The organism is Streptomyces sp. NPDC028991, assembly GCF_055564775.1.
Map to the genome: position 1 here is coordinate 60,465 of NZ_JBVHVP010000009.1, position 199,138 is coordinate 259,602.

At 71.9% G+C, this 199,138-nt stretch carries 163 protein-coding genes, 2 tRNA genes, 2 pseudogenes and 1 riboswitch; of the genes and pseudogenes, 105 read left to right on the top strand and 62 right to left on the bottom strand.

Annotated features, from left to right (window positions below):
* Window positions 1–279 precede the first annotated feature (279 nt).
* The 4 genes from ACZ4V1_RS19705 to ACZ4V1_RS19720 all read right to left on the bottom strand — a co-directional run bounded on the left by ACZ4V1_RS19705 (window position 280) and on the right by ACZ4V1_RS19720 (window position 4,698).
* Window positions 280–1,122 carry an S-methyl-5'-thioadenosine phosphorylase gene (locus ACZ4V1_RS19705; protein ID WP_468337464.1) on the bottom strand — a complete coding sequence of 281 codons (843 nt, stop codon included), beginning with the start codon at window positions 1,120–1,122 and terminating at the stop codon, window positions 280–282.
* Between the two features lie 91 nt (window positions 1,123–1,213).
* A complete protein-coding gene (locus tag ACZ4V1_RS19710; protein WP_468337467.1) occupies window positions 1,214–1,534 on the bottom strand; it encodes an FmdB family zinc ribbon protein in 321 nt (106 codons plus the stop codon).
* Window positions 1,535–1,602: 68 nt separating this feature from the next.
* A complete protein-coding gene (locus tag ACZ4V1_RS19715) occupies window positions 1,603–2,919 on the bottom strand; it encodes an MFS transporter (RefSeq protein WP_468337470.1) in 1,317 nt (438 codons plus the stop codon).
* A gap of 246 nt (window positions 2,920–3,165) precedes the next feature.
* Window positions 3,166–4,698 carry a potassium/proton antiporter gene (locus tag ACZ4V1_RS19720; protein WP_468337473.1) on the bottom strand — a complete coding sequence of 511 codons (1,533 nt, stop codon included), beginning with the start codon at window positions 4,696–4,698 and terminating at the stop codon, window positions 3,166–3,168.
* A 300-nt stretch (window positions 4,699–4,998) separates the two neighbouring features.
* Between ACZ4V1_RS19720 and ACZ4V1_RS19725 the strand changes: the two are divergent.
* A pseudogene (locus ACZ4V1_RS19725) lies at window positions 4,999–7,836 on the top strand (penicillin acylase family protein); the annotation flags it as partial.
* Between the two features lie 54 nt (window positions 7,837–7,890).
* Here the strand turns inward: ACZ4V1_RS19725 and ACZ4V1_RS19730 are convergent.
* Window positions 7,891–8,505 (bottom strand): 5-formyltetrahydrofolate cyclo-ligase, encoded by a 615-nt coding sequence (locus ACZ4V1_RS19730; RefSeq protein WP_468337921.1) that lies wholly within the window; start codon window positions 8,503–8,505, stop codon window positions 7,891–7,893.
* 93 nt (window positions 8,506–8,598) lie between these two features.
* Between ACZ4V1_RS19730 and galU the strand changes: the two genes are divergently transcribed.
* The 8 genes from galU (at window position 8,599) to ACZ4V1_RS19770 (ending at window position 14,959) form a co-directional block, all read left to right on the top strand.
* Window positions 8,599–9,525, top strand: a complete 927-nt coding sequence (galU, locus tag ACZ4V1_RS19735) for a UTP--glucose-1-phosphate uridylyltransferase GalU (protein WP_468337476.1) — start codon at window positions 8,599–8,601, stop codon at window positions 9,523–9,525.
* Window positions 9,526–9,530: 5 nt separating this feature from the next.
* The gene (glp, locus tag ACZ4V1_RS19740) at window positions 9,531–10,880 is read left to right on the top strand and encodes a molybdotransferase-like divisome protein Glp (RefSeq protein ID WP_468337479.1); all 1,350 of its coding nucleotides are present in this window, start codon (window positions 9,531–9,533) and stop codon (window positions 10,878–10,880) included.
* A gap of 87 nt (window positions 10,881–10,967) precedes the next feature.
* Window positions 10,968–11,489 (top strand): cyclic pyranopterin monophosphate synthase MoaC, encoded by a 522-nt coding sequence (gene moaC / locus ACZ4V1_RS19745; RefSeq protein ID WP_468337482.1) that lies wholly within the window; start codon window positions 10,968–10,970, stop codon window positions 11,487–11,489.
* Window positions 11,486–12,025, top strand: coding sequence for a MogA/MoaB family molybdenum cofactor biosynthesis protein (locus tag ACZ4V1_RS19750; protein ID WP_468337485.1), 540 nt, complete (start codon window positions 11,486–11,488; stop codon window positions 12,023–12,025). The genes moaC and ACZ4V1_RS19750 overlap by 4 nt, the downstream gene beginning before the upstream one ends.
* 17 nt (window positions 12,026–12,042) lie before the next feature.
* Complete coding sequence (locus ACZ4V1_RS19755; protein ID WP_468337489.1) at window positions 12,043–12,657, top strand: GNAT family N-acetyltransferase; 615 nt, start codon at window positions 12,043–12,045, stop codon at window positions 12,655–12,657.
* Between the two features lie 171 nt (window positions 12,658–12,828).
* Window positions 12,829–14,094, top strand: coding sequence for a divisome protein SepX/GlpR (sepX, locus tag ACZ4V1_RS19760; RefSeq protein WP_468337491.1), 1,266 nt, complete (start codon window positions 12,829–12,831; stop codon window positions 14,092–14,094).
* Between the two features lie 95 nt (window positions 14,095–14,189).
* Window positions 14,190–14,263 (top strand) — tRNA-Ala (locus ACZ4V1_RS19765).
* Between the two features lie 120 nt (window positions 14,264–14,383).
* On the top strand, window positions 14,384–14,959 hold the full coding sequence (locus ACZ4V1_RS19770; RefSeq protein WP_468337494.1) for a hypothetical protein: 576 nt from the start codon (window positions 14,384–14,386) through the stop codon (window positions 14,957–14,959).
* A 7-nt stretch (window positions 14,960–14,966) separates the two neighbouring features.
* Here ACZ4V1_RS19770 and ACZ4V1_RS19775 read toward each other — a convergent pair whose 3' ends face one another.
* Window positions 14,967–15,452, bottom strand: coding sequence for a GNAT family N-acetyltransferase (locus tag ACZ4V1_RS19775; RefSeq protein WP_468337497.1), 486 nt, complete (start codon window positions 15,450–15,452; stop codon window positions 14,967–14,969).
* 68 nt (window positions 15,453–15,520) lie between these two features.
* Between ACZ4V1_RS19775 and ACZ4V1_RS19780 the strand changes: the two genes are divergently transcribed.
* On the top strand, window positions 15,521–16,324 hold the full coding sequence (locus ACZ4V1_RS19780) for an exodeoxyribonuclease III (protein ID WP_468337500.1): 804 nt from the start codon (window positions 15,521–15,523) through the stop codon (window positions 16,322–16,324).
* 72 nt (window positions 16,325–16,396) lie between these two features.
* On the opposite strand, the gene ACZ4V1_RS19785 is transcribed toward ACZ4V1_RS19780, so the two are convergent.
* A complete protein-coding gene (locus ACZ4V1_RS19785) occupies window positions 16,397–17,044 on the bottom strand; it encodes a MerR family transcriptional regulator (protein WP_468337503.1) in 648 nt (215 codons plus the stop codon).
* A 133-nt stretch (window positions 17,045–17,177) separates the two neighbouring features.
* On the opposite strand from ACZ4V1_RS19785, the gene ACZ4V1_RS19790 reads away from it, so the two are divergent.
* The 4 genes from ACZ4V1_RS19790 to ACZ4V1_RS19805 all read left to right on the top strand — a co-directional run bounded on the left by ACZ4V1_RS19790 (window position 17,178) and on the right by ACZ4V1_RS19805 (window position 20,900).
* The gene (locus ACZ4V1_RS19790) at window positions 17,178–18,758 is read left to right on the top strand and encodes a flavin-containing monooxygenase (protein ID WP_468337506.1); all 1,581 of its coding nucleotides are present in this window, start codon (window positions 17,178–17,180) and stop codon (window positions 18,756–18,758) included.
* Entirely contained in the window at window positions 18,755–19,708 is a 954-nt protein-coding gene (locus tag ACZ4V1_RS19795; protein ID WP_468337509.1) for an alpha/beta fold hydrolase, read from the top strand. The genes ACZ4V1_RS19790 and ACZ4V1_RS19795 overlap by 4 nt, the downstream gene beginning before the upstream one ends.
* Complete coding sequence (locus ACZ4V1_RS19800) at window positions 19,705–20,598, top strand: SDR family oxidoreductase (protein WP_468337512.1); 894 nt, start codon at window positions 19,705–19,707, stop codon at window positions 20,596–20,598. Before ACZ4V1_RS19795 ends, ACZ4V1_RS19800 begins: the two co-directional genes overlap by 4 nt.
* A gap of 86 nt (window positions 20,599–20,684) precedes the next feature.
* Window positions 20,685–20,900: a hypothetical protein gene (locus tag ACZ4V1_RS19805; protein WP_121747520.1), complete on the top strand. Its 216-nt coding sequence runs from the start codon at window positions 20,685–20,687 to the stop codon at window positions 20,898–20,900.
* A gap of 56 nt (window positions 20,901–20,956) precedes the next feature.
* Here ACZ4V1_RS19805 and ACZ4V1_RS19810 read toward each other — a convergent pair whose 3' ends face one another.
* Window positions 20,957–24,448 (bottom strand): S41 family peptidase, encoded by a 3,492-nt coding sequence (locus ACZ4V1_RS19810; RefSeq protein ID WP_468337516.1) that lies wholly within the window; start codon window positions 24,446–24,448, stop codon window positions 20,957–20,959.
* Between the two features lie 224 nt (window positions 24,449–24,672).
* Between ACZ4V1_RS19810 and ACZ4V1_RS19815 the strand changes: the two genes are divergently transcribed.
* The 5 genes from ACZ4V1_RS19815 (at window position 24,673) to ACZ4V1_RS19835 (ending at window position 29,500) form a co-directional block, all read left to right on the top strand.
* Window positions 24,673–25,272, top strand: coding sequence for a TetR/AcrR family transcriptional regulator (locus ACZ4V1_RS19815; protein ID WP_468337519.1), 600 nt, complete (start codon window positions 24,673–24,675; stop codon window positions 25,270–25,272).
* Between the two features lie 122 nt (window positions 25,273–25,394).
* Window positions 25,395–27,659, top strand: a complete 2,265-nt coding sequence (locus ACZ4V1_RS19820; protein WP_468337522.1) for an MMPL family transporter — start codon at window positions 25,395–25,397, stop codon at window positions 27,657–27,659.
* A gap of 136 nt (window positions 27,660–27,795) precedes the next feature.
* Window positions 27,796–28,308, top strand: a complete 513-nt coding sequence (locus tag ACZ4V1_RS19825; RefSeq protein WP_468337525.1) for a YbaK/EbsC family protein — start codon at window positions 27,796–27,798, stop codon at window positions 28,306–28,308.
* The gene (locus tag ACZ4V1_RS19830) at window positions 28,305–29,150 is read left to right on the top strand and encodes an EamA family transporter (RefSeq protein WP_468337528.1); all 846 of its coding nucleotides are present in this window, start codon (window positions 28,305–28,307) and stop codon (window positions 29,148–29,150) included. The genes ACZ4V1_RS19825 and ACZ4V1_RS19830 overlap by 4 nt, the downstream gene beginning before the upstream one ends.
* Window positions 29,151–29,224: 74 nt before the next feature.
* On the top strand, window positions 29,225–29,500 hold the full coding sequence (locus tag ACZ4V1_RS19835) for a DUF1876 domain-containing protein (protein WP_468337530.1): 276 nt from the start codon (window positions 29,225–29,227) through the stop codon (window positions 29,498–29,500).
* Between the two features lie 77 nt (window positions 29,501–29,577).
* Here the strand turns inward: ACZ4V1_RS19835 and ACZ4V1_RS19840 are convergent, their stop codons facing one another.
* The 4 genes from ACZ4V1_RS19840 to ACZ4V1_RS19855 form a co-directional block, all read right to left on the bottom strand.
* Entirely contained in the window at window positions 29,578–30,774 is a 1,197-nt protein-coding gene (locus ACZ4V1_RS19840; protein WP_468337924.1) for a serine hydrolase domain-containing protein, read from the bottom strand.
* A 71-nt stretch (window positions 30,775–30,845) separates the two neighbouring features.
* Complete coding sequence (locus ACZ4V1_RS19845) at window positions 30,846–31,604, bottom strand: energy-coupling factor ABC transporter ATP-binding protein (RefSeq protein WP_468337533.1); 759 nt, start codon at window positions 31,602–31,604, stop codon at window positions 30,846–30,848.
* Between the two features lie 71 nt (window positions 31,605–31,675).
* On the bottom strand, window positions 31,676–32,437 hold the full coding sequence (gene cbiQ / locus ACZ4V1_RS19850; protein ID WP_468337536.1) for a cobalt ECF transporter T component CbiQ: 762 nt from the start codon (window positions 32,435–32,437) through the stop codon (window positions 31,676–31,678).
* Between the two features lies 1 nt (window position 32,438).
* A complete protein-coding gene (locus tag ACZ4V1_RS19855; RefSeq protein ID WP_468337540.1) occupies window positions 32,439–33,494 on the bottom strand; it encodes an energy-coupling factor ABC transporter permease in 1,056 nt (351 codons plus the stop codon).
* 164 nt (window positions 33,495–33,658) lie between these two features.
* On the opposite strand from ACZ4V1_RS19855, the gene ACZ4V1_RS19860 reads away from it, so the two are divergent.
* On the top strand, window positions 33,659–34,030 hold the full coding sequence (locus tag ACZ4V1_RS19860; protein ID WP_468337543.1) for an SsgA family sporulation/cell division regulator: 372 nt from the start codon (window positions 33,659–33,661) through the stop codon (window positions 34,028–34,030).
* Window positions 34,031–34,063: 33 nt separating this feature from the next.
* On the opposite strand, the gene ACZ4V1_RS19865 is transcribed toward ACZ4V1_RS19860, so the two are convergent.
* The 3 genes from ACZ4V1_RS19865 to ACZ4V1_RS19875 all read right to left on the bottom strand — a co-directional run bounded on the left by ACZ4V1_RS19865 (window position 34,064) and on the right by ACZ4V1_RS19875 (window position 39,387).
* On the bottom strand, window positions 34,064–35,734 hold the full coding sequence (locus tag ACZ4V1_RS19865; protein WP_468337546.1) for a penicillin-binding transpeptidase domain-containing protein: 1,671 nt from the start codon (window positions 35,732–35,734) through the stop codon (window positions 34,064–34,066).
* Window positions 35,735–35,847: 113 nt separating this feature from the next.
* Complete coding sequence (locus tag ACZ4V1_RS19870) at window positions 35,848–37,479, bottom strand: penicillin-binding transpeptidase domain-containing protein (protein ID WP_468337549.1); 1,632 nt, start codon at window positions 37,477–37,479, stop codon at window positions 35,848–35,850.
* Between the two features lie 162 nt (window positions 37,480–37,641).
* Complete coding sequence (locus ACZ4V1_RS19875; protein ID WP_468337551.1) at window positions 37,642–39,387, bottom strand: dolichyl-phosphate-mannose--protein mannosyltransferase; 1,746 nt, start codon at window positions 39,385–39,387, stop codon at window positions 37,642–37,644.
* A 109-nt stretch (window positions 39,388–39,496) separates the two neighbouring features.
* On the opposite strand from ACZ4V1_RS19875, the gene rsmI reads away from it, so the two are divergent.
* The 10 genes from rsmI (at window position 39,497) to ACZ4V1_RS19925 (ending at window position 52,306) form a co-directional block, all read left to right on the top strand.
* Complete coding sequence (gene rsmI / locus ACZ4V1_RS19880; protein ID WP_468337554.1) at window positions 39,497–40,345, top strand: 16S rRNA (cytidine(1402)-2'-O)-methyltransferase; 849 nt, start codon at window positions 39,497–39,499, stop codon at window positions 40,343–40,345.
* A gap of 221 nt (window positions 40,346–40,566) precedes the next feature.
* Window positions 40,567–40,998, top strand: a complete 432-nt coding sequence (locus tag ACZ4V1_RS19885) for a hypothetical protein (RefSeq protein WP_468337557.1) — start codon at window positions 40,567–40,569, stop codon at window positions 40,996–40,998.
* 39 nt (window positions 40,999–41,037) lie between these two features.
* Window positions 41,038–41,931, top strand: coding sequence for a TatD family hydrolase (locus ACZ4V1_RS19890; protein WP_468337560.1), 894 nt, complete (start codon window positions 41,038–41,040; stop codon window positions 41,929–41,931).
* A 146-nt stretch (window positions 41,932–42,077) separates the two neighbouring features.
* Entirely contained in the window at window positions 42,078–43,436 is a 1,359-nt protein-coding gene (locus tag ACZ4V1_RS19895; RefSeq protein WP_468337564.1) for a ubiquitin-like domain-containing protein, read from the top strand.
* A gap of 198 nt (window positions 43,437–43,634) precedes the next feature.
* On the top strand, window positions 43,635–44,495 hold the full coding sequence (gene rsmA / locus ACZ4V1_RS19900) for a 16S rRNA (adenine(1518)-N(6)/adenine(1519)-N(6))-dimethyltransferase RsmA (RefSeq protein ID WP_468337567.1): 861 nt from the start codon (window positions 43,635–43,637) through the stop codon (window positions 44,493–44,495).
* Window positions 44,496–44,502: 7 nt separating this feature from the next.
* The gene (locus ACZ4V1_RS19905) at window positions 44,503–45,402 is read left to right on the top strand and encodes a 4-(cytidine 5'-diphospho)-2-C-methyl-D-erythritol kinase (RefSeq protein WP_468337570.1); all 900 of its coding nucleotides are present in this window, start codon (window positions 44,503–44,505) and stop codon (window positions 45,400–45,402) included.
* Window positions 45,403–45,458: 56 nt separating this feature from the next.
* Window positions 45,459–47,273 (top strand): ABC-F family ATP-binding cassette domain-containing protein, encoded by a 1,815-nt coding sequence (locus ACZ4V1_RS19910; RefSeq protein WP_468337572.1) that lies wholly within the window; start codon window positions 45,459–45,461, stop codon window positions 47,271–47,273.
* A 241-nt stretch (window positions 47,274–47,514) separates the two neighbouring features.
* Window positions 47,515–49,308: an outer membrane protein assembly factor BamB family protein gene (locus ACZ4V1_RS19915; protein ID WP_468337575.1), complete on the top strand. Its 1,794-nt coding sequence runs from the start codon at window positions 47,515–47,517 to the stop codon at window positions 49,306–49,308.
* Between the two features lie 115 nt (window positions 49,309–49,423).
* Window positions 49,424–51,358 carry an outer membrane protein assembly factor BamB family protein gene (locus tag ACZ4V1_RS19920; RefSeq protein ID WP_468337579.1) on the top strand — a complete coding sequence of 645 codons (1,935 nt, stop codon included), beginning with the start codon at window positions 49,424–49,426 and terminating at the stop codon, window positions 51,356–51,358.
* Between the two features lie 273 nt (window positions 51,359–51,631).
* On the top strand, window positions 51,632–52,306 hold the full coding sequence (locus ACZ4V1_RS19925; protein WP_468337582.1) for a helix-turn-helix transcriptional regulator: 675 nt from the start codon (window positions 51,632–51,634) through the stop codon (window positions 52,304–52,306).
* Window positions 52,307–52,688: 382 nt separating this feature from the next.
* Here ACZ4V1_RS19925 and ACZ4V1_RS19930 read toward each other — a convergent pair whose 3' ends face one another.
* Window positions 52,689–53,000, bottom strand: coding sequence for a hypothetical protein (locus tag ACZ4V1_RS19930; protein WP_468337585.1), 312 nt, complete (start codon window positions 52,998–53,000; stop codon window positions 52,689–52,691).
* A 21-nt stretch (window positions 53,001–53,021) separates the two neighbouring features.
* Window positions 53,022–54,701: a sodium:solute symporter family protein gene (locus tag ACZ4V1_RS19935; protein ID WP_468337587.1), complete on the bottom strand. Its 1,680-nt coding sequence runs from the start codon at window positions 54,699–54,701 to the stop codon at window positions 53,022–53,024.
* Between the two features lie 194 nt (window positions 54,702–54,895).
* Here ACZ4V1_RS19935 and galT point away from each other — a divergent pair, with 194 nt between their 5' ends.
* The 10 genes from galT (at window position 54,896) to ACZ4V1_RS19985 (ending at window position 64,013) form a co-directional block, all read left to right on the top strand.
* Window positions 54,896–55,954, top strand: a complete 1,059-nt coding sequence (gene galT / locus ACZ4V1_RS19940; RefSeq protein WP_468337590.1) for a galactose-1-phosphate uridylyltransferase — start codon at window positions 54,896–54,898, stop codon at window positions 55,952–55,954.
* Window positions 55,954–56,916: a UDP-glucose 4-epimerase GalE gene (gene galE, locus ACZ4V1_RS19945; protein ID WP_468337593.1), complete on the top strand. Its 963-nt coding sequence runs from the start codon at window positions 55,954–55,956 to the stop codon at window positions 56,914–56,916. The genes galT and galE overlap by 1 nt, the downstream gene beginning before the upstream one ends.
* A 37-nt stretch (window positions 56,917–56,953) precedes the next feature.
* A complete protein-coding gene (galK, locus tag ACZ4V1_RS19950; protein ID WP_468337596.1) occupies window positions 56,954–58,117 on the top strand; it encodes a galactokinase in 1,164 nt (387 codons plus the stop codon).
* A 258-nt stretch (window positions 58,118–58,375) separates the two neighbouring features.
* The gene (locus tag ACZ4V1_RS19955) at window positions 58,376–59,038 is read left to right on the top strand and encodes a hypothetical protein (RefSeq protein WP_468337599.1); all 663 of its coding nucleotides are present in this window, start codon (window positions 58,376–58,378) and stop codon (window positions 59,036–59,038) included.
* Window positions 59,026–60,090: a hypothetical protein gene (locus ACZ4V1_RS19960; protein WP_468337602.1), complete on the top strand. Its 1,065-nt coding sequence runs from the start codon at window positions 59,026–59,028 to the stop codon at window positions 60,088–60,090. The genes ACZ4V1_RS19955 and ACZ4V1_RS19960 overlap by 13 nt, the downstream gene beginning before the upstream one ends.
* Window positions 60,091–60,111: 21 nt before the next feature.
* Window positions 60,112–60,414, top strand: coding sequence for a hypothetical protein (locus ACZ4V1_RS19965; protein WP_468337605.1), 303 nt, complete (start codon window positions 60,112–60,114; stop codon window positions 60,412–60,414).
* A complete protein-coding gene (locus tag ACZ4V1_RS19970) occupies window positions 60,411–61,679 on the top strand; it encodes a putative T7SS-secreted protein (RefSeq protein WP_468337608.1) in 1,269 nt (422 codons plus the stop codon). Before ACZ4V1_RS19965 ends, ACZ4V1_RS19970 begins: the two co-directional genes overlap by 4 nt.
* A complete protein-coding gene (locus ACZ4V1_RS19975) occupies window positions 61,676–62,338 on the top strand; it encodes a hypothetical protein (RefSeq protein WP_468337611.1) in 663 nt (220 codons plus the stop codon). Before ACZ4V1_RS19970 ends, ACZ4V1_RS19975 begins: the two co-directional genes overlap by 4 nt.
* Complete coding sequence (locus tag ACZ4V1_RS19980) at window positions 62,335–62,994, top strand: hypothetical protein (RefSeq protein WP_468337614.1); 660 nt, start codon at window positions 62,335–62,337, stop codon at window positions 62,992–62,994. Before ACZ4V1_RS19975 ends, ACZ4V1_RS19980 begins: the two co-directional genes overlap by 4 nt.
* Before the next feature lie 389 nt (window positions 62,995–63,383).
* Window positions 63,384–64,013 carry a Uma2 family endonuclease gene (locus tag ACZ4V1_RS19985; protein ID WP_468337617.1) on the top strand — a complete coding sequence of 210 codons (630 nt, stop codon included), beginning with the start codon at window positions 63,384–63,386 and terminating at the stop codon, window positions 64,011–64,013.
* Window positions 64,014–64,030: 17 nt separating this feature from the next.
* Here ACZ4V1_RS19985 and ACZ4V1_RS19990 read toward each other — a convergent pair whose 3' ends face one another.
* Window positions 64,031–64,486: a GNAT family N-acetyltransferase gene (locus ACZ4V1_RS19990; RefSeq protein WP_468337620.1), complete on the bottom strand. Its 456-nt coding sequence runs from the start codon at window positions 64,484–64,486 to the stop codon at window positions 64,031–64,033.
* Between the two features lie 312 nt (window positions 64,487–64,798).
* Here ACZ4V1_RS19990 and ACZ4V1_RS19995 point away from each other — a divergent pair, with 312 nt between their 5' ends.
* Window positions 64,799–65,566 (top strand): response regulator transcription factor, encoded by a 768-nt coding sequence (locus ACZ4V1_RS19995; RefSeq protein ID WP_468337623.1) that lies wholly within the window; start codon window positions 64,799–64,801, stop codon window positions 65,564–65,566.
* Here the strand turns inward: ACZ4V1_RS19995 and tamR are convergent.
* The gene (gene tamR, locus ACZ4V1_RS20000) at window positions 65,525–66,022 is read right to left on the bottom strand and encodes a MarR family transcriptional regulator TamR (RefSeq protein ID WP_468337626.1); all 498 of its coding nucleotides are present in this window, start codon (window positions 66,020–66,022) and stop codon (window positions 65,525–65,527) included. The two genes, ACZ4V1_RS19995 and tamR, sit on opposite strands and share 42 nt — an antisense overlap.
* 127 nt (window positions 66,023–66,149) lie before the next feature.
* Here tamR and ACZ4V1_RS20005 point away from each other — a divergent pair, with 127 nt between their 5' ends.
* Window positions 66,150–66,971, top strand: a complete 822-nt coding sequence (locus tag ACZ4V1_RS20005; protein ID WP_468337629.1) for a trans-aconitate 2-methyltransferase — start codon at window positions 66,150–66,152, stop codon at window positions 66,969–66,971.
* On the top strand, window positions 66,968–67,327 hold the full coding sequence (locus tag ACZ4V1_RS20010) for a VOC family protein (protein ID WP_468337632.1): 360 nt from the start codon (window positions 66,968–66,970) through the stop codon (window positions 67,325–67,327). The genes ACZ4V1_RS20005 and ACZ4V1_RS20010 overlap by 4 nt, the downstream gene beginning before the upstream one ends.
* A 45-nt stretch (window positions 67,328–67,372) precedes the next feature.
* Here the strand turns inward: ACZ4V1_RS20010 and ACZ4V1_RS20015 are convergent, their stop codons facing one another.
* The 3 genes from ACZ4V1_RS20015 to ACZ4V1_RS20025 all read right to left on the bottom strand — a co-directional run bounded on the left by ACZ4V1_RS20015 (window position 67,373) and on the right by ACZ4V1_RS20025 (window position 70,299).
* Window positions 67,373–68,548 carry a CaiB/BaiF CoA transferase family protein gene (locus ACZ4V1_RS20015; RefSeq protein WP_468337634.1) on the bottom strand — a complete coding sequence of 392 codons (1,176 nt, stop codon included), beginning with the start codon at window positions 68,546–68,548 and terminating at the stop codon, window positions 67,373–67,375.
* Window positions 68,549–68,614: 66 nt separating this feature from the next.
* Window positions 68,615–69,292, bottom strand: a complete 678-nt coding sequence (locus tag ACZ4V1_RS20020; protein WP_468337637.1) for a TetR/AcrR family transcriptional regulator — start codon at window positions 69,290–69,292, stop codon at window positions 68,615–68,617.
* On the bottom strand, window positions 69,289–70,299 hold the full coding sequence (locus ACZ4V1_RS20025) for an acyl-CoA desaturase (protein ID WP_468337640.1): 1,011 nt from the start codon (window positions 70,297–70,299) through the stop codon (window positions 69,289–69,291). The genes ACZ4V1_RS20020 and ACZ4V1_RS20025 overlap by 4 nt, the downstream gene beginning before the upstream one ends.
* 289 nt (window positions 70,300–70,588) lie before the next feature.
* Here ACZ4V1_RS20025 and ppc point away from each other — a divergent pair, with 289 nt between their 5' ends.
* Complete coding sequence (gene ppc, locus ACZ4V1_RS20030; protein WP_468337643.1) at window positions 70,589–73,324, top strand: phosphoenolpyruvate carboxylase; 2,736 nt, start codon at window positions 70,589–70,591, stop codon at window positions 73,322–73,324.
* 79 nt (window positions 73,325–73,403) lie between these two features.
* On the opposite strand, the gene ACZ4V1_RS20035 is transcribed toward ppc, so the two are convergent.
* The 5 genes from ACZ4V1_RS20035 to glmU form a co-directional block, all read right to left on the bottom strand.
* Window positions 73,404–73,916 (bottom strand): hypothetical protein, encoded by a 513-nt coding sequence (locus ACZ4V1_RS20035; RefSeq protein WP_468337646.1) that lies wholly within the window; start codon window positions 73,914–73,916, stop codon window positions 73,404–73,406.
* A 157-nt stretch (window positions 73,917–74,073) separates the two neighbouring features.
* Window positions 74,074–74,670: an aminoacyl-tRNA hydrolase gene (gene pth / locus ACZ4V1_RS20040; protein ID WP_468337649.1), complete on the bottom strand. Its 597-nt coding sequence runs from the start codon at window positions 74,668–74,670 to the stop codon at window positions 74,074–74,076.
* 100 nt (window positions 74,671–74,770) lie between these two features.
* Window positions 74,771–75,361 (bottom strand): 50S ribosomal protein L25/general stress protein Ctc, encoded by a 591-nt coding sequence (locus ACZ4V1_RS20045; RefSeq protein WP_468337652.1) that lies wholly within the window; start codon window positions 75,359–75,361, stop codon window positions 74,771–74,773.
* Window positions 75,362–75,575: 214 nt separating this feature from the next.
* Window positions 75,576–76,550, bottom strand: a complete 975-nt coding sequence (locus tag ACZ4V1_RS20050) for a ribose-phosphate diphosphokinase (RefSeq protein ID WP_468337655.1) — start codon at window positions 76,548–76,550, stop codon at window positions 75,576–75,578.
* A gap of 134 nt (window positions 76,551–76,684) precedes the next feature.
* The gene (gene glmU / locus ACZ4V1_RS20055; RefSeq protein WP_468337658.1) at window positions 76,685–78,133 is read right to left on the bottom strand and encodes a bifunctional UDP-N-acetylglucosamine diphosphorylase/glucosamine-1-phosphate N-acetyltransferase GlmU; all 1,449 of its coding nucleotides are present in this window, start codon (window positions 78,131–78,133) and stop codon (window positions 76,685–76,687) included.
* A 403-nt stretch (window positions 78,134–78,536) separates the two neighbouring features.
* On the opposite strand from glmU, the gene ACZ4V1_RS20060 reads away from it, so the two are divergent.
* Window positions 78,537–79,853 carry a sensor histidine kinase gene (locus ACZ4V1_RS20060; protein WP_468337662.1) on the top strand — a complete coding sequence of 439 codons (1,317 nt, stop codon included), beginning with the start codon at window positions 78,537–78,539 and terminating at the stop codon, window positions 79,851–79,853.
* A 126-nt stretch (window positions 79,854–79,979) separates the two neighbouring features.
* Here ACZ4V1_RS20060 and ACZ4V1_RS20065 read toward each other — a convergent pair whose 3' ends face one another.
* Window positions 79,980–80,474, bottom strand: coding sequence for an SUKH-3 domain-containing protein (locus ACZ4V1_RS20065; RefSeq protein WP_468337665.1), 495 nt, complete (start codon window positions 80,472–80,474; stop codon window positions 79,980–79,982).
* 219 nt (window positions 80,475–80,693) lie between these two features.
* Window positions 80,694–81,239, bottom strand: coding sequence for a YwqJ-related putative deaminase (locus ACZ4V1_RS20070; protein WP_468337668.1), 546 nt, complete (start codon window positions 81,237–81,239; stop codon window positions 80,694–80,696).
* A gap of 289 nt (window positions 81,240–81,528) precedes the next feature.
* Between ACZ4V1_RS20070 and ACZ4V1_RS20075 the strand changes: the two genes are divergently transcribed.
* The 3 genes from ACZ4V1_RS20075 (at window position 81,529) to ACZ4V1_RS20085 (ending at window position 86,550) form a co-directional block, all read left to right on the top strand.
* Entirely contained in the window at window positions 81,529–82,584 is a 1,056-nt protein-coding gene (locus ACZ4V1_RS20075; RefSeq protein ID WP_468337671.1) for an SMI1/KNR4 family protein, read from the top strand.
* A gap of 7 nt (window positions 82,585–82,591) precedes the next feature.
* Window positions 82,592–85,459, top strand: coding sequence for an SUKH-4 family immunity protein (locus tag ACZ4V1_RS20080; protein ID WP_468337674.1), 2,868 nt, complete (start codon window positions 82,592–82,594; stop codon window positions 85,457–85,459).
* Between the two features lie 200 nt (window positions 85,460–85,659).
* Window positions 85,660–86,550 (top strand): cellulose-binding protein, encoded by an 891-nt coding sequence (locus ACZ4V1_RS20085; RefSeq protein ID WP_468337677.1) that lies wholly within the window; start codon window positions 85,660–85,662, stop codon window positions 86,548–86,550.
* A gap of 27 nt (window positions 86,551–86,577) precedes the next feature.
* On the opposite strand, the gene ACZ4V1_RS20090 is transcribed toward ACZ4V1_RS20085, so the two are convergent.
* Both ACZ4V1_RS20090 and ACZ4V1_RS20095 read right to left on the bottom strand, forming a co-directional pair.
* A complete protein-coding gene (locus ACZ4V1_RS20090; protein ID WP_468337927.1) occupies window positions 86,578–88,218 on the bottom strand; it encodes a sodium/solute symporter in 1,641 nt (546 codons plus the stop codon).
* 86 nt (window positions 88,219–88,304) lie between these two features.
* Window positions 88,305–88,907 (bottom strand): DUF485 domain-containing protein, encoded by a 603-nt coding sequence (locus ACZ4V1_RS20095; RefSeq protein WP_468337680.1) that lies wholly within the window; start codon window positions 88,905–88,907, stop codon window positions 88,305–88,307.
* Between the two features lie 667 nt (window positions 88,908–89,574).
* Between ACZ4V1_RS20095 and ACZ4V1_RS20100 the strand changes: the two genes are divergently transcribed.
* The 3 genes from ACZ4V1_RS20100 (at window position 89,575) to mfd (ending at window position 97,006) form a co-directional block, all read left to right on the top strand.
* Window positions 89,575–90,363, top strand: a complete 789-nt coding sequence (locus ACZ4V1_RS20100; RefSeq protein WP_468337683.1) for an ABC transporter ATP-binding protein — start codon at window positions 89,575–89,577, stop codon at window positions 90,361–90,363.
* The gene (locus ACZ4V1_RS20105) at window positions 90,360–92,924 is read left to right on the top strand and encodes an ABC transporter permease (protein WP_468337686.1); all 2,565 of its coding nucleotides are present in this window, start codon (window positions 90,360–90,362) and stop codon (window positions 92,922–92,924) included. Before ACZ4V1_RS20100 ends, ACZ4V1_RS20105 begins: the two co-directional genes overlap by 4 nt.
* A gap of 548 nt (window positions 92,925–93,472) precedes the next feature.
* On the top strand, window positions 93,473–97,006 hold the full coding sequence (mfd, locus tag ACZ4V1_RS20110) for a transcription-repair coupling factor (RefSeq protein ID WP_468337689.1): 3,534 nt from the start codon (window positions 93,473–93,475) through the stop codon (window positions 97,004–97,006).
* 169 nt (window positions 97,007–97,175) lie between these two features.
* On the opposite strand, the gene ACZ4V1_RS20115 is transcribed toward mfd, so the two are convergent.
* Complete coding sequence (locus ACZ4V1_RS20115; RefSeq protein ID WP_468337692.1) at window positions 97,176–97,376, bottom strand: antitoxin; 201 nt, start codon at window positions 97,374–97,376, stop codon at window positions 97,176–97,178.
* Between the two features lie 135 nt (window positions 97,377–97,511).
* Between ACZ4V1_RS20115 and ACZ4V1_RS20120 the strand changes: the two genes are divergently transcribed.
* From ACZ4V1_RS20120 to ACZ4V1_RS20190, 15 genes and pseudogenes are all read left to right on the top strand, one after another.
* Window positions 97,512–98,291 (top strand): HNH endonuclease family protein, encoded by a 780-nt coding sequence (locus ACZ4V1_RS20120; protein ID WP_468337695.1) that lies wholly within the window; start codon window positions 97,512–97,514, stop codon window positions 98,289–98,291.
* A gap of 17 nt (window positions 98,292–98,308) precedes the next feature.
* A pseudogene (locus ACZ4V1_RS20125) lies at window positions 98,309–99,163 on the top strand (restriction endonuclease subunit S domain-containing protein); the annotation flags it as partial.
* Between the two features lie 176 nt (window positions 99,164–99,339).
* Entirely contained in the window at window positions 99,340–100,068 is a 729-nt protein-coding gene (locus ACZ4V1_RS20130; RefSeq protein ID WP_468337698.1) for a hypothetical protein, read from the top strand.
* 38 nt (window positions 100,069–100,106) lie between these two features.
* Window positions 100,107–101,597 (top strand): serine/threonine protein kinase PkaE, encoded by a 1,491-nt coding sequence (gene pkaE / locus ACZ4V1_RS20135; RefSeq protein ID WP_468337930.1) that lies wholly within the window; start codon window positions 100,107–100,109, stop codon window positions 101,595–101,597.
* 161 nt (window positions 101,598–101,758) lie between these two features.
* Window positions 101,759–102,403 (top strand): SurA N-terminal domain-containing protein, encoded by a 645-nt coding sequence (locus ACZ4V1_RS20140; protein ID WP_468337701.1) that lies wholly within the window; start codon window positions 101,759–101,761, stop codon window positions 102,401–102,403.
* A gap of 116 nt (window positions 102,404–102,519) precedes the next feature.
* A complete protein-coding gene (locus ACZ4V1_RS20145) occupies window positions 102,520–103,515 on the top strand; it encodes a nucleoside triphosphate pyrophosphohydrolase (RefSeq protein ID WP_468337704.1) in 996 nt (331 codons plus the stop codon).
* 172 nt (window positions 103,516–103,687) lie between these two features.
* Window positions 103,688–104,980: a cytochrome P450 family protein gene (locus tag ACZ4V1_RS20150; RefSeq protein WP_468337933.1), complete on the top strand. Its 1,293-nt coding sequence runs from the start codon at window positions 103,688–103,690 to the stop codon at window positions 104,978–104,980.
* 143 nt (window positions 104,981–105,123) lie between these two features.
* Window positions 105,124–106,170 (top strand): transglycosylase family protein, encoded by a 1,047-nt coding sequence (locus ACZ4V1_RS20155; protein WP_468337707.1) that lies wholly within the window; start codon window positions 105,124–105,126, stop codon window positions 106,168–106,170.
* Window positions 106,171–106,352: 182 nt separating this feature from the next.
* Window positions 106,353–106,519, top strand: a riboswitch (cyclic di-AMP (ydaO/yuaA leader).
* A 3-nt stretch (window positions 106,520–106,522) separates the two neighbouring features.
* A complete protein-coding gene (locus ACZ4V1_RS20160) occupies window positions 106,523–107,248 on the top strand; it encodes a transglycosylase family protein (RefSeq protein WP_468337710.1) in 726 nt (241 codons plus the stop codon).
* A 267-nt stretch (window positions 107,249–107,515) separates the two neighbouring features.
* Entirely contained in the window at window positions 107,516–108,796 is a 1,281-nt protein-coding gene (gene eno, locus ACZ4V1_RS20165; protein ID WP_468337713.1) for a phosphopyruvate hydratase, read from the top strand.
* A 144-nt stretch (window positions 108,797–108,940) separates the two neighbouring features.
* Window positions 108,941–109,423 carry an FtsB family cell division protein gene (locus ACZ4V1_RS20170; RefSeq protein WP_468337716.1) on the top strand — a complete coding sequence of 161 codons (483 nt, stop codon included), beginning with the start codon at window positions 108,941–108,943 and terminating at the stop codon, window positions 109,421–109,423.
* A gap of 49 nt (window positions 109,424–109,472) precedes the next feature.
* Entirely contained in the window at window positions 109,473–110,078 is a 606-nt protein-coding gene (locus ACZ4V1_RS20175) for a DUF501 domain-containing protein (RefSeq protein WP_468337719.1), read from the top strand.
* Window positions 110,075–111,016 carry a Ppx/GppA phosphatase family protein gene (locus ACZ4V1_RS20180; RefSeq protein WP_468337722.1) on the top strand — a complete coding sequence of 314 codons (942 nt, stop codon included), beginning with the start codon at window positions 110,075–110,077 and terminating at the stop codon, window positions 111,014–111,016. Before ACZ4V1_RS20175 ends, ACZ4V1_RS20180 begins: the two co-directional genes overlap by 4 nt.
* Window positions 111,017–111,435: 419 nt before the next feature.
* Window positions 111,436–112,854, top strand: a complete 1,419-nt coding sequence (locus ACZ4V1_RS20185; protein ID WP_468337725.1) for an NAD(P)/FAD-dependent oxidoreductase — start codon at window positions 111,436–111,438, stop codon at window positions 112,852–112,854.
* A gap of 234 nt (window positions 112,855–113,088) precedes the next feature.
* Window positions 113,089–114,390 carry a class I SAM-dependent methyltransferase gene (locus ACZ4V1_RS20190; RefSeq protein ID WP_468337728.1) on the top strand — a complete coding sequence of 434 codons (1,302 nt, stop codon included), beginning with the start codon at window positions 113,089–113,091 and terminating at the stop codon, window positions 114,388–114,390.
* A gap of 136 nt (window positions 114,391–114,526) precedes the next feature.
* Here the strand turns inward: ACZ4V1_RS20190 and ACZ4V1_RS20195 are convergent, their stop codons facing one another.
* Together ACZ4V1_RS20195 and ACZ4V1_RS20200 are read right to left on the bottom strand one after the other, a co-directional pair.
* Window positions 114,527–117,055, bottom strand: a complete 2,529-nt coding sequence (locus tag ACZ4V1_RS20195) for an ABC transporter permease (protein ID WP_468337731.1) — start codon at window positions 117,053–117,055, stop codon at window positions 114,527–114,529.
* A gap of 54 nt (window positions 117,056–117,109) precedes the next feature.
* Window positions 117,110–117,880, bottom strand: coding sequence for an ABC transporter ATP-binding protein (locus ACZ4V1_RS20200; RefSeq protein WP_468337734.1), 771 nt, complete (start codon window positions 117,878–117,880; stop codon window positions 117,110–117,112).
* A gap of 406 nt (window positions 117,881–118,286) precedes the next feature.
* Here ACZ4V1_RS20200 and ACZ4V1_RS20205 point away from each other — a divergent pair.
* The 3 genes from ACZ4V1_RS20205 to ACZ4V1_RS20215 all read left to right on the top strand — a co-directional run bounded on the left by ACZ4V1_RS20205 (window position 118,287) and on the right by ACZ4V1_RS20215 (window position 120,820).
* Window positions 118,287–118,370 (top strand) — tRNA-Leu (locus tag ACZ4V1_RS20205).
* A gap of 194 nt (window positions 118,371–118,564) precedes the next feature.
* Complete coding sequence (locus ACZ4V1_RS20210) at window positions 118,565–119,740, top strand: 4-hydroxybenzoate 3-monooxygenase (RefSeq protein ID WP_468337737.1); 1,176 nt, start codon at window positions 118,565–118,567, stop codon at window positions 119,738–119,740.
* 168 nt (window positions 119,741–119,908) lie between these two features.
* Window positions 119,909–120,820, top strand: a complete 912-nt coding sequence (locus tag ACZ4V1_RS20215; RefSeq protein ID WP_468337740.1) for a Bax inhibitor-1/YccA family protein — start codon at window positions 119,909–119,911, stop codon at window positions 120,818–120,820.
* A gap of 92 nt (window positions 120,821–120,912) precedes the next feature.
* On the opposite strand, the gene ACZ4V1_RS20220 is transcribed toward ACZ4V1_RS20215, so the two are convergent.
* The gene (locus tag ACZ4V1_RS20220; protein ID WP_055417294.1) at window positions 120,913–121,143 is read right to left on the bottom strand and encodes a DUF4287 domain-containing protein; all 231 of its coding nucleotides are present in this window, start codon (window positions 121,141–121,143) and stop codon (window positions 120,913–120,915) included.
* Window positions 121,144–121,246: 103 nt separating this feature from the next.
* On the opposite strand from ACZ4V1_RS20220, the gene ACZ4V1_RS20225 reads away from it, so the two are divergent.
* Window positions 121,247–121,558, top strand: a complete 312-nt coding sequence (locus ACZ4V1_RS20225; protein ID WP_468337743.1) for a hypothetical protein — start codon at window positions 121,247–121,249, stop codon at window positions 121,556–121,558.
* Window positions 121,559–121,705: 147 nt separating this feature from the next.
* Here ACZ4V1_RS20225 and ACZ4V1_RS20230 read toward each other — a convergent pair whose 3' ends face one another.
* The 3 genes from ACZ4V1_RS20230 to ACZ4V1_RS20240 form a co-directional block, all read right to left on the bottom strand.
* Window positions 121,706–122,506 (bottom strand): hypothetical protein, encoded by an 801-nt coding sequence (locus ACZ4V1_RS20230; RefSeq protein WP_468337745.1) that lies wholly within the window; start codon window positions 122,504–122,506, stop codon window positions 121,706–121,708.
* A 284-nt stretch (window positions 122,507–122,790) separates the two neighbouring features.
* The gene (locus tag ACZ4V1_RS20235) at window positions 122,791–124,011 is read right to left on the bottom strand and encodes an acetyl-CoA C-acetyltransferase (protein ID WP_468337748.1); all 1,221 of its coding nucleotides are present in this window, start codon (window positions 124,009–124,011) and stop codon (window positions 122,791–122,793) included.
* Window positions 124,012–124,226: 215 nt separating this feature from the next.
* The gene (locus tag ACZ4V1_RS20240; RefSeq protein WP_468337751.1) at window positions 124,227–125,249 is read right to left on the bottom strand and encodes an SGNH/GDSL hydrolase family protein; all 1,023 of its coding nucleotides are present in this window, start codon (window positions 125,247–125,249) and stop codon (window positions 124,227–124,229) included.
* A gap of 168 nt (window positions 125,250–125,417) precedes the next feature.
* On the opposite strand from ACZ4V1_RS20240, the gene ACZ4V1_RS20245 reads away from it, so the two are divergent.
* Complete coding sequence (locus ACZ4V1_RS20245) at window positions 125,418–126,800, top strand: cystathionine beta-synthase (protein WP_468337754.1); 1,383 nt, start codon at window positions 125,418–125,420, stop codon at window positions 126,798–126,800.
* Between the two features lie 402 nt (window positions 126,801–127,202).
* Here ACZ4V1_RS20245 and ACZ4V1_RS20250 read toward each other — a convergent pair whose 3' ends face one another.
* A complete protein-coding gene (locus ACZ4V1_RS20250; RefSeq protein WP_468337757.1) occupies window positions 127,203–127,637 on the bottom strand; it encodes a hypothetical protein in 435 nt (144 codons plus the stop codon).
* Window positions 127,638–127,813: 176 nt separating this feature from the next.
* On the opposite strand from ACZ4V1_RS20250, the gene ACZ4V1_RS20255 reads away from it, so the two are divergent.
* A complete protein-coding gene (locus ACZ4V1_RS20255) occupies window positions 127,814–128,674 on the top strand; it encodes a MurR/RpiR family transcriptional regulator (protein WP_468337760.1) in 861 nt (286 codons plus the stop codon).
* Window positions 128,675–128,805: 131 nt separating this feature from the next.
* Window positions 128,806–129,390 (top strand): hypothetical protein, encoded by a 585-nt coding sequence (locus tag ACZ4V1_RS20260; protein ID WP_468337763.1) that lies wholly within the window; start codon window positions 128,806–128,808, stop codon window positions 129,388–129,390.
* A gap of 256 nt (window positions 129,391–129,646) precedes the next feature.
* On the opposite strand, the gene ACZ4V1_RS20265 is transcribed toward ACZ4V1_RS20260, so the two are convergent.
* Entirely contained in the window at window positions 129,647–131,053 is a 1,407-nt protein-coding gene (locus ACZ4V1_RS20265; RefSeq protein WP_468337936.1) for a type III PLP-dependent enzyme domain-containing protein, read from the bottom strand.
* Between the two features lie 256 nt (window positions 131,054–131,309).
* On the opposite strand from ACZ4V1_RS20265, the gene hutU reads away from it, so the two are divergent.
* The 4 genes from hutU to hutI are packed head-to-tail and all read left to right on the top strand — an operon-like array spanning window position 131,310 to window position 136,880.
* Complete coding sequence (hutU, locus tag ACZ4V1_RS20270; RefSeq protein ID WP_468337766.1) at window positions 131,310–133,064, top strand: urocanate hydratase; 1,755 nt, start codon at window positions 131,310–131,312, stop codon at window positions 133,062–133,064.
* Entirely contained in the window at window positions 133,061–134,278 is a 1,218-nt protein-coding gene (locus tag ACZ4V1_RS20275) for an allantoate amidohydrolase (protein ID WP_468337769.1), read from the top strand. Before hutU ends, ACZ4V1_RS20275 begins: the two co-directional genes overlap by 4 nt.
* Window positions 134,275–135,648 (top strand): formimidoylglutamate deiminase, encoded by a 1,374-nt coding sequence (locus ACZ4V1_RS20280; RefSeq protein WP_468337772.1) that lies wholly within the window; start codon window positions 134,275–134,277, stop codon window positions 135,646–135,648. Before ACZ4V1_RS20275 ends, ACZ4V1_RS20280 begins: the two co-directional genes overlap by 4 nt.
* A gap of 56 nt (window positions 135,649–135,704) precedes the next feature.
* On the top strand, window positions 135,705–136,880 hold the full coding sequence (gene hutI, locus ACZ4V1_RS20285; RefSeq protein ID WP_468337775.1) for an imidazolonepropionase: 1,176 nt from the start codon (window positions 135,705–135,707) through the stop codon (window positions 136,878–136,880).
* A gap of 190 nt (window positions 136,881–137,070) precedes the next feature.
* Here the strand turns inward: hutI and ACZ4V1_RS20290 are convergent, their stop codons facing one another.
* Window positions 137,071–138,642, bottom strand: a complete 1,572-nt coding sequence (locus ACZ4V1_RS20290; protein ID WP_468337778.1) for an RICIN domain-containing protein — start codon at window positions 138,640–138,642, stop codon at window positions 137,071–137,073.
* 253 nt (window positions 138,643–138,895) lie between these two features.
* Window positions 138,896–139,810: an RNA polymerase sigma factor SigF gene (locus ACZ4V1_RS20295; protein WP_468337782.1), complete on the bottom strand. Its 915-nt coding sequence runs from the start codon at window positions 139,808–139,810 to the stop codon at window positions 138,896–138,898.
* 252 nt (window positions 139,811–140,062) lie between these two features.
* On the opposite strand from ACZ4V1_RS20295, the gene ACZ4V1_RS20300 reads away from it, so the two are divergent.
* Together ACZ4V1_RS20300 and ACZ4V1_RS20305 are read left to right on the top strand one after the other, a co-directional pair.
* On the top strand, window positions 140,063–140,440 hold the full coding sequence (locus tag ACZ4V1_RS20300) for an STAS domain-containing protein (RefSeq protein WP_468337785.1): 378 nt from the start codon (window positions 140,063–140,065) through the stop codon (window positions 140,438–140,440).
* Between the two features lie 188 nt (window positions 140,441–140,628).
* Window positions 140,629–141,294 carry an ATP-binding protein gene (locus ACZ4V1_RS20305; protein WP_468337788.1) on the top strand — a complete coding sequence of 222 codons (666 nt, stop codon included), beginning with the start codon at window positions 140,629–140,631 and terminating at the stop codon, window positions 141,292–141,294.
* 650 nt (window positions 141,295–141,944) lie between these two features.
* Here ACZ4V1_RS20305 and ACZ4V1_RS20310 read toward each other — a convergent pair.
* Window positions 141,945–143,441, bottom strand: a complete 1,497-nt coding sequence (locus ACZ4V1_RS20310; protein ID WP_468337791.1) for an MFS transporter — start codon at window positions 143,439–143,441, stop codon at window positions 141,945–141,947.
* Window positions 143,442–144,047: 606 nt separating this feature from the next.
* Here ACZ4V1_RS20310 and ACZ4V1_RS20315 point away from each other — a divergent pair.
* Together ACZ4V1_RS20315 and draK are read left to right on the top strand one after the other, a co-directional pair.
* Window positions 144,048–144,725 (top strand): response regulator transcription factor, encoded by a 678-nt coding sequence (locus ACZ4V1_RS20315; RefSeq protein WP_468337794.1) that lies wholly within the window; start codon window positions 144,048–144,050, stop codon window positions 144,723–144,725.
* Between the two features lie 165 nt (window positions 144,726–144,890).
* Window positions 144,891–146,165: a two-component system sensor histidine kinase DraK gene (draK, locus tag ACZ4V1_RS20320; RefSeq protein ID WP_468337797.1), complete on the top strand. Its 1,275-nt coding sequence runs from the start codon at window positions 144,891–144,893 to the stop codon at window positions 146,163–146,165.
* A gap of 24 nt (window positions 146,166–146,189) precedes the next feature.
* On the opposite strand, the gene ACZ4V1_RS20325 is transcribed toward draK, so the two are convergent.
* Window positions 146,190–146,762, bottom strand: a complete 573-nt coding sequence (locus ACZ4V1_RS20325; RefSeq protein ID WP_468337800.1) for a GtrA family protein — start codon at window positions 146,760–146,762, stop codon at window positions 146,190–146,192.
* A gap of 166 nt (window positions 146,763–146,928) precedes the next feature.
* On the opposite strand from ACZ4V1_RS20325, the gene ACZ4V1_RS20330 reads away from it, so the two are divergent.
* Genes ACZ4V1_RS20330 through ACZ4V1_RS20340 form a run of 3 tightly spaced genes read left to right on the top strand, consistent with a single transcriptional unit; the run spans window position 146,929 to window position 149,800 of the window.
* Entirely contained in the window at window positions 146,929–148,080 is a 1,152-nt protein-coding gene (locus ACZ4V1_RS20330) for a 5-(carboxyamino)imidazole ribonucleotide synthase (protein ID WP_468337802.1), read from the top strand.
* A complete protein-coding gene (purE, locus tag ACZ4V1_RS20335; RefSeq protein WP_468337805.1) occupies window positions 148,077–148,616 on the top strand; it encodes a 5-(carboxyamino)imidazole ribonucleotide mutase in 540 nt (179 codons plus the stop codon). The genes ACZ4V1_RS20330 and purE overlap by 4 nt, the downstream gene beginning before the upstream one ends.
* A 5-nt stretch (window positions 148,617–148,621) precedes the next feature.
* Complete coding sequence (locus tag ACZ4V1_RS20340) at window positions 148,622–149,800, top strand: dipeptidase (RefSeq protein WP_468337808.1); 1,179 nt, start codon at window positions 148,622–148,624, stop codon at window positions 149,798–149,800.
* Here ACZ4V1_RS20340 and ACZ4V1_RS20345 read toward each other — a convergent pair.
* Window positions 149,749–150,891, bottom strand: coding sequence for an alkene reductase (locus ACZ4V1_RS20345; protein ID WP_468337811.1), 1,143 nt, complete (start codon window positions 150,889–150,891; stop codon window positions 149,749–149,751). The two genes, ACZ4V1_RS20340 and ACZ4V1_RS20345, sit on opposite strands and share 52 nt — an antisense overlap.
* Before the next feature lie 68 nt (window positions 150,892–150,959).
* On the opposite strand from ACZ4V1_RS20345, the gene ACZ4V1_RS20350 reads away from it, so the two are divergent.
* Window positions 150,960–151,319 (top strand): MerR family transcriptional regulator, encoded by a 360-nt coding sequence (locus ACZ4V1_RS20350; RefSeq protein ID WP_468337815.1) that lies wholly within the window; start codon window positions 150,960–150,962, stop codon window positions 151,317–151,319.
* A 92-nt stretch (window positions 151,320–151,411) separates the two neighbouring features.
* A complete protein-coding gene (locus ACZ4V1_RS20355) occupies window positions 151,412–152,542 on the top strand; it encodes a dipeptidase (protein ID WP_468337818.1) in 1,131 nt (376 codons plus the stop codon).
* A gap of 103 nt (window positions 152,543–152,645) precedes the next feature.
* Here the strand turns inward: ACZ4V1_RS20355 and ACZ4V1_RS20360 are convergent, their stop codons facing one another.
* Window positions 152,646–153,038: a VOC family protein gene (locus tag ACZ4V1_RS20360; protein WP_468337821.1), complete on the bottom strand. Its 393-nt coding sequence runs from the start codon at window positions 153,036–153,038 to the stop codon at window positions 152,646–152,648.
* A gap of 35 nt (window positions 153,039–153,073) precedes the next feature.
* Window positions 153,074–153,445, bottom strand: a complete 372-nt coding sequence (locus ACZ4V1_RS20365) for a VOC family protein (RefSeq protein ID WP_351388778.1) — start codon at window positions 153,443–153,445, stop codon at window positions 153,074–153,076.
* A gap of 99 nt (window positions 153,446–153,544) precedes the next feature.
* Here ACZ4V1_RS20365 and ACZ4V1_RS20370 point away from each other — a divergent pair, with 99 nt between their 5' ends.
* On the top strand, window positions 153,545–154,051 hold the full coding sequence (locus tag ACZ4V1_RS20370) for a CGNR zinc finger domain-containing protein (RefSeq protein WP_468337825.1): 507 nt from the start codon (window positions 153,545–153,547) through the stop codon (window positions 154,049–154,051).
* Between the two features lie 113 nt (window positions 154,052–154,164).
* On the opposite strand, the gene ACZ4V1_RS20375 is transcribed toward ACZ4V1_RS20370, so the two are convergent.
* Complete coding sequence (locus ACZ4V1_RS20375; RefSeq protein ID WP_468337829.1) at window positions 154,165–155,508, bottom strand: UDP-glucose dehydrogenase family protein; 1,344 nt, start codon at window positions 155,506–155,508, stop codon at window positions 154,165–154,167.
* A gap of 180 nt (window positions 155,509–155,688) precedes the next feature.
* Between ACZ4V1_RS20375 and ACZ4V1_RS20380 the strand changes: the two genes are divergently transcribed.
* Complete coding sequence (locus tag ACZ4V1_RS20380; RefSeq protein ID WP_468337832.1) at window positions 155,689–156,846, top strand: acyl-CoA dehydrogenase; 1,158 nt, start codon at window positions 155,689–155,691, stop codon at window positions 156,844–156,846.
* A gap of 139 nt (window positions 156,847–156,985) precedes the next feature.
* On the opposite strand, the gene ACZ4V1_RS20385 is transcribed toward ACZ4V1_RS20380, so the two are convergent.
* The gene (locus ACZ4V1_RS20385) at window positions 156,986–157,552 is read right to left on the bottom strand and encodes an acyl-CoA thioesterase (RefSeq protein WP_468337835.1); all 567 of its coding nucleotides are present in this window, start codon (window positions 157,550–157,552) and stop codon (window positions 156,986–156,988) included.
* Window positions 157,553–157,671: 119 nt separating this feature from the next.
* Between ACZ4V1_RS20385 and ACZ4V1_RS20390 the strand changes: the two genes are divergently transcribed.
* Window positions 157,672–158,958: an LCP family protein gene (locus ACZ4V1_RS20390; protein ID WP_468337838.1), complete on the top strand. Its 1,287-nt coding sequence runs from the start codon at window positions 157,672–157,674 to the stop codon at window positions 158,956–158,958.
* Window positions 158,959–158,979: 21 nt separating this feature from the next.
* Here the strand turns inward: ACZ4V1_RS20390 and ACZ4V1_RS20395 are convergent, their stop codons facing one another.
* A complete protein-coding gene (locus ACZ4V1_RS20395) occupies window positions 158,980–160,491 on the bottom strand; it encodes an LCP family protein (protein ID WP_468337841.1) in 1,512 nt (503 codons plus the stop codon).
* 138 nt (window positions 160,492–160,629) lie between these two features.
* Between ACZ4V1_RS20395 and ACZ4V1_RS20400 the strand changes: the two genes are divergently transcribed.
* Window positions 160,630–161,682: a glycosyltransferase family 2 protein gene (locus tag ACZ4V1_RS20400; RefSeq protein ID WP_468337844.1), complete on the top strand. Its 1,053-nt coding sequence runs from the start codon at window positions 160,630–160,632 to the stop codon at window positions 161,680–161,682.
* A 6-nt stretch (window positions 161,683–161,688) separates the two neighbouring features.
* Here ACZ4V1_RS20400 and ACZ4V1_RS20405 read toward each other — a convergent pair whose 3' ends face one another.
* The 6 genes from ACZ4V1_RS20405 to ACZ4V1_RS20430 form a co-directional block, all read right to left on the bottom strand.
* Window positions 161,689–163,344 (bottom strand): LCP family protein, encoded by a 1,656-nt coding sequence (locus ACZ4V1_RS20405; protein WP_468337847.1) that lies wholly within the window; start codon window positions 163,342–163,344, stop codon window positions 161,689–161,691.
* 78 nt (window positions 163,345–163,422) lie between these two features.
* A complete protein-coding gene (locus ACZ4V1_RS20410; protein ID WP_468337850.1) occupies window positions 163,423–165,165 on the bottom strand; it encodes an LCP family protein in 1,743 nt (580 codons plus the stop codon).
* Between the two features lie 205 nt (window positions 165,166–165,370).
* Window positions 165,371–167,083, bottom strand: a complete 1,713-nt coding sequence (locus ACZ4V1_RS20415; RefSeq protein ID WP_468337853.1) for an LCP family protein — start codon at window positions 167,081–167,083, stop codon at window positions 165,371–165,373.
* A gap of 196 nt (window positions 167,084–167,279) precedes the next feature.
* Complete coding sequence (locus tag ACZ4V1_RS20420) at window positions 167,280–169,052, bottom strand: LCP family protein (protein ID WP_468337856.1); 1,773 nt, start codon at window positions 169,050–169,052, stop codon at window positions 167,280–167,282.
* A 250-nt stretch (window positions 169,053–169,302) separates the two neighbouring features.
* On the bottom strand, window positions 169,303–170,514 hold the full coding sequence (locus ACZ4V1_RS20425; protein WP_468337860.1) for an LCP family protein: 1,212 nt from the start codon (window positions 170,512–170,514) through the stop codon (window positions 169,303–169,305).
* 376 nt (window positions 170,515–170,890) lie between these two features.
* Window positions 170,891–171,655, bottom strand: coding sequence for a TIGR03089 family protein (locus ACZ4V1_RS20430; RefSeq protein WP_468337863.1), 765 nt, complete (start codon window positions 171,653–171,655; stop codon window positions 170,891–170,893).
* A gap of 139 nt (window positions 171,656–171,794) precedes the next feature.
* Between ACZ4V1_RS20430 and ACZ4V1_RS20435 the strand changes: the two genes are divergently transcribed.
* The gene (locus ACZ4V1_RS20435) at window positions 171,795–173,210 is read left to right on the top strand and encodes a peptidoglycan recognition protein family protein (RefSeq protein WP_468337866.1); all 1,416 of its coding nucleotides are present in this window, start codon (window positions 171,795–171,797) and stop codon (window positions 173,208–173,210) included.
* Window positions 173,211–173,323: 113 nt separating this feature from the next.
* A complete protein-coding gene (manB, locus tag ACZ4V1_RS20440) occupies window positions 173,324–174,406 on the top strand; it encodes a mannose-1-phosphate guanylyltransferase (protein WP_468337869.1) in 1,083 nt (360 codons plus the stop codon).
* Window positions 174,407–174,746: 340 nt separating this feature from the next.
* Here the strand turns inward: manB and ACZ4V1_RS20445 are convergent, their stop codons facing one another.
* From ACZ4V1_RS20445 to ACZ4V1_RS20460, 4 genes are all read right to left on the bottom strand, one after another.
* Window positions 174,747–175,751 (bottom strand): DNA-3-methyladenine glycosylase family protein, encoded by a 1,005-nt coding sequence (locus ACZ4V1_RS20445; protein WP_468337872.1) that lies wholly within the window; start codon window positions 175,749–175,751, stop codon window positions 174,747–174,749.
* Window positions 175,752–175,825: 74 nt separating this feature from the next.
* Window positions 175,826–177,265, bottom strand: a complete 1,440-nt coding sequence (locus ACZ4V1_RS20450; protein ID WP_468337875.1) for a coenzyme F420-0:L-glutamate ligase — start codon at window positions 177,263–177,265, stop codon at window positions 175,826–175,828.
* Window positions 177,262–178,221: a 2-phospho-L-lactate transferase gene (gene cofD, locus ACZ4V1_RS20455; RefSeq protein WP_468337878.1), complete on the bottom strand. Its 960-nt coding sequence runs from the start codon at window positions 178,219–178,221 to the stop codon at window positions 177,262–177,264. The genes ACZ4V1_RS20450 and cofD overlap by 4 nt, the downstream gene beginning before the upstream one ends.
* A 33-nt stretch (window positions 178,222–178,254) precedes the next feature.
* Complete coding sequence (locus ACZ4V1_RS20460) at window positions 178,255–178,776, bottom strand: cysteine dioxygenase (RefSeq protein ID WP_468337882.1); 522 nt, start codon at window positions 178,774–178,776, stop codon at window positions 178,255–178,257.
* Between the two features lie 687 nt (window positions 178,777–179,463).
* On the opposite strand from ACZ4V1_RS20460, the gene ACZ4V1_RS20465 reads away from it, so the two are divergent.
* From ACZ4V1_RS20465 to ACZ4V1_RS20475, 3 genes are all read left to right on the top strand, one after another.
* The gene (locus tag ACZ4V1_RS20465; RefSeq protein ID WP_003975777.1) at window positions 179,464–179,727 is read left to right on the top strand and encodes a WhiB family transcriptional regulator; all 264 of its coding nucleotides are present in this window, start codon (window positions 179,464–179,466) and stop codon (window positions 179,725–179,727) included.
* Window positions 179,728–179,973: 246 nt separating this feature from the next.
* Window positions 179,974–183,771 carry a glycosyltransferase family 2 protein gene (locus ACZ4V1_RS20470; RefSeq protein WP_468337885.1) on the top strand — a complete coding sequence of 1,266 codons (3,798 nt, stop codon included), beginning with the start codon at window positions 179,974–179,976 and terminating at the stop codon, window positions 183,769–183,771.
* Window positions 183,768–185,249, top strand: coding sequence for a DUF5719 family protein (locus ACZ4V1_RS20475; protein ID WP_468337888.1), 1,482 nt, complete (start codon window positions 183,768–183,770; stop codon window positions 185,247–185,249). The genes ACZ4V1_RS20470 and ACZ4V1_RS20475 overlap by 4 nt, the downstream gene beginning before the upstream one ends.
* Window positions 185,250–185,433: 184 nt before the next feature.
* On the opposite strand, the gene ACZ4V1_RS20480 is transcribed toward ACZ4V1_RS20475, so the two are convergent.
* Window positions 185,434–185,889, bottom strand: a complete 456-nt coding sequence (locus ACZ4V1_RS20480) for a metallopeptidase family protein (RefSeq protein WP_468337939.1) — start codon at window positions 185,887–185,889, stop codon at window positions 185,434–185,436.
* Between the two features lie 294 nt (window positions 185,890–186,183).
* Here ACZ4V1_RS20480 and ACZ4V1_RS20485 point away from each other — a divergent pair, with 294 nt between their 5' ends.
* From ACZ4V1_RS20485 to ACZ4V1_RS20525, 9 genes are all read left to right on the top strand, one after another.
* Entirely contained in the window at window positions 186,184–186,606 is a 423-nt protein-coding gene (locus ACZ4V1_RS20485; RefSeq protein ID WP_468337891.1) for a DUF3499 domain-containing protein, read from the top strand.
* Window positions 186,607–186,740: 134 nt separating this feature from the next.
* Window positions 186,741–188,357, top strand: coding sequence for an L-lactate permease (locus tag ACZ4V1_RS20490; protein ID WP_468337942.1), 1,617 nt, complete (start codon window positions 186,741–186,743; stop codon window positions 188,355–188,357).
* Between the two features lie 281 nt (window positions 188,358–188,638).
* The gene (locus tag ACZ4V1_RS20495) at window positions 188,639–190,003 is read left to right on the top strand and encodes a phosphomannomutase/phosphoglucomutase (RefSeq protein ID WP_468337894.1); all 1,365 of its coding nucleotides are present in this window, start codon (window positions 188,639–188,641) and stop codon (window positions 190,001–190,003) included.
* A gap of 176 nt (window positions 190,004–190,179) precedes the next feature.
* The gene (locus tag ACZ4V1_RS20500) at window positions 190,180–190,350 is read left to right on the top strand and encodes a Trm112 family protein (RefSeq protein WP_468337897.1); all 171 of its coding nucleotides are present in this window, start codon (window positions 190,180–190,182) and stop codon (window positions 190,348–190,350) included.
* Window positions 190,351–190,466: 116 nt separating this feature from the next.
* Window positions 190,467–191,594 (top strand): SIS domain-containing protein, encoded by a 1,128-nt coding sequence (locus tag ACZ4V1_RS20505; RefSeq protein WP_468337900.1) that lies wholly within the window; start codon window positions 190,467–190,469, stop codon window positions 191,592–191,594.
* Window positions 191,595–191,747: 153 nt separating this feature from the next.
* Complete coding sequence (gene manA, locus ACZ4V1_RS20510) at window positions 191,748–192,899, top strand: mannose-6-phosphate isomerase, class I (protein ID WP_468337903.1); 1,152 nt, start codon at window positions 191,748–191,750, stop codon at window positions 192,897–192,899.
* Between the two features lie 165 nt (window positions 192,900–193,064).
* Complete coding sequence (locus ACZ4V1_RS20515) at window positions 193,065–194,045, top strand: cation diffusion facilitator family transporter (protein ID WP_468337906.1); 981 nt, start codon at window positions 193,065–193,067, stop codon at window positions 194,043–194,045.
* A gap of 339 nt (window positions 194,046–194,384) precedes the next feature.
* A complete protein-coding gene (gene ahcY, locus ACZ4V1_RS20520; RefSeq protein ID WP_468337909.1) occupies window positions 194,385–195,842 on the top strand; it encodes an adenosylhomocysteinase in 1,458 nt (485 codons plus the stop codon).
* Between the two features lie 162 nt (window positions 195,843–196,004).
* Window positions 196,005–196,619: a hypothetical protein gene (locus tag ACZ4V1_RS20525; protein WP_468337912.1), complete on the top strand. Its 615-nt coding sequence runs from the start codon at window positions 196,005–196,007 to the stop codon at window positions 196,617–196,619.
* Between the two features lie 52 nt (window positions 196,620–196,671).
* Here ACZ4V1_RS20525 and ACZ4V1_RS20530 read toward each other — a convergent pair whose 3' ends face one another.
* Complete coding sequence (locus tag ACZ4V1_RS20530; RefSeq protein ID WP_468337945.1) at window positions 196,672–197,631, bottom strand: RDD family protein; 960 nt, start codon at window positions 197,629–197,631, stop codon at window positions 196,672–196,674.
* 126 nt (window positions 197,632–197,757) lie between these two features.
* On the opposite strand from ACZ4V1_RS20530, the gene ACZ4V1_RS20535 reads away from it, so the two are divergent.
* Window positions 197,758–198,765, top strand: coding sequence for a stage II sporulation protein M (locus ACZ4V1_RS20535; RefSeq protein WP_468337915.1), 1,008 nt, complete (start codon window positions 197,758–197,760; stop codon window positions 198,763–198,765).
* Window positions 198,766–199,138: the final 373 nt, after the last annotated feature.

Sequence of the window (199,138 nt, forward strand, 5' to 3'; positions counted from 1 at the left end):
CCACGGCCCCACGGCCCCACGGCCCCACGGCCCCACGGCCCCACGGCCCCACGGCCCCACGGCCCCACGGCCCCACGGCCCCACGGCCCCACGGCCCCACGGCCTCCACCGCCCCGCCTGCCCCTACGGCCTGCCCCGATCGCTCCGCCTGCCCCGTTCGCCCCGCCTGCCCCTACAGTCGGCCACGACCGCTCTGCCCGCCCCGGCCTGCCCCGATCGCTCTGCCCCCCGGCCTGCCCCGATCGCTCTGCCCACCCCCCCCGGCCTGCCCCACAACTCCTACGGCAACGAGATCCCCGGATCCATCCCGCCCAGCGCCGCGCCGCACCGGCAGTCCCGTTCCCCGGCCGCCGGCAGCCCGGCCACCGCGTCGAACAGGACGCCCCGCAGCCGGTCCACGTTCGCCGCGAACACCCGCAGGACCTCCTCGTGCGAGACCCCCTCGCCGCTCTCCGCACCGGCGTCGAGGTCGGTGACGAGGGTCAGCGAGGTGTAGCAGAGCTCCAGTTCACGGGCGAGCGCCGCCTCGGGGTGGCCGGTCATGCCCACCACCGACCAGCCCTGTGCCCGGTGCCACAGGGACTCCGCGCGGGTCCCGAAGCGCGGCCCCTCGACCACGACGAGGGTGCCGCCGTCCACCGGTTCCCAGTCCCGCCCCCGGGCCGCCTTCAGCGCGGCGGCCCGTCCGGTGGGGCAGTACGGGTCGGCCAGGGACACGTGGACCACGTTGGGCACCGTGCCGTCGGGCATCGGCATCCCGTCGAAGTACGTCGACGGCCGGGACTTCGTACGGTCGACGAACTGGTCCGGCACCAGCAGCGTGCCCGGCCCGTACTCGGGCCGCAGGCCGCCGACCGCGCACGGGCCGAGGACCTGGCGCACGCCGACCGAGCGCAGCGCCCACAGGTTGGCCCGGTAGTTGATGCGGTGCGGCGGCAGATGGTGACCGCGCCCGTGCCGGGGGAGGAAGGCGACCCGCCGGCCGGCGACGTCGCCGAGGAAGAGGGAGTCGCTGGGCGGCCCGTACGGGGTCTCCACCTCGACCTCGGTCACGTCGTCGAGGAACGAGTAGAAACCGGAGCCGCCGATCACGCCGATCTCGGCATTCACCTTGTTCGCCATGCCCGCACCCTAGCCGCCGTGCGGACGCCGAGGACCCCGCCGTCGGATGACGACAGGGTCCCGTAAGAAGTCCTTACGCGGGCACGAGGCCTTACGCGGCGGTGGTGCTGGAGGAGGAGCTGCCGGAGCTCGACGACGCCCCCGAGCCCGACGACGAACCGGAGTCCGAGGACGTCGACGACGAAGAGGACGACGACGAAGCGGTCGACTTCGACGGCGAGCTGCTGGACGAGCTGCCGCGGCTGTCGTTGCGGTAGAAGCCGGAGCCCTTGAAGACGATGCCGACCGCCGAGAACACCTTCTTCAGGCGGCCCTGGCAGTTCGGGCACTCGGTGAGGGCGTCGTCGGTGAACTTCTGCACCGCCTCGAGGCCCTCGCCGCACTCGGTGCACTGGTACTGGTACGTCGGCACTTGTCTTCCTCCTGGCACTCTCACTCGATGAGTGCTAACGACGATCCATAGTGACGTATTCCGCGGGATCAGTCCACTGTGGCGTGCTCGCGGTGACCGACGCCACGTGCGACCGTACGTCCCTGGGGCCGGGGCGCCAGCCGCGACCGCAGCGCCACCAGTGTCGCCAGCGCGAGCACCGTGCCGCCCATCGGGACCAGGAACCCCGCGCCGCCCCAGAAGCGGTCCTCCAACTGCCCGGAGACGGTCACGGCCGCCGCCTGGCCCAGTGCCACGGCGCCGGTCAGCCAGGTGAAGGCCTCGGTGCGGGCACCGGCCGGGACCAGGCTCTCGACCAGGGTGTAGCCGGTGATGAGGGCGGGCGCGATGCACATGCCGACGAGCAGGCCGAGGCCGGCCAGCACGAGCACCGAGTGCGCGGCCCACAGGCCGGACGCGGTCAGCGCGAGGGCGGTGTAGCCGACCAGGAGGCGCCGCTGCGGGGCGGCCTTCCAGGCGATGGCGCCGCAGGCCAGGCCGGAGAGCATGTTGCCCGCCGCGAAGATCCCGTACAGGACGCCGTTCAGCCCGGGCTCGCCGATCGACTCGGTGAACGCGGCCAGTGAGACCTGCATACCGCCGAAGACGGAACCGATGCCCAGGAAGATGACGATCAGGACGCGCACCCCTGGGACGCGCAGTGCCGGAACGTGTTCCACGCGCGCGTGGCCCCCGTCGGCGCGGCCGACCGCCGGCTGGGTGCTTTTCTGCGCGGCGAACAGCAGACCGCCCACCAGGGTGAGCGCCGCCTCCGTGACCAGTCCCGCGGCCGGGTTGACGGCCGTGCACAGGGCGGTGGCCACCAGCGGGCCGAGGACGAAGGTCAGCTCGTCCGTGACGGACTCGAAGGCGGCCGCCGTGCCCATCAGGGGGGAGTCTTTGAGTTTCACGCCCCAGCGGGCCCGCACCATGGGCCCGACCTGCGGCACCGAGGCGCCGGTGGGCACGGCCGCCGCGAACAGCGCCCACAGGGGTGCGTCCGCGAGCGCGAGGGCGGTCAGGGTCAGGCCGGACGCCGCGTGCACGAGCACACCGGGGAGCAGGACGGCGCGCTGCCCGTAGCGGTCGGCGAGCCGGCCGCTGTAGGGGGCGAACACGGCCATGGCGACGCCGGTGACGGCCGCGACGGCGCCCGCGACGCCGTAGGAGCCGGTGGTGTGCTGCACGAGCAGCACGATGGAGAGCGTCAGCATGGCGAACGGCTGGCGTGCCGCGAAGCCGGGAAGCAGGAACGTCCAGGCGCCGCGGGTACGCAGCAGCTGTCCGTATCCGGGGCGTGCGGAGCCGGTCGCGGTGTTCCGCTTCCCCTCCGGCGACTTCTTCGACGGGGTGACCGTGGATGCCACGGCCCGTGCCTTTCTGCCGCCTGGTAGCGCGGTCCGCCTCGCGGCTGTCGCCGAGCGGGAGCGCCGAGAGCTGTCCTCTTGCGCGGACTGCGGTAGATGCCGGAGCCCGGTCGGGGAGGGGGCGTGCCGGCCGCCATACGGTCGCGCCAGCTCTGCGTCAGGCAGAGTTGGTTCGATCAGGTGCCGCCTTCATCGTACAGGGATCAAGAGGGGTGCAGCCTGTGAAAGCGCGCACTCCTGTCTTGTTCACCTGTGATTGCCGCTCGTGTCTCCGGTGCCCAGCCAGCCGGCCAGCTTGCCGCCATGGCCGACCGCGCGCAGCCGCGCCTCGGCGGCGTCCCGCACGGGGTCCGTGGCGACCACGAGGAGTTCGTCCCCGCGCCGCAGTCCCGTAGTGGGCAGCGGTACGAATGACTTGCCGTCGCGGACGATCAGTGTGACGGCGGACCCGGCCGGCAGCCGCAGCTCGCTGACCTCGACGCCGTGCATCTTGGAGCCCTCCGGGACGGTGACGGACAGCAGGTGTCCCCGCAGCCGCTCCAGCGGGGCCGACTCGATGCCGAGGTCGGCGGCCTCGTCCCCCTTGCCCAGGCGCAGCTTGCGGGCCAGCCACGGCAGGGTGGGTCCCTGGACCAGGGTGTACACGACCACCAGGACGAAGACGATGTTGAAGATGGGGCGGCTGCCCGCGACGCCCTCCACCATGGGAATCGTCGCCAGCACGATGGGCACCGCCCCGCGCAGCCCGGCCCAGGACATCAGCGCCTGCTCCTGCCACGGCACCCGGAAGGGCGCCAGGCAGAGCACGACGCTCAGCGGGCGCGCCACCATGGTGAGCACCAGACCGATGACCAGGGCGGGCAGGATGTCGTCGCCCAGCTCGTGCGGGGTGACCAGCAGGCCGAGCAGTACGAACATGCCGATCTGGGCGAGCCAGCCCAGCCCGTCGGCGAACCCGCGGGTGGCGGGCCAGTGCGGAAGCCGGGCGTTGCCCATGACCATCGAGGCGAGGTAGACGGCGAGGAAGCCGCTGCCGTGGACCATGGCTCCGGCCGCGTAGGCCGCGACGGCGATCGACATGACGGCGATGGGGTAGAGGCCGGAGGCGGGCAGTGCGACGTGCTTCAGTCCCAGCGACCCCAGCCAGCCGACCGCGAGCCCGATGGCCGCGCCGATGGCCAGCTCCAGGGCGATCTCGCCGAGCAGCACGTACCAGTGCTCGACCGGACCGGCCGTGGAGAAGGCGACCACGAGGATGACCACCGGGGCGTCGTTGAAGCCCGACTCGGCCTCCAGAGTGCCCGTTATGCGCGCGGGCAGCGGGATCCTGCGCAGCACCGAGAAGACGGCGGCCGCGTCCGTGGAGGACACCACCGCCCCGACGATCAGCGCCTGCCGCCACTCCAGTCCGGTCAGGTAGTGCGCGCCCGCGGCCGTCACGCCGACGCTGACCGCGACCCCCGCCAGCGCCAGTGCGGAGGCGGCCGGCAGGGCCGGTTTCGCCTCCTTCCACTTCGTGCCGAGACCGCCCTCGGCCAGGATCACGACCAGTGCGGCGTACCCGATGACCTGGACCAGTTCGGCGTTGTCGAAGTGGATGTCGCCGATGCCGTCCTGGCCCATGGCGATGCCGATCGCCAGGTATACGAGCAGGCTGGGGAGCCCGCTGCGCGAGGAGATCCGGACCGCCGCCACGGCGATGAGCAGGACGAGCGAACAGACGAGCAGGAGCTGGTTGAGGTGGTGGACAGTCAGCGGCCGTTCCCTTCCCTGGCGCACGGCACGGATCACAGCACCGGTCACGGTGCGGACCGCGGTACGGACGAGTGCTCCCGAGCGGTGCCCCTGAAGCACACCCCATGGCACACGGCGCCGCACCGCCATGCGGACAACTACTTCGTTACCTTACCTAACTCTTGACGATTTCTTGACGCTCGGCTTGGCAAGATCGAACGCCCGTGCGTGCCGGTACCCGACTCCGCGTCAAGGGGGAGTGGGCCCTGCGCCTACAGTTGCTCCAGCGCTCAGTACAAAGCACAGCCCGCCCCTGCCGCTCGTGTTAGGACAGCAAGGACAGCGATGCCCCCCACCAATACCGCCTCTACGGGTCAGCAGCCCGGCACGTCCGGCAGGAAGAAGGGGAGGAAGGGGCGCAAAGGCCGCCTGTTCGTCCTCGTGCTGGTCCTGGCCGTCATCGGCGGCCTCGTCTACGGGGCGTACTGGTCCGTCAGCACCGTCCGCGCGTCCTTCCCGCAGACCAAGGGCTCGATCACGCTGGAGGGGCTGTCGGGCCCGGTCGACGTCAAGCGCGACGGCTACGGCATCCCGCAGATCTACGCCTCCACCGACGAGGACCTGTTCATGGCGCAGGGCTACGTCCAGGCGCAGGACCGGTTCTACGAGATGGACGTACGCCGGCACATGACCTCCGGGCGGCTGTCGGAGATGTTCGGCAAGGGCCAGGTCGAGGAAGACGAGTTCCTGCGCACCATGGGCTGGCACCGGGTGGCGAAGAAGGAGTACGACGAGAAGCTGTCGGACTCCACGAAGAAGTACCTCCAGGCCTACGCCAAGGGAGTCAACGCCTACCTGGACGGCAAGGAAGGCGAGGACATCTCCCTGGAGTACGCCGCCCTCGGCTTCACCAACGACTACAAGCCCGAGGAGTGGACGCCGGTCGACTCGGTGGCCTGGCTGAAGGCGATGGCCTGGGACCTGCGCGGCAACATGCAGGACGAGGTCGACCGCGCCCTGATGACCAGCCGCCTCGGCCCCAAGCAGATCGCCGACCTGTATCCGGCGTACCCGTACGACCGGAACAGGGCGATCGTCCAGGAGGGCCAGTACGACGAGCTCACCGAGACGTTCGACGGCGGCGGCACGTCCGGCGGCGGTGACGACTCCTCGTCCGGTACGGGCACGGGCGCGGGCGCCGGTACGGGTACGGGCGCGGGCACGGGCGCCGGTACGGGCACGGGCATCGGAGCCGGCACGGGTACCGGCACCGGGGGCGACACCGGCAACGCCCTGCAGAGCCAACTGGCCGGTCTCCAGAACGTCCTGGACGACCTGCCCACCGCCGTCGGTGTGAACGGCGACGGCATCGGCTCCAACTCCTGGGTCGTCTCCGGCAAGCACACCATCACCGGAAAGCCGCTGCTGGCCAACGACCCGCACCTGTCGCCGTCGCTGCCGTCCGTCTGGTACCAGATGGGCCTGCACTGCCGCAGCGTCTCCGCGAAGTGCCAGTACGACGTCGCCGGATACACCTTCGCGGGCATGCCCGGCGTGGTCATCGGCCACAACCAGGACATCGCCTGGGGCCTGACCAACTCCGGCGTCGACGTCACCGACCTCTACCTGGAGAAGATCACCGGCGACGGCTACCAGTACGACGGCAAGGTGGTCCCCTTCGAGACGCGCGAGGAGACCATCAAGGTCGCCGGCGGCGAGTCCAAGAAGATCGTCGTCCGCGAGACCAACAACGGCCCCCTGCTCTCCGACCGCGACGACGAGTTGGTGAAGGTCGGCAAGAAGGCCACCGTCGACACCTCCGCCCCCGACCGCGGCGACGGCTACGGCGTCGCGCTGCGCTGGACCGCGCTGGATCCGGGCACCACCATGGACGCCGTCTTCGCGATGGACCGGGCGGAGAACTGGGACGACTTCCGCGAAGCCGCCGCCCTGTTCGACGTCCCCTCGCAGAACCTGGTCTACGCCGACAGCGAGCACATCGGCTACACGCTGCCCGGCAAGATCCCGGTGCGCGCCAAGGACCACGACGGCTCGGTCCCGGCACCGGGCTGGAGTCCCGAGTACCGCTGGTCGGGCGAGTACATCGACCCGGACGAGCTGCCGTACGAGTACGACCCGGAGCGCGGCTACATCGTGACCGCCAACCAGGCCGTCGTCGACGACGAGTACCCGTACACGCTGACCACGGACTGGGGCTACGGCACCCGCAGTCAGCGGATCACCTCCCTGATCGAGCAGAAGATCAAGGACGGCGGCAAGATCTCCACCGACGACATGCGCCAGATGCAGCTGGACAACAGCAGCGAGATGGCCAAGCTGCTCGTGCCCCAGCTGCTGAAGATCGACGTCGGTGACAAGGACGTCCGCGAGGCGCAGAAGCTGCTGGAGGGCTGGGACTACACCCAGGACGCCGACTCGGCGGCCGCCGCCTACTTCAACGCCGTCTGGCGCAACGTCCTCAAGCTCGCCTTCGGCAACAAGCTGCCCAAGGAGCTGCGGGTCGAGGGACAGTGCCTGTGGGTCGACCCGGTCAACACCACCGGACCCGCGGACGAGACGAACAAGGTCCGCGAGTGCGGTCAGCGGGATGCCGACCAGGCGCAGCCGGACGGCGGCGACCGCTGGTTCGAGGTCGTCCGCACCCTGATGGAGAAGCCCAAGAGCGACTGGTGGACGACGCCGGCCAACGGCACCCGCAAGGGCGCCGACCACAACCGCGACGACCTCTTCAAGCGGGCCATGATCGACGCCCGCTGGGAGCTGACCGCCAAGCTCGGCAAGGACATCGACACCTGGAACTGGGGCCGGCTGCACCGCCTGTTCCTGAAGAACCAGACCCTGGGCACCGAGGGCCCCGGCTTCCTGAAGTACGCCCTCAACCGCGGCCCGTGGAAGCTCAGCGGCGGCGAGGCGGCGGTCAACGCCTCCGGCTGGAACGCGGCCGGCGGCTACGGGGTGGTCTGGGTGCCGTCCATGCGGATGGTGGTCAACCTCGGCGACCTCGACAAGTCACGGTGGATCAACCTCACCGGCGCCTCCGGACACGCCTACAGCGCCCACTACACGGACCAGACCGACAAGTGGGCCGACGGAGAGCTGCTGCCGTGGGCCTTCTCGAAGAAGGCGGTCGACAAGTCAAGGAACCACAGGTTTCTGCGGAAGCGGGAGCCGCGAGCCACCCCGAGGCGGCCCCCCACGCGCGCGTGGGGGGCCGCCTCAGGTGAACCTGCGCACCCCCGACGGCGTCACCACCGCGTCCACCGGCCGGTCGTGGGGCTCGGCGGGAACGCGCGCGACGACCTCGGAGTCGTACAACAGGACCAGCAGCGCGGGCCGCGCGCCCGCCCGGTCCAGCCGCGCGAGGACCCGGTCGTACGAGCCGCCGCCGCGCCCCAGCCGCATGCCGCGCCCGTCGACGGCCAGGCCCGGCAGCAGCACGACGTCGGCCTGCGTCACCGCGTCCGGGCCCAGGCGCTCGCCGACGGGTTCGGACAGGGCCATCCGTCCGCCGTGCCGTACGAGCGCCAGGGAGCCCTCCCCGGCGTACTCGCCCCAGTCCAGGTCGTTGTCCGCGAGCAACGCCGGCAGCAGGACGCGCACACCCCGCGCGCGCAGCGCGTCCAGCAGCGTGCGTGTGCCTGGTTCGGCGCCCACGGAGACGTATGCCGCCACGGCGTGCGCCCGCGCCACCTCCGGCATCGCGAGCGCCCCCGCGGCCAGCGCGTCCGCCGCTTTCCGCACGTCATCCGCCGTCAACCTGTCCCTCACCGCGAGGAGCTCCCGCCGCAACGTCCGCTTGTCAGGTTGGGCGGTAGGTCCGATGTGACTCAATGGTCGCTCCCCTACCTCTCTAATGCGCTCATATGAGCGCCAATGATCCGGAGTCACAGATTCTCCCTATTGGCACCGGATATGGTGGCGCGCATGACTCAGTCCCACCCCAGGATCAGCAAGGCTGTCATCCCCGCGGCCGGGCTCGGTACCCGGTTCCTGCCGGCCACCAAAGCCACTCCCAAGGAGATGCTGCCGGTCGTCGACAAGCCGGCGATCCAGTACGTGGTCGAGGAGGCCGTGGCCGCGGGCCTCGGCGACGTCCTCATGGTCACGGGCCGCAACAAGCGTCCCCTGGAAGACCACTTCGACCGCAACTACGAACTGGAGTCCGCCCTCCAGAAGAAGGGCGACGCGAGCCGGCTGGCCAAGGTCCAGGAGTCCAGCGACCTCGCCATGATCCACTACGTCCGCCAGGGCGACCCCAAGGGCCTCGGCCACGCCGTGCTGTGCGCCGCCCCGCACGTCGGCGACGAGCCCTTCGCGGTCCTGCTCGGCGACGACCTGATCGACCCCCGGGACCCGCTGCTGCAGCGCATGATCGAGGTCCAGGAGCAGTACGGCGGCAGCGTCGTCGCCCTCATGGAGGTCGCCCCCGAGCAGATCCACCTCTACGGCTGCGCGGCTGTGGAGAGCACCGAGGACGGCGACGTCGTCAAGGTCGGCGGACTGGTCGAGAAGCCCGACCCGGCCGACGCGCCCTCCAACTACGCCATCATCGGCCGCTACGTGCTCGACCCGCACATCTTCGACATACTCCGCAAGACCGAACCCGGCCGCGGCGGCGAGATCCAGCTGACCGACGCCCTCCAGCAGCTCGCCGAGACGCATACGACGGCGGCCACCGCCGAAGGGAAGGCCGGCGGCCCGGTGCACGGTGTCGTCTTCAAGGGCCGCCGCTATGACACAGGTGACCGCGGCGACTATCTGCGTGCCATTGTCAGACTCGCGTGCGAACGTGAAGACCTGGGCCCGGACTTCCGGACCTGGCTTCGCAGTTACGTAGCCGAGGAGATGTAACGACGTTGAGCAGCACAGCGCACCGTGACACCGGCCACGACCACACCACCGCGGACTTCGGTCCGGACCGGCTGTGGTCGGTGCAGGACCACCTGGACGACATCCTCGCCACCGTCCGCCCCCTGGAGCCCATCGAGCTGAACCTGCTCGACGCCCAGGGCTGCGTCCTGGTCGACGACATCACGGTGCCGCTCTCCCTGCCGCCGTTCGACAACAGCTCCATGGACGGGTACGCGGTGCGGGTCGCCGATGTCGCGGGCGCGAGCGAGGAGTTCCCCGCCGCCCTCGAGGTCGTCGGGGACGTCGCCGCCGGCCAGGCCGACCCGCTGTCCGTGGGCCCCGGCCAGGCCGCCCGCATCATGACGGGCGCCCCGCTCCCGCCCGGCGCCGAGACCGTCGTCCCCGTCGAGTGGACCGACGGCGGGCTCGGCGAGGGCCCGGTGGCCGGCATGCGCGCCCGCAGCCTGGCCCCCGAGGCCGCCGGGGGACAGGTCCTCGTCTACCGCCCGGCCGGGGCACGCGCGCACGTTCGCGCGAAGGGCAGCGACGTCAGGTCCGGGGACCGCGCCCTGGAGGCCGGCACCGTCCTCGGCCCGCCGCAGATCGCGCTGCTCGCCGCGATCGGCCGGGGCAGGGTTCGCGTCCGCCCGCGTCCACGCGTGGTGGTGCTCTCCACGGGCAGCGAACTCGTCCAGCCCGACGAGGAGCTGGCCCCCGGGCAGATCTACGACTCCAACAGCTTCGTCCTCACCGCGGCCGCCCGCGACGCCGGCGCCATCGCCTACCGCGTGGGCGCCGTCGCCGACGACGCCGAGACCCTGCGGTCCACCATCGAGGACCAGCTGGTCCGCGCCGACCTGATGGTCACCACCGGCGGGGTGAGCGTCGGGGCGTACGACGTGGTCAAGGAGGCGCTGGCGCACGTCGCCGACGAGGACGAGCCCGGCAGCGGCGTGGACTTCCGCAAGCTCGCCATGCAGCCCGGCAAGCCCCAGGGCTTCGGCTCCATCGGCCCCGACCACACCCCGCTGCTCGCCCTGCCCGGCAACCCGGTGTCGTCGTACGTCTCCTTCGAGCTGTTCGTCCGCCCCGCGATCCGCACCCTCATGGGCCTCGACGACGTCCACCGCCCCACGACCACCGCGTCCCTGGCCGCGGACGAGGCGCTGGCCTCGCCGAAGGGGCGCAGGCAGTTCCTGCGCGGCAGGTACACCGACGGCTCGGTCACCCCGGTCGGCGGTTCGGGCTCCCACCTCGTGGCCGCCCTCGCGCACGCCGACGCGCTGATCGTCGTCCCCGAGGACACCGAGTCCGTCGAGCCCGGCGCCGAGGTCGAGGTGGTCCTGCTCGGCTGACCCCGCCCGCTTGGCGGTACCGTGTCGCGCACAGCAAGGCCCACGCGCCGCACAGCGCCGGGCCCGGACCGGGAGCGCCGCACGAGCATGAGTACGCAGGACCCACCCCCGCACCACGGCCAGGACGCGCACGACCCGCGGGACCGGCTGACGCACATCGACGAGGCGGGCGCCGCCCGGATGGTCGACGTGTCCGGCAAGGACGCGACCGCACGCACCGCGCGCGCCAGCGGACGCGTCCTCGTCGCACCCCGCGTGGTCGAGCTGCTGCGCGGCGAGGGGGTGCCCAAGGGCGACGCCCTCGCCACCGCGCGCATCGCGGGCATCATGGGAGCCAAACGCACTCCGGACCTGATCCCGTTGTGTCATCCGTTGTCGGTCTCCGGTGTGAAACTGGAGCTGTCGGTCGCGGACGACGCCGTGGAGATCACCGCCACGGTGAAGACGACGGATCGCACGGGTGTCGAGATGGAGGCGCTCACCGCGGTCTCCGTCGCCGCGCTCACCGTGATCGACATGGTCAAGGCGGTCGACAAGGGAGCGGTCATCACGGACGTGCGCGTGGAGGAGAAGACGGGCGGCAAGTCGGGCGACTGGAGCCGGACATGACACCGGACGGGCCGGCGGGAGGCGCTCTCCCCGCGCCGTACGGCGCCCTGGTGGTCACCGCCTCCAACCGGGCCGCCGCCGGGGTCTACGAGGACAAGGGCGGCCCGCTGGTCGCCGAGGGTCTGCGCCGCTTCGGCTTCGCCGTCGACGGCCCTCAGGTCGTCCCGGACGGCGACCCCGTCGAGGCGGCCCTCCGGGCAGGCGCCGACGCCGGATACGACGTGATCGTCACCACCGGCGGCACCGGCGTCTCGCCCACCGACCGCACCCCGGAGGCGACGCGGGCGGTGATCGACTACGAGGTCCCCGGCATCGCGGAGGCCATCCGGGCCCACGGCCGGGACAAGGTGCCGACCGCGGTGCTCTCCCGGGGGCTGGCCGGAGTGGCGGGCGGCACGCTGATCGTCAACCTGCCGGGCTCCTCCGGCGGGGTGAAGGACGGCCTCGCCGTGCTGGAGCCGCTGCTGACACACGCCGTGGACCAGCTCCGCGGCGGCGACCACCCCAGACACGTCAGCGGTGGGGGTGCGAGCTGAACAGCCCATCCTGGCCCGTGGACCTGGTGGACGGCGACATCGTCCTCAGGCCGATAAAGCTGCGCGACCAGCGGGCCTGGCGGGAGGTCAACCGGCGCAACCGCGACTGGCTGCGACCGTGGGAGGCGACCATTCCGCCCCCCGCACCCGGTGGCCCGCTCACGAACCGGCCCACCTACCGCCAGATGGTGCGGCACCTCAGGTCCGAGGCCCACGCGGGGCGGATGCTGCCCTTCGTCATCGAGTACCAGGGGCGACTGGTCGGGCAGTTGACGGTGGCCGGCATCACCTGGGGCTCGATGTGCTCCGGACACGTCGGCTACTGGGTGGACGAGGCGGTGGCCGGCCGCGGCGTGATGCCGACCGCCGTGGCGATGGTGGTGGACCACTGTTTCCGCACCGTCGGACTGCATCGGGTCGAGGTCTGTATTCGCCCCGAGAACGCGCCCAGCCGACGGGTCGTGGAGAAACTCGGATTCCGCGAGGAGGGCCTCAGGCCGCGTTATCTCCACATCGACGGAGCCTGGCGCGACCATCTCGTCTTCGCGCTCACCGCGGAAGAGGTTCCGGAGGGGCTGCTGCGGCGCTGGCACCGGTCACGGGACCGGAGCGCCCGGAACACCGGTAATTGAATAAACGTTCGAAATTGACCGGGGTGTGACTGTCCGGATCGGATAATTCACGACCCGGGCAGTCAGCTGATCGCATCGATCACAAAAAAAGTTCGAAATATCAGCCAGATCGTGCGACACACCGGCTCAATTGGCGGATGGCCTCGAGCAAACCCCTCTACCGTGTGAGGCGTGAGCAGCAGCGGCCTCATCTACGCAGTCATCGTCGGGGCCTGGGCCGCCTACTTGGTGCCGATGTGGCTCCGTAGGCAGGACGAGCTGAACGAGGCCCGTCCGACGGAACGCTTCAGCACCGCCATCCGGCTGCTGTCCGGACGGGCGGGCATGGAGCGCCGGTACGCCAAGGACCTGCAGTCGCGCTCCGCCGACGAGGGGGAGCCCGACGCCGACGCCCCGGACGCCGTCACCGACTCGGTGGACGTCCGGGCGTTCGCCGTGTCCAGAACGCGTCGGCACCCGCGCCCCGAGGGGCGGCGGCAGCCCGCGGCCCAGCCCGCGGAGCAGCCCGGTCCGGCGCGCCATGAGACCGGCCCGGCGCGCCAGGAGACCGGTGGGCGCCCGGCCGGCCCCAGACCCGAACAGGCTTCCGAACCCGGTGCGGCAGCGGCACGCGAGCGCGTGCCGCAGGCCCGGCGCCCCCCCGTCTCACCGGCGGCCGCGGCCCGCGCCCGGCGCACCAAGGTGCTTGCGCGCCGTCGGCGTACGACGGTGATGCTGTTCCTGGCCTTCACGCTCGGCTCGGTCGTCGCGGCGGTCGGCGGGCTCGCCTTCCTGTGGGCGCCCGGGGTGCCCGCGGTGCTGCTCAGTGCCTACATCGCCTATCTGCGCTCGCAGGAACGCCACCGGTTCGCCTTCCACATGGACCGCCGCCAGGCCGAGGTGGCCGCGCAGCGGCTGCGCGACGGCGACCGACGGCCGCGCCGGCGTACGCCCGCCGGCCCCGCCGACCCTGTCGGCACCGTCGGTGACCCCGACGCGGAGGAGCCGGACGAAGGACCCGAGGAGGAGCCCGACTCCGGCCTGTCGGCGCTCGCCGCGGACCGCCGCGCGCTGGTGGAGCAGACCGACCACGCCGAGTGGGTCGACCAGCAGCGCGAACGGCAGCGGCGGCCCCAGGGCGACAGTTGGGACCCGGTGCCCGTCCCCCTGCCCACGTACGTGACCGCGCCGGTCGCCCCCCGCGCCACGCCCGACGTGGACCTCGCGGCGCCGGACGCGTGGAGCTCCGCGCGCTCCAGCGCCGTCGCCGACCAGGAGGACGCGGCGGCCGGCCCCGGGCCGGACCGCCCGGCCGCCCACACCGAGGACCGGCCGGAGACCCCGGGCCGCAGCGACGCCCGCCGCGCCGCGTCCGCCCGCCGGGCCCGGGAACGGGGCCGGACGCCACTCTTCGACCAGTACGAGGACGGGGACCGTCCCCGCGCGGCCAACGAGTAGCCGGCGCCGGGGCCGCCCCGCACCGCCCCCTCCCGGAGCGCCGGAAGGGATTTTTGAGCAGGCCGGTCGGGGTGCTAAAGTTTCACTCGTTGCAAGGGCCTGTGGCGCAGTCCGGTAGCGCACCTCGTTCGCATCGAGGGGGCCAGGGGTTCAAATCCCCTCAGGTCCACGCACATTGGCGAAGGTCCCGTCCGATCATCACGATCGGACGGGACCTTCGTCGTTCCGGCGGGCGGTCCAGCCACGGATCCCGCAGGGCGGGAGCGTCGTGGACAGCCCCTGCCGTCCCATGAACGACGAGGCCACGTCCGAGTACCTCTGCTTCGCCGACACCCCGTTCCTCGAGAACGACCGGCGCACCTTCGCCTTCCGGCTCCGCGTCGACGAGGTCGTCGAAGGCGCCAAGGGCAAGATCGCCCTTCCGGAGGGGGACAACCCCTGGGAGGCCGACCCGTCCAACGACGCCGGCTGGATCGTGCTGAACGGCACCGGCGACGAGGAGACACCGGGCGACACCGGCGGGACCACGGGCGGCACCGGCGGCGGTGCCACGGGCGGTTCCGGTACCGCCGGCGGCCCGGAGACCACGGGCGGCACCGGTACGGCCGGCGGCTCGGCCTCCACCGGGGCGCCACCGGCGGTACCGGCACCGACCCCGCCGGGACCACCGGAGGCACGGCCGGCGGCCAGTCGCTCCAGGGCGGGCAGGGCGGGCAGAGCGGACTGCTGGCCGACACCGGCTCCACGGCTCTGCTCGCCTCGGCGGGCGCGGCGCTGGCGCGGCGCTGGCGCTCGCCGCGGGCGGCGTGCTGTTCGCCGTCTCGCGCCGCCGGGCGGCCGACGCGGCCTGACGGAGGCCCGATGATCAGGCGCTACGGGACCTGGAGAGCCTTCGCGTAGCAGAGGCTGTCGTCGTGGAAGCGGTAGAAGCCGAACTTCCCGCACGGTTCGTAGCCGCTGGAGGTGTAGAGGGCCACGGCCTCCGGCTGCTTGGTACCGGTCTCCAGCACCATGCGGGTCCGGCCCGCCGCGCGGGCGTCCTCCTCGAGGGCGGCCAGGATGCGGCGGGCCAGCCCGCGGCCGCGCACCTGCTCGATCACGAACATCCGCTTGAGCTCGGCGTCCCCGTCGAGATTGCCCTCGTCGTTGGCGTCCTGGCTGCGCCAGCCGCCGGAGGCGACCGGGACGTCGTCCTCGTCGTAGGCGATCAGGTACAGGCCGTTCGGCGGCGCGAAGTCGGACGGGTCCAGCTGCGTGGCGTCGCCGCCGTCGCCGTAACGGACGTCGTACTCGGCCTGTACCTCGTCGTTGAGCTTCGCGGCGTCGGGGTGGTCGAAGGGGACCCGGCGTATCTTCATGCTACCTACCGTATATTAATGCGTTATCCGGAGCTGGGCATCGTCCAGTGTGCCGGTATCGTGCCCTGGTGCTCACCGTGACCAGTGTCAACGTAAACGGTCTGCGCGCCGCCGCGAAGAAGGGCTTCGTGGAGTGGCTCGCCGACACCTCCGCCGACGTGCTGTGCCTCCAGGAGGTACGGGCCGAGCCGCAGCAGCTGCCCGAACACGTGCGCACGCCCGACGGCTGGCACGTGACACACGCCCCCGCCGCCGCGAAGGGCCGCGCCGGCGTCTCCCTCTACACCCGCCGTGAGCCCGACCGGGTCCGGGTCGGTTTCGGCTCGGCGGAGTTCGACACCAGTGGCCGGTACGTCGAGGCCGACCTGCCCGGTGTGACGGTCGCCTCCCTCTACCTCCCCTCCGGGGAGGTCGGCACCGAGCGCCAGGACGAGAAGGTCCGCTTCATGGGCGAGTTCCTGGCCTACCTCAAGGAACTGCGCGAGCGCGCCGCCGCCGACGGCCGCGAGGTCGTCGTCTGCGGCGACTGGAACATCGCGCACCGCGAGGCCGATCTGAAGAACTGGCGTGCCAACAAGAAGAACTCAGGCTTCCTCCCGGAGGAGCGCGAGTGGCTGAGCCGGGTCCTCGACCCGGCCGAGGGCGGTTACGTCGACGTCGTGCGCGCCCTGCACCCGGACGTCGAGGGGCCGTACTCCTGGTGGTCGTACCGGGGGCGGGCCTTCGACAACGACAGTGGCTGGAGGATCGACCTCCACGTCGCCACCCCGGGCCTGGCCGCCAGGGCCGTCAAGGGTCACGTCGAGCGTGCCGCCACGCATGCCGAGCGCTGGTCCGACCATGCGCCGGTCACGGTGGTCTACAACCGCTGAGCCCCGGGTCCGTCCGCCAAGGCCTGTCCGGCGGACCATGCCGCAGACGCGACCCGGCCCGAACGGCAGACCCTAGTCCGCCCGCTTCTGGAGTCGCCGGTCCAGCGCCAGGGACAGCTCCGCCTCCACTACGCTGCGGGCGAGCGGGCGCAGGCGGTGGAACTCCTGTTCGGGGGTGTGGCGCAGGATCAGGTCGGCGAAGAGGTCGGCGAGGGCGTCGGCGTGTTCGCGGACGCGGGCGCCGGCCTGGAGGACCTCGCCGAGCGGGATGCCTTCGCGGACCAGGGCCGAGGAGACCTCCAGCAGGCGGTGGCTGATGTGGACGAGTTCGTCGCCGTCGGTGCCGAGGTAGCCGAGCTCCATCGCGGCGGCCAGGTTCTCCGGGGTGACCTCGCCCTCGAAGCGGGCGGCGAGTTCCTCGGGGGTGAGGCGGACCGGGGTCTCCTCGGTGGGCTCGCCGAGGCCCAGCAGGTCGCCGACGTCGCGTCCGTGCTCGAAGGCGTCGGCGAGTTCCGCGATGCCGTTCAGGGTGTGGCCGCGCTCCAGCAGGGCCGCGATGGTGCGCAGGCGGGCCAGGTGGTGGTCGTCGTACCAGGCGATGCGGCCCTCGCGGCGGGGCGGTGGGATCAGTTTGCGTTCGCGGTAGAAGCGCAGGGTGCGCACCGTGATGCCGGCCAGCCCGGCCAGTTCCTCCATGCGGTATTCGCGCTTTTCGGTCACGCCACGACCCTAAGTCGTACCGACGGTAACTTTCCTCCGTCCGCCCCCTACCCATGAGTACGGAGCTGTTCTACTCTCCCCATTGCGCCAGTGTTCACTGGCGGAGTTCTAGGCGACGCGTGGAGGCTTCGGGATGGCCGAGCACGAGCAGGTTCAAGAACACGTGCGGGTGGCGGTGATCGGGTCCGGCTTCGGCGGGCTGGGGGCCGCCGTGCGGCTGCGCCGCGAGGGGATCACCGACTTCGTCGTCCTGGAGCGGGCCGGGAGCGTCGGCGGCACGTGGCGGGACAACAGCTACCCCGGGTGCGCCTGCGACGTGCCGTCCCACCTGTACTCCTTCTCCTTCGCGCCCAACCCCGAGTGGCCGCGCACCTTCTCCGGGCAGGAGCACATCCGCGCCTACCTGGAGCACGTGGCCGACACCTTCGGGCTCCGTCCCCACCTGCGCTTCGACTCGGAGGTGAAGCGGATGGCGTGGGACGGCGAGCGGCTGCGGTGGGAGATCGAGACCGCGAGCGGGAACCTCACCGCCGACGTCGTCGTCTCCGCGACCGGGCCGCTGTCCGACCCCAAGGTGCCGGACATCCCGGGGCTGGACTCCTTCCCCGGCAAGGTCTTCCACTCGGCCCGGTGGGACCACGACTACGACCTCACCGGCAAGCGGGTCGCCATGATCGGCACCGGCGCCTCCGCCATCCAGATCGTGCCGTCCATCCAGCCGAAGGCCGGCCGCCTCACCCTCTTCCAGCGCACCCCGGCCTGGGTGATGCCCCGCATGGACCGGCCGATCAGCGGCGCCGAGCGCGCCCTGCACCGGGCGCTGCCCGTCACCACCAAGCTGCGCCGCGGGCTGCTGTGGGGCATCCGGGAACTTCAGGTGCAGGCCTTCACCAAGCACCCGAACGAGCTGGGATTCGTCGAGCAGATCGCCAAGCGCAACATGGGCGCCGCCATCAAGGACCCGGCCCTGCGCGCCAAACTCACCCCCGACTACCGCATCGGCTGCAAGCGGATCCTGCTGTCCAGCGAGTACTACCCGGCGCTCGCCAAGCCCAACGTCGACGTCGTCGCGAGCGGGCTCGGCGGGGTGCGCGGCAGCACCCTGGTCGCCGCCGACGGTACCGAGGCCGAGGTGGACGCGATCATCTTCGGCACCGGCTTCCACGTCACCGACATGCCCATCGCCGAGCGCGTCGTCGGCGCGGACGGGCGGACCCTCGCCGAGACCTGGAAGGGCGGCATGGAGGCACTGCGCGGCGCCGCGGCGGCCGGGTTCCCCAACTTCATGACGGTCATCGGGCCCAACACCGGCCTCGGGAACTCGTCGATGATCCTGATGATCGAGTCGCAGCTCAACTACATGGCCGACTACCTGCGCCAGATCAACGTCCTCGGCGGCCGGGCCGCCCTCGACGCCCGCCCCGCCGCCGTGCGGAACTGGAACCACCGGGTGCAGGAGCGCATGAAGCGCACGGTGTGGAACACCGGCGGCTGCACCAGCTGGTACCTGGACGCGAGCGGCCGCAACACCACCGTCTGGCCCGGTACGACCGCCGAGTTCCGGCGCGTGACGCGGCGCGTGGACCTGGCGGAGTACGACGTGCTGCGCCCGGCCGTCGCCGAGGCGCCCGCCGGCGCGGACACCGGTCCGGCCGCCGGCGCCGACGCCGGGCCGGCCGTCGGCGCGGACACGAACGCCGAGGTGGGCGCGTGAGCCGCCTCCTGCACGTCGCCGCCGGGCCGTACGCCCCGCCCGTCCCCACCCGCGAGCTGACCGTCACCGCCGCCGACGGCGCCCGGATACACGTCCAGGTGCACGGACCCGAGAACGCCCCCGCGGTCGTCCTCGCGCACGGCTGGGCCTGCTCGACCGCCTTCTGGGCGGCGCAGGTCCGCGCGCTCGCCGACGACCACCGGGTCGTCGTCTACGACCAGCGCGGCCACGGCCGCAGTCCGGCGAACCCGGCGTGCGGCACCGAGGCCCTCGCCGACGACCTCGAAGCCGTCCTGGAGGCCACGCTCGCGCCGGGCGAACAGGCCGTGATCGCCGGGCATTCCATGGGCGGGATGACGGTGATGGCCGCCGCGACCCGGCCCGCGGTGCGGGCGCACGCCGCGGCGGTCCTGCTGTGCAGCACGGGCAGTTCGCGGCTGGTGGCGTCCGCGACCGTGGTGCCGCTCGGAGAGGGCCGGGTGCGGACCTGGCTGACCCGGCGGATCCTCGGTTCCCGGGCGCCGCTCGGGCCGGTCACGCCCCTCGCCCGCAGGATCCTCAAGTACGGGACGATGGGCCCCGGTTCGGACCCGCACATGGTCGACGCCTGCGCCCGCATCGTGCACGCCTGCCCGCGCAAGGTGCGCCACGCCTGGTCCCAGGTGCTCGACCTGCTCGACCTCGACCACGGCGTACGGGAGTTGCGGATGCCGGTCGAGGTCGTGGTCGGCACCGCCGACCGGCTGACCCCGCCCGTGCACGCCCGCTCGCTGGCCGCCGCGCTGCCCGACTGCGTGGGTCTGACGGAACTCCCGGGCCTCGGCCACATGACGCCGGTGGAGGCGCCGGAGCTGGTCACCGGGAAGATACGTGCCCTCGCCGCCGCCCACATATCCGCCGCACGCACCGAAGACGCCGTAGCGGCCGTACACGCCGAGGAGAGCGCATGAGCAGGGTGAGTCTGGAAGGGCGGGTCGCCGTCGTCACCGGAGCCGCGCGGGGCGTCGGGGAACTGCTGGCCCGCAAGCTGTCCGCGCGCGGGGTGAAGGTCGCGCTCGTCGGCCTGGAGCCGGACGAGCTCAAGCAGGTCTCGGCCCGGCTGCACAGCGAGAGCGAGCACTGGCACGCCGACGTCACCGACCACGAGGCGATGGCCCGGGTGGCCCGCGAAGTCGAGGAACGCTTCGGCAGGATCGACATCGTCGTCGCCAACGCGGGCGTCGCCACCGGCGGACCCTTCGTCGACTCCGACCCGGAGTCCTGGCGGCGGGTGATCGAGGTCAACCTGATCGGCTCGGCTGTCACGGCCCGCGCCTTCCTGCCGGCGCTGCTGGAGAGCCGCGGCTACCTGCTCCAGATCGCGTCCCTCGCCGCCCTCACCCCCGCGCCGATGATGACCGCCTACTGCGCCTCCAAGTCCGGTGTGGAGGCGTACGCGCACAGCCTGCGCGGCGAGGTCGGGCACCGGGGCGTGAAGGTCGGCGTCGGCTATCTGTCCTGGACCGACACCGACATGGTGCGCGGCGCCGACCAGGACGACGTCATGCGCGAACTGCGGCAGCGGCTGCCCTGGCCGTCCAACAAGACCTATCCGCTCGGCCCGGCCGTCGACCGGCTCGTGGAGGGCATCGAGCGCCGCTCCGCCCACGTCTACGGGCAGTGGTGGCTGCGCGGTATGCAGGGGATGCGCGGGTATCTGCCGGCCGTTATCGGGACCGTCGGACAGCGCGAGATGCGGCGCTTCGGGGACCGGCTGAACGGCGTGCGCGTCGGCCTGGTCGGCGCGGGCGGAGCGGCCGACGAACAGCGTCCGACCAGCACCGCTACGGTCCGTAAGTGATCGACATGCGCACGGTCACGGCCCATGTGAATCTGATCGGGCCAGGCCGATCCGGCCCGGCCCGAACATCACAGGAGTGAACCCACATGGGTATGAAGGACCAGTTCCAGGACAAGGCCGAGCGCATGCAGCAGCAGGGCAAGCAGCGGGCCGACCAGGCCAGGGAGCAGTTCCAGAACCGCGACCGCCGTCGTGACGAGGACGAGATGGACCCGTCGCGCCGCCGGGACGCGGAGGAGCGCGAGCCCGCCACGCGCCGCCGTGACGCGGACGAGCGGTTCGAGGAGAGCTACGACGCCTGACGCGCCGCCGCTGAGTTGAAGGGGCGCCCCCCGTTCGCCACGGAGGGCGCCCTTACTCATGCCCGGGGCGGCAGCGCCGGCCGCGACCGGTCGGGTACGTCGTCGTAACCGGGCGGCGTCGCGGGCGGGTCGGTCTCCAGCAGCTCCAGCGCCAGCCGGACCGCCTCGTCCAGCACCGGGTAGCGGCCCTCGGCCCAGTCCAGCGGGGTGCGCAGCGCCTCGACATCGGGGTCGACGCCGTAGTTCTCCACGGACCAGCCGTACGCGTCGAACCAGGCCGCGTTCATCGGCACCGTGATCACCGTGCCGTCACCGAGGCGGTGCCGGCCGGTCATGCCGACCACGCCGCCCCAGGTGCGCTGCCCGACCACCGGACCGAGCCGCAGCAGCTTGAACGCGGCCGTGATCATGTCGCCGTCCGAGGACGTGGCCTCGTCCGCGACCGCCACGACAGGACCGCGCGGCGCGTTGGACGTGTACGACACCGGCTGCGCGTCACGGGTCAGGTCCCAGCCCAGGATGGTGCGGGTCAGCTTCTCGATGACGAGCTCGCTGATGTGCCCGCCCGCGTTGCCGCGCACGTCCACGATCAGCGCGGGCCGGGACACCTCCATGCGCAGGTCGCGGTTGAACTGCGCCCAGCCGGAGCCGCCCATGTCGGGGATGTGCAGGTAGCCGCACCGCCCGCCGCTCAACTCCCGCACCACCTCGCGGCGTTTGGCCACCCAGTCCTGATAGCGCAGCGGCCGTTCGTCGACGAGCGGTACGACGGCGACCCGGCGGGAGGGGCCCGGTCCGCCTTCCGCCGGTGCGAAGGTCAGCTCCACCGTCGTGGCGCCCGCGCCCGCCAGCAGCGGGTACGGACCCGCCACCGGGTCCACCGGGCGGCCGTCCACGTGAGTCAGCACCGCACCCTCGCGGATGCCCGTGCCGGCCAGCGGGGAGCGGGCCTTGGAGTCGGAGGAGTCGCCGGGCAGGATGCGCTTGACCGCCCAGTGCCCGTCCCGGCACACGAAGTTGGCGCCGAGCAGCCCCTGCCGGCGCTGGTAGTGGGCCGGTCCCTCGTTGCGCCGGGCGGCGGCGACGTAGGCGTGCGAGGTGCCGAGTTCGCCGAGTACTTCGCGCAGCAGGTCGGCGAACTCGTCCGGGGAGGCGACCCGTTCGAGCAGCGGACGGTACTGCTCCAGCACCGCGTCCCAGTCGATGCCGCACATCCCGGGGTCCCAGAAGTAGGCGCGGACCAGCCGGCCCGCCTCGTCGTACGCCTGGCGCCACTCGGCGGCCGGGTCGACCACGTGCGGGATGCGGCGCAGGTCGATCCAGGTGGTCGAGTCGCTGTCGCCCACCTCGGTGGCCGGTACGGCGCGCAGGTCGCCCTCGTCGAGCACGACCAGGCGGGTCCCGTCGCCGCTGACCCGGAACCAGTCCAGGTGGTCGACCAGCTCGGCCTTCTTCGCCTTGGCGAGGTTGAAGTGCTCGAGGGTGGGCCGCTCGCTCGGGTCGGCCGGGTTGGCGAAGGTCTCGCCGAGCGCGCCCGAGATCGGCCAGCGCAGCCAGACCAGGCCGCCGCCCGCGACCGGGTACAGCGCCGAGTACTTGGACGCGGTGACCGGGAACGGGGTGACCCGGGCCTCCAGCCCCTCGACCTCGACGGTCACGGCGCCGCCCTCGCCGGGCTCGTCCTCCAGCGGGTCCAGGCCCCCGGCGGCGGGGCGGCCCTCCGGGTTCAGCGCGAAGGGTGAGGGGGTCGCGGAGGACAGCGGCACCAGGTAGGGGCGGCAGCCCAGCGGGAACGACAGATCGCCGGTGTGCACGTCGTACACCGGGTCGAAGCCGCGCCAGGACAGGAAGGCGAGGTAGCGGCCGTCCCGCGTGAACACCGGGTTCTCGTCCTCGAAGCGGCCGTTGGTGACGTCGACGACGAGCGGGCCCTCCGGCCCGTCGATGCGGGCCATCTTGATCTGCCGCAGGGAGCGCCCGATGCCGGGGTGGGACCAGGTGAGCCAGGTGCCGTCGGGGGAGAAGGTGAGGTCGCGCACGGGCCCGTTGCCGGACCGGATCAGCTCGGTGACGCGGCTTCCGGCGGCACCGGTGGGGCCGCCGGGGCCGCCGTCCTCCGCGACGCCGTCGCCGTCGGTGCCGCCGTCGGTGCCGGTGCCGGTGCCGGTGACCACCGCCTCCACTGCCTCCGCCGGGCCCCCCGCCTCCACTGCCTCCGCCCGGCCCCCCGCGTCCTCGTCGTCCGCCGGGCCCCCCGGTCCCACGTCGTCCACCGTGTTCACCGCGTCCAGCGCCCGGGCGACCTCCGCGTCCTCCTCCGCGACGTCGAGCAGCAGCAGCCGGCCGTCGTGGGAGGCGATGGCGAGGCGCTCGCCCGCCGGGTCCGAGACCAGCTCCAGGACCCGGCCCAGCCGCCCGGAGGCGAGCCGCCTGGACGCGCGGCCCCCGGTCGCGCGTGGCAGGTGGGCGATCTCGACGGCGTCCTCGCCCTCCGCGTCCGTCACGTACGCGATCCGCCCGCTCTGCCCGAGCATCTCCGGCAGCCGCACCCGTACGCCCGGGGTGTCGGCGAGGGTGCGGGCCGGGCCGTCGCGGTGGGTGAGCCAGTACAGGCTGCCGCGCACGACGACGGCGCTCGCGCGGCCGGTCTCGTCGACGGAGATGCCGCCCACGTGCTGGGCGGCGGGCACCTGGTAGGAACGCCGTCCCGCGCGCGGCCCGCTCAGCCGGACGTCGAGCCGGCGCGGCACCGAGCCGGACGACAGGTCGTCGACGATCCACAGGTCACCCGCGCACTGGTACACCACGCGGGTGCCGTCGCTCGCCGCGTGCCGGGCGTAGCAGGCGTCGTGGTCGGTGTGGCGGCGCAGGCCGGAGCCGTCGTGGGCGCACGAGTAGAGGTTGCCGACGCCCTCGTGGTCGGAGAGGAAGGCGATCCGGCCGCCGACGAACATGGGGGAGTGCAGATGCCCCCGGAGGTCGGGCAGGAGCCGTTGCCCGTGCAGCCAGAGCCTGCCCGTGGCGCCGCCCCGGTAGCGCTTCCAGGCGGCGGGCTCGTGCGGCGGGGTACCGGTCAGGAGAAGGGTCCTGCGTTCGCCGTCGAGATCGGCGGCCTGGATGTCGGTGACGGGCCCCCAGGGCAGCTTGCGGCCGGGGTCGCCGTCGAGGGTGACCTTGTAGGCCCAGGTGAGATGGGAGAAGGGCTCGCCGTGGGAGGCGACGGCGAGGATGGCGGCGTGGCCGTCGGGATCGGGCGGCGACCAGCCGCAGACCCGGGTGTCGAGGTCGCCCCAGTGGGTGAGCTGCCGTCCGGGGCCGCCGTCCACCGGCACGAGGTGGACCTCCGGCACCAGACTGCGCCAGCTGGTGTACGCGATGTGCCGGCCGTCGGGTGAGAAGCGCGGATGGCCGGCCTTGGTGCGGTCGACGGTGAGCCGCCAGGCGCGGCCCGGACCGTCGAGGTCCGCGAGCCAGAGGTCGTCCTCTGCCACGAAGCAGAGCTGGTCGCCACTGAGGTGCGGAAGGCGCAGATAACTCACCTGCCCCATGCTTTGCCGGGTACCGGGCCCCGGCAACTCGGCCCGTGAGATCGGTCCGCCGCACAGATCTCGGTCCGCCGCTTATGAGTAACCGACAGGCGTGACCCACGACACGAACGAAACCGTTTCGTTTCGCTGGAGGGTGGGGTACATTCGTCTGTACGAAACGGTGTCGTTCCGAACGGTTTTCGAACGGACTCCGTTCCGAACGGACGAGGGATGGAGTGAGCGAGATGACGGAGACCGCCACCGCGCGCCGCAGCCGGATCACTCCCGAGCGCGAGGCCGAGTTGTACGAGGCCGTGCTCGACCTGCTCCGCGAGGTCGGCTACGACGCCCTCACCATGGACGCCGTGGCGGCCCGCACCCGGTCCAGCAAGGCGACGCTCTACCGCCAGTGGGGCGGCAAGCCCGAGCTGGTCGTCAGGGCCATGCGGCACAACAAGCCCGGTGAGATCGGCGATGTCGACACCGGCTCGCTGCGCGGCGACCTGCACGCCCTGATGGCCCGCGAGGACGACTGCACCATGGCCCAGAACTCCGCCCTGATGCGCGGCGTGGCCATGGCGCTCCACCAGAACCCGGACCTGCGCCAGGCCTTCCGGGATCAGCTCGTCGAACCGGAGATGGCGGAGTTCCGGCACCTGCTGCAACGCGCCGTCGACCGGGGCGAGATCAGAGCGGACTGCCCGGCACTGGACTTCCTCGTGCCCATGCTGGTCGGTGCTTTCGCCACCCGCACGCTGCTCGAGGACCAGCCACCGACCCGGGCTTTCCTCACCTCCTACATCGACGCCGTGGTCCTCCCCGCCCTCGGCGTCCCCACCCCCTGACACGTCCCCCCAGCTGAGCCTCAGCTGAGCCCCCATCTGAGCCCCATCTGACGTCACCGCTCACGTCGTCGGGCCGATCACCCCTGCCCTGAAACCCACGACCTGACCGGGAGTACGCCCTCGTGGCCACGTTCCTCTACAAACTCGGCCGGCTCGCCTTCCGCCGACGGCACTTCGTCGCCCTGATATGGGTGGCGCTGCTGACGCTCGCGGGCGTCGGCGCCGCCAGCGCCCCGCCCGCCGGCACCACCTCCTTCTCCATCCCCGGCACCGAGGCCCAGAAGGCCTTCGACCTGCTGGAAGAGCGCTTCCCCGGCACCAGTGCCGACGGCGCCACCGCACGCGTCGTCTTCAAGGCACCGTCCGGCGAGAAGATGACGGACGCCGACAACAAGGCGACCGTCGAGAAGACGGTCTCCGACCTGGCCGACGGTTCCGAGGTCGCCTCGGTCGCCGACCCGTACACGGGCGACGCCGTCAGCGAGGACGGCACGATCGCCTACGCGTCGGTGAGGTACGACGTCTCCGGCATGGAGCTCGAGGACTCGACCAAGGACGCCCTGGAGGACGCCGCCCAGCAGGCGCGCGACGCCGGGCTGACCGTCGAGGTCGGCGGTGACGCGCTCCAGGCCGTCCCGCACACCGGCGCCACGGAGATCATCGGGATCGCGGTCGCCGCAGTCGTCCTCGTCATCACCTTCGGCTCGCTGGTCGCGGCCGGACTGCCCCTGCTCACGGCACTGATCGGCGTCGGCATCGGCGTCTCCTCGATCACCGCGCTGGCCGGCGCGCTGGAGCTGGGCTCCACGACCTCCATCCTGGCGATGATGATCGGCCTCGCGGTCGGCATCGACTACGCCCTGTTCATCGTCTCCCGCTACCGCGCCGAACTCGCCGAGGGGCGTGAGCGCGAGGAGGCCGCGGGCCGGGCGGTCGGCACCGCGGGCTCGGCGGTCGTCTTCGCCGGACTCACGGTCGTCATCGCCCTGGTCGGCCTCGCGGTCGTCAACATCCCGATGCTGACCAAGATGGGCATCGCGGCGGCCGGCACCGTCGCCATCGCGGTCCTGATCGCCCTGACGATGGTTCCCGCGCTGCTCGGCTACGCGGGCCGCAGGGTCAGGCCGACCGGCGCGAAGGGCAAGCTCCCGGGCGGCGCCCGCAAGGGCTCCGGCGAAGGCACGGGCGAAGACACGGGCGCGGGCGCGGAGAAGACCGGGCAGCAGCCGAAGGCCAACCTGGGCACCCGCTGGGCGAGCTTCGTCGTCCGCCGCCCGCTGGCCGTCCTCCTCCTGGGCGTCATCGGCCTCGGAGCCGCCGCGATACCCGCGGCCTCCCTGGAACTGGGCCTGCCCGACGACGGCTCCCAGCCGACGTCCACGACCCAGCGCCGCGCGTACGACCTCCTGTCGGACGGCTTCGGCCCCGGCTTCAACGGCCCGCTGATGGTCGTCGTGGACGCCAAGGGCAGCGACGCCCCGGGGCAGGTCTTCACCGACGTCTCCAACGAGATCGAGGACCTCGAGGACGTCGTGGCGGTGACCCCGCCCCAGCCCAACAAGGCCGGCGACACCGCGACGATCACCGTGATCCCGGACTCCAAGCCGTCCTCCGTCCAGACCGAGGACCTCGTGCACGCCATCCGCGACGCGGGCGGCGACATCAAGGCGGACACCGGCGCGGAGACCCTGGTCACCGGCTCGACGGCGATGAACATCGACGTCAGCCAGAAGCTGAACGACGCGCTGCTGCCGTACCTGGTCCTGGTCGTCGGCCTGGCCTTCCTCCTCCTGATCGTGGTCTTCCGCTCGATCCTCGTCCCGCTGAAGGCGGCCCTCGGCTTCCTGCTCTCCGTCATGGCGGCCCTCGGCGCGGTCGTCGCGGTCTTCCAGTGGGGCTGGCTGTCCGGCCTGATGGGCGTGGAGGAGACCGGCCCGGTCATGTCGATGATGCCGATCTTCATGGTCGGCGTGGTCTTCGGCCTGGCGATGGACTACGAGGTCTTCCTGGTCACCCGCATGCGGGAGGCCTACGTCCACGGCGAGAAGCCCAACCAGGCGGTCGTCACCGGCTTCAAGCACGGGGCGCGGGTCGTCACCGCCGCCGCGGTCATCATGATGGCGGTCTTCGCGGGCTTCATCGGCTCCAGCGAGTCGATGGTCAAGATGATCGGCTTCGGCCTGGCGGTCGCCGTCTTCTTCGACGCGTTCGTCGTCCGCATGGCCATCGTCCCGGCGGTCCTCGCCCTGCTCGGCAAGAAGGCCTGGTGGCTGCCGAAGTGGCTGGACCGCGCGTTGCCCAACGTGGACGTCGAGGGCGAGGGCCTGCGCACGGCCGACGAGCGCGGCTCGGGCCCCGAGGAGGACCGGGAGCCGGCCCGCACCTGACGCGCGGCTCCCGACAGCACGACAGACCAGCCGGTGAGGGCTCCGTGGGGACGGGGCGGCCCTCACCGGCTTCCTGTCGTGCGGCACGCCCCGACCCGGTCGCCTGCCCGCTACACGTACCGCTACGGTGCCCACCATGACGACGACCGACGACGCCTCCGCGACCCCCGCCGCCCACCCCCGTTTCGCCGAGGCGCTGCACGGACTCGGACTCGGGGAACTGGCCCGCCGGGCCCGGCGCTTCCCGGAGGCCACCCGCACCGCCGCCGAGGCCGCCGCCGCGATCGGGTGCGACCTGAGCCAGATCTGCAAGTCACTCATCTTCGCTGCCGACGGCGTCCCCGTGCTGGTCCTGATGGACGGCGCCTCCCGCGTCGACCTGGAGCGCGTCCGGGAGGAACTCGGCGCGGCGAAGGTCACCCGGGCCAAGGCCGACGTCGTACGGGAGACCACCGGGTACGCCATCGGGGGCGTGCCGCCCTTCGGACACCGGAACAGGACCCGGGTACTCGCCGACCGGTCCCTCCTCGACCACGAGGTCGTCTGGGCCGCCGCCGGCACCCCGTACGCCGTCTTCCCGATGGAACCCGAAAAGCTCGTCGCCACCGCCGGCGCCACCCTCGTGGACGTGCGCGAGCGCTCCGAGTGACCCCCCTGGTCGTCGGCGCCGTCCTGCTCGCAGCGGTCACGCACGCCAGTTGGAACGCCATCGCGCACCGGATCACGGACAAGCTGACCGGCTTCGCGCTGATCTCCGGCGGCGGCATGCTCATCGGGCTCGCACTGCTGCCGTTCGCGGCGTTCCCGGCGGCCGGCGCGTGGCCGTACCTCGTCCTGTCCTCCGCCCTCCACATCGCCTACTTCGCCCTGCTGATGCGGTCCTTCCGGCTGGGCGACTTCGGCCAGGCCTACCCGATCGCCCGCGGCAGCGCGCCGCTGCTGGTCACCGTCCTCGCCGCCGTCTTCGCCCACGAGGTGCCGGACGGCTGGGCGACCGGGGGCATCCTGGTCTCCTGCGCCGGGCTGACCGGCGTCGCCCTGTGGGGGCTGCGCGGACGCCGGCCCGACTGGGCGGCTATCGGCGCGGCCCTGGCGACCGGTGCGACCATCGCGGCGTACACGGTCGTCGACGGGCTGGGCGTACGCGCCTCCGGGTCCTCCCTCGGGTACATCGCCTGGCTGATGGCGGTACAGGGGGCGGTCTTCCCGGCGTACTTCCTGTACCGCCACCGCGCCGGGGCCTGGGCGCTGCTGCGGCCGCGGGCCGGGCTCGGACTGCTCGGCGCGGTGCTGTCCGTCGCCGCGTACGCGCTGGTCCTGTGGGCGCAGACCCGCGCCGAACTCGCGCCGGTCGCCGCCCTGCGCGAGTCCTCCATCCTGGTCGGCGCGGCGATCGGAGCCCTCTTCTTCAAGGAGCGGTTCGGCGCGCCCCGGATCGTGGCGGCGGGCCTCCTCGTCGTCGGCATCGGGCTGATGCTCCGCACGGGATGACCGGGACAGCCGGGATAGTGCGCACGGCGGCTGCGAGGAGCACCCTGGAAGGAGGTGTTCCGGAGGTGATCGTCATGATGCACACCGCAGTGGGATGGCATGTCGAGCTGGAGTTCATGGAGGACGACCAGCACACGCGGGCGGTCGCGATGGTGCGGCTCCCCGACGGCAGCGAGGTCCGTGGGCACGGTCACGCCAGCCGCCACCGCGTCGACCCCCACCAGCCGAGGGTCGGCGAGGAGGTCGCGGGGGCACGTGCTTTGAACGAGCTCGCCATGCAACTGCTCACCAAGGCGCACGACGAGATCGACGCGGCGTCGGGGAGGACCTCGCACCCCATCCACGTGTGAGCCGCTGAGCGGCACCCGTGGCAGGCCTGCCGCCGGGCAGGCCTGCCACGACGAGCCGCGCCGCGCCCCTTTGACGCTCAGCCCGCGTCGAGCGACGCCCGCACCGCCCGCACCAGCGCCTGGGCCCGCGGGTCCGCCGTGACCGTCTTGCGGAAGCCGTTGGTGACGTACCCGAAGGCGATGCCCGCCTCCGGGTCGGCGAAGCCGAGCGCACCGCCCCGGCCCGGGTGGCCGAAGGAACCGGGGGACAGGAACGGGGAGGCGCTGCCGTGCAGCATGTAGCCGAGGCCGAAGCGGGTGCCCACGACGAGGATCCGGTCCGGACCGGCCGACTCCTCGGCGCGGGCCCGTTCCGTAGTGGCCGGGGAGAACAGCCGCGCGTGCCGCGTCACGCCGTCGACGTCGCCGATCAGCGCCGCGTAGAAGCGGGCCAGCCCGTCGGCCGTCGCGATGCCGTTGGTCGCCGGGAGGGCCGACGCCCGGTACGCCGGGTCGTTCTGGTCGGGGAACGGCGTGATCGCGGCGAAGGCGCGGCGGGTGAGGGAGTCCGGGTCCTGGTAGGCCTCGGTGACGGAGCGTTTGGGGCGCAGGCGCGGACCGCCCCCCGACGGCTCGGGGTCCTCGACGCGACCGACCCGCCCGGCCCGGCCCGCCGCCTCCTCCGCGGCGGGCAGGCCGAGCCACAGGTCCAGGCCCAGCGGCCGGGCGATCTCGTCCGCGATCCACTCACCGGTGCTCCGCCCGCCGCTCGCCCTGCGGACCAGTTCGTCGAGCAGCCAGCCGTACGTCAGCGCGTGGTAGCCGTGAGCGGTGCCCGGCTCCCAGACGGGTGCCTGGGCGGCGACGGCCCGCGGGCCCCGCAGCGGGTCCAGGGCCTCGTCCGGGGTGAGCGGGTGGTCGAGGACCGGCAGCCCGGCCCGGTGGTTCAGCACGTGCCGGACCAGTACCCGCTCCTTGCCGTGCGCCTTGAACTCGGGCCAGTACTCGCCCACCGGCGCGTCCAGGTCCAGTTCCCCGCGCTGGTGCAGCAGCAGCGGTACGGCGGCGGCGACGCCCTTCGTGGCCGAGCGCACGACCTGGGCGGTGCCCCGGCGCCACGGCTCGGTGCCGGCTGTGTCATCGACGTTCCTGGTGCCGCCCCACAGGTCGACGACCTTGTGCCCGTCCCGGTAGACGGCGACCGCCGCGCCCCGGTCCCCGAGCGCGGCGAAGTTCCGTGCGAACGCGTCCCTGACGGGCTCGAAGCCCTCGGCCACTGCCCCGTGCACGTCCACGTCCACTCTTCCGCTTCCCTTCCGACCGCCTGCGACAGTGGGTGCAACCGCCACCGGTCGCCCGCGATTCCTCACCTGCCCGCGGCCGCCGAGCGTGGATCGAAGCCGAAGGGCAGTTCCAGGCGGTGGGCGCGCATCAGGTCGTCGTCGGAGAGCAGGCCGGCGGTCGGTCCGTCCGCCGCGATGACGCCGTCGCTGAGGATCAGGGCGCGGGGGCACAGCTCCAGGGCGTAGGGCAGGTCGTGGGTGACCATCAGGACCGTGACGTCCAGGGAGCGCAGGATGTCGGCGAGTTCGCGGCGGGAGGCCGGGTCGAGGTTGGAGGACGGCTCGTCCAGCACCAGGATCTCCGGCTCCATGGCGAGCACGGTGGCGACCGCCACCCGGCGCCGCTGGCCGAAGGAGAGGTGGTGCGGGGGCCGGTCCCCGAACTCCGCCATGCCGACCAGCGCGAGCGCCCGCTCCACGCAATGCTCCAGCTCCGGCCCCTTCAGCCCGGCCGCCGCCGGTCCGAACGCCACGTCCTCGCGCACGGTCGGCATGAAGAGCTGGTCGTCGGGGTCCTGGAAGACGATGCCGACCCGGCGCCGGACCTCCGCCATGTTCCGCTTGTCCACGGGCAGTCCGGCGACCGTGACCGTGCCGGTGCCGCCGGTCAGGATGCCGTTGAGGTGGAGGACGAGCGTGGTCTTGCCCGCGCCGTTCGGGCCGAGCAGCGCGACCCGCTCGCCGCGGGCGACGGAGAAGTCCACGCCGAAGAGGGCCTGGTGGCCGTCGGGGTAGGCGAAGGCGAGCCCGGAGACCTCCAGAGAAGCTGTCACAGCACCCATCCCAGCACCAGCACCCATCCCAGCACCCATCCCAGCACCCATCCCAGCACCAGCACCCACCCCAGCATCCATCACAGCACCCATCCCAGCAGACAGACGACGAGGGCGGCGGCGGGGAGGGCCAGCGCGTACGACCACTGCGCCCGGGAGGCGGTCGCCTCGTCGATCACCGGCATCGAACCGGCGTAGCCGCGGCTGACCATGGCCAGATGGACGCGTTCGCCGCGTTCGTAGGAGCGGATGAAGAGGGCTCCGGCGGACTTGGCGAGGACGCCCCAGTGCCGTACTCCGCGAGCCTCGAAGCCGCGCGACTCCCGGGCGATCCGCATCCGGCGCATCTCGTCCGCGATGACGTCCCCGTACCGGATCATGAACGACGCGATCTGCACCAGCAGCGGCGGCAGCTTCAGACGCTGGAGGCCGAGCAGCAGTTCGCGCAGCTCGGTGGTGGAGGCGAGGAGCACGGAGGCGGCGACGCCCAGGGTGCCCTTGGCCAGTACGTTCCAGGCGCCCCACAGGCCGTTCACGCTCAGCGACATGCCGAGCGCCTGCACCCGCTCGCCCTCCGCCACGAACGGCATCAGCACCGCGAACGCGACGAACGGCACCTCGATCAGCAGCCGCTTGAGCAGGAAGCCGGCCGGGACGCGGGCGGCGCGGGCCACCGTCGCGAGCAGCAGGGCGTAGAGGCCGAAGGCCCACATCGCCTCGCGGGGCGTCGACACCACGACGATGACGAAGGCGAAGGTCGCGGCGAGCTTGGTGTGCGGCGGCAGTCCGTGCACGGGGGAGTGTCCGTGCCGGTAGAGCCGGTGCGCGTGGCCGGCGCCCATGTCAGACGGTCGTATCCGTGTTCACCGGCGAGGCGTCGTCGCCGCGCCGCCTGCGTACCGCCCAGAACACCGTGCTGCCCGCGACGACCGTGACGCCGACGCCGATCACGCCCGCGAGGCCGCCGGAGACGCGGGCGTCGGTGATGTCCTCGACGCCGTAGTCGGCGAGCGGGGAGCCGGCGCTCGAGTGCTCCTCGGTCTTCTCGTCGATGCCCTTGTCGGCGGCGACCTTCTCCAGGCCGTCGGGGTCGGCGGAGGCGTAGAAGCTGACGAAACCGGCGAGGACCAGCGAGGTGACCAGGCCCGTGATCCACAGCTTGCGGTGGGAGCGGGCGGTGGCGGGCGCGGGGGCCGGGTCCGCCTCGGGGACGTCGACGAGTTCGCCGTTCACCCGCAGCTTGAGCTTCTGCGTGAGGCCGTGCGCGCCGTACACCAGGTCCGGCCGTACGGCGATGACGGCGCCGACGGTCAGCGCGGTGATCGCGGCCTCGCCGACACCGATCAGCACGTGCACGCCGAGCATCGCGGTGGCGACCTTGCCGATGGCGACGTCCGTGGTGCCGCCCACCCAGTACAGGAACGTGAAGGCGAGGGCGGCGGCCGGGACGGAGACCAGGGCGGCGACGAAGGAGGCGACGGTGACCGAGCGGCGGGTGCGCGGCAGCACCTTCACCAGCCCCCGGAAGAGGGCGTAGGCGACGACCGTGGTGACGATCGCCATGTCGGTGATGTTCACGCCGAGCGCGGTCAGGCCGCCGTCGGCGAAGAGGATGCCCTGCATGAGCAGGACGACGGAGACGCACAGCACCCCCGTGTAGGGGCCTACGAGGATCGCGGCGAGGGCGCCGCCGAGCAGATGCCCGCTGGTGCCGGCCGCGACGGGGAAGTTCAGCATCTGCACCGCGAAGATGAACGCCGCGACCAGTCCCGCCAGCGGCGCCGTCCGCTCGTCCAGCTCGCGGCGCGCGCCGCGCAGGCTGACCGCGAGGGCGCCCGCGGCGACGACTCCGGTGACCGCGGAGGTCGGGGCGTTGATGAATCCGTCAGGTACATGCACGGTTCGATGATAGAGACCAGTTGCAACCCCTTTGCAAGAGCGAGGTAAAGGCTGACCTCACATGTGATATACGCCTCGAAGGGCATGGCCTGGGAAATATGGGACATTGGAGAGGGGTGGACGCACAGCATTCGCACAGGTCGCACACCGCAAGGGGCGAGCCGATGTCCGTTGTCGAGCAGTACGCACGAGCCCACATCCTGACGGACGCGGACCTCCCGGACGAGGACGACGGCGGAGCGCTACCCGTCGTGCTGCGCTACGACCCCGACCGCGACCCGCGGTCGGTGTGCGTCGCCCTGCCCGGCCGCGGCCCCGGCATCCGCGAGTGGACCTTCTCCCGGACGCTGCTGGAACAGGGCCTGCGCGCGCCCGCCGGAAGCGGCGAGGTGCGGGTGTGGCCGTGCGGGCGGGTGCAGGCCGTCGTCGAGTTCCACACCCCGCAGGGCTGCTCGGTGGTCCAGTTCGAGACCAAGGCGCTCATCCGGTTCCTGCGCCGGACCTACACGACGGTGGCCGAGCCGGTGGCCCACTGAGCCACCGGCCGCGGGTGCGCGGGCCCGCGCCGGTCAGCCGGCGTTCTTGAGCAGCGCCGCCACGATCGGGCCCGCGGTGTCACCGCCGTGCCCGCCCTGCTGGACCACGCCCGCCGCGGCCAGGTCGCCCTTGTACGCCGTGAACCAGCCGTTGGGCTTCTCCTGGCCGTCGACCTCCGCCGAGCCGGTCTTCGCCCCGGCGTCGCCGCCCACCCCGGCCATCGCCTCCGCCGCGGTGCCGGACGCCGCCGTGTAGGACATCAGCTCGCGCAGCTGCGCCAGCGTGGACGACGACATCGTGCGGGAGGCCGTGGCGAGCTTGCGGCCGTCGACCGACGGGGCGACCAGGTACGGCTGGTGGAAGCTGCCCGACTTCACGGTCGCCGCCACGGACGCCATGTTCAGCGGGTTCATCCGCACCCCGCCCTGGCCGATGAGCGAGGCGGCCATCGGGGCCGCGCTCTGCACCGGCACCGAGCCGTCGAAGGTGGGCACGCCGACCGACCAGTTGTTCATCGACAGGCCGAACACCTCCTTCGCCTGCTTGGTCAGGTCGTCGTTCGCCAGCTCCGGGGCCTGGCTGATGAAGGCCGTGTTGCAGGAGCGGGCGAAGCTCGCCTTGAAGGTGCCGTCCTTGATCTCGAACTTGTCGTCGTTCTGGAACTTCCAGCCGCCGTAGCCGAAGTACTTCGGGCAGGGGTGCTTCTCGTCCATCGACGCCAGGTCCTTCTCGATCAGCATCGAGGCGGTGACGACCTTCATCGTGGAACCGGGGGCCAGCGAGCCCTGGAAGGCGGTGTTGAAGCCGTGTCCGCCGTTGGCGACCGCGAGGACCTCACCCGTGGAGGCGCGCAGCAGGACCACCGACGCGCGGGCCTTGCCGGCCACCTGCTTCTCGGCGGCGGCCTGGAGGGCCGGGTCCAGGGTCGTCCGCACGGTGCCGGGCGTGCCCTCGCTCAGCTCCAGCAGCGTCTTGTCGGAGGCCTTGGCCGCCTTCGACTCCTTGCCGCGCACCACACGCAGTTCGACGCCCGGGGCCCCGCCGGCCTTCTCGCCGTACTTCTCGCGCAGGCCGTCCAGGACGGTGCCGAGCGACGGGTACTTCTCGGCGGTGAGCTCCGCGCCGTCCCGGTCCAGCGCCTTGACCGGCGGGTCCCCGGCCGCACCGGTGACCAGCTTGTCGCCGTCCTTCAGTTCCGGATGGACGACGGCGGCGTGCCAGTCGACGCGCGGCTCGCCGTCGCCGGCCCGGCGTACGACGCTCAGCGCGCTGTCGTACGCCAGCGGCTTCGTCGTCTTCTCGTGGACGACGGTGGCCTTCACGGCGAACGGGACCTTCTCCCCGGCCGGGGCGCCGGCGGTGAGCGTGACGTCCTTGACGCGGGCCTCCTGGGCGTAGCCGGTGAGCAGGGCCTTCGCGGCCTCTGCGTCGTCGGTCGCGGCGGCCGCCCCGGCGACGTCACCCCGCTGCCAGGCGGTCAGGAACCGCTCGGCCGTCGAGGTGGTCTCGGCCGCCGTGAGGGGGCCCGACTTCACCTTCTCCCCGGCCGCGGACGTCGTCCGGGCGCCGTCCCCGGTACCGGCCCCGCCGCCGTACACCGCGTAGGCACCGAATCCGGCGCCGGCCACGACCACCGCGGCCACGCTGCCGATCACGGCGGGTTTCGTCCTGCGCCGCTCGCCGGCGGCCCTTCTGCTGCCCACTGCGTCCCGTTCCTCCGCGGTGCCCGGACTCCCGGGATCCCTCGGTGCCCTCGTTGCCTCACGCTTCCAACGACGGCGACCACAGTAGAGGTACCCGCCGCGTCCGGTCCGCCTCAGCCACCCGCCCGCAGCACGTCCGCCACGATCGGACCGGCCGCGTCGCCTCCGTGGCCGCCCTCCTCGGTCATGGCCGCCGCCGCGACGTCGTTCCGGAAGCCGGTGAACCAGCTGTTGGACGTGGTCTGCCCGTCGACCTCGGCCGAGCCGGTCTTGGCGCCGATGTCGCCGCCGAGTCCGGACATGGCCGCGGCGCCGGTCCCCTGGGTGGCGGTGAGCCGCATCATCTGCTTGAGCTGGGCGGCGGTGCTCCGCGGCAGGCCCTTGGCGGTGGCGAGCTTCCGGTCGTCCAGGCCGGGCGGGACCAGGTAGGGCTGGCGGAACTCGCCGGTGATGGCGGTCGCCGTCACCGAGGCCATGTTCAGCGGGTTCATCTGGACCTGGCCCTGGCCGATGGCGCCCGCCGCGCGGTCCGGGCCGCTCACGGCGGGGACCTTGCCGTCGAAGGAGACGATGCCGGTCTGCCAGTCGTTCCGCCCGAGCCCGAAGCGCTCCTGGGCCTCCGTCGTCAGCGAGGCGTCCGTGAGCGGTTCCTCGTCGATGAGCTTGATGAAGCCGGTGTTGCAGGACCGCATGAAGGTGTTGGCGAGGGTGGCGCCCTCATTGGCCTTCATGCCGGTGAGGTTCTTGAAGGTCTGGCTCTGCCAGGTCGCCGTGTCCGGGCAGGGCGCCGGTCCGTTCATCGAGGTCACGCCGTTGTCGATGAGCATCGCCGCGGTGATGATCTTCATGGTGGAGCCGGGGGCGACCTGTCCCTGGAAGGCCGCGTTGAAGCCGTCCGCGCGGTTGTTCGCCACGGCCAGCACCTCACCGGTGCTCGGCTTGACCGCGACCACCGAGGACTCGCCGTACCGCTTCACCGCCTTCTCGGCCGCCGCCTGGACGCTCGCGCTGAGCGTCGTCTCCAGCTTGCCGGGCTCGCCCTCGGTCAGCGTCAGCAGCGGCGTGTCGGGGGCGCCGGAGGCCGTGTGCCGGACCATCAGCTCGACGCCGGGGGTGCCGCCCGCCTTGTCGCCGTACTTCTCCCGGAGCTTGGCGATGACGGGGCCGAGGGAGGGGTACTTCTCCTTCGTCAGCACGGTGCCGTCGCGGCCGACCGCCTGGATCTGCGGGGTCGCCGACTCCTCGGTGGCCAGGGTGTCCCCGTCCTTCAGGCCGGGGTGGACGACGGACGGGTCCCAGTCGACCAGCGCGCGTCCGCTGCTCTCACCGCGCACCACCGTCAGCTTGCTCTTGTACGTCAGCGGCTTGGTCGCGCCCTCGTACGACACCTTCGCCTTCACGGTGAACGGCACGGCGGTGCCGGCCGCCGTGCCCGGCGTGATCTCGACGTCGGTGACGTGCGCGTCCTCGCCGTAGGCCGTCAGCAGCGTCCCGGCGACAGCGGCGTTGTTCGTGTACGACGCCGCGGCCGTCGCGTCCCCCTTCTCCCAGGCCGTGAAGAACTTCTCCGTCGTCTCCCCGACCTCGTCGCCGCTCGGCGGCCCGCTCTTGGCCGACGCCCCGGCGGCCCCCGAGCCCCCGCCGCCGTCCAGCGCCGATACGACGTTGTAGGCGCCGTACCCGGCCCCGCCCACCATCACGGCGAACACGCCGCCTATGACGGCGGCCTTCACCCCCCTGCCCATGGGCAGTCCCTCCCCGTCCGATCCCCGTTCAGTACATCCACCCGCTGTCTTGAACGCGTTCAGAAGCGGTGGTCGGTTGCACTCTATGTGCACCGTGTGACCGCCGGTACGGATGTTTCCGGATGGTGGCCGAATGGAGATGCGGCGTTTCCGGGCCCGGCCTCAGACCCAGGTGTCCAGCCACATCCGGGCCCGCCAGTCCTCCATCGGGATCGCGGTGCCCGTGTAGATGGGCCAGAAGTAGATGAAGTTCCACGCGATCAGCAGCACCAGTACGCCCGCGCCCGTGGCCCCCGCGATCCGCCGGGTGTCGCCGCAGCCCGGCCGTCCCACGATCGCCCCCAGCAGCATCGCCACCGCCAGGCACAGGAACGGCAGGAAGACGACGGCGTAGAAGAGGAAGATGGTGCGCTCCTGGTACAGGAACCAGGGCAGATAGCCGGCCGCGATGCCACAGGCGATGGCGCCCGCGCGCCAGTCCCGGCGGAAGGCCCAGCGCCACAGGACGTACAGCAGCGCGAAGCAGCCCACCCACCACAGCAGCGGAGTGCCGAGCGCCAGGACCTCGCGGGCGCACTTCCCGCCCGCGTCGGCCGGGCAGCCGTCGGAACCGGCCGCCGGCGACTCGTAGAAGTAGGAGACCGGACGGCCCAGGACGATCCAGCTCCAGGGGTTCGACTGGTAGGTGTGCGGCGAGGTGAGGTTGGTGTGGAACTCCAGCACCTGCGACTCGTAGTGCCACAGGCTGCGCCACCAGTCCGGGAGGAGCCAGGACCAGGAGCTGTCCTTGCCGTCGTTCGCCGCCCAGTCGCGGTAGTAGCCGCCGGTGCCGTCGGCGGGGGAGAGGATCCAGCCCAGCCAGGACAAAACGTACGTGGCGAGCGCGACCGGCACCGTGGACAGGAACGCCCAGCCCAGGTCGTACCTCAGCACCGCCAGATGCGGCCGGTGGGCGCCCGCGACCCGGCGGGTGCCGACGTCCCACAGCACGGCCAGCACGCAGAAGGCCGCCATGATGTAGAGGCCGTTCCACTTGGTGGCCGCCGCCAGGCCCAGCATCAGCCCCGCCGCCAGCCGCCACGGACGCCACCCGAAGCGGAACGTCTCGGCGAGGTGCGCGTCCGGCCGGACCCGGCCGTCCTCGTCCACCGGCAGCGCGGCGGCGAGTCTCCCGCGGGCCCAGTCGCGGTCGGCGACCAGGCAGCCGAAGGCGGCGAGCACGAAGAACATCAGCACGCTGTCCAGCAGCGCGGTGCGGCTCATCACGAAGTGCAGCCCGTCGAGCGCCATCAGCGTGCCGGCCAGGCACCCCAGGAACGTGGAGCGGAACAGCCGGCGCCCGATCCGGCACAGCAGCAGGACCGACAGCGTGCCGAGCAGTGCCGTCATGAACCGCCAGCCGAACGGGTCGAACCCGAACAGCAGTTCGCCCAGGCCGATGACGTACTTGCCGACCGGCGGATGCACGACGTACGCCGGGTCCGTCGGGATCGGGACGTCGCCGCCCGAGTTCAGGATCAGGTCGTTGGCGTTCTTGTCCCAGTTGACCTCGAAACCGCGGTGGATCAGCGCCCAGGCGTCCTTGGCGTAGTACGTCTCGTCGAATATCACCGCCTTCGGGCTGCCCAGGTTCCAGAACCGCAGCACGCCCGCCAGCAGCGCCACCAGCAGCGGCCCGCCCCACGCCGACCAGCGCACGATCCGGTCGGCCGGCGCCTTGGCCAGGCCAAGGAAGGCCCACAGGCGCGGACCGGGGCTCGTGTACGGCGGCACCAGCCGGTCGCGGACGTCGCCGGCCGCGGGCCCCGCCGCGTAGCCGAATCGGCGCAGCCGCTGCTGCCAGGTGGGCCGCCGGTCGTGCGGGGTCTGGTCCTGCCGGGTGTCCGTGGAGGACGCGGTACTGGTCACCGCGCCATCGTAGGGAACCGCGCTGTGCACGTCCCGCGCATGGCCCTCACCGGTGGGCCGGACGCGTCCTGGCGGGAGGACGTCCGCCCGGTCCTGGGAGGATGGGGGCGTGACTGGAACCCTTGTACTCGCGGGCACCCCCATCGGCGACGTCCGGGACGCCCCGCCGCGGCTCGCCGAGGAACTGGCCGGCGCGGACGTCGTCGCCGCCGAGGACACCCGGCGGCTGCGCCGGCTCACCCAGGCGCTCGGCGTCACCCCCGGGGGGCGTGTCGTGTCGTACTTCGAGGGCAACGAGTCCGCCCGTACACCCGAGCTGGTCGAAGAGCTGGCGGGCGGTGCGCGGGTGCTGCTGGTGACCGACGCCGGGATGCCGTCCGTGTCCGACCCCGGCTACCGGCTGGTCGCCGCCGCCGTCGAGCGGGACGTCCGGGTGACCGCCGTGCCCGGCCCGTCCGCCGTGCTCACCGCGCTCGCCCTGTCCGGGCTGCCGGTCGACCGGTTCTGCTTCGAGGGCTTCCTGCCGCGCAAGGCCGGCGAACGGCTCTCGCGGCTTCGGGAGGCCGCCGAGGAGCGCCGGACCCTCGTCTACTTCGAGGCCCCGCACCGCCTCGACGACACCCTCGCCGCCATGGCCGAGGTCTTCGGCACCGACCGGCGGGCCGCCGTCTGCCGGGAACTGACCAAGACCTACGAGGAGGTCAGGCGCGGCGGGCTGGGCGAGCTGGCCGCCTGGGCCGCCGAGGGCGTGCGCGGCGAGATCACCGTCGTCGTCGAGGGCGCGCCGGAGAAGGGGCCCGAGGAGTTCGGCGCCGAGGAACTGGTGCGCCGGGTGCGGGTGCGCGAGGAGGCGGGGGAGCGGCGCAAGGAGGCGATCGCCGCGGTGGCCGCACAGGTGGGCGTGCCCAAGCGGGAGGTGTTCGACGCGGTGGTGGCGGCGAAGAACGCGGGGGCCTGATCCGGGAACGCGAGGCCGGTCCGGGGGCGGGGGCCTGATCCGGGAACGGGGGGCCTGATCCGGCCGCGCTTGACCCGGCGCTGACCTTTCGGCCCTTGCGCCAAGGGCATCTCAAATCGGCCCAAACACTCGGCAGATCCAGTGCTTTCCCGCCGGTGGAGGAGTCCACTGGACGAAGGAGCGGAAAGCACCGTCAGCGAACCGAGGGAGCCGGGATGAGCATGAGTGAGAGCGCGCCGCGGACCGGACTGCGTGCCGGAGCCACCGCCGTCGTCCACGAGTCGTACTCCTTCGCGTGCATGCGCTGCGGGCACGGCTGGGAGCAGTCCTTCGAGATCGAGCACCACAAGGACGGCGACGGTCACGAGTTCGTGCTCTACGTCGCGGACGGCCGCGTCGTGCCGTCCCCGCTGACCCGGCCGACCTGCGCCAACTGCGACAGCCACGTCGTACGGATCATGCGGCCGGGGCGGGTCGCCTCCGTGCGCGGCGCCTCGCACGGCCTCCACCGGGTGCCGCCGGCCGGCCCGCTGGAGGTGCCGCAGGTGCCCGAGGTGCCGGGGCCGGGGACGCCGGGAAACGAGCCGGAGGGCCGGCACTGGCACCTGGCCGACGTCCTGAGCGCCCTCCACCTCCACCGCAGGGCGGGCTGACCCGGCAAAGGCCCGCGGGCCTTTCGTAGGATCGGAGGCATGCCTTCGAACGCCGCCCCGGGCCGGTCCGACAAGAACGACGCGCCCCCGCTCCCCGAACCCCTCCGGGTAGCGGTCGCCGACTCGCACACCCACCTCGACATGCAGTCGGGCACGGTGGAGGAGGCTCTCGCCAAGGCCGCCTCGGTCGGTGTCACCACGGTCGTCCAGGTCGGCTGCGACCTCGCCGGCTCCCGCTGGGCGGCCGAGACGGCGGCGGCGCACGACGCCGTCCACGCCACCGTCGCCCTGCACCCCAACGAGGCGCCGCGCATCGTGCACGGCGATCCCGACGGCTGGTCGAGGCAGGGGGCGCGGCTGCCCGGAGGGGACGCGGCGCTCGACGAGGCCCTCGCCGAGATCGACCGGCTGGCCGCGCTGCCCCAGGTCAAGGGCGTCGGAGAGACGGGACTGGACTACTTCCGCACCGGTCCCGAGGGCAAGGAGGCGCAGGAGCGGTCCTTCCGCGCCCACATCGAGATCGCCAAGCGGCACGGCAAGGCGCTGGTCATCCACGACCGCGACGCCCACGCCGACGTGCTGCGCGTCCTCAAGGAGGAGGGCGCGCCCGAGCGCACCGTCTTCCACTGCTACTCCGGCGACGCCGAGATGGCCGAGCTCTGCGCGAGCGCCGGGTACTACATGTCCTTCGCCGGCAACGTCACCTTCAAGAACGCCCAGAACCTGCGCGACGCCCTCGCCCTCGCCCCGCCGGAGCTGGTCCTGGTGGAGACCGACGCGCCGTTCCTGACGCCGGTGCCCTACCGCGGCCGCCCCAACGCCCCCTACCTGGTGCCGGTCACGGTGCGTGCCATGGCCGGCGTACGGGGCGTCGACGAGGACACGCTGGCGACGGCACTGGCCGCGAACACGGCCCGCGCCTTCTCCTACTGAGGCCACGGTCGCCGAGGCCACGGCCGTCTGCGACACGGCCGTCTGCGACACGGGACGCCACGCTGCGTAGTCGCGTCGCTTTGGAGAGTGACGGACGCTCCGCTAGGTTCTGGGGGCCCGATCCGGACCCCCTGGAGCGTGTCGGCGTGATCAGAACGCAGTACGAGACCTTCGACACCTACGAGACGCACGCACCGTACGACGTGCACAGTGCGCCGACCCTGGCGTACGGCGACACCTACCGCCCCGCCCACGAGGCGACCGGGCCCGCGCTGCCCCGGCAGGGCGCTGCCCCGGCTCCGGCCCAGACCCAGGCCCAGGCCCCGGTCTCGGTCCCGGCCACGGCCCTGGCTTCCGTGCCGGGCGACGGGCGGGCCGCGCGCCGACGCCGCGAGCGGTGTGCCGGGCGCACGGACGGCTCGCTGCGCCGGCTGCTGCCGCGCGCGCTGGTCGTGGCGTTCCTCGCGGGCGGCACCACCGCCTTCGTCGCCGAGGACAAGGCGGTCGAGCTGACCGTCGACGGCACCCCGCGCACGCTGCACACCTTCGCCGACGACGTGACCGAGCTGCTCGCGGACGAGGGCGTCGAGGTGGGTGCCCACGACGTGATCGTCCCCGCGCCCGGCACCCCGCTGACCAGCGGTGAGGAGGTCGCCGTCCGCTACGGGCGGCCCCTCCTGCTCACCCTCGACGGCCGTCGGCGCCAGATGTGGACGACCGCGGAGACGGTGGAGGGGGCGCTGCGGCAGCTCGGCGTGCGGACGGAGGGCGCGTACCTGTCCACCGAGGGCTCCCGGCCCATCGGGCGGGAGGGCCTCGCCCTGAACGTGCGGACCGAGCGGGTGGTGACGGTCATGGCGGACGGCCGGGCCCGCACCGTCCGCACCAACGCCGCGACCGTGCGCGAGGCCGTCGAGGAGGCCGGGGTCACCCTGCGCGGCCAGGACACCACCTCCGTCCCGGCGACCGGCTTCCCCCGCGACGGGCAGACCGTCACGGTGCTGCGGATCACCGGCTCCGAGGAGGTCCACGAGGACCCGATCCCCTTCGCCGTGCACCGGGCCGACGACCCCTCCCTCTACCGGGGCACGGAGGTCGTCGAGCAGGCGGGGCAGCCCGGTCTGCGGCGGACCACCTACGCCCTGCGCACCGTCAACGGCGTCCGTGAGAAGCCGCGCCGCCTGCACACCGAGGTGGTGCGCGAACCGCGCCCGCAGATCGTGCGGGTCGGCACCCGCGCCCGGCCGGCGTCCGTGCGCGGCGCCGACCACCTGAACTGGCAGGGCCTGGCCGCGTGCGAGTCGGGCGGCCGCCCGGACGCCGTCGACCCCTCGGGGACGTACGGGGGCCTCTACCAGTTCGACACCCGCACCTGGCACAGCCTCGGCGGCGAGGGCCGCCCCCAGGACGCCCCGGCGTCGGAGCAGACGTACCGGGCGAAGAAGCTGTACGTACGCAGCGGCGCCGACTCCTGGCCACACTGCGGCGCACGCCTTCAGGACTGACCGGCCGGTCCGCCCCTCCCTCCTCCTCTCCCCTCCCCTCCCCTCCCCTCGGCCGGCCATTCGCGTCCCGTTCGCCCGGTCATCCCGTTCGTCCTCAAACCGTTGCCCCGACGCCCCCGCCGGCCGGGCGGCCGGTGCCGTCGGGGCCCCGCGCGCGACCCCGGCCGCCCCGCGTCCGTCCCCGGCTACCCTTGCGGGGTGAGCAGCCCCACCCCCGACGCCCTTCTTGGGCCCGCCGACGTCCGCGAACTCGCGGCCGCCCTCGGTGTGCGCCCCACCAAGCAGCGCGGCCAGAACTTCGTCATCGACGCGAACACGGTCCGCCGTATCGTCCGCACCGCCGAGGTACGCCCCGACGACGTGGTGGTCGAGGTGGGACCGGGTCTCGGCTCGCTCACCCTGGCCCTGCTGGAGGCCGCCGACCGGGTCACCGCCGTCGAGATCGACGACGTACTCGCCGGCGCCCTCCCCGCCACCGTCGCCGCCCGGATGCCAGAGCGCGCCGGCCGTTTCGCGCTCGTCCACTCCGACGCCATGCACGTGACCGGACTGCCGGGCCCCGCCCCGACCGCGCTGGTCGCCAACCTCCCGTACAACGTCGCCGTGCCCGTGCTGCTGCACATGCTCGACACGTTCCCGACCATCGAGCGCACCCTCGTCATGGTCCAGGCCGAGGTCGCCGACCGGCTCGCCGCAGGTCCCGGGAACAAGGTGTACGGCGTGCCCTCCGTGAAGGCCAACTGGTACGCCGAGGTCCGGCGGGCCGGATCCATCGGCCGCAACGTCTTCTGGCCCGCGCCGAACGTCGACAGCGGGCTGGTGTCACTCGTCCGGCGCAGTGAGCCGCTGAAGACCACCGCCTCCAGGCGCGAGGTCTTCGCCGTCGTCGACGCCGCGTTCGCCCAGCGCCGCAAGACCCTGCGGGCCGCCCTCGCCGGGTGGGCCGGTTCGGCGGCGGCCGCCGAGGCCGCCCTCGTCGCCGCGGGCGTGTCGCCGCAGGCGCGCGGAGAGGCGCTGACCGTGGAAGAGTTCGCGCGTATCGCCGAACACAAGGAGTGACGAGCAAGTGAGCGTGACGGTCCGCGTCCCCGCCAAGGTCAACGTCCAGCTCGCGGTCGGCGCCGCCCGCCCCGACGGCTACCACGACCTGGCCAACGTCTTCCTCGCCGTCTCCCTGTACGACGAGGTCACCGCGACCCCGGCCGCCGACGGACTCCGCGTGACCTGTGAGGGCCCGGACGCCGGCCAGGTGCCCCTCGACCGGACCAACCTCGCCGCCCGCGCGGCCGAGGCGCTCGCCGAGCGGTACGGCCGCAGCCCCGACGTGCACCTGCACATCGCCAAGGACATCCCCGTCGCCGGCGGCATGGCGGGCGGCAGCGCGGACGGCGCCGGCGCGCTGGTCGCCTGCGACGCCCTGTGGGGCACCGGCGCCTCGCGCGACGAACTGCTCGCGATCTGCGCCGAGCTGGGCAGTGACGTGCCCTTCAGCCTGGTCGGCGGGGCGGCGCTGGGCACCGGGCGGGGCGAGAAGCTGACCGAGCTGGAGGTCGGCGGTGACTTCCACTGGGTCTTCGCGATGGCCTCGCGCGGACTGTCCACGCCGGCCGTCTTCCGCGAGTTCGACCGGCTGGGGGAGGGCCTGGACATTCCCGAGCCGGTCGCCGCCCAGCCCGTGCTCGACGCCCTCGCCAAGGGCGACGCCGCCGCCCTCGCCGTGTCCGTCGCCAACGACCTCCAGCCCGCCGCGCTCTCCCTCTTCCCCGAGCTGTCCGACACCCTGGCTGCGGGGCGGGCGGCGGGGGCGCTGACCGCGCTGGTCTCGGGCTCCGGTCCGACCACGGCGTTCCTCGCCTCCGACGCGAAGTCGGCGTCCGACATCGCCGGGGTGCTGCGCGCCTCCGGCACCTGCCGCGACGTACGGACGGCGTCGGGTCCGGCGCCGGGGGCGACGGTCCGGGACTGAGCCCGGGGCGGGCCGGACTACCCTGGAGGGTCGATCGTCCCCCAGGCAGGAGAGAAATGGCCGTCAACCTGGTCAATGTCGAGAACGTCACCAAGGTGTACGGCACACGTGCGCTCCTCGACGGCGTGTCCCTCGGCGTCTCCGAGGGGGACCGCGTCGGCGTCGTCGGCCGCAACGGCGACGGTAAGACCACGATGATCCGAATGCTCGCCAAGCTGGAGGAGCCGGACACCGGCCGCGTCACCCACTCCGGCGGGCTGCGGCTCGGCGTCCTCACCCAGCACGACTCCCTCGACCCCGAGGCCACCGTCCGCCACGAGGTCATCGGCGACCTCGCCGACCACGAGTGGGCGGGCAACGCCAAGATCAGGGACGTGCTGACCGGGCTGTTCGGCGGCCTGGACATGCCGGGCTTCCCACAGGGGCTCGACACCGTCATCGGGCCGCTCTCCGGCGGCGAGCGGCGCCGTATCGCGCTCGCCAAGCTGCTCATCGACGAACAGGACCTCGTCGTCCTCGACGAGCCCACCAACCACCTCGACGTCGAGGGCATCGCCTGGCTCGCCCGGCACCTGCGCGAGCGCCGCTCCGCGCTGGTCTGCGTCACCCACGACCGGTGGTTCCTCGACCAGGTCTGCACCCGCATGTGGGACGTGCAGCGCGGCGACGTCTACGAGTACGAGGGCGGCTACTCCGACTACGTCTTCGCCCGCGCCGAGCGCGAGCGCATCGCCGCCACCGAGGAGACCAAGCGGCAGAACCTCGTCCGCAAGGAGCTGGCCTGGCTCCGGCGCGGCGCCCCCGCCCGCACCTCCAAGCCGCGCTTCCGCGTCGAGGCCGCCAACGAGCTGATCGCGGACGTCCCGCCGCCCCGGGACAGCAGCGAGCTGATGAAGTTCGCCTCGTCCAGGCTCGGCAAGACCGTGTTCGACCTGGAGGACGTCACCGTCCAGGCCGGTCCCAAGGTGTTGCTCAAGCACGTCACCTGGCAGCTCGGCCCCGGCGACCGCATCGGCCTCGTCGGTGTCAACGGCGCCGGCAAGACCTCCCTGCTGCGGGACCTCGCGGACGCGGCGTTCAGCGACGGGGAGCAGCAGCCCGCGGGCGGGCACGTCAAGGTCGGCAGGACCGTCAAGCTCGCCTACCTGTCCCAGGAGGTCGCCGAACTCGACCCCACCTGGCGGGTGCTGGAGGCCGTGCAGCGCGTCCGCGAGCGCGTCGACCTCGGCAAGGGCCGCGAGATGACCGCCGGGCAGCTGTGCGAGACGTTCGGCTTCGGCAAGGAGAAGCAGTGGACGCCGGTCGGCGACCTCTCCGGCGGTGAGCGGCGGCGGCTCCAGCTGCTCCGGCTCCTCATGGACGAGCCCAACGTCCTCTTCCTCGACGAGCCCACCAACGACCTCGACATCGAGACCCTGACCCAGCTCGAGGACGTGCTCGACGGCTGGCCCGGCTCGATGATCGTCATCTCCCACGACCGGTTCTTCGTCGAGCGCACCACCGACCGGGTCTTCGCCCTGCTCGGTGACGGCGCGCTCCGGATGCTGCCGCGCGGCATCGACGAGTACCTGGAGCGGCGCCGGCGCATGGAGGAGGCGGCCGCGGCCAGTGCTCCGGCCCCGGCGGCGAAGCCGGCCGCGGAGGTGCCCGAGAAGAGCGCCGCCGACGTGCGCGCCGCCAAGAAGGAGCTCCAGAAGATCGAACGGCAGCTCGACAAGGTCTCCGAGAAGGAGACCAAGCTGCACGCGCGGATCGCCGAGGACGCCACGGACTTCGCGAAGGTGGCGGAGCTGGACACCGAGCTGCGCGAACTGGCCGGACAGCGCGAGGAGTTGGAAATGCGCTGGCTGGAACTGGCCGAGGACGCCTGAGTCCGCCCTGCGCGCGGGGGGCGCGTGCGGCGTGAAGAGGGCGTGAAGGCCCGTAACAGAGGCATCACGGGCCGGTCCTCCCTTGGGAACAGGGGCGGACGCGGCCCGGTATGCGGTACGGCCCGGGTGATAGAAAGGCCGTCCGAGAACTGTCTGAATGACTGCCGTCAAACGACTCCGAGGCCAGCGCGTACCTCGGGACGTGGCTAGAAATCAGTGAGTAATAAGGGGGAACGCGCTGATGAGCCAGCCGCCCAATCAGCCGCCGCAGTCGGGTGGCTTCGGAGCACCGCAGGATCCACCACCGGGAGGCTTCGGGGCGCCGACCCCGCCGCCTCCGCAGGGCCCGCCGTCCGGTCCGCCGCCGCAGGCCGGGTACGGCTATCCGCAGCAGCAGCCGGGCCAGCCGGGCGCGTACGGACAGCCGGGCCAGCCGGGCCAGCCCGGTCCGTACGGACAGCCGGGCCCGTACAACTCCGGCCCGTACGCCCAGCCCCAGCAGCCCGGGCCGTACGGCCAGCAGCCCGGCTACGGCTATCCGCAGCCGCAGTTCCCCGGTGCGCCCGGGACCCCGCCGCCCGGCGGCTCAGGGTCCCGCAACCCCTTCAAGGGCAAGCCCGCCCTGGCGATCGGCGCCGCGGTCGCGGCCCTGGTCGTCATCGGCGGCAGCGTGTGGGCGGTCACCGCGAGCGGCGGCGACGACAAGGACAAGAAGCCCGTCGCCGGCAAGAGCGACGACCCCAAGCCCTCCGGCTCCGGCGGCGCGCCGGTCAATCCAGGCGACGGCAGGGGCGACGGCGGCGAGGACCCCGAGGATCTCAACGAGGGCCGCCAGGCAGGCGAGTCCAAGGTGCTCTGGTACAAGGAGGCGCCCGACGCCCCCGGCTCCGGCGCCGACGCCCCCGGCATGTGGATCACCGGCGAGACCGTGGTGAAGGCGGCGTACAAGCAGGTCTTCGCCTACGACGTCGGCGACGGCAAGCCCACCTGGGACCCGATCACCTTCCCGGAGAAGATCTGCGCGGTCACCCCGGAGAAGACGGCCGACGACAAGATCGTCGTCGCTTACATGAGTGGCTCCAGCGACCGCGCCAAGTGCAACCAGATGCAGGAGATCGACCTCGCCACCGGTGAGAAGGGCTGGAAGGAGGAGGTCGAGGACGGTGAGCTCTTCGACACCACCCTCTCCGTCGAGCTGAACGTCAGCGGCGACATCCTGATGGCCGGCCGCTCCCAGTCCGGCACCGCCTACGACGTCCGCAGCGGCAAGAAGCTGTACGACAAGAAGCGGTACGGCGACGCCTGCTTCCCCGCCGGCTTCGCGAGCGGACCGAAGACGATCATCCAGGTCGCCTCCTGCGGCGCCGGCGGCAACAACGCGCACGACGAGCTCCAGGGCCTCGACCCCAAGACCGGCAAGGTCCTTTGGACCTACAAGTACGACAAGGGCTGGCGGGTCGAGCGCGCCTACTCCGTCGACCCGCTCGTCGTCTACGCCACCAACGAGGACAAGAAGGTCTGGAACATCTCCACCTTCACCTCCAAGGGCAAGGTCCTCGAACAGGTCGGCGTCGACGAGGACTTCGCCCCCGAGTGCGGCTGGGCCATCCTCGACCGCGACCTCCAGGGCTGTGCGGGCGTCGCCGTCGCCGACAACACGCTCTACCTGCCGACCGAGGCGACCAGCGGCGCCAACGAGATCGTCGCGGTCAACCTCACCACCGGCAAGGAGAAGTGGCGCGCGAAGTCCCCCGCGGACGAGTCGATGATGCCGATGAAGATCGAGGGCGGCCAGCTCATCGCCTACGTGCAGCCGTCCTACGACGCCGGCGGCCAGGTCGTGTCGATCGCGACCGGCGGCAGCAGCCACAAGCCGGTCAAGCTGCTGCAGAACCCGCAGGGTGTCGCGGACATCGAGAACAGCTTCTACTCCAAGGCCATCGACTGGGTCGACGGGCGCTTCTACATCTCCACCACCCGCCTGACCGGCAACGACGAGTCGAAGGAGAAGTTGATGCTCGCCTTCGGCAAGTGACCTTCTCCGCCCGTGCCGTACGGCTCGCCCGTTCGGCGTGCTCCGTGCGCTCCGGCCGCCCAGGCCGGTTCGCCCGGCCGTTCCCGTCGTCTCCGCTCCCCGAGGTACTCACGTCATGACCCAGCCGCCGCCCCCGCCGCCCAACCAGCCCCCGCAGGGGGGAGGCTTCGGCCCGCCACAGGGCCGGCCGCCACAGCCGCCCACCCCGCCGTCGGGCGATGGGCCGAACCCCGGCAAGGCCCCCGAGCCGGGGTACGGCTACCCGCAGACGCCGGGAACACCTCCCGTGGCCCCGCACACGCCGCCGCAGGCGCCCGCGGCTCCGCCCACCCCGCCGACGGGTGCGCCGCAGCCGGGGTACGGGTATCCGCAGACTCCGCCGCAGCCCCAGCCTCAGCCCCAGCCCCAGCCCGGGTACGGCTACCCCGGTCAGCAGCCGGGTCAGCAGCCCGGCCCGTACGGACAGCCGACGCCGCCCTACGGCCAGCCGGGCCAGCCCGGTTACCCCGGCCAGCCCGGTCAGCCCGGTTACGGCTATCCGCAGGCGACCGTGCCGATGCAGGCCCAGGCCGGCGGGGCGGGCGGCGGACGCAAGATCAACGCCCAGCTGGCGATCATCGTCTCGGCCGTCGTCGCGATCGCCCTGATCATCGGCGGCGGTGTCTGGTACGCCGGCTCCACCGACGACGGGGGCAAGGACGACACCGCCGGCTCCAGCGGGGGCACCGGCGGCAAGGGCGGCACGGACGAGAAGGGCGGTGAGGGCGGCAAGTCCTCCGGCGGCGAGGAGAAGGTGCCTTCCGACCCCGCCTCCAAGGTGCTCTTCCAGGTGCCCGCGCCCGCGGTGAGCAAGGAGGACGACAGCGTCGTCGTCTCCGGCTCGTGGCTCACCGACAAGGTGTACGCCAAGAGCGGCATCGCCGAGATCGTCGGCTACGACCCCGACAAGGGCAGCAAGCAGTGGACGATCAAGCTGGACGGCCCCGTGTGCACGGCCAGCAAGCACGTCACCGACGACAACAAGACGGCCGTCGTCTACCAGCCCGCCATGCCGACCAAGGCCGAGCCCTCGCACGGCTGCACCCAGGTCGCGGTCATCGACCTGGACGCGGGCAAGAAGCTGTGGACGAAGACCGCCGGTGACCGGCCGATCTCCTTCGACAACGTCACGATCAGCGGTGACACCGTCGCCGCCGGCAGCACCGACGGCGGAGTGGCCTTCGGCATCGCCAAGGGCGACATCCTCTGGTCTCCGAAGACCACCGACACCTGCTACGACGCGGGCTACGGCGGCGGCGAGAAGCTGGTCGCGGTGCGCAAGTGCGGTTCGTACGACGCACGCCAGCTCAACATCCAGACCATCGACCCGAAGAGCGGGAAGGTGCTCTCCGAGTACAAGATGGCCAAGGGCATCGAGTACGCGGGCGTCGTGTCGACCAACCCGCTGGTCGTGGCCGCCGACGTCGGTGACTCCGCCGGTGACGGCAGCGGCATCTCGGACTTCTTCTCCATCGACAACAAGACCGGCAAGCTGCTCAACCGCATCTCCGCGCCGGGCGAGGAGTTCGCGGCCCGCTGCGACACCATCACCAAGATCGAGCACTGCTCGGGGCTCGCGGTCGGCAACGACCGGCTCTACATCCCGACCGAGGAGCACGAGGGCAGCGGCGAGTCGTACAGCCGGACCAACGAGGTCGTCGCCTTCGACCTGGCCACCGGCAAGCAGACCGGTCAGCGCGCCGACGCCGGTGACGGCTACACGATCACCCCGCTGCGCATGGACGGCGGCAACGTGATCGCCTACAAGCGCCCGCCGTACGACAAGGGCGGCCAGATCGTGAGCATCGACGGCGGGTCGTTCAAGCAGACCACGCTGCTGGAGAACCCGGCGACGGAGGCGGTGCGGGAGGTCGAGGCGAGCATGCTGCCGGAGTACTCCGAGATCCTCTACTCGCAGGGGCACCTGTACATGTCGCAGGTGTACGCCAGTGAGCCGACCAGCGCGGACGAGAAGGAGTACCTGGCCATCGGGTTCGGCACCGGCGGCTGAGGCCGCCCGGCGTTCCGGCACCTTCGCACCACCGCACCTCCGCACCTCCGCACCTCCGCACCACCGTCGCGGCCCCGTCCCTGTTCAGGGGCGGGGCCGTAGTGCGGGGGATTTCGGCGATCCCGGGCGGTTCTCGCCGGTAGGGGCAGCGCGACGTCGAGCCAGCGTGTAGCTTCCGGGGCAAGAAGGGCGGGGTCGGGGCCGGACCACGGGCGGGGGACCCGGGTGTCCTGCCGTCCGTGCCGGGGGTCTGGGTGACTGGGGGGTTGCTCTATGGGAGTACGGCTCATGGTGGTCGACGATCACCGATTGCTCGCCGAGGCGCTGGCTTCGGCGCTGAAGCTGCGCGGGCACCGGGTGCTCGCCGCGGCCGCGCCGGCCGCGGGTGCGGCGGAGCTCGTGATCAGCCGGGCGCCGGAGGTGTGCCTGCTGGGGACGGCGACACCGGCCGAGCCGGGGATCTTCGATCCGGTGGTACGGATCAAGCGGGAGCGTCCGCAGGTGGCGGTGCTGGTGCTGGGGCCCGTGCCGAACCCTCGCGGGATCGCGGCGGCGTTCGCGGCGGGGGCGTCGGGGTACGTCCGGCACGACGAGCGGATAGAGGCCGTCGAGCGGGCGATCATGAAGGCGCGGGCCGGGGAGGCGGCGGTGGCGCCGTCGCTGTTGCAGGGGGCGTTCGGTGAGCTGCTGAATCCGGCGGTCCAGCCCGACGACGAAGGGCAGCGGCTGTTGCAGATGCTCACGCCGAGGGAGGTGGAGGTCCTGGTCCGGGTCGCCGACGGCGAGGACACCCGGCTGATCGCGGCGGGGATGGGCATCGCTCCGTCCACGGCGCGTACGCACGTCCAGCGGGTGCTGATGAAGCTGGGCGTGGGGTCACGGCTGGAGGCGGCGGCCCTGGCCGCGCGCACGGGGCTGCTGGACCGGGCGGGCGCGGCCGGCGGTTGAGCCGGGAGCCGGCCACCCCTCCGCTCCCCGGGTGGCTGGAGGGAACCACGCCTCCACCCCCCCCATACCTGAACGGCCTGGGACTGCCCAGGGGCGGCACGGTGTGAGGCTGGGCGGCCCGCTCTGGGAGGCGAAGCGCCCAGCCGGCGCCCCGGGCCGAGGATCACCACCCCGCGCCCGCACCCCGCGGGGACCGACGCGGGGACCCACGCCCGGACCAGCGCCCGGACCAACGCGGGGGCCCATGCGGGGGCCCACGCCCGGACCAACGCGGGGGCCCACGCCCGGGCCCACGCCCGGACCAGCGCCCGCACCAACGCGGGCCCCCGCGCGGGGACCCGCGCCGGGTGCCCCGTGAACGACAGTCACGGGGCACCCGGCGTCATACCTCCGGCGGCCCCTCGTCGGAGGTCGGCGGCGGCGGTGCCGTCGGCCTCAGCTTCAGCCACACCAGGAAGAACAGCCCCAGTGCCAGCATCCCCAGCCCGGTCCACAGGTTGATGTTCACCCCCTGCGCCTTGTCGATCTCGTCGTCGGACGCCACGAAGCCCGCGATCGTCACGATGACGCCGTAGACGACGAACAGCCCGCCGATGATCCGCCGGATGTCGAACAGCCGCGCGGCCGTGACGGACTTGGTCTCCAGCTCGGAGACCTCGTCCTGGACGTTCTTGTCGGAGTAGGAATCAGACATGCTCTCTCAATCCTCCCGCGATCAGAACGAGAACGGGATGTAGCAGGCGGCGGCCAGTACGACCGCTCCCCAGCCCAGCAGCGCCGGCTTGCGGTACCACGCGTCGTCGCCCTTGGCGGGCGCCTCGGACATGCCGGGGGAGGTGGTGCCGTAGACCAGGCCCTGGAGGTCGGCGGTGGGCTTCGGCGCGGTGAACAGGGAGACGGCGACCATGACGACCGCGCCGGCCACGAAGCCCGCGATCGCGGAGACGAAGTTGGCGCCCTGGTCGGAGGGGATGTCGATGATGCCCTGCTCGTAGATGACGAAGTAGTTCACCATCGCCGCCGTGGTACCCGCGATCAGGCCCCAGAAGCCGGACTTCACGGACGCGCGCTTCCAGAACATGCCGATGATGAAGACCACGAACATCGGCACGTTGAAGAAGGAGAAGAGCGTCTGGAGATAGCTCATGATGTTGGAGAAGGACGACGCCAGGAAGGCCGTGCCGATCGAGGCCAGGACGCCGATCACGGTGATCAGACGGCCGAACCGGACGTAGTAGTCGTCCTCGCGGCCCTTCACGACGTACCTCGACCAGACGTCGTTGGTGAAGACCGTGTTGAAGGAGGAGATGTTCGCCGCCATGCCCGCCATGAAGGCGGCCAGGAGACCGGTCACCGCGATGCCCAGGACGCCGTTGGGCAGCAGCTGCTGCATCAGGTACGGGATCGCGTCGTTGTACTGGAGGTCCGAGCCGGGCGTGCCGATCTGCGGGACGAGGACGGCGGCGACCAGGCCCGGGATCATCACCACGAAGACGATGAAGATCTTCGGGAAGGCGGCGATGAGGGGGGTGCGCTGGGCCGCCGAGAGGTTCTTCGCGGACAGGGCGCGCTGCACCTCGGCGAAGTTCGTCGTCCAGTAGCCGAAGGAGAGCACGAAACCGAGGCCGAGGACGATGGTCAGCCAGTTGGCGCCCAGCGGGTTGTCGCTGCCGATCCCCGTGCCGCCCCACGCGGTCACGAAGTCGCCGCCGCGGGACTGGGTGAGCGAGTCGGACAGACCGCCCCAGCCGCCGACCCGCTTCAGGCCCAGGATGGTGATCGGGATGAGGCCGGCCAGGATCACGAAGAACTGGAGGACCTCGTTGTAGATCGCCGAGGACAGGCCGCCGAGCGTGATGTAGGCCAGGACGAAGAAGCCGGCGACGACGATGGCCACCCACTGGGGCCAGCCCAGCAGTGCCTCGACGACGATCGCGAGGGCGTAGAGGTTCACCCCGGCGATCAGGATGGCGGCGACGGCGAACAGGATCGAACTCAGCAGGTGTGCGGCCCTGTCGAAGCGCAGCAGCAGAAACTCCGGGACCGAGCGGACCTTCGAGCCGTAGTAGAACGGCATCATCACCAGGCCGAGGAAGACCATCGCCGGGATGGCGCCGATCCAGTACCAGTGGGTCGTGTAGACGCCGTACTGGGCGCTGTTCGCGGCCATGCCCAGGATCTCGGTGGCGCCCAGGTTGGCCGCGACGAAGGCGAGGCCGGTGACCCAGGCGGGCAGTGAGCGGCCGGACAGGAAGAAGTCCAGGCTGGTCTTGACCGAGCGGCGGGCGGCGAAGCCGATGCCGAGCACGACGACGAAGTAGATCCCGAGGATCGAGTAGTCGAGCCAGTTGGTGGGGAGTCGAAGCTCTGCGGATAGATATGTGGGGGTATGCATACGAACTCGCTTCGTTGCGCGAACTGATCCGAGCGGAACTTACGCCTCCGCGTTCAGTAATTGAACACTTCTGGTGGCGTTCTTTGTTTGATTGTGATGATCGGCGGGCTGGTTGGTTGCTGGTTGGTTGTGACGTGTTATGTTGGATTGTGTTGGGTGATTGGGTGCGGATGCAGGTGTAGAGGAGTCCGGCAGTGAAGAAGACCTCGACCCGGCTGGCCGACGGTCGCGAGCTCGTCTACTACGACCTGCGCGACGACACCGTGCGGGACGCCGTCGACCGCCGTCCGCTGGAGCGGACCGTCACCACCTCCGAGGTCCGCCGCGACCCGCTGCTCGGCGACTCGGTCGCCGTCGCCTCGCACCGCCAGGGCCGCATCTACCACCCGCCGGCCGACGAGTGCCCCCTGTGCCCCTCCCAGGGCGAGCGGCTGAGCGAGATCCCGGACGCGTCGTACGACGTGGTGGTCTTCGAGAACCGTTTCCCCTCGCTGGCCGGCGACTCCGGCCGCTGCGAGGTCGTCTGCTTCACCTCCGACCACAACGCCTCCTTCGCCGACCTGAGCGAGGAGCAGGCCGGGCTCGTGCTCGACGCCTGGACCGACCGCACCTCGGAGCTGTCCCATCTGCCCTCCGTCGAACAGGTCTTCTGCTTCGAGAACCGGGGCGCCGAGATCGGAGTGACGCTGGGTCACCCGCACGGGCAGATCTACGCCTACCCCTTCACCACGCCCCGCACCGCCCTGATGCTGCGCCAGGTGGCCGCGCACAAGGAGGCGACGGGCGGGGAGAACCTCTTCGACGCGGTGCTGGCGGAGGAACTGGCCGGTGAGCGGGCCGTCCTGGAGAGTGAGCACTGGGCCGCCTTCGTGCCCTACGCCGCGCACTGGCCGTACGAGGTGCACCTCTACCCCAAGCGGCGGGTGCCCGACCTGCTCGGACTCGACGAGGCGGCACGCACGGAATTCCCCCAGGTGTATCTGGAACTCTTGAGGCGCTTCGACCGGATCTTCGGCACCGGGGAGCCTCCGACGCCGTACATCGCGGCCTGGCACCAGGCCCCGTTCGGGCAGCTGGAGGACTTCGAGGGCGTGGTGCGGGACGACTTCGCGCTGCACCTCGAGCTTTTCACCATCCGCCGAACGTCCGGCAAGCTGAAGTTCCTCGCGGGCTCCGAGTCCGGCATGAACGTGTTCATCAACGACGTGCCCCCGGAGCGCGCGGCCGAGCGACTGCGAGAGGTAGCGAGTTGATGAGCGGTAAGTACCTGGTGACGGGCGGAGCGGGCTACGTCGGCAGCGTGGTCGCCCAGCACCTGCTGGAGGCCGGTCACGAGGTCGTCGTCCTCGACAACCTCTCGACGGGCTTCCGCGAGGGCGTGCCGAGCGGTGCCTCCTTCATCGAGGGCGACATCCGCGACGCCGCCAAATGGCTGGACCGGTCCTACGACGGCGTCCTCCACTTCGCCGCCTTCTCCCAGGTCGGCGAGTCGGTCGTGAAGCCCGAGAAGTACTGGGACAACAACGTCGGCGGCACCATGGCCCTGCTGGAGGCGATGCGCACGGCGGGTGTCCGCCGCCTCGTCTTCTCCTCCACGGCCGCCACGTACGGCGAGCCGGACGAGGTCCCGATCGTCGAGTCAGCGCCGACCAGGCCCACGAACCCCTACGGCGCCTCGAAGCTGGCCGTGGACCACATGATCACCGGCGAGGCGGCGGCCCACGGCCTGGGCGCGGTCTCGCTCCGCTACTTCAACGTCGCGGGCGCGTACGGGGAGTACGGCGAGCGCCACGACCCCGAGTCCCATCTGATCCCCCTGGTCCTCCAGGTGGCGCAGGGCGGGCGCGAGGCGATCTCCGTCTTCGGCGACGACTACCCGACGCCGGACGGCACCTGCGTACGCGACTACATCCACGTCGCCGACCTGGCCGACGCCCACCTGCTCGCCCTGGACGCGGCGGCCCCCGGCGAGCACCTCATCTGCAACCTGGGCAACGGCAACGGCTTCTCCGTCCGCGAGGTCGTCGAGACCGTCCGCCGGGTGACGGGCCATCCGATCCCCGAGGCCGTGGCCCCGCGCCGGGGCGGCGACCCGGCGGTCCTGGTGGCCTCCGCGGACACCGCCCGCGAGAAACTGGGCTGGAACCCGTCGCGCGCGGACCTCGCGGGGATCGTCGCGGACGCGTGGGAGTTCGCGCAGCGGCGCGCGGGCTAGTACATACGGACTTACCGGAAGGGCGAGGGGTCAGGGCATGGGCGAGGCTGTGGCTGAGGCTGTCGGCGAGCGGTTCCGGGAGCTGTACGGGGCGGACCCCGAGGGGGTGTGGGCGGCTCCGGGCCGGGTGAACCTCATCGGCGAGCACACCGACTACAACGACGGCTTCGTCATGCCGTTCGCCCTGCCGCACACGGCCGTCGCGGCGGTCTCCCGGCGCGACGACGGCGTGCTGCGCCTGCACTCGGCGGACATCGCGGCCGACCCGGTCGAGCTGCGCGTCGCGGACCTCACCCCCGAGTCGGACAAGTCCTGGACCGCGTACCCCTCGGGTGTCGTCTGGGCACTGCGCGAAGCCGGCCACGAGCTGACCGGCGCCGACATCCACCTGGCCTCGACGGTCCCGTCCGGCGCGGGCCTGTCCTCCTCGGCGGCCCTGGAGGTCGTCATCGCCCTCGCCCTGAACGACCTCCACTCCCTCGGCCTGCGCGGCTGGCAACTGGCCCGCCTGTGCCAGCGCGCGGAGAACGTCTACGTCGGCGCCCCCGTCGGCATCATGGACCAGACCGCGTCGGCCTGCTGCGAGGCCGGCCACGCCCTCTTCCTCGACACCCGCGACCTCTCCCAGCGGCAGATCCCCTTCGACCTCGCCGCCGAGGGCATGCGCCTCCTCGTCGTCGACACGCAGGTCAAGCACTCCCACAGCGAGGGCGAGTACGGCAAGCGCCGCGCCGGCTGCGAGAAGGGCGCCGCGCTGCTGGGCGTGGACGCGCTGCGCGACGTGCCGTACGCGGAGCTCGACTCGGCCTTGGAGCGCCTGGCCGACGACGAGGAGGTGCTCCGTCTGGTCCGGCACGTCGTCACGGAGGACGAGCGCGTAGAGCGGGTGGTGTCATTGCTGGAGTCCGGCGACACCCGCGCCATCGGCCCCGTCCTGGTCGAGGGCCACACCTCCCTGCGCGACGACTTCCGCATCTCCTGCCCGGAACTCGACCTGGTCGTCGACACGGCCCTCGCCGCCGGCGCCCTCGGCGCCCGCATGACCGGCGGCGGCTTCGGCGGCTCGGCGATCGTCCTGGCGGAGGAGTCCGACGTCGACGCCATCACCAAGGCGGTGGAGGAGTCCTTCGCGACGGCGGCCTTCACCGCGCCCCGCGTGTTCGAGGCGGTGCCTTCGGCGGGGGCGCGGCGGGTGGGGTGACGGGCGGGGCGAGGGAGCGCGGATTCCGCCGTGCGGGGTCTGGAGTCCGCCCGCTCCCGGGCCGTCGAGACACCTGGGAAGCGTGCGGGCACTCATGCCGTTCACAGCTTGCGTTACGGAACAGCGCACCCCAGGGCCCCTGTCAGGGTGTGCCTGCTCACCCAGGTCAGGTTGACGTGAAGGCGGCTGTCGTCACTCGAGTCCCGACCGATAGCGTTGGCACACTCGTGAGAACCCTCGCCCCACCGGGAGCCATCCGTGAACCGCCGTCCCACCACGCTCACAGCCGTCACGCTGGCTGCTGTTGCGGCTCTAACCGTGTCCGCCTGCGGGAGCGGTGATGACAGCTCCGGGGGTAACGACAAGATCGCGGGTGCCGACACGGGAACCGACTCGTCGACCTCGGCTTCGGCCAGTGAGAGCGCGTCAGGTTCCGTCGAGCGGCCGACGATCAAGTTGCCGGCGGACGTCAAGGACGTCTTCACACCGGAAGAGACCGGAAACCCCGTTGAGGACGCGATTCTGCGGGACAACGCGGAACTCGTCCGTGCGCTCGATGCGGCGATCGTCGCCCAGAACCCACGCTTTACCGCCTTGGAGTTCTACACGGAAGGCGAGGGCGCTGCCGCCGCGGAGAAGTGGGTCCAGGGGTTCAAGGACGCGGGCTGGACCGTAACAGGCACTACTCGGTACTTCGACCGTGCCGTGAAGGTGAAGACCAAAACCACGGCCGCAATCGGCTACTGCGCCGACGAGAGCAAGGCCTACAGCAAGGTCATCAAGACCGGTGAACTCACGGGTACCAAGGTGACCAAGGACAGCTACGTGGCCTACAACGTCGAGGTCGCGAAGAACAAGCAAGGGGTCTGGGAACTCGTGAAGATTGCGTCGACACGCGGCGCCGCGGGGTGCCAGCCGTGACCCGACGGTTCCGCCTTGCCGCAGTCGCCGTCGCCGTCGGATCGATCTGGCTGTGCTCGACGCCCAGTGCTGTCGCAGACAAGACCAATCCTGGTGAGGGTTCCTTCGGTGGGGGCGCCGATTCGCAGACGGACACGAGCGCTTCGGGCGAGCGCGCCGGTGACACGCTCAAGTCAGGGGTCAGCGGTGTGATCGTCTACGACCGCTCGAAGAACGGCGTCGGAGAGGCGACCGGAGCTGTCACATCGTCCACGTCCTGGACCCCACCTGCCTGCTACTACGCGCCGAAGTACACGCCCAAGGAGATCGAGGCGCAGATGCGCCAGGTGTGGGAAAGCAGCGCCCCCAGCCCCGAGTGGTCCCTGAAGACGCAGAACCACTTCGTCAACGGCAAGCCCTACGAGGACTTCAACAAGGACAAGGAAGGCGAGGGCTACTGGTGGGACGCCTACGTCACTGAGGGCCGCGAGGCGGACCCCGCGGCCCAGGACTGCGACGAGCTGCCCTTCTGGGTTGACGAGGGCGACGCTCCGCCGACCGATGTCCCGCAGGCCATCACGGCCGGCATGCTCGCCCAGCTCGCGTACGCCGAGATCCGCGTGCCCTCCACTGAGGTCGAACTCGCCCCGGCGAACACCACGAAGGTGAACCTGCCGACGTGGGCGTGGCTGGACACCGCCGAGTTCAAGCCGGTCTCCGTCACCGCGTCCGTCCCGCTGCTCGGTCTCAGCGCCACGACCACTGCCGAGCCCGTCTCCCTGAAGATCACGCCGGGTACGGAGGACGCGGTCACGTACCCCGCCTCCGGTCAGTGCGAGATCCATGACGGGCGGATCGGTGAGCCCTACGCCGAGGGCAAGGCCGACGAGACCCCGCCGTGCGGAGTGAAGTACCTGCGCTCCTCCGGCGACGGCTCGTACAAGCTCCAAGCCACCGTCACCTGGAAGATCAGCTGGACGAGCACGACTGGTGCGGGTGGCGGTCTTCCCAACGGCGAGTTCGGAGCTGACCAGGATGTCGTGGTCCAGGAGATTCAGGCCGTGAACCGCTAGACCACGAGAACGGGGGGAACGATGAGCGACATATACATCGACTTCGGTGTGCTGAACCGTGTGCGGAGCAACATCGAGCACATCGGCGAGATCATGGAGCGACCCGGCAAGGAGATGGACGAGGTCGACGGCGCGTCCATGGGCGTGAGCATGCTCGCCTCGCGCATGAACGACTTCGGTGACGAGTGGTCCCACGGCATCGAGCAGATCAAGAAGTACTCGGGTGCCGCGGTCAAGACGCTCGACAAGATGAAGAAGGCCTTCGAGGACATCGACGACACGCTGGCCAAGGAACTGCGGAAAGCACGGGAGCAGCGGGCGTGAGTGATCCGTTCTCGTGGTTGTCACCCACGCAGACCTCTCCCTTGATGGACAGGTTCCCGGCCCTCGAGTTCGTCCCCTGCCCCGGGGACCCGCAGACCGCGAAGCACGTCGCGAACATCGTCCAGCGCACCGCCAAAGCGCTGGACGAGATATCCGACGCCCTGCACGGCACGGACGACGCCGACTGGAAAGGGCGTCACGCCGACGCGTTCCGGGAGCAGTTCGACGACGACTTCCGGCCCAAGGTCGACAAGGCGAAACGATCCTTCGGTAAGGCCGCCTCGGCATTGACGGGCTGGGCCGACGAGATGCCGGCCTGGCAGCGCAAGGCCGAGGCCCTGGAGAGCCGGGCACAGGACGCGAAGGACGCGCTTCGCGCGGCGAAGGGCAAGTTGTCCGGCCTGCCGCCCGAACCGCTGCTCGACCTGCCGCCGAAGGACGACGCCGAGGCAAGCAAGCAGGAGAAGGCCGAGAAGGACCGCTCCGCGGCTCAGCTGGCAGCCAGTACGGCCGAATCCGACCTCGACCGAATCCGCGCACAGGCCCGCAAGCTGGCCACCGACTACGACCTGGAAGGCCGAACGGTCGCGCGGCGCCTCGACAAGGCGATGAACATCGCGCCGAACGAGCCGGGCTTGCTGGACAAACTGGGCGACACCCTCGTCGACATCGGGAAAGCCCTCGGAAAACTTGACGACATCGTGGACGAGGTCGTCAGCGCGGCTGTGGCCGACGCGGTCAAGTGGCTTGCCGAACACGCTTATACGATCGCCGCTATCGGCGACGTGTTGGCGACCGTGAGCGCCGCGCTGGGCGCAATCTCGCTCGTGATGCTTGGTCTTAGCGTGTTCTTCCCGCCTCTCGCCCTCGCATCGGTATCGGTGGGCACGGTGGCAGGTGGCTTCGCCGGTGGAGCCCTTGCGCTACACGGCACGGCCCGTGCCGTAGGGGGCGACGCCGTGGTCTCCAACCGAACCCTCGCGCAGGATGCACTGGGCGCGCTCCCGTTTGGACTCGCGTTCAAGGGCGTGTCCGCGGTGGTCGCCGGAAGCCGTGCCGCTGACGCCTCTGCCAACTTCGGGCTGGTGGACACCGTGGCATCCTTCATCGCTGATCCGACGGCACTGGGCTACTTCGCCCCGCAGAACGACCGTCAGAAGGTTGAGCTTGCCATGCCTGGCGCAGGTGGTTTCCTCCTCGTGGGGTTCGAGAACGCCTGGAAGGCCGGGAGGGAGAGGGACCGTGCCGCGCAACAGGAGAAGTGAAGGCCCGCATGAAAGATGAACAGATCCTCGCGTACTTCGATGGGCGAGGCACCGTGGAAATCACGCTCAGGGGCCGCGAGGTGGCGCAGAGCAACAGAATCGCGGCGATGGCCTTCGAGCTGGGTTACAAGCTTCACGAGACGGACATCGTCACTCGGGGCCAGTGGCGCGTGCTCTATCTGCGTGACGACTCTCCGGACGTTCGCCAACGCGCCCAGCACACGGTGGACCGACTGCGTGCCGGTGGTCCACTGTTCCCCCAGGCGTGGGCCTCCGGGGGGGTGCCTCCCGTCCCCGGCAGGCAGATCGCTCCGATAGAGGCGGCTTCGGCCAGACGGAACATGACCGCGTATGAAACGCACGGCTCGCGAGGGCTGGTCGTCATCGCGGCGCTGCTTGGCATCGCATGCCTCGTGCTGGCGTGGGTGGCACGTGAGGCGCTTGCCGGCGCAGTCGCCCTGCTTGTGATGGCAGTGCTCCTGGGCCTCGTCGCGGCCCTGATCCCTCGCTGGATGAGGAGCTGGTACGAGTACAACCGGCGAAAGGTGACCCGCTTCGGCCAGCAGCGATCCCAGCGGTCGGGCCCGCCGCCACCTCCTGCCCCTCCCCCTCCGATCGGAGGCAACGGGTGGGATGGCCCCGGAGGGAACGGCTCGTGACCCGTGTCGACTTCTCCGTCCCGGTCGGTTTTGAGGACATCCCCATCGGCGCCGACTTCGAGACGACGTGGATCGAGCTGAACAGACGCTACGCACGGCCATCGATGACGGGTGACCTCGACCAGGAGAAGCTGAGCCAGATGGCCCGGGCGTTGCACCAGGTCTCCCGCTTCCTCAAGGAGGCCGGTGTCGTGTACGCGGCTGACTGCCTGCACTTGTTCCAGGGCGAGCCTTCCTTGGGCTCGCTGGCGGTCGCCGTTGTCGACTTCCCGTATGGGAATGACGCAGCCGCAGCGGCTCGTGGAGCTTTGCAGGGTGTCCTGGAGTCAAAGGGGCCGGAGTGGGCCGGTTCTCTCATTGACACTCCCTGCGGTCCGGCAGCCGTGTTCACGGGTGGCCAGAGTTATACGGTGACGCCGGAGTTCTCGCCAAGTGGTGAGGCGGTTGATGTAATCACTGCCCAGTTTCATGCCATGGTCCCGGTCCCGGAAGGTGCGGGTGGAGAGGGCAGGCGCATGTGTCTGATCGCCTTCTCCACCCCGAACGTCGGCCACTGGGAGCAGTGCTACGCCCCGGTTATGGCAGCAGTCCTGCGAAGCCTCCGTTTCACCGAGGACGGCCGGAGCTCGGCTACTCCGCTGGTGGAGGGTGCCTGATCACGTCGATCGCCGGGAGCGCTTGCCGGCCGTTCTCGGATCGGGCAGTCGGGGCCACCCCGTCACCCGTCTGTGAACGACCTGGGCTACGGCGGCAGAAGACTGCGTTGTCCCTGGCCGGCGCAGCCCCCGCCGCCGGAGCGGGGCGCCGCCTGCTGACCATCGACGCACTGGCCCGCCGATGGGGAATCCGGCGGATGAGCGGCGGCAGGACGGTCTGGGACGCAGTGTTCACGGAGTAGGGAGCGGGGGGCTCGTGACGCGGGCCTGGACGAGACGGCCAAGCCCCTGCCGAGGGTGCCGTTCCGTGGCAGGCGATCGTCACCCTTTGTGATGACGATCAGTGGAACCGGCGGCTACCGTGGACGGGCAGGCCGAGAATTCCGCCCATGGGAGGAACGATGACCGCCGAGCCCCTCGCCGAGCCGAATTCCACGCCCGGCTGCCGCTGGCCGGTGCCGCCCCGGGACGGATACACCGTGGACGACCTGTTCACGTTGCCCGACCTCCCGCCGCACACCGAGCTGATCGACGGGAGCCTGGTCTTCGTGAGTCCGCAGCGGGATTTTCACAGCATCATGATCGACCTACTGGTGGTCGGTCTGCGCCGCACCGTGCCCGCGGAGATGAAGGTCCGCCGTGAGATGACCGTCGTACTGGACCGCCGCAACGGTCCCGAACCCGACATCTCCGTCGTCCGCGCCGACGCCGTCACCGGCAGGGAGCAGACCCGCTTCCAGGCCGCCGACGTCCTGCTCGCCGTCGAGGTCGTCTCCCCGGACTCCGAATCCCGTGACCGCGACACCAAGCCGCACAAGTACGCCGCCGCCGGCATCCCGCACTTCTGGCTGGTGGAGACGGGCGGCGGCGCCGGCAAGCATCCGGTGGTCCGGGTCTATGAGCTCGACCCCGTCTCGAAGACGTACGACCTGACCGGCACCCATCGCGAACTGCTCAAGCTCGGCGTGCCGTACGACATCGACGTCGACATCACCTCGGACGCGCTCGACGAGCTCTGAGCGTCTCGGTCCGGCTGTTAGTTCAGCCGCTTGAGCAGCGTGTACTCCGTGACCCCCGGGGGATAGTCCGGGATCACGCACACCACCTCGTACCCCTGCCTCGTGTAGAAGCCCGGCGCCTGGAAGTCCCAGGTCTCCACGCGGGACGCCGCGCAGCCCCGCTCGTCGTGCGCCGTCCGTTCCGCCTCCCGGAGCAGGGCCGAGCCCAGCCCCGCGCCCCGGTACCGGTCGTCCACCCACAGATACGTCACGTGCAGCCAAGTCGCCCAGCTGTGGCCGACCAGACCGCCCGCCAGTCCGCCGGTCTCGTCCAGCACCCAGACGTGCAGGGGGAATTCGCGTTCGTGAGGGGTTCCGCGCAGGGAGCGCAGGATGGAGGAGGCCGCCGTGTTCGTCTCCCGCAGGCGGGTGCGCAGCAGATCGCGCCGTTCCCTGTCCACTTCTGTCACAAGACGAAACATGCGGCTCACCATAAGCGTGCCGGGCTGTCAGTTCTGCAAATAACCTTCCGCTCCCGGCGCCCGCCCGTACTCTGATGAGCAGCACCGGTGGGGGCCGGTGCCGTTCAGGGGGCGAGACAGCCGGGTACGGCGCCCGGGGCAAAGGTAGCGGTTACTGCACGGCGGCGGCCGTGTGGCTGCGGCGACCCGTCCCGGAGTACCGAGCGCACAGTTGGATACGGGGCTTCGGGCGTCGTACCCGTGCCGGTGTCGTCTTCCGTGTTCCGTGGATGGACAGACGATGGGTATCCCCTGCTCCTCGAGGAGCGCGGGGGAGGGGGTTTCGTGGTTCGTATCCGAGTCCTGGTCGTCGACGACCATCGCATCTTCGCCGAGTCGCTCGCCGCCGCCCTGGCCGCCGAGCCGGACGTCGACGTCTCCGCGGCCGGCAGCGGTCCGGCCGCGCTGCGCTGCCTGGAGCGGGCCGCGTCCGAGGGGCGGCGGTTCGACGTGCTGCTCGTGGACGCCGACCTGGGGGGCCACGTGCCCGGCGCCCGGCCGGCCGTGCCCGTGCGGGACGGCAACGAGGACGGGCTGGTGGACGGGATCTCGCTGGTCGCCGGAGTGCGGTCGGGGCAGCCAGGCGTACGGATCGTCGTCCTCGCGGAGAAGGACGACCCCCGGCGGGCCGCCCTCGCGCTGGGGGCCGGTGCCTCCGGGTGGGTGGCGAAGGACTGCTCGCTGTCGCGGCTGCTCAGCGTGATCCGGGGTGTCCTGCGCGACGAGACCCATCTGCCGCCCGTGCTGCTCACCGGCGTCCTGCGCGAGCTGACCGCCGCCCGCAAGCACCGCACCGAGAGCGAGCGTCTGGTGGAGTCGCTGACCCCCCGGGAGCGGGAGGTGCTGCGCTGCATGGTGGCCGGGCTCGGGCGCAAGGCGGTGGCCGAGCGGCTGTACCTGTCCCCGCACACCGTGCGCACGCACATGCAGAACGTGCTGGGCAAGCTGGGTGTCCATTCCACCCTCGCCGCCGTGGCACTGGCGAGGAGGGCCGGGGTGGGGCCGGTGGACCTAGCCGGGGATGTTGTCGAACGGGGCGGTCAGCTGGCGTAGCAGCGCCGCCAGCTCACCGCGCTGGGCCCGGGAGAGTTCGGCCAGGATGGCGCGCTCCTGCGCCAGGAGGCCGGCGAGTGACTGGTCGGCGCGGTCGCGGCCCTCGTCCGTGAGCCGGACCAGTACGCCGCGCCGGTCGCTGGGGTCGGGCAGGCGCTCCACCAGGCCCTTCTTCGCCAGGCGGTCGATGCGGTTGGTCATCGTGCCCGAGGTGACCAGGGTCTGGGTGAGGAGCTGGCCCGGTGAGAGCTGGTACGGGGTGCCCGCGCGGCGCAGGGCCGTCAGGACGTCGAACTCCCAGGGCTCCAGTTCGTGTTCGGAGAAGGCCAGTCGGCGTGCGCGGTCCAGGTGCCGGGCGAGCCTGCTGACCCGGCTCAGCACCTCGAGCGGTTCCACGTCGAGGTCCGGGCGCTCCCGGCGCCACGCTGCGACCAGCCGATCGACCTCGTCCTCCATGACGATCAGTGTAGTGGTTGTGTCGACGTGAAGTCTCTTGATGTTGACTGTCTTGACGTCGAGATAGTTTGGCGTGACGCTGGGTACTCGGGCCGGACGTCCGGCCGCCCCAGCCCCCGGAGGCTCCATGCCCGCCACCGCCCCCACCTGGGACCCCGCCCAGTACCTGCGCCACGCCGGGCCCCGCGCCCGCCCCTTCACCGACCTCATCGCCCGCGTCCCCGGCCTGCCCGGCGACCCGCCCCGCATCGCCGACCTCGGCTGCGGTCCCGGCAACGCCACCGTCCTGCTCGCCGACCGCTGGCCCACCGCCCGCATCACCGGCTACGACAACTCGCCCCGGATGCTCGAACGGGCCCGGGAGCACGCCGGGCCCACCCCGCAGGGCGGCCACCTCGACTTCGCCCCCGCCGACGCCCGCACCTGGACTCCCGACGAGCCGTACGACCTCCTCGTCAGCAACGCCACCCTCCAGTGGGTCCCCGGTCACGCCGAGCGCTTCGCCGACTGGATCGGCGCTCTCGCCCCCGGCGGCGTTCTCGCCTTCCAGGTGCCCGGCAACTTCGACGCCCCCAGCCACCGCCTGATGCGCGAGCTCGCCCACTCCCGGCGCTGGCGGGACCGCCTCGCCGGCACCCTGCGCCACGACGGCGCCGTCCTCACGCCCGAGGCCTACCTCGCCCACCTGACCGCCGCGGGCTGCGCCGCCGACGTCTGGGAGACGACGTACGTCCATCTGCTGCCCGGCGAGGACGCCGTCCTGGACTGGGTGAAGGGGACGGGGCTGCGGCCCGTACTCACCGCGCTCGACGACGACCCGGAGGCCCGTGACGCGTTCGTCGAGGAGTACCGGAACGTCCTGCGCGCCGCCTATCCCGCCGGGGCGGACGGCACCCCGTTCCCCTTCCGCCGCGTCTTCGCCGTCGCCCGGAAGGACGCGAACCGGTGATCACCGGGCTCGACCACGTCCAGCTCGCCGCGCCGCCCGGCTCCGAGGAGCGACTGCGCACCTTCTACACCGCCGTTCTCGGCATGACCGAGATGCCCAAGCCGCTCGCGCCCGCCGCTCGCGGAGGCTGCTGGTTCCAGGCCGGTGCCGTCCAGCTCCACCTGGGGATCGAGAACGGCTTCCGGCCGGCCCGCAAGGCACACCCGGGGCTGCGGGTCACCGGGATCGAGGCGTACGCCGCCCGGCTGGAGGCCCACGGCACGACCGTCACCTGGGACGACGACCTGCCCGGCCACCGGCGCTTCTACTGCTCCGACCCGGTCGGCAATCGCCTGGAGTTCCTGGAACGGGGCTGATGCCGGGGCGGTGCGCGGGGTGATGTACCCCTCCCCCGCTGCCCGTCACGCCACGCCGTCCGCGACGAGCGCGTCCACGTCCTCCTCGGACAGCCCCAGCTCGCCGAGTACGGCGCGGGTGTGCTCGCCCAGCGCCGGCACCGCTTCCATGCGGGGCGTGTCCCCGGTCGGGCCCGGCGGGGCGAGCGCCGGTACGGGACCGGCGGGCGTGGGCACCTGGTGCCAGCGGGCGCGCGCCGTCAGCTGGGGGTGGTCCCACACCTCGGCGAGCGAGTTCACCCGGGCGTTGGCGACCGGCACCGCGCCGAGCAGTTCGATCGCCTCGGTGCTGGTCAGCTCCGCGAAACGGGCCGCGATCAGTCCGCCCAGCGCCTCCCGGTGCGTGTTGCGGTCCGCGTTGGTGGCGTAGTCCGGGTGGGTGGCCAGCTCCGGACGGTCCAGGAAACCCGCGCAGAAACCGCGCCACTCGCGGTCGTTCTGGACCGCCATCATGACGACCTTGCCGTCGCCCGCCGTGAAGGGCCCGTACGGGTAGATCGTCGCGTGCGAGGCCCCCGCCCGCGGCGGCGGCTCGGCTCCGCCGAAGGCGTAGTAGAGGGGGAAGCCCATCCACTCCACGGTGGCCTCCAGCATCGACACGTCCAGATGTGTGCCCTGCCCCGTCCGCCCGCGTTCCAGCAGTGCGCCGAGGATCGAGCTGTACGCGTACATCCCGGCGGCGATGTCCGACACCGAGATCCCCGCCTTGGCCAGGTCGTCGGGGGTGCCCGTGACGGACAGCAGTCCCGCCTCGGACTGCACCATCAGGTCGTAGGCCTTGCGGCCCTCGTAGGGGCCTGGGCCGCCGTAGCCGGAGATGTCGCACACGATGAGGTGCGGGTGGCGCGCGCGCAGTTCCTCCGCGCCGAGTCCGGCCCGGGCGGCCGCACCCGGCGCCAGGTTCTGCAGGAAGACGTCGGCGTCCGCGATCAGGCGCCGCAGCACGTCCGCGCCGCGCGGGTCCTTGAAGTCCAGGGTGAGGGATTCCTTGTTGCGGTTGGCCCACACGAAGTGCGAGCTCATGCCCCGGACACGGGTGTCGTAGGCGCGGGCGAAGTCCCCCGTCCCGGGGCGCTCCACCTTGATCACCCGTGCGCCGAGGTCGGCGAGCTGGCGGCTGGCGTAGGGAGCGGCGACCGCCTGTTCGAGCGAGACGACGGTGACTCCGCGCAGTGGCTGCATCAGTGTTCTCCCCGGTGCGGTGACGACGGCGGGCGGCGGGGACGTCCCGCCCCCGCCGCCCGGCGCTCAGCTCTTGCGGTGCCCTATCAGCCGGGGCTTCGGCTCCAGGCCGTCCAGCCCGTGCCACGCCAGGTTCACCAGGTGCGCCGCCACCTCCGCCTTCTTCGGACGGCGCACGTCCAGCCACCACTGGCCGGTCAGCGCCACCATGCCGACCAGCGCCTGCGCGTACAGCGGGGCCAGCTTGGCGTCGAAGCCGCGGTTCTTGAACTCGCGACCCAGGATGTCCTCCACCTGGGTGGCGATGTCCGAGATGAGGGAGGCGAAGGAACCCGTCGACTGCGGGATGGGGGAGTCGCGGACCAGGATGCGGAAGCCGTCCGTGTACTCCTCGATGTAGTCCAGGAGGGCGAAGGCGGCCTGCTCGCACAGCTCGCGCGGGTGGCCGGCCGTCAGCGAGCTGGTCACCATGTCCAGCAGCCGCCGCATCTCACGGTCCACCACCACGGCGTACAGCCCCTCCTTGCCGCCGAAGTGCTCGTACACCACCGGCTTGGAGACCCCGGCCTTCGCCGCGATCTCCTCCACCGACGTGCCCTCGAAACCCTTCGACGCGAAGAGGGTGCGACCGATTTCCAGCAGCTGCTGGCGGCGCTCGGCACCGGTCATCCGGGTGCGACGTGCGCGCCGGGGCTTCTCATTGCTCGGGGTGCTGCTGGAGTCGGTCGCCACGGCGACCATCATGCCGCCTCGACGGTTTCCTTCCGGCGCCGGGAGCCGCCTTGGTCCGTGTTGCGGCGGGAATCGATACGCGAGCGCGACGGCCACCGCACGTCGTACGCCCAGCCGAACTGCTCGAACCAGCGGATCAGGCGGGCGGAGGAGTCCAGCTGGCCGCGCATCACGCCGTGCCGCGCGGAGGTCGGGTCGGCGTGGTGCAGGTTGTGCCAGGACTCACCGCAGGACAGCACGGCCAGCCACCACACGTTGCCCGAGCGGTCCCGCGACTTGAACGGGCGCTTGCCGACCGCGTGGCAGATCGAGTTGATCGACCAGGTCACGTGGTGCAGCAACGCCACCCGGACGAGTGAACCCCAGAAGAACCCGGTGAACGCTCCCCACCAGGACATCGTGACCAGGCCGCCGATCAGCGCGGGCAGGGCCAGGGACACCACCGTCCACAGGATGAACTGGCGGGAGATCGCACGGAGCGCCGGGTCCTTGATCAGATCCGGTGCGTACTTGTCCTGCGGGGTCTGCTCCTCGTCGAACATCCAGGCGATGTGGGCCCACCACAGGCCCTTGATCAGGGCCGGCACCGTCTCGCCGTAGCGCCACGGCGAATGCGGGTCGCCCTCGTCGTCGGAGAACTTGTGGTGCTTGCGGTGGTCGGCCACCCAGCGGACCAGCGGCCCCTCCACGGCCATCGAGCCGGCGATCGCCAGCGCGATCTTCAGTGGCCGCCTGGCCTTGAAGGAGCCGTGGGTGAAGTGGCGATGGAAGCCGATGGTGATGCCGTGGCAGCCCAGGAAGTAGAAGAAGACCAGCAGGCCCAGGTCCAGCCAGCTCACGCCCCAGCCCCACGCCAGGGGCACCGCCGCCACCAGCGCGAGGAACGGGAGGGTGATGAACAGCAGCAGCGTGATCTGCTCGAGGGACCGCTTCTGCTCACCGCCCAGCGTGGCGGAGGGTGCGGAGGTCTCGTCGGGACTCTTCGAAGCGTCTGGAATCACATCGGAACTCGTGGTCATGCGCGTCCCCTGGGGGGTCGAGGGTTGTGTCCGGTGCCGGGCTCCGGGAACCATGCACGTTTCCTACGGTTCCGTAACCTACGGCGACGTAAGTATGGCAGCGCGTCGTCCCGCGGCAAGAGCCCGAGAGCCTGCGCGTCCTTGCCGACACCTATCCTGGGAGTCGGTCGGACAGCGCGGTCCGCTCTGAATACTTCCCGGACGTCCGGCCCGTAAGCGGCACCCGCCGCGCGAGACGCCGTTCGGGTTCCCTCCCAGACGAGCTTCAACACTGCAAGGAGCCGCACCTGTGAGCAGTGCCGACGACCAGACCACCACGACGACCAGCAGCGAGTTGCGCGCCGACATCCGCCGGCTGGGTGATCTCCTCGGGGAGACCCTCGTCCGGCAGGAAGGCCCCGAGCTGCTGGAACTCGTCGAGAAGGTACGCCGACTCACCCGAGAGGACGGCGAGGCCGCCGCCGAGCTGCTGCGCGGCACCGAACTGGAGACCGCGGCCAAGCTGGTCCGCGCCTTCTCCACCTACTTCCACCTCGCGAACGTCACCGAGCAGGTCCACCGGGGCCGCGAGCTGGGCGCCAAGCGCGCCGCCGAGGGCGGACTGCTCGCCCGTACGGCCGACCGCCTGAAGGACGCCGACCCCGAGCACCTGCGCGACACCGTCCGCAACCTCAACGTCCGGCCCGTCTTCACCGCGCACCCCACCGAGGCCGCCCGCCGCTCCGTCCTCAACAAGCTGCGCCGCATCGCCGCCCTCCTGGACACCCCGGTCATCGAGTCCGACCGGCGCCGCCTCGACACCCGGCTGGCCGAGAACATCGACCTCGTCTGGCAGACCGACGAACTCCGCGTCGTCCGCCCCGAGCCCGCCGACGAGGCCCGCAACGCCATCTACTACCTGGACGAGCTGCACGCCGGCGCCGTCGGCGACGTCCTGGAAGACCTCACGGCGGAGCTGGAGCGCGCCGGGGTCAAGCTGCCGGACGACACCCGCCCGCTCACCTTCGGCACCTGGATCGGCGGCGACCGCGACGGCAACCCCAACGTCACCCCGCAGGTCACCTGGGACGTCCTCATCCTCCAGCACGAGCACGGCATCAACGACGCCCTGGAGATGATCGACGAGCTGCGCGGCTTCCTCTCCAACTCCATCCGCTACGCCGGCGCCACCGAGGAGCTCCTGGAGTCCCTCCACGCCGACCTGGAGCGGCTGCCCGAGATCAGCCCCCGCTACAAGCGCCTCAACGCCGAGGAGCCCTACCGGCTCAAGGCCACCTGCATCCGGCAGAAGCTGGAGAACACCAAGCAGCGCCTCGCCAAGGGCACCCCGCACGAGGCCGGCCGCGACTACCTCGGCACCGCACAGCTCCTCGACGACCTGCGGCTCGTCCAGACCTCCCTGCGCGAGCACCGCGGCAGCCTCTTCGCCGACGGCCGCCTCGCCCGCACCATCCGCACGCTGGCCGCCTTCGGCCTCCAGCTCGCCACCATGGACGTGCGCGAACACGCCGACGCCCACCACCACGCCCTCGGCCAGCTCTTCGACCGGCTCGGCGAGGAGTCCTGGCGCTACGCCGACATGCCCCGCGAGTACCGGGCCAAGCTCCTTGCGAAGGAGCTGCGCTCGCGCAGGCCCCTGGCTCCGATCCCGGCCCCCGTGGACGCGGCCGGCGAGAAGACCCTCGGCGTCTTCCAGACCGTCAAGCGCGCTCTGGAGGTGTTCGGTCCCGAGGTCATCGAGTCCTACATCATCTCCATGTGCCAGGGCGCCGACGACGTCTTCGCCGCGGCGGTGCTGGCCCGCGAGGCCGGACTGATCGACCTGCACGCCGGCTGGGCGAAGATCGGCATCGTGCCGCTCCTGGAGACCACGGACGAGCTGAAGGCCGCCGACACCATCCTCGAGGACCTTCTCGCAGACCCCTCCTACCGGCGCCTGGTCGCCCTGCGCGGCGACGTCCAGGAGGTCATGCTCGGCTACTCCGACTCGTCCAAGTTCGGCGGCATCACCACCTCGCAGTGGGAGATCCACCGCGCCCAGCGCCGGCTGCGCGACGTCGCCCACCGCTACGGCGTACGGCTGCGCCTCTTCCACGGCCGCGGCGGCACCGTCGGACGGGGCGGCGGCCCCACCCACGACGCGATCCTCGCCCAGCCCTGGGGCACCCTGGAGGGCGAGATCAAGGTGACCGAACAGGGCGAGGTCATCTCCGACAAGTACCTCATCCCCGCGCTGGCCAGGGAGAACCTGGAGCTGACCGTCGCGGCCACCCTCCAGGCCTCCGCGCTGCACACCGCGCCCCGCCAGTCCGACGAGGCCCTCGCCCGCTGGGACGCCGCGATGGACGTCGTCTCCGACGCGGCCCACACCTCGTACCGCAAGCTGGTCGAGGACCCCGACCTGCCCACGTACTTCCTGGCCTCCACGCCGGTCGACCAGCTCGCCGACCTGCACCTGGGCTCGCGGCCCTCCCGCCGCCCCGGCTCGGGCGTCTCGCTCGACGGACTGCGCGCCATCCCGTGGGTCTTCGGCTGGACCCAGTCCCGGCAGATCGTCCCCGGCTGGTACGGCGTCGGCTCGGGCCTGAAGGCCCTGCGCGAGGCCGGCCTGGACACCGTCCTGGACGAGATGCACCAGCAGTGGCACTTCTTCCGCAACTTCATCTCCAACGTCGAGATGACCCTCGCCAAGACCGACCTGCGCATCGCCCAGCACTACGTCGACACCCTCGTCCCGGACGACCTCAAGCATGTCTTCGACCGGATCAAGGCCGAGCACGAACTCACCGTCGCCGAAGTCCTGCGCGTCACCGGCGAGGACGAACTGCTGGACGCCGACCCCGTCCTCAAGCAGACCTTCACCATCCGGGACGCCTACCTGGACCCCATCTCCTACCTCCAGGTCGCCCTTCTCGGCCGCCAGCGAGAAGCCGCCGCCGCGGGCGAGGAAGCCGATCCCCTCCTCGCCCGAGCCCTGCTCCTCACGGTCAACGGCGTCGCGGCGGGCCTGCGCAACACCGGCTGACGCCACCCGGCCTCACCGCACGGCGGTGCCCCCGCGCTCACTGGAGCACGGGGGCACCGTCACGTCGTACGCCGGAGAATCACACCGCGAAGAACGCCGCCGTCAGCAACGACAGGCCCGCCCCGGCCATCACCCACGCCGCCCGGGTGCGCCGCAGGCCTCCCGCCACCACCACCGAGGCCAGCAGCAACGCCCCGCCCAACGGCACCCACGCGTACAGCACCCCGGCGGGGCCGGAACGCACCACGTCGTCACTGCCCGGCTTCACCACCACGGAGTACGTCCGGCCCTTCGCCACGGCGACCGAATCCTCGATGACGACCCGGTCCCGCGCCTGCGACCCCGACGACACCGGCGAGTACGGCCCACTGCACGAGCCCTCGCCGCACCGCGTCACCTCGACCGTGCCCTGCTCCCGGCCCTTGGTCAGCAGGACGTGCTGCGCGGTACCCCAGGACGCCCACACACCCGCGACAAGGATCAGCGCCGTGACCGTCCCCATCGCCGCGACCCGGCCGAACCGCAGCACGGCGCGTGAGACCTGACGGGGGCGGACAGCGGCGGCGGCTGAGGCAGGCATGGCCGGGATCATTGGCCATACCTGCGCGCTGGGTCAACTCACTCGTGGGCCATCGACGGACAAGTCGGGAGTTGTGCGTCACGAGTCGCGCGTCGAGGAGTCGCACGTCACGGGCTTGCGCGTCACGGGGGCGCGCGCCACGGGGCTGCGCGTAAGGGGGGCGCGCGCGTCAGGAGTTGTACGCGCTCTGCGCCCGCTCCAGACCCTCGATCACCAGAGCCTCGACCGCGTCCGCCGCCCGGTCCACGAAGTAGTCCAGCTCCTTGCGCTCCGCCGACGAGAAGTCCCGCAGCACGAAGTCCGCGACCGGCATCCGTCCCGGCGGCCGTCCGATGCCGAAGCGCACCCGGTGGTAGTCGGACCCGAGCGCCTTCGTGATCGACTTGAGCCCGTTGTGGCCGTTGTCCCCGCCGCCCAGCTTCAACCGGAGCATGCCGTAGTCGATGTCCAGCTCGTCGTGGATCGCCACGATGTTGCCGACCGGCACCTTGTAGAAGTCCTTGAGCGCCGTCACCGGCCCACCCGACACGTTCATGAACGACATCGGTTTCGCCAGGATCACCCGCCGGTTTCCCGGCCCGGGCGGCCCGATACGTCCCTCGACCACCTGCGCCTGTGCCTTGCCGTGCCGCTTGAACCGTGCCCCGATCCGCTCCGCCAGCAGATCCGCCACCATGAAACCGACGTTGTGCCGGTTCGAGGCGTACTCGGGGCCCGGATTGCCGAGACCGGCCACCAGCCAGGGCGCACCCGCGTCCGTCGTCACGTCCCTGTCTCCTTCGTGTCCCTCATACCCGTCCACACATACACGTCGGCCGCTGCCCCGCGCGGGAACAGCGGCCGACGAACGAAGACCGTAGCGAGGATCAGGCCCCGGCGGCCTCGTCGCCCTCACCCTCGGCCGGGGCCTCCTCGGCCTGCGCGGCCAGCACCTGGAGGACGACCGTGTCCTCCTCGACGGCAAGCTTGGTGCCGGCCGGGAGCGGGATGTCCTTCGCCAGGATGGAGGCGCCGGCCTCCAGGCCCTCGACGGAGACGGTGACCGACTCGGGGATGTGCGTGGCCTCGGCCTCGACCGGCAGCGCGTTCAGGACGTGCTCCAGCAGGTTGCCGCCCGGCGCCAGTTCGCCCTCGGTCTGCACGTAGATCTCGACGCTGACCGTCTCGCCGCGCTGCACCAGCTGCAGGTCGACGTGCTCCAGGAAGCCCTTGATCGGGTCACGCTGCACGGACTTCGGGATGGCCAGCTCGTTCGTCTTGCCGTCGATGTCCAGCGCGATCAGGACGTTCGGCGTACGCAGCGCCATCAGCAGGTCGTGGCCCGGCAGCGTCAGGTGCAGCGGGTCGGAACCGTGGCCGTACAGAACACCCGGAACCTTGTTGTCACGACGGATACGGCGGGCGGCGCCCTTGCCGAACTCGCTGCGCGTCGTGGCGGAGATCTTCACCTCGGACATGGTCACTCCTCGTAGAGCTGGAAACGGACGTGGTCACCCGGCCACGAACGGCCTGCTACGAAGAGCGCGTCGATAACGGAGCGCCGTACACGAACGCGTACGGCCTCCCTCGCCGAGCAACTTGGGCAGTCTACTCGGAGGGGGAGGCCGCACCCAAAACGATCTCCGCGGGACGCTCTCCGCGGAACGATTCGCGGAACGATCCGCGGAACGGTTACTGCTCGTCGAACAGGCTCGTCACCGAACCGTCCTCGAACACCTCACGCACCGCGCGCGCGATCGTCGGCGCGATCGACAGCACCGTGATCTTGTCCAGCTCCAGCTCGTTCGGCGTCGGCAGCGTGTTCGTGAACACGAACTCGCTCACCTTCGAGTTCTTCAGCCGGTCCGCGGCCGGACCCGACAGCACACCGTGCGTCGCCGTCACGATGACGTCCTCCGCGCCGTGCGCGAAGAGCGCGTCCGCCGCGGCGCAGATCGTGCCACCGGTGTCGATCATGTCGTCCACCAGAACGCACACCCGGCCCTTGACCTCACCGACCACCTCGTGGACGGTCACCTGGTTCGCCACGTCCTTGTCGCGGCGCTTGTGCACGATCGCCAGCGGCGCGCCCAGCCGGTCGCACCAGCGGTCCGCCACCCGCACCCGGCCGGCGTCCGGGGAGACCACCGTCAGCTTCGAGCGGTCCACCTTCGCGCCCACGTAGTCCGCGAGGAGCGGCAGCGCGAAGAGGTGGTCGACGGGCCCGTCGAAGAAGCCCTGGATCTGGTCCGTGTGCAGATCCACGGCGAGGATCCGGTCCGCACCCGCGGTCTTCATCAGGTCCGCGATCAGACGCGCCGAGATCGGTTCACGTCCCCGGTGCTTCTTGTCCTGCCGCGCGTAACCGTAGAACGGCACGATGACGGTGATGGAGCGGGCCGACGCGCGCTTCAACGCGTCGATCATGATCAGCTGCTCCATGACCCACTTGTTGATCGGGGCCGTGTGGCTCTGGATCAGGAAACAGTCCGCACCTCGCGCCGACTCCTGGTAACGCACGTAGATCTCGCCGTTGGCGAAGTCGAAGGCCTTCGTCGGGACGACCCCGACTCCCAACTGCTGGGCGACCTCCTCGGCAAGCTCGGGGTGGGCGCGGCCGGAGAAGAACATCATCTTCTTCTCGCCGGTCGTCTTGATCCCGGTCACAGCACTTTCTCCTCAGAGGTTTCGCAGCTGAGCGTCACGGGCGCTCTTCCGGCTGGGTGCGGGAGGCGTCTCAGCTGGTGGGGTGCGGATGTGCACTTATCACGGTACGCCGTGTCCGGCGCGCCGGTTTCCGGTCAGCCTTCGCCGCCGGCCTCCCGGGACACCGCCTCGGCGGCCTTCGCCGCCGCGCTCCCCGGACGCTTGCGAGCCACCCAGCCCTCGATATTCCGCTGCTGGCCACGGGCCACGGCCAGGGAACCGGGCGGCACGTCCTTCGTGATCACCGAGCCGGCGGCGGTGTAGGCACCGTCCCCGACCGTGACAGGAGCCACAAACATGTTGTCCGAACCCGTCTTGCAGTGGGAGCCGACGGTCGTGTGGTGCTTGCTCTCCCCGTCGTAGTTCACGAACACGCTCGCGGCGCCGATGTTGGTGTACTCGCCGATCGTCGCGTCACCCACGTAGGAGAGGTGCGGGACCTTGGTGCCCTCGCCGACCGAGGAGTTCTTCGTCTCGACGTACGTACCGATCTTGGACTTCCGGCCGAGCCGGGTACCGGGCCGCAGATACGCGTATGGGCCCACCGTCGCCTCCGGGCCGACCTCGGCACCGAGGGAGACGGTGTTGTCCACGCGCGCGCCGGCCCCGACGCGGGTGTCCGTGAGGCGGCAGTTCGGCCCGACCTCGCAGCCCTCGGAGAGGTGGGTGGAGCCGTGCAGCTGCGTACCCGGGTGGACGACGGAGTCCTGCTCGAAGGTCACCGTCACGTCGACCCACGTCGTCGCCGGGTCGACGACCGTCACGCCGGCCAGCATGGCCCGGGTCAGCAGCCGGTCGTTGAGGGTGCGGCGGGCCTCGGCGAGCTGCACGCGGTTGTTGATCCCGGCGATCTCCCGGTGGTCACCGGCCACGGAGGCGCCGACCCGGTGACCGGCCTCGCGGAGGATGCCGAGGACGTCGGTGAGGTACTCCTCGCCCTGGCTGTTGTCCGTCCGCACCTTGCCCAGCGCGTCGGCGAGCAGCTGCCCGTCGAAGGCGAAGACACCCGAGTTGATCTCACGGATCGCCCGCTGCGACTCGGAGGCGTCCTTGTGCTCGACGATCGCGGTGACGGCACCGGAGGCCTCGTCCCGCACGATCCGGCCGTATCCCGTCGCGTCCGGGACCTCGGCCGTCAGCACGGTGACGGCGTTCCCGTCGGCGGTGTGGGTGGCGGCGAGGGCGCGGAGCGTCTCGCCGGTGAGCAGGGGAGTGTCGCCGCAGACCACGACCACGGTCCCCTCGACGGCACCGCCCAGCGCCTCCAGGCCCATCCGCACCGCGTGCCCGGTGCCGTTCTGCTGCTCCTGCACGGCGGTGCGCACGTCGGGGGCGACCTCGGCGAGGTGTGCGGTGACCTTCTCGCGGGCGTGCCCGACGACGGCGACCAGGTTCTCGGGGTCCAGCTCGCCGGCGGCGGCGAGCACGTGCCCGACGAGGGACCGGCCGCACAGCTCGTGCAGGACCTTGGGTGTGGCCGACTTCATACGGGTGCCCTCACCCGCTGCGAGAACGACGACGGCTGCCGGGCGAATGGCGCTCACGGGATGCCCTTCGGCTTTTAGGGGGCGGGGGTGGACATCCGCAGGATACCGGGGTGGTTTGCGGGAGACATGAGCGCGGGCCCTGGCAGACGCGCCAGGGCCCGGAAGAGGCAGCTCCCCCATCAGGATTTGAACCTGAACTTAAGGGACCAAAACCCTCAGTGCTGCCTGATTACACCATGGGGGATCAAACTCGACTCGACCGGACATTCCGTCAGGTCGCCGAGTCGGCACCCAACACTATGCCGTACCAGGCGCCTTCCGTGCGACGGTACAACTCGGCGCCGAATCCGCGCTCCCGGGGGTGGCGGGAGCGTCGTTCCGCGATTCGAGGGATATCGCGTCCTATCGTTTGTCGAAAGTCACCGGAAATGGGGCGCCCGCCGCCCGTAGGCTGGAGGGCATGACCACGACGGGGGAAGACCACGTACCGGCCCGGGGTGGGCCTTGGTGGTGGGACAGGCGGCGCGGCGCGGTGCTCGATGTGAGCCTCGGTGTCGTGTCCGCGTTGGAATGCGCGGCGGAAGGGGTTCCGTTCGCGCGGGACGCCGGGATCCCGTTGGCGGCGGGGGTCGTCTTCGGGTTGCTGGCCGGTTCGGTGCTGGTGCTGCGGCGGAAGTGGCCGATCGCGGTCGTGCTGGTGGGGATCGCCATCACGCCGGCCGAGATGGGCTTCCTGCTGGGTGTCGTCGGCCTCTACACGCTGGCGGCGTCGGAGCTGCCGCGGCGGATCATCGGGTCGCTGGCCGGGATGTCCCTGCTGGGGACGTTGATCGTGACGTTCGTCCGGTTGCGGCAGGACATGGCGCGGGACGGCCTGGACTTCGGGGACTGGTTCCTTCCGTTCGCGTCGATCGGCACGTCCCTGGGGATGACCGCGCCGCCGCTGCTGCTGGGCATGTACGTGGGGGCGCGGCGGCGCTTGATGGAGAGCCTGCGGGAGCGGGCGGACAGCCTGGAGCGGGAGTTGCAACTGCTCGCCGAGCGCGCCGAGGAGCGCGCGGAGTGGGCGCGTGGTGAGGAGCGGACGCGGATCGCGCGGGAGATGCACGACGTGGTCGCGCACCGGGTGAGTCTGATGGTGGTGCACGCGGCGGCGTTGCAGGCCGTGGCGCGGAAGGACCCCGAGAAGGCGGTGAAGAACGCCGCGCTGGTGGGGGACATGGGGCGGCAGGCGCTGACGGAACTGCGGGAGATGCTCGGGGTGCTGCGCAGCACCGGGGGCGCCGGGGGTGCCGAGCGGGCGTCGGTGCCGCTGGCGGCGGTGGGGGTGGCCGCCGCGGCGGCGGCCTCGCGGGCCGTGGACGACGGTGAGGGACTCGCCGACGGGCCGAGTCTGTCCGAGCTGGACGAGCTGATCGGGCAGTCGGAGGCGGCCGGGATGGTCGTGAACCTGTCCGTGGAGGGGGAAGGGCGGTCGTATGCGGCGGAGGTGGAGTCGACGGCGTTCCGGGTGGTGCAGGAGGCGTTGACGAACGTCCACAAGCACGCGGCGGGCGCGAAGACGTATGTGCGGCTGGCGCATCGGGCGTCGGAGATCGCCATGCAGGTGGAGAACGAACCGCCGCCGGAGGAGTCGTCGTCGGCGCGGTTGCCGTCGGGTGGCAATGGACTGGTCGGGATGAAGGAGCGGGTGGCCGCTCTGGGGGGCGTGTTCGTGTCGGGTCCGACGGACGCGGGGGGCTTCCGGGTGTCGGCGGTGATTCCGGCGTCGGCGTAGGAGCCGTGGGCGTTCGCAGGCGTCGTGGGCGTCGTGGGCGTCGTGGGCGTTCGCGGGGTCGTGAGTGGCGTGGGCGTTCGCGGCGTCGGGGGCGTCGTGGGGTGCGCGGTCGTGGGGCCGGGTGGCTCAGGCGGTGGTGAGGCGGGTCGGCTGGGCGCCGGCGACGAGGGTGGCGAGGGCCTGGTCGATGTCGGGGCCGAGGTACCAGTCGCCGGTGTGGTCGAGGGCGTAGACGCGGCCTTCGGTGTCGATGGCGATGAGGGCCTGGCTGTCGGTCTCGGTGCCGAGGGGGCAGGTCTGGGTGTCGAGGGCGCGGCCGAGGTCGCCGAGGGTGCGGGCCATGTGGAGGCCGTGCAGGGGGTCCAGGTGCAGGGTGGCGGGGGCGATCTGGCGACCGGGGCCGGTGGGGGCGATGTGGAGGCCGCCGAATTCGGCCCAGGCCTCGACCGCGGCGGGGAAGACCGTGTGCCGGTGACCCGCGGGCGAGGTGTGCTCGCGCAGGGTGTCGGCCCAGATCTCGGCCTGCTTGATGTCCCAGCGTCCGGGTTGCCAGCCGGCGTCGCGCAGGGCGGCGTCGACGGGGACGGGGAAGCGGGTGGTGGAGGTGCGGTCGGCTTGCATCTGCCCTTGGTTGCCCTTGGTTCGTTTCGGTCTGCTCCGGCGGTCCGGTCTGCTCCGGCGGTCCGGTCTGCCGGTCTGCTCCGCGGTCCGGTCGTGCGGTGCGGTGTGGTCCGGTCGTCCGGTGCGGCCAGGTCGTGCGGTGCGGCCAGGTGGTCTGGTTGTGAGGTGTGTGGTCGTGAGGTGCGGCCCGGTCGTGCGGGGTGGCCGGTCGCCGGTGGGTCAGTCGTCGTTCGTGGTGGGGTCGACGATGCGGACGCCGAAATGGGCGCTGAGGGCTGTGCAGGCGCGGCACGGTGTGGCGAAACTGCCGTGCAGGGGGTCGCCGTCCTCGCGGATGCGGCGGGTGGTGAGTTTGGCGTGCTTGAGCGCTTTGCGGGCTTCGCCGTTGGTCATGGGTTTTCGTGCGGCGCGTTTGCTCCGGGCCGCGTCCGCCGTGGCAAGGTGCCGCGAGATGAGGATGGTCTCGGCGCAGCGGCCGGTGTAACGGTCGCGTTGGCCACTGGTGAGGGTGTCGAGGAAGTCCTGTACGAGGTGGTGCAGGGCGGGTGGCGTGTCGGCGCGGGTGGCGGTGCCCGTGAGGGTGGTGCCGCGCACGGAGAGCGCGGCGGCCACGGTGGGGAGTATGCCGTCGCGGCGGTGCTGGAGGGCGGGGGCGTGGAGGGCATCGGCGGCGCTCCAGCCGATGCGCGGGTCGCCGCCCCGGGGATCGCCGCCCCGGGGGTCGTCGGGCCGCCTGGTGTGGGGTCCCGCCTGTGTCGCACTCATGATCGTCTTCCCCTCCTGAGCATCCCCCCGAAGGTCACAGAGTGCCAAATCCCGTGGCTGCTGCGGAAGCTGGGGCGTGGCGACACGCCCGGGTATGGGCGTTCCGTCACGGGAGGGTGACGGCAGGTCACGGAAGCGGAGGGGTGGGTGCCGGGTGCGGGGCCCGGTGCCGGTGACCGGTCTCGGCGTACCGCATAGGCTGTCGGCACCGCGATTGCGTGCGGTGACCGGACAGTGCAGACAGATCAGACAGACGCAGATCAGACAGACGCCGCAGGGGGCAACCGCCATGACGACAGGTCGGCTCGGGCTGGGGGCACCTCCCGGCCGCCAGGCCGGGGGACACGCCGCGCCGCCGAACGCGGCCTATGCCGGGCAGGTCGTACATTTCCCGGATCCGGTGCGTGCGGCACGTCACCCGAGAGGGGTACGGGTGGACGAGGGCGGTTACCCCGTCTTCTCGCCGTACGCCCGTGCGGTGGCGGAGATCGCGGACCCGCCGGAGGGGTTCGGGGTCGACGAGCTGCGGCTGACGGACTACGTGTCGGCGAACGCCGCGCTGTCGGCGTCGGGGCACGAGCTGTGGGACACGGTGCCGGCGGTGGCGACTCCGCACGGCTGGACGTGGCACCACGTGGCCGGATCGCGGCGGATGGAGCTGGTCCCGGTCGAGGTGAAGGCGCTGTTGCGGCACCACGGCGGGATCGCGACGGCGGCGGTGGACCAGGGCAAGCGCGGGACGCGGCCGTTGCAGGAGACGCGCCCGGCGCACTTCCGCCTGCCGAAGTCGGGTGTCGCCGTCTCCGAGCAGCAGGTGCTGGGCGTCGAGGAGGATCTCGGGTACCGGCTGCCTGGCGCCTACCGCTCGTTCCTGAAGGCGGCGGGTGGCTGCGCCCCGGTGGGCACGGCGCTCGACGCCGAGCTGGGGCTGCTGGTCGACCAGCCGTTCTTCACGGTGCGCGAGGAGGCGGCGGTCAACGACCTCGTCTATGTCAACAAGTGCCTGCGGGACCACCTGACCAAGGACTACCTGGGCGTCGCGTTCGTCCAGGGCGGTCTGCTCGCCGTGAAGGTGAAGGGCGAGCGGATCGGTTCGGTGTGGTTCTGCGCCTACGACGACGTACGGGACGTGGACCCCTCGATGCCGCCGGCGGATCGCGTGGAGCGGTTGCTGCTGCCGTGCGGTGAGGACTTCGACGTGTTCCTGTCGCGGCTGGCGGGGTCCCCGCCGGAGCTGGAGACGGTGGCGAACCTGATGGTGGACGGCGGTTTCGCGCGTGCGGTGCCCGTGACGCCGGAGACTTCGGCGTCTCCGGCGTCTCCGGCGTCTTCGGTAGGGGAGTGAGCTGACGATGGTGACGTTCGCGCAGGCGCAGGAGCGCGCGGAGGAGTGGGTCAACGGCGAGCTGCCGGCGTACCAGCACCGTGAGGTGCGGGTGCGGGAGTTCGACCTCGGGTTCGTGGTGTGGGCCGAGGACCGTGCGGACGGGCCGCGTTCGGACGGGGGCGCGCAGCGGCTGGTGATCGCCCGCGACAGCGGTGAGGCGACCTTGTGGCCCTCGCTGCCGGTGGGAGAGGTGATCCGCCGGTACGAGGAGGAGTACGGCCGTCCCGACGAGGCCGCGGAGCCGGCGCCGGCGCCCGCGGCGCGGGTGGACCTGAACCAGACGTCGTTCCTGCTGAGTCCACCGGAGTGGTTGCAGGAGGCGGCGGACAAGCTGGGTATCCCGGACCGCCGGCGCGGGGACCATGACAGCGGTGGCGACACCAGTGATGCCGGTGCCGGTGCCGCTGCCGGCCCCGGACTCGGGGCTGGGGCTCCCGCCGGGGCCGGGGCACTTCCCGAGACACAGGCCGGGGTGCCGTCGGCTCCCGCGGCCACCTGGGCCCCCGCGGAGGGGCAGGGGAGCGGTGCGGCTTGGCCGGCCGCCGGGGCCGGTGGTACCGGTGGCTCCGGGGCGGGCGCGGGTGCCCCCGGTGCGCCGGGTGCGCCCGCCGGGGCGACGCCTTGGGCGGGGACGGACACCAACGCGGACGCCGGTGAGGACCGTTCCGTACCGCTGCCCGCGACCGTGTTCGCGCCGCCGCTGAGCGGTGCCGACGACGACACGCCGCCGCCGGCGGCTACGCCGGACGCCAAGACGGCGCTGATGTCGGGCGGCAGCGGGCTTCCGCCGACGGCGCTCTCACCGGCGATCGACGACCCGAACACGCCGGCCGCGTCCACGGGCGCGGGCACGCCGCCGCCCGCGCCGCCGACACCGGCCGCGCAGCAGCCGCCCGCCGGTCCCGGTGCGCCCGCCACCCCGGCCCGGCCGCTCGCGCCGAACGCCGGGGAGATCGCCGACGCCGCGACCAGCAAGGCGGCGCCACCGCGCCGTGGCGGTGGTTCGACCACGCCGCCTCCGCCGGGGGCTCCGGGTGAGCCGGGCGCGCGGCCGGGGAGTACGCCTCCGCCGCCGGGCCCCCACACGCCGGGTACGCCGGCGGGCGGTTACGTGCCGACGCAGATGGTGTCGTCGCTCGGTCCCGAGGGTCCGGGCGGCCCGGGTACGCCGCCTCCGCCGAACGCGCCGCAGCCTCCGACGGGTCAGGCTGCTCCCGGTGCTCCCGGTGCTCCCGGTGCTCCCGGTGCTCCCGGTGCTCCCGGTGCTCCCGGTGCTCCCGGTACGCCGCCGCCGAGCGCTCCCGGTGGGACGCCCCCGGGCGGGGTGCACCATGCCGCCACGATGCTGGCCGACCCCGGCCGCACGGGCGGCGGCGCGCCCCAGCCGCCCGGTCCGCCCGGCCCTCCCACACCTCCCGGCGCTCCCGGCGCTCCGGGCGCGGCGCCCGGCGTTCCGGGCACGCCGCCTCCTGCCGCTCCCGGTGCGCCCGGCCCGCACGGTTCCTCGGGGGGCGCGGGTGGCGCCGTGCACCACGCGCAGACCGTGCTGGCCGCGCCCCCGGTGGGCGGCCCCGGCGCGCCCCCGCCGCCTCCGGGTGCGCCGGGCGTGCCAGGTGCTGCCGGCGGTCCCGGTGGTCCCGGCGCTCCTGCTGGTCCCGGCGCCCCTGTCGGACCCGGTGGTCCCGGCGCTCCTGTCGGACCCGGTGGTCCCGGCATCCCCGGTGGTGCCGGCCCCGGTGGTGCCGCACAGCCCATGCCGCCGGGTGCTCACGCCGCGCCCGGTGCCATGCCGCCGCCCGGCGGACCCGTTCCCGGTCAGCCGCCGGCGTACGGCTATCCGCAGCAGCCGCCGTCCGGTCTGCCGACCGTCGGCCCCGGCTACCAGGCCGTGCTGCGCTACCGCGCACAGGACGGCTCCGAGCAGCAGCTGATCCGGCGTTCGGCGCCGGGCACGCCGCACCCGGAGTGGCAGATCTTCCACGAGCTGCGGGCCATGAACGTGCCGCCGGACCAGGTGCTGGAGCTGCACACGGAGCTGGAGTCGTGTGAGCTGCCGGGTGCGTACTGCGCGCGGATGATCCGGGAGCAGTGGCCGCAGGCGCGGATCACCTCCATCGCGCCGTACGGTACGGACCACGCGAGCCGGCAACAGGGCATGCGGCAACTGCTGGCGCACCAGGGCGAGCTGCACCAGGTGGCCGACGGACCCGCCCGTCCGGCGCCGGTGCGTGCTCCGCTGCCGCAGGTGCAGCCGGCGCCGCCGATTCCGCCGGAGGCCATCGGGCAGGAACTGGGCGGCGCGTTCGGCCCGGGTGTCTTCCGGTTCGAACAGGCCGCGGTGTCCCGGCAGGGGGTGCCGCCGGTCGTGGCCCACACGCTGGTGGCGGCGGGTCTGCCGATGGACATGGGCCCGTTCTTCTGGGCGCAGGCCCAGCCGGGCCGCCCCGTGCCGACACTGGCGGAGCTGGCGGCCGAGCGGGGAGTACAGCCGGCCTCGGACGCGGGTTCGTACCTCGTCGTGGGCAGTGACTTCGGCCGGGCGATCTGTGTGCAGTACGGCACGGCGGCCATCGTGGCGGTGCCGGTGGAGGCGGGGCCGGGCGGCGCGCCCGTGCCGCCGCAGTTCGTGAACACGGGGCTGCCGGAGTTCGCGCGCTGCCTGGCACTGCTGGGCCGGATGTGGCGGCTCAGGTTCGGCCTGAACCAGGAGCAGGCGGGCCGCTGGACGGTTGACTTCCAGGCCCAGTTGGCCGCGCTGGACCCGGCGGCGCTCGGCTCGCCGGAGAGCTGGTGGTCGGTGCTGCTGGAGCAGATGTGGGACGGGCTGCTGTGAGGCGCCCACGCCGCTGACGTACCCCTGACGTACCCGACGGGCGGGGCCCGGTCGACCTGTGAGGCGACCGGGCCCCGCACGTTTGTGTGCGGTGTGTCGCAGTATGAGGGCCTACGAACGATCCATAAAGTCGGGTAAGTCCATTTAGTGCGGCAGATTCACCACAGATTCACCACAGATTCACCACAGGGGTGATGAGCATGAGCAGCGCATCGGCGCCTCCCCACGGCTTCGTGACCGTACGCGGGCGCGAGCGCGGCTACCGTCCCGAACAGGTGGAGGCGTGTGCCGAGGCACTCTCCGGGGAGCGTGACGCGGCCTGGGAACGGGCCGCCCGCCTCACCGTGCTCGCCCGGGAGATGGAGGAGGAGCTGGCGGACCTGCGCGATGCGGTCGCACAGCTCACCTCGCAGAACTACGAGGCGCTCGGAGAGCGCGCGCGGCGTCTGTTCCAGCTCGGCCAGGAGGAGGCCGAGGCCGTACGGGAGGAGGGGCGGAGCGCGGCGCGACGTCTGCTGGAGGACGCGCGGACGCACGCGGCCGGCGTGCGGGAGGCAGCGCAGGTGCACGCCGACGCCGTACGCGCCGAGGCCGACGAACGGGCCCGGCAGCGGCTCCTGGCGGCGCGCGCGGAGGCCGACGAGGCGCGGAAAGAGGCCCGGCGCGAGGTGAAGGCCGGGCGCGGAGAGGCGCTGTCCGCGCTGCGCGAGATGCGGGAGCGGACCACCGGGATGCTCGCCGAGCAGAGCAGGGAGCTCGCCGAACGGTGCGCCGCGCAGGAGCGGGCGGAGGCGGAGCGGGTGCGAGCCCTGGACGCACACCACGCGGAGCTGGTGGCCCGCGCCGAGCAGGAGGTGCGCGAAGCGGCGGAGGCACTGGCCGACGCCGAGAAGGCGGCCGGGCGGCGGCAGGAGGAGGCCCGGGCCCGGGCGGCCGAGGTAGTCGCCGAGGCCCGGGCGCGCCAGGAGCGGATCGCCCGCGAGACGGAGCGGGTGCTGCGTGAACACGGGGAGCGGTGGGACGAACTCCAGGCCCACATGGCCTCCGTACGCAGCAATCTCAGCTCGCTGACGGGGCGGGTGGTGGAGTGACCCCGGAGGCCCGCCTCCCCGGCACCGTCACTCGCCTCTGCGTACCGCCCCCGCCAGGATCCAGCCCTCCGCGGCCTCGTAGTGCCGGCGTTGTTCCTCCGCCTTGCGGCGGCCGGAGAGCATCGTGCCCAGCCAGCCGCAGGCGAAGCCCAGGGGGATGGAGACCAGACCCGTCGTGGTGAACGGGAACCAGTTGAAGTCGGCGTCGGGGAAGGCGGCGACGGGCGAGCCGGAGACCAGGTTGGTGCCCGGCATCAGCAGCAGGACGGCCAGCGAGCCGCCGACGAGGGTGCTCAGCAGCCCCGCGCGGGTGTAGCGGCGCCAGAAGAGGCCGTAGACCAGGGCGGGGGCGATGGCCGAGGCGCCCAGGCAGAAGGACAGGGTGACCAGGGGCTGGAGGCTGCGGTGCTGGACGAGGGTCGCGAGGAAGATCGCGGGGATGCCGACGGCCAGGGCGGAGACGCGGGCGAGGGTCATCTCGCGGCGGGGTGACATCTCCTGCACGCGGGTGGCGAACACGTCGTGGGCGAGGGAGTTGGCGCAGGCCAGGATCATGCCGCCGACGGAGGCCAGCACGGTGAGGAAGACGGCCGTGGTGACGGTCGTGAACAGGAAGGTCTCCGCCGTGGAGAGCTCCGCGCCGAACGCGGCCTGGGAGCCCAGCAGGAAGGCGGTGTTGCCCTGCGGGTCGATCCCGGCGATGACCGCCCGTCCCACCAGCGCCGTCGCGCCGAAGCCGACGACCGTGATGACCAGTACGAACAGTGCCACGCTGGACACCGCCCAGGACATCGAGCGGCGCACCTGGCGGGCGGAGGACGCGGTGTACATGCGCATGGTGACGTGGGGGAGGCAGGCGCCGCCGAGGACGACGGTCAGCTGCGAGGTGATCATGTCCGCCTCGGGGTGGGGCCCGCCGGCGAACTGGAGTCCCGAGTTCAGGAACGCCGGGCCCACGCCGCTGCGGTCGGCGGCCGAGTCGAACAGCGCGCCCGGGTCCCAGCCGAAGCGGTTCAGGATCAGTACGGCGACCACGGCGCCCGAGCCGAGCAGCATCACGATCTTGAGGATCTGGATGAGGGCGGTGCCCTTCATGCCGCCGATCGCCGCGTAGCTGATCATCAGCACGCCCAGGCCGATGATGCAGCCGGTCTCCAGCGACTCGCCGGAGAAGCCGAGGACGAAGGCGAGCAGTTGGCCGGTGCCCGCGAGTTGCACCAGCATCAGCGGCAGCAGCGCGGCGATGGTCACCACGCAGGTGGCGACGCGGACACCGCGTCCGGGCATCCGGCGGGCGAGCGCGTCGCCCATGGTGAACCGGCCCGCGTTGCGCAGGGGTTCGGCCAGCAGGAACATCAGCAGCATGAGCGACAGGGCGGTGCTGAGCGCCAGCACGATGCCGTCGTAGCCGAAGAGGGCGACCACGCCGCACGTGCCGAGCACGGTCGCCGCCGAGATGTAGTCGCCGGCGATCGCGAGGCCGTTGCGCATGGGGGACAGGGAGCTGTACCCGGTGTAGAACTCGTCGAGGTCGTCCCGGTCGGGGCCGGTCATCACGCACAGCAGCAGCGTGACGGTGGCGACGGCGGTGAAGCCGACCAGGGACATCGTCTGGGCGTTGCCGCTGAACTCGGTCACCGCGGAGTGAGTCATCGAGGACTGAGTCATCGAGGACTGGGCCATCGAGGACTGGGCCATCGCGGACTGGGTCGTCTGGAGCCCGGTCATCGCCGGCTCGGTCATCGCGAACGCGGTCACCGTCCCGCCTCCCGCCGGGCGTCGAGTTCGGCCTCCTTGCGGATGCGGTCGGCGAGCGGGTCGACGTGGCGGCGTGCGGTGTGCTCGTACAGGACGATCGCCAGCCAGGTGACGGGGAGTTGGAGCAGGGCGAGGGCCAGTCCGGTGGGCAGTCCGTCGGCGAGGGTGCCCGTCATGAAGCCTGGTGCGTACGCGGACAGGATCAGAAACAGGGAGAAGTAGCCCAGCGCGGTGAGCGTGGCGGTGCGTCGCTGCCGGCGGTAGGCGCTGCGCAGTACCCGCAGGTCGCTGTGGTGCCCGAGCGGGTCCCGGCGCGGTGCGCGGTGGGTGGCGGGGCGGGGTCGGGGTGGGTCCGCCGGTTGCCGCGGGTGGGCGTCGTACGCCGGTTGCCGGGGAGAGGCGCCGTACGGGGGCGGTGTGGGCGCGTGGGGCGGGCGCGGGTACGGCGGGGGCTGGTACGACGGCGGCGGGGGCGGCCGGTGCGGGTACGGCGGGGGCTGGTACGACGGTGGTGGGGGCGGCCGGTGCGGGTACGGCGGGGGCTGGTACGACGGTGGTGGGGGCCGGTGCGGGTACGACGGGGACGGGTCGTAGGACATCCCGGTGCTCCTTGCGTGGCTCGGGTCCGGTAGGGCGGACCGCAGGGAGGTGGGGGTGGCGAGCCACGCACGTTACTCGCCGGTTCGGCCATGCGCTGCGTTTTGGCCAAACTGATCGGTCGGTATGCGGCCCGGCCCCTGACCTCGGGTGTTACCCGCGTTAACCAGAGGCTTCGGGGGTGCGGCCGCCCGCGCCTCCCTTTGTGTTCCCCTTGCATCCATCTGCCCGGGGGCGGATCCCCGCTTGACCCTGACGTCGCGGGAGGGTGGATGCTCGGTGCGTCCTGAGGTGGAGGGCAACCCCTAGATCCGCTCCACCGAAGGGCGGACAGCCCCTAGGGGTACCTCCGTACTACGGCCGGGGGAGGGTTCGTACCGACGGAGGACGAGACGGGCCCGGTGACGTCCTTAAATTGGCTTTACGCCCCTGGGGGGGGCGGCGAACCGCACCCGCGGGGGTGGGGTTTTCCCCAGTAAAAGAGTGCGCTGAACACCAGCGCGGTCGACCCCCGGTTCCGGCCAGACTCTTCGACATAGCAGCACGGCCCACGCACGGCGGCCCGTACACCGCGGCGGGGCGCGGCACCACGTACATCACATCGGTACCGGTCGGCGTGAGCCGTCGGCACCGGGCGGCTCACCTGATGACCGACATAGGAGACTTGACATGACATCGGCCGTAAGTATTCCCGCACACGGGGGCACTGGAGGGCGTACGGCCGTTGCCGCGCGAGCGCGGCAGGTCGTGAAGGCGTACGGATCCGGCGAGACCAGGGTGGTCGCCCTCGACCACGTGGACGTGGACATCGCCCGCGGCCAGTTCACCGCGATCATGGGGCCGTCGGGGTCCGGCAAGTCCACGCTGATGCACTGCCTGGCCGGCCTGGACACCGTCTCCAGCGGGCAGATCTACCTCGACGAGACCGAGATAACCGGCCTGAAGGACAAGAAGCTCACCCAGCTGCGCCGGGACCGGATCGGCTTCATCTTCCAGGCGTTCAACCTGCTCCCGACGCTGAACGCGCTCGAGAACATCACGCTGCCCATGGACATCGCCGGGCGCAAGTACGACCGCGCCTGGCTGGACCGGGTCGTGGAGACCGTGGGACTCGCCGGGCGGCTCAAGCACCGGCCGACCCAGCTCTCCGGCGGCCAGCAGCAGCGCGTCGCGGTGGCGCGGGCGCTCGCCGCACGGCCCGAGATCATCTTCGGCGACGAGCCGACCGGAAACCTCGACTCGCGCGCCGGCGCCGAGGTGCTGGGCTTCCTGCGCCGGTCGGTCACCGAACTGGGCCAGACCATCGTGATGGTCACCCACGACCCGGTGGCCGCCAGTTACGCGGACCGCGTGCTGTATCTCGCCGACGGCCGGATCGTGGACGAGATGTACAAGCCGACCGCGGACGCGGTCCTCGACCGGATGAAGGACTTCGACGCCCGGGGGCGCACGTCATGACCGTCGTGAAGACCTCGATGCGCAACTTCTTCGCGCACAAGGGCCGGATGGCGCTCTCGGCGGTGGCGGTACTGCTGTCGGTGGCGTTCGTGTGCGGCACCCTGGTGTTCACCGACACGATGAACACCACCTTCGACAAGCTCTTCGCGGTCACGTCGTCGGACGTGACGGTCATGCCGAAGGACGCCGAGGCCGAGGACACCCCGCAGAACGGCGTGCCCGAGGCCCTGCCGACGTCCGTGCTGGAGCAGGTCCGCAAGGCGGAGGGCGTCAAGTCGGCCGAGGGCGCGGTCGCCTCGATGAACGTGACCGTCGTCGACCGTGACAACGACAACGTGGGCGCCACCAACGGCGCTCCGACCATCGCGGGCAACTGGACGAAGAACGACCTCCGGTCGATGGAGATCACCACCGGAAACGCCCCGCGCGGGCCCACCGAGGTGATGGTCGACGCCGACACCGCCGACAAACACGACCTGAAGCTCGGTGACGAACTGCGCACCATCGCGCAGACCGGCGACTTCAAGGCCAGGATCGTCGGCATCGCCTCCTTCACGGTGACCAACCCCGGCGCCGCCGTCCTCTACTTCGACACTCCCACCGCCCAGCGCGAACTGCTCGGCACCACCGGTAAATTCACCCAGCTCAACGTCACCGCCGCGTCCGGCGTCTCCGACGCGCAGCTCAAGCAGAACGTCGCCGAGGCCCTGGGCAGCACCTACAAGGTCCAGACGGCCAAGGAGAACGCCGACGAGAACCGCAAGGACGTCGGCGAGTTCATGAACGTCATCAAGTACGCCATGCTCGGCTTCGCCGGAATCGCGTTCCTGGTCGGCATCTTCCTGATCATCAACACGTTCTCCATGCTGGTCGCCCAGCGCACCCGCGAGATCGGCCTGATGCGAGCCATCGGCTCCTCCCGGCGGCAGGTCAACCGTTCGGTGCTCGTCGAGGCCCTCCTCCTCGGCATCGTCGGCTCGATCCTCGGTGTCGCGGCCGGCGTCGGAATCGCCATCGGCCTGATGAAGCTCATGTCGGCGGCGGGCATGAACCTCTCCACCGACGACCTGACCATCAAGACGACGACACCCGTGGTCGGCCTGGTCCTCGGCATCGTGGTCACGGTCCTGGCCGCCTACCTGCCGGCCCGCCGCGCCGGCAAGGTCTCCCCGATGGCGGCCCTGCGCGACGCCGGTACGCCGGCCGACGGCAAGGCCGGCTGGATACGCGGCCTGATCGGCCTCGTCCTCACCGGCGCCGGCGCCGCGGCACTGTTCACGGCCGCCGCCGCCGACAAGGCGAGCGAGGGTTCGCTGATGCTCGGTGCGGGCATCGTGCTGTCCCTCATCGGCTTCGTCGTCATCGGCCCGCTGCTGGCCGGCTTCGTGGTCCGGGTGATCAGCGCGGTGCTGCTGCGGGCCTTCGGCCCGGTCGGCCGCCTGGCCGAGCGCAACGCCCTGCGCAACCCGCGCCGCACCGGCGCCACGGGTGCCGCCCTGATGATCGGCCTCGCGCTCGTCGCCTGCCTCTCCGTGGTCGGCTCCTCCATGGTCGCCTCGGCCACCAGCGAGCTGGACAAGACCGTCGGCGCGGACTTCATCGTCCAGGGCAACCAGCGGATCGTGCCGCAGGCCGAGAAGGCGATGCAGGACACGCCCGGGCTGGAGCACGTCACCCGCTACAAGATGCTCGACGCCACGCTGACCTCGCCCGACGGCAAGACCGACGACGACGGCATCACGGCCGCCGACCCGACGTACGCCCAGGACGTGCGCCGCGCGACGACGGAGGGCGATCTCTCCGCCGCCTACGGGCCGGACGCCATGTCGGTCGGCACGGACTACGCGAAGAAGCACGACGTGCACGTCGGCGACACGATCTCCGTCACCTTCAAGGGCGGTGAGACCGCGAAGCTCAAGGTCGCCGCGATCACCGACGACGACGTGGCCATCGACCAGGGCGCCCGGTACATCAGCATCGAGACGATGCGGAAGTACCTGCCGGCCGACAGCGTCCCGCCGAACACGATCATGTTCGCCAAGGCCGAGGACGGCCAGTCGGACCAGGCTTACGCGGCACTGAAGAAGTCCCTGGACGCCTACCCGCAGTACCAGGTGGCCGACCAGACCGACTACAAGCAGGAGCTGAAGGACCAGATCGGCCAGCTGCTGAACATGGTCTACGGCCTGCTCGCCCTGGCGATCATCGTCGCGATCCTCGGTGTGGTGAACACGCTGGCGCTGTCGGTGGTCGAGCGGACCCGGGAGATCGGCCTGATGCGGGCGATCGGCCTCTCCCGCCGCCAGCTGCGCCGGATGATCCGCATGGAGTCCGTCGTCATCGCCCTCTTCGGTGCCCTGCTGGGCCTGGGGCTGGGCCTGGGCTGGGGCGCGACGGCACAGAAGCTCCTCGCCCTGGAGGGCCTGAACGTCCTCGACATCCCCTGGCCGACGATCATCGGCGTCTTCATCGGCTCGGCCTTCGTGGGCCTGTTCGCCGCGCTGGTCCCGGCGTTCCGGGCGGGCCGCATGAACGTCCTGAACGCCATCGCGACGGAGTGACCGAGGGACGGAGTGACCGAGTGACGGAGTGACGGAGTAGCGACCGACGGCCACCGCACACGGGGGTTGCGGGGGAACACCCGGCGCCGGAAGCCTGAGGGCTTCCGGCGCCGGCCCGTTTCCGCCCGACGGGAGCACCGGTTACCGGGAGCACCGGCCAAGGCCAACCGGAGTGCCGCCCACCGGGAGTACCGGCCAACGCGGCCCCGACGCCCGCCGCCTCCGGCCGTCCGAGCCGGTTGCCGTCCTGGGGCTGCTTCCGGCCGTCCCAGCCGGTTGCCGTCCTGGGTGGCCTTTCGGCCCACCGAGTCGGGTGGCGAGTGGCGAGTGGGCACGGGCCGGGGATGCCCCATCAGGGTTTGAATCCTGGAATCCCCTGGTGGGGTCACCGCCACGCCGGTCATCCTGGCGGCGGGCCTCGTCCACAGCCCCGGCGCCGGCAAGCGCAGCGTCGTACGCTGGACACCCCCGGCCCTCACACCGCCGGGTTACTCGTGTTGTCCACCCCGCACCCACACCCGCACCCCCAGGACGGAAGCGCCCCCTCCATGAGCCTGCACGGTCTGCTCGACGCCGTAGTCAAGGACACCGCCCTCGCGGAAGCGATCTCGGCGGCCGCAGACGGCAACCGCATGCACGTCGACCTGGTCGGCCCGCCCGCGGCCCGCGCCTTCTCGGTCGCCGCGCTGGCCCGGGAGACGGCCCGCCCCGTGCTGGCCGTGACCGCGACGGGACGCGAGGCGGAGGACCTGGCCGCGGCCCTGCGCTCCCTGCTGCCCCAGGAGGGCGTCGTGGAGTACCCCTCCTGGGAGACGCTCCCGCACGAGCGGCTCAGCCCTCGCAGCGACACCGTCGGCCGCCGCCTGGCCGTCCTGCGCCGCCTGGCTCACCCCCGCCCCGACGACCCCGAGACCGGCCCGGTCTCCGTCGTCGTCGCGCCCGTACGCTCCGTGCTCCAGCCGCAGGTCAAGGGTCTCGGTGATCTGGAGCCGGTCGCCCTGCGCAGCGGCCAGAGCGTCGACCTGGAAGAGATCGTCCAAGCCCTGGCGGCCGCCGCGTACGCGCGCGTGGAGCTGGTCGAGAAGCGTGGCGAGTTCGCCGTCCGCGGCGGCATCCTGGACGTCTTCCCGCCCACCGAGGAGCACCCCCTCCGCGTCGAGTTCTGGGGCGACGACGTCGAGGAGATCCGTTACTTCAAGGTCGCCGACCAGCGGTCCCTGGAGGTCGCCGACCACGGCCTGTGGGCCCCGCCCTGCCGCGAGCTGCTGCTCACGGACGACGTACGGGAGCGTGCCCGGGTCCTCGCCGAGGACCACCCGGAGCTGGGCGAACTGCTCGGCAAGATCGCCGAGGGGATCGCCGTCGAGGGCATGGAGTCCCTGGCCCCCGTCCTCGTCGACGACATGGAACTGCTGCTGGACGTCCTGCCCAAGGGCGCCATGACCCTGGTCTGCGACCCCGAGCGGGTGCGCACCCGGGCCGCCGACCTCGTGGCCACGAGCCAGGAGTTCCTCCAGGCGTCCTGGGCGGCCACCGCCGGCGGAGGCGAGGCGCCGATCGACGTCGACGCGGCCTCCCTGTGGTCCCTCGCGGACGTCCGGGAACGGGCCCGCGAGCTGGACATGATGTGGTGGTCCGTGTCGCCGTTCGCGGCCGACGACGCGCTGGAGGACGCCGACACCCTCAAGCTCGGCATGCACGCCCCCGAGACCTACCGCGGCGACACCGCCAAGGCGCTGGCCGACACCAAGGGCTGGCTCGCCGACGGCTGGCGCGCGGTCTACGTCACCGAGGGCCACGGCCCGGCCGCCCGCACCGTCGAGGTTCTCGGCGGCGAGGGCATCGCGGCCCGCCTCGACAGCGACCTCGGCACCCTCAGCCCCTCCGTCGTACACGTCTCCTGCGGCTCGATCGACTACGGCTTCGTCGACCAGGCGCTCAAGCTCGCCGTGCTCACCGAGACCGACCTGACCGGCCAGAAGGCCGCCGGCCGCGAGGGCGCCCGGATGCCGGCCCGGCGGCGCAAGACCATCGACCCGCTCACCCTGGAGGCGGGCGACTACATCGTCCACGAGCAGCACGGCGTGGGCCGCTACATCGAGATGGTCCAGCGCACCGTGCAGGGCGCCACGCGCGAGTACCTGGTGGTGGAGTACGCCCCCGCAAAGCGCGGCCAGCCCGGCGACCGGCTCTACATCCCCACCGACCAGCTGGAGCAGATCACCAAGTACGTCGGCGGGGAGGCCCCCACCCTGCACCGCCTCGGCGGCGCCGACTGGACCAAGACCAAGGCCCGCGCGAAGAAGGCGGTCAAGGAGATCGCCGCCGACCTGATCAAGCTCTACAGCGCGCGGATGGCGGCGCCGGGACACGCGTTCGGCGCGGACACCCCCTGGCAGCGCGAGCTGGAGGACGCCTTCCCGTACGCGGAGACCCCCGACCAGCTCACCACCATCGCCGAGGTCAAGGAGGACATGGAGAAGACGGTCCCCATGGACCGCCTGATCTGCGGCGACGTCGGCTACGGCAAGACCGAGATCGCGGTCCGTGCCGCCTTCAAGGCCGTCCAGGACGGCAAGCAGGTGGCCGTACTGGTCCCGACGACCCTGCTGGTGCAGCAGCACTTCGGGACGTTCGGCGAGCGCTACGCCCAGTTCCCCGTGAACGTGAAGGCGCTGTCCCGCTTCCAGACCGACACCGAGGCGAAGGCGACCCTGGAGGGCCTGCGCGAGGGTTCGGTGGACATCGTCATCGGCACCCACCGCCTCTTCTCCTCCGAGACCAAGTTCAAGGACCTCGGCCTGGTCATCGTCGACGAGGAGCAGCGCTTCGGCGTGGAGCACAAGGAGCAGCTGAAGAAGCTCCGCGCCAACGTCGACGTGCTCACCATGTCCGCCACCCCCATCCCGCGCACCCTGGAGATGGCCGTCACCGGCATCCGCGAGATGTCCACGATCACCACCCCGCCGGAGGAGCGCCACCCGGTGCTGACCTTCGTCGGCCCCTACGAGCAGAAGCAGATCGGTGCCGCGATCCGTCGCGAGCTGCTGCGCGAGGGCCAGGTCTTCTACATCCACAACCGCGTCGAGTCCATCGACCGCGCGGCGGCCCGGCTGCGCGAGATCGTCCCCGAGGCGCGCATCGCCACCGCCCACGGCCAGATGTCGGAGCAGGCGCTGGAACAGGTCGTCGTCGACTTCTGGGAGAAGAAGTTCGACGTGCTGGTCTCCACGACCATCGTCGAGTCCGGCATCGACATCTCCAACGCCAACACCCTCATCGTCGAGCGCGGTGACAACTTCGGCCTCAGCCAGCTCCACCAGCTGCGCGGCCGCGTCGGCCGAGGCCGCGAGCGGGGTTACGCGTACTTCCTCTACCCGCCGGAGAAGCCGCTGACCGAGACCGCGCACGAGCGCCTGGCGACCATCGCCCAGCACACCGAGATGGGCGCGGGCATGTACGTGGCGATGAAGGACCTGGAGATCCGCGGCGCCGGCAACCTGCTCGGCGGCGAGCAGTCCGGTCACATCGCGGGCGTCGGCTTCGACCTGTACGTGCGGATGGTCGGCGAGGCGGTCGCCGACTACCGGGCCTCCCTGGAGGGCGGTGTCGAGGAGGAGCCGCCGCTCGAGGTCAAGATCGAGCTGCCCGTCGACGCGCACGTCCCGCACGACTACGCCCCCGGCGAGCGGCTGCGGCTCCAGGCGTACCGGTCGATCGCCTCCGCCAACAGCGAGGAGGACGTCAAGGCCGTACGCGAGGAGCTCGTCGACCGCTACGGCAAGCTGCCGGAGCCGGTGGAGAACCTGCTGCTGGTCGCGGGCCTGCGCATGCTCGCGCGGGCGTGCGCCGTCGGCGAGATCGTGCTCCAGGGCAACAACATCCGCTTCGCGCCGGTGGAGTTGCGCGAGTCCCAGGAGCTGCGGCTCAAGCGGCTCTACCCCGGGAGCGTCATCAAGGCGGGCGCCCACCAGCTCCTCGTACCACGCCCGAAGACCGCGAAGGTCGGTGGAAAGCCGCTGGTCGGCCGTGAACTGCTCGGCTGGGTCGGGGAGTTCCTGACCTCGATCCTGGGGTCGTAGCCGCCGCGACGCGACGAAGCCCTCCGCGACGAAAGCCGTCCGCGACGAAAGCCGTCCGTGACGAAGCCGTCCGCGACGAAGCCCTCCGCGACGAAGCCCTCCGCGACGAAGCCCTCCACGGGTGTCAGGCCCGTGGACGGCTTCGTCGTGGTCGAGGTGGCGGGAGGCGCTACTGCTGCTCCGGCCGGTTGCCGCCCCCCTCGCGCCCGAAGCCGAGCTTGCCCTCGGCCTGCTGCTGCGCGGCGTCGACCTGCTTCTCGTGCTTGCCGCCGGTCCTCTGATTGACCTGCTGCTCGGCGGCGTCGGACATCTTCCTTGACCTGTCCTTGTCCTTGCCGGCCATGCTCTTCATCTTGTCGAGGATGCCCATGCAGAGCTCCTTCCGAGACGTGACTCACTGTCGACCGTACGACATATATGTCCCGCATGCCCAATAAAGCCCACTATGGTCTGGACCTCTCCGTCGCTACGGTGATAGCGGCGAACGGCAAGGGGAGGGGTACCCATGAGGCGCAGCAGGATCCGTACCGGATGGGCCGCGGGCGCGGCCCTCGCGCTGGCCCTGGTCACCGGGTGCGAGGGCCTCGACGGCGACGGGACCTCGTCCTCGGGCAGCGGTGCCGAGGCACCGGCCGACGGGCAGGCCGCGGGACCGGCCGTCAGTCCGCTGGGCAACCCGGACGGGACCGGACCCGGCCTCGCCCCGGTCACGGGCGACACCGACGAGGCGACGGCCCGCAAACTCATCGAAGGGCTGAAGACCAAAGGGCGCGGCCCCAAGACGGGATACGACCGCGACGAGTTCGGCTACGCCTGGATGGACTCGGCCGACGGCGTACCGCTCGCCCGGAACGGCTGCGACACACGGAACGATTTGCTCAAGCGCGACGGTCAGGACCTGCGCTTCCGCTCCGGCTCCGACTGTGTGGTCGTCGCCATGACGCTGGACGACCCGTACACCGGCACGGCCATCGAGTGGCGCAAGCAGAAGGCGAGCGAGGTCCAGATCGACCACGTCGTGCCGCTGTCGTACAGCTGGCAGATGGGCTCCTCGCGGTGGGCGGAGAGCAAACGCGAACAACTGGCGAACGATCCGCTCAACCTGCTCCCCGTCCAGGGCCGCGCCAACTCCGCCAAGGGCGACTCCGGACCGGCCTCCTGGCTCCCGCCCGCCAAGCCGGTCCGGTGCGCGTACGCCGTCCGCTTCGCCCAGGTCGCCGACAAGTACGAACTGGCGGTGACCACGCCGGACCGGCAGGCGATGCTGCGGCAGTGCGGCGGCTGAGGCGGGCTCGGGGCGGCGGGGAAAACCGCTTCCGGCCGGACTGGCGGGCCGTGCGGGACGCCGTGCTCGACGCCTGGGGGAACTTCGACCGGGCCGGCCGCCTCGACGACCGGCCGGGCCTGGCCCGTTCCCTGCCCGTCATCGAACTCCTCGACGACGACGTCGACCTGGCGCCCGCCCGCCACCTGCCGCCCCCGACGGCCACCGACGGCGCCGGCCGGCTCGCGCAGGTGCGCGAGCGCCTCGGCGAGACCCTGCGCCTGACCGCCGACCTCACCCCACCGGCCGCCGACACCGCACAGCCCGCGCCCCGCTGGCCGCTCACCACCGTCGGCGAACTCGTCCGCGGCGGCGCACTGGTGCTGCGCACCGGCACGAACGGCGGCCACGCGCGCGTGCCGCTGCTCACCGACCACGACGTACTCGCCGGCACCGGCCCCTCCGGCAGCCTCCCCGAGAGCGACGAGGAACCCGTACTGACCGAGCCGGGCGACGTCGTCGTCCCGGTCCTCGGCGGCGGCTCCGTCGCGCGGGTGATCGACGACGCCACCGCCGGTGCCGCCCTGGGGCGCAACCTCGTGCTCCTGCGCCCCGAACCCGCCGCACTCGACCCCTGGTTCCTCGCCGGGTTCCTGCGCGGCACCGCCAACAACCGCCAGGCCGGCAGTTACGCCTCCACCGCCACCCGGCTCGACGTCCGCCGCCTCCAGCTCCCCCGGCTCCCGCTCGACGCCCAGCACCGCTACGGCGCCCGCTTTCGCGCCCTCGACGAGTTCGAACGGGCGCTCAGGCTCACGGGCCGCCTCGGCGAACAGCTCGTACGGGGCATGTACGACGGGCTCACGGACGGCACGGTGGCCCCCGGTCGATGACCTGTTGGTGATCGGTACGGCAACGGTTCGGTACAACCGGGGACCACTGTCGGTCCCGGCCTATACGCTCGGACTTCCACACCGAACGACCCGTTCGTCCGTTCGTTCGCCCGTCCGTTCGTCCGTTCGTCCGTTCGTCCGTTCGGCATGTAGGCATCACCGGTCCAGGAGCAGTCATGTACGGCAACAGCGCCGCCGGGCCGCCGCCCTCCCGTGGCGCGGCCACCGTCATCACCCTGCGTGTGCTGTTCGCCGCCGCCGGATTCCTGACCTGCGGCCTGCTCGCCTGCGTCCCGCTGTTCCGGATCGCCGTACTGCGCGGCCGCGGGCTCGACTGGGCCGTGGCCTGGCTGAGCCTGCCGCTGTCCATCGGCTGCCTCGCCGTGGTCGGCTCGCTGCCGGAGACCGACCGCCGGACGGACGTCGCCATGGCCGCTCTCCTGCTGATCGGAGCGGCGGCCGCCGCGTACTTCCTGGTGGTCGACATACGCCTGCACGCCGCACCGCGGCAGTTCACCGGCTACCCGCCGCCGCCTCAGGCCCTCGCCGCGCACTACGGCCAGACCCAGCCCGCGGGACCGTACGCGCCCACGCTCGTACCGCAGGCCCCGTACCCCCCGGCCCCGAGACCAGCCCACCCCGGTTTCCAGGCGCCCCAGGCACCGGTCTCCCAGCCACCGGCCCACCCGGCACCGATGTCCCAAGCACCGGTGCCCCATGACTCGGTGACCCGGACATCCGTGCCCCGGGCGCCCGCTCCCACCCCGCCTCCCGCTCCCGCTCCGCCGCCCCGGCACCCCGCCCCCGCCCCCGCCCGCATCGACCAGGTCCGCGCCGAGCTCGACGAGCTCAGTGACTACCTGCGCAAGCACGAGAGCAACGGCGAAAACCAGGGCGGACGGTGACCGTGGCGGCAGGGCGTGTCGTCGCCGACCGGTACGAGCTGTCCACGCTCATCGGCCAGGGCGGCATGGGCCAGGTCTGGACGGCGTACGACCGGCGGCTCGACCGGCGCGTGGCGGTGAAGCTGCTGCGCCCCGACAAGGTGGCCGGCCAGGAGGCCGACGAACTGCGCCGCCGGTTCGTGCGGGAGTGCCGGGTGACCGCACAGGTCGACCACCCCGGGCTCGTCACCGTGCACGACGCGGGCAGCGAGGGCGAGGAGCTGTTCCTCGTCATGCAGTACGTCGACGGCGCCGACCTCTCCGACCACCTCGCCGAGCACGACCCGTACCCCTGGCAGTGGGCGGTCGCGGTCGCCGCGCAACTGTGCGCCGTACTGAGCGCCGTGCACGCCGTGCCGATCGTCCACCGCGACCTCAAGCCGCGCAACGTGATGGTGAAGCAGGACGGCACCGTCACCGTCCTCGACCTCGGCGTCGCCTCCGTCATGGACGCCGACACCACCCGCCTCACCCACACCGGCACTCCCATCGGTTCGCCCGCCTACATGGCGCCCGAGCAGGCCATGGGCGGCGCGGTCGGCCCGTACACCGACCTGTACGCACTCGGCGTACTCCTGCACGAGCTGCTCAGCGGAGACGTCCCGTTCGCCGGCTCCACCGCCCTCGGCGTGCTCCACCGGCACCTGTACGAACCGCCGCTGCCCGTACGCCGCATCCGCCCCGAGGTCCCCGAGGCGCTCGAAGCCCTGGTCCTGCGCCTGCTCGCCAAGGACCCGCAGCACCGGCCCGCCTCCGCCCAGGAGGTCTACGAGCACCTGGCGCTGCTGCTGCCCGCGCGCGGCATGCCCACCGGCGGCCCCCTCGACCCCACCCGCCCCTTCGTCCGCCCGCACGCCCCCTGGCCCGACCGCGCCCGCACCCCCGCGTCCCGGCCGGCACCCGTGCCGCCGGTCGCCGAGGCGGAGAAGCCGGACGTCGCCCGCGCCGTCGACGACGTCAAGCGCCTCCTCGGCGAGGGCCGTATCACCCAGGCCGTCGACATCCTCGGCGCGATCCTGCCCGCCGCCGCCGAGCAGCACGGCGAACGCTCCCCGGTCGTCCGCACCCTGCGCAAGCAGTACGCGGCCACCCTCATGGACGACGGCCAGTACCGGCGCGCCCTGCCCGAGCTGCGCCGCCTCGCCGACGAACGAGCCGCGGAGGCCGGCCAGGCCGACCCGCAGTCCCTGCGCCACCGCTACGACGCCGCCCAGTGCCTGGAGCAGCTCGGCGAACCGGCGGCCGCCCTCGCCGAGTACCGCGCGCTGCTGCCGTACTACGAGAACCAGTACGCCGCCGGCGACCCCGACCTCGCCCACGACGTCCGCCGCCGCATCGGCCACCTGCTCCTCGCCCTCGGCGACCGCGCCGCCGCCCACGAGACGCTGGCCCGGCTGCTGCACGACGTGGAGCGCCTGCACGGCCCCGGCCACCCGCTCGCGGCCGAGATCCGGCGCACCCTCCAGTGGCTCGGCCAGGTACGCGGCTGACGGCCGCGACCCCGGCCCGCGGGGCGGCGCGGACGGCGCGGCGGTGCCCGAAGTCCTGGTGAATCGTTGGTCGAATGGGTTGGCCAGAGCCGGGCCACTGCCTACCATCGATCATCGCAAGACTTTGTGCACCGTCGCACAATCTCCAACGGGAGGTTTCCTTGCACCGCCGCCGTCGCACCGCGCTCCTCCTCACCGCCGCGATCGCCGCGGCGCCCCTGCTCACCGCCTGCGGCAACGACGCGCATCCGGGGGCGGCGGCCGTCGTGGGCGACCAGCGGATCACCATCGCCCAGCTGGAGAACCGCGTCGACGAGGTACGCGAGGCACAGCGGGCCGCCGTCCCGGACGACGCCCAGTACCAGCAGGTCGTCGCCCGCACCGGCACCCTCACCCGCGACACCCTGCACGGCATGGTCCTCGACCGGGTCCTGCACCGCGCCGCCCAGGACGCGGACGTGACCGTCACCCGCCGGGAGGTGCAGGAGATGCGCGGCGGCCTCGAGGAGCAGGCAGGCGGCGCGAAGGAGCTGGAGACCGTCTGGCTGCAGCAGTACGGCGTCGCGCCCGACCGCCTCGACGACAACCTCCGGCTCCAGCTGGAGGCCCAGAAGCTCGCCGAGAACCTCGGCACCGACACCAGTCGGCCCGAGTTCTGGCAGGCCCTGTCCAAGGCCTCCGAGAAGCTCGACGTCGACCTCAACCCGCGCTACGGCGCGTGGGACGTACAGAAGAGCAGCCGCGTCGACACCAAGGTGCCGTGGGTGCGGGAGATCACGGCGGCGGAGACGCAACAGACGGCGTAACGGTCCTGCGGGACCGCCCCACCGGACGGTATGGGCGCTGTGGACGACGGCCCTGTGGACAACGGGCCCTGTGGACAACTCACGGGGCCGTCCGCCGCGTGCGTTACGTTCTGATCGTGAACGCAACCACCGCCGACACCACCCCCGGCACCGCCCCCGACCCCGGCCGCGTCGTCCTGCTCACCACCAGCCATCGCGTCGCCCCCGGCCTGCTGTCCTGGCCCGCCTGGCAGGCCCTGCGCACCGCCGACCGCGTGCTGTGCGCCGACGGCGCGCACCCGCAGCTGCCGTACCTGCGCGAGGCGGGCATACGGGTCGACGAGGCGGCCCCGACCGCCGAGGAGCTGGTCGCCGCCTGCGCCGGCGGTCACACGGTGGTGGTCGTGGCGAGCGGTGAGGGCGACCCCGCCCTCACCGACGGACTGGCCCGCCTCGCCGGATCCGGCCGCGTCCAGATGCCGGACCTTGAGCTGCTCCCCGCCTCCTACGACCTCCCGGGCGCCCGCCTGCTCGACCTCGTCCAGGTCATGGACCGGATCCGCGCCGAGTGCCCCTGGTCGTCGCGGCGCACCCACGAGGGCCTGGCCAAGTACGCCATCGAGGAGGCGTACGAACTCGTCGAGGCCATCGAGGACGGCGACCGCGACGAGCTCCGGGAGGAACTGGGCGACGTGCTCCTCCAGGTCGTCTTCCACGCCCGCATCGCGGAGGAGGACCCCGACACGCCGTTCTCCGTCGACGACGTGGCCGGGACCATCGTCGACAAGCTGATCCACCGCCACCCGCACGTCTTCGGTGACGAGACGGCGTCCACCCCGGAGGAGGTCAGGGAGCACTGGCTGCGCACCAAGGCGGCGGAGAAGCAGCGCACCTCGGTCACCGAAGGAGTCCCCCTCGGCCAGCCGGGCCTCGCCCTCGCCGCCAAGCTCGCCTCCCGGGTGCGCACGGCGGGCCTCCCGGTCCCGATGCCCTCCGGCGAGGGCATCGGCTACGAACTGCTGGCCCTGGCGGCACGCGCCGAGGCCGAGGGCACGGACCCGGAGGCGGCACTGAGAGCGGCGGCCCGGGCGTACCGTGACGCGATCCGGGAGGCCGAGGGCGCCGGGCGCTGAGGCCGCCGGTGCCGCCCAGAGCCCGCGGAGGGAGGGACACCGGCACCCCGGGCCCCTCCGCCTCCCCGGATACGGTCAAGGGGTGACCGACCACTCCACGCCCGACCGCCCCACGCCCGACCACTCCACGCCCGGCCGCCCCACGCCCGGCCGCCCCACGCCCGACCACCCCATGCCCGGCCGCCCCGCCCCCGAGCTCTTCACCTGGGAGTTCGCGAGCGACCCGTATCCCGCCTACGCATGGCTGCGCGAGCACGCTCCGGTGCACCGCACGCGGCTGCCCAGCGGTGTGGAGGCCTGGCTGGTCACCCGGTACGCCGACGCCAAGCACGCCCTCGCCGACCCGCGGCTGTCGAAGAACCCGGCGCACCACGACGAGCCCGCGCACGCCAAGGGCAAGACCGGTATCCCGGGGGAGCGGAAGGCCGAGCTCATGACCCATCTGCTGAACATCGACCCGCCGGACCACACGAGGCTGCGCCGACTGGTCAGCAAGGCGTTCACACCCCGCCGGGTCGCCGAGTTCGCCCCCCGGGTGCAGGAGCTCGCCGACGACCTCATCGGCCGCTTCGCCGGCACCGGCAGCGCCGACCTGATCCACGAGTTCGCCTTCCCCTTGCCCATCTACGCCATCTGCGACCTGCTCGGCGTGCCCCGGGAGGACCAGGACGACTTCCGGGACTGGGCGGGCATGATGATCCGTCACGGCGGCGGACCGCGGGGCGGGGTCGCGCGGTCGGTGAAGAAGATGCGGGGCTACCTCGCCGACCTCATCCACCGCAAGCGCGCCGCGCTGCCCCCCGAGCCCGGCCCCGGCGAGGACCTCATCTCGGGGCTCATCCGCGCCTCCGACCACGGCGAGCACCTCACCGAGAACGAGGCCGCGGCGATGGCCTTCATCCTGCTCTTCGCGGGCTTCGAGACCACGGTCAACCTCATCGGCAACGGCACGTACGCCCTGCTCACCCACCCCGGGCAGCGGGCCCGCCTGCAGACGTCGCTCGCCGCCAAAGACCGCGCCCTGCTGGAGACCGGCGTCGAGGAACTGCTGCGCTACGACGGCCCGGTGGAACTGGCCACCTGGCGTTTCGCCACCCGCCCGCTCACCATCGGCGGGCAGGACATCGCGGCCGGCGACCCCGTCCTCGTCGTCCTCGCCGCCGCCGACCGGGACCCGGAGCGCTTCACGGACCCGGACACCCTGGACCTCTCCCGCCGGGACAGCCAGCACCTCGGGTACGGCCACGGCATCCACTACTGCCTCGGCGCCCCGCTCGCCCGGCTGGAGGGACAGACCGCGCTCGCCACGCTCCTCACGCGCCTCCCGGATCTGCGCCTCGCCGCGGACCCGGCCGAACTGCGCTGGCGCGGCGGGCTCATCATGCGCGGTCTGCGCACCTTGCCCGTGTCGTTCACACCCGTCCCGTCAACGGCGGGCAACGGTCCGGCGCCGACGCAAAAGTGACACGCGCTCAACTCTGTGATCTTCACGTGATCTACGCGGCATGAACTTGTGACAAGCGATCATCTGCCTATACGTTCACGAATCAGCGTGGCGCAGAGCATCATCCGCCGCGCGGTCCCCGCAGTCTCGTGAAAGGTCGTCGCATGCTCTCCGGGAACGGTCGTCACCGCCGCCCCCGCCAGGCTCCCGCCCTGGTCGTCGCCGCCGGAGTGACCGGCTCCGCCATCGCGATCCCGCTTCTCGGAGCCACCGGAGTCCACGCGGCCGACGGGGCGAACTGGGACCGGGTCGCCGAGTGCGAGACCGGCGGCGCCTGGAGCCAGAACAGCGGCAACGGCTACTACGGCGGCCTGCAGCTGTCCCAGGACGCCTGGGAGCGGTACGGCGGTACGGAGTACGCGCCGAGCCCCGATCAGGCCAGTCGCTCCCAGCAGATAAGAGTCGCCGAGAAGATACACGCGGACCAGGGCATCGCCGCCTGGCCGACCTGCGGTCTGCTCGCGGGCCTGGGCAACGACTCGGCCTCCGCCGTCGGCGGCGCGGGTGACGGCTCGTCGAAGGGGTCGCAGACCCCGGAGACTTCGGACGCCCCCGACGCGTCCGGCTCCTCCGGCCTGTCCGACTCGTCCGGTTCGGGCGAGTCGTCGGATCCCACGTCCGGTGCATCCTCCTCTCCCGCGTCCCCCTCGGCGTCCTCGTCACCCTCTTCCGACTCCACGTCGGGCGGGGAGGATTCGACCAAGTCCGACACATCCCCTGAATCCGATCCGACGGGGAGCGCCGGCTCGCAGCAGGGTGCCGACGCCTCATCCACGGCTTCGCCGGAGTCGGAGAGTGGCGAATCGGACAAGTCGGGGCGCGATGACGGCTCTTCGGCTCTCACCGGCACCGAGGAGTCCGGCGCGGGCAAGCACCGCGGCGGCAGCGCCGCCGAAGGCGTGCCGGACGGCCGTGCGGCCGACTCGTCGGGGCGGCACGCCTCGCGCGGCGAGGGTGAGTCGCGAGAGGTCGTGGACGGCTCGTACACGGTCCGGTCCGGCGACAGTCTCTGGGGCATCGCCGACTCCCTGGAGCTCGACGGCGGGTGGCGCTCGCTCTACGCCGGCAACGAGGAAGTCGTCGGCACCGACCCGGACCACATCCTGCCCGGTCAGACGCTCACGGTCACGGGCGAATCGGGCGAAAAGTAGGGCCAGTTCACGTCATGGTTAGAGACTGTATGTCCGTTTTGGATCACGTGAGAGATAGGTCTCAGAAGCCGTGATCGTCTTTGAAAATCCGCGGAGAGCGTGGCTACGGTCATGAGCGCTCGCCATCGCGGGCCCCGGCTGCCGCAACGCCGAATCCTGCCAGCGGCCGTCCGGGAACAGTCGTCGCGCAAGCGCCGAAGGCAGGAGCGGGGGACCCAAGGTAAGTGCCGCACCGGGCAGTTGAGCCGGAGCGGCTAGGGGTGGAGCCGAGTTCCGCGAGGAACCCGGCCGGGCAACTCAACCGGCCCGAACCCGACAGCTCACCTCGCAGGCGTCGGTGAGGGGATCAACCATGCTGTTTTCCGGCAAGGGCAAGCACCGCCGTCCGTCCAAGGCCACCCGTGTCATCGCCGTCGCCGGTGTCACCGGTGCCGCCGTCGCCGCCCCGCTGATGGCGGCCGGCAACGCCTCCGCCGCCACCGCGTCCGAGTGGGACGCCGTCGCCCAGTGCGAGTCCGGCGGCAACTGGTCCATCAACACCGGCAACGGTTACTACGGCGGCCTGCAGTTCTCCGCCTCCACCTGGGCCGGCTACGGCGGTACGCAGTACGCCGCCACCGCCGACCAGGCCAGCAAGGCGCAGCAGATCGAGATCGCCGAGAAGGTGCTCGCGGGCCAGGGCAAGGGTGCCTGGCCGGTCTGCGGCACCGGCCTGTCGAACGCCGCGTACACCGGCGGCGGCTCCACCGGGAGCCAGGACAGCGGCTCCGCGCAGAGCGAGAGCGGCGGCTCCACCGCCGACCGCTCCACCGAGCAGAAGGCCTCCCGCTCCGACGAGCGTCCGGCCGCCGAGCCGAAGGCCGAGAAGCCGGCCGAGAAGAAGACCGTCACCACCCCGACCGGCAAGAAGGTCGAGAAGGGCGACGGCGAGTACAAGGTCGTCAAGGGCGACACCCTCAGCTCGATCGCCGAGGAGCACGACGTCAAGGGCGGCTGGGCGAAGGTGTTCAAGCTGAACGACGACATCGTCGACGACGCCGACCTCATCTACCCGGGCCAGCAGCTGCACCTGAAGTAGGCAGCGGCCCCCTTGCTCCCGTCCCGGTGCGTGTTCCCCCGTACGCACCGGGGCGGGATTTTCACGCCCCGGCCCCGCCCGGTCCCGCCCCGGTTTCCGGGAACGTCTTTGTTCCGTTCGGAAACAATTTACTCTCGGTTCTGTCCAGCGGGTGGGCGATCGGCTGGCCGATCGCCCGGAGCCGGTTAGGCTCGGTCCCGCAGAGCCGCTGCGGTCCTGTGGACCCGCGCGTCACACCGAAGCGTCACATTGAAGAAGGAGATGCTCGTGCCGTCCATCGACGTCGTCGTAGCCCGGGAAATCCTGGACTCCCGAGGCAACCCCACGGTCGAGGTCGAGGTCGGCCTCGACGACGGCAGCACGGGTCGTGCCGCCGTCCCGTCCGGCGCCTCCACCGGCGCCTTCGAGGCCATCGAACTGCGTGACGGTGATGCGGGCCGTTACCTGGGCAAGGGCGTGGAGAAGGCCGTCCTCGCCGTCATCGAGCAGATCGGCCCGGAGCTGGTCGGCTACGACGCCACCGAGCAGCGCCTGATCGACCAGGCGATGTTCGACCTGGACGCCACCGACAACAAGGGCTCGCTGGGCGCCAACGCCATCCTCGGCGTCTCGCTCGCCGTCGCCCACGCCGCCTCCGAGGCCAGCGACCTGCCGCTCTTCCGCTACCTGGGCGGCCCGAACGCGCACCTGCTGCCGGTGCCGATGATGAACATCCTGAACGGCGGGTCGCACGCCGACTCGAACGTCGACATCCAGGAGTTCATGATCGCCCCGATCGGCGCGGAGTCCTTCTCCGAGGCCCTGCGCTGGGGCGCCGAGGTGTACCACACCCTGAAGAAGGTCCTGAAGAAGAAGGGCCTGGCCACCGGCCTCGGCGACGAGGGCGGCTTCGCCCCGAACCTCGGCTCGAACCGCGAGGCCCTCGACCTCATCCTCGAGGCGGTCAAGGAGGCCGGTTACACCCCCGGCGAGCAGATCGCCCTCGCGCTCGACGTCGCCGCGTCCGAGTTCTACAAGGACGGCTCCTACACCTTCGAGGGCAAGGAGCGCACCGCCGCCGAGATGACCGAGTACTACGCCGAGCTGGTCGAGGCGTACCCGCTGGTCTCCATCGAGGACCCGCTGTTCGAGGACGACTGGGAGGGCTGGAAGGTTCTCACCGACAAGCTCGGCGACAAGGTCCAGATCGTCGGCGACGACCTGTTCGTCACCAACCCGGAGCGCCTGGCCCGCGGCATCGAGGAGAACGCCGCCAACGCCCTGCTGGTCAAGGTCAACCAGATCGGTTCGCTGACCGAGACCCTGGACGCCGTGGAGCTGGCCCAGCGCAACGGCTTCAAGTGCATGATGTCCCACCGCTCCGGCGAGACCGAGGACGTCACCATCGCCGACCTGGCCGTCGCCACCAACTGCGGCCAGATCAAGACCGGCGCCCCGGCCCGCTCCGAGCGCGTCGCCAAGTACAACCAGCTGCTGCGCATCGAGGAGATCCTCGACGACGCCGCGGTGTACGCCGGCCGCAGCGCGTTCCCGCGCTTCAAGGGCTGACCGCACCCCCTCGGAGGCAGCGTCGTACGTACGTCCCCGTACTCGGTCCCGTACCGTGTGCGGGGACGTACGCACGTATGACGGCCATGACGACGTATGGCGACGCATGAACGCGACGCATGAAGGTGGACGGGAGGCGGGGACATGGCGGTGAAGGACCGGGACCGTTTCTCCACCGCGACCAGGATCCGGACCATCGGGGAACAGACCGCGGCCCGGGTCTACCGCTCGCAGACCAAGCGCCAGGCCCGGCGCTCCCGGCTGACCGGCCGGGCCGCGCTCCTCGCGATGGTGCTCTGCTCGCTCGTCGTGGCGCTCGCCTACCCGATACGGCAGTACGTCGCCCAGCGGGCCGAGGTAGCCGACCTCCAGCGGGAGCAGCGGGAGACCCGTGACCGGGTCGAGGAGCTGCGCGACCTCAAGGCGCGCTGGCAGGACGACGCCTACGCCGAGCAGCAGATCCGGCTGCGGCTGCACTACGTGATGCCGGGGGAGACGGGATTCGTCGTCGTCGACCCGGACGCGGCCAAGCAGGCCCGCGCCGAGTCCGGCGGGGCCGACCGTCCCTGGTACCGGAACGTCTGGGACGGGGTCGACAAGGCCGACGCCGCCGCCCGCCGGCCGTGAACCGACCGCGCCGGCAGTGACTCAACAGGAAGACCAGCAGAAGACAGTCATGCAGACTCCCCCGCCGACCACCCCGCGCACCGATCCCACCGACGCGGACGTGGAGGCCTTCAAGCAGCAGCTCGGGCGGCCTCCGCGCGGCCTGCGCGCCATCGCGCACCGCTGCCCCTGCGGACAGCCGGACGTCGTGGAGACGGCGCCGCGCCTGCCCGACGGCACGCCCTTCCCCACGCTCTACTACCTGACGTGCCCGAAGGCGGCCTCCGCCATCGGCACGCTGGAGGCGAACGGCGTGATGAAGGAGATGACCGAGCGGCTGGCCGCCGACCCGGAGCTGGCCGCCGCCTACCGCGCCGCGCACGAGGACTACATCCGGCGCCGCGACGAGATCGAGGAGCTGACCGGCTTCCCGAGCGCGGGCGGCATGCCGGACCGCGTCAAGTGCCTGCACGTGCTGGTCGCCCACTCGCTGGCGGCCGGTCCCGGCGTCAACCCGTTGGGCGACGAGGCGATCGCGATGCTCCCGGAGTGGTGGCGCAAGGGGCCGTGCGTGACGACCGCGCAGCCGCCCTCCGGTGCGGGCTGGCAGGTGGACGCGTCCGAGGACGGCTCAGGCCACTTCGCGTTCAAGCCGATCGAAGGAGACGCCGAGTGACCCGGGTCGCCGCCATCGACTGCGGTACGAACTCCATCCGTCTCCTGGTGGCCGACGCCGACCCGGTGACGGGCGAGCTGACCGACCTGGACCGCCGCATGACCATCGTGCGGCTCGGCCAGGGCGTCGACCGCACCGGGCGGCTGGCGCCCGAGGCGCTGGAGCGGACCTTCGCCGCCTGCCGCGAGTACGCCGAGGCCGTCAAGGAGCACGGCGCCGAGCGGCTGCGCTTCGTGGCGACCTCCGCCTCCCGGGACGCGGAGAACCGGGACGTGTTCGTGCGCGGGGTGCTGGACATCCTCGGCGTGGAACCGGAGGTCATCTCCGGCGACCAGGAGGCCGAGTTCTCCTTCACCGGTGCCACGAAGGAGCTGGGCGGGCGGGACCACCTCGACAAGCCCTACCTGGTCGTCGACATCGGCGGCGGCTCGACCGAGTTCGTCGTCGGCGACGACCACGTGCGCGCCGCCCGCTCCGTGGACGTCGGCTGCGTCCGGATGACCGAGCGGCACCTGGTGCGCGACGGCGCGGTGACCGACCCGCCCACCGAGGCGCAGATCGCGGCGATGCGGGGCGACATCGAGGCCGCCCTGGACCTGGCCGAGGAGACCGTGCCGCTGCGCGAGGCGCGCACGCTGGTCGGGCTGGCCGGGTCCGTGACGACGGTCTCGGCGATCGCGCTGGGGCTTCCGGAGTACGACTCGGCCGCCATCCACCACTCCCGGGTCACCCGCGAGCGGGTCCGGGAGATCAGCGACTGGCTGCTGCGCTCCACCCACGCCGAGCGCGCGGCCGTCCCCTCCATGCATCCGGGCCGCGTCGACGTGATCGGGGCGGGGGCGCTCGTACTGCTCTCGATCATGGAGCGGACGGGCGCCGAGGAGGTCGTGGTGAGCGAGCACGACATCCTCGACGGCATCGCGTGGTCGGTGGCGTAGGTGTCCGCGGTCGCTGTCTGAGCAGGACGGACGACGATTGAGCGTGCCTTGGGGGGCCCTTCGGGGCCCCTCGGTGACATCCCGTCGGGAAAGTTCGTGAAGTTCTTCACAAGGAATTGGGCCCTGTCGGACGACGAATGCGCGCCGGTTGACCCTTTTGGTGGTTCAGCTGCCCTTTGAACGTGTTCAGGACGGTGTCCGCCGCGGTTGCCGGGGGAGGGTCGCGGAGGGCTGGTCCACTGTCCCAGGCGATGCGGAGGAGCAGCTCACGCGGCATTGACAACGGGGTGCCGTACGCGCCGGTTCCCTTCCTCACCATGACCTGGATCACGTAAGTGGCGGATGGTAACACAGCCCTGACAAGTGCTTGTGAAGGGGCGCACGAACCACCCCCCTCAGCCGGGTGGATACTCGATGGCATGAGCACCACGGAGCGTCCCAGGATCCTCGTAGTAGGCGGTGGGTACGTAGGCCTGTACGCAGCTCGACGCATCCAGAAGAAGATGCGTTACGGCGAGGCGACCGTCACCGTCGTCGACCCGCGGTCGTACATGACCTACCAGCCCTTCCTCCCCGAAGCCGCCGCCGGCAACATCTCCCCGCGGCACGTCGTCGTCCCCCTGCGACGCGTGCTTCCGAAGGCGGAGGTCCTCACCGGCCGGGTCACCACCATCGACCAGGACCGCAAGGTCGCCACGATCTCCCCCCTCGTGGGCGAGGCGTACGAGCTGCCCTTCGACTACCTGGTCATCGCCATGGGCGCGGTCTCCCGCACCTTCCCGATCCCCGGCCTCGCCGAGCAGGGCATCGGCATGAAGGGCATCGAGGAGTCCATCGGCCTGCGCAACCACGTCCTTGAGCAGCTCGACAAGGCCGACTCCACCACCGACGAGGAGATCCGCCGCAAGGCGCTCACCTTCGTCTTCATCGGCGGCGGTTTCGCCGGCGCGGAGACCATCGGTGAGGTCGAGGACATGGCGCGCGACGCGGCCAAGTACTACAAGAACGTCTCCCGCGAGGACATGCGCTTCGTCCTGGTGGACGCCGCCGACAAGATCCTCCCCGAGGTCGGTCCGAAGCTCGGCCAGTACGGCAGGGAGCACCTCGAGGGCCGCGGTGTCGAGGTCTACCTGTCCACCTCCATGGACTCCTGCGTAGACGGCCACGTGGTGCTGAAGAACGGCCTGGAGGTCGACTCCAACACCATCGTGTGGACGGCCGGCGTCAAGCCGAACCCGGCGCTGTCCCGCTTCGGCCTGCCGCTGGGTCCCCGCGGTCACGTCGACTGCGAGCCGACCCTCCAGGTCAAGGGCACCGACTACATCTGGGCCGCGGGCGACAACGCCCAGGTGCCGGACCTGGTCGGCCGCAAGGCGGGCAACGAGAACGCCTGGTGCCCGCCGAACGCCCAGCACGCGCTGCGCCAGGCCAAGGTCCTCGGCGACAACGTGATCTCCGGTATGCGGGGCTTCCCGCAGAAGGACTACAGCCACGCCAACAAGGGCGCGGTGGCGGGCCTCGGCCTGCACAAGGGCGTGGCGATGATCGTCATGGGCAAGATGAAGATCAAGCTCAAGGGACGTCTCGCCTGGTACATGCACCGCGGCTACCACGGTCTCGCGATGCCGACCTGGAACCGGAAGATCCGCGTCTTCGCGGACTGGACGCTCGGCATGTTCCTCAAGCGCGAGGTCGTCTCCCTCGGTGCGATGGAGACCCCGCGCGAGGAGTTCTACGAGGCCGCCAAGCCGGCGCCGGCCGCCGCGCCGAAGGCCGCCGACAAGAGCGAGAAGGCCGCGAAGTCGGAGAAGACCGAGGAGAAGGCCAAGGCCTCCTGACCTCCGGTCACCTCCCGCAGTAGCTCCCCGAAGGGGCCGCCCGCCATCCGTGGTGCGGGCGGCCCCTTCGCGCTGCCCCGAGCGCTCCCGCGTGCCGCGTCGATGGGGCGGCAATTCCGATGGTGTGTACAGGTATTTTGCTCAGTCGTAACGCGCGCCGGGGACTGTGCGGCGGGCCCCCAGGTGTTTACGTGGTGATGGACATTCCGGGATAGCTCGTCACGGAGGTATGCCATGGCTGACGCCGCGCTGCGGCTGCAGAGCCTCTTCGAACAGTTGCTGGGAGCACCACTCCCGGTGCGCATCCGCGCCTGGGACGGTTCGCAGGCGGGTCCGCCGGGCGCGCCCACACTCGTCGTCCACAACCGCCGGGCCCTGCGGCGCCTGCTGTTCAAGCCGGGCGAGCTGGGCCTGGCCCGCGCCTGGGTGGCCGGTGACCTGGGTGTCGACGGTGACCTTTACACCACCCTCGACCTGATGGCCGGCCTCGTCTGGGAGCGCGGTGAGGACGCCCGCGGCCTGGGCGAGGCCCTCCGCGACCCCGAGGTCCGGGCCGCCGTACGCGGCCTGGTCAGGCTCGCCGGGCCGCCCCTGCCGCCCGCCCCGCCGCCGGAGGAGGTCCGCCGGGCCCGCGGCCACCTGCACACCAAGCGCAGCGACAGACGCGCCATCAGCCACCACTACGACGTCGGCAACGACTTCTACGAGCTGGTCCTCGGCCCGTCCATGGTGTACTCCTGCGCCTACTGGCCGGCGCTCCCGGCCGAGGGCGGCACCCTGGAGGACGCCCAGCGCGACAAGCTCGAACTGGTCGGCCGAAAGCTCGCCCTGACCCCCGGTCAGCGCCTCCTCGACGTCGGCTGCGGCTGGGGTTCCATGGCGATCCACGCGGCCCGCGAGCACGGCGTGAGCGTCGTCGGCGTCACGCTCTCCCAGGAGCAGGCCGCGTTCGCCCGCAAGCGCGTCGCCGGCGAGGGGCTCACCGACCGGGTGGAGATCCGCGTCCAGGACTACCGGGACGTCGCGGACGGGCCGTACGACGCCATCTCGTCCATCGGTATGGCCGAGCACGTCGGCGCCGAGCGGTACCTGGAGTACGCCGTCGACCTGTTCAGGCTCCTCAAGCCCGGCGGTCGGCTGCTGAACCACCAGATCGCCCGCCGCCCCCGTCGGGACGAGTCCGTCTACAGCGTGGACGAGTTCATCGACGCCTACGTCTTCCCCGACGGCGAACTGGCCCCCGTCGGCACCACCGTCACACAGCTGGAGCGCGCCGGGTTCGAGGTGCGCGACGTGGAGTCGATCCGCGAGCACTACGCGCTCACCCTGCGCCGCTGGGTCGCCAACCTGGAGTCCGAATGGGCGGCGGCCACGAGGCTGGTCACCCCCGGCCGCGCCCGTGTCTGGCAGCTGTACATGGCCGCCTCGGCGCTCGCCTTCGAGCGCAACCGCATCGGCGTCAACCAGGTCCTCGCCGTGAAGACCCCCGAGCCGGGCCGCTCCGGCATGCCGCTGCGCGCCCGCACCTGGAACTGAGCCCACGCCCCGCGCACGCGCGAGGGCCCCGCTCCCACCCGGGAACGGGGCCCTCCTCGCACCTGCCGGCTGCTCCGCCGCGCGGGCCGGTCCGCCGTACCGGCGGTGTGCCGACGGGGCCGGTCCGCCGTACCGGCTACTCCGCCTTGATGGCCTGGAGCGTGTTCAGGCGCGCCGCCCTGCGGGCCGGCCACAGCGCCGCCAGGACGCCCACGACGGCGGCCAGCAGCAGGAAGACGCCCATCCGGCCCCAGGGCAGGACCAGTTCGTACGTCGGAACGGAGGTGCCCATCAGCTCGCCGCCCGCCCAGCCGAAGAACACGCCGAGCCCGATGCCGAGCACCCCGCCGAAGAGGGAGATCACCAGGGACTCCAGGCGGACCATCCGCTTGATGCCCCGGCGGTCGAGGCCGATCGCCCGCAGCATGCCGATCTCCTGGGAGCGTTCGAAGACCGACATGGCCAGGGTGTTGATGACACCGAGGACCGCCACGATCACCGCCATGGCCAGCAGGCCGTAGAGCATGTTCAGCATCAGTGTCATATTTTTCGCGATCTCGTTGGAGACGTCCTGCTTGTCCTGGATCTTGATCGCCGGGTTGGTGTCGAGCGCCTGCTCCAGGCTGTCCTTCGAGGCCGCCGAGGTCCCGTCGGACATCTTCACCATGACCCGCATGTCGACCGGGTCGGACTGGTGCGGGGCGAGGTTGGCCAGGTCGATCATGATGCCGCGGAAAAGGTCGTTGCCCTCGTACACCCCGGTGACCGTGAGCTTCTGCTTCGCGCCGTCCTCGTACGCGGCGGTGAAGGTGGAGCCGGCCTTCCAGCCGCGGTCCTTCGCGGTGTCGGCGTCGACGGCGACCTTGTCGCCGCCCACCTCGAAGGTGCCCTGCTCGACCTTGAGGTCGGTCAGCTCGCCGATCGTGGACCCGTTGACGCCGGTGAGGTATGCGGTCTCGCCGCCGATGCGGGACTCCGCGTCGCGCAGCGGGCTGATGGCGCTGACCCCGTCCGCCCCGGCCAGCGTCTTGGCCACGTCCGGCGAGAGCTGGGTGCGGTTGGCCATGGAGACCACGTAGTCGGCCTTGATCGACTCCGACGCCATCTTGTCGATCGATTTCTGCAGGCTGCCCGCCATCACCGTCATGCCGGTGATCAGGGTCAGGCCGATCATCAGCGCGGAGGCGGTCGCGGCGGTGCGGCGCGGGTTGCGCACCGAGTTCTGCCGGGCCAGCTTGCCCGAGATGCCGAACACGCGCAGCACCGGCGCGGCGGCGGCGATCAGCGGCCTCGACAGCAGCGGCGTCAGGATGAACACGCCGATGATCAGCAGCACCGCGCCCATGGCCATCGGGGCCTGTCCGTCCGAACCGCTCATCGACGTCGCCCCGAGGACGACCGCGATGCCGGCGGCGGAGACCAGCGCGCCCAGCGTGTTGCGCAGTACCAGTGACTTGGCCGTGGCCTTGGCGTGCACGCTGCTCATGGCCGCGACCGGCGGGATCCTCGCCGCCCGGCGGCCCGGCAGCCACGCCGCCAGCATGGTGACCAGGACACCGACCACGAGGGCCGCGACGATCGTGCCGGGCGAGACAACCAGCGGACCGTCGGGCACCACGGCGCCCATCGAGCCCATCAGGGAGCGCATCCCGGCGCCGATGCCGATGCCCGCGAGCAGACCGGTCACCGCGGCGACGACGCCCACCACGAACGCCTCGATCAGCACCGACCGCGTGACCTGCCGGCGGGAGGCGCCGACCGCCCGCATCAGGGCCAGCTCCTTGGTGCGCTGGGCGACCAGCATGGTGAAGGTGTTGGCGATGATGAACGTGCCGACGAACAGCGCGATGCCGGCGAACACCAGCAGCCCCTGCTTCATGCTGCTCATCGACGAGGCGATCGTCTCCGCCTGGTCGTCGGCCAGCTCCTTGCCGGTGGTGGTCTCGACGAGGTCCCTCGGCAGCGCCTTGTCCAGCTCCGCCTTCAGCGCGGTCTGGGTGACGCCGGGCTTCGCCTGGACGTCGATCGAGTCGAAGGCGCCGGCCTTGCCGAAGAGCTTCTGCGCGGTCGCCGTGTCGAACAGGGTGAGGCTGCCGCCGGCCGCGACGTTGCCGTCGTCGGTGGTGAAGACGCCGACGACCTTCGGGTTGAGCACCGGGCCGTCGACGGACATCCGCACGGTGTCACCGACGCCGTAACCGGTGCGCTTCGCGGTCTCGGAGTCGATGAGGATCTCGCCCGCGCCCTTCGGGGCGTGCCCGGCGGTCAGCGGGTAGCGGGGGTCCTTCTCGCCCCAGTAGTTGCCGCCCTTGGTGCTCCAGCCGTCACCGATCAGATCGCCGTCCTTGTCGGCGACGGCGGTGAAGCCGGAGACCACGCCCACGGCGGAGGCCGCGCCGGGCACCTTCGCGCTCTCGTCCAGGTGGGCCCGGGTCAGCTCGGGGACCTCGCCGACCTTGTCGCCCTCGGAGTCCTGGTACTCGGCGGTCACGGCGACGTCGACGTGGTCGAAGCCCTTGGCGGAGCTGTTCTGCAGGGCGTCGGAGATGGTGTTGGTGAAGACCAGGGTGCCCGACACGAACGCCACGCCGAGCATCACGGCGAGCACGGTCATCAACAACCTGGCCTTGTGCGCGAAGACATTGCGCAAGGCGGTACGGAACATGGGTCTTCTCAGTCCAGACGTACGTACGAGAGGTACGGGGTGGGCGGGCGGACGTCAGCTGGTGCGGCCCTTGGCGTCGAACTGCTTCATGCGGTCCAGCACCGAGTCGGCCGTCGGCCCGTACACCTCGTCGACGACGCGTCCGTCCGCGAGGAAGACCACCCGGTCCGCGTAGGCGGCGGCCACCGGGTCGTGGGTCACCATCACCACGGTCTGCCCCAGCTCCCGCACCGAGTTGCGCAGGAAGCCCAGCACCTCGGCGCCCGAACGGGAGTCGAGGTTTCCGGTCGGCTCGTCACCGAAGATGATCTCCGGCCGGGAGGCCAGCGCCCGGGCCACGGCCACCCGCTGCTGCTGGCCGCCGGAGAGCTGGGAGGGACGGTGGCCGAGCCGGTCGGCCAGCCCGATCATCCGGATCACGGAGTCCAGCCACTGCTTGTCCGGCTTGCGGCCCGCGATGTCCATCGGGAGAGTGATGTTCTCCAGCGCGGTCAGCGTCGGCAGCAGGTTGAACGCCTGGAAGATGAAACCGATCTTGTCCCGGCGCAACTTGGTCAGCTGCTTGTCCTTCAGGGAGCCCAGTTCCGTGTCGCCGATGCGCACCGAGCCGGAGGAGAAGGTGTCCAGTCCGGCGACGCAGTGCATCAGCGTGGACTTGCCGGAGCCGGAGGGGCCCATGATCGCGGTGAACTCGGCCTGCCGGAAGTCGACGGAGACCCGGTCCAGGGCGACCACCTGGGTCTCACCCTGGCCGTAGATCTTGGAAAGCTCCGTGGCGCGTGCGGCCACGGTGGTGGTCCGGTCGGCGATGGGTGCGGTGGTCACGGGAAGGGCGCTCCTGTCGGTACGGCGTGTGCTCGGGGACGTTCTCCATCCTTCCGGCCGCGGGACGCCGTGTAGTCAGCCGCTGTTCCGGTTTCGAGGGGCGACTTCGGTCGGACGGCGCGGGCCGGTGTCATACCTGCGGATGACGGGTGACCCTGACGGGCCCGCCGCGGCGCCTCGCGGTGCGAGAACGGGGCGGACGTCCTTGTAGAGACGGTGAAATTCCGTCATTCCGCATGCGCGGCCGACGGCCGCACGCAAGGGTCTTGGCGAGTGTGGATGGCCTGCCCCCGGAGCTGATGCTCCCTCAGGCGCCAATAAAATAAGACAACATCGGCCCGCCCGCCCGCTGTTCGAGGGGCGCGCCCCGATAGGCTCGGGGCACTCGACGCGGAGCCCATGGCCTGCCCGGATGGTGGAATGCAGACACGGCGAGCTTAAACCTCGCTGCCCCTTCGGGGGCGTGCCGGTTCAAGTCCGGCTCCGGGCACCTCCGAGTCGCCGACCCCTCGATACTTCCCCTCGGACCGTTGACAGCGGCTTGCTCACGGCCGGAGACTCATCCCAGTTTGGTGAAGAAATCTTCACTACGCGAACCACGATGCCCGCGGCAACGCGATCGGCGCGGCAACGCGGCAACGCGGGCAGCCACGCGGCAACGACGACAATCGAAGGGAACGACCGATGCGCACCACCGTCGGCATCATCGGGGCCGGCCCCGCCGGACTCCTCCTCGCCCGGCTGCTCCGCAACGCCGGGATCGACTCGGTCGTCCTGGAGAGCCGCGGCCGTGCCTACGTCGAGCGGCGGCAGCGCGCCGGAATCCTGGAGCAGGGCACCGTGGACGTGCTGCGCGCCGCCGGGGCCGGAGAGCGGATGGACCGCGAGGGGCTGCCCCACGACGGCATCGAGCTGCGGTTCGCGAAGCGGCGCCACCGCGTCGACTTTCCCGCCCTCACCGGCGGCAGGTCGGTCATGGTCTACGCCCAGACCGAGGTCTGCAAGGACCTCATCGCCCTCCAGCTGAAGCAGGGCGGCCCGCTGCTGTTCGAGGCCGAGGCGCTCGCCGTGGACGGCGCCGAGACCGACCGCCCGCGCGTCCGCTTCCGGCAGGGGGGCGTGGAGGACGTCCTGGAGTGCGACTACGTCGTCGGCTGCGACGGCTTCCGGGGCGTGGCCCGGGGAGCGTTCCCGGCCGGATCGAGCCGCGCCTTCGAGCGGACGTACCCCTTCGGCTGGCTCGGCATCCTCGCCGACGTCGCCCCCTCCCACGACGAGCTGGTCTACGCCCGCCACGACCGCGGCTTCGCCCTTCTCTCCATGCGCTCCCCGTCCGTCTCCCGCCTCTACCTCCAGGTGCCCGCGGACACGGACGCCGAGAGCTGGAGCGACGAGGAGATCTGGGCGGAACTGGACCGCCGCTTCGAGACCGACGACGACTGGGTCCTCAACCGGGGCCCGATCACCCAGAAGACGGTCACCCCCATGCGCTCCCACGTCCACGAGCCCATGCGGCACGGCCGTCTCTTCCTGGCAGGCGACGCCGCGCACATCGTGCCGCCCACCGGCGCCAAGGGGCTCAACCTCGCCGTCGGGGACGTCGTCACCTTCGCGCGGGCGCTGGTCCGCCGCACGGAGACCGGCTCCGACGAACTCCTGGACGCCTACTCCGAGACCTGCCTGCGCCGCGTCTGGCAGGCCGAGCGCTTCTCGTACGACATGACGGCCCTCCTGCACCGCGCCCCCGACGCGACCCCCTTCGAGGAGCGGCTCCAGCTCGCCCGCCTCGACCGGATCGCCACCTCCCGCGCCGCCGAGACCGACCTCGCCGAGGCGTACACCGGTTTCCCGATCGGGTGAGTGGTACCCGGCCCCGCGCACGACCCCGCCCGTGAGGGGAATCACTGATCGGCGTAGCGTGTTGTGCGGCAAGGCGAGGGAAAGATCCTCCCCAAGCAGTAGGGTCATTCCTTTGCCGTTCTATTACTCTTGAGCCAAGGCTGCGCCGTGTGGCCATGGAGGAGTGAAATGAGGAGCAGAAACCCGGTCTTCTCGCGACGGGGGTTCAGCCGCGACAACGGCTACGCGGGCTTCAACGCCGCGCCGCAGGCCGGGGGCCCCGCCGTCGCCACCCAGGGAAACCCGTACGCGCAGGGCGCTCCGTACGCCCAGCCCGCCGGCAACCCCTACGCGCAGAACCCGTACGCACAGCAGGACCAGCAGTACGGCGCGCCGCCGCAGGCGCCGGTCACCACCGGCCGGATGACGATGGACGACGTCGTCATCCGCACGGCGAGCACGCTCGGCGTGCTCGTGGTGACGGCCGCGCTCGCCTGGGCGCTGCTGCCCGTGGACGACGCCAACATCGGCCGCTCCTACGGCATCGGTATCGGTGCCGCGCTGATCGGCATGGTCCTGGCGCTCGTCCAGGCCTTCAAGCGCAAGGCCTCGCCGGCGCTGATCCTGTCGTACGCGGCGTTCGAGGGTGTCTTCCTCGGCGTCGTCTCCAGCGTCGTCGACAACCGAATCGCCGACGGCGCGGCCATGCAGGCCGTGATCGGCACGATGGCGGTCTTCGCCGGTGTGCTGATCGCCTACAAGGCCGGCTGGATCCGCGTCAACCGCCGCTTCTACGGCTTCGTGATGGCGGCCGCCCTCGGCTTCGTCTTCCTGATGATGGTGAACCTGCTGTTCGCCGTCTTCGGCGGCGGTGACGGCCTCGGCTTCCGCAGCGGCACGCTGGGGATCGTCTTCGGTGTCGTCGGCATCATCCTCGGCGCCTGCTTCCTGGCCATGGACTTCAAGCAGGTCGAGGACGGCTTGGCCTACGGCGCCCCGCGCGAGGAGGCCTGGCTCGCCGCCTTCGGCCTCACGCTGACGCTGGTGTGGCTGTACCTGGAGTTCCTGCGGCTGATCGCGATCTTGAACAGCAGCGACTAGCGGCGACGAGCGGCGACTCGACAGAGCGCTTCGTGACGAAGGGCCCCGGGCTTGTGCCCGGGGCCCTTCCTCGTCGTGGCGGCGGCGCGTGCTCAGCGCAGCTTGCGCGCGGCCCTTCTCAGGTCGTACTCGTGGATGATCGCCTTCGCGTGGCCGTACGCGAGGTCGTGTTCGTGACGGAGCCAGCTGACCTTCTCCTCGAAGCGGAAGAGCGAGGGGCCGTCCTCGACGGTGCGCAGCCAGTCGGAGATCTCACGACCGGTGCAGTGCGGGATGCGGGCGAGCATGTTGCGATGGGTCTCCTCGGAGAAGACTTGGGACATCGGCGCCTCCGGGCGAAAGGGGTTGTAAGCCGGTCCTTCAGGTCACCGTGCCTGAGCGTTCGCCCGTTGGCAACAGTCCCGGAGGGGCGCGTACGCTCACGCCGTGGTTGATACGACGCCTTTGACCCGTGCCGTGGACGACTTCGCCGACCGGCTGCGGGCCGCCCCGCAGAGCAGACTGCAACGCGGGGCCGCCGCCGAGGCGCTGGAGCTGGCCAGGGAGCTGGCCCGGCGCGCCCAGCTCGTGGAGGAACCGGGGACGGAGCCGCGGGTGATGCCGGACGCGGGGATGTTCGCCGCCGCCGACCAGATCGCCGTCGCCGCGCACGACCTGACCCTCGTGCTGAGCGACGAGGGCCAGGTGGAAGAAGCGGTGGGGCTGGTGGAGGAGGCCCGCAAGCGGGCCGGGGTCTGACGAGACGGGCCCGGAAACGACGGGGAAGTGACCGGACGGACGATCAGGCGGACGACCGGACGGACGACCAGGCGGACGACTGGACGGATGGACGGACGATCAGGCGGACGACTGGATGGACGACCAGGCGGACGACCGGACGGACGACTAGACGGACGCGATGACGCGGTCCGCCAGGATGTACACGTTCTCCTCGCCGCAGGCGAAGGTCAGCGTGTAGGCGCCGGAGATTCCCGAGCCGCCCAGGAGGTACGGAGTCTGGCCCGCGCCCAGCGCGGCGGCCAGGCGCTCCGCGGTCTCGCGGTGCCCCGGCGTCATGCACAGCGTGGTGCCGTCGGCGAAGACGTACACGTCGAGCGTGCCCAGCGGCCCCGGGCGGACGTCCGCCAGCGCGACGCTCGACTCGGCCAGCTCCTCGAGGGTGGCGACGGTGCGCTCGTGGTCGCCCACGGCCGGCGACTGGTTCGGTACGAAGTCCGGGTGCGAGGGGTGGCGGCGGCGGGCGGCGGCCAGCTCGGCGGACTCCCTCGGGCCCGCGTCCATCGCCGCGGGCTCGTCGGTGTCCGCGCCGGGCTCGGCCACCGGCTCCAGGCCCACGAGATCGGCCTGCCGGGGCAGGAACAGTTCACTGTCGGACAGCCCGAGCAGCAGCGGCGCGTCGGAGGCGTCCCGGGACTCCTGGGCGGCCCAGAAGGCCCGGGCCTCGGCGAGCTCGCGCTCACGCTCCTCGGCGAGCGCCTCGGCGACGGCGGCGCGTATCTCCTCGGCGTCGGCGGTGGTGCGGGCCGCTGGCACACGGCCCCGCGTGGCGGCGGCCCGGCTCTCGGCCAGCTCGGTGCGCAGGGCCGTCGCCGTCCTGCGCAGCACCAGAATGCTGCGCAGGACGGCGACGCCCACGGCGCCCGTGGCGGCCGTGGTGAGCAGCAGGGCGATCGGCATGGCGCTCACTGACGTACTCCCGGTTCAAAGTCGACCCCCGACTTCCTACATCAGCTTGAAGGGAGGACTAACCGTCTGTCAGTGCGTAACGTCACGAAACGGACAGGACTTTGTGCCCGGAAGGTAGGGGTGTGGTTGCTCTGACCTGCGTAAATCCAGGGGGCTGGAGAGGTAGGTCACATCCTGGGGCAGATTGGGTCACAAAACGGCCCAGAACCCCGGCGTGAAAGGGGTTCCGGGCCGCGGTGTCACGCTCGGTCCGCGGGATGCTACTGACGGTCCCTCGGAGGGTGTCAGCTCAGGCGCTCGATGACCATGGCCATGCCCTGGCCGCCGCCGACGCACATGGTCTCCAGGCCGAACTGCTTGTCGTGCGTCTGGAGGGAGTTGATCAGCGTGCCGGTGATGCGGGCGCCGGTCATGCCGAAGGGGTGGCCGACGGCGATGGCACCGCCGTTGACGTTCAGTTTCTCCAGCGGGATGCCGAGGTCGCGGTAGGAGGGGATGACCTGCGCGGCGAACGCCTCGTTGATCTCCACCAGGTCGATGTCGTCGATGGCCAGGCCGGCGCGCGACAGCGCCTGCTTGCTCGCCTCGACCGGACCGAGGCCCATGATCTCGGGGGAGAGGCCGGAAACGCCGGTGGAGACGATGCGGGCGAGCGGGGTCAGGCCCAGCTCGCGGGCCTTGGTGTCGCTCATGATCACGACGGCGGCGGCGCCGTCGTTGAGCGGGCAGCAGTTGCCGGCGGTGACCAGGCCGTCGGGACGGAAGACCGGCTTGAGGCCCTGGACGCCCTCCAGGGTGACGCCGGCGCGGGGGCCGTCGTCCTTGGAGACGACCGTGCCGTCGGGGAGGGTCACCGGGGTGATCTCGCGCTCCCAGAAGCCGTTCTTGATGGCTTCCTCGGCGAGGTTCTGCGAGCGGACGCCGAACTCGTCCATGTCCTGCCGGGTGATGCCCTTGGCGCGGGCGAGGTTCTCCGCCGTCTGGCCCATCGCGATGTACGGGTCCGGCACCAGGCCGTCCTCGCGCGGGTCGTGCCAGGTGGTGCCCTCCTGCTGGGCGACCTCGGCGGTACGGGCCTCCGCCTCGGCGAACAGCGGGTTACGGGTGTCCGGCAGGCTGTCCGAGTTGCCCTTGGCGAACCGGGAGACCATCTCGACGCCGGCCGAGATGAAGACGTCGCCCTCGCCGGCCTTGATGGCGTGCAGGGCCATGCGGGAGGTCTGCAGGGACGAGGAGCAGTACCGGGTGACGGTGCAGCCGGGCAGGTGGTCCATGCCCATCTCGACGGCGACGATCCGGCCGAGGTTGTTGCCCTGCTCGCCGCCGGGCAGACCGCAGCCGAGCATCAGGTCGTCGATGTCCCGCGGGTCCAGCTCGGGGACCTTGGCGAGAGCGGCCTGGATGATCGTGGCGGCGAGGTCGTCGGGGCGCAGGTCCTTGAGGGAGCCCTTGAAGGCGCGGCCGATGGGGGAGCGGGTGGCTGAGACGATCACGGCTTCGGGCATCACGGCTCCAGTGGCAAGAGGTTGGGCGGCTGCTGGGGAAGTTACCCGGACGTATGGTCCGGGTCACGGGTGCGGGAGTGTGACATGGACCGCAACTTTCTAAGCGCTTGCTTGGGGGTGCGGCGGCTGAGCGTTCCCACGTGCCGGGGGCTCATGGCCGGCACCCCCGGGGGACCGCGCCCCCCAGCCCCCGCTCCGGTCTGGACGGCCCGTCCTCAGACGCCGGACGGGCTGGTGGGTTCCGCCTCCGACACCCGGCGCCGCCGCCGGCGCTTGAGCAGCGCCCACGGCCCCCGCGGTCCGGTCGGCATCGCGGCGGCGACCTCCGTGCCCGCCTCGGACGCGGCCTCCGCCGCCGCCCGGGCCACCGGCAGGAACCCCTCGCGGCGCAGCGCGTCGGGACGCTCCTCCTCGGCCGGCCACAGGCCGAGCGCGGCGCACACCGACGGCAGCACCGCCATCGCGGCCGTGGCGTATCCCTCGGCCGAGGGGTGGTAGTTGTCGGGGCCGAACAGCTCCCGCGGATTCTGCGCGAACTCCGGGCCCAGTAGATCGCCCAGCGACACCGTGCGCCCGCCCTGCTCCACCACGCCGATCGTCTGCGCCGCCGCCAACTGCCGCGAGGTCCGCCGGGCCAGCCAGCGCAGCGGCTGCCGCACCCGCTCGATCGTGCCCAGGTCCGGGCAGGTGCCGACCACCACCTCCGCGCCGGCCGTACGCAGCCGCCGTACCGCCCCCGACAGGTGCCGCACCGAGCGGGTCGCCGGCATCCGGTGGGTGACGTCGTTGGCGCCGATCATGATCACGCAGATGTCGGGGACGCCCCCCGGATCCGCCAGTACCAGCGCCACCTGCCGGTCCAGGTCGTCCGAACAGGCCCCCGGCGCCGCCACCGACCCCAGCTCCACCGGCCGCTCCGCCACCGCCGCCAGCCCCGACGCCAGCAGCGCGCCCGGCGTCTGCCCGGCCCGGTGTACGCCCTGCCCGGCGGCCGTGGAATCGCCCAGCATCGTCAGCCGCAGCGGCGGCTCGCCGGCCGTCGGCAGGGTGCCGCCGTACAGCCCCTGTGCGTTCGGCACCCGGTCCGGTGTGCCGATGCCCACCCGGCGTCTGGCCAGCTGCACCTCCGCCAGGAGCAGACCGACCGCGGCCGCACCGGCCAGTCCGATGCCGCCGCCGCCGTACGCCGCGCCGGCCGCGATCCGCCGGGCCACCCTCGCCCTCGACATGCTCGTCATACGTCGCCGCCACCTCCTCCAACCCGTACACCCACTGCTTGCCCCGTACGGACGGTCGCCCAATCTCAACGGGGAGTGAACGACCGTCACGGGGCATCGCGGGCCCGGCAGGCCATAGGCTGGCTGGACCGATACCGACCACATCTTTTGCAGCATCCGGAGACCACGGTGCATTTCCACGACTCGATGATCAGCCTCGTCGGCAACACCCCGCTGGTGCGGCTCAACAGCGTGACCAAGGGCATCAGGGCGACCGTCCTGGCCAAGGTGGAGTACTTCAACCCGGGCGGCTCGGTGAAGGACCGCATCGCCCTGCGCATGATCGAGGCCGCCGAGCAGAGCGGAGCCCTGCGGCCGGGCGGCACGATCGTCGAGCCGACCAGCGGCAACACGGGCGTGGGGCTCGCGATCGTGGCCCAGCAGAAGGGCTACAAGTGCATCTTCGTCTGCCCTGACAAGGTGTCCACCGACAAGATCAACGTGCTGCGCGCGTACGGCGCCGAGGTGGTCGTGTGCCCGACGGCGGTCGACCCCGAGCACCCGGACTCCTACTACAACGTCTCCGACCGGCTGGTCCGCGAGACGCCGGGCGCCTGGAAGCCGGACCAGTACTCCAACCCGCACAACCCGCTCTCCCACTACCACTCGACCGGCCCCGAGCTGTGGGAACAGACGGAGGGGAAGATCACCCACTTCGTCACCGGCGTCGGCACCGGAGGCACCATCTCCGGCACCGGCCGGTACCTGAAGGAGGTCAGCGACGGCGCGGTCAAGGTGGTCGGCGCCGACCCCGAGGGCTCGGTGTACTCCGGCGGCTCCGGGCGCCCCTACCTCGTCGAGGGCGTCGGTGAGGACTTCTGGCCGACGGCGTACGACCGGAACGTCGCCGACGAGATCGTCGCCGTCTCCGACAAGGACTCCTTCCAGATGACCCGCCGCCTCGCCAAGGAGGAGGGCCTGCTGGTCGGCGGCTCCTGCGGGATGGCGGTCGTCGCCGCGCTGGAGGTGGCGGCGCGGCTCGGCGAGGACGACGTGGTCGTCGTGCTCCTCCCGGACAGCGGTCGCGGCTACCTCAGCAAGATCTTTAACGACGAGTGGATGGCCGACTACGGCTTCCTGGAGGACGCCGGCCCCAGCGCGCGCGTCGCCGACGTCCTGAACCACAAGGAGGGCGGCCACATCCCCTCCCTCGTCCACATGCACCCGGACGAGACGGTCGGTCAGGCCATCGACGTCCTGCGCGAGTACGGCGTCTCCCAGATGCCGATCGTCAAGCCCGGCGCCGGTCACCCGGACGTGATGGCCGCCGAGGTGGTCGGCTCGGTCGTGGAACGCGAGCTGCTGGACGCGCTGTTCGCCAAGCGCGCCTCGCTGGAGGACCCGCTGGAGAAGCACATGTCGGCCCCGCTGCCGCAGGTCGGCTCCGGTGAGCCGGTCGCGGACCTGATGTCGGTGCTCGGCGAGGCCGACGCGGCGATCGTGCTCGTCGAGGGCAAGCCGACCGGTGTGGTGAGCCGTCAGGACCTGCTGTCGTTCCTCGCGAAGAGCTGAAGAGCTGAAGAGCTGAAGAGCTGACGTGGCGCGAAGCGCTGGTGAACGCCCGGCGAACCAGCGGTTCGCGAGCCCGGCTCGAGGCGCCCGGTGATCTCCGCGGACTTCGCGGAAGCGGTACGCGCGCGACACGTTCGCGCAGCACACGCTTAACACGCGTCCGGGAGAGTGAGGTTGTCGGCAGGACGGGAGCGGCTCCCCGTCCCGGCCGGCACCGAACGGCGTCAAGGACCTTCCGGAGCGGCTCCCGGACCTCCATGGACGCCACGGGCGCGCCGCCCGGCCGTGAGGCCCGGCACCGCGCGTCCCCCGCGGGGACCGCCGTCGTCCCGCCCCCCAGCGATGGGGGTGCGGCGGTCCCCGCGCAGTCCTTCCCGCCCACCGGCTCCGCTCCTGCCGCCCTCAGTCCTCCCAGGCGTCGTCCTTGCCGGCGCGGCGACGGCGTCCGAAGAGGCCCGGGTTGGTCCGGGCGACCTGGACGACGTTGACGCCGACGATGCCGGCCCAGGCGACCAGCAGCCCGGGGAGGCCGGAGACGCCGCCGCCGATCGCGGACAGCGGTACCGCCAGCACCAGCGAGACGATGCCGAAGCCGAAACGCTCCCCGAAGGAGTCCGTGGGCCTCGGCGACCGGCTGTCCCGGGCCGCCGCCATCTGCTGCTCGGCGAGCTGCCGGCGTACCCGGCGCTCGACCGTTCCGTCGATGCGCTGGTCGACCTTCTCCAGGAAGGAGTCGACCAGCGCGGACTCGTACTCCTCGCCGAGCTCCCTGCGGGTCTGCAGGGTGGCGTCGAGTTCCTTCTTGAGGTCGGTGTCCCGCCCGTCCATTCCCGTCATGGCTTCCACGGTAGGCAGCCGGGGTGCCGTCGGCACTGGGGGTAGCCCCCGCTTTCCGGCGGGGGCGGGCGGGAGGAGACGCTCGGCGTCGTGCGGGCCGCGACCTCGCTGTATAACGGTATGCAGAAATCGGGGACGGTGAATAGCGGCGAGGGGGAGCACGTGGGGAGCACGCCATGAGCGGGGCCGGCGGGACGAGCGGGGCCGACAGCGCGGCCGCGCGGCTGCAGACGCTCTTCGAGGGGCACCGGCTGACGCCGACCCAGCGGCGCATCGCGCACAGCATGGTGCGGCGCGCCTCCGAGGTGCCCTTCCTGTCCAGCGTGGAGCTGGCCGAGCTGGCCGGAGTCAGCCAGCCGTCCGTGACCCGCTTCGCCGTCGCCCTCGGCTTCGACGGCTACCCGGCGCTGCGCCGCCATCTGCGCGAGGTCGCCCCCGCGGAACCGGCGGCGGACACCGGCTCCTGCAACGAGTACCAGCAGGCGGTGGAGGCCGAGATCGAGAACCTGCGCCACCTGGCGGAGGCGCTCGCCGACCCCGGGCCGGTACGGGAGGCGGGCCGGATCCTGGCCGCCGGCCGGCCCCTGCCGGTCCTCGGGCTGCGGGCCGCGGCGGCCCAGGCGCACGGCTTCGCCTACTTCGCCGCCAAGGTCCACCCCGACGTCCGGTTCCTGGGCGAGGGCGGCACGATGCTCCACGACCGCATCGACGCCGCTGCCCGGGCCGGGGCGACGGCCCTGCTCTGCTTCGCCCTGCCCCGGCATCCCCGCGAGGTCGTCGACGCACTCGCCCACGCCAAGGAGGCGGGGCTCACGGTGGTGACCGTCGCCGACTCCGCCTTCGCGCCGGTCGCCAAGGTGTCCGACCTGCTGCTGCCCGCCGCCGTCGGCACCGGCCTCGCCTTCGACACCGCCTGCGCGCCGATGCTGCTCGGCCGGGTGCTGCTGGAGGCCATGTGCGACGACCTGCCGGACGCCCAGGCCCGGCTCGAGGAGTTCGACACGAAGGCGGCCGCCCGGGGTCTCTTCGTGGACTGAGGCGGGTGGAGACGAGGTCGCCGGCACCGGCGGCCGTGTTCTCAGATTCGTCTCACCTTCTCCCGTTAACCTGCCTTGCCTCACACCCTTCAGACGCATGGCGGGAAGCGGAACGGAACAGGAGGCCGGACGTGGCGCGCGGAGGACAGGGGCTGGCTCGGGTCGCCGTCGTCGTACGGGCGGGGGCGGCACCGTTGTGGTGGCTGGGCGTACTCGCGGCGGGCATCGGGGTGCTGGTGCCGGGGCTGACCGGACGCCGGATCGGCGTCCTGGCGGGCGCCGCGCTGTTCATCGTCGCGGCGGCGGTCGTCGCGTCCGTGCGCCGAAGGCGGTACACCGCCCTGGCCCGCTCGGCCGCCCGCGCGGGCAAGCACGACGTGCTCCAGGACCGCGCGGTGACGGTACGCAACTGGCGCCGGGGCCACCGCTGGTGGCTCCTGCTCTCCTTCGCCGCCGCTCTGGGCAGCGCCTTCGCCGTCCCCGCCGCCGCCGGACTGCTGATGGCCGGGTGCGGCACCGGTCTGTGGCTGAAGTCCGCCTGGATCGGCCGCCGCGAACAGGCCGAGAACGTCCTGCTGTGGGTCCGCGTGGACTGGCTCGCCCGCAACGCCGGCCGCCCTGCGGGCAAGGCGGTCCGCGCCTACCGCAGTACGGGCATCGCGGCGGGCGACGCGGCCCCGGGCGGGGCCCGGCGGAAGACGGCGGCGCTGGTGTGACGCCGGGGAGGGGGCCGGGTCGGTTCGGGCACGGGCGCGGGTTGGGGCACGGGTACGGGTACGGGTTGGAGTACGGGCTCGGGTTGGGGCATGGGTACGGGTTGGAGTACGGGCTCGGGTTGGGGCACGGGTGCGGGTGCGTCGTGGCTGGTCGCGCCCACGTGGCGGTAGCCGCCAATGTCACAGCCCCGTGCCCCTGAGGGCGCCATCCGAGCCGCGTCGTGATCCGGGCGGGGACGTCAGCGCCTCCGGGACGTCAGGGTGTCCGGGACGTCAGCGCGTCCGCGTGCGCCCCGCCCGCCTCCGACACGATCTCCGCCACCGACTGGGCCTCTCGCACGGTCGCGAAGGCGACTCCCCCGGAGCCGTCCGCACCGAACCCGTAGACCCCGGGCCGGGCCAGCGAGTTGTACGCGTAGTGGTGCGCGAAGTAATACGCACCCGTGTCCAGGGCCGCCGCGTAGTCCCCCTGCTCCAGCAACGGCATCGCCCGGCCCACGGCCAGCAGGTCCCCCGCGAAGCACGCCGGCCCCGCCACGTCCTGCACCACGTCCGCCCCCTGCTTCGGCAACCCCTTGCCGTCGTACGCGGCGATCCGCAGCGGCCACGCCCCCGGCGCGTACACCGTCCGCGTGGCGACCTGCACGCCGGCGTGCGTCACCGCGACCGGCCGCCCCCCGGCGCTCTTGGCGTACTCCACGCGCGCCACCACCGTGCCGTGCTTGGCCAGCAGGGACCGCCCGAACTCGGTGACCAGCCCGTACCGCCCGTCGAAGAGCCCCGGCACGGCCTCGCGCAGCACGCGCGCGTACTCGGCGTACGTCGGTGTCGTCTCGTCCGAGGCGAAGTTGACCGGCAGTCCACCACCGATGTCGAGTGTGTCGACCTGCCGACGACCGGCCCGCTCGTTGATCTCCTCGGCGAGCGCGTACGTCTCGGCCACGCCCTCGGCCATCAAGGTCAGCGGAATGCCCTGTGACCCGGTGTGCGCGTGCAGCCGGGTCAGCCACGGCCGGTCCAGGTACGCCCGTACCACCCACTCGCGCGCCCCCTCGTCGCGCAGCGCCACCCCGAACTTCGAGGTCGCCGTCGCCGTCGACAATGCCTCGATGGACCCGCCGCCGACCTGGGGGTTGACCCGGATGCCGAGCGGGGAGCGGTTCGTGGAGCGGTTCGCCCCCTCGGCCAGCAGGCCGTCGAGGCGCTTCAGCTCCTGCGGATTGTCGGCGTTGACCGCGATGCCCAGCGCCAGCGCCTCCCGCAGCTCGCCCGGCGTCTTGGCGGGCGAGTCCAGCACCGTCCGCTCCGGCGGCACCCCCGCCGCCCGCGCCAGCGCCAGCTCCCCCGGGCTCGCGACCTCCGCGCCGATGCCCTCCTCGTGCAGCAGCCGCAGCACCGGGACCAGTGGGGTCGCCTTCACCGCGAAGGCGTGCAGCACGGGCGTCCCGGCCGCCGTCACCGACTCGAACGCCGCCCGCAGTGCCGCCGCCGACTCCCGGATCCCGGCGACGTCCAGCAGCCCGACGATGGGGGTGCCGGGTCCGAGCAGCCCCTGCTCCACGGCCGCCCGCACCGCCTGGTCCCGCCGGGCCGCCGGCTCCGCGTCGGTGCCGCCGAGGCCACCGCTCGTGCCGTTGCGGCCACCTCTTGTGCCCGTGCTCATGCCGTCGAGGCCACCGCTCATGCCCGTGCCCGTGCCGTCGAGGCCACCGCCCGTACCCGTGCCCGTGCCGTCGCTCACGCGATCCTCCGTCCCTCGCCGCCTGCCGGTACGTCTCGTTGCCTGCCCCACACATCCAGCCAAACACCCGCGACGCGCCCGCGCCGGGACACGGACGTATTGACTAGTTCTATTCACGAGGTGAGGATATGAATATCCGCAGTAACAATCCGCCGGGAGCAAGCCACCAGGAGGCACCATGTCCGGACCCCGCCCTGTCCGAGCGCCACGCGGTACGACGCCGAGCGCCCTGGGCTGGCAGCAGGAGGCCGCCCTGCGGATGCTGCAGAACAACCTCGACCCCGAGGTCGCCGAGCATCCCGACAAGCTCGTCGTCTACGGCGGCACCGGCAAGGCGGCCCGCGACTGGCGCTCCTTCGACGCCATGGTCCGCACGCTGCGGACCCTCAAGCAGGACGAGACGATGCTCGTCCAGTCGGGCCGCCCGGTCGGCGTCATGCAGACCCACGAGTGGGCCCCGCGCGTCCTCATCGCCAACTCCAACCTGGTCGGCGACTGGGCCAACTGGGAGGAGTTCCGCCGCCTGGAGGCGCTCGGCCTGACCATGTACGGGCAGATGACGGCCGGCTCCTGGATCTACATCGGCACCCAGGGCATCCTCCAGGGCACCTACGAGACCTTCGCCGCCGTCGCCGCCAAGAAGTTCGGCGGCACCCTCGCCGGGACCATCACCCTCACGGCCGGCCTCGGCGGCATGGGCGGCGCCCAGCCCCTCGCGGTCACCATGAACGACGGCGTCGCGATCTGCGTCGACTGCGACCCGCGCGCCATCGACCGCCGTATCGAGCACCGCTACCTCGACGTCAGGGCCGACTCCCTCGACCACGCCCTCCAGCTCGCCACCGAGGCCCGCGACCGGCGCGAACCGCTCTCCATCGGCGTCCTCGGCAACGCCGCCGAGCTGGTCCCGCAGCTGCTCGCCATGGGCGCCCCCATCGACATCGTCACCGACCAGACGTCGGCCCACGACCCCCTGGCCTACCTGCCCACCGGGATCGCCTTCGCGGACATGGCCGACGCCGCCGCCAAGGACCCGGCCGGGTTCACCACCCGCGCCCGCGAGTCCATGGCCCGGCACGTCGAGGCCATGGTCGGCTTCCAGGACGCCGGCGCCGAGGTCTTCGACTACGGCAACTCCATCCGGGGCGAGGCCCAGCTGGCCGGTTACGACCGGGCCTTCGCCTTCCCCGGCTTCGTCCCCGCCTACATCCGCCCCCTCTTCTGCGAGGGCAAGGGCCCCTTCCGCTGGGCCGCCCTGTCCGGCGACCCGGCCGACATCGCCAGGACCGACAAGGCGATCCTCGACCTCTTCCCGGAGAACGAGTCCCTGGCCCGCTGGATCAAGCTGGCCGGTGAGCGCGTCCACTTCCAGGGCCTGCCCGCCCGCATCTGCTGGCTCGGCTACGGCGAGCGCGACAAGGCCGGCGAGCGGTTCAACGACATGGTCGCGAGCGGCGAGCTGGCCGCCCCGATCGTCATCGGCCGCGACCACCTCGACTGCGGCTCCGTCGCCTCCCCGTACCGGGAGACCGAGGCCATGCTCGACGGCTCCGACGCCATCGCCGACTGGCCGCTGCTCAACGCCATGGTCAACGTGGCCTCCGGCGCCTCCTGGGTCTCCCTGCACCACGGCGGCGGCGTCGGCATGGGCCGCTCCATCCACGCCGGGCAGGTCACCGTCGCCGACGGCACCGCGCTCGCCGGCGAGAAGATCCGCCGGGTCCTCACCAACGACCCCGGCATGGGCGTCATCCGGCACGTCGACGCCGGGTACGACATCGCCGACTCGGTCGCCGGGGAGCGGGGCGTGCGAGTGCCCATGCGCGAGGGCGACGGGACCGGCGCGGGTGACGCGGCCCGCGAGGGCGACGGGACCGGCGCGGGTGACGCGGCCCGCGAGGGTGCCGAGACGCGCGAGGGTGACGACGCGTGAGCTTCCACAGCATGTGGGCGGAGCTGCTGCCGGTCGGCCGCAGCTCCGCCTCCGGCGGCTACCGCCGCCACGCCTGGACCGGCGCCGACGCCGACTGCCGGGCCTGGTTCCGGCAGCAGGCCGAGGCGCGCGGGCTGGCCTACGAGACCGACCGCAACGGCAACCAGTGGGCCTGGCTCGGCGACCCCGCCGCCGGCGACGCCGTCGTCACCGGGTCCCACCTGGACTCCGTGCCCGACGGCGGCGCCTTCGACGGACCCCTCGGGGTCGTCTCCGCCTTCGCCGCCCTGGACGAACTGCGCGGGAGGGGAGCCCCGTTCACCAGGCCGCTGGGCATCGTCAACTTCGGCGACGAGGAGGGCGCCCGCTTCGGCCTCGCCTGCGTCGGCTCCCGGCTCACCGCGGGCGCGCTGACCGTCGAGCAGGCCCACCGCCTCACCGACGGCGACGGCATCACGCTCCCGCGGGCCATGGAGGCCGCCGGGTACGACCCGGACACCATCGGCCCCGACCCCGAGCGGCTCGCCCGCATCGGCGCCTTCGTCGAACTGCACGTCGAACAGGGCCGCGCCCTCGACCTCTCCGGCGACCGGATCGGCATCGCGTCCGCCATCTGGCCGCACGGACGCTGGCGGTTCGACTTCCGGGGCGAGGCCAACCACGCCGGCACCACCCGGCTCGCCGACCGGCACGACCCCATGCTGTCCTACGCCGAGACCGTGCTCGCCGCCCGCCGCGAGGCGGAACTCGCCGGCGCCGTCGCCACCTTCGGCAAGATCGCCGTCGAGCCCAACGGCGTCAACGCCATCCCGTCCCTCGTACGCGGCTGGCTCGACTCCCGCGCCCCCGGCCAGCAGGGCCTGGATACGGTGGTCGGCGCGGTGGAGAAGGCCGCCCGCGAATACGCCGCAGCCCAGGGCGTCGACCTCGACGTCGTACGCGAGTCCTTCACGCCCGTCGTCGAGTTCGACCACGCCCTGCGCGACGAACTCGCCCGCATCCTCGGCGGCGACACGGACCTCAGGGTCCCCGTCCTGGGGACCGGCGCCGGACACGACGCCGGGATCCTCTCCGACCGCATCCCGACCGCCATGCTGTTCGTGCGCAACCCCACCGGCGTCTCGCATTCCCCGGCCGAGTACGCCGCCGAGGACGACTGCGTGGCCGGGGTGAGCGCACTCGCCGACGTACTGGAAGGGCTGGCCTGCACGTGACCCCCACCGAGCGGACCCGGACGTACTGGCTGGAGCACGCCTGGCTCGGCACCCATGTCGAGCCGGGCGTGGCCGTCACGGTGTCCGTCAGCGGCTCCGCCGCGGGCCGTGACGGCCGCATCACCGCCGTCCACCAGGACACCCCCACCCCGCCTCCCGGCGCCGAGGTGCTGCGCGGACTGACCCTCCCCGGCCTCGCCAACGCCCACAGCCACGCCTTCCACCGCGCCCTGCGCGGCACCGTCCAGGTCGGCTCCGGCACCTTCTGGACCTGGCGCGAGGTCATGTACTCCGTCGCCGACCGGCTGAACCCCGAGACCTACCACGGCCTCGCCCGCGCGGTGTACGCCGAGATGGCGCTCGCCGGGATCACCACGGTCGGCGAGTTCCACTACGTCCACCACGCCCCCGGCGGCACCCCCTACGCCGATCCCAACGCGATGGGCGAGGCCCTCGTCGAGGCCGCCGCCGACGCCGGCATCCGCATCACCCTCCTCGACACCTGCTACCTGTCCGCCGGCTTCGGTGAGCCCCCGAACACCCACCAGCGCCGCTTCTCCGACGGGACGGCGGACGCCTGGGCGGAACGCTGTTCAGTTCTCAAGGAACGGGATCACGCACGGATCGGAGCGGCGATCCACTCCGTACGGGCCGTGCCCGCCGGCCAGTTGGCGACCGTGGCGGGCTGGGCCGAGGAACGGCGGGCCCCGCTGCATGTGCACCTGTCCGAACAGACCGCGGAGAACGACGCCTGCCACGACGCCCACGGCCGCACCCCCACCCGGCTCCTGGCCGACCACGGCGTGCTCGGACCCCGCACCACCGGCGTCCACAACACCCACCTCACCGACGAGGACATCACCCTCCTCGGCGGCAGCCGCACCGGCACCTGCATGTGCCCCACCACGGAACGCGACCTCGCCGACGGCATCGGCCCCGCGGCCGACCTCCAGCGAGCGGGCTCCCCGCTCTCCCTCGGCTCCGACAGCCACGCCGTCGTCGACCTGCTCGAAGAGGCGCGCGCCATGGAGCTGAACGAGCGCCTGCGCACCCGCACCCGCGGCCACTGGACCGCCGCCGCACTGCTGCGCGCGGCCACCGCCGACGGCCACGCCGCCCTCGGCTGGGACGACACGGGAACCATCGAGGCCGGCTCCCGCGCCGACCTCACCACGGTCGCACTCGACTCCGTCAGAACAGCGGGGCCACTGCCCAGGCTCGGCGCCGAGACGGCCGTATTCGCCGCGACGGCAGCGGACGTGCGGCACACGATCGTGGGCGGACGGCACGTCGTACGCGACGGGGCGCACACCCTCGTGCCCGATGTGCCGCAGACCCTGGCGCGGGCCGTCGAAGCCCTGCGCGCATAGCGGCGACCATCGCCCGCCCCCGCCCCCGCCCCCACCACGAGGACGTCACCGATCCCATGAGCAGCAGCACCGTCATCACCAACATCGCCGCACTCGTCACCAACGACCCCTCCCTCGGTGACAACTCCCCCCTCGGACTGGTCCGGGACGCGGCCGTCGTCATCGACGGCGACCGCGTCGCGTGGACCGGTGAATCAAGCAAAGCACCCGCCACTGACAACCGGGTCGACGCCGGCGGCCGGGCGGTCCTCCCCGGCTTCGTCGACTCCCACTCCCACCTCCTCTTCGGCGGCGACCGCACCGAGGAGTTCAACGCCCGCATGTCCGGCCGCCCCTACAGCGCCGGCGGCATCCGCACCACCGTCGCCGCCACCCGTGCCGCGAGCGACGCGGAACTGGAGGCGGGGCTCACCCGTTACCTCGAAGAGGCCCTGCGCCAGGGCACCACCACCTTCGAGACCAAGTCCGGCTACGGCCTGACCACCGCCGACGAGTCCCGCGCCCTGCGCATCGCCGCCCGCCACACCGACGAGGTCACCTTCCTCGGCGCCCACATCGTCGCCCCCGAACTCGCCGACGACCCGGCCGCCTACGTCGCCCTGGTCACCGGTGAGATGCTCGACGCCTGCGCCCCGCACGCCCGCTGGATCGACGTGTTCTGCGAGAAGGGCGCCTTCGACGGCGACCAGGCCCGCGCCGTCCTCACCGCGGGCCAAGCCAAGGGCCTGCACCCGCGCATCCACGCCAACCAGCTCTCCTACGGCCCCGGCGTCCAGCTGGCGGTCGAACTCGACGCCGCCAGCGCCGACCACTGCACCCACCTCACCGACGCCGACGTGGACGCCCTCGCGAACAGCCGCACGGTCGCCACCCTGCTCCCCGGCGCCGAGTTCTCCACCCGTGCCGAGTGGCCGGACGCCCGGCGCCTCATCGACGCCGGTGCCACGGTCGCGCTGTCCACCGACTGCAACCCCGGCTCGTCCTTCACGTCCTCCGTGCCCTTCTGCGTCGCGCTCGCCGTACGGGACATGGGGATGACCCCCGACGAGGCGGTCTGGTCGGCCACCGCGGGCGGCGCGGCGGCCCTCCGCCGTGACGACGTCGGCCGTCTGACCCCGGGCGCGTACGCCGACCTGACCCTCCTCGACGCCCCCAGTCACGTCCACCTGGCCTACCGGCCCGGCGTTCCGCTGGTCAGCGGGGTCTGGCGGCGCGGCGTACGCGTGGTCTGATCCACGCCCGACCACTCGCCCGCCCTGAGCGCCCGGTCTGCCCTGAGCCTTCGGCCCGCTCTGACCGTTCGGTCTGCCCTGACGGTTCGGCCCGCCCTAACCGTTCGGTCTGCCCTGACGGTTCGGCCCGCCCTGACCGTTCGGTCTGCCCTGATGGTTCGGCCCTGGCGGTTCGGTCCGCCCCGACCGCTCAGGAGGCCCCGGCGCGCCACCGCTGGTCCGTCCGCCCCGGCGCCGACCCGACGAGGACCACCGCGTCGCCCCCGCCCGGCGTCACCGCGCGGTCCGGGGCGATGCCCGGGCGGATCACGCCGCGCGCGTCCACCGAGAAGCGGAGGTTCTGGCCGTTGCGTCCGTCGACCGAGGCGCACTCCCAGATGCCGACGCCCTCGTCCACGGAGCCGCGGCTGTCCAGGCAGTAGTCCTCGTCGGCGTACGACTGGACCACCCGGCGTCCGTCGTCGACCCGCCACAACTGGGTGTGGGACGAGGTACAGGGGGCCGTGACGACGTCCGTGCCCTTCTCCAGGCGGCCGTCGATGTCCAGGCACCGGCCCGAGGCGACGTTCACCACCTGGGCGTACGTGCCGTCCGGCGCCCGGTACGACGGCGTGGACGGTGTCGGTGACGGCCGGGTGGTACGCGAGGGCGTCGGACCCGGCCTCGGGGAGGGCGGCTTCGAGGACGCGGAGGGCGACGGCGACGGCGAGGGTGCGGGTGCGGGGGAGGACGGCGTCGCCGGGACGGTCGCCGTCACCGTCACCGGTGGCGGCCCGGCCGGTGGACGCGACGACGCGTTCCCCGCCCGCCGGGACGGTGTGTCGTCCGGCGACAGCAGCAGGAGGAGCAGTGGCGCCAGCGCCACGCCCAGAGCCGCCGAGGCCAGGGCGAAGCGGCGCGACGGCGGCCAGGCCCCGGACATCGCGAGCGAGACGGCACCGGCGCCCGGCTCGCCCGCCTCCCGCGCCGCGTACGCCGTGCCCGCCCACGGCAGCAGACCCTCGGCCAGGGCCGTGCGCGGAGAGTCCCGCAGGGTGCACAACTCCTCGTAGGCCGCCGTGCAGTGCGGGCAGTGCGCCATGTGCGCGTGCAGATCGGCGCTGTCACGGGGGGTGTCGGGCCGTACCGACTCCTCGATGAGGCGCCGGAAGTCCACGCAGCGCGGATCGTCGGAGGCGGCCAGCCGGAACCGCAGACAGGCCTGCGTGAGCGCCTGGAGCGCCGGCTGTGTGCCGTACGTGACGTCCTGGCGGCCGACACCGAGCAGCGCGGCCGTTCGGTCGGCGGGCTCCCGGTCCACCACGCCGTACCAGATCATGCCCTGGGCGCGGGGCGGCAGGGAACGGAAGGCCGCGAGCATGGGCGGGACCGGGCAGCCCGTGCCCGCCGTGTTCACCACGAGGAGCAGGCCGGCGTCGATTCCGGCGGAGCGTTCGTCGGCCGCCCAACCGGCGGCGATCTCCCCGGTCAGGAGCAGGAGCTGGTGCCGCCAAGGCCTGCCGGCGCCGGTGCCGCGGGCCGCCTGGCGGGCGGCCAGTGCGAAGGCCTGCGCGGCCAGTTGCCGTGCCGTGGACTCGCCGGCCGTGCACAGACGGGCGTAGGAGAGTACCGACGGCTGGTGTCGCGCGCGGAGTTCCTGGAGCGCCGGATAGGCGGTGGAGGTGTCGGCGCCCAGCAGTTCGGTCAGCCGCTCGTCGGACGCGCCGGCGTACAGCGCGTCCCCGGCCTGGGCACCCTCGTCGGTCCCGTCGCCCCGAGCCATCCGTCCGCCTCCTCGTGCCCCGCGACTCCGCAGCGCCGGTCCTGACGTACCGGCCAGTTTGTGGGGTGCCTCATAGTGGTGGAACGAGGCCCGCGAGGAAAGACGTTTCCGTGGGTAACCGGCGGCTGTCACGGCGGTGGGCGGCGGCTCCGGGTGTGCTGGACGTCCGTACCGGCGACGGTACGCACAACCCGAAGGGGGGCGGCCCGGTTTCGGACCGCCCCCCTGGAGGGCAAGCGTCACCCGGCGAGGACTACTCCTCGACCGTGAGCCCCTTGCGCAGCCGTACGAGTGTGCGCGAGAGCAGGCGCGAGACGTGCATCTGGGAGATGCCGAGCTCCTCGCCGATCTCCGACTGGGTCATGCCCGCGACGAAGCGGAGCGAGAGGATCTTGCGGTCCCGGGACGGGAGCTCGGCGATCAGCGGCTTGAGCGACTCGACGTACTCGATGCCCTCGAGCCCGTGGTCCTCGTAGCCGATGCGGTCGGCCAGCGCGCCCTCGGCGTCGTCCTCCTCCGGCTGGGCGTCCAGCGAGGAGGCGGTGTAGGCGTTGGAGGCCGCCATGCCCTCGACGACCTCGTCCTTGGACAGGCTCAGGTGCTCGGCCAGTTCGCTCACCGTGGGGGCGCGGTCGAGGCGCTGGGCCAGCTCGTCGCCGGCCTTGGCCAGGTCGAGCCGCAGCTCCTGCAGGCGGCGCGGGACGCGCACGGACCACGAGGTGTCGCGGAAGAAGCGCTTGATCTCGCCGATGATGGTCGGCATCGCGAACGTGGGGAACTCCACACCGCGCGACATCTCGAAGCGGTCGATCGCCTTGATCAGGCCGATCGTGCCGACCTGGATGATGTCCTCCATCGGCTCGCTGCGGGAGCGGAAGCGGGAGGCCGCGAACTTGACCAGGGCGAGGTTGAGCTCGACGAGCGTGTTGCGTACGTACGCGTGCTCGTGGGTGCCTTCCTCCAGCGACTCCAGCCGCTCGAAGAGGGTCTTGGACAGGGCCCGGGCGTCCGCCGGAGCAACCTCGTCGTAGGCGGGGATGTCCGGAAGCCCGGCGAGTGCGCCGTCGATGTCGACGACCGCGTCATGGTGCTCGATGGGATCCAGATGTTCCGGAGGGAGTGTCGACGTCGCTTCTTGGGTACGCGATCCGTCGAGCCGGGGTGACATGATGTCCTCCATCGTTCTCGGCATACGGCTGCCGAAGCCAAATACGTGCACTGCGGTGTGCGGCGCCTCCAAAGCCGGCCGTGTCGGTTTACGTGTCTTACTAGCCCTACCGGGTTTACCGAGCCCACCGCAAGTGTGTTCTGTGTGGGTATGTCCGTTTGTGTGCGGTTGTTCGGGTGTCGGAGTGCGGTGGGAAGGCGTAGTGTTCGGGGGCGTCAGCAAGCAGTCACGACCTCGGGAGAGAGAATCGGCATGGACCGCGGGACGGTCGGCAGTGCCCAGTCGGGCCGGCTTCTGGTGGAGGTGCGGGAAGAGGGCCCCAGTGCCGTCGTGACTCCGGCGGGTGAGTTGGATCACCACACCGCCGACCTGTTGCGCGAGCCGCTGGAGGACTGTCTCGCCAAGGGATTCAACCGGCTTGTCGTCGACTGTTCGCGTCTGGAGTTCTGCGACTCCACAGGGCTCAACGTCCTGCTCGGCGCGCGGTTGAAGGCTGAGGCCGCGGGGGGCGGTGTGCATCTGGTGGCCATGCAGCCGGTGGTGGCCCGGGTGTTCGAAATCACGGGGGCCGAAGCGGTCTTCACCCTCCACGACACCCTTGCGGCCGCTCTGGCCGCCGAGTCCGACTGAACTGGCCTTTGTCCGGCCGGCGGCGGGCTCCGTGTGCTGCCCGGGACGGGAGTTTTTCGCCCGTCCCGTGTTTCGTGCCGAATACAGGGGTGTTCGGACGGTCCGGTCGGGCAGGAGACACCCTGAGCTGACCGTGTACGACGTACGACTTGAAACGTGAACTGGTGAATCGGTGAGGTGAAGCGCTGATGAGCACCACCCGGCCCTACTCGCCGGGCGACCGTGGTCCGGAGCCCAGCGGCGCTTCTGGGGCGTCCGAGGGGGGCGCGCCCGGGTCCGGGGAGTCCGAGGGGGGCATGTCCGCGGGGCAGGCCGCCGTGATCGGGGCGCCGGTGTCCCCGTCCCCGTCCCCGTCTCCGTCCATGTCCGCTTCCTCATCGTCCTCGCCCTCGTCCTCGTCCTCGGCCTCGTCTCCGTCCGGGGCCGCGCCCGCGGGCGGTGGCGGGCGGCAGGTACGCAGGCTGAGCTTCGACGATCAGAGCGGGGTGGTCCCGCTCGCTCGCGACTTCACCCGCCAGGCGCTGTACGCCTGGGGCTGGCTGCCCTCCGCCACCGCGGACCAGCGGGCCGCCGCCGAGGACGTACTGCTCGTGGTGTCCGAGCTGGTCACCAACGCCTGTCTGCACGCCGAGGGGCCGGACGAGCTGTGGATCACCTGTGAGAAGAAGGTGATCCGGCTGGAGGTCTCCGACCGCGGCACGGGGCAGCCGGCGCCGCGGACCCCGCACCGGGCGGGGCGCCCCGGTGGCCACGGCATGTTCATCGTGCAGCGGCTGTGTCTGGACTGGGGCGTGGTGCGTACGCCCGGGGTCGCGGGCAAGAGGGTGTGGGCGGAGCTGGGGGCTCCGGCGTAGGCCTGCGCCGCTCTACTCGGCTTTTACCCACCCGCTCCAGCCGCCCACCGGTCTCGGTCGGCCCGGACGCCGCCGTTCCCGGGCTCCGCCCTGGACCCCGGCGGGGACCGCGCCCCCCTGCACCCTTTGCCGTGAACCCGCCTACCGCTGTAGGGCGCGCCGCCTGTGCTCCCGCGGACCGCAGCCGCCCTTGTGCGCGCGGAGGGGCGTGACGCGCCCTGTGACGCCGCCCATGGTCCCGCTCGCCCCGCCACGCCGCCAGGGTCCCGTCCGCCCCGCTACGCCGCTACGGTCCCGCTCGCCCCGTCACGCCGCTACGGTCCGGTCCCGCTCGCCCCGCCCCGCCGCGCCGCGCCGCCACGGTCCCGCCCGCCGCGCTGCCACGGTCCCGCCTGCGGGCAGCAGACCTCGCCCCGACGCATCCCGCGCCTCCCATATCGGCGACGCCCCCTGGCGGAAGGCCGTCCCAAGGCGCCTCGGCGCGAGGCCGTCCTCAGGCGCCCCCACGGAAGGCCGTCCCCATGGCAAGGCCGGCCGGAGGCCTCCAGGGGCGGTCGCCGTCGAGGCCCCCCGAAAAACGCCCGGAGGGCCACCGCATCCACCGGGATGCGATGACCCTCCGCAGGCAGGAACCGCCTGGCCGCCAGGCCTCAGCGGACGTCGCCCATGAGTTCCTTCACGCGCTTGCGGTACATCCACACCGCGACACCGGCGACCACGGCGAGCGTCGCCTCCGCGGCCACGATGCCCGTCTTGTTCAGGTCGACGCCGGCGATGGAGAGCAGGCCGGTCGTGGCGTCACCGGCGGTGACGGCCAGGAACCAGACACCCATCATCTGCGAGGCGTACTTCACGGGCGCCATCTTGGTGGTGACCGACAGGCCGACCGGGGAGAGCATCAGCTCACCGCAGGTCTGGACGAAGTAGATCGCCACCAGCCACAGGGCGGCCGCCTTGTGACCGCCGTCCGCGATGGCCAGCGGGGCCAGGAAGAGGAAGAAGGACGCGCCGACCAGGACCAGACCGAAGGAGAACTTGACGATCGTGCTCGGCTCCTTGCCGCGCCGGGCGAGCGCCAGCCACACCGTGGCGAAGACCGGGGCCAGGGCCATGATGATGACCGGGTTGACCGACTGGAACCAGGACACCGGGAAGTCCCAGCCGAACACGTTGGTGTCGGTGGAGGAGTCGGCGAAGATCGCCAGGGTCGAGCCGCCCTGGTCGTAGATCATCCAGAAGACGGCCGCGGCGACGAAGAACCAGATGTACGCGGACATCTTCGACTGCTCGGCGCGGTCCAGGTCCTTGTCCCGCTTGATGCGGGTCAGCACGAGCACCGGGACGATCACGCCGAGCAGGGTCAGCGGGACCAGGATCCAGTTCAGCGTGTAGTTGCCGGAGAAGCCGACGATGGCGTAGAAGACGACGGCGAGCGCGGCCCAGAACGCGGCCTTGCGCAGAGTGGAGGTCTTCTCCTCCGCCGACAGGGGCTTCGGGGTCACGCTGGAGTGCGGCGCCAGGTGGCGGCTGCCGAGCAGGAACTGGATGACGCCCAGGCCCATGCCGACCGCGGCGAGCGCGAAGCCCAGGTGCCAGTTGACGTTCTCACCGATGGTGCCGATGATCAGCGGCGCCGCGAAGGCACCGAGGTTGATGCCCATGTAGAAGACGGTGAAGCCACCGTCGCGGCGCGGGTCGTCGGGGCCGCTGTAGAGCTGGCCGACCATCGTCGAGATGTTGGCCTTCAGCAGGCCCGAGCCGATGGCGACGAGGCCGAGGCCCGCGTAGAACGTCCCGGAGGACGGGAGCGCCAGCGTGAGGTGGCCGAGCATGATCACGCCGCCGGCGACGGCGACGGTCTTGCGGGGACCCCAGACACGGTCACCGAACCAGCCGCCCGGCATCGTGAGCAGGTACACCAGCGAGAGGTACACCGAGTAGATCGCGGTCGCGGTGCCGGCGCTGAGGCCGAGGCCACCCGGGGCGACGAGGTACAGCGGGAGCAGAGCCCTCATGCCGTAGTAGGAGAAACGCTCCCACATCTCGGTCATGAAGAGAGTGGCCAGTCCGCGGGGGTGGCCGAAGAAGGTCTTCTCGGACCCGGGGGTGCCCGGAGAGACCGAGTCCTTCGTCAGGCTGGACGCCATGGTCGATCCTTGCTGGTCGGGACGCGCTCACGAGGCGATGCGCGCCCGGTGGGGGGCGGCCGGCACCGGCGGCCGTTCATCCGCCCACCCCACGCCTGAGGGATTCCGCTCCGGGTTGCGAAGCGGTGGACGGCGGCCACCGGGATCCACGCCTCTGCGCGCGTCAGTGCACGCGGTGAGGCCCGGCCACAGGTCATTCCTTTCGAGGCCGGCCGTGGGGGCCGACCCGCACACAAAAGAGACCCTTAGCGTCGAACTGTCGCCAAAGGTCCCCTGGGTGCTACAGGCGCTGATTCACCATACGGCAGGACACCGCCCGGTATGGAAGGACTTGAGACGCGGATCACAGGTAATAATGGAACCGCGAACGATCTTTCGAAGGTGCATCACAGGATGCCACCCCACAGCCGCAGGTTCGCACAGTGGGTCGGCAGTGGGCGACAGCAGGTCGACAGCAGGTCGACAGCAGGGCGATGGCGGTCGACAGGGGGCGGCGGGAGGACCGGCCGGGCGGGACGTGTGGCGGGTGTCCGGCTTGTCCGTAGGTAAGAGCCGCTCGGTGCGATCACGCCCCGGGCGCTGCTCCGAGCGGACTACCATCAGCTCATGACCCGTGTACTGCTCGCCGAGGACGACGCGTCCATCTCGGAGCCGCTGGCCCGCGCACTGCGCCGGGAAGGGTACGAGGTCGAGGTGCGTGAGGACGGACCCACCGCACTCGACGCCGGGTTGCAGGGCGGCATCGACCTGGTCGTGCTGGATCTGGGTCTGCCGGGCATGGACGGGCTGGAGGTCGCCCGCCGGCTGCGGTCCGAGGGCCATGCCGTACCGATCCTCATCCTGACCGCGCGCGCCGACGAGGTGGACACCGTCGTCGGTCTGGACGCGGGCGCCGACGACTACGTCACCAAGCCCTTCCGCCTGGCCGAGCTGCTCGCCCGGGTCCGCGCCCTGCTGCGGCGCGGTGCCGTCGAGCCGCCGCAGCCGCCCTCCACGCACGGCGTGCGCATCGACGTCGAGTCGCACCGGGCCTGGATGGGCGAGGACGAGCTCCAGCTCACCGCCAAGGAGTTCGACCTGCTGCGGGTGCTGGTGCGCGACGCCGGCCGGGTCGTCACCCGCGACCAGCTGATGCGCGAGGTCTGGGACACCACCTGGTGGTCGTCGACCAAGACCCTCGACATGCACATCTCCTGGCTCCGCAAGAAGCTGGGGGACGACGCGGCCAATCCCCGCTACATCGCCACCGTGCGCGGCGTGGGCTTCCGCTTCGAGAAGAACTGACTCCGAGAAGGACCGACCTCCAGGACACCGGACCTCCAGAACACCGGACTTCCAGAACGACCGGGCCTCCAGAACACCGGGACTTCCAGAACGACCGGACCTCCAGAAGAACCGACCCCCCCAAGATGAGCTGAGTGCCCGAAGGGCCTGCCCGGGTAAGAGGACATGCGCCGTCGACTGATCCAGTCCACGCTCGCCGTGGTGCTCGTCGTGATCGCCGTGTTCGGCGTCTCCCTCGTGATCGTCGAGACCCGGACGATCAGCAGCACCGCCCAGGAGCGGGTCGACCTGGAGGCGGTGCGGCTGGCCAGCATCGTGGACAGCCGGCTGCTCGGCACCGGATCGGTCGACGCCAAGTTCCTGCGGGAGCAGATCCGCGACGCCCGGTACGCCGAGATCCGGATCCCCGGCAGGCCGGTCATCGAGGTCGGCAGCCGACCGACCGGTGAGGTCATCCGCGGCAGGGCCACCGGTGAGGAGGGCGAGACGGTCCTCGTCGAGGAGCCGAGCTCCGCGGTGACCCAGGAGGTCGGCCGGACGCTGCTGATCATCGGCCTGGTGGCGCTGCTCGCGGTGATCGCCGCGGTGCTGCTGGCGATCCGGCAGGCCAACCGCCTCGCCTCCCCGCTCACCGACCTCGCCGAGACCGCCGAACGCCTCGGCTCCGGCGACCCGCGCCCGCGGCACAAACGCTACGGCGTCCCCGAGCTGGACCGGGTCGCGGACGTGCTGGACTCCTCCGCCGAGCGCATCGCCCGCATGCTCACCGCCGAGCGCCGCCTGGCCGCCGACGCCTCCCACCAGTTGCGTACGCCGCTCACCGCGCTGTCCATGCGGCTGGAGGAGATCACCCTCACCGACGATCCGGAGACGGTGAAGGAGGAGGCGACGATCGCGCTGTCGCAGGTGGAGCGGCTGACGGACGTCGTGGACCGGCTGCTGACGAACTCCCGCGATCCGCGCAGCGGCTCCGCCGTCACCTTCGAGCTGGACGACGTCATCCAGCAGCAGATCGACGAGTGGCGCCCCGCCTACCGCAGTGAGGGGCGGGCGATCGTCAGCTCCGGCAAACGGCATCTGACGGCCGTGGGCACTCCGGGCGCGGTGGCGCAGGTGCTGGCCGCGCTGATCGAGAACTCCCTGATGCACGGCGGCGGCACGGTGGCCCTGCGGACCCGGGTGACCGGCAACCAGGCGGTGGTCGAGGTCACCGACGAGGGGGCCGGCGTTCCGGGCGACCTGGGGGCGCGGATCTTCGAGCGCGCGATCAGCGGGCGGAACTCGACGGGCATCGGCCTGGCCGTCGCCCGCGACCTCGCCGAGGCGGACGGCGGCCGGCTGGAGCTGCTCCAGGGCCGCCCCCCGGTGTTCGGCCTGTTCCTGTCCCGCACGCCGCCGCCGAAGAAGTCGTCCGGGGACTCGGGGGACACGGTCCGTTAGGAAGCCGGGCCGGCCCGGCCGCCGTCAGCGGTGGGCGGCGGGGGTGCCGTCCGTGGTGCGTACCGCCGTCGGCTGCTCGTGCTCCAGGAAGGTCTCCGCCCGGGTCACCGGCTCGCGGGCCGGCAGCGCCCGGAAGACCCAGCTGCGGTACGACCAGAAGCGGAACAGCGTGCCGATCCCGATGCCGAGGAACTTGAAGATGTTGCTCTGCAGGGGGCTGTCCCAGCCGAAGCCGTACGTCGCCGTGTACAGCACGCCGTTCTCGATCACCAGTCCGACCGCGCTGAACACCAGGAACAGCGTCATCTCGCGGGTCCGGCGGCTCTTGTCGCGGTCCCGGTAGGTGAAGTAGCGGAAGCCCAGGTAGTTGAAGACGATCGCGACGATGGTCGCGACGATGCTGGCCCGCACCACCTGGAGGTCGGTCACGTGCCGCACGAAGTTGAAGACGAGGAGGTTGACCAGGACTCCGGCACCGCCCACCGCGCCGAACTTCACGACCTCACGGACCAGCCGGTCGATCCGCTCCCGCACCGCGCCGCGGGGCGCGGGGGGCGTGGGGGCAGCCGTATGAGCACCCGAGGAACCATGTCCCATGGTCGTGCAGGCCCCCGTCCATCGGTTGGCGTCAATCCGTTCATGCTAACCACCCGGACGCGTGATCTTCCTGCCGACGGACGCCGGGCGACGGGAAAGGGGGGTCCTGCCCCCGGGGAAACGGCCGGTAAACGGGTGGGCCCCGCGCGGCCGATACGCTAGGGGTGTGACGTTCCCGGTAGTCGGCATGGTCGGCGGTGGCCAGCTCGCTCGTATGACACACGAGTCGGGCATCCCGCTGGGCATCAGGTTCAAGCTCCTCAGTGACACTCCTCAGGATTCCGCGGCGCAGGTCGTGAACGAAGTCGTCATCGGCGACTATCGCGATCTGGACACGCTCCGCGAGTTCGCGCGCGGCTGTGACGTGATCACCTTCGATCACGAGCACGTGCCGACCGAGCACCTCAGGGCCCTGGAGGCGGACGGCATCCCCGTGCGCCCCGGCCCCGACGCGCTCGTGCACGCCCAGGACAAGGGCGTGATGCGCGCGAAGCTCGACGCGATCGGCGTGCCCTGCCCACGGCACCGGATCGTGAGCGATCCGGCCGACGTGGCCGCCTTCGCCGCGGAGGGCGCCACCGAGGGCGACGGCTTCCCCGTCGTCCTCAAGACGGTCCGCGGCGGGTACGACGGCAAGGGCGTGTGGGTCGTGGACTCCGTGGAGGAGGCCGCCGAGCCCTTCCGCGCCGGTGTGCCCGTGCTGGCGGAGGAGAAGGTCGCCTTCGTCCGCGAGCTGGCCGCCAACGTGGTCCGCTCCCCGCACGGCCAGGCGGTGGCGTACCCCGTCGTCGAGTCCCGGCAGGTGGACGGCGTCTGCGACACGGTGATCGCGCCCGCCCCCGGCCTCGACGAGGCGCTGGCGCTCAGGGCCGAGGAGATGGCGCTCGGCATCGCCAAGGAACTGGACGTCGTCGGCCACCTCGCCGTCGAGCTGTTCCAGACCCGCGACGGCCGCGTCCTCGTCAACGAACTGGCGATGCGCCCGCACAACTCCGGCCACTGGACGATGGACGGTGCGATCACCTCGCAGTTCGCCAACCACGTCCGCGCGGTCCTCGACCTCCCCCTCGGCGACCCGCGCCCGCGTGCCCCGTGGACGGTCATGGTCAACGTCCTCGGCGGCGACTACCCGGACATGTACTCCGCGTACCTGCACTGCATGGCCCGCGACCCCCAGCTCAAGATCCACATGTACGGCAAGGACGTGAAGCCCGGCCGCAAGGTGGGCCACGTCAACACCTACGGCGACGATCTGGACGACGTGCTGGAGCGCGCCCGTCACGCTGCCGGCTACCTGAGAGGGACGATCACCGAATGAGCCAGGCCAGCCCGGTCGGTCCGGTCGTGGGCATCGTCATGGGGTCGGACTCCGACTGGCCCGTGATGGAGGCCGCCGCCAAGGCACTCGACGAGTTCGAGATCGCCTACGAGGTCGACGTCGTCTCCGCGCACCGCATGCCGCACGAGATGATCGCGTACGGCGAGCAGGCCGCCGGACGCGGACTGAAGGCGATCATCGCCGGGGCCGGGGGCGCCGCCCACCTGCCCGGCATGCTCGCCTCCGTCACGCCGCTGCCCGTCATCGGCGTGCCCGTGCCGCTGAAGTACCTGGACGGCATGGACAGCCTGCTGTCCATCGTGCAGATGCCGGCCGGTGTCCCCGTCGCCACCGTCTCGGTCGGCGGCGCCCGCAACGCCGGTCTGCTGGCCGCGAGGATGCTCGCCGCGCACGACGAGGAGCTGCTGGCCCGGATGCGCGAGTTCCAGCAGGACCTCAACGACCAGGCCACTGAGAAGGGCAAGCGGCTGCGCACCAAGGTCGAGGGCTCCGCGGCCTTCGGCTTCGGGAAGTGAGGCCCGTGACCTCCCTCGACCAGGCCCGGGAGCTGCTGCGCGAGTTCCCCGTCGTCGACGGCCACAACGACCTGCCCTGGGCGCTGCGCGAGCAGGTCCGCTACGACCTCGACGCCCGCGACATCGCCGCCGACCAGTCAGCCCACCTGCACACCGACCTCGCCCGGCTGCGCTCCGGCGGCGTCGGCGCGCAGTACTGGTCGGTGTACGTCCGCTCGGACCTGCCGGGCGCGGTGACCGCGACGCTGGAGCAGATCGACTGCGTACGGCGGCTGATCGACCGCCACCCCGGGGACCTGCGGGCCGCGCTGACCGCCGCAGACATGGAGGCCGCGCGCGCCGAGGGCCGGATCGCGTCGCTGATGGGCGCCGAGGGCGGCCACTCCATCGACAACTCGCTCGCCACCCTCCGCGCGCTGCACGCGCTCGGCGTGCGCTACATGACCCTCACCCACAACGACAACATCGCGTGGGCGGACTCGGCGACCGACGAGCCCGTCGTCGGCGGCCTGTCGGCCTTCGGCCGCGAGGTCGTGCGGGAGATGAACCGCGAGGGCATGCTGGTCGACCTCTCGCACGTGGCGGCGACGACGATGCGCGACGCGCTGGACACGTCGACGGCGCCGGTGATCTTCTCGCACTCCTCCGCGCGTGCCGTCTGCGACCACCCGCGCAACATCCCGGACGACGTGCTGGAGCGGCTGCCCGCCAACGGCGGCATGGCGATGGTGACGTTCGTGCCGAAGTTCGTGCTCCAGGCGGCCGTGGACTGGACGGCCGCCGCGGACGACAACATGCGCGCGCACGGCTTCCACCACCTCGACACCAGCCCCGAGGCGATGAAGGTCCACCGCGCCTTCGAGGAGGGCACCCCGCGCCCGGTCGCCACGGTGTCCGCGGTCGCCGACCACCTCGACCACATGCGCGAGGTCGCCGGCGTCGACCACCTCGGCATCGGCGGCGACTACGACGGCACACCCTTCACACCCGACGGCCTCGGCGACGTCTCCGGGTATCCGAACCTGATCGCCGAGCTGCTCGACCGCGGCTGGTCCCAGGCCGACCTGGCCAAGCTGACCTGGAAGAACGCGGTCCGGGTGCTGGGCGCCGCGGAGGACGTGGCCCGGGGGCTTCAGGCCACGCGGGGGCCGTCCAACGCCACGCTCGAAGCACTGGACGGCTGAGCGGTCCCGTCATCGAGGGCGGGGTAGTCGGTGTAGCCGGTCGCCCCGCCCACGTACATGAAGTACCGGTCCCGTACCGGATTCAGCGGCGCGTCCAGCCGCAGCCGCTCCACCAGGTCGGGATTGGCGAGGAACGGCCGGCCCAGGGCGATCAGGTCGGCCCCGGCGTCCAGCAGCCGCTCGGAGGCGCGGCGCACGGCGCCCGTGGAGAGTTCCTCGCCCAGCACCGGGTTGGCGATCAGCACCCCGGGCCAGCCGACGCGGATCTTCCGGAACACCGGCGCGTCCGGGTCGGCGTACACCAGGTGCAGATACGCGAGCCCGAGCCCGCCGAGCCGCTCGGTGAGCGCCGGGTAGATCTCCTCGGTCTCGCCCTCCGCGATGCCGTTGACGGTGTTGCCGGGGGAGACCCGCAGGCCCACCCGCTCGGCGCCGATCTCGGCGGCGACGGCCTCGACCACCTCGGCCGTGAACCGGATCCGCGCGGCGACCGGCCCGCCGTAGCCGTCGGTGCGGCGGTTGGTGTTGGCGGCCAGGAACTGGTGCAGGAGGTGGCCGTTGGCGGAGTGCACCTCCACGCCCTCGAACCCGGCGTCGAGCGCGTTGCGGGCGGCGCGCGCGAAGTCGGCGACGGTGGTGCGGATGTCCTCCTCGCTCATCTCCCTCGGGACGACGGCCGGACGGTGCCCCTGCGGCGTGAAGACCGTCTCGGGCAGCGGCACCGGCGAGGGCGCGACGGGCGTCAGCCCGCTGGTCGCGGGATGGCCGACCCGGCCCCCGTGCTGGAGCTGGAGGAACATCCGTCCACCCGCCTCCCGTACCGCGTCGGTGACCTGCCGCCAGCCCGCCACGTGCCGCGCGCTGTGGACGGCGGTGATGTTCGGGTAGGTCTGCCCGACCGCGTTCGGTGCCGCCGCCTCGGCGACGATCAGCCCGGCGGCGGCGCGCTGGGCGTAGTAGGTGGCCATGAGCGGGGTCGGGGTGCCGTCGGCCTCGGCGCGGTTGCGGGTCAGCGGGGCCATCACCAGACGGTTGGGGAGGGTGAGCGGGCCGAGCGGGGCGGACGCGAAGAGCTCTGTTGTGTTCGACATGCCCGTACGGTAGAACCTGACACTGATGTCAGAATCAAGCTCCGGAGACCCGGTGAGGAGACGTGCGGATGCGGATCGGTGAACTCGCCCGGCGTACGAACGTCAGCGAACGCTCGCTGCGGTACTACGAGAAGCAGGGCCTGCTCGCGGCCGAGCGCACGCCCGGCGGCCACCGCGAGTACGCGGAGGCGGCCGTCGACCGGGTCGTCCGGATCCAGGAGCTGTACGCGGCCGGCCTGTGCAGCGCCAAGATCGCGCAGCTCCTGCCCTGCATGCGGGACGGGGACGGCGGCCCCTCGGCCGCCGCCTCGCCGAAGCTGGTCGCCGACCTCACCGCCGAGCGCGCCCGCATCGACCGGATGGTCGCCGACCTGCTCCGCTCCCGGGACACCCTGGACGAGGTCATCGAGGCGGCGGCCCGGGACTGAGCGGCGTACCCCCGAACGCCCCACCCACCAGGAAGCCCTTTCCGCTCCGTGCGACGGTGACGGTAACGCACGACGACCGTACGGAGCCCGCCATGGCAGACCTCCAGGACGACCTGCACACCAGCGCCGAGGCCGGCGGGCTCGTCGACCTGCCCGTGCCGCCTGCCGCGGAGGCCTTCCCGCCGGAGCCCTACGCGCCCGTGTCCGACCCCGACGACGAACCGCTCACCCGGGCGCACGCGGTGCTGGCCGCCCACCCCGTCGCCGACGGCTACAGCGGCCTGGCCTGGGCGCTCAAGCACCTGCCCTGGTACGACCTGGAGCTCGGTGAGAGCGCCGTCGACACCGACGTGCCCCGGCTCCGCGAGGGCCATGTGGGGGCGTTGTTCTGGGCGCTGCACCTGCCCGACGCCATCGACGGGGACCGGGCCGTCGGCGCCACCCTGGAGCAGCTGGACCTGGTCAAGATGGTCGTCCGGGCCCATCCGGAGGGGCTGCGCCTGGCGTACGACGCCGGGCAGGCCATCGACGCCCGCAACTGCGGCCGGGTCGCCGTGCTGCCCGGCCCCGCCGGCGCCGCCGCCCTCGGGGACTGCCTCGGCATCCTGCGTTCCCTGCACGCCCTCGGCCTGCGCGTGATCACGCTGACCGGGGCGGCCTGGGCGAGCGAGACGGGGCTGACCCGCTTCGGGGAGGAGGCCGTGCGCGAGATGAACCGGCTCGGCGTCGTCACCGACCTCTCCGGCGCCTCCGCCGAGACCATCCGCCGTACCTTCGCCGTCTCCAAGGCGCCGGCGCTGTGCACCCGCTCAGCCGCCCGCGCCCTGCGCCCGCACCCCGCCAACCTCCCCGACGACCTGCTCGTCGAGCTGGGCGCGGCCGGGGGCCTGTGCATGGTGCCGCTGACCGCCGAGCAGACCGGCCCGACCGTCCGGGACGTCGCCGACCACCTCGACCACGTCCGCACGGTGGCCGGCCCGCAGAGCGTCGGCCTGTCCGGCACCTACGACGCCGGCACGGCCCATCCGCTGGAGCTCGGTGACGCCTCCTGCTACCCCCGGCTCATCGCCGAGTTGCTGCGACGCGGCTGGGCCGAGGCGGACGTGGCCCTGCTGACCTGGGGCAACGTCCAGCGCGTCCTGCGGGGCGCGGCCTTCACCGCGAAGGCGGCGCAACTGCGCCGGGAGCCGTCGACGGCGACTATTGCCGAGCTCGATGGCTGAGCGGCTCGCCGAGCTCGACGGCTGAGCGGCTCGCCGGACTCGACGGCTGAGCGGCTCGCCGGACTCGACGGCTGAGCGGCTTGCCGGACTCGCCGGACAACCGTCACGCGTGTTCGATCCGGCACAGGCAGAACGGATGCCCCGCCGGATCGGCGTACACCATGAAGTCCTTCTTCTCCCGGTCCTCCAGGTCCAGCGGCCGGGCGCCCAGCGCGAGCACCTTCTCGTGCGCCGCGTCCATCTCCTCCCAGGTCGCCCCGCCGTCGAAGTCGAGGTGGAACTGCTGGGCGTTGCGGTCGGCGCGCGGCCACTCCGGCGGGGTCAGCCCCGGCGCCCGCTGGAAGGAGAGCCGCGGCCCGCCGGGCACCTGGAGGACTACCCAGTCGGGGTCCTGCTCCTCGGGGGTGCCGCCGCCGACCTGCGCGTAGAAACGGGCCAGCTCGCGGGGCTCGGGACAGTCGACGACGACGGAACGCAAACGTGCCACGGGTGCCATGGTGAACCTTCCGGTGTGGGCGGTCTGGGTCTCGCTCAGCAGGCGCAGAGGCAGAACGGGTGCCCGGCCGGGTCCGCGTAAACCCGGAAGGTCCGGGCCCGGTCCTCGGCGTCCAGCGGCCTCGCGCCCAGCTCCAGCACGGCCTTCTCCGCCGCGTCCAGGTCCTTGACGTCGAGGTCGAGGTGGAACTGCTGCGCGCCGTCGGGCCCGGGCCACTTCGGCGGTACGTAGCCGGGGGAGCCCTGGAAGGCCAGCGTCTGCCCGCCGGGCAGGTTCAGGTCGACCCACTCGTACTGGTCGTCGCTCTTGTCCTCGACGGTGCCGCCGAGCACGTCGGCGTAGAAGCGGGCCAATGCGTGGGGGTCGGGACAGTCCAGAACGACGACGCCCAGTTCGGCGACAGCCATGACTTCCTCCTTGAAGTCCGCTTACTTCGGTTACCGGCAAAGCGCGGGTAACCAGTAACGGTTACTGCATGCTGCCTTATTGGCGGTAACGTCGCAAGCATGAGTGAGAGATCGCCCGCACCGGGAGGCCTGGACCTGGTCGAGACCCTGGTGAACACGCTGGACATCGAGACGGGCGCCGACTCGCTGGACACACCGGAGGGCCGGGCGCGGTTCGGCCTGACGGAGGACGACGTCCCCGGGGCCCGCGAGCTGCGCGAGTCCCTGCGCGCGACCCTGCTCGCCCACGCCGGCCACCCGCCGCACCGCACGGTGACCCCGCTCGGCGAGCTGCTCGCCGGGGCCCCGCTGGTGGTGACGGTCGACGCGGCCGACGGTTCCGCCGCCCTCGCCCCGGCCCGGGACGGTTCGCTGTCCGCCCGTGTCGCCGCCGCCGTCGCCGAGGCACTGGTCGCGGGCACCTGGACCCGGCTCAAGGCGTGCGAGGCCGCCGACTGCCACTGGGCGTACTACGACCGCAGCCCGGCCGGACGCGGCCGCTGGTGCTCCATGCAGGTGTGCGGGGCACGCGCCAAGATGCGCCGGTACCGGGCCAAGGAGGCGTGATCCACAGGGAGTTCACCGGCCGCCGGGCCGTCCCCTGGGGCAGAATGCAGAAGACGCCGGTTCGGCCGACTGAGCCTCGGCCGAACCGGCGTCACCCGTTCACCGGGCACGGGCTACGCCGTCGGACGACCCATCGCCCGGTACGTCCAGCCGGCCTTCCGCCAGGCCTGCGGGTCCAGGGCGTTGCGCCCGTCCAGGATCACCCGCGCCGTCACGGCCTCGCCCAGCGCGCCCGGATCCAGCTCGCGGAACTCCCGCCACTCCGTCAGGTGCAGCACCACGTCGGCGCCCCGCACCGCCTCCAGCGCCGAGTCGGCGTAGCCGAGCGTCGGGAACAGCCGTCGGGCGTTGTCCATGCCCTTGGGGTCGTAGACCGTCACCTGGGCGCCCTGGAGGTGCACCTGGCCGGCGACGTTCAGCGCGGGGGAGTCCCGTACGTCGTCCGAGTCGGGCTTGAAGGTGGCGCCCAGCACCGCGATCCGCTTGCCGAGGAAGGGGCCGCCGCCCAGTGCCTGCCGGGTCAGCTCTACCATCTGGCCGCGCTGGCGCATGTTGATGGAGTCGATCTCGCGCAGGAAGGTGAGCGCCTGGTCGGCGCCCAGCTCACCGGCGCGCGCCATGAACGCCCGGATGTCCTTCGGCAGACAGCCGCCGCCGAACCCGATCCCGGCCCGCAGGAACTTCTTCCCGATCCGGTCGTCGTACCCGATCGCCTCCGCCAGCTTGGCGACGTCCCCGTCCGCGGCCTCGCACACCTCCGCCATCGCGTTGATGAAGGAGATCTTGGTGGCGAGGAAGGAGTTCGCGGAGGTCTTCACCAACTCGGCCGTCGGGAAGTCGGTGACGACGAACGGCGAGCCCTCCGACACCGGCGTCGCGTACACCTCGCGCAGCAGCTTCTCCGCCCGCTCGCTGCGCACGCCGACCACGATCCGGTCCGGGTGCAGCGTGTCCTTCACGGCGAAGCCCTCGCGCAGGAACTCCGGGTTCCAGGCCAGTTCGGCATCGTCGCCGGCCGGCGCGTGCTCGGCGAGGTAGGCGGCCAGCCGGTCGGCGGAGCCCACCGGCACGGTCGACTTGCCGACGACGAGCGCGGGTCCCGTCAGATGCGGCGCGAGCGAGGCCAGCGCCGAGTCGACGTACGACATGTCACACGCGTACTCGCCGTGCTTCTGCGGCGTGTTCACGCACAGGAAGTGCACGTCGCCGAAGGCCGCGGCCTCGGCGAAGTCGGTGGTGAAGCGCAGCCGTCCGCTGGCCCCCTCGATCCCGGCGACGTGCTTGCGGAGGAGTTCCTCCAGACCCGGCTCGTACATGGGGACCTGGCCCCGCTGGAGCATCTCGATCTTCTCGGGCACCACGTCCAGGCCCAGGACCTCGAAACCCAGCTCGGCCATCGCCGCCGCATGGGTCGCGCCGAGATAGCCGGTACCGATCACGGTGATCTTGAGGGCCATGGGTGCTCCAGAGGTGTACGGCTGAGGTGCGCGCCCGAGCATATCCGGGGCGCGGCCGAAGACCTTCGGGCGGCTGTCGTCAAGCTCACCTATCCACGACGCGGAGGGCGCTCTAAAATTCGTGTTACTTAACGGTAGTTAGCGTGCCCAGCAGCACAGCTTTTTGGAGCGTGAGAGACCTTGGCCGGATCGGCTGACTTCGACCTGTACCGCCCGTCCGAGGAGCACGACATGCTCCGGGACGCCGTCCGCTCCCTGGCCGAGGCGAAGATCGCGCCGCACGCCGCCGCGGTGGACGAGGAGGCCCGCTTCCCGCGGGAGGCCCTCGACGCCCTGACCGCGAACGACCTGCACGCGGTGCACGTACCCGAGGAGTACGGCGGCGCGGGCGCCGACGCCCTCTCCACGGTGATCGTCATCGAGGAGGTCGCCCGCGTCTGCGCCAGCTCCTCCCTCATCCCGGCCGTGAACAAGCTCGGCTCCCTGCCGGTGATCCTCTCCGGCTCCGAGGAGCTGAAGAAGAAGTACATGACCCCGCTCGCCAAGGGCGACGGCATGTTCTCCTACTGCCTCTCCGAGCCCGACGCGGGCTCCGACGCGGCCGGCATGAAGACCAAGGCCGTCCGCGACGGCGACTTCTGGGTCCTCGACGGCGTCAAGCGCTGGATCACCAACGCGGGCGAGTCGGAGTACTACACGGTGATGGCCGTCACCGACCCGGCCAAGCGCTCCAAGGGCATCTCCGCCTTCGTCGTCGAGAAGTCCGACGAGGGCGTCTCCTTCGGCGCCCCCGAGAAGAAGCTCGGCATCAAGGGCTCCCCGACCCGCGAGGTCTACCTCGACAGCGTCCGCATCCCCGCCGACCGCATGATCGGCGAGGAGGGCACCGGGTTCGCCACCGCGATGAAGACGCTGGACCACACCCGCATCACCATCGCCGCCCAGGCCCTCGGCATCGCCCAGGGCGCCCTCGACTACGCCAAGGGCTATGTCAAGGAGCGCAAGCAGTTCGGCAAGCCGATCGCCGACTTCCAGGGCGTCCAGTTCATGCTCGCCGACATGGCCATGAAGATCGAGGCGGCCCGCCAGCTGACGTACGCCGCCGCGGCCAAGTCGGAGCGCGGCGACGGCGACCTGACCTTCCAGGGCGCCGCGGCCAAGTGCTTCGCCTCGGACGTGGCGATGGAGGTGACCACGGACGCGGTCCAGCTCCTCGGCGGTTACGGCTACACCCGCGACTACCCGGTGGAGCGCATGATGCGCGACGCGAAGATTACGCAGATCTACGAGGGAACCAACCAGGTCCAGCGCATCGTGATGGCGCGCAACCTGCCGTAAGTTCGCGCGGCGCGGGCGGCGGCCCTGTTCCCTGCGGGCCGCCGTCGGCGCCGTGGGCGAGGCCCGCCGTGGCCGGGAGAAGGGGCGAGCGGGCCGGGGACCGGTGTCCCCGACCGCGAGCGCGGCCGGCCCCGGTCCGTCAGTCCTCGTACCCCTCCGCCACCCGCCGCTCGCGCAGGTCCATGATCGCGCGGCGGCGGGCCAGGCGGTGGGTGCGGCGGATCTGGGCCTCCTGGTAGCGGCGCTTGTCCCGCTCGGTCTCCGGGAGCACCGGCGGGACCGTGCGCGGCTTGCCGTCCGCGTCGACCGCGGCGAAGACCAGGTACGCCGAGCCGACCTGGGTGGCGGGGGTGGACTCGTTCCAGCGTTCGGCCAGGACCCGGACGCCGACCTCCATGGAAGACCGGCCGGTCCAGTTGACCTGGGCCTTCACATGGACCAGGTCGCCGACCCGGACGGGTTCGAGGAACGCCATCTCGTCCATGGACGCCGTGACGGCGGGGCCGCCGGAGTGCCGTCCGGCCACGGCACCCGCCGCGTCGTCGACGAGCTTCATGATCACTCCGCCGTGCACCGTGCCCAGCAGGTTGGTGTCGCTGTGGGTCATGATGTGGCTGAGGGTGGTGCGGGACGCCGAGGTCGGCTTGCCCGGGATCTCCGGAGTCGCCGACTGCGCGGCCGAGGCCTGTTCTGCCTGGTCTGTCATGGCCTCCACCTTATGCCGGGACCACAGCCGCGTATTTTGTGTCAGCTTCGCAACAGCGCCGACCCTATTTTCCGACGACCCTTGTATGGCGCGTAGGGCGGACCTGCACACTGGTGCGCATGAATGATTGGCCCGAGGGATGGTCCGGTGACAACCGCGGCGGCCGGTACGGACGCGGCAGCGCGAGCGCACGGCCCGAGAGCGCGCGCGTGATGCGGCAGGTCCGCCGTGGCGCGGCGCCGCCGCCCGGCCCGGGCCCGTCGGCCCCGCCGTACGGCGCCGGGGTGCCGCAGCAGCCGTCGTACGTCGACGGCCAGGGCTACGGCGGCCAGGACCAGTACGACAGCGGCTACAACACCGGCCAGGTCTACGGCGGCGCCGGCGGCCGGGGGCCCGGCCCCGGTGGCCCCGGCCCGGGCCGGCCCGCGCCGGACTGGCGCCGCCGGATCAAGTGGACCGCGATCACGGTGGTGACCGCGCTGGTCGTCACCACCGTAGGCACCTACTTCTGGGCCGACTCCAAGCTCAACCGCGAGGTCGACCTGTCCAAGGTCATCGAGCGGCCCGGGGCCGGCGAGGGCACGAACTACCTGATCGTCGGCTCCGACAGTCGCGAGGGCATGACCGACGAGCAGAAGAAGGACCTGCACACCGGCTCCGCCGAGGGCAAGCGCACCGACTCGATGATGATCCTGCACACCGGGGACAACGGGTCGACGCTGATCTCGCTGCCCCGTGACTCGGACGTGGAGATCCCGAGCTTCGTCGGCTCCGAGTCCGGCAAGACGTACAAGGGCACGGGCCGGCACGTGAAGCTGAACGCCGCGTACGCGGAGGACGGCCCCGAACTGCTGGTGCGCACCATCGAGCACAACACCGGGCTGCGCCTCGACCACTACGTGGAGATCGGCTTCGCCGGCTTCGCGAACATCGTGGACTCGGTCGGCGGCGTCGAGATGGACATCCCCCAGGACATCAAGGACCCGAAGTCCGGCGCCGACTTCAAGAAGGGCAAGCAGACCCTGGACGGCCAGGACGCCCTCGCCTTCGTCCGCACCCGGTACGCGCTGGCCGGCTCCGACCTGGACCGCACCAAGAACCAGCAGAAGTTCCTGTCGGCGCTGGCGAGCCAGGTGGCCACCCCGTCGACCGTCCTCAACCCGTTCAAGCTGTACCCGACCATGGGCGCCGGCCTGGACTCCCTCATCGTCGACAAGGACATGGGCCTGTTCGACCTGGCGAGCATGTTCTGGGCGATGAAGAGCGTCAGCGGCGGCGACGGCACGTCGATGAACATGCCGGTCTCGGGGAGCGTCGGCTCCAACCTCAAGTGGGACGACGCCAAGGTGAAGAAGCTGGTCGAGCAGCTGAAGAACGACGAGAAGGTCACCGTCTCCGGCAACTGAGACCGGAAGGGCCCCAGCGGGTCACTTCTTCCCGCACACCACCTCGTCGCCCCGCACCACCATGCCCGACTCCTGCGGCGGGTCCGCCGGCCGCACCTTCACGACCTGCTTGAAGTCGGCGCCCGCGACCACCTTCAGCGTCGGGCCCTGGCCCTTGACCGGCCGCAGCTCGCTGCCGGGCAGGGCGGCGGCCAGCGACTTCGCCGAGCGGTCCCAGCGGGGGTCGAAGGCGACGACGGTCCGCTCGACCGCCCGGTCGGTGGCGTTCCTGGGCGCCCGGGTGGTGCGGAACCCGGTCGCGGCCAGCGCGTCGTCCACCCGCTTGCCCAGCCCCCGCGTGTGCGTGCCGTTCTCCACCTGGACCCGGATCTGCTTCGGGTCCACCGGGACCCGTACCGGCGCGGGACCCCTGGGCTTCGGCTTCGGCTCGGCCAGCGGCTCGTCCTGGCGCAGGGCGTCGAAGATCCGCTCGGACTTGGCCGGGTCCCACTTCAGCGTCGAGCCGACACCCTTGACGGCGTAGCCCATCTGCCCGATCGGCACGGTGGTGAACTCGGAGGAGGAGGGCGAGAAGTTCCGCATCGCCCGGCCCAGCGCCAGCAGTTCGTCGGTGCCGAAGCCCTTGTCGGCCCGTACCGAGCCCAGCACCGCCTGGGTGACGTCGCGGAACTTCAGCGGGTTCAGCAGCAGCCCGGAGGACGTCGCCCGGTCGATCAGGGCGGCCAGGAAGCGCTGCTGGCGCTTCATCCGGCTCAGGTCCGAGGCACCGTCGAGGTGACGGGCGCGGACGTACTGCAGCGCCTGCCCGCCGAGCAGTTGGTGGGTGCCGGCCGGGAGGTCGAGTCCGGTGTGGCTGTCCTTGAGCGGCTCGGCGGTGCAGATCTCCACGCCGCCCAGGACGTCCACCGTCTTCATGAAGCTGGTGAAGTCGACCTCCAGATAGTGGTCGATCTTCACCCGGGTCATGTTCTCGACCGTGCGGATGGTCAGCTGCGGGCCGCCCTCGGCGTAGGCCGCGTTCAGCTTGAGGGGGTGCCCCTTGTGGTGCTCGCCGGTGGTGCGGTCGGTGTGGTCGGGCGTCTCGGCGTACGAGTCGCGCGGCAGGCTCACCACGCTCGCGCGCTCCCGGTCCTCCGAGATGTGCACGATCATGATCGTGTCGGTGCAGTGGCAGGGAGCGCCGCCGAGCCGGTACTTCCTGCGCTCCTCCTCGCTGATCCGGTCACGGCCGTCGGTGCCGACCAGCAGGACGTTCATGCCGTCGCCGGCCCGCGGCCGGTTCTTCATGTCCTTGAAGGCGTCGACGCGGGAGATGTCCGAGTCCAGGCTGGAGAGCACCGCGTGCCCGATCCCGGCGGAGGCGAGCACCACCACCGACAGCGCGGTCACCGCCCGCATGGCCCAGCGCGGCTTCTTCCGCCGTACGGGGGGCTTCGGCGGGCGGCGGGACGGACGCGGTCCACCGCGCTGCGGCGGAGGGCCGCCCCGGGGGGACGCGGCCGGGACCCGTGGGGAGCGGGGCGGCGTGGGCAAGGTGACACCTCCGCGGGGACGGGCCGGGCGGCCGGACGTGGGATCCGTGAGCACCGTAGGCCCATACGATCTGCTGCCCGGGGCTGTGACCCCCGCGGCGCGCACCCGTGTCCCCCGTTCGCGGTAACGTGAGCACCGATGAACGCCAAGTCCGACGTGCGGCTGCCCGCCGTTTCCGTGATCATGCCCGTCCTCAACGAGGAGCGGCATCTGCGCGGCGCCGTCCGCGCCATCCTCGCCCAGGAGTACCCCGGCGAGATGGAGGTCGTGATCGCCGTCGGTCCCTCCGCGGACCGTACGGAAGAGATCGCCGCCGAACTCGTCGCCGAGGATCCGCGCGTGCACACCGTGCCGAATCCCACCGGCCGTACGCCCGCCGCGCTGAACGCCGCGATCAAGGCGTCCCGCCATCCCGTCGTCGTCCGCGTCGACGGCCACGGCATGCTGTCGCCGAACTACATCGCCACGGCCGTACGGCTCCTCGAGGAGACCGGCGCGCAGAACGTCGGCGGCATCATGCACGCCGAGGGCGAGAACGCCTGGGAGGACGCCGTCGCCGCCGCGATGACGTCGAAGATCGGCGTGGGCAACGCCGCCTTCCACACCGGCGGCGAGGCGGCCCCGGCCGAGACCGTCTACCTCGGCGTGTTCCGCCGCGAGGCGCTGGAGCGGCAGGGCGGGTACAACGAGGAGTTCATCCGCGCCCAGGACTGGGAGCTGAACTTCCGCATCCGCGAGGCCGGCGGCCTGATCTGGTTCTCGCCGGAGCTGAAGGTTTCCTACCGCCCGCGCCCGAGCGTGCGGGCGCTGGCCAAGCAGTACAAGGACTACGGCCGCTGGCGGCACGTCGTCGCCCGCTACCACTCCGGCTCCATCAACCTGCGCTACCTCGCCCCGCCGACGGCCGTGTGCGCCATCGCGGCCGGTGTCGTGGTGGGCGTCGCGCTGACCCCGTGGGGCTTCGTGATCCCCGGTGGTTACCTGGCCGCGATCGCCGCCGGCTCGGTCCCGGCCGGCAAGGGGCTGGGGCTCAAGGCGCGGGCACAGATCCCCGTGGCCCTGGCCACCATGCACATGTCGTGGGGCTGGGGCTTCCTGACCAGCCCGCGGTCACTGGCCAAGCGGGTCATCGCCTCCCGGCGCCCGGCGGTCCAGCCGGCCGCCGACACCGACGCCGCCGGGACCAGTTGACCCGGCTCAGGACCAGGTGAACGCCGGGTCCACGTGCATACAGGCGCTCTCGTCCGCCCCGTTGAGGGCCTCGGCCGACTCCGGCGTGCGGTCGTCGGACGCGGGCGCCCGGTACGCCGTACCCTCGCGCCAGTCGGCGCCCACGACGAGTGTGACACCCGAGACGTCGGTCGAGCGCTGCACCGAACTCGCCGGGACGCCCAGGGCCTTGGCGATCCGCTGTGCGTCGCCCTCCAGGTCGGCGCTCGGGTAGCGGACGACCGTACGGTCCTCGCTCGGCAGCGTCGAGGGGTCGGCGACCGCCTTGGCGAAGCCCTGCTCCACCAGCAGCCCGGCGACCGTGTTCGCGCGTCCGCGGGCCGCGCCGAGGCCGTCCGTGCGGGTGCCGTTGCGCACCTGGACCGCGATCTCGTCGTCGGCCGCGGCCGGGTCGTCCGAGACCGCCGCCTCCTCGTCGGCCTTCTTCTTCGCGTCCTTGCCGTCCAGCGCGATGTCCTCCCGCACCAGCCGGAAGAGTTGCTCCGCGTCCTCGGTCGGCTCCACGCGGGCGCCCACGTACCGGTTGGGCATCGTGGTCATGGTGATGCGCTCCGGCTTCACCTTGCGCAGCTCGTTGCTGACGTCGTACAGCTTCTTGACGGTGTCGAGGCCCGGATCGACCGTGAGCGCCCGGGTGGCCTCCTCGGCCAGCCTGCGCAGCCTGTTCGGGCTGCTCAGCGTCGCGTTCTCGCGCAGCGTCCGGACGAGTGAGTTCAGGTACATGTGCTGGGCCTTCGCCCGCGCGAGATCGCTGCCGTCCTCGAAGCCGTAGCGGGTGCGCAGCCACTGCAGGGCCTGCTCGCCCTTGACCGGGTGGGTGCCCTTCTCCAGCTTCAGGCCGGAGCCGTGGCCCTGGCTGTCGCGCGAGTGGATGTTGGCGTCCACACAGACCGGGACGCCGCCGACGGCGTCCGCCATCGACACCACGCCCGTGAAGTCGACCATCACGAAGTGGTCGATGTGGATGCCGGTGAGCTCCTGCCAGGTGGCCACCGTGCAGCCAGGGCCGCCGTGTCCGAGGCTCTGATTGGTCATCGTCCGGCCCTCGCTCGCCGGATAGACCTTGCCGTCGTCCGGGTCGGTGCACTTGGGGATCTTCACGAGGGTGTCGCGCGGCATGCTGACGACCGACATGTTGCTGCGGTCGGCGGACACGTGCACCAGCATCTGCACGTCCGCCAGCGGCGTGGAGCCGAACGTCTCGCGGGCACCGCCGAGTTGCTGGTTCTCCTCGCTGTCCCGCGCGTCCGAGCCGATCACGAGGATGTTGAGCGGGGTCTGCCCGGCCGCGTTCGGCGTCGGGGCGGCGACCTTGTTGTCGCCCAGGTTGAGGACGTCCTTCTTGATGTTGTCGTTGAGGCGCTCGTAGTAGAGGTATCCGGCGCAGGCCGTACCGGCTGTGAGCACGGCGAGCGTCACCGCCGTCCAGCGCAGCACCCGGCGTCCCTTGCGGGGCCGGCGTCTGCCCGCCTCGGCACCGCCGCCGTCGTCGGTGCCTTCCTTTCCTTCCTTTCCTTCCGTGCCTTCTGTGGCCTCCGTGCCGTCGACGGCGGCCTCCGCACGCTCGGGGGCGCCCGATGCGCCCTGTCGCGTGTCCTCCCCGTGCACACTGCTCCGCGTCATGTCCGCGTCCCTCCCCGCCCCCGCGCCACCGCGCGGTGCCCGTCGCCGTCCTGTGAGACGTACGACAGGCCCGTCAGGTCAACTGGCGCACAACTTCTCGGCGGCCGTGGTCTTCTCCAGCTCCGGCGTCTTCACGGAGGCGGCGTCGAGCTTGACTCCGGCGCCCTTGAAGTCCTTGCCGAGGGTGAGGGTCATGGTGGGCAGGCCCTGGGCGTTGGTGACGCTCTCGCCGGGTTTCATGGCGGCGCCGGACAGGCCGAGGATCTCGGCGAGGGCGCGGGCCTGGGCCGCCTGGTCGGGGGCGTACTCCAGGGTGGTCCTGGCGACCTCCGCGTCGGCGTTGCCCGCGTTCTCGGACTTGGCGACGCCGGCCTCCGTCTGGAGGTACTGGAGCTCCTGCTGGGCGCTGCCGGCCGGGGCACCGCCGTTCATGACGCGGACGCGCACCTCGGCAGGGTCGGACTTCTCACCCTCGAGGCGGGCGGCGACGGCGGCGGCCTCCTTCTTCTCCTTCTGCTTGACCTCGGTGAAGGAGATGTCGTTCCTGATCATGTCGAAGACCTGGGGCGCCTCCGACGGCTTGGGAACGACCGTCGCCTTGACCTTCTCGGCGGGGTTGTCGATCACCGGCACCGTGAGGAACGTGATGTTCTTCGTCGGCACCTTCTTCAGCTCCAGGGCGATGTCCTTGAGCGTGCCCACGTTGCCGATGGGCTCGTCCACGGTCAGGGCCTTGGTGGCGGCCTCGGCCAGCTTCACCAGCTTGGTGGGGCTGGTCAGGGTGTCGCTGGAGGACATCTTCCGCATGAGCGAGCCCAGGAACTGCTGCTGCACCTTGATGCGGTCCAGGTCGCCCTCGTTGCCGAAGGCGTGCCGGGTGCGGACGAAGGCGAGGGCCTGCTCGCCCTCGACCTTCGACTCGCCCGCGGGCAGCTTGAGATGGGACTTGGGGTCGTCGACGGCGTTCTCCACGCAGACGTCGACGCCGTCGACGGCGGTGGTGAGCGTCTTGACCGCGTTGAAGTCGGCCATCATGAAGTGGTTCGGCTGGATGCCGGTCGCCTCCTTCACGGTGCGCATGGTGCACCCCGCGTCCCGGCCGCCCTCGCCGAGACTCCGGTTGAAGCGGACGTCCTGCTCCCCGGGGACGATCTCCGTCGAGCCGTCCTCCTGCCTGGTCTCGCAGTCGGGGATGTCGACGATCAGGTCGCGGGGGATGCTGAGCGCGGTGGCGTTGGAACGGTCCTTGGCCACGTGCAGGAGGATCGTGGTGTCGGCGTGGCCGACGCTGCCGGCGTCGCCGTAGCCCTCGTTGCCGGCGCCGGTGCGCTTGTCGGTGCCGATGATGAGGATGTTGAAGGCCTCGTCCTTGCTGAAGCTGCTGCTTCCGGCGTCGCCGACGTCCGTCGTCGAGACGTTGCCCTCGAGGTGCTTGAGGTAGAAGTAGCCGCCGACGCCGGCCACGAGGACGACGAACGCGGTGGTGCCGCCGACCCACAGCAGGGCCTTCCGGCCCTTCGACTTCTTCTTCGCCGGGCGCCGGCCGCGCCGTCCCGGAGCCGGCTCCTCGGGTGCCGGACGGCGCCGCCGCTGGGGCGGGACCTCCCGGCCGGGCGTGGCCGTACGCCGTGCGGAACCGGTGGTGCCGCCGGTGGGGGAGGAGGCCTCGGCGTCACGGCGGGCGGGCCTGCGGGGGCCCGGCACGGGCGACTGCGGTGCGGAATCGGGCAGTCGCAGTTCGTATTCACCGGTGCGCGGATTCAGTACCCACTGATCTGCGGGATCGACGTCATCTGCCCGCCCACGTCCTTGCGCGTCCACGGTCTCCCAATCCTCCGTCGGGGCCACGCGGCACCTTCTGCCGGAAGGCGCACGATAAAGGGTCAACATGTGCACGACGCCAGGGCGGACCTCGCGGCGGGGGCACTGGAGCGCTCACACTATCCGCCCAGTTCAGCGTCGAACGACACCGGTGCCGCATCCGGCGGCCCTACAACAGGGCAATCCCTCCTATATTCCTGAACTCCTACCATCGGTACGGCTTGTACACGTCCATGCACGTGCCGGTGTCCGAGCCGTTGATCGCGTCGCTGTTGTCCGGCAGGTCTCCGGCCTCGGGCTTCTCCTGTTCCGGGTACGACGTGCCCGAGCGCCAGTCCGCTCCCACGACGAGCGTGATCCCGGACACGTCCGCCGACTTCCGTACCGCGCTCGCCGGAATTCGCAGGGCCTCGGCGACACGCAGGGCGTCGCCCGCCAGCTCGGCGCTCGGGTAGCGGACCACCGTCCGCTCCTCGGCCAGCGCGGCCGAGGTGTCCGTGGTCGCCCGGCCGAAGCCCTTGCCCACCAGCGTCTCGGCGACGGCGCTCGCACGTCCGCCGACCGGACCGAGGGTGGCGGAGCGAGTGGCGTTCCGGACGGTGACGCCGATCTCGGAGTCGGGGGCGGCGGAGTCGTCGGAGGGCCTCTCGCCGCCCTCTTTTCCGCCCTCCTTCCCGCCGTCCTTTCCGCCGTCCTTTCCGGTGTCGTCCGCGGTGCCGGAGTCCTTGCCGCCGCCCTTGTCGCCCTTGGCGCCCTTGTCGTCGAAGGACACGTCGTCGCGGAGCATCGCCCACATCTTCTCCGCGTCGTCGGCCGGGAGCAGGTGGTTCTCGTTCTGGCCGTCCTGGACGGTGGGCATCGTCGTCATGGTGATGCGGTCCGTCGGCACCGTCTTGAGCTGCATCCCGAGGTCGTAGAGCTTCTTGACCGTGCCGATCTCCTCGGAGACCGTCAGCGACTTCGTGGCCGCCTCGGCCAGGTTCATCAGCCTGCCCGTGTCGGTGAAGACGTTCTGCCCCTTCAGGGTGCGGATCATCGAGTTCATGTACATGTGCTGGGCCCGGGCCCGCAGCAGGTCGCTGCCCCAGGCGTGCCGGGTACGGAGCCACTGGAGCGCCTGCTCGCCCTGCACCTTCTTCCGGCCCGCCTCCATCTTCAGGCCCGAGCCGCCGGGCACGCCGGGCAGTGGGCGGTCCCACACGTTCTGGTTCACACAGACCTCGACGCCGCCGACGGCGTCCGCCATCGACACCACGCCCGCGAAGTCGATCGTCATCCAGTGGTCGATGTAGACGCCGGTGAGGTTCTCCCAGGTGGCCAGGGTGCAGCCGGCGCCGCCGCGGCCCAGCGACTCGTTGATGATCGTGTTGGTCGCCGGGTACTTCCTGCCGCTGTCCGGGTCGGTGCACTCGGGGATGTCGACCCTGGTGTCGCGGGGGATGCTCACGACCGCGGCGCTCTTGCGGTCCGCGGACAGGTGGATGAGCATCTGGACGTCGCCCAGCGGCGGGTTGTCGCGGTGGTTCTTGCCGCCGCCCAGTGACACGTTCGCGTCGGACGCCCGGCTGTCGGAGCCGATCAGCAGGATGTTCAGGGGCGTCTGTCCGGCCGCGTTCGGCTCCGTCTTGTGGGCCTTGGAGTCACCGCTGCTGCGCTCGCCCTTCTCGATGTTTCCGTTCAGGTGCTCGTAGTAGAGGTATCCGGCGCCGGCCGTCCCGAGTATCAGTACCGCGAGGGTCGTCGCGGACCAACGGAGCGCGCGGTGCCGGCGTCCGGCGCGCCGCCGCCCGGACCGCCTGCCGTGCCCGCCTCCCGGGCCTCCCCGCCCGCCCGCGCCCGTACCCGAGCCGCCTCCGCCCCGGGCGCGCCGGACGGTACCCGGTGGTGTTCCCTCCCCGTGCACACTGCTCTGCGTCATGCCTCTCCCCACCCGCGGGCCCGTGCACGTGCTCGTGCGCGCTACCTGTTCGCGCAGTTGGACGTACGGGCCGCTTCGTTGGCTGTACGGCGTCCCGACGGATCGCTCGCGTCCCGGAGGGCTGCTCCTGTCCCAGCCGTCTCCCGAGCGCGCCAAAGGACTGTCGTACTGTCAGACGTACGTGGAGCTCGTCAGGTCACTTCGCGCACTCGACCTTGTCCGCCGTGGACTTCTGGACCCCCTCGGGCGTCTTCCCGGAGGTGGCGTCGAGCTTGGCTCCGGCGCCCTTGAAGTCCTTGCCGAGGGTGAGGGTCATGGTGGGCAGGCCCTGGGCGTTGGTGACGCTCTCGCCGGGTTTCATGGCGGCGCCGGACAGGCCGAGGATCTCGGCGAGGGCGCGGGCCTGGGCGGCCTGGTCGGGGGCGTACTCCAGGGTGGTCCTGGCGACCTCCGTGTCGGCGTTGCCCCCGTTCTCGGACTTGGTGACACCGGCCTCGTTCTGGAGGTAGGCCAGCTCCCGCTGGGCGCTGCCGCCGGAGGCGCCGCCGTTGAGGACGCGGACGCGGATCTCGGAGGGGTCGGACTTCTCGCCCTCGAGCCGGGCGGCGACGGCGGCGGCCTCCTTCTTGTCCTTCTCCTTCTCCTGCTTCTTGACCTCGGTGAAGGAGACGTCGCTCCTGATCATGTCGAAGACCTGCTGGGCGGGCTCCTCTTGGAGGACGACGGTCGCCTTGACCTTCTCGGCGGGGTTGTCGCGCACCGGCACCGTGGTGAAGGTCAGGTTCTTGGTGTTGAGCTTGCCCAGCTCCAGGCCGAGGTCCTTCAGCTTCCCGATGCTGTCCAGTTGGGAGTCGACGGTCAGCGCCTCGGTCGCCGCCTCGGCCAGCTTCACCATCTTCGACGGGCTGGTGAGTGTGTCGTTGGACTTGAGCTTGCGCATCAGGGCGCTGAGGAACTGCTGCTGGATCTCGATGCGGCTCAGGTCGCCGCCGAAGCCCACGGAGTGCCGGGTGCGTACGAAGGCCAGCGCCTGCTCGCCCTCGATCTTGTGCTCGCCCGCGGGCAGCTTCAGGTGTGAGTCCGGGTCGTCGATGTCCTTCGCCAGGCACACCTCGACTCCGTCGACCGCCGTGGTGAGCGTCTTGACCGCGTTGAAGTCGGCCACCATGAAGTTGTCGGGCGTGACCCCGGTCAGCTCGGTGACGGTCCGCATGGTGCAACTGGGCGTGCGGCCGCTCTGGCCGAGGCTCCTGTTGAAGCGGACGCCGGTGGAGCCGGGGATGACCTTCGTGGACCCGTCCTCCTGCGTGGTCGGGCAGTCGGGGATGTCGACGATCAGGTCGCGGGGGATGCTGAGCGCGGTCGCGTTGGAGCGGTCCTTGGAGACGTGCAGGAGGATCGTGGTGTCGGCGTGGCCGGCGCTGCCCGTGTCGCCGTAGCCCTCGTTGCCGGCGCCGGTGCGCTTGTCGGTGCCGATCAGCAGGATGTTGATCGCCTTGTCCTTCTGGAAGCCACCGGTGCCGGCGCCGTCGTCGGGGAGGGACTCGATGTTGTCGTTCAGGTGCTGCAGGTACAGGTAACCGGCCGTGCAGGCGGCGAGGACGACGAACGCCATGGTGCCGCCGGTCCACAGCAGGGCCTTCTTGCCCCTCGACTTCTTCTTCGCGGGCAGCCGCCGCCCGCGCCGTCCGGGCGGCGGCTGATCGGGTGCCGAACGACGCCTGCGGGAAGGGGGGACCTCACGGCCCGGGGAGGCCGAGGGTGCCGGCGTAGGCGTAGGCGTAGGCGTCGGCGCGCCGCGGCCGCGTGACCCGCGGGTTCGGCCGGCTGCGGCGCCGCGGGGGGCCGGGACCGTCGACTGCGGTGCGGAATGGGTCAGTCGCAGTTCGTATTCGCCGGTGTCCGGATTGAGTACCCACTGGTCTGCGGGGTCGATGTCTTCCGCCCGCCCACGGCCTTGCGCGTCCACGGTTGTCCGAATCCTCCGTCGGGGCCACGCGGCGCCTTCCCCTCAAGGCGCCCGGTCTCGCTCAGTCGGTACGCGGCCTCGGGCAGAGCCTCGTGGCCGGGCACACCGGAGCGCTCACATTAACCGCCCTGTTCGGTACAGGGCGACGGCAGTGACACATTCCACGAACCTTACAACTGGGCAATCCGGCGCATTTATTGGACAATTGTCCGCCCCTTCCGCGTTGGCGTCGCCCGTCTTGGAGCGCGCTTTACTCGCAGATGTCCTCTGCGGCGGTGTTCCCGCTGAACGTCGGTGCCGGAGAAGTGGTGCCGGATTCGCGGGGGTTTCCGGAACCCGTCGGCGTATCCGGCTCGTGCCCCGCCACGATCGCCACGGGTTCGTCCGTCCGCAGCCGGGTGAACAGCTTCTCGGCGTCGGGCTCCACGAGTTGGTCGCGATTGGCGTCGCCCGCGTACGACTCCCGCGGAACGGTAAGGAATTGCACGCGTTCGGTGGGAATGTCGCGCAGCCCGCGCACGAGGTTGTACAAGCCCCGCAGACTCGCCAGGTCCGGGTCCGTCGTGAGGGACGATGTGGCCGCGTCGAGAACGGGGTACAGCTTGACCGGATTCAGCAGTACGTCATTGCTCTGCACCTTGTTGACGAGCGCCCCCAGGAAACGCTGCTGCCGGTGCATCCGGTCGGTGTCGCTGCCGTCACCGAGCGACTTGCGGGCGCGTACGTAGCCGAGCGCCTGCTCCCCGTCGAGCGTCACCCGGCCCGCGGGCAGTTTCAGCCTGGCGTCCTTGTCGTCGACCGGTTTCCGCAGGCACACCTCGACGCCGTCGAGCGCGTCGACCATCTTCTTGAAGCCCTGGAAGTCGACGACCACGTGGTGGTCGACGCGGACGCCGGTCAGTTTCTCCACGGTCCGGATCGTGCACGCCGAACCCCCCGCCTCGAAGGCGTAGTTGAACTGCGTGAACGTCGGCTCGGTGCGTGACCCGTCGGGGCGGCGGCAGCCGGGCACGTCCACCATCAGGTCGCGAGGGAGGGAGACAGCGGTGGCGCTGTCCCGGCCGGCGGCCAGGTGCAGCAGGATCGAGGTGTCCGAGCGCTCGGTTCCGTTGTCCCGCCCGTAGCGCTCGTTGCCGTCGCCGGACCGCGAGTCCGACCCGATCACCAGCACGTTCTGGGCGCCGCGGACCAGCGAGGTGGGCCGCTCCTTCTCGTACCGGGCGAGCTCGGCCGCCGCCGCCTCGTCCGACGTGATGTTGCCGTCCAGCTTGGCGTACACCGCCCATCCGGCCCCCACGGCACCGGCGGCCAGCGCGGCGACCACGATCCCCGAACGCCCCAGCCGCCGCCTGCGACGCCGCCGCCTCAGCCCGTCCCCGGTCGCGGACGCCCCCGCACCCGACCCCGGGATCTCCTTGCCGCCGCCTCCGTCGAAGGGCGCGCCTGCGTCGTCATCGCTCACGTCTCCCTCCGTCCCGCACACGTGCGCTCCTACGACCATGACCCGAGCGAGCGCCGGAGGCGGACCGGGGCTGAGCCGAACGGGGCATACGGCCGACCCGACACGCGCCGGACGCCTCGGAAGGGCGACACGGGCGGGCCGCACGGGTAGCACGTGCGGGCGGCGGGGGCGGCACGGGTAGCACGGGCGGGCGGCACGGGTGGGCGGCGGGGGCGGCCAAGCGGCGCCCGTCCGGGCGCCCGCTCACGTCACCGCCGAGTCACCACCCCCGGCCAAGTCCCCGGCCAACACCTCACCGAGCCGTCATCGAGCCTCACCGAGCCGTCATCGAGCCTCACCGAGCCGTCATCGAGCCTCACCGAGCCGTCATCGAGCCTCACCGAGCCGTCGTCGAGACCCGCTCCGCCTCGATCCGCTGGTCCACGACCCCCGCACCCGCCCGCTCCAGATGCCGGCACAACACCACCGACCCCCCACTGGCCAGCGGCCCGTACAACCCCGCGCTCAACCCCGCCCAGGTGTCATACGGCAGCCCCGACAGAATCCGCGCCCCCGGCCCGGTGAGCCCGAGCCCCGACGCCTCCGCCCGAGCCCGCTCCACGACCTCCGCTCCGCTGAACTCCCGTCCGGCCACGATCAGTGCGGGCTCCTCCGGATCCACCGGCACGTACGGCACGAACCGGTCCCCCTGCCCCGGCACCTCCACCGCGTAGTCGGCGAAGCCCTCCGGGGCACGCGGCACGAACCGTCCCCCGAGCGGCCGCAGGGCCATCGCGATCCTGGCCCCCTTGCACGCCCGTGCCGCCTCCAGCGACTCGGGCTCCGGCCCGCTCACGACCACGTCGGCCGCCGCCGGATCACCCGCCATGTCGGCGACGACACCCACCGACGCGCACGCCAGCAGCCACACCGCCGTCTGCCAGTGCGCGGGCAGCAGCAGCGTGACCCGGTCGCCGGGTTCGACGGACAGTTCGTCCTGCAGCAGATTCGCGGTCTTGGCCACCCAATTGGCGAAGGTGGCCACGGACAGTTCGACGCGTTCGCCGGTGGCGTCGTCGTAGAAGGTAACCAGGGGGCGTCCCGGGTCCGCGGCGAGCGCGGAACTCAGCAGGTCGGCAGGGGTGCGGTCGGTCGCGTTCACCCGCGCAAGCGTACGCGGGCCCACGGGCGCGCACCGAGCGTACGGCGTACCGCACCGCCACCGGTTCGGACGAAAAGCCCCTACAAACCGTCAGGTCACGGTTAGACAGATTTGTACGACGATGTCCACGATCAGTGGCATGCGTGGATTCCTTGCTTCCTCGATCGGTGTCACGTGTGCGGCCGCCCTGGCCCTCCCGCTCGCTCCGTCCGCGGCGGCGGCAGCCTCTCCCGCGGCTGCGCCCACGACCGGAAGAACGGCGCGGTCCGAGGCGTACGTCCCCGGCGGCACCCAGTCGCTTCCCCTCGCCCCCCTCACCCGCGACCGAGCCCCCGGTGCCGCCGAACAGGGCGTTCCCCGCCGGGACGTACGGCACTTCTCGCTGGTCGGTGTCGTCTGGGACAACCCGGCCACCGAACTCCACGGCCACGTCCAGGTCCGCACCCGCGCGACCGCGACCGGCACCTGGTCCGCCTGGCAGCAGTTGGAGACCCACAACGCCGACCACGCCGCCGACCCCGGCACCCCCGAGAGCACTTCGGGCCGCGTCCGAGGCGCGACCGCCCCGCTGTGGGTGGGCGAGTCCGACGGTGTGGAGGTACGGGTGCGAGCGGAAAGCACGCCGGAGGCCACCCCGACCACCGGAACTGGCGGGGCCACCGCCCCCACCACAGCCACCACAGCCACCGCGGCAGCCCGGGCCGCCGCCTCCCCCCTCCCCACCGGCATGCGCCTCGAACTCGTCGACCCCGGCGAGGGCGCCCCGCCCGTGGCGGCCCCGGGGCCGGAGGAGGGCCCCCGCACCACCGGCATGACCGCCGAGTCCGCGGAGGCCGTCGCCGCCTCCGCCGCGAACGCCGACCTCGCCCCGCTCGGCGCCACCGAGATCCCGGCCCTGAGCCGGGCCCGGACCGAGGCGGAACTCGCCGCGCGGCAGCAGGCCAAGCCCTACATCGGGCCCCGCCCGGGCATCACCACCCGTCGCGGCTGGGGCGCCAACGAGAAGCTGCGCGAGAAGAAGTTCGTGTACACGAAGAAGGTCAAGGCGGCCTTCGTGCACCACTCGGCCACCGGCAACAACTACAGCTGCAAGCAGTCACCGTCAGTCATTCGCAGTATCTACCGCTACCACGTCAACAGCATGGGCTGGCGCGACCTCGGCTACAACTTCCTCGTCGACAAGTGCGGAAAGATCTACGAGGGACGGGCCGGAGGCGTGTCCAAGGCGGTACTCGGTGCCCACACCCTGGGGTTCAACTCCAACAGCATGGGCATCGCCGTACTCGGCACCTACGGCTCCAAGAAGCCGTCGTCGGCCGCCGTGAAGGCGGTCGCCCGGCTCACCGCGTGGAAGCTCGGTCTCCACGGCATGAATCCACGCGGAAAGACATACCTGAAGTCCGGTGGTGGAAATCTCTACCGAAAAGGTAAGAACGTACGACTGAACGTCATCTCCGGTCACCGCGACGGCTTCCTCACGAGCTGCCCCGGCAAGAAGCTCTACGGCAAGCTCGGCACGACCCGCTCGACGGCTGCCAAGTACCAGGGCCGCTGAGGGCCACACCGCACGACCCACCGCACGACCACCGAAGGCGCCATGGAACGGTCTGCATACACTGGCCGGCCGAAAGACAGTTCGGCCGGTCCCGGCAGGAAGCAGAGACGACGGTGACAGAAGCGATCCTCCTGGTCGGTGGCAAGGGCACGAGGCTGCGTCCGCTCACGGTGCACACGCCCAAGCCCATGGTCAGGGCGGCGGGGGTGCCGTTCCTCACGCACCAGCTGGCGCGGGCGAAGGCGGCGGGCGTCGATCACATCGTGCTCGCGACGAGCTACCTGGCGGAGGTCTTCGAACCGTACTTCGGTGACGGCTCGGCCCTGGGCCTCCACCTCGAGTACGTCACGGAGGAGGAGCCGCTCGGCACCGGCGGAGCGATCCGCAACGTGGCGTCCCGGCTGCACTCGGGCCCCGACGACCCGGTACTCGTCTTCAACGGGGACATCCTGACGGGCCTGGACATCGGCGCGCTGGTCCGCACCCACGAGACGACGGGCGCGGACGTCTCCCTGCACCTGACGAAGGTGACCGACCCGAGGGCGTACGGCCTGGTCCCGACGGACGACACGGGCAGGGTGCTGGCCTTCCTGGAGAAGCCCCAGACCCCCGAGGAGATCGTCACCGACCAGATCAACGCGGGGGCGTACGTCTTCCGCCGTTCGATCATCGACACGATCCCGGCGGGCCGCCCCGTCTCGGTCGAACGCGAGACCTTCCCGGAACTCCTCGCCACCGGCGCGCACCTCCAGGGCATGGTCGACTCCACCTACTGGCTGGACCTGGGCACCCCGGCGGCCTTCGTACGCGGCTCGGCCGACCTGGTCCTCGGCCGCGCCCCGTCCCCGGCGATACCGGGCCGCTGCGGCGACCGCCTGGTCCTCCCCACCGCACGCGTGGCGCCCGACGCCAAGCTGGCCGGCGGCACGGTGGTCGGCGAGGGCGCCTTCGTGGCGGAGGGCGCGCGCGTCTTCGGCAGCACGATCCTGCCCGGCGCCGTCATCGGGCCCGGTGCCGTGATCACCGACTCCCTCATCGGCACCCGCGCCCGCGTCGGCACCCGCACGGTCCTCACCGACACGGTCATCGGCGACGGCGCGGTCATCGGCGCCGACAACGAACTCCGCTCCGGCGCCCGCATCTGGTGCGACGCCCACATCCCGGCGGCGGCCCTGCGCTTCTCGCCCGACGCGTAGCCCGCCGCCCCGCCCGAGCCGCCGTCCCGCCCGAGCCGCCGTCCCGCCCGAGCCGCCGTCCCGCCCGAGCCGCCGTCCCGGCGCCTCGCCCGAGCCGCGGGCAGTCGTGCGCCTCCCTCAGTGCCTGAACGGCCTGGGAGTCACTCGCAGGGACGGCACGGGTGGGCGCTGGGGGCCCTCTGGGGCCCTGGCTCTCTGGGGCCCTGGGGCTGGCACTCCGCAGCGCCGGGCCCGTGCCACCCATCCCCGCCCACACAGCCCCGGCCCACCCACCCCCGGCCCACACACACCCCGCAACGGGCGGGCACGGGCCGGCACACACCGGACCGGCGTGCCAAGGTCAGAGCCGCTCGATCCCCCGCGGAGCCATCCGCGGCGCCCGCCGCCCCGGCACCCGCCCACTCAACAACACCAGCCGAGCCGCCCGATGCCGCTGCCCGGCATACGGCTCCAGCAGCCGCAGCATGACGGAGTCGTCCGCGTCCCGGTCCCCGCCCAGCGCGAACCCCACGATCCCCGGCAGATGCAGGTCCCCCACCGTCACCGCGTCCGGCGCCCCATGACTGCGCTGCACGGTCTCCGCGGACGTCCACGGCCCGATGCCGGACACGACCTCCAACCGCTCCTGCGCCGCCGCCGGTTCCATCCCGGCCGCCTCCTCCAGCCGCGCGGCGACCCGCACGGCCCGCAGGATCGTCGACGCCCGCTTGTCGTCCACGCCGGCCAGGTGCCACTCCCAGGACGGGATCGTCGCCCACGTCCGCGCCGACGGCATGACACACATCCGCCCGGGCGCGGGTCCCGGCGCAGGTTCCCCGTACTTCCGTACGAGCAGCCGCCACGCCTGGTACGCCTCCAGCGTCGTGACCTTCTGTTCCAGGACCGACGGGATGAGCGACTCCAGCACCAGCCCGGTCCGCGTCAGCCGCAGCCCCGGCCGCCGGTGTGCCGTGAACGCCAGCAGCCGGTGCCGCGGTACGAACGCGGACGGGTCGTCGTCGGCGCCCAGCAGCCGTGGCAACTGCTCCAGCAGCCACTCCGCGCCGGGTCCCCACGCCTCGCCCCGTACCTCACCGCCGCGCGCGGTGACCCGCAGCGTGCCCGGCCCGGCGGGCGTCCGGCTGGCCCGCCACACCGACCCGTCCGGCATCGTCCGGAACGTCGGATCGCCCGGCCCGCGCCGCAACGGGCCGAGCACAAGCCCAAGCTCCAGCGGCCCGTCCGGCCCCCACACGCGCACCCTCCCCGGCGCGGCGGCCTGCCGGGGCACGCCACCCGCGGGCACGGCGGCCTCCCCGCCGCGCACCGAAGCACGCGTGGGCCGGGGAGCGAAACGTCCTGCCACGAGAGAGGTCCTTGGGACGGGGGAGGGAACACGGAAGCGAGGTCCCTACGAGGGTAGAGGCTCGCCCCGACAGCTCACCGCACCTCGATGAACGCCCCCGCGTCCCGGTCCGGCCGCGCCTGCGGCTCCCGAGCCGGATGACCGACCGCGACCGCACCCATGGGGTCCCAGTCACCCGGCAGCGCCAGCACCTCCCGGACGACGTCCCGGCAGAACATCGTCGAGGACACCCACGCCGAACCCAGCCGCTCCCCGGCGAGCGCGACGAGCAGGTTCTGCACGCCGGCGCCGGTGGCGACCACGAACATCTCGCGTTCGGCCCCGTCGCGCCGCGCGTCGCCGTACGTGTGCGAGCCGTCCATGACCAGGCAGGGGACGACGAGGTACGGCGCGTCGCGCAGCACGTCCCCGCGTCGGATCCGCTTGGCGATCGACTCCTCGCTCTTGCCGTCCCGCCGCAGGTCCGTGATCCAGGCCTCCCGCATCGCGTCCAGCAGCCGGGTGCGGGAGCCGGCCGACTCCAGCAGTACGAACCGCCACGGCGTCGTGTGGTGCGGCGCCGGCGCGGTCACCGCCGCGGCCACCGCGCGGCGTACGGCACCGGGGTCCACCGGCTCGTCCGTGAAGGCCCGTACCGTACGGCGCTGGGTGACCGCCTGCCGGACCGCCTCGGACGTGCCCAGCCGGAACATGTCGTCACGCGCGCCGCGCACCATCGCCCGCGCGCCCTCGCCGTCGTCCTCGGCCACCACTTGCGGGAGCCCGCGCACGACGGCGACGGGCAGGCCCGCGGCCTTCCCCTTGACCAGGTCGCCCGCGGCGGCGAGCTCGTCGGCGGTGGCGACGACGGTGGCGCCGAGCGGATTGCCGTGCGCGTCGGTGCCCCCGCGCAGGTCGTCGAGGACCCGCACACCGGCGGCGCCGATGGCCACGTCCGTGAGCCCGGCCCGCCAGGGTCGCCCGAACGTGTCGGTGACGACCACGCCGACGTCGACGCCGAGCTCGTCGCGCAGACCCTCGCGGATGCGGCGCGCCGAGGCGTCCGGGTCCTCGGGGAGCAGCAGCACCGTCCCGGAGGGCGTGTTGGAGGCGTCGACCCCGGCCGCGGCCATGACCAGGCCCTGGCGGTTCTCGACGATGCGCAGCGCGCCGCGCCGGGCCACCACCCGTACGGTCTCCGCGTCGATCGCGGCCTCCCGGTCGGTGGCCGCCACGACCCGGCCCTCGGCCTTGGACACGATCTTCGAGGTGACGATCAGCACGTCCCCGTCCGCCAGCCCGGGCTCGGCCGCCGCGACCAGCTTGGCCAGGTCGTCGCCCGGCTGCACCTCGGGCAGCCCGGGAACGGCCCACACCCGGTAACCGCCCCGGCGGGCCTCCCGGTGACCGTCCCGGCGGGTCTCCCGGTGACCGTCCCGGCGGCCCTCCCAGTGACTGTCCTGGTGGCCCTCCCGGTGACCGTCCGGGCGGCCGGACGCACCGTCACGGCGGCCGTCACGCGCACCGTCGCTCACGCCTCCCGCACCTCCTCCGCCAGCGTCAGCGCCTCCCCGGCCATCCGTGCCGTCGCGTCGAGGTCGGTCATCATCAGCGGGACGGCGCGGCAGAGGATGCCGGCCGCCTTCACGCGGGTGACGGACTCCGCGTCGACGGTGTCGACCAGCCAGCCGTCGAGCAGGCCCGAGCCGTAGTGCTCGGCGACCGCGGCCGCGGTGGACTCCACGCCGACCGCCGCGAGCACCTTGTCCGCCATCCCGCGCACGGGCGCGTCCCCGACGATCGGGGACAGGCCGACCACCGGTACGCCGGCGTCGGCGATCGCCTCCCGGATGCCGGGCACGGCGAGGATCGTGCCGACCGAGACGACCGGGTTGGACGGCGGGAAGAGGATCACGTCCGCCTCCGCGATGGCCTCCAGGACACCGGGCGCCGGCTTCGACTGCTCGGCGCCGACCGGTACGACCGCCTCGGCGGGGACCGAGGCCCGCAGCCGTACCCAGTACTCCTGGAAGTGGACGGCCTTGCGCTCCCCGTCCAGCTCGACGGCGACGTGGGTCTCCACGCGGTCGTCGGTCATCGGAATGAGGTGTACGCCGGGCTTCCAGCGGTCGCACAGGGCCTGGGTCACCGCGCTGAGCGGATAGCCGGCGGCGATCATCTGCGTCCGCACGATGTGCGTGGCGAAGTCGCGGTCGCCGAGGCCGAACCACTCGGGTCCGACGCCGTACGCCGCGAGCTCCTCCTTGAGATGGAAGGTCTCCTCGGCCCGTCCCCAGCCCTGCTCCTCGTTGATGCCGCCGCCGAGCGTGTACATCACCGTGTCGAGGTCCGGGCAGACCTTCAGCCCGAAGAGGTGGATGTCGTCCCCGGTGTTGCCGATGACCGTGATGTCCGCGTCCGGCGCGGCCCGCTTCAGACCACGCAGGAACCGGGCACCGCCGATGCCGCCTGCCAGAACCACAATGCGCATGGCCCCAGTCTCGCAGGCGGGTACGACAGTGCGTCAGGCAGTCGTCACAGCGCCGGCACCCGCACTCGCACCGGCACCGGCGCCCGAGCACTGTGCGGAGTGCATCGGCATCTGCGTCAGCCCCGGGAAGTAGACGTGCAGGCTGACCGCCGGCTCCAGCGCGTCGTTGACCACCTCGTGCACGTACCCCGGCGCGAACACCCGCTGTGCCCCGGCCCGCAACACGTGCGTGCCGCGCTCGGTGTGCTCGGCCAGGGTGCCGTCCAGGACGGTCAGCACACCGGAGGAGGGGCCGTGGTCGTGGCGTCCGCTGCCCTGGCCGGGCAGCCAGGACAGCAGCCACACCTCGTAACCGGGGCCGGTGCGCAGCCGGTGGTACCAGCGTGTCGTGGCGTCGTACCGGACGAGGTGCTCCCACTCGGACCGGTCGGCGGCGACGGAGCGGGCCAGTCCGGCGAATTCGGCGACGGTGGCCGGGTGCTCGCGCGGTGTCTGAAGGAGATGGGGGACTTCGAGGATGTCGCCGGCGATCTGGAGGTCGCTGTCGCTGTTCATGGGTGCGGTGGGTCCTCGGCGGAAGAGTGCGGGGGAGGGGCGGGATACGCGGAGCGCGCCCGGGTCGGGCGGCGACGGAAGAGTCGAGTCGCGTGGACTCGGGGACAGCCGGAGCGCGGTTGGCTCAACAGCTGGAACAGCAACAACAGCTACAGCGAGCGCGGGCAGCACCGTGGGACCCGGCGGTGCGGGTCGAGGCGAGCGCCAAGTTCGCGAGCATGCCCACAAGGACAGCGGTTCACACCGGGACTGTCAACTCGATGCCCGTTATGTGGGACATGCTTCACCTCATCCGGTTCATCTCACAGGTGAAAGGTTTGCTCAGGCGGCTTCCGGGACACATGGCGCACAAGCCGGGCGCACAACCCCCGTTGCGATCCCGTGATCCGAATGTGATCAGGTTCGCTTCGGCGCGTGTATCGGAACGGGATCGATCGCCGGGGCGTCCTTTCTGGTGCGGGCTCTGCGCGAGCCGGGTGCCCTTGTGGCCCTCGTTGGTATGTCGAGGTTTATGGCGATTTGAACACTTTCCGCTTGGCCTTGGTTCCGCAGAGTGAATAAGGGGCCCAATAGCAGATCCCGGCTTGACTCGCCCGGAGCAGCACACTTGTAATTTCACTCGTGTCGTTCAGCCGGAATCGGTAACGGCTAGATCACGGGGACGCGAAAGACAGACGAGGGGCGCACATGACCGAGCTGGTGCAGCAACTGCTGGTCGACGACGCGGACGAGGAGCTCGGCTGGCAGGAGCGCGCACTGTGCGCCCAGACCGACCCCGAGTCCTTCTTTCCCGAGAAGGGCGGCTCCACCCGGGAGGCCAAGAAGGTCTGCCTCGCCTGCGAGGTCCGCTCCGAGTGCCTCGAGTACGCCCTCGCCAACGACGAGCGCTTCGGCATCTGGGGCGGCCTGTCCGAGCGGGAACGCCGCCGTCTGAAGAAGGCCGCCGTCTGACCCGCCACGCCTGCGTACCGGGCACACACCGGCCAGGCACAGGCAGGAACGGCAGGACCGTCAGGAGCGGCAGGACCGGCAGGACCGGCAGGACCGGCAGGAACGGCCCCTCGCAGGTGGGTTGTCCACAGGCGGCGGGCCGTCGTCGTGTCCAGCCGATAGTGTGGGCGCTCGTCCGAGACGCCCCGCCGCCCCCAACAGGCACGGGCGTCCACCGCAGTCCACCGAACCGGGGCCCGTACCTCGATGTCCGTGCACAGCCACACGGCAGCCCAGCAAGACCTCGCTGCCACACCTGAGTTCCCGCGTCACGTGGTGACCGCGGTCCTCGTCGCCCACGACGGAGCCCGTTGGCTGCCCGACGCGCTCGCCGGGCTGCTCGGTCAGGAGCGCCCCGTCCAGTACGCCGTGGCCGCCGACACCGGCAGCGCCGACGACTCCGCCCGGCTGGTCACCGACGCCCTCGGCGACGACCGCGTGCTCCACCTCGCCCGGCGCACCGGCTTCGGCCAGGCCGTCGAGGAGGCCGCCCGCACCGCCCCCGTCCTCACCCCGGACGACCTGCCGTACCTGAGGCGGCCCAGCGGCTGGGACCCCGTCACGCGCAGCTGGCGCGACGACACCTACGACCTGCCGGAGCTTCCCCACGGAGAGCCGGTGCAGTGGCTCTGGCTGCTGCACGACGACTGCGCCCCCGAACCCGACGCCCTGGCCCAGCTGCTGCGCGTCGTGGACACCGAGTACGAACTCGGCCGCGAGGACGTCGCCGTCGTGGGCCCCAAGCTCCGCGGCTGGTACGACCGGCGGCAGCTGCTGGAGGTCGGCGTCTCCATCGCCAACTCCGGCCGCCGCTGGACCGGCCTGGACCGCAGGGAGCAGGACCAGGGTCAGCACGACCACGTCCGCTCCGTCCTGTCGGTGTCCACCGCCGGCATGCTGATCAGGCGTGACGTCTTCGAGCGGCTCGGCGGGTTCGACCGCCGCCTGCCCCTGATGCGCGACGACGTCGACCTGTGCTGGCGCGCGCAGGCCGCCGGACTCCGCGTCCTCGTCGCCCCCGAGGCGGTCGTACGCCACGCCGAGGCGGCCTCCCGCGAACGCCGCGCGGTCGACTGCGCGGGCCGCACCACCGCCTCCCCACACAAGGTGGACAAGGCCGGCGCCGTCCACACCCTCCTCGTCAACGTCCGTACGGCCGCCCTGCCCTGGGTGCTGCTGCGCATCGTCGTGGGCACCCTGCTGCGCACCCTCGCCTACCTCGTCGGCAAGGTCCCCGGACAGGCCGTCGACGAGATCCGCGGCCTGCTCGGCGTCCTGCTGCGCCCCGAGCGCATCATCGCCGGACGGCGCGAACGCGGCCGCCCGCAGGTCGAGAAGGACGAGCTGCGCCCCCTGTTCCCGCCCCCCGGCGCGACCATCCGCGTGACCGTCGAGCAGGTCGCGGGCAACCTCGTCGGCAGCTCCGACGCCGAGACGGCCACCGGCGCCGGACGGCACGGCGGCGGCATCGAGTCAGGACCCGGCGGCGACGACGCCGACTTCCTTGAGATCGAGCAGTTCGCCCGCCTCAAGCGCATCGCCCGCAAGCCCGGCCCGGTGCTCTTCCTCGTACTGCTGATCGTCTCCCTGGCGGCCTGCCGCGCGCTCCTCGGCGGCGGCGCCCTGGCCGGCGGCGCGCTGCTGCCCGCCCCGGCCGGCGCCGGCGAGCTGTGGTCGCGGTACGCGGACGCCTGGCACACGGTGGGCACCGGTGGCACCGCCTCCGCACCGCCCTACCTCGCGATCGTCGCCACACTCGCCTCCGTACTGCTGGGTTCCACCGGACTGGCCGTCACCCTGCTGCTGGTCTGCTCGGTACCCCTGGCCGGCGTCGCGGCGTACTTCGCCTCCCGTCCGCTCGTCACCTCCCGGCTGCTGCGCGCCTGGGCCGCCGTCGCCTACGCCTTCCTGCCCGCGGCCACCGGCGCACTCGCCGGCGGCCGCATCGGCACCGCCGTCCTCGCCGTGCTGCTGCCGCTCATCGCGCGCGCGGGTGCCGCCGCGGCCGGCCTGACGGGCTCGTCCGGCGCCCGCGGCAGCTGGCGCGCCACCTGGGCGTACGCGCTGCTGCTGACGATCACCACCGCCTTCACGCCCGTCGTGTGGCCCATCGCCCTGCTCCTCGGCGTCGGCGTCCTGGCCCTGCACCGGGGCGACATCACGGCGTACGGGCTGCGCTTCCTCGCCCAGCTCGGCACCCCCCTGCTGCTCCTCGCCCCCTGGTCGCTGACACTGCTCCCGTTCGGCTTCTTCGACGAGGCCGGGCTGGAGTACGGCTCCTCGGCCGCCTCCGCCCTCGACCTGCTCGGGGCGAGCCCCGGCGGCCCCGGCACGGTCGGCGGACTGGTCCTCGTCGGCATCGTGCTGGCCGCACTGGCCGCCCTGCTGCGCTCGGAACGGCAGTTGGGCATCCGCACGGCCTGGGCCGTGGCCCTGGTCGCCCTGGTCTTCGCGGTCCTGTCCAACCGCTCCGCCTGGGCCGGCCCCGCCACCCTCGTCTACGGCATCGCCCTCCTGTCCGCCGCGACCCTCGGCGCCGACGGAGCCCGCTCGCGGGTGGCCGAGCAGAGCTTCGGCTGGCGCCAGCCGGTCGCCGCCCTGATCGCCCTCGCCTCGGCCGTCGGCCCGCTGATCGCCGCCACCGGCTGGATGATCGGGGGCGCCGACGGCCCTGTGGAGCGACGCGACCCCGTCCAGGTGCCCGCGTTCGTCGCCGAGGAGAGCCGCACCCGCGACCAGGCCCGCACCCTCGTCCTCGACAGCGACTCCGCGACCCACGTCAGCTACACGCTCGTCCGTGGCTCCGGCGCCCGCCTCGGCGACGGCGAACTGGCCGCCGGATCCGGCGGGAACAGCGGACTCGACAAGATCGTCGCCAACCTGGTGGCCGGCTCCGGCGCCGACCAGACCGACCAGCTCGGCGGCTTCGCGGTGCGCTATGTCCTCGTGCACCAGGGCGCGCCCCGCGAGGTCACCCGCGTCCTGGACGCCACGCCCGGCCTGAACCGGCTCAGCCAGCAGGACGGCAGCGGACTGTGGCGGGTGGACCAGGAGGTCGCGCGCGCGACCATCGTGCCCGGCGGAAAGCCGGGTGCCGGCTCCGACTCCGGCCCCGGCGCCGGTGAGCCGCAGCCCGTCGCGGCCGGGCCCGTCGAAATCCACACCGAGATTCCGTCCGGCTCCGACGGCCGCGTGCTGCGCCTCGCCGACACCGCCGCCGAGGGCTGGACGGCCACCCTGGACGGCAAGCCGCTCACCCGCACCACGGTCGACGGCTGGGCGCAGGGCTTCGAACTCCCCGCCTCCGGCGGAAAGCTGGACGTCACCTACGACGCCCCGTTCACCCACACCGCCTGGCTGTGGGCCCAGGGCCTCCTCGCCGTCGTCCTGGTCGTCCTCGCCCTGCCCGGCAGGCGCCGCGACGTCGACGACGACCTGCCCGACGAGCCGCTCGTCCCCGCCGAGGCCGTCGAGGGCGAAGGCCGCCGGGCCCGGCGGCTGCGCGCCCAGGCCGAGGCCGAGGCGGAGGCCGATCCGGGGGCCACAGCGGGAAGCGAGCCGGCGACCGAGGCCGCGGGCCCCTTCGAAGAGGCCGGCCCGGCGCCCGCGGAGACACCCGCGCCGGTCCCGCAGCAGCCGGCCTACGACGAGTGGGACTCGGCGGGGTACGCCGGTGCCGAGAGCCACTCCTACGGCACGTACGGCGGCGGGCAGTACCAGGGCGGACAGCAGTACGACCCGGGCGCGTACGGACAGCAGCAGTACCCGGCGGACGCCTATCAGGGTGGCCAGGCCGGTCAGTACGAGGCCGGTCAGTACGAGGCGGGTCAGTACGACCCCTACGCCTACGGCGACCCGTCCCGGGCCGGCACGTACGACCCGGCCTACGACCCCGCCTTCGACCAGGCCTACGACCAGGGCGGATACGAAACGCCCTACGACCCTTCCCAGCCCCACCACCCCCACGGCACGGGCAGTGAGCGTCCCGACGGGAGCCAGCAGTGAAGCGCACCACCCTGTCCCTGTTCGCCGGCGCGACCGCGCTCGCCGCGATCACCGGATTCGCGGCGGTCTCCACACCGGACGCCACCGGCGCGGACACCGCCCGGCCGGCCGCCCGGCTGCCCGTGGAGCGCACCAGCCTGCTGTGCCCGGCGCCCAGCACCTCCGACCTCGCCGAGACGTCGTACACGTCCTTCACGCCCGTCACGAAGGGCACCGAAGAGAAGGGCAGGGGCGCACTCGAGCCCGGCGCCACCAAGGACGAGGAGGAGACCGGGAAGAAGGACGAGAAGCCCGTGGTTCGGCCCGAGGCGCCCGGCACGCCGGTCACCGGCAAGGCATCCGGTGCCGAGACGCCCGCGCTGATCGGCATCGCGGAGGGCGGCTACGCGCCCGGCTGGACGGTGCAGCAGACCACGGAGGTGGCCGCCGGTACGGGCCGGGGACTGCAGGGCGTCAACTGCGCCGCCCCGGACACGGAGTTCTGGTTCCCGGGCGCCAGCACCGCGACCGACCGCACCGACTACGTGCACCTGACGAACCCCGACGACTCGGCGGCCGTCGTCGACGTCGAGCTCTACGGCAAGGACGGAGCCCTGAAGTCCACGGTGGGCGAGGGCATCACCGTGCCGCCGCACGCCAGTGAGTCCCTCCTGCTGTCCACACTCAGCGACGTGGAGCAGACCGACGTCACGGTGCACGTCGGCGTGCGCAGCGGACGGGTCGGTGCCGCGGTGCAGGCCCTGGACGACAAGACCGGCGGCGACTGGCTGACCGCGGCCGCGGATCCGGCCGGCAGCCTCGTACTGCCGGGCATCCCCAAGGACGCCACAGCCGTACGCCTGGTGCTCTTCACGCCCGGCGGCACCGACGCCGACCTGAAGGTGCGGCTCGCCTCGCCGTCCGGGCTGATCACGCCCGCCGGGCACGAGACGGTGCACGTCAACGCGGGCATGACGACGGGCGTCGACCTCGGCGACATCACGCGCGGCGAGGCGGGATCGCTGGTGCTGACGCCGACCGGCGGGACCGTTCCGGTCGTGGCGGCGGTCCGGGTCGTGCGGGGCAAGGGCGGCGAACAGGAGTCGGCGTTCATTCCCGCCGCCGACCCGGTCGGGGCGCGCGCGACTGCCGCGGACAACCGCGCCAAGAGCACGACACTGTCCCTGGCCGCCACCGGAGAGGCCGCGAAGGTCAGGGTCACGGCATCGGCGGGCACCGAGGGCGGTACGCCGGCGACCGAGACGTACACGATCAAGGGCGGCACGACCCAGAACGTCGAGGCCCCGGTCCCCGCCGGCCTCGAGGGCACCTACGCGCTGACGGTCGAGACCGTCTCGGGCGGCCCGGTCCACGCGTCCCGCACCCTGACCGGTCAGGACGACGACGTGGCGTCCTTCACCGTCCAAACCCTCCCCGACGACCGGGGAACGGTCTCGGTACCGAACGCGGACGAGGACTTGTCGGTACTCCAGAGGTAAGGGGACCGGTCCCACGGGCACGCGGCCCGAACGGCCCGGGAGGCACCCCCAGGGGCGGCCCGGACGGGCCCCGGGGGCACCCCGCCGGAGGAGGCATTGCGCGACGCCGGGCCGCGCGCCCCCCTCGGCACCGACACAGCGCACGGACCAGCCGGTGGTCCACCGCACGCATCCTCGGGCCTGCTCAGTCCTCCCCGTACCGGGGATCCACGGTCTCCGGCGTCAGTCCCAGCAACTCCGCCACCTGCTCCACGACCACCTCGTGCACGAGCGCCGCCCGCTCGTCCCGCCCCTTCGTCCGGATCTCGACCGGTCGCCGGTACACGACCACCCGCCCCCGCCGCCCGTCCCGGGAGGGCACGGTCCCCCCGAGCGGCACCGCCTCGTCGTCCCACGCGTCCCCGGCGGACCCGCCCAGTCGCGGCACCTCGAGGACGAGGAAGTCGATGTCGGCGAGCTGCGGCCACCGCCGCTCCAGTCGCTCCACGGAGTCCTGCACCAAGTCCGCGAACACCTCGCCGCGGCTCGCGGCGAGCGGTACCTGCGGGGGTGCGATCGGGCCGCGCATGCCCCGACCGTGTCGATCACGACGGCGGGGACCTGGGCGGCCCGCGTCACGGGGCGTCAGGGGGTTGTCCATCACTGGTGAAGGGTAGTCCCCGCCGACGTCCCGCGCCGGACCGCACACGCGCACCGGACAGCGCCGGGACACCTCGTACGGCGTGTCGCCGGATGACCATTCCAGCCAAGGTTGGGCTCGATTCCGTATCTCTCCGCGACCGCCGAACTCAAGGCAAATGTCGCTGTTCGTATCGGTTCGCGACCGCTTCCGGAGCCGTCCGATATCTCGAAAACCGGCGTCCATGCAGGTCGACGACGTGTGTTCGGGGGATCCTGTGGGGCGTCTCACACAACGACACGGTGGTGTGACCCGGTGGAGAGTCTTCGCGGCCCGCTCAAGAGTGCGGTACCGTCCAACATCGTGAGCCCTGTACGTCGCTGTTCGCGCACCGCCTGCGGCCGTCCCGCCGTCGCGACGCTGACGTACGTCTACGCCGACTCGACCGCGGTCCTCGGCCCGCTCGCCACCTACGCCGAACCCCACTGCTACGACCTGTGTGCCGAGCACTCCGAGCGCCTCACCGCCCCGCGCGGCTGGGAGGTCGTCCGCCTTCTCGACGGTTCGGCTCCGGCCCGCCCCAGCGGCGACGACCTGGAAGCGCTCGCCAACGCGGTACGCGAGGCGGCCCGCCCCCAGGGACGGGCGGCCGAGGCCGGTGGCGGTCCGCGGGCGGCCGACCCGATGGAGGTCGCGCGCCGCGGCCACCTGCGCGTGCTGCGCTCGCCGGACAACTGAACCCCTCCGGCGCCACCCGTCACTTCCGCACGGAACCGTCGCCGCACACCCATTGACGCCATCTTGTCGCGGACACGACCATTCCGGAAGCGGTGAGAAACCGCTTTCGCATGGCGGAATCCGGGGAGGCGCCCGTGTACGTCCAGGAACTGGAACCCGTCGCCGGTTCACTCGGCCTGTCCGCCCTGGTGGCGGCCCTGCCGCTGGTGATCGTCCTCGTCCTGCTGGGCGGCGTCCGCATGAAGGCGCACCTGGCGGGGCTCACGGGCCTCCTGGCGGCCGTGCTCGTCGCCTGGCTCGCCTACGGCATGCCCCTGGACCAGACGGCCTCCGGCGCCGTCCAGGGCGCGGTGTTCGGGATCTTCCCCATCCTGTGGATCGTCGTGAACGCCCTGTGGGTCTACCGGATGACCGTCCGCACCCGGCACTTCGACATCCTGCGCCGCTCCTTCGGGCGGCTGTCCGACGATCCGCGCATCCAGGCCCTCGTCGTCGCCTTCTGCTTCGGCGCCCTGCTGGAGGCCCTCGCCGGGTTCGGCGCGCCCGTCGCGATCTGCTCCGTCATGCTCGTCGCGCTCGGCTTCGACCCCGTGCGCGCGGCGGTCGTGTCCCTGGTCGCCAACACCGCGCCGGTCGCCTTCGGCGCGATGGGCACCCCCGTGGTGACGCTGGCCCAGGTCACCGGGCTGCCGCTGGACGACGTCGCCTCCGTGGTGGGCCGCCAGACACCCCTGCTGGCCCTCGTGGTCCCGCTGCTGCTGGTCGGGCTCGTCGACGGGCGGCGCGGGCTGCGCGAGACCTGGGCGCCCGCGATGGCATGCGGCGTCGCCTTCGCCGTCGCCCAGTTCGTCGCCTCCAACTACGTCTCCGCCCAGCTCGCCGACATCGGCGCCGCCCTCCTCGGCGCCGCCGCCCTGGTCGCCGTACCGCGGTCCCGCAGGCCCGCCGCCGAACCCGTACGGGCGTCCGTCCTGACCGGCGTACGCAGCGAGGAGCTGGACGAGCGCGACCCCGGCCGGGAGGTCCTGCGCGCGTACGCGCCCTACGCACTGATCGTCGCCGTCTTCTCCGTCGCGCAGATCCCGGCCGTCAAGGACTGGCTGGCCCGGGCGACCCAGACGTACGACTGGCCGTTCCTGGACGTCGCCGACCCCGAGGGGAACCCGGCCGGCGGCAACGTCTTCTCCCTGCCGGTCGTCTCCACCGGCGGCACGCTCGTGCTGTTGGCGGGGCTGGCCACGGCGGTCGTCCTCGGCGTGCACGCGCGCGTGGCGGTCAAGGAGTGGCTCGCGACCGTGCACGAACTGCGGTTCGCGATCCTCACCGTGACCTCCGTTCTGGCCCTCGCCTACGTCATGAACCTCTCCGGGCAGGCCGCCACCATCGGCCACTTCGTCGCGGCGGCGGGCGCCGGACTCGCCTTCCTGTCGCCCGTGCTCGGCTGGTTCGGCGTCGCCGTCTCCGGCTCCGACACCTCCGCCAACGCGCTCTTCGGCGCGCTCCAGGTGACCGCCGCGCGGGAGTCGGGCCTGTCGCCCGAGCTGCTCGCCGCCGCCAACAGTTCGGGCGGGGTCCTCGGCAAGATGATCTCCCCGCAGAACCTCACCATCGCCTGCGCGGCCGTCGGACTCGCGGGCCGCGAGGGCGACCTGCTGCGCAAGGTGCTCCCCTGGAGCCTCGGCCTGCTGCTGGTGATGTGCCTGATCGTCGTCGGACAGTCCACGCCGGTCCTGGGCTGGATGCTGCCCTGACCCGGTCCTGGTCCTGACTCCGGTCCTGGTCCTGACTCCTGACTCCTGGTCCTGACCCGGGCCCTGGTCCTGACCCGGGCCCTGGTTCCGGCCTGGTCCTGGTTCCGGCCTGGTCCTGGTTCCGGCCCTGCCCCCCGCCCCGCTCCGGCCCCGCCCCCGCTCCGGCCCCGCCCCCGCTCCGGCCGCGCCCCCACCCTGCCTGACCTTGGGAACCGCCCGACGCCCGGTCGGCGGTTGCGGGTAGTTTGTGGGCTCCGACAGGACTTTCAGGAAGGTTGGCCGTGGCTGCTGATCTGTCGCAGATCGTGAAGGCGTACGACGTACGCGGTGTGGTCCCGGACCAGTGGGACGAGGCGATGGCCGAGCTGTTCGGCGCGGCCTTCGTCGAGCTGACCGGGGCGAGCGCCATCGTGACCGGTCACGACATGCGGCCCTCGTCCCCGGGCCTGTCCGGCGCCTTCGCGCGCGGGGCGGCGGCCCGCGGCGCCGACGTCACCGAGATCGGCCTGTGCTCCACCGACCAGCTCTACTACGCCTCCGGCGCGCTGAACCTGCCGGGCGCCATGTTCACGGCCTCGCACAACCCGGCCCGGTACAACGGCATCAAGCTGTGCCGCGCGGGCGCCGCCCCCGTCGGCCAGGACACGGGCCTCGCCGAGATCCGCGGGTTCGTGGAGCGGTGGAGCGCCTCCGGCGCCCCGGAGCCGGCGTCCCGCCCCGGCACGGTCACGCGGCGCGACACGCTCGCCGACTACGCGGCCCACCTGCGCTCCCTCGTCGACCTCACCACCATCCGCCCCCTCAAGGTCGTCGTGGACGCGGGCAACGGCATGGGCGGCCACACCGTCCCCTCGGTCTTCGCCGGCCTCCCCCTCGACCTGGTGCCGATGTACTTCGAACTGGACGGCACCTTCCCCAACCACGAGGCCAACCCGCTCGACCCCGCCAACCTCGTCGACCTGCAAAAGCGCGTCCGCGAGGAGGGCGCCGACCTCGGCCTCGCCTTCGACGGCGACGCCGACCGCTGCTTCGTCGTCGACCAGAACGGCGACCCGGTCTCCCCGTCCGCCGTCACCGCGCTCGTGGCCGCCCGCGAACTCGCCCGCAACGGCGGCACGGGCACGGTCATCCACAACCTGATCACCTCCTGGTCCGTGCCGGAGGTCGTGAAGGAGAACGGCGGCACCCCGGCACGCACGCGCGTGGGCCACTCCTTCATCAAGGCCGAGATGGCCCGTACCGGCGCCATCTTCGGCGGCGAGCACTCCGCGCACTACTACTTCCGCGACTTCTGGAACGCCGACACCGGCATGCTGGCCGCCCTCCACGTCCTCGCCGCCCTGGGCGGCCAGCACGGGCCGCTGTCCGACCTGGTCGCCCAGTACGACCGTTACGCCGGCTCCGGCGAGATCAACTCCACCGTCGCCGACCAGACGGACCGCCTCGCCGCCATCAGGGCCGCGTACGAGGGCCGCGACGACGTCACCCTGGACGAGCTGGACGGCCTCACCGTCACGACGGCCGACTGGTGGTTCAACGTCCGCCCCTCCAACACGGAGCCGCTGCTGCGCCTGAACGCGGAGGCGCGGGACGAGGCGACGATGACGAAGGTGCGCGACGAGGCCCTGGCGATCATCCGGTCGTAAGGCGGCGGCCCGCTCCTCAGCCGGGCGAGGCGCGTGGCGGGTGGCAGAGCCCGGGGGACCAGGGCACCGGAACCCCCGGGCGCGGTGCAGGGGCGGCGCCCCTCCACCAGGCCTCCACCGGCGGTACCCTGACCAGCACATCCGCACAAGCCGAACCGCCCCCGAAGGGAACCCCCATGCCGCTCGAAGCCGGCCTCCTGGAGATCCTCGCCTGCCCGGCCTGCCACTCCCCCCTCGAGGAGCAGGACACCGAGCTGATCTGCACCGGTCAGGACTGCGGGCTGGCATACCCGGTCCGCGACGACATCCCCGTCCTCCTCGTCGACGAGGCCCGCCGCCCCGAGTGACGAGGCCCGCCGCCCCGATCGACAGGGGCAGCCGCCCCGAGTAACCGACGGCCGCCCCACGGCCGGGCGACCCCGCGCACCCGAACGAACGCATCCGGCGATCGGAGACTGCCGCCATGCTCGACGAATCGCTGCTCGACACCCCGGAGCGCCTCACCGAGGCAGACCGCCGCGGCCTGCTCCGCGGCGCCGCCGAGGCCGGTGCCCGGGTACGCACCGCCGCCCGGCACGCCGCCGAGGCGGGCGTCGGCAACCTCAAGCCCGACGGCCGCCCCCGCGCCGTCCTGATCGCCGGCCCCGGCGCCGCCGCGACACAGGCCGCCGACCTCCTCGGCACCCTCGCCGGCGCCGGCAGCCCCGTCACCCGGCTCGCCCCCACCGGCGTCGCCCCCGCCGCCGGCGCCCTGCGCTGGGAACTGCCCGGCTGGGCAGGCTCCGTCGACCTCCTGCTGATCGCCACCCCCGACGGCACCGAGCCGGGCCTCGCCCTCCTCGCCGAACAGGCCTACCGCCGGGGCTGCACGGTCGTCGCCGTCGCCCCCGCCCGTTCTCCGCTCAGCGAGTCGGTGAACGGCTCGCACGGCCTGTTCATCCCGATGGCGACCGCCCCCTACGACCACGACGAGCCCCTCGCCGGCGCCGCCCCCGGCGTCCTGTGGGCGCTGCTCACCCCGCTCCTCACGCTGCTGGACCGCACCGCCCTGCTCGACGCGCCGCCCGAGGTCATCGAGAAGGTCGCCGACCGCCTCGACCGCATCGCCGAACGCTGTGGGCCCGCCATCGCGACCTACAGCAACCCGGCCAAGACCCTCGCCTCCGAACTGGCCGACTCCCTGCCGGTCGTCTGGACCGAGGGCACCTCGGCCGGACCGGCGGGCCGGCGCTTCGCCGCCGCGCTCGCCGAACTGTCCGGCACCCCGGCCGTCGTCGCCGAACTGCCCGAGGCACTCGACGCGCACAGCGCCCTGCTCGCCGGCCGGCTCGCCGCAGGCGCCGACCCCGAGGACTTCTTCCGCGACCGCGTCGAGGAGGCGCCCGCACTGCGCGCGCGCGTGGTGCTCCTCCGCGACCGCCCCAGCGGCGGCCTCACCGCCGCTCCGGGCGCCCGTGACCTGGCCCTCGGCCACGACACGCCGATCAGCGAGCTGGAGCCGGAAGCCGGCGATGAACTGGAGACCCTCGCGGAGCTGATCGCCATCACGGATTTCGCCGCCGTTTACCTGGCGCTCGCCTCGGGCGCCTGATCCCGTACGCACCATCGCCTACGTACCAGAGCGTCCGTACCAGCACGCACGCACCCGGGGGGCGCGTACGAGCGCGTAAGCACCGACTCGTACGTGCCAACTCGCAGGCATGCACCAGGACACGCACCGCGCACGCACCGGCAGAGAGAGCCCATGGACCGCCTCGACAACACCGTCCGCCCCTACGCCTGGGGTTCCACCACCGCGATCCCGACCCTGCTCGGGACCGAGCCGAACGGCGAACCGCAGGCGGAGATGTGGATGGGCGCCCACCCCGGCGCCCCCTCCCGCACCGGCCGGGGCACCCTCGCAGAGGTCGTCGAAGCCGACCCCGGAAAGGAACTGGGCGCCGCGTCCGTGGCCAAGTTCGGCCCCCGGCTGCCCTTCCTCCTCAAGCTCCTCGCCGCCGGCGCCCCGCTCTCCCTCCAGGTCCACCCCGACCTGGCCCAGGCCAAGCAGGGCTACGAGGACGAGGAGCGCCGGGGCGTCCCCCTGGACGCCCCCCACCGCAACTACAAGGACGCCAACCACAAGCCCGAACTGATCTGCGCCCTCACCGAGTTCGACGGCCTGTGCGGCTTCCGCGCCCCCGCCGAGACGGCCGACCTCCTCGACGGCCTGGGCATCGCCTCCCTCAAGCCCTACGCCGACCTGCTGCGCGCGCACCCCGAGGACGCCGCCCTGCGCGAAGTCCTCACCGCGATCCTCACCGCCGACCCCGAGGAGATGTCCCGCACGGTCACCGAGACCGCGGCCGCCTGCGACCGCCTCGGCGGCGCCTACGCGCCCTACGCCGGCATCGCCCACCACTACCCGGGCGACCCCGGCGTCCTCGCCGCCATGCTCCTCAACCACGTCCGGCTCCAGCCCGGTGAGGCCCTGTTCCTCGGCGCCGGCATCCCGCACGCCTACCTCGACGGCCTCGGTGTCGAGATCATGGCCAACTCCGACAACGTCCTGCGCTGCGGCCTGACCCCCAAGCACGTCGACGTCCCCGAACTGCTGCGCATCGTCCGCTTCGAGGCCGGCGCCCCCGGCATCCTCCGCCCGGAGGCGTCCCCCGACGGCGAAGAGGTCTACGACACCCCGATCGACGAGTTCCGCCTGTCCCGGTACGTCCTCCCGGAGGGCACCGGCGTCCAGGACCTCACGCTGCCCACCCCGCAGATCCTGCTCTGCACCGCCGGTACCGTACGGGCGGGCGAACACGAACTGACCCCCGGCCGCTCCGTCTTCGTCCCGGCGGACGAAAGGGCCGAAGTGTCCGGGAGCGGCACGCTCTTCCGGGCCACCGTCCGCGTGTGACGCGGGTCTGAGGGACGTACGACGGGGCATCCGGCACCCTGGGGCCCGCGCGGGCTGCAACAATGGCGCACCGCCGAGAAGGGGCGGAGCCGGGGCACCGGCCGCCCCCCCAACCGGCGTACGGACGCAGACGAAGCAGATGAAGGCGAAGGGACAACGCGACACATGAGCGCGTCAGGCGGAACCAAGGCGATCGTGGCGGCACTGTTCGCCAACCTCTCGATCGCGGTAGCGAAATTCGTGGCGTTCCTCTTCAGCGGATCGTCGTCGATGCTCGCGGAGTCCGTGCACTCCCTCGCCGACTCCGGCAACCAGGGACTCCTGCTCCTCGGCGGCAAGCGCGCCAAGCGCGAGGCCACCCCCCAGCACCCGTTCGGCTACGGCCGCGAGCGCTACATCTACGCCTTCCTCGTCTCCATCGTGCTCTTCTCGGTCGGCGGCATGTTCGCGCTCTACGAGGGCTACGAGAAGATCAAGCACCCGCACGAGATCGAGCACTGGTACTGGCCGGTGGGCGTCCTGGTCTTCGCGATCGTCGCCGAGACCTTCTCCTTCCGGACCGCCATCCAGGAGTCCAACACCCTGCGCGGGAAGAAGTCCTGGAAGGAGTTCGTCCGCCACGCCAAGGCCCCCGAGCTGCCGGTCGTCCTCCTCGAGGACCTCGGCGCCCTCGTCGGTCTGATCCTCGCCCTCGGCGGTGTCGGTCTCGCCCTGCTCACCGGCGACGGCGTCTGGGACGGCGTCGGCACCCTGTGCATCGGTGTGCTGCTCATCGTGATCGCGCTGGTCCTGGCCGTCGAGACCAAGTCACTGCTGCTCGGCGAGGCCGCGGGCACCGATGCCGTCCAGCAGATCGAGGCCGCGATCGTCGCCGGCGACACGGTCACCGGCGTCATCCACATGCGCACGCTCCACCTCGGCCCCGAGGAACTGCTCGTCGCCGCCAAGATCGCAGTCCGCCACGACGGCACGGCCACCGAGATCGCCTCCGCGATCGACGCCGCCGAGGCCCGTATCCGCGAGGCGGTCCCGATCGCCCGCGTCATCTACCTGGAACCGGACATCTACAGCGAGTCCGAGGCGACCAAGGGCCCGGACCGCGAGGCGACCCCCGGCGGCCCGTCCACACCCCCCGCCGCCCACTGACACCCGCACGTCCCACACCCACGGGGCTCGCCGATCTCTTCGGCGGGCCCCGTCGGCGTCCACCCCGGCGCGTCCGGCCACGCTTCGTGAACGACCGGAAGTGTTCGGAGGCGGACTGGGGACGGCGGGCCCGTGCGGTGTAGCTTGGGACGGAGCCAGACGTCGCTGCTGATGGCGGTCGGGCGGTCCCGTGCGGACCGGCCGAGGGAGAGAGGGCCTCCGACGGACTGCGCTGCGCACACGCGGGCATGCCTGTGTCCTCTTCGGGGCACCCCTGTGTCCGCCGCCGCGCAGGTGTCAGCCGTACCCACCTCGACCCAACCCGAGGAGCAGCCCGCAATGACGACTGTCGACAACCGACAGGACTTCAAGGTCGCCGATCTCTCCCTGGCGGCCTTCGGCCGCAAGGAGATCACCCTCGCCGAGCACGAGATGCCCGGCCTCATGGCGATCCGCAAGGAGTACGCCGAGGCCCGGCCCCTCGCCGGTGCCCGCGTCACCGGTTCCCTGCACATGACGGTGCAGACCGCCGTACTCATCGAGACCCTGGTCGCCCTGGGCGCCGAGGTCCGCTGGGCGTCCTGCAACATCTTCTCCACCCAGGACCACGCCGCGGCCGCCATCGCCGTCGGCCCGAACGGCACGCCCGACAACCCGCAGGGCGTCCCGGTCTTCGCCTGGAAGGGCGAGACCCTCCAGGAGTACTGGTGGTGCACGGAACAGGCGCTGACCTGGCCGAACACCCCCACCGGCGGCCCGAACATGATCCTGGACGACGGTGGTGACGCCACTCTCCTCGTCCACAAGGGCGTCGAGTACGAGAAGGACGGCAAGGTCCCCTCGGTGGACACCGCCGGGTCCGACGAGGAGCGTGTCGTCCTCGAACTGCTCACCCGCACGGTGAGCGAGAGCCCGCAGAAGTGGACCCAGCTGGCGTCCGAGATCCGCGGCGTGACCGAGGAGACCACGACGGGCGTGCACCGTCTGTACGAGATGCACCGGGACGGCACGCTGCTGTTCCCGGCGATCAACGTGAACGACGCGGTGACGAAGTCGAAGTTCGACAACAAGTACGGCTGCCGCCACTCCCTGATCGACGGCATCAACCGTGCCACGGACGTGCTGATCGGCGGCAAGACGGCGGTCGTGTGCGGTTACGGCGACGTGGGCAAGGGCTGCGCGGAGTCCCTGCGCGGCCAGGGCGCCCGCGTGATCGTCACCGAGATCGACCCGATCTGCGCCTTGCAGGCGGCGATGGACGGCTACCAGGTGACCACGCTGGACGAGGTCGTCGACCAGGCCGACATCTTCGTCACCACGACCGGTAACAAGGACATCATCATGGCCGCGGACATGGCCAGGATGAAGCACCAGGCGATCATCGGGAACATCGGTCACTTCGACAACGAGATCGACATGGCCGGCCTCGCGAAGATCCCCGGCGTCGTCAAGGACGAGGTCAAGCCGCAGGTCCACACCTGGACCTTCCCCGACGGCAAGGTCCTCATCGTCCTCTCCGAAGGCCGCCTGCTGAACCTGGGCAACGCCACCGGCCACCCGTCGTTCGTGATGTCCAACTCCTTCGCGGACCAGACGCTGGCCCAGATCGAGCTGTTCACCAAGCCGGACGAGTACCCGACCGACGTGTACGTGCTGCCCAAGCACCTGGACGAGAAGGTCGCCCGTCTCCACCTCGACGCGCTCGGCGTCAAGCTGACCACGCTCCGCCCGGAGCAGGCCGACTACATCGGCGTCAAGGTCGAGGGCCCGTACAAGGCGGACCACTACCGCTACTGAGCAAGCCCGCGTCGCAGCCGGCGGGGGCGCGTCCGTGCACAGACGCGTCTCTCCGCCGACTGCCGGCTCCTCCGAGACAGGCCCCCGCACCCCCGTGCCGGGGGCCTGCCCCGTTGGCGCCTCAGCGGCCGGACCAGCAGCCCGTCACCACCCAGGACCACCATGCCCCGCGGCCGTTATTCGCTCCACGATCCGCACGACCACACCCCCCTCGCAGAAGAACACTTCCAGTGCGCCCCCGGCCCCTCCGGCTGGCGCTACGTCTCCCGGCTGACCACACCCACCGGAGACCACCACGGCTCCGTCGACCTCGCCCTCGACGAACTCGGCCGTCCCATCCGCCTCGAACTCCACGCCGCGAGCTGGCAAGTGCGCGGCGCGGCCATCGATGGCGTCACCTGGGTGCGCACCGACCCCGCCGGGAACCACGCCACCGAAGGCAATGCGCGCGCCCACGCCTTCACCGGCACCTCCCCGGCCTTCCTCGTCGCCACCGCCCGTCTCCTACGCCTCACCCCCTCCGGATCGGCCACCCGCGTACGTCTCGTCGCCCTCACCGACCCGGTCCTCGCCCCCCGCACCGTGGACCAGTCCTGGGCCTTGCTCGAAAGAGAAGCACACGCCACTGACAACGGCCCCCTCATCGTGGACGAGTACCAGGTCACAGCCCTGGACACGGGCGAGCAGCACGCCGTGCACATCGCCGGCGACGTCGTCCTCGCGGCCCCCGGCGTCGAGCTGGAGGACCTGGAGTCACCGCCGTCCGTGTTCCCGTGAGCGAGGCCGGGCGCCAAGCGCCGCGGGGCCGCCCGGTCGCGGCACGTGCCGCCTACGCCGGCGGCACGAAACCGGTGCCGGTGCGGCCGTCCGACGGCGTCTCCCGCGACGCCTCGGGCCGGTCTCCCCGCGTTGGTGCGGTCGGCGGCACCATGGGAGGCGCTTCCGGCGGCAGCGCAGGCGGCTGCACCGGCGGTGTCACCGGGAAGCCAGGCGGAGGGGGAGTCGTGGGCGCCTGCACCGCCGGTCCTCCGGCCGCGGGCACACCGCCGAACGCCCGCCGGGCCTCCCGAACCTGCCGCTCCTGCATCACCGCCGCCAGATACGCGGCCGGTGGTATCTCCTGCGGCACCGGAGCACCGGTACGAGTCGCCACATCGGCGGCGAGCCGTTCCGCCATGCCCCAGCCGACCCGAGGGTCCAGCTGTCCCATCCGCGTCAGATACTGACGGACGGCAAGCCACAGGTCGTCGGGCACCGCGGACAGATCGAGCCCGGCGAACCGCCCCGCCAGCCAGGGCGGAGGCGGCGGCGCGAAGCCCGCCGTCGAGACCGGCACCCGCTCCCGGACGACCAGCGTCCCCGCGAACACGTCACCGAGCCGCCGCCCTCGCGCCGATACCAGCGAAGCGATACAGGCCACGACGCCGAACGTCATCAGGATCTCGATCACGCCGATCAGGCCCCGCACCAGAGAGTGCCGGAACCGGATCGGCCCGCCGTCGTCCCGCACCACCCGCAGGCCGCACGCCATCTTCCCGAGCGAACGCCCGTGGCTGAGCGTCTCCACCGCGATCGGACCGCCCACCAGCACGAGAACGAAGGCCGCGATCGACAGCGCGGTCTGCGCGGCCATGTCCAAAGAAGCGGTGGAAGCCACCAGCGCGACGGTCACCGCCACATAGACGGCCACGGCCACCGCCAGATCGAGCAGGACGGCCAGCGCCCTGCTGGGCAGCCTCGCGGGGCGCAGCTCCAACGCCACCGCCTCGCCCGTCACCAGCTCACTCACGCCTGCCGCCCTTCCCCTGACTGCCCCCGTCCCCGCCAGTCTGCCAAGCTGAGGACGCACCGCGCCGCAGTACGACAAGCTGATCCACGACGAGCCGCCGACGATAGCCGAGGAGCAGGCACACCGATGGACCTCGACGTCTTCGTCTCCGCCCACCGAGCGGAATGGGACCGCCTCGACGCCCTGCTACGGCGCCGGCGCCGGCTGACCGGCGTCGAGACCGACGAACTCGTCGCCCTCTACCAGCGCACGGCCACCCACCTCTCCCTCATCCAGTCCAGCGCGCCCGACCCGCAGCTGACCGGACGACTCAGCCAACTGGTCGCACGCGCGCGCAGCGCGGTAACGGGAACCCGCCGGGCCTCCTGGCGCGACGTCACCCGCTTCCTGACCCGGCAGTTCCCGGCGGCCGTCTACCGGGCACGCCACTGGTGGGTCCCCACCGCCCTGCTGTCGACGGCCGTCGCGGCGCTCCTGGGCTGGTGGATCGGCACCCACCCGGAGGTGCAGTCCACCATCGCGGCGCCCAGCGAACTGCGCGAGCTCACCCGCCCCGGCGGCCAGTACGAGACCTACTACTCGAGCCACCCCGCGGCCTCGTTCGCCGCACAGGTCTGGACGAACAACGCGTGGGCCGCGGCGCTCTGCCTGATCCTGGGCGTCTTCCTGGGACTACCCGTCATCTGGATCCTGTTCCAGAACATGCTCAACCTCGGCGTCGGCTTCGGCCTGATGTCTTCGGCCGGCCGCCTCGACACCTTCCTCGGGCTCGTCCTGCCCCACGGCCTGCTCGAACTCACCGCGGTCTTCGTGGCCGCGGGCACCGGCCTCCGCCTCGGCTGGACCGTCGTCGACCCGGGCCCGCGCACCCGGCGCGTCGCCCTCGCCGAAGAGGGGCGAGCCGCCCTGGGCATGGCGATCGGCCTCGCCCTGGTCCTGTTCCTCTCCGGCGCCATCGAAGGCTTCGTGACCCCGTCCGGCCTGCCCACCTGGGCCCGCATCACCATCGGAGTCGTCGCCGAGCTGGCCTTCCTGGTCTACGTCTACGTCCTCGGCGGGCGTGCGGTGCGCACCGGCGACACGGGCGACGTCGAGGCGGCCGAGCGCAGCGCCACCGTGCCGACGGCCGCCTGATGTGCATCCGTCCCCGGTGAGCTGCTAGTGTCCTCTTCGTTCCCGCAAGAGCCGTTGACACGGAGCGAGCGGGGAGGTAGATTCAAACAGTTGCCCGGAGATGGGTTCGACCCAGCACGGCAACCGCTAGTATCTATCTGCTTCCTCCCGGATCATTGAATTCGGCGAAGCACTCTCCCGATGAATCGGAAATGAGCGGCCGGTCAGACCGGCTCAGAACTTCTGATAAAGTCGGAGCCGCCGGAAAGGGAAACGCGAAAGCGGGAACCTGGAAAGCGCCGAGGAAATCGGATCGGAAAGATCTGATAGAGTCGGAAACGCAAGACCGAAGGGAAGCGCCCGGAGGAAAGCCTGAGAGAGTCTCTCGGGTGAG

Excerpts from the sequence above, each read along its gene's own strand:
- ACZ4V1_RS19705 (WP_468337464.1), bottom strand. The coding sequence starts at position 1,122 with ATGGCGAACAAGGTGAATGCCGAGATCGGCGTGATCGGCGGCTCCGGT.
- galU (WP_468337476.1), top strand. The coding sequence starts at position 8,599 with ATGACTCAGTCCCACCCCAGGATCAGCAAGGCTGTCATCCCCGCGGCC.
- moaC (WP_468337482.1), top strand. The coding sequence starts at position 10,968 with ATGAGTACGCAGGACCCACCCCCGCACCACGGCCAGGACGCGCACGAC.
- ACZ4V1_RS19750 (WP_468337485.1), top strand. The coding sequence starts at position 11,486 with ATGACACCGGACGGGCCGGCGGGAGGCGCTCTCCCCGCGCCGTACGGC.
- ACZ4V1_RS19770 (WP_468337494.1), top strand. The coding sequence starts at position 14,384 with ATGAACGACGAGGCCACGTCCGAGTACCTCTGCTTCGCCGACACCCCG.
- ACZ4V1_RS19775 (WP_468337497.1), bottom strand. The coding sequence starts at position 15,452 with ATGAAGATACGCCGGGTCCCCTTCGACCACCCCGACGCCGCGAAGCTC.
- ACZ4V1_RS19790 (WP_468337506.1), top strand. The coding sequence starts at position 17,178 with ATGGCCGAGCACGAGCAGGTTCAAGAACACGTGCGGGTGGCGGTGATC.
- ACZ4V1_RS19800 (WP_468337512.1), top strand. The coding sequence starts at position 19,705 with ATGAGCAGGGTGAGTCTGGAAGGGCGGGTCGCCGTCGTCACCGGAGCC.
- ACZ4V1_RS19805 (WP_121747520.1), top strand. The coding sequence starts at position 20,685 with ATGGGTATGAAGGACCAGTTCCAGGACAAGGCCGAGCGCATGCAGCAG.
- ACZ4V1_RS19810 (WP_468337516.1), bottom strand. The coding sequence starts at position 24,448 with ATGGGGCAGGTGAGTTATCTGCGCCTTCCGCACCTCAGTGGCGACCAG.
- ACZ4V1_RS19815 (WP_468337519.1), top strand. The coding sequence starts at position 24,673 with ATGACGGAGACCGCCACCGCGCGCCGCAGCCGGATCACTCCCGAGCGC.
- ACZ4V1_RS19825 (WP_468337525.1), top strand. The coding sequence starts at position 27,796 with ATGACGACGACCGACGACGCCTCCGCGACCCCCGCCGCCCACCCCCGT.
- ACZ4V1_RS19835 (WP_468337530.1), top strand. The coding sequence starts at position 29,225 with ATGATGCACACCGCAGTGGGATGGCATGTCGAGCTGGAGTTCATGGAG.
- ACZ4V1_RS19845 (WP_468337533.1), bottom strand. The coding sequence starts at position 31,604 with ATGGGTGCTGTGACAGCTTCTCTGGAGGTCTCCGGGCTCGCCTTCGCC.
- cbiQ (WP_468337536.1), bottom strand. The coding sequence starts at position 32,437 with ATGGGCGCCGGCCACGCGCACCGGCTCTACCGGCACGGACACTCCCCC.
- ACZ4V1_RS19860 (WP_468337543.1), top strand. The coding sequence starts at position 33,659 with ATGTCCGTTGTCGAGCAGTACGCACGAGCCCACATCCTGACGGACGCG.
- ACZ4V1_RS19870 (WP_468337549.1), bottom strand. The coding sequence starts at position 37,479 with ATGGGCAGGGGGGTGAAGGCCGCCGTCATAGGCGGCGTGTTCGCCGTG.
- ACZ4V1_RS19885 (WP_468337557.1), top strand. The coding sequence starts at position 40,567 with ATGAGTGAGAGCGCGCCGCGGACCGGACTGCGTGCCGGAGCCACCGCC.
- ACZ4V1_RS19890 (WP_468337560.1), top strand. The coding sequence starts at position 41,038 with ATGCCTTCGAACGCCGCCCCGGGCCGGTCCGACAAGAACGACGCGCCC.
- ACZ4V1_RS19910 (WP_468337572.1), top strand. The coding sequence starts at position 45,459 with ATGGCCGTCAACCTGGTCAATGTCGAGAACGTCACCAAGGTGTACGGC.
- ACZ4V1_RS19915 (WP_468337575.1), top strand. The coding sequence starts at position 47,515 with ATGAGCCAGCCGCCCAATCAGCCGCCGCAGTCGGGTGGCTTCGGAGCA.
- ACZ4V1_RS19920 (WP_468337579.1), top strand. The coding sequence starts at position 49,424 with ATGACCCAGCCGCCGCCCCCGCCGCCCAACCAGCCCCCGCAGGGGGGA.
- ACZ4V1_RS19925 (WP_468337582.1), top strand. The coding sequence starts at position 51,632 with ATGGGAGTACGGCTCATGGTGGTCGACGATCACCGATTGCTCGCCGAG.
- ACZ4V1_RS19930 (WP_468337585.1), bottom strand. The coding sequence starts at position 53,000 with ATGTCTGATTCCTACTCCGACAAGAACGTCCAGGACGAGGTCTCCGAG.
- ACZ4V1_RS19935 (WP_468337587.1), bottom strand. The coding sequence starts at position 54,701 with ATGCATACCCCCACATATCTATCCGCAGAGCTTCGACTCCCCACCAAC.
- galE (WP_468337593.1), top strand. The coding sequence starts at position 55,954 with ATGAGCGGTAAGTACCTGGTGACGGGCGGAGCGGGCTACGTCGGCAGC.
- galK (WP_468337596.1), top strand. The coding sequence starts at position 56,954 with ATGGGCGAGGCTGTGGCTGAGGCTGTCGGCGAGCGGTTCCGGGAGCTG.
- ACZ4V1_RS19965 (WP_468337605.1), top strand. The coding sequence starts at position 60,112 with ATGAGCGACATATACATCGACTTCGGTGTGCTGAACCGTGTGCGGAGC.
- ACZ4V1_RS19985 (WP_468337617.1), top strand. The coding sequence starts at position 63,384 with ATGGGAGGAACGATGACCGCCGAGCCCCTCGCCGAGCCGAATTCCACG.
- ACZ4V1_RS19990 (WP_468337620.1), bottom strand. The coding sequence starts at position 64,486 with ATGGTGAGCCGCATGTTTCGTCTTGTGACAGAAGTGGACAGGGAACGG.
- tamR (WP_468337626.1), bottom strand. The coding sequence starts at position 66,022 with ATGGAGGACGAGGTCGATCGGCTGGTCGCAGCGTGGCGCCGGGAGCGC.
- ACZ4V1_RS20005 (WP_468337629.1), top strand. The coding sequence starts at position 66,150 with ATGCCCGCCACCGCCCCCACCTGGGACCCCGCCCAGTACCTGCGCCAC.
- ACZ4V1_RS20015 (WP_468337634.1), bottom strand. The coding sequence starts at position 68,548 with ATGCAGCCACTGCGCGGAGTCACCGTCGTCTCGCTCGAACAGGCGGTC.
- ACZ4V1_RS20020 (WP_468337637.1), bottom strand. The coding sequence starts at position 69,292 with ATGATGGTCGCCGTGGCGACCGACTCCAGCAGCACCCCGAGCAATGAG.
- ACZ4V1_RS20025 (WP_468337640.1), bottom strand. The coding sequence starts at position 70,299 with ATGACCACGAGTTCCGATGTGATTCCAGACGCTTCGAAGAGTCCCGAC.
- ACZ4V1_RS20035 (WP_468337646.1), bottom strand. The coding sequence starts at position 73,916 with ATGATCCCGGCCATGCCTGCCTCAGCCGCCGCCGCTGTCCGCCCCCGT.
- ACZ4V1_RS20045 (WP_468337652.1), bottom strand. The coding sequence starts at position 75,361 with ATGTCCGAGGTGAAGATCTCCGCCACGACGCGCAGCGAGTTCGGCAAG.
- ACZ4V1_RS20060 (WP_468337662.1), top strand. The coding sequence starts at position 78,537 with ATGACCACGACGGGGGAAGACCACGTACCGGCCCGGGGTGGGCCTTGG.
- ACZ4V1_RS20065 (WP_468337665.1), bottom strand. The coding sequence starts at position 80,474 with ATGCAAGCCGACCGCACCTCCACCACCCGCTTCCCCGTCCCCGTCGAC.
- ACZ4V1_RS20070 (WP_468337668.1), bottom strand. The coding sequence starts at position 81,239 with ATGAGTGCGACACAGGCGGGACCCCACACCAGGCGGCCCGACGACCCC.
- ACZ4V1_RS20075 (WP_468337671.1), top strand. The coding sequence starts at position 81,529 with ATGACGACAGGTCGGCTCGGGCTGGGGGCACCTCCCGGCCGCCAGGCC.
- ACZ4V1_RS20080 (WP_468337674.1), top strand. The coding sequence starts at position 82,592 with ATGGTGACGTTCGCGCAGGCGCAGGAGCGCGCGGAGGAGTGGGTCAAC.
- ACZ4V1_RS20085 (WP_468337677.1), top strand. The coding sequence starts at position 85,660 with ATGAGCAGCGCATCGGCGCCTCCCCACGGCTTCGTGACCGTACGCGGG.
- ACZ4V1_RS20090 (WP_468337927.1), bottom strand. The coding sequence starts at position 88,218 with ATGACTCAGTCCTCGATGACTCACTCCGCGGTGACCGAGTTCAGCGGC.
- ACZ4V1_RS20095 (WP_468337680.1), bottom strand. The coding sequence starts at position 88,907 with ATGTCCTACGACCCGTCCCCGTCGTACCCGCACCGGCCCCCACCACCG.
- ACZ4V1_RS20100 (WP_468337683.1), top strand. The coding sequence starts at position 89,575 with ATGACATCGGCCGTAAGTATTCCCGCACACGGGGGCACTGGAGGGCGT.
- ACZ4V1_RS20105 (WP_468337686.1), top strand. The coding sequence starts at position 90,360 with ATGACCGTCGTGAAGACCTCGATGCGCAACTTCTTCGCGCACAAGGGC.
- mfd (WP_468337689.1), top strand. The coding sequence starts at position 93,473 with ATGAGCCTGCACGGTCTGCTCGACGCCGTAGTCAAGGACACCGCCCTC.
- ACZ4V1_RS20115 (WP_468337692.1), bottom strand. The coding sequence starts at position 97,376 with ATGGGCATCCTCGACAAGATGAAGAGCATGGCCGGCAAGGACAAGGAC.
- ACZ4V1_RS20120 (WP_468337695.1), top strand. The coding sequence starts at position 97,512 with ATGAGGCGCAGCAGGATCCGTACCGGATGGGCCGCGGGCGCGGCCCTC.
- ACZ4V1_RS20130 (WP_468337698.1), top strand. The coding sequence starts at position 99,340 with ATGTACGGCAACAGCGCCGCCGGGCCGCCGCCCTCCCGTGGCGCGGCC.
- ACZ4V1_RS20150 (WP_468337933.1), top strand. The coding sequence starts at position 103,688 with ATGCCCGGCCGCCCCGCCCCCGAGCTCTTCACCTGGGAGTTCGCGAGC.
- ACZ4V1_RS20155 (WP_468337707.1), top strand. The coding sequence starts at position 105,124 with ATGCTCTCCGGGAACGGTCGTCACCGCCGCCCCCGCCAGGCTCCCGCC.
- ACZ4V1_RS20160 (WP_468337710.1), top strand. The coding sequence starts at position 106,523 with ATGCTGTTTTCCGGCAAGGGCAAGCACCGCCGTCCGTCCAAGGCCACC.
- ACZ4V1_RS20170 (WP_468337716.1), top strand. The coding sequence starts at position 108,941 with ATGGCGGTGAAGGACCGGGACCGTTTCTCCACCGCGACCAGGATCCGG.
- ACZ4V1_RS20175 (WP_468337719.1), top strand. The coding sequence starts at position 109,473 with ATGCAGACTCCCCCGCCGACCACCCCGCGCACCGATCCCACCGACGCG.
- ACZ4V1_RS20185 (WP_468337725.1), top strand. The coding sequence starts at position 111,436 with ATGAGCACCACGGAGCGTCCCAGGATCCTCGTAGTAGGCGGTGGGTAC.
- ACZ4V1_RS20190 (WP_468337728.1), top strand. The coding sequence starts at position 113,089 with ATGGCTGACGCCGCGCTGCGGCTGCAGAGCCTCTTCGAACAGTTGCTG.
- ACZ4V1_RS20195 (WP_468337731.1), bottom strand. The coding sequence starts at position 117,055 with ATGTTCCGTACCGCCTTGCGCAATGTCTTCGCGCACAAGGCCAGGTTG.
- ACZ4V1_RS20210 (WP_468337737.1), top strand. The coding sequence starts at position 118,565 with ATGCGCACCACCGTCGGCATCATCGGGGCCGGCCCCGCCGGACTCCTC.
- ACZ4V1_RS20215 (WP_468337740.1), top strand. The coding sequence starts at position 119,909 with ATGAGGAGCAGAAACCCGGTCTTCTCGCGACGGGGGTTCAGCCGCGAC.
- ACZ4V1_RS20220 (WP_055417294.1), bottom strand. The coding sequence starts at position 121,143 with ATGTCCCAAGTCTTCTCCGAGGAGACCCATCGCAACATGCTCGCCCGC.
- ACZ4V1_RS20235 (WP_468337748.1), bottom strand. The coding sequence starts at position 124,011 with ATGCCCGAAGCCGTGATCGTCTCAGCCACCCGCTCCCCCATCGGCCGC.
- ACZ4V1_RS20240 (WP_468337751.1), bottom strand. The coding sequence starts at position 125,249 with ATGACGAGCATGTCGAGGGCGAGGGTGGCCCGGCGGATCGCGGCCGGC.
- ACZ4V1_RS20250 (WP_468337757.1), bottom strand. The coding sequence starts at position 127,637 with ATGACGGGAATGGACGGGCGGGACACCGACCTCAAGAAGGAACTCGAC.
- ACZ4V1_RS20255 (WP_468337760.1), top strand. The coding sequence starts at position 127,814 with ATGAGCGGGGCCGGCGGGACGAGCGGGGCCGACAGCGCGGCCGCGCGG.
- ACZ4V1_RS20265 (WP_468337936.1), bottom strand. The coding sequence starts at position 131,053 with ATGAGCACGGGCACAAGAGGTGGCCGCAACGGCACGAGCGGTGGCCTC.
- hutU (WP_468337766.1), top strand. The coding sequence starts at position 131,310 with ATGTCCGGACCCCGCCCTGTCCGAGCGCCACGCGGTACGACGCCGAGC.
- hutI (WP_468337775.1), top strand. The coding sequence starts at position 135,705 with ATGAGCAGCAGCACCGTCATCACCAACATCGCCGCACTCGTCACCAAC.
- ACZ4V1_RS20290 (WP_468337778.1), bottom strand. The coding sequence starts at position 138,642 with ATGGCTCGGGGCGACGGGACCGACGAGGGTGCCCAGGCCGGGGACGCG.
- ACZ4V1_RS20295 (WP_468337782.1), bottom strand. The coding sequence starts at position 139,810 with ATGTCACCCCGGCTCGACGGATCGCGTACCCAAGAAGCGACGTCGACA.
- ACZ4V1_RS20300 (WP_468337785.1), top strand. The coding sequence starts at position 140,063 with ATGGACCGCGGGACGGTCGGCAGTGCCCAGTCGGGCCGGCTTCTGGTG.
- ACZ4V1_RS20305 (WP_468337788.1), top strand. The coding sequence starts at position 140,629 with ATGAGCACCACCCGGCCCTACTCGCCGGGCGACCGTGGTCCGGAGCCC.
- ACZ4V1_RS20310 (WP_468337791.1), bottom strand. The coding sequence starts at position 143,441 with ATGGCGTCCAGCCTGACGAAGGACTCGGTCTCTCCGGGCACCCCCGGG.
- ACZ4V1_RS20315 (WP_468337794.1), top strand. The coding sequence starts at position 144,048 with ATGACCCGTGTACTGCTCGCCGAGGACGACGCGTCCATCTCGGAGCCG.
- draK (WP_468337797.1), top strand. The coding sequence starts at position 144,891 with ATGCGCCGTCGACTGATCCAGTCCACGCTCGCCGTGGTGCTCGTCGTG.
- ACZ4V1_RS20325 (WP_468337800.1), bottom strand. The coding sequence starts at position 146,762 with ATGGGACATGGTTCCTCGGGTGCTCATACGGCTGCCCCCACGCCCCCC.
- purE (WP_468337805.1), top strand. The coding sequence starts at position 148,077 with ATGAGCCAGGCCAGCCCGGTCGGTCCGGTCGTGGGCATCGTCATGGGG.
- ACZ4V1_RS20345 (WP_468337811.1), bottom strand. The coding sequence starts at position 150,891 with ATGTCGAACACAACAGAGCTCTTCGCGTCCGCCCCGCTCGGCCCGCTC.
- ACZ4V1_RS20350 (WP_468337815.1), top strand. The coding sequence starts at position 150,960 with ATGCGGATCGGTGAACTCGCCCGGCGTACGAACGTCAGCGAACGCTCG.
- ACZ4V1_RS20355 (WP_468337818.1), top strand. The coding sequence starts at position 151,412 with ATGGCAGACCTCCAGGACGACCTGCACACCAGCGCCGAGGCCGGCGGG.
- ACZ4V1_RS20360 (WP_468337821.1), bottom strand. The coding sequence starts at position 153,038 with ATGGCACCCGTGGCACGTTTGCGTTCCGTCGTCGTCGACTGTCCCGAG.
- ACZ4V1_RS20365 (WP_351388778.1), bottom strand. The coding sequence starts at position 153,445 with ATGGCTGTCGCCGAACTGGGCGTCGTCGTTCTGGACTGTCCCGACCCC.
- ACZ4V1_RS20370 (WP_468337825.1), top strand. The coding sequence starts at position 153,545 with ATGAGTGAGAGATCGCCCGCACCGGGAGGCCTGGACCTGGTCGAGACC.
- ACZ4V1_RS20375 (WP_468337829.1), bottom strand. The coding sequence starts at position 155,508 with ATGGCCCTCAAGATCACCGTGATCGGTACCGGCTATCTCGGCGCGACC.
- ACZ4V1_RS20385 (WP_468337835.1), bottom strand. The coding sequence starts at position 157,552 with ATGACAGACCAGGCAGAACAGGCCTCGGCCGCGCAGTCGGCGACTCCG.
- ACZ4V1_RS20390 (WP_468337838.1), top strand. The coding sequence starts at position 157,672 with ATGAATGATTGGCCCGAGGGATGGTCCGGTGACAACCGCGGCGGCCGG.
- ACZ4V1_RS20400 (WP_468337844.1), top strand. The coding sequence starts at position 160,630 with ATGAACGCCAAGTCCGACGTGCGGCTGCCCGCCGTTTCCGTGATCATG.
- ACZ4V1_RS20405 (WP_468337847.1), bottom strand. The coding sequence starts at position 163,344 with ATGACGCGGAGCAGTGTGCACGGGGAGGACACGCGACAGGGCGCATCG.
- ACZ4V1_RS20415 (WP_468337853.1), bottom strand. The coding sequence starts at position 167,083 with ATGACGCAGAGCAGTGTGCACGGGGAGGGAACACCACCGGGTACCGTC.
- ACZ4V1_RS20435 (WP_468337866.1), top strand. The coding sequence starts at position 171,795 with ATGCGTGGATTCCTTGCTTCCTCGATCGGTGTCACGTGTGCGGCCGCC.
- cofD (WP_468337878.1), bottom strand. The coding sequence starts at position 178,221 with ATGCGCATTGTGGTTCTGGCAGGCGGCATCGGCGGTGCCCGGTTCCTG.
- ACZ4V1_RS20460 (WP_468337882.1), bottom strand. The coding sequence starts at position 178,776 with ATGAACAGCGACAGCGACCTCCAGATCGCCGGCGACATCCTCGAAGTC.
- ACZ4V1_RS20465 (WP_003975777.1), top strand. The coding sequence starts at position 179,464 with ATGACCGAGCTGGTGCAGCAACTGCTGGTCGACGACGCGGACGAGGAG.
- ACZ4V1_RS20470 (WP_468337885.1), top strand. The coding sequence starts at position 179,974 with ATGTCCGTGCACAGCCACACGGCAGCCCAGCAAGACCTCGCTGCCACA.
- ACZ4V1_RS20480 (WP_468337939.1), bottom strand. The coding sequence starts at position 185,889 with ATGGACAACCCCCTGACGCCCCGTGACGCGGGCCGCCCAGGTCCCCGC.
- ACZ4V1_RS20500 (WP_468337897.1), top strand. The coding sequence starts at position 190,180 with ATGCCGCTCGAAGCCGGCCTCCTGGAGATCCTCGCCTGCCCGGCCTGC.
- ACZ4V1_RS20505 (WP_468337900.1), top strand. The coding sequence starts at position 190,467 with ATGCTCGACGAATCGCTGCTCGACACCCCGGAGCGCCTCACCGAGGCA.
- manA (WP_468337903.1), top strand. The coding sequence starts at position 191,748 with ATGGACCGCCTCGACAACACCGTCCGCCCCTACGCCTGGGGTTCCACC.
- ACZ4V1_RS20515 (WP_468337906.1), top strand. The coding sequence starts at position 193,065 with ATGAGCGCGTCAGGCGGAACCAAGGCGATCGTGGCGGCACTGTTCGCC.
- ahcY (WP_468337909.1), top strand. The coding sequence starts at position 194,385 with ATGACGACTGTCGACAACCGACAGGACTTCAAGGTCGCCGATCTCTCC.
- ACZ4V1_RS20525 (WP_468337912.1), top strand. The coding sequence starts at position 196,005 with ATGCCCCGCGGCCGTTATTCGCTCCACGATCCGCACGACCACACCCCC.
- ACZ4V1_RS20535 (WP_468337915.1), top strand. The coding sequence starts at position 197,758 with ATGGACCTCGACGTCTTCGTCTCCGCCCACCGAGCGGAATGGGACCGC.